Raw genomic sequence first — 230,686 nt, 5'->3', positions numbered from 1 at the left:
GTCGCTCACCAGCCTCCAGATCACCACCCAGCGCGTCCAGTCCGTCCGCGTCGATGTCGGTCGCGACGACGCTCGCACCCTCATTAAGGAACGCCTCAACGATCGCGCGGCCGATTCCGGCCGCCCCGCCCGTCACCAGCGCTCGTTTGCCGCCTAATCGTGTCACCGGGGACCTCCCATCGCGCGTTACCGACCGGGTACCCGCGCCAACGCGCGTCCCGTTGGTGGGTACTCTAACGGAGTTGAGGCGTTGCGCGAAAGCGGTTGCGCGACCGGCTACCGACGCCGGGAGCGCCGCGGATCGACACCGGCCGCCCGGAGCACCTGCTCGACCGCGGCCCGGTCGTCGCAGACAACGAAGACCTCTTGCACCGACGAGCCCCGTCTGGCGATGAGCTTCACCCCGGTCGCCGTGGGCGCGCTGACCCGCACCGTTAGCGCCCCGCCGGGCCGCCCACGGGTGGCGTAGATGCGGCCGGGCACGATCGAACGCACATCCTCAACCTCAGTCAGCCGGAGGAGAACCTCCTTCAGCCCCGGGAGGATGCCGTGCTCAATCTTCAGGATGCCGTCGCGGTAGCGCATGGCCCGCCCTTGTCCCCCGCAGCCGAGTCAGACCTTGCACGAGCCCGGCCACCCCGCGCCCGGTGCCTGGGAATCTCGGATCAGACGCTCGGCAGCGGCCGCATCCTCCCACGCCCCGGCGTCGCTCCAATCGCGGAACCACGCCTCGATCGCAGCCAGGTCGGAGTGCGGTACCTCGGCAAGCCAGCGCACGTCCGCATAGGCTGGATCGTCGATGGCGACTGCGAGGATCTTGTCGTCGCCGTCCGGCCGGCGCAGGAGGCCCACCGGGCGGACCCGGAGGCAGGTACCGGTCGGGAGCGGTGGAGTTGCCAGGATGATCACATCAAGCGGGTCCTGATCGACCGGGTTCCAGGTTTCCTGCAGGAAGCCGTAGCTGGCCGGCCAGGGGCGGGTCGCGTACGGGTGCTGGTAAGTACGCCACGTCCCCGCGACCTCATCCCACACGTGGCGCTCGGTCGCACCGCGCGGGTCTTCCACCACCGCGTCGCAGATCATCCGCCCGCTCCCTCCGCAAGCGGCGCCACCGGCAGAGCCGGGTCGGCGCCCCACTGCGCCCAGGAGCCATCGTATACCCGCACCGAGGGGTAGCCCAGGAGCTTCAGCGCAACGTAGGTCTGCGCCGCGGAGACACCGTGCAGCCCCGAGACTACCACCGTCTTGTCCGGCGTCACCCCGGCGTCCTCGAACAGCCGCCGCAGTTCGTCCGGCGAGCGGTAGTACGGCACGGGGCCCGGCTCGACGACCGCGGTCCAGGGGATCGACACGGCACCCGGAATGCGTCCCTCCCGCAGGCGCCCGTGCCAGGTCGCCGCCTGCTCCTCCGGGGTACGATTATCGACTACGACGAAGGCTGGGTCGTCCAGGTGCTGCGCGATCTCTTCGGGTCCGATCAGCACGCCATAGTCGATGGTTTGGGGCACCCCGCCCCCGCGCGGTGGGGCGGACTCGGCGCTGACAAGGGGGAGACCTGCCGCCTGCCAGGCCTGTCGCCCCCCGTTCAGCAACGCGACCTGATTGAAGCCGATCGCGTTCAGCGCCCAGAGCAGGCGAGCGGCGTAGCGGTTGCCACTTGAATCGTAGGCAACGACGCGCGTCTCCGGCGTGATGCCGGCCTCGGTGAGCAGCCGATCGATGCCCTCGCGGCCGACCAACATACCGTAGGTGGAATTGTGAACTTCAATGGTATCCTGCCACCATATATGCGTTGCACCAGGGATATGACCTCCGCGATACTCGCGGACCGGACTGAGGTCAATGATGCGCAGGTCCGGGTCTTCGAGGTGCGCGGCGAGCCACTCGACCGAGACCAGCAACTCGCCGCCAGGGTACGATTCCGGCTGGCTTGGCACGGCCGGTGCCTCGGTCAGCGAGGATGGGCCAGCCTCGCCACGGGCGCAGGCGACGGCCATCAGCAGTGTCAGTAGCAGGATGAGCCGGAGGAGCTGCCGGCCCGGCGATCGCGTTTCCACACCGGACGAACGATAGTGGAGGGCCGAGTGCCCGTCAAGGACGTCCAGGATTCAGGTTTCTTTCAGACTTGCTTAACCACCCGCTCAGCAAGGGAGGTCATTATGGGAGCAGACATGGGGAGCACTCCCCGGTCGGAAAGGGACCAGGGTTGATGCGGCGCCGGTACAGCTTCGGAACCCTCGTTGTCACGGCGGCGCTGGCCCTGATCCTCGGCGCCATGGCTGGTGCGGCGTCGGGCGGTTTGACCGCCTTCTGGCTCACGAGCGAGGCGGACCCCACCAGGACCACCACGTCGACGGACAGCCCGCCGGCGACGGTCCGGCAGGGTACCGCGCCGACGCCGACCGCCGTCAGCCAGGCACCGCCTGTGAGCACCAGTGACGTGCCGGGTTCGATCGCCGACCTCGTCGAGCGCGTCAGTCCAGCGGTCGTCACGGTGCTGAACAAACAGGCGGTCGGGGGACTCTTCGGGAGCGACGGCGAAATCCAACCGGCCGGCACCGGAACCGGGTTCATCATCGACGACCAGGGTCGGATCGTGACGAACCACCACGTGGTCGAGGGGAGCGAGGAGATCGAGGTGATCTTCGTCGACGGGGAAAAAGCAAACGCCCGCCTCCTCGGCACGGACCGCTTCGCAGACCTCGCGGTGATCCAGGTCGACGTCCCCGTCCCCGCGACGGTGCCCCTGGGCGACTCCGACTCGCTTCGGCCGGGCGACCGCGTGATCGCGATCGGCAGCGCGCTGGGCGACTTCACCAACACCGTGACCGAGGGCATCGTCAGCGGGCTGGGTCGCAGCCTGCAGACGCCCGAGGGCTACAACATGGAGAACATGATCCAGCACGACGCGCCGATCAACCCGGGCAACTCCGGTGGGCCGCTGCTGAACCTGAACGGTGAGGTCGTGGGCGTCAACACGGCCGTCGTGCGCCAGGCCAGCCTGGGAGTGACAGCCGAGGGTCTCGGCTTCGCGATCCCGAGCAACACAGTCAAGGCGCTGACGGAGGAGCTAATCCGCGCCGGGCGGGTCGTGCGGCCCTACCTTGGCATCTTCTACGAACCGCTGACACCGCGCCTGGCACAGGCCAACGATCTACCGGTCGACCACGGCGTCGTGGTGAACAGCGTCGAACCCAACTCGCCGGCCGGCATGGCAGGCATACAGGCGGACGACATCATTACCAAGATCGACGGGCAGGCGATCGACAGCGACCACCCGCTCGTCAACCAACTGTTCAACTACAAGCCGGGCGACGTTGTTGAACTGGAGATCTACCGACCGAGGACCGACGAAACGCTGACGGTTTCGGTCACGCTCGGCGAAAGACCTGACGACACCTAGACCCCCGGGCAGTGAGTCGCGCCGCTGCCCACCCCTACACTCCCCCTTATCCCTCGAGAGGCATGGGCCACCAGCCAGGCCTCTCGTCTTGTCAGGTGTGCTGTCACTCTTGCACCACAATTAGGATAGGAAAGCGAACGAATCGAGCGCACGCGGGCACCATGAGGCCCGGGTGGGTGGCACGACGGTTCCAGCGCCGCGGCGCGGACACCTCCTGCCACCAAACAGCACGACCCCCGCTCCGAGAACTCGGAGCGGGGGTCGGCCGGATTCTCCGTTTCGGGCGTGCGCCTGCGTCTACTGGATCCCGTAGCTAACGACGACGCTGACGACGATCTCGCTCTCTCCCGGCTGAATGGCCGCTGCACCGGCGGCCATGTCGACTGCTCCGTCCCGTGCCAACGGCATCGGCATCGGCGGCGGCGCCGCGCCCTCGGTGATGCTGACGGGCGGGCCAAGCTGCACTCCGGCCAGCTGCGCCAGGTGCTGGGCCTTCTGCCGAGCGTCGTTGATCGCCTGCTCACGAGCCTGGCGCACGGCGGCATCCCGATCCTCGACGACGAAGCTCACTTCGGACACCGTGTTCGCCCCGGCGGCGACCGCGCTATCAATGATCCCGCTGATCTGATCGATCGGCTTGACCTTGACCTGCACCAGATGCGTCACCGTATACCCGGTGATCGGCGCTGACGGCTGCTGGTAGTCACGATCGACAGAGATATTGAACGCCACGGTGCGGATGCGCTCCTCGGGGATGCCCGCATCCCGGAGCGACGCCAGGACCGCGTCCATCTGCCCGTTCACGGTCTCCTGCACCGGCCCCAGGTCCGGCCCCTGGCTCATCACACCGAGCACTACCTGCGCGGTGTCCGGTCGCACCAGCACGCGGCCCTCGCCGCCAACGGTCACCACCCGCTGCCCTGAGGGCGTCTCTGCCGCTGCCTGCCCGCCAAACGGTCGGCGTCCCACATCCCCCATGGCCGCGATCACCCCACCACCGATAATGAGCAACCCCACGAGCGCGGCCGCCGTCGTCCAGCGGCGCATCCTCGACATACTTCTCCTCCTTGGACTTGGACCTGGAGCGCTCGATCACCCGCGGCGCTCACGCAGCCGAGGGAGCGCGAAGGTCGCAACCAGCAGCCACAGGACGACGAGAGCGAGAACGGCCTCGGCCAGGCGCCAGATGTTCGGTCCATCAGCCTCCTGCGTCGCGGCGAACGGCTCCGCCGCTTGGTCGACCGGCGCATCACGGCTCGCCTCCGCCTCCGATCCGGCGGTAGCAGGCGTGTCAAACGTTTCGACTTGGGCTCCAGCCGCCTCCGGCGACGCCGGCCCTGCCGCCGGAGCCGGAGGCGCCGCGGCCTCGGGCACGGGCGAGGACTGCTCGGCGGTCGTTGCGGCATTCGCTTCGGCGGCCTCGGTTGCCGCGTCGGCGGCGGCCCTCCCGGCAGTGGCCGCTCCGCCTGCCTCGCCATCGGCCATCATGATCTGGACCTCCGACGCGGACTCCTGCCCTCCGGGCTGGTGCAGGGCCAGGTCCGCCCCGAGCACCAGCACAAGGAGCACAGCCGCAGCCGCCGTAGCCCAGCGGAGCGCCGGCTGGAAGCGAACGAACCACGGCCCCGGCACCACGTTCGCCGGCTGGACCATCTCCGGCGTCAACGCGAAGGACCGGGGCACTGCGGGCTCCGGCAGGTCGCCGAGGAGCCGCACCAGCGCGCGGAGTTCTCCCAACGCCTCGCGGCAGTCCCGGCACTGGGCGAGATGCGCGTCGATCCGCTCCAGTGTCTGCTCGTCCTCCACGTCTCCGTCGAGGTACGCGGAGAGGAGCTCATCGGGGATATGTTCGCCGTGTCCGGTCACGTACTCCGCCATCATTGGCCCATCCGGCGCCGAGCCGCTGCCGGCTCATGCGCTCTCATCGCCACTATGCTGACGGCTGGCCTCCCCCAAAAGTTCCCGAGAGCGCGGATCCTGCCGCAGCAACTCACGCAGGCGCGCACGTCCTCGGTGGATCCGGGATTTCACGGTCCCCAGGGTCGCGCCAGTCAGGCTCGCGATTTCGTCGTAGGAGTATCCCTGCACGTCGTAGAGCACGACCGCCACACGTTGGTCGTCCGTCAGCGCTGCCAACGCCGCCTCCAGCCGCGTACTCAACTCCTGGCGTGTGGCAAATGCCTCCGGGTCGGCCGGTGGGGTCTCTACGGCCCACACCGGCTCCTCTTCGACTGGCCTGGCATCCAGCGACTCGGCCGGCCGGCGGCGACGGTAGCGCAGGAGGTCATAGCTCCGGTTGGTAGCGATCCGGAGGAGCCAGGCACGCGCCGACCCGCCGACGAACTGCTCGAGAGCGGCGTGGGCTCGGACGAAGGTGTCCTGGGTCACATCCGCCGCAGCCTCCGGCTCGCGGAGCAGGCGGAGCGCCACGCCGTAGACGGCCCGCTCGTAGCGCGCCACCAGCGCGTTGAAAGCGGCCAGGTCACCCTCGCGCGCGGCCGCAATCAGCTCTTCATCCGGTGGGCAGTCTGTCCGATCCGTGGCTCGACCTCCGCCTGGATACGCGGAACTGGCAATCCGCGCCATAAAACCCGTATCATGTGGCTAGCGATTATCGCAAACCGTCACGACCTTCGATGAGGTCCTTCTTGAATACCGGTCGCACTTGGTGCCTTTGGGCTATCCCCGCTGGCGACGCACCCATATACACTCACACTGGACCGCCGGCCGATGCGCGGACGGAGTAGGAAACATGGCACAGGTGAATCCACTATACGAGCACCAGCGCCCGCGCGCGAGTGCTCGGCCCGCGAAAGCTATTAGCGTACTGTTGGTCGACGACCACGTCCTGTTCCGCCAGGCGTTGCGCCACTTGCTCGAAGCTGAGCCGGACATCCGGGTGATCGGGGAGGCAGGCGACGGCCGCTCGGCGCAGCAGCTCGCCGAACGCTTCCACCCCGACGTCATCCTGATGGATATCAGCATGCCCGGCGTGGACGGCGTCACCGCGACCCGCGACCTCAAGGCCGGCATTCCCAACACTAAGATCATTATCCTCACGATGTTCGCCGAGGACGGTCACGTCATCCGCGCCATTCGAGCGGGCGCCGACGCCTATCTCCTCAAGAACAGCGAGTCGTCCAAGGTCATCGACGCGATCCGGGCGGTGGCGCGCGGCGAGTCGGTGATCGAGCCGCAGTTGGCGACCAAGCTCCTCAACGAGTTCCGCCGCATCAGCGAGTTCCGTGAGGAGGAGACCGTCGCCGGCCTGACCGAGCGCGAAATCCAGCTCCTGCGGCTGGTCGCCAGCGGGATGAGCAACAAGGAGATCGCGGCTGAACTGTCGCTGGCCGAAAGCACGGTCAAGAACCGGCTGTCGCTCCTCTTCGAGAAGCTGGACGTCAAGGACCGCACCCAGGCCGCGATCTACGCACTCTCCCACGGGCTCATCACGCGCAAGGACTGACCCCTCGGCGGCGGTTCCGGCCAACCGCTGGCCGCCGCCCCCCTCATGACCTACGACGCCTGTCAAGGGGAAACGTGTCTCCCGGCGATCCGAATGGACCGCGGGCGTCCTCGCCCGTCCCCTGCGTTGGACTCCCCGCTTCCAAGGTGGGAGAGGGGCCGGGGTGAGGGTCGCGCTCCTCTACTGCACCGTCGCCCGGACCTCGCGATACCGCGCCAGCGCGCGGTCGATGAAGGCGTCGGTGCTGCCGAGGTAGCCGGCCGGGTCGAGCGCCTGGTCGATTTCGTCCTCGGTGACCACGGCGCGAATCTGCTCGTCAGCCATGGCGGCCTCGCGCAGCGTGGTGCCCTCTTCTCGCACCCGCGCCACGGCGGCCTGCACGAGGCGGTAGGCCTCGGGCCGCCCTACGCGCCGCGCCAGCGCCATAGTCAGTGACTCGGCCAGGAGCAGGCCACCGCCCATATCCAGGTTGCCACGCATCCGCTCGGCGTCGACCTCGAGACCGCTCAGTGCCTGCCGCACCCGCTCGACGGCGCTCGCGGTTGAGAGGAACAGCTCAGGCAGTGCCTCCCACTCAGCCTGCCAGCCACCGACCGCGCGCTCCTGCTCCTGGGCCATCCCACTCAGCACCACCGGCACCGCACCCATAGCCAGCCGTGCTGCGGCCAGGGCAAAGGTCGCGTCGACCGGGTTCCGTTTCTGCGGCATGGCCGACGATCCGCCCTTGCCCGGCGCGGCGCCCTCGGACACCTCACCGACCTCAGTCTGCGCCAGGAGTACCAGGTCGGTAGCGATCTTCGCCATCGCTCCCGCTACGACGCCCAATGCCGAGGCGATCTCCGCCACTCGGTCCCGCTCGGCGTGCCACGGCAGGTCCGGCACACCGAGACCCAGACGCTCGGCGAGCAGCTTCACGACACGCGTGCCGTCGGCGCCCAGCGAGGCGAGCGTTCCGGCCGCGCCGCCGAACTGAACGACGAGCACCTCGCGCCGCAGTGCGTCAAGCCGAGCCACCTGCCGAGTGGTCATGCCGAGCCAGCGTGCAGCCTTGAGGCCGAAGGTGATAGGGAGCGCCTGCTGCATAAGCGTCCGGCCCGGCATCAACGTCTGGCGGTGCTGCTCGGCCAACGCAGCACAGGTGTCCCCCACGTCGAGCAGGCGAGCGATGAGGAGGCTGAGCCCGTCCCGCATCTGGAGGACCATCGCGGTGTCGATGACGTCCTGGCTGGTCGCGCCCCAGTGGACGTAGTCGCGCCCCTCCGGCGCGACCTGCTCGGTCAAGGCACGGACGAGGGGGATGGCCAGCGTCCCGGCGGGTACCGCTGCACGGTAGAGCGCCGGGACGTCGAAGCGCTCAACCCGACACGCCGCGGCGATCGCCTGCGCGGCCTCGGCGGGGATGACCCCCGCCGCCGCCTCGGCCTGGGCCAGCGCAGCCTCGAACTCCAGCATCCGGCCCACATGTGCCCCGGGCGAGAAGATCGCCGCCATCTCCGGCGTGCTGAACATGGGGTTAGCGGGCGCCATCCCCCTACTCCGTCGCCGCGTGCGCCTTGGCAGTCCTGGCCTGGAGGTCCCGAAGCGCGGTCAACTCCTCCTCAGTCGGCGGGGGCGTGCGCTCCAGGTTGTCGGCGAAGCGGAGCGGCCACCCGGTCTGCTCCTGGACCTGCTCGGGCTCGACGCCCTCGTGCAGCGAGACGACCGTCAACTCCTTCGTCTCCGGGTCGGGTCGCATGATGCACAGGTCGGTCACGACCAGCGTCGGCCCCGCCGTGGTCACGCCGCGGCGCTGCCGGTCGTCGCCGCCCGACCCGTGGCCGAGCGAGGTCATGAAGTCCACCTTCTCCACGAACGCCCGGAGCGAGTGTCGCATGATGACGAAGATCTGCCCACAGTGGGTCGCGATCTCCGTCGCGCCGCCCGCGCCGGGCAGGCGGACCTTGGGTTGCCGGTAGTCCCCGATCACCGTCGAGTTGATATTCCCGAAGCGATCGATCTGCGCTCCACCCAGGAACCCGACCGAGATCCGTCCGCCCTGGAGCCAGTAGCGGAACATCTCGGGGACCGAGACGGTTGTCAGCGCCGTCTCGCACAGCTCGCCGTCGCCGATGGACAGCGGAAGCACGTCCGGCCGGGCGCCGATGGTGCCTGACTCGTAGATCAGCGTCAGGTTCGGCGCGTGGGTGAGGCGCGCCAGGTTACACGCCGCCGACGGCAGGCCGATTCCGACGAAGCAGACGTCGTCGTCTTTGAGCGCCCGCGCCGCGGCGATGGTCATCATCTCGTTTGCCGTGTATTCCACGGGGTCCCTCTCCCTCACACCCGCCATCCCAGAGGACTGCCGGGTTCGGCTTCCAGGACGTGCTCGCGCATCCAGGCGAGGAAGGTGTCACGGTCGCGCGAGATGCTGTCCCATGCGGTGTAGAAGGCGTTGTCCCGCTTGTAGTAGCCGTGTGCGTACGAGGGGCGTGCGCCGCCCGGCACCTCGGCGATGGCCGTGATGGTCCAGTGCGGGAGGATGACCGAGTTCGGGCTGGGTGCCTTCAGGTCATCGACGATCTCCTCGACCGTGACGAGCGCGCGCTTCGCCGCGAGCACCGCTTCTTTCTGGACGCCGACGATCCCCTCGATCAGGACGTTGCCTTGCCGGTCGGCGCGCTGGGCGTGGATGATCGCGACATCCGGCCGGATCGAGGGGATCGCCGCCAGCCGCTCCCCGGTGAAGGGGCATTCGATAAAGCGGATGTTGGGGTTGTACTCGGGGAGATCGGTCCCCAGGTAGCCGCGGAAGATCGCGCAGGGCATCCCCGCTGCGCCGGCTGCGTAGGCGTTGGCCATTGCCGCGTGGCTGTGTTCCTCCAGCTCGAGCGGCGCGGGCCATCCACGCTCGACCGCGTCACGCAGCCGGTGCAGAGATCCGACGCCGGGGTTCCCGCCCCAGGAGAAGATCAGTTTGCGGGCGCACCCCATGCCGATCATTTGATCGTAGATCAGGTCGGGCGTCATGCGCACCAGCGTCAGATCCCGTCGGCCTTGCCGGATGACCTCGTGCCCGGCCGCGAAGGGGATCAGGTGCGTGAACCCCTCCATCGCCACCGTATCGCCGTCGCGGACGCACTCGGCGACCGCGTCGCGCAGCGAGAGAAATGCGACCATCAACTACCTCTCATCACCAGCCAGCAGCCGGTCCCCCTAGACGTCGAAGAAGACCGTCTCCCCTTCACCCTGCAGGCGGATGTCGAAGCGATAGACGACGTTGCCGTCCACCTCCTCGCGCCGCGCGATCAGCGTCCCCCGCCGCTCCTCCGGCACGCGCAGCAGAATTGGATCCGTCGCGTTGGCCGGCTCATCTTCGAAGTAGATCCTGGTGACGACGTGGTTGAGCAGCCCCCGCGCGAACACCATGACAAGGATGTGCGGCGCCTGATCCTGCTGGTCGTCGAACGGGACGACGCCCGGCTTGATCGTCTCGAACCAGTAGCGCCCTTCCTCGTCCGTACCGGTCCGGCCAAAGCCGATGAAGGTCGGATCGAGCGGCAGCGGGCGCTGGTCTGCCGGGTGGCGGTAGCGCCCGTAGTGGTTCGCCTGCCAGATCTCAACCATGGCGTCATCGACCGGGAGGCCGTCCCCATCCAGCACGCGGCCTTCGATCCGAATCCGCGTCCCCTCCGTCTCCGGCTTGACCAGTGTCGTGATGACCGCGTCTGGTCGCAGCAGGCAAGGATGGAAGAACGGCCCGACCGTCTGCGTCGGGGTTACCGGAGCCTTGCCCATTACTCGTTCTCCTTCCGCTCCCCAAACGGGGTCGCATTGGGTCCGCGCAGCACGATGTCCCAGCGATACCCAAGCGCCCACTCCGGCTCGGTCACGCTGTGATCGTAGGTGGCGATCATGCGCGAGCGATACGGCTCGGGAACGGCGTTCATGATCGGATCGAGCGCGTGCAGCGGGTCACCCGGGAAGTACATCTGGGTGATCAGGCGGGTCCGCGAGGACGGCCCCAGGATCGAGAAGTGAATGTGGGACGGACGCCAGGCATTCGGGTCGTTCTTCCACGGATACGCACCCGGATGGATCGTCAGGAACCGGTAGACCCCCTCCTCATTGGTGAGGCACCGGCCGATACCCAGGAAGTTGGGATCCAGCGGACCCGGCCAGTTGTCGCGCTTGTGGAGGTAACGCCCGGCGGCGTTTGCCTGCCAGACCTCGACCAGCGTATTCGGCACCGGATCGCCGTTGTCGTCGAGCACCCGCCCCGTGACGATGATCCGCTGGCCAATCGCCTCCCCGCCGGTTCCTGCGTTGCGGGTCAGGTCCGCATCCTCCGGCGTGATCTCGCTGATCGCCGGACCGGGCCCCGTCAGCTCCGTCAACGTCAGCGGAACCTCCAGCAACGGGAGATTCGGTGAGCGCTTGATCGTCGCCCGGTACGCGGAGTACAGGTACGGAGGGAATACCTCCTTGTCCCCGCGGATAATCTCACCGATCGTCGTGGTGTCCATGATCACTCCTCTCCTGCACCTCAGCACTCCCATGCTCAGCCCGCCCGGGCTCGTGCGGGTCAAACTCCGCTTTCAGTAGCGCGAAGGCTGAGTTGGCCGCGGGGATCCCCGCGTAGGCGGCAACGTGCAGCAGAACCTCTGCCACATCCGCCGGATCGGCGCCGGTGTTGCGGGTGGCCCGCAGGTGCATCGCCAGTTCGGCCTCACGGCCGAGCGCCGCGAGGATGGCGATGGTGACCAGGCTGCGCGTGCGCCGGTCAAGCCCCGGCCGCGCCCAGATCGAGCCCCAGGCCACCTCGGTGATGAAGCGCTGAAAGTCCGCGTCGAGAGCGGTTTGCCGCGCAGTGGCCCGCGCCACGTGCTCCTCGCCGAGAACCTCCCGGCGCACGGCCATGCCGACGTCGTAGCGCGAGTCACTCACCGGCTGCACCTCCTCTTCCCCAGCGTGTACTTATGAAAACCTACCCCGTGGAGGGTGTCAACCGAACCGACACGGCGCCCCTCACACCAGCGCGAACCCGACATAGTTCTCCGCCAGGCTCGTTGCCGCTGCTCGAGAGGAGCAGACGTACCGCAGTTGGGCAAGCTGCAGCCGCCGCTCGAACGGGTCGGCATCCCAGTTCTGATGCAGCATCGACGTCATCCACCACGAGAAGTACTCCGCCCGCCACACGCGCCGCAGGCAGGTATCGGAGTACCGCTCCAGCAAGTCGGTGCTGCCGGTCCGGAACCAGCTCACCAGCGCCTCCGCCAGAACCTTCACGTCCGCGACCGCGAGATTCAGCCCTTTCGCTCCGGTCGCGGGCACGATGTGCGCCGCGTCGCCCGCCAGGAAGAGCCGGCCATACTGCATCGGCTCGACGAGGAAGCTGCGCATCGTGGTGATGCCCTTCTCCAGCACCGGCCCCTCGGTGAGTGACCACCCTTCCCGGGCCAGGCGGATGTGCAGTTCCTCCCAGATCCGCTCGTCCGGCCAGCGTGCGATGTCCTCGTCCGGGCGCACCTGGATGTAGAGGCGGCTGATCTGCGGGGACCGCAGGCTGTGCAGCGCGAAGCCCCGCTCGTGGTAGGCATAGATCAGTTCGTCGGTGGAAGGCGGCGCCGCCGCGAGGATCCCGAGCCAGGCGAACGGATACACCCGCTCGTACGTCGTCAGCACCCCGGCGGGAATGCTTGGCCGACTCACGCCGTGCGAGCCGTCGCAGCCGGCGATCACGTCGCAGCGCAACTCGTGCTGCTTGCCCCCGTGGCGGAAGCGCACTACCGGCTCCGAGGTGTTGATGTCGTGCAGGCTGACATCCTCTACCTCGAAGAGGATCTGCCCACCGGTCTCGAGCCGGGCCTTGATCAGGTCCTTGACCACCTCCTGCTGGCCGTAGACCGTGATCACCCCGCCGCCGGTCAGGTCGCTCAGCGCGATGCGATGGTCCTCACCCTCGACGCGCAGGATGATGCCGCGGTGGACAAGCCCCTCGCGGTCGAGACGCTCGGCCACGCCCATCTTGCGCAGCAGGTCAACGGTCCCCTGCTCCAGCACCCCGGCCCGCACCCGTCGCTCGACGTACTCGCGGTCCCGGCGCTCGAGCACCACCGAATCGATCCCCTCGAGATAGAGCAGGTGGGAGAGGACCAGCCCGGCGGGACCCGCGCCGATGATCGCGACCTGCGTCCGCATCCGAGAGCCTCCTCCCTCCAGCGGCAACCGCGGCCCGGCTCTGGAGCCCGCGACCCTTACGTCAACTCACCTCTCACGACCGCTGTTACTGCTATATCGCCGTCACTCCGTGCTGTCAACACAATCAGGCGAAACAGGGCGCAGCGCGTGTCAGCCGGAGCCGATAGGTCCAGGTTGCACGCCCATCGCTGTGCCCCGTATGCTCTCCCCCACGAAGACGGCACGACCGGCGCGACACCGCAACGCGGAACCTGCACCACTGGGATTGATCCATCCGGGGACGGTGTTCGGGTGCAACGAGACGTGACAAACCATCAGGGCCTGGACCTCACCGGCGACGGAGGACGCCGCCTTGCGTCGATCACCGGCTGCCTCCTCGGCGGCGCGGTCGGCGACGCGCTCGGGGCAGCGGTCGAGTTCTTGTCGACCGAGCAGATCCGCATCCACTTCGGTCCGCACGGGGTCCAGGACTTGGCGCCCGCCTACGGCCGCCTGGGCGCCATCACCGACGACACCCAGATGACCCTCTTCACCGCGGAGGGACTGATCCGGGCCGACAACCGCTACCGTGAGAAGGGCATCTGCCACTCACCGACGGTCGTCTACCACGCCTACCTGCGCTGGCTAGAGACGCAGGGAATACACCCTCCCTACCCATTTCCGGAGATCCGGAGCGGCTGGTTGCTCGACCTCCCCGACCTCTGGCAACGGCGCGCCCCAGGCACCACCTGTTTGACGGCCCTTCAGTCGGGAGTGATGGGCACGGTCGACCGTCCGCTCAATGACCGGAAGGGGTGTGGCGGAGTGATGCGCGTCGCCCCGGTCGGGCTGATCGGCCCAGGAGACCCCTTCCAGCTCGGCTGCGAACTGGCAGCGATCACCCACGGGCACCCGAGCGGGTACCTCGCCGCGGGATTCCTGGCTCTGGTGATCGACGCCATCGTCGCAGGCCATGACCTGGAGACTGCCATCACCCTCGCACGCGACGAGCTGCGCCGCTGGCCCGACCACGAGGAGTGCCTCGCCGCGGTCGAGTCCGCGCTGCGCCTCGCCGACGAGGGCCCGCCGACCCCGGAGCGGGTCGCGCGTCTCGGCGAGGGCTGGGTTGCCGAGGAGGCCCTGGCCATCGCCCTCTACTGCGCGCTCACGGCTGGCGATTCGTTCGAGCGAGGAGTCCTCGCGGCGGTCAACCACTCCGGTGACAGTGACAGTACCGGCGCGATTACCGGCAACATCCTGGGTGCCCTGCTCGGCCCCCAGGCCATCCCCCAGCGCTGGCTTGAACCACTCGAGCTGCGCCCGGAGATCGAACAGCTCGCCCTCGACCTCTACCACCACTTCGGCAACCCTGGCGAAATCCCTGATCCCACCGCCGACTGGGAGCGCTACCCCGGCTGGTGATGACGGTTTTCTATAAGGAGGAGTCCGCCCATGAACGACGGCCTGGTCGACGCATTCCGCCACAACGCCTGGGCTACGGGCGAGCTGCTCGCCGTGGCACAGAACCTCACGGAGGACCAGTTGCACGCGACGGTGCCGGGCACGTACGGGAGCATCATCGACACGCTGTGGCACATCCTGTCGAGTGAAGCGAGCTACTATACACGCCTCACAGGCAATCGCCCGCCCTGGTACCAGCGGGGCAGGGAGACGCCGAGCCTCGCCGAACTGGCGACGTACCTGGATGACATGGCGCAACGCTGGGACCGTTTCCTCGAAGAGCCGTTCGACGCGGAGCGGACGCTGGTTGTCGCATGGGAGGACGGGTTCGATCGCGATGTGCCCGCCGGCGTCATCCTGGCCCAGGCTCTCCACCACGGCAACGAACACCGCGCCCACATCTGCACCGTGCTGACATCGCTCGGCATCCCGACACCCGACCTCGGCGTTTGGGACTACGCCGAAGCGACCGACCGCGCAAAGCGGAGAACCTCCTAGGGTCGGAAATTCACCACCGGCTGTACCGGCCGCGTGTGTTACCACTGCGGCGTTTCACACGCAGCCGGATGCTGCGTTGCCACCGCGGGACCGTGATCAGCCACCCTGCGCAATCACGGCGACTGCCGACTCGGTGAAGCGGGAGCGCAGGCTGGGGTCGGAGATTTCGGACGCCAGGTCGGCCACCAACCCGCTCGCAGCGGCCGCCCGTCGATCCGGATCGCCCGGCTCTGGTCGATCGGGAGCGATAGCGCTCCGCACAGCCAGCGCCCGCCAGAGCAAGGGACGCCACCCATAGCGGCGCGCCCCGGCCGTCGCCTGGTCCAGGGCTACGAGCGCATCCGGCAGTTGCCCCTGTGCCGCCAGTGCCCGCGCCCGCAGCAGTGCCAGGTGCGGCACCGCGTCGAGCGACACCGGAGGCTGGATGGCCTGATGCAGCATGTCGACGATCTCGACACAGCGTGCGGGGTCGCCCTCGGCCAACGCGATGCGAGCCCGGCGGAGCCAGCACTCGCGACGGGCCAGCGCATCGAGTCGATCGTTGTCGCGCAGGACGTCGTCGAGCTCGCGTCTGGCCTCGTCGATCCGACCCAGGCTCAGCAGGGTATCCGTGACACCGGCCGTCGATGTCCGGCGCCAGAACTCGGACCCGGTCTGGTTCGCGTTCGCCAGCGCCGCGCAGTAGTGCTCGTAGGCTTCCTCGAACTGCAGCAGATCCATCATCGTGCAGCCGAGGAGGCACAGCGCCGCGATGCTCCATTGGCGGTGACCGATCTCCACCGCGCGGTCATGGCCGGCCGACGCGTACTCCAGCGCCGCCTGATAGTGGCCCCGCAGCATCGACTGCCCGGCGAGGGTCACCAGCGCGTAGACCTCACCGGCCTGCCAGCCCATCTCCCGGGATAACTCCAGGGATTCGAGCGCGTAGCGTGTGCGCCGGTCCGGATCTCCGTCAGCCGGGGGCACGGTGGTCGCGAGCGGCGAGCCTCCGGCCGCCGTCCGCATCGCCAGGCTCGACGCCAGACCACGCCGCTCGTTGATGCCGCGGAACTCCGCGATGGCGTGCTCATACAGCGCATCGCTCCCGCGCAGGTCACCGGCCATGAAGCGCGCCAGCGCAAGGAGGTCCAGGCTCTCCGCGCGTCCGGCTTGCGCCCCGGCGGCCTCAAAGACGGCGAGCGCCTCTTCATGGGCCCGTACGGCGGCCGCTGGTTGGCCGATATTGCTGTGCCAGTTGCCAATCCGATTGAGACTGTGAGCCACCGCGAGCGGATGCCCCAGCGTCTGCGCCCGCTCGAGCGCCTGGTGCAGGAAATCGCCTGCCACGCGGTAGTCTCGCGAGGTCCAGGCAAGGCCGAGCCCCAGCAGTGCACGCCACTCTGCCTCACCGTCGCTGATCGCCCTGGCAGCCTCGATCGCATCGGCGAAGTCCCGGCTCGCAGCGGGGAAATCGCCCACCAGCTCGGCGGCCTCCGCCCGGAGCTGATACGCACGGGGCAACGGTTGCAGCCCAAGACGCTGGGTCAGCTCGATCGCCGTGGTGGTGTAGTTGATCGCCGCGTGGGGCTCACCGACGCTGCCCGCGCGCTCCGCCGCCTTGATCAACCACCCGACGGCGCGCTCGTCGCCGGCTTGCGAGTAGTGCCAGCCGATCTCCCCCGCTCGCTCGTCCAGTCGACCGGCATACAGCCGCTCGATCGCGTCGCCGATCCTCCGGTGCACCTCGCTCCGGAAGCGCCGGATGAGCGTGCCGTACACCACCTCTTGGATCAGCGGATGGCGGAACGAGTACGCGCCCACGCCGAGGTCGGCATCCGGGGTGATGAGGTCGAGCTTTGTCAGGACCGCGAGGTGATCCGCCACGGTGCCGGGCGCATCCGAGATCGCCTCCAGCAAGCTTCGGGAGAACGACCGTCCGATCACCGAAGCAAGTTGGAGATGCTGTCGAACCTCTGGGGCCAGCCGGTCGACGCGCTCGAGGATCAGGGCGTGCAGCGTGCTCGGGATCGTGACCTGGGACAGGTCTGCGTGCGGAGCGACCCGCCACTGCTGCTCAAGGCAGTCGTCGCACGGCTCCAGGTACCCCTGGTCGATGAGCGACCGCACGATCTCTTCGATGAAGAGCGGGTTGCCACCCGCCTTCTCCAGCACCCGCTCTCGGAGGCGCTGTCCATCGTCTGACCGGACCAGTGAGTCGAACAGAGCCATGCGCTCGTCGGCGGCCAGCGGGGCAAGCCAGATCTCGCTGTAGCCACTCTCGTACCGCTCCCGGCACGTCTCGATGATCTTCCAGACCGGGCTCCCCAGTTCGGGTCGGAACGCAAGCACGAACAGCACCGGAGCGTCATCGATCAGTTGCAGGAGGTCGACGACGAGTTCCTCCGATGCCAGATCGATCAGGTGGTGGTCGTCGCTCACGAAGACCACCGGCTTCCCGCGATTCCAGCCGCGGAGGAGCTCCCTCATCACCGAGGTCAGCTCGCGCCGGAACGCGTCTGCGGCGATCCCCTCGCTGATCGCCTGCGCCGGGGACGCCTCATCGCCCACACCGAGGACCGCGGTGATGATCCGCGTCGCCCGCTCTCTGGTGGCCGGTGGGAAGTGCTGCGTGGCGCGCATCACCTTGGCGTGCACCGACTCGGCGGTGTCGTGCCGTGCGATGCCGAACACGCGGCGCAGGCGCTGCCGGAGCGCACCGTACGGCTCCAGCCCGGCGAACGAGACGACCCGATGCTCAAGCCAGGCAACGTCGCCGCCCCGGCCGCGGTCATCCTCCCAATAGCCCCGCAGGTGGGAGATCAGCCGGCTCTTGCCCATGCCCGCATCGCCGACGAGGCAGGCAACGTGCCCCTTGCCCGCGCTCAGCCCTTCATAGGCACGGCACAACAGGTCCATCTCGGCCGCCCGCCCGACCAGGGGCGCATCCAGCCCGGCGATGTCCCAGAGACGGCCGCTGACATCGATGGACTGCAGGACACGATAGGCGTTCTCCGCTCGCGCCTTGCCACGCAGCGCGAGCCGGCCGACCGGCTCAAAGCGGAAGAACGGGGCTGTAGCGCGGTACGTACTCTCGCCGACCAGGATGCTCCCCGGTTCTGCCTGTTGCTGCAGCCGAGCGGCGAGGTTGATGGCATCACCCATCGCCGTGTACTCGTTCATCGCGGCCGAGCCGAATTCTCCCACCACGACGTCGCCCGTATTGATGCCGATCCGGACGTTGAACTCCAGCCCGTACGTCTGGCGCACGAGGTCGCGCAGGGGCGCCACCTCGGCGACGATGTCGAGCGCGGCCAGGATCGCACGACGTGGGTCGTCCTCGTGCGCCCGGGGGGCGCCGAAGAACGCCAGGACGGCATCGCCCATCAGACGCGCGATGGTGCCTCCGTACCGCTCAATCGGCCGCATGAGCGCGTCGAAGGCCATGTGCATGATCTCGGCCCACTCCTCGGGGTCGAGTTGTTCGGCGATGCTGGTGGAACCGGCGACGTCACAGAAGAGAATCGTGACGACGCGGCGCTCACGGGCACCGCCGTCACGCTGGGCAGACGTCATGCCCTGCCGCACCATCGGGTTCACGCGCAGCCTCCCCCACTGGAATGCTGACAACGAATCGGGTCTGGCCGGGACGCGAGTCGACCGTGATTTCTCCATGGTGCTTGCGGACGATGTTGTAGCTGATGTTCAGACCGAGCCCGGTTCCCTTCCCGGGCTCTTTCGTTGTGAAGAATGGCTCGAACAGCCGCGCCTGCGCACCGGGCGAGATGCCTGGGCCGGTGTCGCTGATCTCGACGACCACCGTGCCGCGCTCGAGCGCGGTACGGATGCGCAGGTGCCCCTCGCCGTCCATCGCGTCAGCCGCGTTGTCGATCAGGTTCGTCCAGACCTGGTTCAGCTCGCTGGCCAAGGCCATGATCGGCGGCACGCAGCAGTCGTACTCTCGCGACACCTTGATCCCGCGGAGCTTGTAGCGGAGGATCGTCAGCGACTGGTCGATCCCCTCGTGGATGTCCACCTCCTGGACCGGCGCCTCGTCGAGCCGTGTGTAGGACTTCACCGCCGCGACGATCTCGGAGATCGTCCTGGCACTCGCCGTCATCTCATGGAGCAGCCGGTAGACGCTCTGCCCGGCCGCAAGCCATCGGAGGACGGCCGGAAGCCGGTCGGTAGGCACGAAGTCCTGCAACTGGCCGAGGAGTTCGAGGTCCCACCCGACATCCACGAGCTGCGGTGCGAGCTTCCAGCTTTCGGCGATGTGCCGCTCGTCGAGCCACTCCTGAACGGCCTCCTCACGGTCGCTCCGGGTCACGGCATCGAGCCAGACCGCATCGCCCGCGTGCGACTCAATGTCCTGCTGAAGGGCTGCCAGGATCGGCAGCATGTCGCCGTGCAGCCCGCTCGCGCCGAGATCGCCCGCGCGTCGCTCCCACTCGCCGATGATGTCATGGAGCTGCTGGACGCTGCGCACCAGCGCGGAAGCCGGGTTGTTCAGCTCATGCGCCAGACCGGCGGCCAGCGTGCCGAGCGCGGCCATCTTCTGGTGCTGTACCAGCCGGCTTTCGGCGCCCTGCAGGCGCCGGATAACCGTTCGCAGCAGCGCGAGCATCGCCGTCGGGTTGGCGACGAGCGTTCGCTCGAACACCTCGCGCGAGATCGGGAGGACCGTGCTGGGCACGCGCGCCCGAATCGTGGCCGTGCGCCCGGAGCCACTGAGCATTCCCATCTCGCCGACGATTTCACCCGCGCCCCGCACGCCGATCGGCACATCGATCTCGCCGGACCGTCGGAGGATCTCAACCTCGCCCGTCAGGATGACGAAGGCGTTCTCCGCCTCATCCCCCTCCGCGATCAGCGTTGCTCCCTCTTCAAGCGCCACCGGCTCTATCATGCCGATGAGCTCGTCGAGAGCCGCATCCGGAAGCTGGGCGAAGAAGTCTCCCCTGCGGAGGGTCTCGCGCAGCCGTGTCGTCGTGGAGGCGTCGTCAGTCGACCTCTGCCGCTGCATGGCCGTCCCTACAGGCTACTCAGGTAGCGATGGACGAAATGGACGGCCATCGCCCCCTCGCCCGTCGCCGACGCGATCCGCTTGATTGACTGGTGCCGGATATCCCCAGCGGCGAACACGCCCGGTACATTGGTCTCCAACAGGTACGGCTGCCGCTTCAGCGGCCAGCGCGCAGCGCCGTTGCGTGCCCGGGCGAGGTCCGGGCCGGTCAGGACAAACCCGGCATCGTCGAGCGCCACCAGCCCGTCCATCCAATCGGTGAATGGTTTGGCGCCGATGAAGACAAACAGATCGTCCGCCGGAACCGTCCGCTCCTGGCCTGTTTTCGCGTCCGCGATACGCAGTGCTGTGAGGCGCGTCTCGCCGAGCGCCTCGATCACGGTGGTGTGGAACCACACCTGGATGTTCGGGATCTCCGCGATGCGATCGACCAGGTACTGGGACATGCCCGACTTCGGCAGCGAGTCGCCGCGCACGAGCAGCGTCACGCAGCGGGCGAACCGTGCGAAGTGCACGGCCGCCTGGCCGGCCGAGTTGCCGCCTCCGACAATGAAGACTTCCTCGCCCTTGGCCGCCATCGCCTCCGACAGCGCGCCGCCGTAGTAGACGCCCTTGCCGTGCAACCGTTCGACGCCGGGCGCCTCCAGACGCCGGTACGACACCCCGGCCGCGATCAGGAGCGCGTGGCAACTGATCTCACCACCGCTCGCGGTCTGCACGATGCGGTACTGCCCCTCCAGCCGGATGCCGGTCACCTCGGCATTCAGAATCTCGGCCCCGAAGCGCCGTGCCTGGGCGACGGCCCGGCGTGCCAGATCGGACCCGCTCAGGCCCGCCGGGAAACCGAGGTAGTTCTCGATCCGCGAGCTGGTCCCGGCCTGCCCGCCGGGAGCGTGCCGTTCGATCAGGAGGATGCGTAACCCTTCCGAGGCGCCGTAGACCGCCGCCGCCAGCCCGGCCGGCCCACCGCCGACGATGATGAGGTCGTAGAACGGCAAGGCCGCCTGCACCGGCAGGCCGATCCTCGCTGCCAGTTGCTGCTGGCTCGGCTGTTCGAGCGCGGTGCCGTCCGGCAGGATGACGACCGGCAGGCGAGTCAGGTCGAGCCGGGCTTGGCTGGCCAGCTCCTGCGCCTCCGGGTTGGTCTCGACGTCGAGCCACCGGTAGGGCACTAGATTCCGCGCCAGGAAGTCCTTGAGCTGGAACGTCTCGACCGACCAGCGGTGGCCAATGAGTCGCACTCCCTCGAACGGCGGCGACCAGTTCGCCATCCAGTCGTCCAACACCTCATCGACAACCGGGTAGAGCCGCTCGTCCGGCGGATCCCACGGCTTGAGCAGGTAGTGGTCGATCTGCACGTCATTGATCGCACGGATCGCCGCCTCGGTGTCGGCGTACGCCGTGAGGAGGACACGCTTGACATCGGGGTAGACCTGGATCGCCTCGGTGAGGAACTCGATCCCGGTCATGCCGGGCATGCGCTGGTCGACGATCAGCAACGCCAGCGGCGCGTTACGCAAGCGGAGTCGTCGCACCGCGTCGAGTGCCTCCGCGCCTGACTCCGCGCGCAGAATCCGAAAGCGATCGCCATAGCGCGCCCGGAGGTCACGCGCGACCGCGGCGAGCACGCTCGGCTCATCATCGACGATGAGTATGGCGGGTTTGTCGGCCATCCTGGTCCTCCGTGGTCCGCACGGGTCTCGCATCCCAGCCGGGACGCCTCGGACGACTCCGGGAGCGTCCTCACCCCTCAGGCGAGGCGCCCATCGTCCGCTGCCGGACATCACGCCGAGGCGCTTCCCTGTACCCGACAATAGACCAGACGGCCTCTCCCGCCACCGTGAGCATTACCTGTTTCCCCCCTGCGCAGGGGTCAGTGCGCGGCCCGCCGCGTGCTGATCATGCGGCGGGCTGAGACCGAACGCGGGCGAACGCAAGGCGGGTGGGCTGTCATCCTTCGCTCCTCTCGGGATGGCATCTGCAGGACCGCGCAGGCGGGACACGCAACCCGCCACGAGGGCCTGGAAGCCGTGATACGCCGGGCAGTGCGGTCGTTATCGCACCAGCCCGAACTTGTGGGCGAAGGAGGTTGCGGCGGTGCGGGAGGAGATGCCGAGCTTGTTGTAGATCGACTGGAGGTGCCCGCCCACCGTGCGAGGGCTGATCGAGAGCCGCTCGGCGACTTCGGCATCGGTCAACCCCTCGGCGACGAGGCGGAGAACCTCAATCTCGCGGGCAGAGAGCCCGCCGGGCACGGCCGTGGGTCGTGGCTCCAGGTGGTCGATCACAGCGAGCAGCGGCTTGGCCCCGAGTTCCTCAGCTGTCGCACGTGCGGCGGCCAGTAGGCCGCCTGCCTCGTGGCCGCGGCCAGACGCAAGCAGCAATTCCGCGTGGGTGACCTGAACAAGCGCAAGCACATAGGGCGCCTCAAACGAAGTCGCCAAACGCTCCGCCCCGGCGAGGTGCTGGCGGGCCGTCGGGAAATCCCGGCGCAGGGTCGCCAGGCGTGCCAGCGTCCGGTGCGCGGTGAGCATCGCGAGCGGTTGCCGTGGGTTGCTCGCGCGCCGCAGTCCCTCGCGCTGGTGCTGCCAGGCTCGATCGAGATCCCCCTGCGCTGCGTCGTACCGCGCCCAGAGGTGGTCCGGAGCCGCCCGGCCCACCACGATGTCGCTCCATTCCAGCCAGCGCTCCAGCGCCAGAATCCACCGCCGGGCCCAGTCGAGGTCGCCGTCGTCAAGGGCGAGCTCGGCGGCGACGCCGATCAGGCGCAGACCGTAGGGGAAGTGGTTCAGTGGCGGCTCGGTGTCCGGGCCGTCGGGCAGCGCCTCGGCGATGCGTGCCCAGGCGCGGGCCGTGTCCCCCTGCCGCCGGTCGAGATCGGCCAGAATCCGCCGCATCCCGAGCGGTTGGGCGTTGGCGCTGAGGAACGCCGTAGCGCTGGCACGCGCCTCTTCCCAGCGACCTTCGAGCAGGAGCGAGTCGATCATCGTCGGGAAGGAACCCATCAGCACCAACGCGCCAAAAACGGAGTGGCGCCACGCCCGGGCGGCGTCATCCAAGAGCCGGCGCCGCTCTTCGACACGATCGGGATAGTAGACCTGGAGTACCAGATCGAGCTCCCAGTCGTAGGTCGCCCCGACCATGTGGTATGTCTCGGTCTGCCGGAAGAAGGTTCGGGCGCGGTCGAAGGCCGCCCTCGCCTCGCTCGGCCGGGCCAGACCGGCGTTGGCCAGCCCGATGGCGAAGTAGGCTGTGCCCTGCTCCCGCGGGTCGGCCGAGGGCGACTCCTCCAGGAACCGCTCGGCGTGCTCGAGCGCCGGACCATAGGCACCGTAGTGGGCAAGGACCTGTGCGTACGTGGCTCGGCTGACGGCGTAGGCGAGCGGAGAGCCTGCAAGAACATGCCGGGTCGACTCGGGCAATCCCTCGATGCCCCGCCAGCTCTCGCGCAGTTCGGCGAACGCGTTCCGCGCTTCCAGCGTGCGCACGCGAGCTTTGCAGTAGGGAATGACGGTCTGCAACCCCTCGTCGCCGAGTTCGTCGGCGATGCGCTGGGCGGTGTCGAGATACGCGATCGCTCGCTGCGGGTCCGTAAAGCGGTACGCCTCGGCAAGCTCGCAGAGCAGCCACGCCCGCTCCCGTTGGCGTTGATCGTCCCCTTCCAGGATCGCCAGCGCCTTCTCGAACCGCGCAGCCGTCACCGCGAGCGCAAATGCGCCGGCCGCCCGCCGGCCCGACGCGATCACCCACTCGGCCGCCCGCGGGTCACCGGCCTCTGAGAAATGCCGGGCCACAACGTCAGGGTCAGGGTTGGCCTCCGCAGCGAGCACCTCCGCGATCCGCCGGTGCCACGAGCGGCGGCGGAGCAGGATCATGTGCTCGTACAGCGACTGGCGGAAGAGCTTGTGGCGGAACCGGAGGACGGGGTCCTGCGGCATCTCGACCATCACCCGGACCGCCAGCGCCTGCTCGATCACGTCGGCCAGCGCCTCATCGCTTACCTCCGTCACGGCCTGCCAGACATCGATCGGGATCTCCTCCCCGATGACCGCGGCGGCCTGCAACAGGTGGCGTGCCTCGGGCGCGAGACGCTCGAGCCGTTCGTCGATAAGCTGGCGGAGCAAAGGCGGTACCCGGACACCGCTCAGCTCACCGAGAATCCATCCCTCATCAGTCAGCCGGAGCACCGCCTCATCCTCCAGCGACTGGAGCAACTCGTTGATGAAGAAGGGATTGCCTTCGGACGAGTTCAACAGAAAGGTGACCAGCCGATCCTGGTCCGCCGCGGAGAGCTGGTAGCGCGCCGTGACGAGCTCGGCGACGTCGTCCCGGTCCCACTCGCGCAGCGTGATGCGCTCGGCCTCGGTCTCCCGCAGCACATGGGGGAGAAGCCGGTAGAGGGGTTCGTCCGGCCGCAGCTCGACGTGGCGGTAGGTCACGACGATCAGGATCGGTCGCCGGCGAATCTGGCGACCGAGGTGCCGGACGAGGTGAATCGACTCTTCGTCCGCCCAGTGCATGTCTCCGAGGAGCAGCAGCACCGGCCGGTGGCGCGAGAGTTCGACTAAGAACGACAGGACCTGATCGTGCAGTTTCCGCCGTCCCGCGACCGCTTCGAGCGCATCCTTGACCGAGAGCGCCGGGGCCGGGACGGGCAAGTCCGGCGGTGCCCGGTCTGGGCGGAACATCTCGAGCCAGGGGCCGTAGGGCGGGGTGCCGTCCAACTCGAAGCAGCGGGCGCCCATCACCTGCACACCCGTCGCTATGGCCTCGTACCCCAGCGCCTCGACCAACACCGTTTTCCCGACGCCCGCGTCGCCCGCGACCAGAACCACGCCGCCGCGCCCCTCGATCGCGGCGCGCAGCCGGTCGAACTCCGCCCGCCGCCCGATGAGTTGCCGACCAGGGCCCGGACCGCCCCACGGAGCGCCACGCTCCGGCTCCGGGGCCGGGTCCCGGGCTCGCTCCAGCGCGGCTGATGGCACGAAAAACTGCTCGCCGAACCGCCCCACCCGCTTCTCGGCGGGCAGCCTGCCGTCGTGGATCCAGCGGCGGATTGTGTGCGTGGACACCCCAAAGTGGCGGGCAACGGCCGGCAGGGTCAGCCATTCGCTGCCATCGAAATCGGTGGAACCGGGCGCGTGTCCGCCATCGCTCATCAACTCGGCCCCGGTCGTACGGTCGGTTCGATGCCGTGGTCCAGACGATTATACCCTGGCGATCCTCGCCGAGTGGAGCGGTTCGCGGCAGGTTGCGGTGGCCTCGCTACGTCTCATCGTCCGGGATGGTCGCGAGCGCGCCCAGCGGCACCGGCTTCAGCGGGACGCGCGCGTTGAAGACCCCGGCTTCTTCCGGCGCCACACCATACCGATGCTCCAGGTAACTCCCCAGCACCTGCGAACATACCCGCCCCTGGCAGAAGCCCATCCCACACCGCGTGCGCCGCTTGAGTCCGTTCAACGTGGTCACGCCAGCCGAGACCGCCTGATCGACCTGGCTCGATGCGACCTCTTCGCAGCGGCACAGCACTGTGGTCGGCTCGACCAGCCGCGCAATCGCAGCGGGTGGGGTGTACACCTCGTTGAGCATCCGGGCAAAGGCCCGACCCTGCCGGATCGTGCGTCGCAGCGGCCGCGTCTCCCGGTGGTACACCTCCGCACTGATCACCCCCCGGTCGTACGCGATCGTCAGGCCCGCCAGCGCACCGGTCGCTTCGGCGAGATCGGCCCCACCGATGCCGCTCACCTGCCCCGCCACGTAGAACCCCGGCAGGCTGGCACGCATCCCATCGTCATGCGCCACATACCAGCCGCCTCGCTCACGCGCGAACGCGAGCGCGCATCCCGCTAGCTGCGCCAGCTCCGTGGACGCCGTGAATCCGAAGTGCACGCAGAGCGTATCGGCCTCGAGCACCTGCCTGGTCTCCGGCCGGATGTTCCACTCGGCATCCTTCCCCGCGATGACCACCTCACGGAGTTCACCCTCGCCGCGGGCTTCCACCACCGTGTAGTCGTGGAAGTACGGAACGCCCGCCCGGCGGAGGGCACGGCGGTACTCCGCCCATTGCCGGAGACGACGAGGCTGGCCAACCACCGCCTGGGCATGCCGCAGCCCGCGCACTGGCGCCGTGAGCCCCACACAGTCGACCACGGCAGCGACATCCCCGCCGGCCTCCACAATCTGGGTGGCAATGGCGAGGAGGAGCGGGCCAGTCCCGGCGAGAACGAACCGCCGCCCCGGCAGAACCCCGTCGTGGCTGAGCACGCGCTGCGCGGCTCCGGCGGTCATCACCCCGGGCAGCGTCCACCCCGGAAACGCCGCGACGCGCTCGATCGCTCCCGTCGCGATCAGGACGCTCGGTGCCTCCAGCACCTCCACCTGGTCGTCAGCCACCAGCGCCAGCCGATTCGGTTCGAAGAAGCCCCAGACCGTCGTCCCGAGCCGCACCTCGACCGGTGAACGCTCCAGCGCCGTGAGCCGTTCGCGCCCCTGCTGGCGCAACTGGTCCAGCTCACGACCACGGCTTGATCCCGGTGCCACGCCGAAGTGCTTGTAGTACTGCCCGCCGATGTGCTCGGCTTCATCGATGAGGATCGCCGGGACGCCGTACTCCGCGAGCGTCAGCGCGGCCGCGATCCCCGCCGGCCCGGCACCGACAATGGTCACCACCTGGTTCGGCGCCATGGCTCACGACTCCGTTCGGTCCGCGCGCGCGACCGCGCCGGATGTCACGACCATGCCGGGCTTCGCCGCTGTGACACAGGCACGCCGGTTCGGCTTCCCATCCACGGTCACCAGACACTCGTAGCACACGCCAATGCCGCACAGCGGACCACGCGGCTCGCCCGCAATGCGCGTCGTCCGAAGCACGCGATGTCCGCTCGCGAGCAACGCACCAAGGATCGTCGCGCCGCGGTGCGCGCGAACTTCCTGCCCGTTCCAGGAGAAGGTGAACGTGCTCTCGTGAGCAGGGTTCTCGGGGTAACCATCGCCGACTCGCGCGCCCATCCAACCTCCTCCATGAGCCCCTGGGAGGGTCACTCGCCCCCTCGGATTCCGTGACGACCGACTCCGCAACGCCTCACGCGGCAAAGCGGTCCAGTCGAGCTGGTGTCAGGTCAAACCGGGGTGTTCTCCCCAGCACCACATCAGCCACGACCTCCCCAACCGCCGGGCCGAGCATCATCCCGATGTCGAACCCACCCGTGGCTACCACGAACCCGGGCACCTGCTCCGATTCGCCGAGGATCAGCATCTGGTCTGGCGTCTTGGGCCGCAAACCCGACCACGCCCGGATCACCTGCACCTCCCGCAGGTGCGGGTACATCTCGGTGATCCCCCGGGCAAAGTCCCGCATCACTGCCAGGGTCACCCGCTTCTCGAAGCCCGCATCCTCCTGGATGCTCCCGATGATTCCGTTCGCAGCCCACGTACTCCGGATCGACGGGGAGATCCCCATCACCACGCGATGCGGCAAGCCGGCGATCGGCTCGGTGACCAACACCTGCCCGCGGATTGGAGTGATCGGCGTGTGGAGCCCCACCATCGCGCTGACCTCACCCGCCCAGGCACCGGCCGCATTGACGACGGCGTCCGTCTCGATCCGCCCACGGGTCGTGTCGACGCTGACCACCCGTCCGCCCCGGACGGTGATCCCCGTGACCGTGGTCATGGGTACCAGCGTCGCTCCCAACTCCCGCGCCCGCTCGAGATACCCGGCCACCACCGCGAAGGGAGACACGAAGCCACCCCGTGGCGTGTGGCACCCCCCAAGCACCCCCTCCGGCAGCAGCGGCTCAAGCTCCCGAAGCTCCTCGCCGGACAAGACATCGACCTCGATCCCCACCGACCGCTGCCGCTCGGCCCAGTCGATCACATCGGCGAGGGACTCCTCCGTCATCCCCACCCGAATCACCCCGGTGGGCTGGAAATGGACCTCCCGGCCCAGGCGATCACTCAGCGCCTCGTACAGGTCGGTGGCATGCCGGCACAGATCGGCCATTAGTCCGGGAGGCCTGGGGGACAGGGACACGAGGCCGACGTTGGCACCCGAGGCCTCACTGCAGAAGTCGCCGCGTTCGACGACGACCACATCCACCCCCGCCTCCGCCAGGTGGAACGCCGTCGCCGCACCGAACACCCCGGCCCCGATCACCACGACATCCGCCCGTCGTGGCAAGGCATCAGCTACCAGCATCCCGCTGCCCCTGCATCCATCACGTCACCGCCCCGGGAACCCGTCCGGTCCAGAGCCAGGTACCGAGCCCGCCGATCCCCAAACCCGAATTCGGAGGCCAGCACCCACGACCGAACCGGCAGCCGGCGGCAGGCATCCCGCCGACATCCTTCCCAACCGATCGCCTAAGCCAACAGTTCCGCCGCGACGATAACCCAGTGATACAGAGCCGTCAAACAAGATCCACGATCTGCGCCACACCTGCGCGATCTTGCTTCTGGCACGCGGCACCCATCCGGAGGTCGTCTCGGAGATGGTGGGGCACGCCATCATCACCTTGGCCCTCGACACCTACTCGCACCTGTTTCCGACGTTCCATGCCGAAGCGGCGGCCACGATGGTCGCCGTGCTGGGGATCGGCAAGCCCGGTTGTGGTCAGCGTTGGGGTCAACCGAGGAGCGAGGGCCGGCCTAACGGCCGGTCCTCTTCGATTTCCGCGCCGGATAAGGAATTCTGGGGGTGCCGAAGGTGGGAGTCGAACCCACACGCCCTTGCGGGCAGCGGTTTTTGAGACCGCCGCGTCTGCCATTCCGCCACTTCGGCGCGGTGCTCGCCTAAGTATACGTGCTCTCGGGCCTATGCGGCCACTCGCACGCTTGGCAAGTTTGCGGGCGCAACGGGGTGGTGCCTACAATGCCGCCACGATGTGCTGCTGGCGCCGATCCGGCTCACGACTCCGAAGGAGGGTGCGCTCTGTCGTCGACCGCGATCGCGTTGGTGATCATCCTGGCACTCTATCTGCCCATCGTGGGCTACCTCTACGGCCGCCAGGGTCGCTGGGCCGGGGCGGCCGGCTGGGCGCTGCTCGTGGTGAGCGTGGCGGGGTTCGGCACCGGGGTGTCCCGGTCATTCCCGTGGGGAGGACTGGTCTTCCTGGCCGCGGCGCTCTTCGGGTTGATGCTAGTGGCGTTCGACGTGGCCGTGCGAGCACGCAGCAGGTGAGGCGGCACAGACGTCCCGCCGCCGATGGGTTCGTGACGAGTCAGGGGGCGATGGCCGAGAGGGGGTCGCGGATGGCAAGCGATCACGTCAGGGGCGAGCAGGCGATCGGGCAGGATTCGGTGAGCCACCGAACCGACGCGCATGCCCCGGTGCATACGGCCGGGAAGCGGGAGGTCGACCTCTACGTCCGCACCTACAACACGCTCCTCCAGAGCTCGGGGCCGATCAAGGTTGAAACGCTGGAGCCGGCCCACCTGAATATCCAATCGAGCCTCCACGCCGGTGCCCAGGAGGTGGCGCCGGACATGAACGCATTCATGTACAGCACCCTCCGGCTCCCGGCGAGCATGGTCCAGGTCCAGCACATCGTGCTGGGGCAGTCGGCCTACAACTTTGCCCGCGCGGGCTACCCGGACCTGGAGAAGTGGGAACGCGTGACCGCGCCGGGCCGGCGGCGGCGCTGGTGGTACGACGGTAAGGCGGTGCTGGCCGCGTTCGTCGCCTCGGCCTCGGACCTCGACGATCTGGTACCGACCATCGTCGCGTGGCAGATCGAGTGGAACAAGATGCACGGGATCATCGCCGGCGATGACCGCCTGCGATCGCTGATTGCTGAGGCGGCGGGTTCCGACGGGAAGGTGGCGCCGCAGGTCGAGGACGAAGTGCGCGAGCGGTTGATGATCGCCCCGAACGACTGGGAGCGCCTGGCGGGAGCCTGGGGTGACCGGCTGTGGGAGAACCTCGAGCTGGTGGCGCGCGACAAGAAGCGGCTCACACTCCAGATGCTCGGCGGCACGTACGTCGGTTACGCTCGGACGACTCACCGCTGGTGGACACCGATCGAGAAGGTACTGCTGGAGCGCGAGCTGATCGACCGGCCGATCTACTTCATCTCGTCCAACACCCACAGCATCGTCAACATCCTCTCCGGCACCGCTCGCCGCCGACGGGACCAGCTCGTCCGCTTCGTTGAGGAGACCGAGAATCGCGAGCTGCTGCCGGAGCTCCGGGCCATGCAGGCCGGGACCAGCCGCAGCAACTGGGACAACTTCCTCTACTACACCGCACGGCTCTACTACGGCTCGCACCCGGAGGAGCGGGCCGCCCGAAACGCCGAGGAGGAGGAGCGCGGCATCACGACGATCGAGCCGGAAGCAGGGGTGGATGTCGCGGTCCAGATCATTGAGCTGAATCGCCTCCAGCCGGAGGACTTTGACCCACGCCTGCGCGCGCTCGGGGAGCTGCGGCCGGAAACCTCCGATGCGGTCGTGATCAACATCAACTACCCGCTCGGAATGGCCGCGTACCATATCTTCTCGCGCATCGCGATGAGCACCCACCAGATCAAGGGCGTCTACATCCTCGGGAAAGCGGCCACGCTCAACGCCCGCATCGGCGACGTGATGATCCCCGACGTGGTCTTCGACGAGCACAGCGGCAACACCTATTGGCTGCGCAACTGCTTCGGCGTTGAGGACCTGACACCGTTTCTGGTCTACGGTTCAGCGCTCGACCATCAGCGGGCCGTGACCGTACTCGGCACCTACCTGCAGAACCGCGAGTACCTCGACTTCTTCTACCGCGAGAACTACACCGTGGTGGAGATGGAGGCCGGGCCGTACCTGAGCGCGCTCTACGAGGACACCTTCCTGACCCGGCACGGGCAGAGGGAGCACGTGAATCTGGCCGAGATCCCGATCGACCTGGGCATCATCCACTACGCGTCAGACACGCCGTACACGCGCGCGAAGACACTCGGCGCCCGTGGGCTCTCCTACTACGGGATGGACTCGACGTACGCATCGACGCTCGCGATCGTCCGCCGGGTGTTCGAGCAGACGGGGATCCTCCGCCCGGCGGAGCCACGGCGCGATTAGTGGTGTAGCGCGGACTAGGTCTGGATGCGAATCCAGCCAGGCGGGTCGCTGGCTGGGAACGACCCCTTCGACGCCTCTTCGACAACGTCGTGCAACTCATCCTCGGCATTGAGGGTCGGTGCGACAGGCACCGGCCGGGGCGTGCGGCGACGATACCAACGCACCACACCCCCCACGACGAGACCTGCCAGCGCCAGGCGAAGGATATGTTCACCACGCATGCGCATTCTCCCCTCCCGCAGCGGGGCGACGAGCGGCTACCCGGTCGCCACCTCCCGCTCGACACAGGCAAGCACCGACTGGTTGATTCGCTCGACCATCGGCCCGATCCGGTCGCCGACGACCATGGCGATCACGCCGCTGAGGTTCACGTCGGCGTGCCAGCGGACCAGAGTGCCGTCACCATCTGGCTCCAACTCGACGGTGTTGACGAGCTTGGCCTTGCCAAAGAAGTCGCCGCCCTGGATCTGCATCACGGCGCGCCGCGGAGCATCCCGCTCCAGCCAGGTTCCTTCGCACTTGAGCCGCTGACCATAGGCGTGGAGCTCAAAGGTGAAGCGGCGGTCGTCGACCACCTTGACGTTCTTGAAGCCGTCCGCGCACGCACCGTAGCGGTTCGGATCGGTGAGGAAGTCCCACACCGCCTGCGGGGTGGCCGCGACCCTGCCCTGCCCACTGTACTCCATCGCCTGGTCCCCCTTCATGTACCCGGTTCCATCGCTGAAACCATTGTGCCCCATCTCCGGCGTAGCCGCATCATGCGCACCGGCCGTGCCCAGGCCACCGGCCGGCGGGACCGCCGTCCCACCCCAATAGGGACTTGTGGGCGATCGGCCCGCATTGACCCAGGCGAACACGTGTACGTACATTCGATGCGGACGAGATGCGTGGCCCGTCTCCCCCTCATCCGTTGCCCATCGGCCCGATCTCTTCGCATCGGTCGCGAATATACCCGGCACCCGCTGAGCTGCCGGGGTGTCACTCGGAGGATGCGCTGCCCATGCTGAAGCTGCTCGGGTTCCGGAGGCTGCTGGTCCTGTCGGTCGCCCTCGGCCTTGCGACCGGCTTCGGCCTCGCCGTGGTCAACCAGACGCGAGCGGTGACCTACACCGTGACCGACTTCGGTGACGTCGCCGACGCCGCGCCGGGGGACGGCACCTGCGAGACGGCCCCGGGTAACGGCGTTTGCACGCTGCGCGCGGCGATCCAGGAGGCCAACGCTGCAGCCGGTGCGGCGGTGATCGCGCTGCCTCAGGGCACGTTCACGCTCTCACTGACCGGGACCGGAGAAGATGCGGCGGCCACCGGCGACCTTGATATCACCGACACCCTCACCATCACCGGTGCCGGCGCGGGTCGGACGTTCATCGATGCCGCCGGGATCGACCGGGTGTTCCACGTCCACGCGGGCGCTTCGCTCGAACTCAACAACCTGACGACGCGCGGTGGTGACACGACCGGCCAGGTCGCCGCGGACGGCGGGGCGATCCTGAACCAGGGCACGCTGGCGCTGGTGAACGTCACGGTCGAGGACAACGTTGCGGGAGGCGCGGGCGGCGGCATCTTCAACGGCGGCACCGCCACCCTGACCAGCAGCGCGGTGATGCGGAGCCGTGCCGCGGGCGGCAACGGCGGCGGTATCGCCAACGCTGGTGAGTTGACCGTGAACCGCAGCCTTGTCCAGCAGAACTCGACTGATGGCAACGGCGGCGGCATCGCCAACGCAGCCGCAGGTGTGGTCACGCTCACTCACAGCAACGTCAACGGCAACGTTGCCGGCATCGACGGCGGCGGGTTGTCTAACGACGGCGGCACCGTGCGGATCGCGGATCAGAGCGGGTTGACCGGGAACGAAGCGGGCGCCTCTGGCGGGGCAGTCCGCAACCAGGGAGGCACGCTCACCGTCGCAGATACCAGCATCACGAGCAACCGGGCACGCACCGGCGGCGGGCTGGCCACCGTCGGAGGCAGCGTTGACCTGACCGGGATCACCGTCAGCGACAACAGCGCGGACGAAGGCGGCGGAATCGCCGGTGGCGCGCTGACGCTCTCCAGCAGCATCGTGAGCGGCAACCTTGCGGCGGTCCGAGCCGGGGGCATTCTCGCCGACGGCGCGACCATGGAGATTGCCGATACGACGGTGGTCGACAACACCGCTCGCACCGGCCCCGGCGGGGGCATCCTGAACCTGGGCACCCTCTCCCTCACCGGAGGGACGGTCAGCCGCAACGTCGCCGAGGCCGGCAACGGGGGCGGGATCGCGAACGAGGGCACGCTCACTCTCGCCGACGACACCACGGTCGATTCAAACGCGGCAGCGGCCGGCGGCGGCGTCGCCAACACCGGTACGGCCGACCTGACGGCCGTCACCCTCCGCGGGAACCGCGCGACCGGCTCCGGCGGCGGAGTAAGCAACACCGGCACGATGGCGCTCGACGGGGTACTGCTTGCCACCAACATCGCGGAGGTCGACGGCGGTGGCGTCCACAACGCCCAAGGTGCGACCGTGACGCTGCGCGACACGACGGTGGCCGACAACATCGCCCGCGCGGGCGAGGGCGGCGGGATCGCCAGCGCCGGGGAGGTCCGCGTGGCGTTCTCGACGCTGAGCGGGAATACGGCCGCGACCAACGGGAGCGGGCTCGCGAACCGAGGTATTGCCACGCTGACCAACGCCACCGTGAGCGGGAACGTCGGAGCCAGCGCAGGTGGTGGCATCTACACAGGAACCGGCGGCGACACGACCGTGCGCAATGTGACGATCGCCTACAACAGCGCACGCGCCGGCGGCAACCTGGCGAATGAGGGCGGCACGCTCACCCTCGGCAGTACGATCATCGCCCACAGCCTCGTCAGTGCGAACTGCACCGGGCCGGTCACCTCGCTCGGCTTCAATCTGGAGGACACTGACACCTGCGGGCTGGGCCAGACCGGCGACCGCACCCTTGCCCAGGCCGTGCTCGGTCCGCTCCAGCAGAACGGGGGCGCGACCGCGACGCATGCGCTCGGCCCCGGGAGTGCCGCCATCGACGCCGGGGATCCGGCGAACTGCCCGGCAGAGGACCAGCGGCACGTGACCCGTCCCCAGGGAGACGGCTGCGACATCGGCGCGGTCGAGGCGCAGCAGACGGCGGCCACGCCGACCGCAACGCCCGGGGCGACCGCGACCCCGGCTGCAACGCCGGACGCCGAGCCGAGCGTCACGCCGAGCGCCACGCCTGCGACAACACCGTCGCCCAGTCCGCAGCCCACGCCGACTCCGACGGCCACGCCAGCACCGACCCCGTTCCCGACGGTCACGCCCTGGCCGACGTTCACGCCCACGCCATTGCCGACGGCGACGCCGACTCCGGCACCCGGAAACGACATCCGGCTGCCCAACACCGGCGGCCGGTAGCGAGGGGGGGACGGATGCAACAACGTCGCTCGGCGCGGGCACACCGCACCGCGAGCCATCCGGCCGTGCAGCGCACGGCCCCGCTTCCGACGATCGGCGCTGCGGCCACCACGGCCGGCTGGCGCGATCGGCTGGCGACCGGCCCCTCATCCCCACTCGCGGCCGCGGCAATCCTCATCACCGCCGGGCTGCTTGCAGCGGTGCTGGCCTTCGGCGCATTCCAGGCCGTGACCTGGCTGACCGCCGCCGACCGGCATGGGTCGGCCCACCAGGCAGCCGCACCTGAGAGCACGCGGGCTACCATCTACACCATCGCGCCGGGCCGGCCGACGCCGACGCCCGCAGCGCCGTCTCCCGTCGCGATCGCCGACGAACCCGGCGACGCGCCCGACTCACCCGGCCCGAGCGATGCCGGGATCGCGCGGCTCGTTATCCCTGACCTCGGAGTCGACGCGCCCGTGGTGGTCAAAGGGCTCGACGCCCACCGGGTGATGCAGGCACCAGAGCAGCCGCACGAGGTCGCCTGGTACCACTTCACCAGCTTCCCCGGTCGGCCCGGCAACGCGGTCTTCTCCGGGCACCTCGACTTCCCCGGCACCGGACCTGCCGTCTTTTGGGATCTCCCCTCAATCGACGTGGGGAACGTGATCGAGGTTGTCCTCACCGACGGGACAACGTACCAATACCAGGTGGTGAGCAAGACGGTCTATCGTGAGGCGACCGCCCCAGTCGCCCAGATCGTCGGCCCAACGCCGACCGAGTCGATCACGCTCATCACCTGCGCCGGAGTGTTCGACCGCACCATCGGCCGGTACGAGGACCGCCTCGTCGTCCGCGCCGAGCGAGTGGCCTGAATCACCGACGCGTCCGGAGTAGACGGTACAGACGCGTTTTGCGCGGGCTGCGTCCTCTCGCAACCCCGCGGCTGCCGTCTCAGCGTGCAGGCTGGTGAGATGAGGTGTCCGGTGGGGTCGTGACAGGCACGTCGCCGGGCGTGGAGTCGCCGGACGGCGGCTGCGCGAGCCGACCGGCGAGGATGCCCTGGAACGAGTGCAGGACACCCCGCGTCGCCAGTGGGTCGGCACCGGCACCCGCTCGGTGTGCGGCGAGGACCGCGGCCGCGTCGTCCGGGCTCAACTCGGTCAGGAACGAGAGCTGCTGCCCGCTGGCGCCGACGACGATCACCCGCTCCCCGACCCGGACCAGATGCACGGTCCCTTGTGCGCCAAGGCTCAGCGAGTCGATCGACTCCAGCACCCGTCCACTGCTGATCGGTGCCGCCACACGTGTGTTCAGGTAGCGCAAGCCGCGCAGGATGGCGTAGGCCGCGACGAGCACGATCGCCAGCGGGATGATCATGCCGACCCACAGGCTCCAGAAGGATCCGGACGTGGTCGCGGCGGCGTCTTGCTCGAGCTGCGCGTAGCCCTGCGCCAGGTAGCCGGTGGTGTCCGACGGCGTGCCCACCGTGCCGTTCGCGGACCCGTCGGGACTCAGAAGACCAAGCGCCTGGACGACGAGGTAGCCGACGATCAGCAGCCCGGCCACAGCGAACCAGAGGCGGGCCGAACGGCCGCCCCCACGCGGCCCCTGTTGCGCTCCACCCGGAGACTGCCGCCACTGCCACATCGCCCTGCTCCTCCTCGATACCCGCCAGCGGCGCGGGTCATCGGACTGGTGTGCGTACGGCCAGGACACGCCCGCACGCACCGTTGGTGCGCCATGTAATGTAACTGAGGATCATGGCCTGCGTGGTCCGCCAGCACCGCGCACACTCGCGTCACGCTGCGCGGACGAGTCCGCACGCGGGTGACTGCGCTCACCCGCTGCCCAGGCGGCGCTCAGGTGGGACGATCTCGACGACCCGGACGGCGAACTTCTCGTCGACCACCACGACCTCGCCCCGCGCGATGAGCGTCTTGTTGACCATGATGTCCACCGGCTCGCCTGCCAGCCGGTTGAGCTCGACCACCGAGCCGGGGCGCAGTCCGAGGATGTGCTTGATCTGCATCCGGGCCGTGCCCAACTCGGCCGTCAGTTCGACCTCGACGTCGCGCAGGAACTCGATGCTCTGCGGTCCACCGCTCTGGGTCTCCTGGCTCAGCGCCATGAAGGCAGCCGGGTGCACGCTGGCGGCCTCACCCCCGGCCTGCTCGCCCGGAGCCGCTGTCTCGCCCGTCCCTTCCGGGCGGTCGAACGACTGCCAGCTAACCGATCCGGTCGCGCCGGAGCGCTCGGGCGGTGTGTCGCTCATTCCTGGGCCTTTCCTCTCCACCTACGGGACGACGGTGTCGTCCGTGACGCGCTCGACAATGCGTACCGCCAGTTGCCCGGCAATCTGGCCCGGCTGCCCGAGGAAGCGGACCCGATCCTCCACCAGCACCGGCAGTGCGCTGTCGGCCGCGGTGTCGAGCCGGATCACGTCCCCTACTTCGACCTGGAGCAAGTCGGCCACCCGAACGGTGACTCGTCCCAGCTCGACCCGGACCGCCAGCGACACCCGTTCCAGTTGGGCCGCCAGATCGCGCTCCAGTTGCTCCCCGACCCCGGCGCGCGGGTTGGCGAACAAGAGCCGGGCGTTCAGCCGTGGAAGGATCGGTTCCAGCATCGACGCCGGCAGGCAGATCGTCAAGCGCCCGGTCGCCCCCTCCATCCGCACCTCATGCCGGATCACCAGCGCGATCTCGGTGGGGAGGAGCCCCTGAACCTGCATGGCGCCCAGGGCCACTTCGCAGTGCGGTGCACGGAGCGACGTCACCTGCGCCCACGCGTTCACGAACTCGGCGAACAACCCCTGCCCCAGCTCCTCCAGCAGAAGCATCTCGATCTCGGTGACGGAGGCACCGGCCCGCGGCGCCGGGGTCGAATCGCCAGGCCCGCCGAGCATGCGGTCGATGACGAGGAACGCGAGGTTCATGTCGATCTGCATAACGGCCTGCCCGACGAGCGGGTCGAGCGGGCTGATGAAGAGGGTCGTCGGGAAGGGCAGGCCGTCGAGGAACTCCCCCAGCGTCGACTGCTCCACATGGACGAGGGAGACATGGACGGCAGCGCGCACCTTGGAGGCCAGGAAGTTACCGGCGAAGCGCCCGAAGCCCTCCTGGATCGCCTGGATCGAGCGCAGGTGATCCTTGGAAAACTTGTCCGGTCGGCGGAAATTGTAGGGCACCGGTGAGCCCGACACGATTGGACAGCCTCCTGTCCGCGTCACGGTCCGGCGACACGACGAGCGGCGGGGAGCCTGCTACTGGATCACGAACTGGGCGAAGTACAGCCCGGTGATCTGGTGGTGCCGCAGGAGCGGCTGCAGGCTCTCGATCAACTGCTCGCGCAGCACCTCTTTCCCCTCCGGGGTCGTGACCTCCGCGACCGTCTTGGCCGTCAGCACGGAGGTGAGGATATCCTGGATCTGCGGCTTAATCGGCTCGAGCCGGGCATTGAGGGTCGCCTGCTCCTTCTCGAGCTCCTCGGTCGAGAGTTCGGACCCCACGACGCCGGGCACGTGCAAGCTGAGAACGATCTCCGTCTTAAGATACCGGAAACCGCCCGGATCGGCGAGATTGACCACGCGCTCCCCGAGCGTGACCGGAACTCCCACATCAACCCCCGTCGGCGGCGGCACCGACAACGTCTCAGTGGTGTTTCCGTTACCGAGTTGGATGCTGATCCCGCCCGGCACCAGGCTCGGGAGCACAAACACCGCCCCCACCAGGGCGACCACGATCAGGGCGCCGACCCCGCCGAACACGAGGAGCAGCCGCTTGTTCATGCCCTGCGCCACATCACCGCTCTGCATTCCTGCGTCCATCTGATTCGCCACCCCCTCGCCAGCCGCGTTACTCGTTGGAGCCCGGCTGAACGATGACCAGGTCCACTCGCCGGTTCTTCCGGCGCCCTTCTAACGTGCGGTTGTCGGCACGCGGCCGATGCTCGGCGTAGCCGACGGCCACCAGCCGCTCCGCTGGCACGCCCTGCACGTCAGAGAGGAAGCGCACCGTGCTGACCGCTCGCATGGTCGAGAGCGCCCAGTTGTCGGGGTAGTTCGGATTGGCGGGCGGAACGTTGTCGGTGTGGCCCTCTACCCGCACCGGGAAGGGCATCGGACCGATGATGGCGGCGATGTCGGCCAGCACGCGGTGTGCCTCCGGGCGAAGTTGCACCTCGCCCGGCGGGAAGAGCACGGACTCCGCCAGGTGGATCACGATCCCCTCCTGGGTCAATTCCACGTCAGCCGCATCGAGCCCCAGGTCGTAGCGCTGCACCAGTGACGCGATCTGCGCCCTGATGGCCAGGAAGCTCATGAAGCGGAAGTCCTGCTCCGCCAGCGCCGGTCCCAGCGGCTGCCCCGGCTCCATCACATCGACGCGGAAAGCCTGCTGCACCGAGGTGCTGAAGCGCTGAAACTTCGCCGAGTCGGCCTTGGAGATCGAGTACATCACCACGAAGAAGACGAGCAGCAGCGTAATGAGATCGGCGTACGTGACGAGCCACCGCTCGCTCGATGCTTCTCCCGCGTGTTCGTGCCGACGCCGGGCCATGCCGACCTACTCGCCCCCTTCCGCCATCGCCCGCGCCGCAGCCGGCACCGCTGCCGATGCACCGGCGGCGCGCTCGGCGGGCGGCAGCGTCGCCGTCAGCTTCTCCCGCAGCACCCGCGGGTTGTCGCCGGCCTGCAAGCCCATGACGCCCTCGACCACGATCCAGCGCTCGTCCGCCTCCTGTTGGCTGCGGTACTTCAGCTTGTTCCCAATCGGAATCCAGATCAGGTTGGCCGAGGCGACACCGTAGAGCGTAGCCAGGAAGGCGACCGCGATGGCCGGGCCGAGTTCGTCCGGCGAGCTGAGGTTGGACAGGACGTGGATGAGGCCCATCACCGTGCCGATGATGCCCATCGTCGGAGCGAAGCCGCCCATGGTCGAAAACATCCCGTACCCGCGGGCGTGGCGTGCCTCCATGGCCTCGATGTCGCTCTCGAGGACCGCGCGGGTGACCTCCGGGTCGGTCCCGTCGACGACCAGCGTCACGGCGCGCTGGAGGAAGGGGTCATCGATGACGCGGTCCTCCAATGCGAGCAGGCCGTCGCGCCGCGCCACCTCAGCCAGCGTGACCAGCTCGTCGATCAGCATGCGGCGGCGGTCAGGCGGCGCCTTGAACGCGCGGAGTATCAGACTGGGGATGCGCTTCGCGTCGTCGAGCGAGTGGCTGGCGATGGTGGCGCCGAAGGTCCCACCGAAGACGATCATGAAGGCGGTGATGCCGAGGAGCGACGTCAGGTGCCCGCCCTCCAGGATGAAGGCCACCACCAGCGCCGCGACGCCGAGGATGAGACCGATAATCGTCGCCAGATCCATGATTATTACCGCTCCTGCGGGACCAGGTCCGCCGCCCGCTCAACGGCTGGCGACACGTCTCCAGTCCCGGTGCCCATCGTCACCTGCTCCGGCCCCCGGACGGCCCGCTGGTACGCCAGGACCCGCTCGACCACCACCTCCGCCGGTTCGCGGACGACCACTTTGCGGTGGTTCACCAGGGTGATGACCGTGTCGGGCACCGCCTCGATCGACTCGATGAGTTCGGCGTTGAGAACGACAACGGAGCCGTCAAGCCGCGTGACCGTGACCATACACACCCCATCTCCTCAGCGGGGCGGGATGCGCCCCGGCCTTGCTGCGCCATTCTAGGAGTGTCCGTTCACCCCTCACAACCGGAAGATAGTCCCAATTGACGATGGCCCCATGTAGGACTCTCAGGCACTTGCAATCCTTGCCCGATGTACGTACACTGTGGTCGTACGGATACCGTGCCGTGCCGACGAGTGCGCAACGAATTGCATCTGGCACATCAGCGTCTTTTCAGGAGGATGCCAGTCGTGCTCAGCGACCGCGTCCACGAGAACTCCCGCATCATGGCAAGCGCGCCGCGGGGAGCGCGGCCTCGGCGCCGCGCTGCTCTGTTTGCTCTGCTCGCGAGTGCCATCCTCTGGCTTCCCTCCTGCACCGCCGACGCACAATTGGGCGACGCGCAACTGCGCATCGACTCCGGCGGGGCAGCTACCGGCAGCGCCGGGACCGTCAACTCGGGGCTGGAGTTGTTCGTCCTTCTTACCTTCCTGGCGCTTCTGCCGACCCTGTTGATGATGGTCACCTCGTTCACGCGGGTCATCATCGTCCTCTCCTTCGCACGCAACGCGATCGGCGTCCCTCAGCTCCCGCCGAACCAGGTGCTGCTGGGTCTGGCGCTGTTCCTGACCATCTTCATCATGGCGCCCGTCTGGCAGGAGGTGAACCGCACCGCGCTCCAGCCCTACCTGGCCGGCGAGATCGCGCAGGCGGAGGCGATGGACCGCGCCGTTCGCCCATTGCGCGAGTTCATGCTGCGCCAGACGCGCGAACGCGACCTCGCCCTCTTCATGCAGCTCGGCCAGCAGCCGCGCCCGCGGACGCCGGACGATGTCCCGACCTGGGTCCTGGTGCCCTCCTTCATCGTCAGTGAGCTGAAGACCGCCTTCCAGATGGGGTTCGTGATCTTCATCCCCTTCCTCATCATCGACATGATCGTCTCGAGCGCGCTGATGTCGATGGGCATGATCATGCTGCCGCCGGTCATCGTCTCGCTTCCGTTCAAAGTGCTCCTGTTCGTGATGGTCGACGGCTGGGACCTGATCGTCCGGTCGCTCGTCATGAGCTTCCAATGAGCGGGCGAGGAGACGGCGCATGAGCGAGATGCTGGTCCTGGAGCTGACGCGCGACTCGATTGCCACGCTGCTGCTGGTCCTGGCCCCGTTGCTGCTCGCCGCACTGGTCGTCGGTCTGGTCGTCAGCATCTTCCAGGCGGTGACCCAGGTGAACGAGGCCACTCTGACCTTCGTGCCGAAGATGGTCGTGATGTTCGTCGTGCTGCTGGTCGCCGGGCCCTGGATGGCCGATCAGCTCGTGCGCTTCACCGTGCGGCTGCTGACGCTGCTGCCGCAGTTGGCCCGCTGAGGGAGGACCCGGATGACGATCGCGTCGCCGCTCGTCCCTCAATCGATCGCTGTCTTCCTGCTGATGGTGACCCGCATCGGCACCATGCTGATGTTCATGCCCGGCTTCGCCGGCCGCAGCGTGCCCCCGGCGATCAAGGTCCTCGCGGCGCTGGCATTGTCGCTGGTATTGGTGCCGTTCACCCGGCCCGGCACCGAGACGCTGACCGACCCGGCGAGCTTCACGGTGGGGCTGGCGCGCGAGTTCCTCCTCGGCCTGTTGATGGGCTTTGGCATCGCCGTCGTCTTCGGCGCGATCGAGATGGCCGCCAGCCTGGTCGGCGCCCAGATCGGGCTCAACCTGAGCGGGGTGTTCAACCCGTCGCTCGACCTGCAGGGGACGCCGCTCAACACCTTCTATCTCGTGGCCGCTGCCCTCGTCTTCTTCAGCGCCAACGGGCATCACCTGGTGTTGATGGCGCTGCATCGTAGTTTCCAGACCGTGCCGATCGGGAGCGCCGCCCTCGCCGACAACGCCGGGACGGCTATCATCGCCCTCGCGAGTCTCATGTTTGTCGATGCCTTGCGCATCGGGCTGCCGGTCGCCGGGACTCTGCTCGCCGTCGACGCCTGCCTCGGCGTGCTCAACCGCATGGTGCCGCAGATGAACGTCTTCTTCGTCGGGTTGCCGGTCAAGATCTTCGCCGGCTTCGCCGTGCTGCTCTTGACCCTTCCGTTCCTGATCCGGGTCCTGGCACCCATGGTCACCGACGGCGTGATCGAGGCGATCGGCCGGGCCGGCGCGGTGGCGCGGTAGGTGGAGGGCGAGGATGGCCGAGGAGCGCACGGAACGCGCGACACCTAAGCGGCGACAAGACGCCCGACGCCAGGGCGACGTGCCGCGCAGCGCCGAACTGAGCGCTGCGGCTGGGCTGCTCGGCGCGCTCGCGTTCCTCCAGTGGTACGGCGGTCAGGCGGCCGGCGCGCTCACCGGGTATTTCCGCGGAACCTTCGGCGGGTTGAGCCCGAGTGACCTTACCCCGCTCGCCATCCAGAACCTGGCCTGGGAGTCAGGCATGGTATTCGCCCGGGTGGTCGGCCCGCTCGTGGCGGTGGTTCTGGTGGTCGGCATCGCGGCAGGGGTGGCCCAGACCGGCCCCGTCTTCGCCCTGGCCGCGCTCAAACCCGACTTCAAGCGGATCAACCCCGCCGCCGGCCTCAAGCGCATCTTCTCCCGCCGGGGCGCGTTCGAGACGTTCAAGGCACTGGTCAAGCTGGTCATCATCGCGGCGCTGACCTACCCGGTGCTGCGGGCCGAGGTCGCCCACTTCGCGTCACTGACCGGCGCCCATCCGGTGAGCATCGCCGAAGCGGTCGGACGGACGCTGGTCAAGGTCGGTCTGCGCGCGGCCGGCGCCTTCTTCATCCTGGCCCTGGCCGACTACGCCTTCCAGCGCTGGGAATACGAGCGGCGGCTCCGCATGACCCGCCAGGAACTGCGCGAGGAGCTGCGCCAGATCGAAGGCAATCCGGAGCTGAAATCGCGTATCCGCCAGCTCCAGCGGCAACTGGCGCGCGGGCGGATGATGCACGCCGTGCCAAAGGCCACAGTGGTCGTGACCAACCCGACCCACCTGGCCGTCGCGATCCGCTACGAGATGCGCACCATGCCGGCGCCAGTCGTGGTGGCCAAGGGCAGCGGTCTGACCGCCGAGCGCATCAAGCAGATCGCCCGGGAGCACGCCGTCCCGGTCGTCGAGAACAAGCCGCTGGCCCAGGCGCTCTACCGGATGGCGGACGTCGGGGCCGAAATCCCGGTCGCACTCTATGAGGCAGTGGCGGACGTGATCGCCTACGTCTACCGGCTGCGCACGCGGCCGGCGTGGGGCACAGGGAGTGAGCAAGGCACATGGTAACGACGGCGAGCAGTAGCACGCCGGCCACCGGTCTCCGGCGGCTCACCCAGTACAGCGATGTCGTCCTGGCGGTGGGCGTCATCATGATCGTCGCCATGATGATCGTGCCCATCCCGCCCGCGATCGTCGACGTGCTGATCACGCTGAACATCGCGGGGGCGCTCACCATCCTGCTGGTGTCGATCTACCTGCTGGAGCCGCTGCAGTTCTCGGCCTTCCCGTCGCTGTTGCTTCTGGCAACCCTCTTCCGCCTCGGCCTCAACGTCACGTCGTCCCGACTGATCCTGCTTCAGGGCGACGCCGGGCAGGTCATCGAGGCATTCGGGTCGTTCGTCGTCGGCGGCAACTACGTCGTCGGGATCGTCGTCTTCGTGATCCTGGTGGTGATCCAGTTTGTGGTCATCACCAACGGCGCCGGGCGCGTGGCCGAAGTGGCTGCCCGCTTCACCCTCGACGCCATGCCGGGCAAGCAAATGGCGATCGACGCCGACCTCAACGCCGGGCTCATCACGGAGGACGAGGCCCGCGCACGGCGGCAGCAGATCGCCCGCGAGGCCAACTTCTACGGCGCCATGGACGGCGCTAGCAAGTTCGTCAAGGGCGACGCCATCGCCGGGATCCTCATCATCATCGTGAACATCATCGGCGGGGTCGTTATCGGCGCGCTCCAGCGTGGGCTGCCGATCGGCGAAGCGCTGCGCACCTACGCGCTGCTGACCGTGGGCGACGGGCTGGTCACGCAGATCCCGGCCCTCCTCATCTCGACCGCGACCGGCATCATCGTCACCCGCGCGTCGGCCTCGGACCACGACCTGGGACACGATATGGTGCGCCAGGTCCTGAAGAATCCGCGCGCCCTGGCGATTGGCGGCGCGCTCCTCCTCCTGCTGGCCGTGATCCCGGGCCTACCCAAGCTGCCCTTCTTCGTGATCGCGGTCGCCCTGCTCGGCGCCAGCCAGCTCGTGCGCCAGCACGGGCGGACCGCGCCGGTCGAGGAGGCACCGCCCGAGACGCCCGTCGACGAGGACATGATGGATCTGCTACGCGTCGACCCGATGGAGCTGGAGATCGGCTACGGCCTGATCCCGCTCGTCGACGAGGCGCAGGGCGGCACGCTGCTGAAACGTATCACGCTGGTGCGGCGGCAGGTCGCGCTCGACCTCGGCATCACGGTGCCGACCATCCGGATCCGGGACAACCTGCAACTGCGCCCCAACGAGTACCGCATCAAGCTGCGCGGGGTCGAGGTCGCCGCGGGAGAGGTCTACCCCGACCGGCTCATGGCCATGAACGCGGGCGGGGTCAGCGGCGAGATCGACGGGATCGACGGCCGCGAGCCGGCCTTCGGGCTGGCGGCCAAGTGGATCCCGGAGAGCCAGCGGATGCACGCCGAGGCGCTGGGCTACACGGTGGTGGACCCGGCCTCGGTCGTGACCACGCACCTGAGCGAGGTCATCCGCACCCACGCCGCGGACATCCTGCGACGGCAGGATGTGCAGCGCCTGCTGGACGGCGTGCGGATGGAGCACCCGGCGGTGGTCGACGAGCTGGTGCCGCACCTGCTCTCCCTGGCCGAGGTGCAGCAGGTCCTCCAGCACCTCCTGCGGGAGGGGATCTCGATCCGCGACCTCGTAACCGTGCTCGAGGCTCTCGGCAACCATGCCCGGACGACCAAGGACGTGCCCACCCTGGCGGAGCATGTGCGCGCCGCCCTGGCGCCAGCCATCTCGGCCCGCTACGCCACGCCGGAGGGCGACCTCTACGTCCTGACCCTGCAGCCGGAGGTATCGTCTCACCTGGTCGACTCCCTGCAGGCCACCGAGTCCGGGCCGCAACTCTCGCTCGACCCTGAGTGGCTACAGCGTCTCTTGACGGCAATCGCCCGCGAGATGGAGCGGGTCGCCAGCCTTGGTCGCCAGCCGATCCTGCTCGTGCCGGCCGGGATTCGGCTGGCTCTGCGGCGCGCAACCGAACGCTCACTGCCCAACCTGACCATCCTCTCCTACCGGGAGATCGCGCCCAACGTGCAGGTCCACGCTGCCGGCATGGTACGGGTGTAGGTGAAGCATGGGTCAGACGTTTCGTGCCGCGACTGTGACGGACGCCATCCGCCAGGCCAAGGAGGAGCTTGGCCCGGACGCCCTCATCCTTGAGGTGCGTCGCTCCGCCTTTGATGGCGGGGTGGAAATCGTCGCCGCGACCGGCCAGACGGGAGAGTTCCCCGTGACCGGCAACGGCCGCACCGGGCCGCTGCCGCGTATTGACGCGCTCGCCGCCCTGCGCCGCCGGGCCTCACGCACGGGCAGCGCGCCCAACGGTACATCGGGTGAGTCCGACATCGGACGTTCCTGGGGGCCGGACGACCTCGACGTCGACTTCATCCGCCAGTGCGGCGTCAGCGAGCGCCTGGCGAGCGACCTGGCGATGGCCTGCGGGGCGGGCTCGGCGCTTCGGCGGCACGCGGCCGTCACCCACGTCCTCCAGCGACGCATCAGCACCGAGGACCTGGTCGGGACGGGCCATGAGCGCGTCGTCGCCGCGCTGGTCGGGCCGTCCGGCGTAGGGAAGACCACCACCATCGCCAAGCTGGCCGCAATCTTCAGCGCCACCCGCGGGCGCCGCGTGGCCCTGGTCACCACCGACACCTACCGTGTGGGCGGCATCGCACAGCTCAAGACGTTCGCTGAGATCCTGCAGCTTCCTTTCTATACGGTTTACACGCGCGAGGACCTGGACCACGCACTCGAGGAGACGGCCGAGGCCGACCTCGTGCTGGTCGACACCCCGGGCTGCAACCCCTACGACGCCGCCATGCTGAGGGAGATGCGGAACCTGATCGGCAGCAACACGCCGGTCACCTGCTATCTCACGCTCGCCATGACCGGCGACTTCGACGAGTTGATCGCGGCGAGTCAGCGCTTCGCCCTCCTCAACCCGGCCGGCCTGATCGCGACCAAGCTCGACGAGACGCGCCGCGCCCCCGCCGTGATCGGGTTGGTCGAACAGACCCGGCTGCCGCTCACCTACACCTGTGCCGGGCCGCTCGTGCCGGACGACATTGCGGTCGCTTCCCCGGCTGCGCTGGCTGATCTGCTGCTCAGCGCCATGGAGTACCGCTACCAACGGGAGCTGGTACGGCAGTGACGCGGATGTGGCCCATGCGTAGTACGTACGTACCATCTCACCGTCTGAGACCGGTACGGAGGTCCGTCGGCATTGATGACGCCCGGCCCCGAAGAACCGCGACGGACGGGCCATGTTGGATTGAACGGACCTGCCGTAGCATCGGGTTGAAACTCCGGAGCAGCGACGTCACGGGCAGCCGAACCGGGCGGCACTGGGCGTCGCACGGATTGGCTGGAGGAGAGGCCAGATATGTGGAAGCCCCGACGCCAGCCGGGGACACGCGAGCAGATCTTCCTGCTGGCAGTTGGTGTCTTCCTCACCGTCTACATCATCACCCTGGTGCGGACCCGCTCGATCGAGTGAGTGCTGCTCGCCAGCACCGGAGCCCTCGCCATCACCATCTGCGCTGGGCTGCTCATCACCGAAGTCATCGCTCCCCCGCCCCCGGCCGAAGAGCCAAGCTCGGAGGACGAGGACGAGCCGGTGGAGGACCGCGGGCGTGTGATCGACTTCACCCTCCCCGACGAGCAGGGCACGCACCACGACGGAGCCCTGGCCGGCGACTAGCGTCCGCGCGCCGTGACACCACGAGATAGAGGGATACGCCGGAGATGAGCACCGCGTCGATCACTGTGGGAAGCCCAGAAGCAGGTACAGCCCTGTGGCGCCGCTACGCCATCGAGCGTGACGGCAGCACCCGCGAGGCGCTGATCCGGCAGTATGCCCCCCTGGTCAAGTACGTGGTGGACCGGTTGCGGGTCGCGCTGACCGCCACGCTCGACCGAGACGACCTGCTGGGGTACGGCACCATCGGGTTGATCGAGGCCATCGACCGCTTCGACCCGGAGCGCGGCGTCAAGTTCGAGACTTTCGCCATCCAGCGCATCCGTGGAGCAATCATCGACGCCGTGCGGACCCTTGACCTGGTGCCACGCACCGCCCGGCAGCGGGCCCGCGCCATCGAGCAAGCCTACCGGGAGATCTTCGCCGCGACGGGCCGTATGCCGCCCGAAGAGGAAGTGGCGGCTCACCTGGGCATGACCATCGACGCCTTCCGGCAGGCGCTCCAGGACGCGGCCTGCGCGATTCTCCCGCTCCAGCAATCCGACCGCGACGGCGAGGGCACGCTGGAGGACACCCTGCCCGACGCCCAGGCGACCGAGCCGCTCGACGCCGCGGTGCGGTCCGATCTGGTGCACCGTCTCGCCGCGGCGCTGGAGCGCCTGCCCGAGCGGGACCGCTTGATTGTGACGCTCTATTACTACGAAGAGCTGACGCTGCGGGAAATCAGCGAGGTGCTGGGGATCACCGAGTCGCGGGTGAGTCAGTTGCTGAGCCGCGCTCGGCTGCAACTCCGCGCCTTGCTCCACGAAGGTGGTATGAGCGCGGACGACGTGCTCACCTAAAGGGGGATACTGACCAGAACCATGGACGGGCTCTCGGTTTCGCCATACCTGCAAGTTCTTGGGCTGATCGCCGGCCTCGGCGTGGCCTCGGTGGCCGGCTGGACGGCCAACACGGCCCTGGGGAAGAGCCGGCACCTGCGGCGCGAGGTCGAGGAGATGCGGCAGGAGATCCGCCGCCTCCGGCGAGAGATCGTCAGTGCCACCACGGCCGCGGCCAACGCGGCCGCGCCGGTGCCGTCCCTGCGGGAGCGCATGACGACCCTCCCGGGCGAGGGGCAGCCCCTCAGCGGACAGCCACAGGCACACGCCTTCGGCCGCTCCGCCCCGAACACTCCGCCGCCCGATGTGAAGGAGATCGCGGCACAGCTCGGCATGCAGTCGCCGGAGGCGATCGAGCACTTGCTGAGCGGCCAGATGTCGCTGGCTGCGGCGGCGCGCGAGTTGGGCACCGGCCGGCAGGAGGCGCGCCTGCTCTACTGGCTCCACGGCCGCGGCGAACGGGGGCAGATCGATGCCTAGTGGCTGGCTGCGGCACCTGCCCGCCGCACTGCTCGCTGTCGCACTCGTCGTGGCTGCTGTACCGCACGCGGCCGCCGAGTCGTTCCCGACGCGAGTGATCGTCTCCCACGTGCCGACGATGGCGACCTGGGGACCGGCTGACGCCAACGGCGTGGTCCTGGTCAACCTGGAAGAGGCAGACATCCGCGCCGACCTGGTCGGGCTCCCGGCGCTCCCGTCAGGTGAGCGCTACCAACTGTGGCTCATGAATTCGGCCACCGGTGAGACCTACCCCTTGGCACGCTTCACTGCCGTGGAGGGATCAACCACGTACGTCGACCAACTGCTGCCGGAGCCCATCCCCGACCGGGGCTGGGACTTCGTCATGGTCACCGTCGAGCCGGAGCCGGACCCGGACCCCGGGCCGGATGCCCGCCGCGTCTTGGTCGGCAGCTTCCCTGGCACTCCGGCGGAGATCCAACAGTTCCCGCCGACCCTCCCGCAGACCGGGCAGGCATCGCAGGAGACCGGGCCGGGCATGCCCCTCGCTCTTGGGGCGAATGCGGCGCTGCTCGTCGGGCTCGTTGCGCTGCGCCGCGTCCGGCGGCAGCGGCGCCCGGTCCCGGGGAGCACGGAGGAGATATGATCCGCTCGATGTATCAGGCGGCTGCGGCGATGATGGCCGAATTCAGTCGCCAGCTCACCATCAGTGAGAACCTTGCCAACGTCAGCACACCCGGCTACAAGGCGCGCCGCACGACCGTCCAGGATTTCCGGGAGATGTTCCTCAGCCGGTTCGCCGGCGGCAGCGCCACCCCGATCGGGTCGATCTCGACCGCCGTGCGACCGGAGGAGCGGGCGATCGACCTCAGCCAGGGCGCGCTCGTTGAGACCGGACGGCCGCTCGACCTCGCCATCGCCGGCACGGCCTTCTTCGCCGTGCAGACGCCGGATGACGTGCAGTACACCCGCGACGGCCGCTTCCAACTCGACGCCGACCGCCGCCTGGTGACCGGCGACGGGTTCCCGGTGCTCGGCCTCAACGGCCCGATCACCCTGCCCGAGGGTGACATCCACGTCACTGCCGACGGGACGATCCTGGTGAACGGGGCACCGGCGGGTCAACTGCAGCTCGTGGAGTTCCCACCTGACACCCCGATAGAAGCCGTCGGTCAGAACCGCTTCGCCATCGAAGGCGCCGGGCAACAGTCGGAGACGGCCGGCGTGAGCCAGGGCTTCGTCGAGCAATCGAACGTCGACCTGGCCCAGTCGATGGTCGAGATGCTGGAGGCGAGCCGCAGCTACGCGCTCGCCCAGCGCATGCTGCAGGTGTCTGACGCGACGTTGGGCACCGCCGTGAACGAGATCGGACGCGTGGTGTCGTAGGCGTGCCGGGGGACGGCACGAGGAGGAACCGGATGACCAGTCTCTACGCGACCGGAGCCAACGGGTTGCGCGTCCAGCAGGCGCGGCTCGACGCCGTCGCCAACAACGTGGCCAACCTCGGCACGACCGGCTTCAAAGCGGCGCGGGTGGATATGGTGGACATGCCTCCGCAGCCCCTGGAGGTGGCCCGCGCCGGCGGCGCTGCAGACCCGGTCACCGAGATCGGCGAGGGAGTGACCATCGGCGGGATCAGCCGCGTCTTCGAGCCGGGGACCCCGCGGCCGACCGGCAACCCGCTCGATGTCGCCATCCTTGGACCGAACACCTTCTTCGTCCTGACCACGCCGGACGGCCAGACCCTCTACACGCGGGACGGTCAGTTCCGCCCCGACAGCACCGGCCAGCTCGTGACGCCCGCAGGCGACCGGCTCAGCCCACCCATCACGCTCCCACCCGGCGCCAGCGTGACCGAGGTGACGCCCGAGGGGCGAATCCTCGCCACGCTGCCAGGGGAAGTGAACCCGGTGGAGGTCGGGCGGATCACCCTGGCGCGCTTCGCCAACCCGCAGGGACTGGCGGCGGCGGGACAGAACCGCTTCGCAGCCACGGTCGCCTCCGGCCCGCCGCAGGTCGGAACACCCGGCGCGGATGGCTTCCCTGCGCTCCAGAGCGGCGCCTTGGAGGCGTCGACGGTCGATCTGGCCGAGCAGATGACCACGCTGATCGAGGCCCAACGCGCCTACACCGTCAATGCGCGTGCGCTTCAGACACTCGACGAGATGGTGGGCCTCGCGATCCAGGTGCGCTCGTAACCGGGTGCCTACCCGGGTATCGGGCACGACTGGCCCTTTAGGAAACGGAGCGACTGGCCGATACTGTGAGTAGGACGTCATCGTCCAGCGACCTAACCCAACCAGGCGCGAGTGGGAGCCAGAGATGATCGATCGGATCGGGACGAACAAGGCACGCGAAGCCTACGCTGCACGCGCCCAGGAGGCGAAGGCCACCCGACGGACCGACCGCGACCGGGGTGTGACCGGTACAGGCGGCTCGTCCACCGGGGAGACCGAAGCGGTGGCGGTGTCCGAGGGGCTGCGCCAGATCCAGCGGGCGGCCGAGGCGGTCCGTTCCAGCCCCGACATGCGCGCGGAACGCGTGGCGGAGCTGCGCCGGCGCATCGAAGCCGGGGAGTACCACGTGCCGGCCGAGAAGGTCGCGGCCAAGCTGCTCGGGCTCGACGATGACCAGGCCTGAGCCCGAGCGCCGCGTCCTGGAGGCGCAGACCCTCGTCGAGGCACTCATCAAGATCCAGCAGCGGCTGGTCGAGCGCCTGGAGGGCCTGCGATCGGCCCTCGGCGATGGCGACCTCGATGCCGTGGCGGAGGTCGTCCGCCACGTCCAGACCCTCTGCACCGATGCCTCCAACATCCAGGACCGGCTCGACTCCCAGTTCGCGGCGCTCGATGACGCGGAACGCGCCGCGCTCGCCCCACACCTTCGAGACTTGGAGCGCGAGGCCGGTCGGGTGGCGCTCCTGCGCGACCAGGTGGACGACCTCATCGACGCGCTCGCCGGCGTGACCCACGAGACGATCATCGCCAACAACCAGCTCGCCAGCCGTCTGAACGGTTATCACCCCGGCACCCAGGTCCCTGTCCGCCCGCACCTTTTCGACCACACCGCCTGAGTGCCCGATAGGTATGTCGGCATCTCGCCTTCCCCTGGTTCGGACGGCAACCAGGCGTCGCCGCACATGCTGTCATGCTGAGCGGAGGCGCCCGCGGCTCCGCGCCGGGCTGCGTAGTCGACGGTTGCTCGCCTCGGGGCGGGCCGTCCTGATCCGAGATCCATCGCTCCGCTCAGGATGACAGCGCAACAGCGGGTCGCGGACGCGGTGCGGACACGCTCCGTCCCTCAAGTTCCGGCGCCACCTGCCGATAGTCGTAAACAGAGGGACGAAGAACACCGGGGAGGTCACGGACGTGTTCCCAACGTTTGGACGACTGGAAACCTTGCTCCGCGCGCTGCAGACCCAGCAGCGGGCGGTCGACGTCACCAACCACAACATCGCCAACGCCAATACGCCCGGGTTCAGCCGCCAGGTTGCGGCGCTCGGGACCACCCCGCCCTATACCATCCCGACGCTAAGCGCGCCGCGGGTGGGCCAGATCGGAACCGGCGTCACCGTCCTCTCGGTCCAGCGCATCCGCGAAGGGTTCCTCGATGTCCAGTACCGCACCCAGGCCGAGCAGCTCGGCATGAGCGAGGCCAAGACCGCCATCTACCGCACGCTCGATACGCTGCTCAACGAGCCGAGCGAGACGGGCCTCGGCGCGGCACTCGACAAGTTCTGGGCAGGCTGGGAAGAGGTCGCCAACCGGCCAGAGCACGTGCCCACCCGCCAGGCGCTCATCGAGGTGGCGCAGACGCTCGCCCATCGCTTCAACGCCATGCGCAACCAGGTGCTGCAGCAGCGCGAGGAAGCCGCCCACCGGCTGGCGCTTGAGGCCGACAGAATCAACCAGATCGCACAGCAGATCGCCAGCCTGAACGCCCAGATCCGCGGCGTCCTGGCGATGGGCCAGCAGCCCAACGACCTCATGGACACCCGCGACCAGTTGCTCGACCAGCTCGCCCGGAGCATCGGTACGACCACGACCGTCACGCCCGACGGCGCGATCAACGTCTACATCGCCGGTCACGCCCTGGTGGACCGGGATCAGACCGACGCCCTGCGGGTGACCTTCGACCCGGTCACGGGCAACGCGGAGCTGACGTGGGTCAGCGACGGCCGCTCAGTCGACGTCACGCTCGGCGCCGCCGCCGGGCTGATCGAGATGCACAACGTGGCGCTGCCGGGGATCCTCGGCGATCTGGAGGCCCTGCGCGACACGCTGGTGGCCGAGGTGAACGCGCGGCACCAGGCCGGCTTCGGGCTCACCGACACCGGGCCGACGCCGCCTGGACGCGACTTCTTCGAAATCCTGCCGAACGGCGACCTGCGTGTGCTGCCGGCGCTGACCGCCGACCCGTCGCTCCTCGCCGTGGCCTCGGCGCCGGGGGTGCCGGGCAACGCCGACATCGCGCTCGCGATCGCCGGGCTGGCTGAAGAGCTCACCATGGGCAGCGGCACGGCGACCATCAACACCTTCTACGAGACATTCATCGCCCGCGTCGGGAGGGAGGCGGAGCGAGCCGAGGCCGACCGAGTCAATCAGGAGTCGCTGACCCGCGCCATCGACCGGCGCCGGCAGGAGGTCGCCGGGGTGTCGCTCGACGAAGAGGCGGTCAACCTGATCAAGTACCAGCACGCCTATCAAGCGGCGGCTCGGGCGATGACCGTCGTGGATGAGATGCTCGACAAGTTAATCAACGGCACGGGCCTCGTCGGCCGGTAGGAGAGTGACCATGCGAGTCTCGACAGCGATGATGAGCGAGACCATTCTGTGGAACATCACCCGCAACGCGGCGCGACTGGACCGCGTGGCTGATCAGATCGGCTCCGGGCGGCAGATCCGCCGGCCGTCCGACGACCCGGTCGGTACGGCCAACGTCCTCCAGCTCGACTCGACGCGCGCCCGCATCCAGCAGCACCTGCGCAACATCGACGACGCCCGCTCCTGGATCGATGCGACCGACCAGGCGTTGTCGAGCATCAACGCCGGCATCCAGCGGGCGCGTGAGATCACGCTCGCCGCGGCTAACGGCACACTGGCGCCCGAGAACCGCGATGCAATCGAGACCGAGCTGCAGCGGATCCTGGAATTGGCGATCGGTACCGCCAACACTCGCCTCAACGGCCGCTACATTTTCTCCGGCCAGAAGACCGACACGCCGGCTTTCAGCGGGCCGCCCAACGCCCCTGTCTATCAGGGAGACTCCGGCCCGATCGTGCGGGTAATCGATGTCGGCGTCACCGTGACGATCAACGTGACCGGCGATACCGCTATCCTGCCGACGCTCAATGCCCTGGCACAGGCACAGGCGGCCGTCGCCGCCAACGACCCGGACGCGATGCGCGCCGCTATCGACGCGCTCGACGACGCGCACACAGCGCTTCTCACCGCGCAGGCGCGCGCTGGAGCCATCGGCAGTCAGCTCGAAGAGCAGGCCTCCCGCCTTGAGGCGCTTGACGTGAGCGTAGCGCGCCTGCGCAGTCAGATCCAGGACGTCGACCTGGCGAAAGCGGTGAGCGACTACTCGACGCTGCAGACCATCTACCAGGCGTCGCTCGCCGCAGGTTCCCGCGGCATCCTGCCGAGCCTGTTCGACTACCTGGCATGAGTAGGCTGGAGAGGGATCACATGGCACTTGCCCACGCAATCGACCCGGTCGCGGATGCCCCGGTCACTACCACGGTGCTCTTCCCTGCTGGACTGGTCGGCTTCCCCCGCTGGCGCCGGTTCCAGGTCGTGGAAGACCCGGAGACACCCGAGTTCGCCCTGCTCCAGTGCCTCGACGAGCCGAGCGTTTCGTTACTCGTCGCCGCGGTCGAACCACTCGTCCCCAGCTACCTCGACCATCTCGGCCCTGGCGATCAGGCTGCCCTGGCAGCGCTCGGTGTGGGAGCACGTCCCGACATCGACCTGTACTGCACCCTCACGGTGCACGAGTCCTCGGAGGTCACCGCCAACCTGGCCGGACCACTCGTCATCGACCGGGAAGCCGGCTGTGGCACCCAGGTCGTCCTGACCGACTCGACCTGGCCCGTGCGGTACCCCCTCGGCACGGTCACGGAATAGGGTGCGCCGATGCTGGTACTCGCAAGGCGCGCCGGCGAGACGATCGTGATCAACGGTGAGATCCGGGTGACGGTGCTTAGTGTCGAGGGCGAGCGTGCCCGCCTCGGCATCGAGGCTCCACGCTCCATCCCCATCGTGCGCGAGGAGATCTACGAAGCCGTGCGCGCCGAGAACCTCCAGGCAGCCCGCACCTCCCAGCATCCCAACATCCTCCGCAAGCTCGGCCACACCCTCCGCCAAACCGCCGCGACGCACGGCTGAGCTGCGACACCGCGCGCAAGAACCTCAGCACCGGCGCATCCGACCAGGAGCGCGGGCGTCCTCGCCCGACTCTATCTTGGGATCCACGGGCGCTGCCGCCATCCGAGCGGCCAACCAGCCCCGTCGGTCGGGTCCGCGCTGGTGGCGCGTGCCCCGGTGACCCCCCAGGCTGACAACGAAAGCCCGCTAACGCGGGCTGGACGCAATGAGCCGAATAGGTGGCGGGAGGGTCCAGGTGCTCGGCGCGTGCCCGGGGCTCAAGCCGCCGGGCTGACACGGCGAAGCCCACTGAAGGGGCTTGGGACGCGGTGTCCGGTGGGTGGCCGCACCGGGTACGCCTGGAGGTAGTCATCACAGCCCCTTCAGTGGGCTTACCCAATATTCAGCCCGGCGGCTTGAGCCCCGGGCACACGCCGAGCGGTGAGACACAACGCCGGGCGGTGAGCCTTGCTCCGTCCCAGCCGGCTTATGATGTTTCCAAACTAACTCGGACCATACTCGCCTAGGCACATCGATGCCTGCGGAGCGCTCAGAATCGTGCGTGGGTTGTGTCCTGTCGCACCTCGCAGCGGTCGTCGGAGCGATAGTCCGATTCAGTTGTGAAAGATCATCAGCCGGCTTTCGTTGTCAGCCCGGCGGCTTGAGCCCCGGGCCCCCCACCACGTCCGCAGACCGATTAGACGCGGCCTGCATAACAGGAAGACTCATCCCCCACACCGAGCCGCCGCAATAGGCTCCACAAGGCCCGGCTCCGAGGTCGGGCAAACCAGCGTTGGCTACCCCTCAAGTCTTTTCCACCCTATGCCGATGATCCCTAACAGAGAGGAGGTCCGCCCCGACGGGGCAGAGAAAGGTCAACCGGGAGCGACGCCGTACGGTCGCAGCCGATCGCAGCGGGCGATCGGAGAAGGTAACGGGAAACCGTCGCAGGGAGGCGACGGAAGTAGGAACGGCAAAGGAGGCCAAACCAATGCGTATCAATACCAACACCGCCGCATTGAACGCCCAGCGCAACCTGGGGATGTCCGCGCTCAGCATGAACAAGGCGATTGAGCGCCTCTCCAGCGGCCTGCGCATCAACCGCGCGGCCGACGACGCGGCCGGCCTGAGCATCAGCGAGAAGATGCGGGTCGAGATCCGCGGCCTGCGCCAGGCCGTGCGCAACGCGCAGGACGGCATCTCGCTCGTCCAGACCGCTGAGGGTGCGCTCAACGAAGTCCACGGCATCCTTCAGCGCATGAACGAGCTCTCGCTCCAGGGCGCCAACGGCACGCTGTCGCAGGACGACCAGGTGGCCGTCGAGGCAGAGTTGAAGCAGTTGGTGGAGGAGATCGACCGGATCGCCAACACCACCGGATTCAACGGCATCAAGCTCTTCAATGGCGGTGCCACCGGCGTGACCGTGGAACTGCAGATCGGTTCTGGCACCTCGGCCGCGGAGGTCCTGAGCATCAACATCCAGGGGATCAGCACCGCCGACATCGGCAACACCGGGGGCACCGTCACCAGCCTCAATGCCGCGGTGACCGCCCTGGGGACTGCGATCAGTGGCGGCACCGGCGTGGAGCAGGCCTTCCGGGACGTCGTGGACTCGGTCGTGCAGGCGGTCAAGGACGTGTCCCAGATCCGCTCCAGCCTCGGTGCGTACCAGAACCGGTTGGAGCACACCATCAACAACCTGAACGTGGCGGTGGAGAACCTGTCCGCCTCCGAGTCGCGCATCCGCGACGCCGATATGGCGGAGGAGGTCGTGGCGATGACCCGCGCCCAGATCCTCCAGCAGGCGGGCACGGCCGTCCTGGCACAGGCCAACCAGGCGCCGCAGATGGTGCTGTCGCTCCTGCGTTAGATCACGGACGCACGGCAACCTCCCCGGGCGGGACCGGCTCGCGAGCCGGTCCCGTTCCGTTTCTCTCGGTCATCCCCCGATCTATGGTCACCGGCGCCGCCTCCACCGAGACGCAAGCTGATCCGCGCCAGCCTCGGCAGTGAACCGCGGTCGCGACCTTTGCGCCCCTAAAGTTCACCCCCTCCCCTGCCGATGATCTCTATCAAGGAGGGGCATGCTGGCCCACATCGTCACCCCTCAGCAGGAAGGAGGCACCATGGCGAATCGAGTTGGTCCGGTCGACGCGGTCGCCGAATCCCCCGCACGGGATGTCACGAGCTATCCCTATCCCATCCGTCCGGCCCAGGCGACGCACGGCCCGCGCTCGGCCGCGCGGCAGGCGCTCGTCCCTGGCGCCCCGAGCGACATCGTCGAGCTGAGCGTCGGCGGGATGACGCTGAGCAAGCTGCCGCCGACCGTTTACCTGCGGTTCCTGCGTGAGGAGGGCAGCAACCGCGTCGTGGTACAGGTCGTGGACAGCGCCACCGACGAGGTCATCCGCCAGGTGCCGCCGCGCGCGCTGCACGAGGTGCTGCGGGGGCTGGAGCAAATCAGCAGATAGGGGCCGAAGGAACGCCAGGACCGGGGAGCAGGGAGACACGGGATGAGCATTGGTGGCGGGTTTCGGGTCGACGGATTGATCTCAGGGTTGCAGACCGGCGACATGATCGAACAGATCATGGCGCTGGAGCGCCGCCCACTGCTCGGCCTGCAGCGGCAGCAGAGCCAGATCCGGGCCAAGCAGGCAGCCTGGCGCGACCTCGCCTCCAAGGTCCAGGCGCTACAGACGGCCATCGCCAACCTGCTCAACCCGGCGACCCTCAGCGGAAACACGGTCAAGATCGGGACGACCAACGCGCCGCTCACCGCGTCGGCCTCGTCCAGCGCCACGCCCGGCACCTACTCGGTCCTCGTCTCCCAGCTCGCCACCAGCACCGTCGTTCGCAGCACCGCACCGATCTCGGCCGACATCGACACCACCGCCCCGCTGGCCACGGCCCGGCTGCGCGCTCCGGTCACCGCGGGGACGTTCTCGATCAACGGCGTCAGCATCGCCGTCGACCCCGAGGTCGACTCGCTGGACGACGTGCTGGAGCGCATCAACGCGTCCGGGGCCGGCGTCACCGCATCGGTGACGATCGTGGACGGCCGCGCGCGCCTCCAGATCAGCGCCAACACGCCGGGCGGTGCGCTCCAGCTCGGCTCCGCCGGAGATACGTCCAATTTTCTGTCAATGACTCAGGTACTGGCCGCTCCGCGCAACGGTGACTCGATCACCGGCATGGCCAGCCTCACGACGGTGAACACGACGGCCGCGCTGGCGGACGCGGGCCTGGCAGTGCCGGTCACGGGACGGGGCACGCTCACCATCAACGGGGTCGCGATCGACTACGACGCCGATGTCGACTCCCTGAGCACGTTGATCGCGCGGATCAACGCCTCCGACGCGGGGGTGATCGCCAGCTACGATCCGCTGGCGGACCGGTTCCAACTGCAGAGCAAGCGGACCGGCAGCCTGACGATCTCGCTGTCCGACACCGGCACGCTCGCCAGCGCCCTGGGCATCGCCGATCCGGCCGCGCAGACGCTCGGCACCAACGCCGCCTACAGCATCGACGGCGGAGCCACCTGGCGCTACAGCACCACCAACACCGTTGCCGACGCGATCCCGGGCGTCACGCTGACCTTCACCGGCACTACCAACGACCCGGCCACGCTCACCGTTGGGCCGGACGTCGACGCCGCCGTAGCGGCGGTCAAGAAGTTCGTCGACCAGTTCAACACGGTGCTCAGCGCGATCCGCACCCAGACGAAGTACGACGCGACCACCCAGCAGGCGGGGCTGCTCAGCGGCGACCACGGGCTGCTCTCGGTGGCGACGACGCTGCGCAACCGCATCGTGGGCATGGCCGTAGGACTCACCGGCAGCTACACGCTGCTGGGCCAGGTCGGCCTCAGCTTCGGGAAGTTCGGCAGCGCCGTCGGTACGACCGACAACCTGCAGCTCGACGAGGCCAAGCTCCGTGCGGCACTCACCGAGAATCCGAACGCCGTCTTCGAACTCTTCGCCGCCCAGCCGAGCGCGCGGCTGACGGCCGCGGGGGACATCGTGAGCGTGGTGGGGCGTCCGGAGGGTCTGCCGACGGGCGGGCGCTATGAGATCGAGTCCGATGGTAACGGCAACCTGACCGCTCGCCTCTATGACGCCGCCGGGCAGCTCGTCTCGACCACCACCGGCACGATCACGCCGGGCGGCACGAACACGACGCTGATCCCCGGGCTCACGCTTCGGGCGTCCGACACCCTGACCGGCGCCGGCAGCACGCTCGCCGTGAGCAACACCGAGGGCATCCTGACCGGGATCGATCGGTACCTGCGCGAGGTGCTCAGCGACAACGGTGTGTTCAAGCTCCGGGATACCGGCGCCGACGCGCAACTCAAGCAACTGGATGCCCAGATCCGCCGGCTCGAAGATCGCCTCGACATGCGCGAGGCGAGCCTGATTCGCCAGTTCGCGATGCTGGAGCAGACGCTGGCCCGGATGCAGGCGCAGAGCCAGGCGCTTGCGAGTCAACTGATGGGACTGATGGCCGGCGCGAGTTACCGGTAACGGCAGGACTCGCAGCCCGCCGAGTGGAGCGGCATTGGGACGTGAAATGAGAGGGGCATGGAGAGGAATGACGATGATCAACCCGTACGACCAGTATCGACGAATCGCCACTGAGACGGCGGACCCGGTGGAACTGGTGCTGATGCTCTACCGCGGCGCCATCCGGAATCTGGAGGTGGCCGAGGCCGCGCTGGAGCGGCGCGATTCGTCCCAGGCGCACGAGTCACTGGTGAAGACCCAAAATATCGTGGCCGAGTTGATGGGCACCCTCAACCTCGACGCCGGTGAACTCGCCCACAACCTCCACCGCCTCTACGACTACATGCAGCGGCGCCTGCTCCTGGCCAACCTGCGCAAAGATGCCGCCCCGGCCGCTGAGGTGCGTGGAATGCTGACCGACTTGCTGGCAACCTGGGAGGAGCTGGCGCAGCGGTACCGGGCAGCCAGGGCCGTCCAGCCGGCCCTGGTGGGTGTGCGCGGCGCAGCGTAACGGGAGACGGGCGATGGGACACCTGACCACCACCCCGGCCACCACGATCGACGGCATGCTGGCAGGCATCCTCGCGCTCGCCCGCGAGCAGGCGCACGCCGCCCGCGTGGGGGACTGGGATACCGTCAACGACCTCGCCGCCAGGCGAGATGAGCTGACGGCCAATCTGAGCGCCGCGGAAACCCTCAACCAGCCGGCAGATGCGGCACGGGAGCGCATCGCGGAACTCTTCTCCGCGATCAAGGCATCCGACGACGAGGTCACCGCACTCGTCAGGCGTGAGATCGAGCGGCTCGCCCGTGAGATGGCCGAGATCCGCCGTGGGCGTGCGGCCGCAAGCGCCTATGCCCGCGAGGCCGGCGGCGCCCGGTACGACCTGGTATGTCGCTATGGCTAGGTTACGGGGGCGAGCACTGCTGTTGGCAGGGGTCGTGCTCTCGGCGCTCGCGCTGGGCGGATGCAGCCCGCCGGTCACCGTCACCATCGGCAAACCCGCTGAGACGCCGGCGGTCATGCTCGGCGACCCACCGACCACGGGCACCCGTGGGATGGCCGAGTCCTCCGGGCAGTCGGCCGCTCCGGCGACCGGCCACCTGTTCACCGGCTGGGCGAGCCTCAGCCAGGGTGTCCTTCGGACGCCCCCGGCGACGAGCCTTGAGATCCCAGCGTTGGGGATCTCCGTCCCCGTGGAGCAAGTGCCGTCCGCCATCATCGACGGCGTGTGGCAGTGGCCGGTCCCCGCTCACAGCGCCGCCCACCACCTGGGCACGGCCAACCCGGGCGAGCCGGGGAACATCGTCCTCTCCGGCCACGTCGTGACCAATGACGGCCCAGGGGTGTTCGCACCGCTCCTCCAGGCCGCGCCCGGCCACGAGATCACCCTCCGAAGCGACGCCGGGACCTTCACCTACCGCGTCGAGTCGGTCACGGTCGTCCCCGAAACCGATACCAGCGTCTTCCTCCAGGTCCCATTCGAGCGCCTGACCCTCATCACCTGCGTCCCCGACGGGGTCTACAACGACCGCGTCGTCGTCGTGGCCCGCCCCGTCACCGCGCCGACGGCCCGGGTTCCCTGACGACCGGGCCGCACTGGACGACCTTCCCTCCTCGACCACCCATTAGTGCCAGGAAACGGACCAGCCAAGGGACTTTCTTCCCCAGGTCGAACTTAGACCGTTGGGGGATGTCGGGTGGCAACCCACAAACCTATAGTAGTGTCGATGTACGTACACTCGGTCGCCGTGCGGCACCGGCTGCCCTGCGGGGCAGGAAACAGTCCCAGACGGGGCCGCGCTCCCGTCACACGGGATCGGTGCCGCGACCTGCGTAGGGTGTCACCTCGCGCTGCGACCGGGATGAGCGACTGACGGGGAGAACGGCCATGAGCATCTTCGAGACGATGCGAGTCAGCATGTCGGGCCTCACGGCTCAACGGCTGCGCATGGACGTCATCGCCAGCAACATTGCCAACGTCGACACCACCCGGACGCCCGAAGGCGGCCCCTACCGCCGCCGGCAGGTGGTCTTCACGGCGGTACCCGCCACCGACTCTCGCCCGTCCGCAGGCGGTTTCCAGCGAGTCCTGGCTCCCGTCGATCCGCAGAGCAACGCGGGACAGGGAGTCGCCGTGACCGCGATCCGAACCGATCCGGACGCCGTGCGTCGGGTGTACGAGCCCGACCACCCCGACGCCGACGAGGAGGGCTTCGTCCTACGGCCCGACATCGACGTGATCACCGAGATGACTGATCTCCTCGCCGCCAGCCGGGCCTACGAGGCGAACGTCACCGTGCTCAATGCCGTCAAGGCGATGGCGAGCCGGGCGCTGACGATCGGCCGCGGGTAGTGCGCGTCGTGCGCGAGGCGGGAGAGGGTAGACGATGAGCGTTCCACCGATCAACCCGGCAGAGGTAGGCGCGAGCACCGCGATCATCCAGCCGCGCTCGACCCAGTCGGCAGACGGTGCGTCGTTCACCAACATGATCGAGCAGGCGCTCGGAGAACTGAACCAGTCGCTCAACCTCGCCGACGACCTCGCCATGCGGCTGGCAGCCGGGGAAGAGGTCGATCTGCACGAGGTGATGATCGCGCTTGAGATGGCCGGGATCGGCCTCCAGACGGCGATCCAGATCCGCAACCGGGTGATCGAGGCCTACAAGGAAATCATGGCCATGCCGGTCTAGCCCGCCGGCGAAGCCGCTGACACGCACGGCGACTTCGGGTAACAGCCCGGGGACCAGCGACCGGGCGAAGGAAGTAACCACGCCATGGTGAACGCACAGATCGAGCGCATACGCAACGCTTGGAACCGCCTCTCGATGAACCAGCGCGTGGCCGTGATCGCGGTCGTGATCACCGCGGTCATGGCCCTCGGGCTGCTCATCGCGACCCGGCCGCCGCAGCGATACGGGATCGCCTTCAGCGGCCTGAGCAGCGAGGACGCCGCGGCGATCGTCGAGAATCTGCGCGCGCAGGGCATCCCTTACGAACTTAGCAGCGACGGCGGCACGATCCGCGTGCCGGCCGACCAGGTCGCGGCAGTGCGCCTCGACGCCGCCAGCCAGGGACTGCCCCGGGGCGGCAGCGACGGCTTCGAGCTGTTCGACAAGTCCTCGCTCGGCCTGACCGACTTCACCCAGCGGGTGAACTACCAGCGGGCCATCGAGGGCGAGCTGGAGCGGACGATCGCCAAGATCGACGCGGTCGAGGCCGCGCGCGTCCACATCGTCATCCCCGAGGAGTCACTCTTCATCGAGGAGCAGCAGCCGACGACCGCCGCGGTGGTACTCAAGCTCAAGTCGGGCCGGCAGTTAACCGAGGCCCAGATCCGCGGCATCACCCACCTCGTCTCGGGCGCGGTTCCGAACCTCCAGCCCGAGAACCTCACGGTCATCGACAACACCGGTAACCCGATCTGGTCCGGCCCCGATGGCGGCTCCCAGTTTGCCGGGCTCGACGAGCGATTCCGGCTCCAGCAGGCGTACGAGCAGAACCTTGAGCGGCAGCTCCAGGCGCTGGTCAACCCCATCGCTGGGCCGGGGCACGCTGTGGTCCGCGTCAGCGCCACGCTCAACTGGGACGAGCGCAGCAGCCAGAGCGAGATCTACTCGCCCGACGGCCTGCAGCCGCAGGTGCGCAGCCAGCAGGAGCGCGAGCAGCGCACGAGCGGCACGGTGACCGAGACGGGCGGTGTGCCGGGCGTCGATGAGAACGTGCAGACGTTCCCGGAGACCCCGGGCGCGGGCAGCCAATCCGAGTCGAGCAGCCGCGAGGTCACGACCAACTATGAGCTGTCGCGGCGGATCGAGGAGGTCGTCCAGGCGCCGGGCCAGGTGCAGCGCCTGTCAGTCGCGGTGATGCTCGACGGCAGCCAGGTTGATCCGGCCGTGGCGCAGGAGATCCAGGATGTCATCAGCGCCGCTGCCGGGCTGGTGCCGCAGCGGGGCGACACGATCACCGTGACCGCGGTGCCGTTCAGTGACGTCGGCAACCGGGAGCTAATCCCGGACGGTGGGACCCCCATCCTCGAGTACGCGCTGACGGCGCTGAAGGTTCTTGGTCTGATCGCGATCCCGTTGGTGGCGCTCTACTTCGCTCGCCGGGTCCTGGTCAAGCCGGAGGATGCGGGCGAGCTGACCCCGGCGCTCGCGACGGTCGGCGGCCCCGCGGTCACCGAGCCGCCGATGCCGGCGCTCGCGACCCAGCGCATCACGATCAGCGAGACGCCACCGCAGCTGGAGGACGAGGATCCGTCACAGTCGACCGATCGCGGTTTGCCGCAGTTGCCGGCGCACCTGCAGGTAATCGAGCTCGCGAATACGGACCCGGCTCAGGTCGCCCAGTTGCTGCGGGCCTGGATGAGTGAGGAGCAGTAGCGATGGTAGCAACCGCAGCCACGTCAGCAACCGAGGCGCCCAATCTCCGGTTGGTGAGCCCAAGCCACGCCAGCCGCCGGGAGCTCAAGGGGATCACCAAGGCGGCCGCGCTGCTGGTGGCGCTCGGACCGGAAGCGTCCTCGAAGGTCCTGCAGACGATGACCGAGCATGAGATCGAGGCGCTCACCGTCAAGATCGCGGAGCTGGATGGCCTGACGCCCGAGGAGGCGGAGCAAGTCCTCACCGAGGCTTACGAGGCGACTCTGGCGCGGCAGTACATCGCCCATGGCGGTTTCGAATTCGCGCGGAACGCCTTGAGCCTGGCACTGGGGCCCGAGAAGGCGGCCGAGTTGATCGACCGCATCGTCCAGCTTCATCCTCCGGCGCCGTTCGCCTTCCTGCGGAAGTCGGATGCCAAGCAACTGGCCGGCTTCCTGCAGAACGAGCACCCGCAGACGATCGCGTTGATCCTCTCGCACCTCCCACCGGTCCAGGCTGCCGGGATTCTGACCAGCCTCGGCGAAGAGCTTCAGGCGGATGTGGCCCGGCGCATCGCGACGATGGACCGCACCCCGCCGGAGATCGTCTCCCGGGTCGAGGAGGTCATGCGACGCCGCCTGTCGTCCCTCATCTCCCAGGATGCGCATCGAGTGGGCGGCACCAGCTACCTCGTCGCCGTGTTGAGCACGGTGGACCGGGGCACCGAGAAGTACATCCTCGACCGGCTGGCGGAGACCGACCCGGAGCTGGCCGAAGAGGTCCGGAAGATGATGTTCACCTTCGACGACCTCGCCCTGCTCGACGACCGGTCGATCCAGCGGGTGCTGCGCGATGTCGACATGCGGGATCTGGCGCTTGCACTCAAGGCCGCCAAGGACGACCTGCGCGAGCGGATCTTCAGCAACATGTCGTCCCGCGCCGCCGAGATGCTGCGCGAGGAGATCTTGTACCTCGGGCCGGTCCGCATCCGCAACGTCGAAGAGGCCCAGCAGCGGATCGTGACCGTCGTCCGGCGCCTGGAGGAGGCCGAGGAGATCGTGATCGACCGCGGAGGGGAGGGAGTGCTCCTTGGCTAGCGCCCGGATCATCAAGCGCTGGATCCCGGCAGACGAGGTCTATCCCCTCATGCCCCGGCCGACCCGCCACGACCGGGAACAGGCCCGGGCGATCGTGGCCGAAGCCGAGGAGCGCGCGGCAGCCATCCTGGCCGAGGCGGAGGCACAGGCCGCCGCCATCCGCTGGGAGGCGGAGCAAGAACGGGAGCGGCTGAAGGAGGAACTGCGCGCCGCCGCGCTGGCGGAAGCGCGGGAAGAGGCTCGGGCCGAGGTTGCCGCCACCATGGACGAGGCGGCCGCCCGCTTCCTGGCGCTGGTCGAGCAGGTGACGCAGCGCGAAGACGAAATCCGCCGCGCCTGCCAGGCTGACACCCTGGCGCTGGCGGTGGCGATCGCCGAGCGCATCCTCACGCGGGAGATCAGCACCGACCCGACGGTGGTCACGCGCATCGCCGAGGCTGCCCTGGCTCAGACCCAGGGCGCCCGTGTGACCCAGGTTCTGGTCCACCCCGACGACGTGCCGGTCATCACGCAGTGGGTCGGAAGCACGCTGCCGGGCGTCGAGATCGTCGCCGATCCCCACGTTGGGAAGGGCGGCTGCGTGATCGGCACCCGCACCGGCTTTCTGGACGCGCGCATCGAGACGCAGCTCGCCGAGGTTCGAGCGGCGCTGGCGGAGGTGATCGAGGATGTCTAGCGCCGCCGTCAGCGTCACCGGCGACATGCTGCGCCGCCTCGCCACGATCACCCCGATCCGCCGCGAGGGTCGGGTCGTTCAGGGCATCGGCCTGACGATCGAGGCGCAGGGGCTCGAGCTGGAGATCGGCGACATCTGCCACATCTACCCGTCGCGCTCCGAGGAGGGCCGCATCACCGCCGAGGTCGTCGGCTTCCGCGACGACCGCCTGGTCCTGGTCCCGCTGGCTGAGCTACGGGGCGTGCGCTCCGGCAGCCGGGTAGTTGCGCGCCGCACGTCGTACAGCGTGAAGGTCGGACCGGAATTGCTCGGCCGGGTCATCGACGGGCTCGGGCGACCGATCGACGGGCAGGGGCCGCTCCTGTGCCGCGACGAGACCCGCCTCAGCAGCAGCCCGCCCGATCCGTTGAGCCGCATGCCAATCGAGCACCCGCTCCCGACCGGCATCCGCGCAATCGATGCCCTGATCACCTGCGGTCGCGGGCAGCGCCTGGGTATCTTCGCCGGGTCCGGCGTCGGCAAGAGCACGCTGCTGGGCATGATCTGCCGCAACGCCGACTGCGACGTGCGCGTGGTCGCCCTCATCGGCGAGCGTGGCCGCGAGGTGCAGGAATTCATCGAGCGCGACCTCGGACCGGAGGGTCTGGCGCGCTCGGTCGTGGTCGTCTCCACCTCCGACCAGCCGGCCCTGTTGCGTCTGAAAGCCGCCTGGACGGCGACGATGATCGCCGAGTACTTCCGCGACCGCGGCCTGAACGTCGCTCTGCTGATGGACTCGGTGACCCGCCTCGCCATGGCTCAGCGGGAGATCGGCCTGGCAGTTGGCGAGCCGCCGACCACGCGCGGCTACACCCCCTCCGTCTTCGCCCTGCTGCCACGCCTGCTGGAGCGCGCCGGGAACGCGGAGCGGGGCAGCATCACCGCCTTCTACACCGTCCTCGTCGAGGGGGACGACCTGACCGAGCCGGTGACGGACGCCGTGCGCGGCATCCTGGATGGCCACATCTACCTCTCACGCAAGCTGGCAGACAGCGGCCACTTCCCGGCGATTGAGGTGCTCGGGAGTGTCAGCCGGCTGATGAACGCGATCGTCGACGAGCGCCACCGCCGCCTCGCAGCGGAGGTCCGTGAGCTCATGGCCGCCTACGAGGGCGCGCGCGATCTGATCGAGATCGGCGCCTACGCCGCCGGGTCCAACCCGGTCGTTGACCGCGCCATCGCCCACATGCCGCGCATCCGTGAGTTCCTGCGCCAGGCACCGGACGAACCCGCGCGCATGGACGAGACGCTCAACCGGCTGGCGTCAGTGCTGGAGGAGTGACGCTCAACACGTGACACGGCACGGAGAGGATCGCTGTGACACCCGGTAGTGCACAACGGAAGGGCTTCCGGCTGGAGCGCGTGCTGGAGCACCGGCGGCGATTGACCGAGGCTGCCGAGCAGCAACTGGCGCTCACCATCCAGAAGCGCCTGAAGGTCGAGGCGGCCCTGCAGCAGATCCAGGGCGCACGGACCGCGGTGGGCTCGTACCTGGAGGAGCGTGCTTCAAGCGGGGCGCTCGACTTGACCGCGCTCGCCGCCGCTGAGGCCTACGACGCACGCCTGCGGGCCGAGGCAAGCGCACGGCGCCGGGAGCGCGCGGAGGTTCTGGTAGAGGAGTCGGCCGCGCGGGCGGAACTGATCGACCGGCGCATCGACGAGCGCGTGCTGGAGCGCCTCAAGGAGCGAACCCTGCGCGAGCAGCGCGAGCGTGAGGAGGCGGCAGCGCGACAGGCGCTCGACGAGATCGCCACGCTGCGCTACGCGCGGGCCATGTCGAACGGAGCGGACTATGGCCGTTGATCGGCTGGTGATCCCGCCGGAGGTGATCGCGGCCCAACCGGCACGGTTCGCGGTCCGCTCGCCGCGGCTCGACGGTGGCGCAGCCCGGGCAGGGAGCTTCGCCGAGGTGCTGGCGTCCCGCGGCGTCGCCGTGGGCGGGAACGACCCGGCCGGCAGCGTCGCGGCTCAGCTCCGCGGCTCCTGGCCGGTACATGGGGAGGTCACCTCCCACTTCGGCCCGCGCCAGTTCCTGCCCGGCGAGACGCACCACAACGGCATCGACATCGCCGTTCCCGAGGGCACGCCGGTGCGCGCCACCGCCGACGGCGTGGTCATCTTCGCCGGCAACACCGACAGCTACGGGAACCGGGTCGAGATCCAGCACGCGGACGGCACCGTCACCCTCTACGCCCACAACGCCGAACTGACGGTCCAGCCCGGCCAGACCGTGCGCAAGGGCGAGGTCATCGCCCTGGCGGGCAGCACCGGCGCCTCGACCGGGCCGCACGTCCACTACGAAATTCGGCGCGACGGCCAGGCGATCGACCCCTGGACATTCCTCGCGCCAGACGCCGCGCCGGTCGCGACAGGCGGGGCCATCGGCGGCGGGGGCTACGATGCGTTGATCCACGCGGCCGCGGCCCGCTACGGCGTAGATCCCGTGCTCATCGCCGCGGTGATCCAGGCGGAGTCCGGTTTCGACCCGACCGCCGTCTCCCCGGCCGGTGCCAAAGGGCTGATGCAGCTCATGGACGGCACGGCAGCGGCGCTCGGTGTCAAGGACGTCTTCGATCCGGCGCAGAACATTGACGGTGGCACCCGCTTCCTGCGGCAGTTGCTTGACCAGTTCCAGGGCAACGCGGAACTCGCCCTGGCGGCGTACAACGCCGGTCCGAACGCGGTCCTGCGCTACGGCGGCATCCCACCCTACGAGGAGACGCAGGCCTACGTCGCGAACGTGCTGGCCGCGTACCGGATGTGGACCGGCGAGAACTGAGGAGGTTTGGCGATGGCATCGAACGGGATCGACCCGACCCGCTTTCTGGCCCAGGCTCTTGACGGCCTCGCGCTCCGCCAGCGGGTGACCGCCAACAACGTCGCCAATGCCGATACGCCGCGCTTCAAGGCATCCCGGGTGACGTTCGAGGAGACCCTTCGCCAACGGCTGCATGACGAGCCCGGCGGCAACCTGATCCTCGTGCGCACGCACGCGAGTCACCTGCCCCTGAATGCGGGGGACGACGCGAGTCCGGCCCGCATCGTCGAGATGCGGGGGACAACGATGCGCAACGACGGCAACAACGTCGACATCGAGCAGCAGATGGGCATCCTGGCCGAGACGACGATGCGCTACAGCGCTGTGAGCGAGGCGCTGGCGCGCAAGCTGGCCATCATGCGCACCATCGCCAGCGACGGGCGGCAGTAATGCGGCTGAGCAGGAGGCCACGGCGGACGAGTAAGCCGTGGAAGGAGAGCACGACGGCATGGTGAGCACCATCGACTCGCTCCTGATGGGGATGGCGGCAGTCCGGGTCACCGGTTCGGCCCGGCCGGCACTGGCCGACTTCACCGCGCTACTCGAGAACCTGCTCGCCGGGCAAGGCGATGCGTGGCTGGCTAATTTCGGGGCAGGTCCGTCCGCGTCCCCGGCAGAGAGCGACGGCGCTGCACCTCCCGACGTTCAGGGAGAACTCGACTCACTCAGCGACCTGACGGCCGTGCTCCTGGCCCTCATCAACCGGGTCCAGCAGGAACCGACCGTACCCGAGTCGCCGGTCGGTGACGGCGAACTACCTATGGCCGGGCTCCACGCGTTGGTGCGTGCGGTCGAGACAGACCCGACCACGCAGGACGTGCAACCCGGTGAGGTCGAACTGGAGCGGCGTGGACATGACACGCCTGCTGACGAAGGTAAGCCAGCGGGTGGCACGGTTACCGACGAGGAGCGGTTCCAGGCCGTGCTGGCACTTCTCGCCGCGGCCATGCCGACCGCCGCGCCGATTGACCCGCCCGCGCAGCCGCTCCCCACCGCGCCAAGCACGAGCGACGAGCCGGCTGAACCGGTCGTTGCCGTGGCGCCGCGGCAACCGGCCGGCGTGACGGTCGCCGACCTGCCGAGCACCGCGCCTGACCGCAGCGCCCCCCCGCCGGAGCGAGCCGCGCATCGCGGCTCACCGGCACCTGCGGAAACGGGCACGACGAACCTGCCGGAGTCTGCGCGTGCTGCCACCGCAGAGGCGGGGCAGACGATCAGCCTCAGTCAGAATACCGCCGCTCCAGCACCAGCCCGCCCCGCCGCGCCGGTGAATGCCGCGGTGACCACCATCGCACCGGTTGACAGTGGGCACACGGCGCAGGGCAAGGCGGCAACAGCGAGAGCATCGGCCAACCGGATGGAAGCACCCACCGACGGGATTGATTCCATCAACGGTCGGGCAGAGCCGTCCCAGCCGGGGACCGTCACCGCCGGTGCCGTATCGCTACTACGCATTGACGGCTTGAACGTGCGCGGGAGCGACGAACCGGTGCGTCAGGTCGTCGCGCCATCCACGGGGTTGGAGGCTGAGGGCTCAAAGCCGGTCCCAACGCGGCTGGCGACGACCGACATCGAAGCGCCGCCACTGGCCGGCAACACTGGCGCCCGGCCGAACCACACCACGCCGTCAGGCCCGCCCCCCAGTGCTGAGCCGCCGCGTTCAGTAGCACCGCGGCCCGCTGAGGTCACAGTGACGGTGCCGAGCCACGCGGTGGCCGCGCGCCCAGCCCTGACTCAGCAGGCAGAGCCTAGCGATACACCGGCCCCGGCGGAGACCGTCGATACAGCGCGCGCGCCGGCCCCGCCAGCGCCGGCGAGCGACCAGCCGACCGCGACGGAGCCGGCCGGAAGCGCACCGGAGCCGCCGGCAACGCCCAGGCCAGCAGCGACGGGTTCCGCACTCGCCGGTGACCGGCAGGTGGTCGCTCCCGTGGACGCTACGGCAGGACGCGTCGCGCCCGAGGCAGGCACTCCCGCGCCTGCCCCGGAGCGCGACGACACACTCCTGCGCCCGGCCTCGGTCGAGGCGGACATCCCGCCAGACACCGAGCTACGCGCAGCGCTGTCCGACTCCGCTGCGGCCCCGGCCCAGGGCGTTCGGGCCGCTCCAGCAGAACCCGCTACTTCGCCCGCAGCGCCGCAGGTAGCGCGAGTGCTGGAGCGGGTGGAGCACATGCTGCACGCCGGGCAGACGAGCATCCGGGTGCGCCTGGAGCCGGAATGGCTCGGTCCGGTCGAGATTCGCGTCGTGTCCCGTCCTGGCGGGCTCGAGATCGACCTCATCGCACGCACTCCGGAGGCGCGCGACCTCCTGGAGCGTGACCTGGGGTGGCTCCAGCAGGGTCTGGTCGAGAACGGCCACGAGGTGCAGCGAGTCCGGGTCACCGCACCGGAGTCCTTGCCGGACGGCACGGCTGGCTCACTGGCGGACCAGGGCGGCGAGCGCGGCTGGCAGGGCCATGCCGATGCACAGGCCGAGGCGGACTGGCGGCAATCGTTCCGCCTCTACCGGCTCGGTACGCCGGAGCGCGACGCTGAAGGCCGACCGCGCGCGATTGCCGGTCAACAGGCTGCTCCGGCGCGCGGCATCGACGTAAGGGTCTAGCGGAGAGGAGGTTGGCGGGTGAGCGTACCCGGCGTCACAAACCAGACCAACCCGGGCACCGACGCGGCATCCAGCACCACGTTCTCCCCGGCCGATCGGCTGGGTAAGCAGGAGTTCCTCATGCTCCTGACCGCCCAGCTCCGGAACCAGGACCCGCTGCGGCCGATGGAAGACACCGAGTTCATCGCGCAGCTTGCCCAGCTCAACTCGCTGGAGCAGATGCAGCAGATGAACGAGACGCTGAGCACGCTCGTGGAAATGTCGGTGCTGGCTCAGACCGCCAGCCTGATCGGCCGCCACGTTACCGCTCTCGATCCGTCGGGCGGGGGAGTCATAAAGGGCGTCGTCAGCGACGTCACTATTCACGAGGGCACGCCGGTCCTAAACGTAGGTGGGACCGCCGTACCCCTCGCACACGTCGTGAGCATCGGGATCGATCCGTCCGCGACCGCATCGGGCGGCGCGGCGTAGGTTCCGCGCCCCCTGGCGCGGGCGTGGAGGACAGGAGGGAAGGTTGCCATGCTGAACCGTTCCATGGCGTCAGCCGTTTCCGGTCTCAAGGCCTACCAGACCTGGCTCGACGTCATCGGGAACAACATCGCGAACCTCGCCACTCCGGGGTTCAAGGCTTCCCGTGTGCGCTTTGAGGACGTGATGAGTCACACACTTCGGGGGGCCAGCGTACCGGACCCTGCGCAGGGGCGAGGCGGCCGGAACCCGGCCCAGGTGGGTCTGGGTGTGCTGGCGGCGGGCATTGACACCGACTACGCCCCCGGCACGCCGACGGCGACCGGGAAGATGAGCCACATGGCGATCCAGGGCGAGGGCTACTTCGTCGTCGCCGATGGTTTCCGCACCTACTACACTCGTGACGGATCGTTCGACCTGGGGATCGACGGCCGGCTTGTCAACCCCTCGACGGGGCTCTACGTCATGGGATGGCAGGCTGACGCGAATGGGGCAATCGACACCAGCCAGCCGCTGTCGCCGATCCGCATCCCCATCGGCGAAGAGATGGACGCCATGCCGAGTATGTCCATCGTGATCCCGGGGAACCTCAACGCGGCCGCCGCGACCGGCACGACCTACACGACCGACGTCACTGTCATCGACTCCCTCGGGTTCCGGCACTCGGTCTCGCTGACCTTCGAGAAGACCGGGACCAACACCTGGTCCTGGACCTACAGTAGCAGCGAAGCCGGGGTGACCCTGACCAACGCCACCGGGACCGTCGAGTTCGACGACCAGGGCAATGTCCTCAACGTCACGAGTGCGGGCGATCTCACCATCCAGTGGGGCAACGGCGCGGCCGACACCGTGATCCCCGGCGGCGGCGACTTCACCCGGCTGACCCAGCTCGCTGCCGGCAGCGACGCCGTGGGTGTGGCCGATGGCTGGACCGCCGGTGCCCTTACCTCCTTCGCTATCAGCGTCGACGGGGTGGTTACCGGCATCTACTCCAACGGCGCGACCAAAGCGCTCGGCCAGATCGCGCTGGCAACCTTCGCCAACCCTGGCGGCCTGCTGAAGGAGGGGCAGAACCTCCTGTCGCCGTCCCCGAACTCGGGGCAGGCCGTCATCGGCACTCCGGTGACCGGCGGCCGAGGCCAGATTGCCGCAGGCTACCTGGAGATGTCTAACGTCGACCTGGCCGAGGAGTTCACCAACATGATCCTGGCCGAGCGCGGTTTCCAGGCGAACTCCCGCGTCGTCACCACCTCGGACGAGGTCTTGCAGGACCTGGTCAACCTCAAGCGGTAATCACCGCACACCGAACACGCACGAACTGCGGTGGCCGGGGCGAAACGCCCCGGCCACTCGCGCATCGGTTGGAATCCAACGTAGAGTCGAGCACCCTTCCGCTGGATCCCACTCTCACGTGCTGAAGCGCAGGCGTGTGCTCAGTCTCGTCACTATCCGGGATGGGTAGTGCAAGGATCGTTGTGCCGTGGCGGGTGCCGGCCGCGGGCGATCGTGGCCGCGACCGCGGTCCGGGGGTAATGAAGATTGACGAATTCCTGTGCTACACCGGAGCTGCCCTTCTGTTGTCATTCTGAGCGGAGCCGGGGCGGCGAGAGCCGTCCCCGGTGAAGCGAGGGATCTCCCCGGTGCGTGCCCAGTCCGACGCGCGATCCTTCGCTGCGCTCAGGATGACACCCGCGCGGGAGCGGGTGGCTAGTGGGCACACCACAAGAATTCGTCAAACTCCATTACCCCGGGTATGCGCCACCGCGGGGGCTCATTCCACCACCGCCCGGTCCCCGCCCGACAGCGTGGTGAAGCCGTGTCGTATCATTAGGGCCGCGGGGCGGGCGGGGGCCCGCCCGGGACTGAGGAGGAGCCACGGTGTCGAACCGGCCCGCATCGGGCCGCGGTCGCGTCACGCTGATGATCGTCGCCGCGGCTGTGCTGGTGTTTGCCGTCGGGGTCGCCTGGATGAGCCTGGGTCACGCCAACGACCCGGCCTACCAGCAGCGCGTCACCCTCCCCGGCATGGCCGGCCAGCAAGAGTACCTGATCAACCTCTGGACCGATCCGCACCCCGTGGAGCAGGGGCGCACCCGCGTCACGGTCCAGCTCACCAGCACCATCGGCACGCCCGTGCCGATGAACGACGTGCGCTTCACACCGGTGCGCCCGGACGGCACGTCCCTGCAGGCTGTACCCGCCTCACCGTTACCGGATGGGAACGAGCCGGAGGCCGGGCTGACGGCGGTCATCGAGTTCGATCAACCCGGCTCCTGGACGCTCATCACCACGCTCAACGCCGGCGGCGGCATCGAGCGCGAGGCTCGGTTCACCATTCCCGTCGGGTAGGAACGACGCCCCCCTATCCGCTCCGCGGCCGGAACTTCGGGAGCGTCACCTCCTCGGTCACGTCGTCGTAGACCACCTCGACCGGCATCCCGACCCGCACTACCTCCGGGTCGGGCGGTACGTCGACGAGGTTGGTCATCATCCGCACACCCTCGTCCAGTTCGACCAGCGCCACCACGTACGGGATTTCGGCGGCGAAAGCCGGGTTGGGGTGCCGGTGTACGATCGCGAAGGCGTGGACCACACCGGTCCCCGCGACCGGCTTCCAGGTGAGCGTGCGCGACCCGCAGTGGGGACACACGACGCGCGGGTAGAAGACGAAGCGCTCGCAGGCGTCACACTGCTGGATCTGCATCGCGTGCGCGCGGACGCTCTCCCAGAACGGCGCCGTCACCGGGTCGGCGACAGGTAGCGGCTTGCTCGGGGTACTCACGGTCAAACCCTCCCCAGGATGGCAGTCCCGGCCGACGAGAGAACGCCGCCGGTCCCGTGCACGATCGCCAGCTCGCAGTTCGGCACCTGCCGGATGCCCTGATCCGCGTAGTCATGGCGGAGCTGGCGGACGGCTTCGATGATGGCGAACATCCCGTACATGCCTGGGTGCGTGTACGACAGGCCACCGCCGTTGGTGTTCATCGGGAAGTCACCCCCCGGCGCGGTGCGCTGGCCGCTGACGAACGCACCCCCCTCACCCTTCGCGCAGAATCCGAGGTCTTCCAGCGACAGGAGCACCGTGTAGGTGAAGGAGTCGTAGATCATCGCCAGGTCGATATCGTCGTGCGTCACTCCGGCCATCTTGAAAGCGGCCTGCCCGGAGCGACGCGCGGCGAACGACGTGAGGCTCGGCATCTGGGAGATGATCGAGTGATCGTGGCTCTCCCCGACACCCAGGATCGCGACCGGATGTTGGCGCAGGTCGCGCGCGCGCTCGATCGAGGTCACGACGCAGGCCCCGCCCGCGTCAGTCACCAGACAGCAGTCGAGCAGGTTGAACGGCCAGACGATGGGGCGGGAGTTCAGTACGTCCTCGATCGTGATCGGGTCACGCATGTACGCTTTGGGATTGAGCATGGCCCACTTGCGCGTCGCGACTGCGATCTCGGCAAGTTGCTCCTTGGTCGTCCCGTACTCCGCCATGTGCCGCGAGCACGCCAGCGCATAGGCACCGACCGGTGTCGGCAGGCCGTAGGGATCCTCGAACTGCCCGCGCAGCGAGTCCGGGGCGGGGACGCGTGGCGGCATCCCGACCCGTGAGCGCCCGCTCTCCCCGTGCGTGATCAGCGCCACCGAGCATCGGCCAGTCACGATGGCCGCGGCGGCGTGCGCGAGGTGGATGACGAACGACGACCCGCCGACCGCCGTTCCGTCGGTGTACGACGGCTCGATGCCGAGGTATTCACCCAGCTCCAGCGGGCTGATCCCGGCCGTCAGCAGGCCGTCCACGTCGCGCAGGGTCAGCCCGGCCTCCTCCAATGCGTTTAGCGCCGCCTCGGCATGCAGGGCGATGGCCGGCTTGTCCGGCACCTTCCCGATCTGGTCCGACTCCGCCACCCCCACGATGGCGGTTTTCCCCGAGAGCGTGGTCACAGTCAATCATCCTCCCACGTCATGCGTCATACATCACCCGTCCTGCTCCCCTCTCCCCTGGTGGGCTCCGTCCGAGCGGGGCCGGCTCCGTGCGGGGTGAGGGGGACGGATGACGCCTGACACCTCACCACACAAACTCCATGTGCGGCTCGATCTTGGTTCCGTAGAAGCGCAGGCCGGGACCGATCTCGACCCACTTGCCCTCCGGGATCGCCTCGATCGCGGCTGACACGCGCGGGTCGTTGACCACCTCCTGGAAGTCGGACCCGAACGCCTGCGGGATGTGCTGCGCCAGCTCCTCGACGGTCCAGCGGTGGTCCGCGCGCAGTGTCTTGATGATCTTCGGCTGGGAGAAGAGGACCACGTTGTAGCCGAACGAGCCGAAGAGGTGCCCGCTGATATGCTGGGCCGCGTCGCTCGCCAGATACGTCACCAGCGGCGCGACGTTATCGGGGTCCTTCTCTGTCCCGGCGGCCAGCTCGCTCGGCAGCTTCCCGGTGTGGGCCACCGCCTCACGGGCGCTGGGGATGGAGTCGATCATCCGGGTGGCACCGCTCGGCACCACGGCGTTGGCGGTCACGTTGTAGCGGGCGAGACCGTTGGCGCAGGAAAGCGTCAGCCCGATGATGCCCGCCTTTGCAGCGGCGTAGTTCGGCTGCCCCGGCGCGCCGAAGGCCGAGTTGGACGTCATGTTGATCAGCCGCCCGCTCTTCTGCTCGCGGAAGCGCACCGACGCCCACTTGCACAGGTTGAACGTCCCCTTGAGGTGGACGTCGATCACCGCCTGCCACTCTTCGGGCGTCATGTTGAAGATCATCCGGTCGCGCAGGATCCCGGCGCAGTTGACCACGATGTCCAGCCGTCCGAAGGCGTCGATCGCCTGCTGCACCATCGCCTCGGCCGCCCGGTAGTCCGCAACCGAGTCGGTGTTGGCCACGGCACTCCCGCCCTCGGCGCGGATCTCATCGACGACCTGCTGCGCCACAGAGACGTCCACTCCCTCACCGGAGAGCGCGGTCCCGAGGTCGTTGACCACCACCGCCGCACCCTCGGCGGCCATCTGCCGGGCGATTCCCCGGCCGATCCCCCGGCCGGCGCCGGTCACGATCGCGACCTTGCCGTCGAGCATTCCCATCGTAAACCTCCCATGCCGCCTACGCGCCCACCGGCAGGCGACGCTCGAAGAGGTAGAACAAGACGTCGAGGTCGCCGGGCGAGTGCCCGAACTGGGTCAACATGGCTGCCACCTCGCTGCGGTGTTGCGTGTTGTGGTTCGCCACGTGGACCAGAATCTCCCACCGAGGTGCGGTCCAGACGCCACCCCGCGGCGTGGGCGAGCTGATCTCCTCGGCCAGGAGCTCTTCCGTGGCCCGCTCGAGGAAGGCCCGCGTCTGCTGCTGCACCTGCTCCCACCGCTCACGCAGCGCCCCGAGGTCGGGCACCGTCTCCGGATCGATGTTGAGCCTCATCGCCTCCTGCGGCGGGACGGAGCCGTCGAGCCAGGAGATCCAGCGCCTCTGCGCCGCGATCGCGTGGACGAGCGTGTCCCGGATCGAACCACGCCCCGCACTGCCCGGTGCCAACCACTGATCCGGCGTGAGCCCCTCGGCAGCCTTTAGGACCCGAGTATCAGCCCAGGCACTGTAGTCGAAGAGCAGCCGAATCATCGGCACATACATCTCCACGTCCTTTCCACGCGAGTACCGGCCACGTCAGGACCGAGCAGCCGCCTTCGCCGCGTAGTAGCCCTCGCGCACCCACTGCTGGATGCCCGGTGCGAACTCCTCCCAGGCGGCCGGGTCGTGCTGGAGCGCAGCGGTGCCGCGCAACGGCCGCTCCTGGCCCGGCACCTCCACCGTCGGCACGTCCTCCAGCAATGGGTCGATATAGGTGGGGAAGAGTTCGGCCAGCTCCTGCGGCGTCCACCGGCGGTCGGCGCCCAGGATCGCGGCGATCTCCCAGGAGGAGTAGAGCTGGATCGTGTACCCGCGCACGCCGAAGAAGCGGCCGTTGATGCCCGCCGCAGCGTCGCTGGCGAGGTACGCCACCATCGGCGCGACGTTCGCCGGGTCGCCCTCCGTCCCCGCCGCCATCTCGCTCGGCGGCTTGCCGTGCTGGCGGGCAAACTCCTGCCCACGCGGCGTCGAGTCGATCATGCGCGTGGCAGCGTACGGAAGGATGGCGTTGGCGGTTACCCCGTACCGGCTCATGCTGTTGGCCAGCACCGCCGTGAAGCCGAGGATGCCGTACTTGGCCGCCCCGTAGTTCGGCTGGCCGGGACTGCCCCAGGCCGACACGCTCGAGAAGTTGATGATCCGCCCGCCCGTCTTCCGCTCACGGAAGAGCGCGCAGGCATGGCGGGACGTGTTGAAGGTGCCGTTCAGGTGCACGGCGATGACGGCGTCCCACTCCTCCTCAGTCATGTTGAAGATCATCCGGTCGCGCAGGATCCCGGCGACGTTCACGACAATGTCGAGGCGGCCGAACTCATCCAGCGCCTGCTCCACCATCCGCCCCGCCGCGGCGTAGTCGGCGACCGACTCCGTGTTGGCCACCGCCCGCCCACCGGCGGCGCGGATGGCGTCCACCACCTGCTGGGCCACGGAGACATCGGCCCCCTCGCCGGAGAGGGCCGTGCCCAGGTCGTTCACCACGACCGCGGCGCTTTCCGCCGCCAGCAACTCCGCCACCGCGCGGCCGATCCCACGGCCCGCGCCGGTGACGAGCGCGACTTTGCCGTCGAGTGTGTTCATGGTGCCTCCTTTGTCATGCGTCAGCCCTCACCCCCTACCCCCTCTCCCAAAGTTGGGAGAGGGGGAACATCATACTCGCCGAGCGAACCGTGGCCGTCGTTCCCTCCATCTCCCCTCTCCCAGGGTTGGGAGAGGGGCCGGGGGTGAGGGCCTGCCGTGACATTTCACCCCTTCAAATCCCAAAATCTCACCACCCCCGCCTCCCGATCCCAGATGGCAAACTGGCCATTAACCAGTGCCCCGGGATTGATCAGATACCGGCGGTGCGGCGCGAGCGCCACGCTTCCGCGGCCGATCTCGAGCGTGCCGCGCTCGTCGCGGGCGTGGCGGACGTGGGTGTGGCCGGCGAAGGTGATCCAGGCAGGGTAGCGGCGAGTGGACAGCCGACCAGAGCCGCCGAACAGGGTGGCGACGGGGTCGTGGCAGCCCCAACCGTCCTCCTCATGGACCAGGCACACGTCGTCGACGATGACCCGGTGTTCCAGACGGCGGAGCAAGGCGGCTGTGGCGGGGTGGATGTGGACCTGTCCGTTCGTTGCCGCGAGCAGCGCCTCGGACTCGTGATTCCCGCGCACGCCGACGATGTGCCAGCCATCGAGCGCCCGGACCACGGCGTCGGCCTGATCCAGGCGGTCGAAGAGATCGCCAAGTAACGCGACCGTCTCGACCCCCGCCACCCGGCAGGCGTCCAGCGCACGGGTGAGCAGCACATCCGCCCCGTGCACATCGCCGATGATCCCGACTCGACGACCGAACCGCATCGCGCCTCCGTCAGGCGTCTTGCCGGGGGACGATCAGGCAGTCGACCACCCGTGCCCCCTTGCCCGGCCCGAAGGCCACGAGCGGGTTGATGTCGATCTCGGCCACGTCGTCCCGCAGGTCCCGGCAGAGGGAGGAGAAGCGGACGAGGATGTCGGCCACGGCGTCCAGGTCGGCCGCGCCCTGGCCCCGCGCGCCGTGTCCGGTCAGGATCGGCGCCGCGCGCAACCGCGACAGCATGGCGTGCGCGTCTCGGTTGGAGATCGGCGGGACGGCGAGCGCCACGTCCTTCAGTGTCTCGACGAAGACACCCCCGAGTCCGACTGCCACCGCAGGGCCAAACGCGGCATCCTGCGTCATCCCCAGGATCAATTCGTGGCCGCCAGCGGGGACCATCTCCTGCACCAGCACGCCGCGGATCTCCGCCCACGGAGCATAGGCGCGGGCGCCCGCCGTGACCCGTGCGAAGCCCTCGCGGACCGCGTCGGCGTCTTGTAGCCCGAGCAACACGCCCCCGGCTTCGGTCTTGTGGAGGATGTCCGGCGACTCCACCTTGAGCACGACCGGGTAACCGATCGCTTCCGCCGCGACAACCGCCTCGTCCGGCGTCGTCGCCAAGACCTCGCGCGTGACCGGGATGCCGTAGCGCGCCAGGATCGCCTTCGCCTCTCGCTCGACGAGCGCCCGTCCACCGGCCGCGCGCACCACGCCACGCGCCCATTCGGCGCGCTCGGCGGCGTCCGGGTCACGCGCATCGGCCCGCGCGGATGCCTCCCGCTCCCGGAGGAACGCTGCATAGCGGACGAGCGAGGCAATGGCACGCAGGCCGTTCTCGGCACCCTGGAGGAAGGGGATGCCGTCGATCGACCGGACCGGCTCCACTGCCTCCTGGTCGATCATCCGGTGCTTGAGTTCACCCGCCACGAGCGACAGGACGACGAAGACCTTGTCGGGGTAGCGCTCTGGCAAAGCACTCAGCACCTGCCCGGTCGGCTGGTCCAGGTCGATCAGCGCCGGGTAGGCCTGGCCGTAGACCACGACGTGGATGTTGGGGTCCTCGGCCATCGCCGCCAGGCACCCGTCGAGGATCTCCGGCTGCTGAGCTGCCTGGCCGGTGTAGTCGAGCGGATTGCCGACCGTGCCGTACTCCGGGATCACCGCGTTCATCTTTTCGACGGTCTCCGGCGCGAGCGATGGGAACTCGACGCCGATGTCCGCGCCGAGGTCGGCGATCAGGCCGGCCGCTCCGCCGGAGACGACCGCGATGCCGACGCCACGCCCCGCCGGCCGCCGCCGGGAATGGAAGAGCGCCAGCGTCTCGATCATCTCATCGAGGCTGTAGACCCGAATGATGCCGTGCTGCCGCATGACGGCGTCAACGATCTCGTCCGAGCCGACCAGCGACCCGGTGTGCGCCAGCGCAGCGCGCCGCCCGGCCTCCGAGCGCCCCACCTTGAGCACGACGATCGGCTTGCCCAGGTCCGCAGCGCGCTCCGCCATCTCCAGCAGCCGCTCAAGCCGCCGGAACTGCTCGACGAAGCAGCCGATGACCCGCGTCTCCTCGTCGTCGAGGTAGTAGCGGATCATGTCGACCACGTCGATGTCGGCCTCATTGCCCAGCGTCACGACGTAGGTGAAGCCGATGCCGCGGTCGTGCGCGGGCAGGACCAGGCTATACGCCAGCAGGCCACTCTGGAGCGCAAGGGCAATCGGGCCGCGGTTGAGCGGTGGGTAGGCACCGGAGCTTGCCACCATGCGGTTGGGCACGCTGATGTTGCCGAGGCAGTTCGGCCCGACGACACGGATGCCGGTCCGGCGCGCGAAGTCGCGGATGGCTCGCTGCCGCTCGGGGCCGGTCTCGTCCTCCTGCTTCTCGGCGAACCCGCTGGTGATGATGTTGACCGCGCCGACGCCTGCGCGCTCGCACGACTCCAAAACGCCAGGGATCAGCCTGCTGGGGACGACCACCACCGCCAGGTCGACACCGCCGGGGATCGCCTCCAGCGACGGGTAGCACGGCAGCCCGAGGATCTCGTCGTAGTTCGGGTTGACCGGGTAGACCTCGCCCTCGAAGCCGCAGTCGACCAGGCGCCGCTGGATGTTGTTGGCGAAACCCCGCTTTGGCGACGCGCCGACGATCGCGATGCGCCTCGGGTGCAGGAGCGCACGCATCGCGCTCGCGAAGGCCGCATCGTCCTGTTGCTCGTCGAAACCGCGGTCCGACCGCACACCGGGCGTCTGCATCGGCATCCCTCCGGGCGTGGTACGTCATGCGTCATGCGTCATCCGTGTTGCGTGTTCGGTGTTCCGTGTCTCTCCCCTCTCCCCTGGTGGGCTCCGTCCGAGAGGGGCTGGGGGTGAGGGGGACACATGACGCATGACGCATCAGAAATAGATCCTGCTCAGCGTCTCGGCGACGCAGGCGGGCTTTTCTTCGCCCTCGACCTCGACGGTCTGGCGCTGGGTGATCTGCACCGCTTGCTCGCCGACCTCCTCGACCGCGAGCAGCGTCGTGCGCAGCCGCACCCGCTTGCCGACCCGCACCGGCGCCGGGAAGCGCACGCGGTTCAGGCCGTAGTTGACCGTCATCCTGCCGCCGAGATCGATCTTGACCCCGTCGCGCCCCTGGGACAGGAACGGGATGAGCGAGAGTGTCAGGTAGCCGTGTGCGATGGTCCCGCCGAAGAAGGTCTGTTTCGCGCGCTCTGGGTCAACGTGGATGTACTGGTGGTCACCGGTCGCGTCGGCGAACTGGTTGACCCGCTCCTGCGTGATCTCCACCCAGGGGCCGACGCCGATCTCCTGGCCCACCAGCTCCCGCAGCTCCGCCACCTTCCGAACGACGCGCTGGGAACCGCTCTCGCCCATGCCGGGCTGCTGGGACGACATACCTTGCACCTCCCACCTATCGTGCTGCGCCGGCGACTCGACCGGCCAGCACCTCGTCCAGCACCCGCTCGCGGTGCCATGCCGTGTCACCCCAGAGAGGCTCCAGGTACTTGGCCCGCTTGAAGTAGAAGTGCAGGTCGTACTCCCAGGTGAAGCCGATGCCGCCGTGCACCTGAATCGCGTCCCCACACACCTTGCGCGCCGCCTCGTTCACGAACGACTTGGCGACCGACACCGCCAGCCGGGCGTCGGGCGCGTTGGCGTCGAGTGCCCAGGCGGCGTAATAGGTGGCCGAGTGCGCGTTCTCCGTCGCCTCCAGCATCTCCGCGCACTTGTGCTTAATCGCCTGGAAGCTCCCGATCGGCTGGCCGAACTGCTTACGGACCTTGGCGTACTCCACCGACATCTCGAGCGAGGTCCGGGCACAGCCAAGCATCTCGGCACACGCGGCGACGGCCGCTCGCTGGACCACCGCGTTGAGCGGCCCCGCCCCGCCGTTGAGGGTCCCGATGAGCGCGTCGCTCGGCACCCGCACGTTGTCGAAGCGGAGCGCGCACTCCTTCGCGTTCAAGTCGAACATCTTGTACGGCTGGACCGTCAGCCCTTCGGCATCGCGCGGCACGGCGAACAGGGAGACCTCGCCCGGCGCGTCGCCCGTGCGGGCAACCACCACCACGATGTCGACCGCCTGTCCGAAGGGGACGAACCGCTTCTCACCGGAGAGGACGAAGCCGTCGCCGTCGGGCACCGCGCGCATCGCGACCACCTCCGGCCCCCAGCCGATCTCGTCTTCGAGCAGGGCGAACGACATGGTCAACTCGCCGGAGGCCAGCCCGGGGAGATAGCGCGCCATCGCCGCCTCATCGCCCGATGCCTGGATCGCGGTCGCGGCCAGCACGACGCTGGGGACGAAGGGACCGGGGTACGCCACCCGGCCCATCTCCTCCAGCACGATCGCCTGCTCGACCATCCCCAGCCCGCTGCCGCCGAAGCGCTCAGGGATGGCCAGCCCCAGCAGGGACATCTCGCCCAATTGCCGGTACATCGCTCGGTCGTAGCCGGCCGGGTCGTCCATCATCGCCCGGACATGCGCGCTGGTGCAGCGCTCGCGGAGGAACTCGCGCGCCAGGTCGCGCAGCATCACCTGGTCCTGGCTGAACTCGAAATCCATCTAGGATCCTCCCTCGCCCCCGGCCTGAGCCTTCGCCGCCTGCTGCGCCTGCAACCGGTCGGCCCGCACCTCCTTCGGCAGGCCCAGGACACGCTCGCCCAGGATGTTCTTCTGAATCTCCGAGGAGCCGGCGAAGATCGTCCCGGCGCGGGAGTAGGCAAAGTGGTAGGCCCAGCTCCCCGGCTCGCCGTAGGCGGTGCCTTCCTTCAGCGCGTACTCCGCCGGCACACCCTCGATCAGTTGCCCGTAGGGACCGAGGATATCGAAGATGAACTCGTAGTGCCGCTTCTCCATCTCCGAGTAGTAGAGCTTGGTGATCGACGACTCCGGCCCTGGCCGGATGCCCTTCTCCAGCCGGGAGAGGATGCGGAGCGAGCCGTAGCGCAGCACCTCGATCTCGGCGTACATCTGGCCCAGCTTTTGACGCACCACCGGGTCGTCGATCGCGCGCTTGCCGTCCCGGCGGAGCTCACTGGCCGCCTCTACCAGCCGGTTGAAGACCGCCATGTACCGGCTCACCCGGCTCAGCGTATTGCCGCCCCGCTCGTACGACAGCGTCGTCTGCGCGATCTGCCAGCCCGCGTTCAACTCCCCGACCAGGTTCTCGGCCGGGACGCGGACGTTGTGGAAAAAGACCTCGCTGAACTCGTTGCTGCCGTTGATCTGCGTCAGCGGCCGAACCTCGACCCCCGGCGAATGCATGTCGACCAGGATGCAGGAGATGCCGAGGTGCTTGGGCGCATCCGGATCGGTCCGCGCCAGCAGCAGCCCCCAATCGGCGCGGTGCGCGCCGCTCGTCCAGACCTTCTGGCCGTTGATGACGAACTCGTCGCCCTCCAGCACGGCACGGGTGCGCAGGCTGGCGAGGTCCGAGCCCGCGTTCGGCTCGGAGAAGAGCTGGCACCAGATCTCGTCGGCAGTCAGGATGTTCCGCAGGAAGCGCTTCTTCTGCGCCTCGGTACCGTGGTGGATGAGCGTCGGGCCGACGATGGCGATGCCGAGCGGGTTGAGGGTCGGCGGCGCCTGGACCCGCGCCATCTCCTCGCCAACGATCGCCTGCTCCATCGGCCGGGCAGCGCGCCCACCGTACTCAACCGGCCACCCCATGCCGAGGAAGCCGGCTTCGTACACCGCTCGGTGCCAGGCGCGCTGCTGCTCGAGCGTCTCCAACGGTTCCTTCGGCAGGTTCTCCTCCAGCCAGGCACGCACCCGCCTCCGGAATTCCTCATCCTCTTGTGTATAGAAGAGATCCATCGAGGAAACCCCCTCGTTCACCCGACGCTGCCGGATGTCCCGGCGCCGACCTCGCGCCGAGCAGCCGGGTCGCGTCGCAACGACGAACGTGAGAATGCGTCCGGTAGGACTCTACCGGTCACTGTAACACCGGTCCGATGTGTGTCAATCGTGTTCGCGGGTTCGCAGCGTCATCGGAACCGTAGTAGCGAGGAGCGACTGGTCTGCGGCGACCCGCCATGCTGTGCGGTGGGTCGACGCAGACCAGCGGCACCAACGCAAGACGGCCCCGGTCTACGGTTGGGTTGCGAGAGGTTGGTGGAACTGAGCGACACCGGCGGGGACACCGGGCGAGTCAGGACCGCGTGTAGGCCCGCCGCCGGAGCACCGCGTCATGAGTCGTTCCCGTGCATGGCGGAGGCCGGGGTGATCGACTTCAACTCAGCAATCGCAGCCAGGTAGCGCTCGTCGGGCCGCAGCGGATCGGCCGGGGGCGCGACGTGGAGCACGTCTACGAGCCCCTCCAAGCGCTCGCGCACACGCTTGGCGATCGTGTCGTACGTCCCGCTGATGCAGAAGGCGTCGAGCACCTCGTCAGGGATGACGCTGGCGAGCTGATCCCAGCGATTTTCAGCGATCAGCCTACGCAGCTTCGGGTTCAACTCCGCCCACCCATGGTGCTCCAGCACCGGCAGATAGGTGCGCGTCGAGGCGTAGAACGCAATACGATAGCGCGCCTGCTCGCGGGCGGTCCGCACCTCCGATTCACCGGCACCGGTGGCAATGAAACCGCCGCCGACCATCCGGAAGCCGCGCAGGTCGCGCCCCGACCGGGCAGCCCCCTCCCGCACCAGCGGCCAGAGGACGTCGCGCAGGTACTCGGGCGTCGTCATCGGGTGGACCCGCAGCCCGTCGCCGATCTCTCCGGCCAGTCGTGCGTTGTAGGCGTTCACGGCCGCGATCTCGATCGGGATGGGATGGTACGGGATCGGGCCGGGGTCGAACTCCGGCGTCATCAGCGAGAAGCGATAGAAGCGGCCCTGGAAGTCGAGCGGCTCCCCGGTTTGCCACGTTTTCCAGATGGCCCGCAGCGCCAGCACGTACTCACGGAGACGCGGTCCCGGCGAGTCCCAGGTCGTGCTGAACCGGCGCTCGATGTGCCCCTTGACCTGGGTGCCGAGCCCGAGCACGAAGCGGCCACGCGACAGGCGTTGCAGGTCGTGCGCCTGGTAGGCAACCACCATCGGGCTCCGCGGGAACGCGATGGCGACCGACGTGGCCAGCGTAAGCCGCTGTGTCACCGGCGCCGCCAGTGCGAGCGCCACGAACGGGTGGTGCTTCAACTCCGGCTGCGCGAGGCCGTCGAATCCCAGCTCCTCCAGCCGTCGCGCCAGCGCCGGGATCTGCTCGAACGCGCTATCGGGGATGATCGTCTCGATCTTCATCCGCTCACTCGCCCTCCCGCGCGCAGTAGACCACAGTCCCGAACCGGTGTCGAGAGGCCCGTTCCGCGGGCGATACCCAGCCGATTCGCGCGGCTCGGCGGGCATCTTGACAGTCTCTAGAGCCCCATTGTAGAGTGGCCGTTGGTATTTCCACGAGGCTGGGACGTTGTTCACGATCGCGCTGCCGAGCGGCGTTTCTCATTGCCGAGGGGATCCGTCCCGCGTCCGATCGATTACCGAATCCACTCCGGGCCGGGTCGACCAGCCAGCAGTGGTCGTTCTTATTCTGGGTGACAGGTGTTGCGAGGAGTCACCCGGGGATCACAAGAGAAGGGAGTCGATCTCATGCCGCAGTTGCGCCTCAGCGACGAAGAGTATCTGCGACGTCGGCGCACGATACTCGAGCGTCTGGGAGAGCGCGGCATTACCGGGCTGATCGCCTTCGGTCCGAACAACGTCTCGTACTTCAGCCGCTTCGGCTTCATCGCGACCGAGCGCCCGATCGCGTACATCCTGACGCGCGACACCTCGGCGCTGCTGGTGCCCCGCCTCGAGTTGGAGCACGCCGAGACCTTCGCGCTGGTGGATCGCGTCACGGCCTACCCCGAATATCCGGGTGAGCGCCACCCGATGGAGTTTCTGAAGGACATCCTCGTCGACCTCGGGCTAAGTCGCGCCAAGATCGGCGTCGACAGCGACGGCTACGGCCGGATCTACGGCTACCGTGGCCCCCGCGTGAGCGAGTTGCTGCCGGACGCCGAGGTCATCACCGTGGTCGACGACATCGAGTACATGCAGATGATCAACTCCGAGGAGGAGTTGGCGCTCATCCGTGAGAGCGCGCGCTGGGGCAACCTGGCCCACACGTACCTGCAGGAGTACTGCAAGGTCGGGGTCAGCGAGACCGAGATTTCGATGCGCGCGTCGTACGAGGCTACGCAGGCCATGATCCGGACGCTGGGTCCCGAGTACCGGCCGATGTCCTGGGGCCGGGCCGGTGCGCATGCCGGCTTCCGCGGCCAGATCGGGAAGGACTCCGCGTTCCCGCACGCCATGACCAGCAACGCGCGCCTGAAGCCGGGAGATGTCCTCGTGACCGGCGCCGGCGCGTCGGTCTGGGGGTACGGCAGCGAGTTGGAGCGCACCATGATTATGGGCGAGCCGACTCCGGAGCAGGAGCGCTACTTCAACCTCATGCTGGAGGCTCAGACGCTCGCCCTCAACACGATTAAGCCCGGCATCCCCTGCTCGGCCGTCGACAAGGAGGTGATGCGGTTCTTCAAGGAGCACAACCTGGAGGAGAACTGGCGTCATCACACGGGCCACGCCAAGTCCACACTCGTCCATGAAGCGCCGTTCCTGGACGTGGGTGACCATCGGTTGATTGAGGTGGGGATGGTGTTCACCGTCGAGCCGGGGATCTACGTGCCGGGCCTGGGCGGTTTCCGGCACTCCGATACCGTCGCGGTCACGCCCGACGGGATCGAGATGATTACCTACTATCCCCGCGATCTCGAGAGCCTGACTATTCCCATCTAGTCGCCGCGGAAGACACACGTGCGCCCAGTGTCTCTGTCTGATCGCTAATCGGCTCGCCGCGGGAGCGCCGCGCCATTGCGGCGCCCCGGCGAGTCGCCGAACCACGAGCGTTGCACCTGTTCATCGGCAGTTCGGATCGGTTGCGGACCCGCCCGTTCGCCCGGAAGACCAGAGGAGGAGACCGTGGCACGCCGTATTTCACAGGAGCGCGCGGAGACCATCGTCCGCCAGTTCTATCGCCTCGAAGAGTACTTCGGCAGGCAGGGAGTCAGCCGCCGGCAACTCCTGCGGCTGATCGCGCAGGGCAGCGCGGCAGCGACCGTCCTGCCCGTCCTTGTCGCCTGCGGCGCAGCGTCCGACAACGATGTGGCCGAGGCCACCGCTCCCGCCGGGGGCAGCACCACGGCCACGAGCGTGCCCGGTTCGCCGACGACCGGTGGCACCCAGCCGCCGTCGGGGAGCGGTTCGCGTGGGGGCACGATCATCATCGGCACGCTCGGCGAAGCCCAGACCATCAACCCCCTGCTCGTCAACGAGACCGAGGGTACCTGGCGCTGCAGGATGATGTTCGGCGAGTTCGTCCAGCTTGATCCGGAAACGCTCAAGCCTGTGCCGGGCATCGCCAAGGAGTGGACCGTCTCCGACGACGGCCGCGAATACACCTTCACCATCCAGGACGGCGTCACCTTCAGCGACGGCACGCCACTCACGGCCGCGGATATCGAGTTCACCCTCCATGCCCTTCTCAAGAAGGAGACAGCCAGCCCGCACCTGGCACGGTTCCTCCCCATCGCCGGTGCCCAGGCCTACAACGAGGGCACGGCCGACTCGGTGAGCGGCATCCAGGTCGTCGACGACAAGACGATCAAGATCACGACCGAAGAGCCCTTCGCCGCCTTCCTGGTGAACCTGCGGCACCTGCGTCCCCTGCCGAAGCACCTGCTCGAGGGCAAGGACCTGCGGGAGGATCCGTTCTTCCAGAACCCGGTCGGCGCCGGTCCGTTCGCCTTCCAGTCCTGGTCCACCGGGCAGGACTTCGTGGCGGTCCGCAACGAGTATTACTGGGAGGAAGGCAAGCCCTACCTCGACGGGTTCACCCACCGCGTGATCCCGGATGCCCAGACACTCGTCATCTCCCTGCAGACGGGCCAGATCCACGGGACCGACTACGCCCAGCCGACCCAGGCCGAGGAGCTCAACCAGGAAGAGAACCTCGTAGTTCTCACGGTCCCACCCGGAAAGGACATCAACGGCTGGAGCTTCGGCCAGAACCACAACGAGGCCCTGCGCGACAAGCGCATCCGCCGCGCGATCGCCATGGCGCTCGACACCGAAACGTTCGCCAGCGACTTCCTGCTCGGTCTGGGGACGCCGGCCAACGGCCCGATCGCCCGCGGGAGCTGGGCCTACCACGAGGGACTGGAGCCGATCCCGTACGACCCGGCCGAGGCAAAGCGCCTCGTCGAGGAGGCCGGTGCCACGGGCCTGACGCTAACGTTCACAACCAACGCCGGCAACCACCTGCGCGAGGACTGGCTCACCTTCACCCAGCAGTCGCTGGCGGAGATCGGTATCAACGTGCAGCCGGACCTCAAGGAGTGGTCCCAGGTGGTCGAGGCGGGAACCCAGGGCACGTTCGACGTGATCTGCCCGACTTGGGCCGGGGCGACCTACGATCCGGACGAGCTCTTCGACGCCCTGGGCACCGGCAAGGCCCGCAACGTCTTCGGCTATTCGAACCCCGAGTTCGACGAGGTGATGCAGCAAGGCCGCACGACCTTCGACATCGAGGAGCGTGCCCGGATCTACGCCCGGGCGCAGGAGATCCTGCTCGAGGATGTCCCGGTCTTCTACGCGTGGGACCGGCCGTTCATCTACGTCGTAACCAAGGACTATCAGGGTTACGTCAACAACATCATCTCCCTGTTCCAGGATCTCCATAACTGGACGAGGGTCGAGTAGCCCGGCAGCCGGCGCGCGCCGGGCGCAGGCGGGGGCAGCAGGGCAGACGCCCGCCCCCCCGCCGCCTGTAGCTGGCCGTCCCTCACGGTCTTGCCGCGCGGGTTCGTCCCGACGCGGCAGGTGCAGAGGAAACGGATGTCACGGTGTCAGCGAGTACGCGCAACTACATCGTGCGGCGCATCCTTCTGCTGTTCCCGCTCCTGGTCGGGTTGAGCATGGTGGTGTTTACCATCATCCACCTGGCGCCGGGCGATCCCGCGCTGGCCTTCGTCTCCGAGCAGTCGTTCGACCCGACGGTAGTGGAGCAGGTTCGCAAGAACCTCGGGCTCGATAAGCCGCTCCCGGTCCAGTACGGCATCTGGGCCTCGAAGGTGGCCCGCTTCGACTTCGGCACGGCCTACACGTTCAACCGGAAGCCGGTCATCACCCTGATCGGGGAACGTCTCTCCAACACGGTCAAACTCCAGGCTCTCGCGATCAGCATCTCACTCGCCGTGGCGATACCGCTGGGGATCATCTCCGCCCGGCGTCAGTACTCGCTGGTTGACAACCTGGCGACCGGCGGCGCCTTCCTCGGCCTCGCCCTGCCGGACTTCTGGCTGGCCCTCATGCTTCAGCTCTTCTTCGCGGTGCGGCTCGGCTGGCTCCCTGCCTCGACCGCCGGCCCGGAGGCCGAAGGGTTCGTCGAGAAGCTGTCCTACTTCGTTCTCCCGGCGACCGTGCTGGCGATCCCGACCATCGCCATCTTCACCCGCTTCATGCGCTCCAGCATGCTGGAGGTGATCCATCAGGACTACATCACGACGGCACGCGCGAAAGGGCTGGCGGAGCGCGCGGTGGTCTTCCGCCACGCGCTAAGGAATGCCTTCGTGCCGATGGTCACCGTGGTGGGGAACCAGCTCCCGCGGCTGCTCAGCGGGTCAGTGATCGTGGAGGCCGTCTTCGCCTGGCCGGGGCTCGGCCACCTTGGCTACCAGGCCATCCTACAGCGGGACTACCCGGTGATCCTGGCTCTGACGCTGCTCACCGGCGCCGCCATCCTGGTCATCAACGTGATCGTCGACGTCCTGTACGCCATCCTTGACCCGCGGATTACCTTCTCGTAGGAGCCGGGCAGCCGAGCAAGGCAGTACGGATCGAGCGAGGTATTCGGAGAGTGTCGATGCAGGAAACCGCGGCTCGCACCACCGTCGAGTTCCAGCGGCTCGCCCGGAAGCCGGAGTCGCAGGCCCGGATCGTCTGGCGCAACTTCCGGCGAAACCGCCTGGCGGTCGCCGGAGGTGTGGTCGTCATTCTCCTCTATCTGGTGGCTATCTTCGCTACCGCGCTGGCGCCCCAGGACTATGCGGCCTTCAACCGCGGCAAGCCACTCCATCCTCCCAGCGCTGAACACTGGTTCGGCACCGACCGGCAGACGCGGGATGTCTTCAGCCGGGTCATCGTTGGTTCGCGGGTCTCGCTCTCCGTGGGCCTCGTCTCAGCGGGAATGATCATCGTCATCGGGGTGACCCTCGGCGCGATCGCCGGGTACTTCGGCGGCCTGGTGGACAACCTCATCATGCGCTTCACCGACATCATGCTCGCCATCCCCGGCTTCTTCCTCTTGTTGACTGCGGCTGCCCTCTTCAAACCAGGCTTGCAGACAACCATGATCGTCATCGGACTGACCTCGTGGATGAGCACCGCCCGGCTTGTCCGCGGCGAGTTCTTGCGGGTCAAAGCACAGGACTTCATCCTGGCCGCGCGGGCCATCGGCGCGCCGAACCTCCGTATCATGGTGCGCCACGTCCTCCCCAACGTCCTCGCCGTCATCATCGTCCAGCTCACGCTCTGGCTGAGCTTCGCCATCCTGCTGGAGTCCGGCCTGTCGTTCCTGGGACTCGGCGCCCAGCCGCCGACGCCCTCCTGGGGCGGCATGCTGGCTGACGGCCGGGTGAACATGCAGAAGGCCTGGTGGGAGACCGTCTTCCCGGGCATGGCCATCTTCCTCACCGTGCTCAGCTTCAACCTCGTGGGCGACGGCCTGCGCGACGCCTTCGACCCCCGCCAGCGCCGCCGGTAGCGGAGAAGGCCCTCAGCCCCTGCCCCCCTCTCCCAAGGTTGGGAGAGGGGGAATGTTATGCGTCACCCGGCATGCGTCCCGCTCCCCTCTCCCCTTGCAGGAGAGGGGTTGAGGTGAGGGGTTCCTCACACCCCGCCGATTCAGCCCTCACCCAACCCCTAACCAGCCGGAATCGGTGTATAGTGCCCAGGAAATGGCGCGAAGGAGCGGCGCAGCGCGAGAGGAGCGGCACCTGATGGACACGACGGTACTCGCACGGCGGATCGAGGCGGCTCAGCGGCTACTGGCGGAGCGGGGCATCGACTTCCTGTTCGTCGCCCCGTCGTCGGACCTGATCTACCTCTTCGGTTACCCGGCCCACCCAAGCGAGCGACTCGCCCTGCTGATCATCCCGCGCACCGGACGCCCGCAGTTCGTAGTCCCGGTGCTCGAGCGCTCGCGGGCCGACGCCCAGGCCTCACTGGTCGACATCCGTACCTGGGAGGAGACAGTGCAGCCGGTGGACCTCGTGGGCGACATCGTGCGCTCCGTCCCCCGCCCCACCATCGCCGTCAGCGACCAGATGTGGGCCGTCTTCCTGGTGCGGATGCTGGAGGTGATCCCCGACGCGACCTTCATCAGCGGCACCAGCGTGCTGCGGGAACTGCGCATGGTCAAGGACCGGGAAGAGCTGGACCGACTGCGCCGGGCAGCGGCCATGGCCGACGCCGCCTGGGAGGAGTTCGTCGCCACGGCGCGGCTCACCGGGAAGACCGAGCGGCAGGCAGCCGAGGAGCTGACCGAATTGCGCGCCAAGCACGGGCTCGAAATCCACGGCATCGGCATCTGCGCCAGCGGGCCGAACAGCGCCGCGCCGCACCACATCACCGGCGATCGCGTGATCCAGCCGGGCGACACCGTCATCTTCGACTTCGGCGGGAAGTACGAGCATTACTCCGCGGACGTGACCCGCACGGTGCACATCGGCGAGCCCGACGACGAATACCGCCGTGTCTATGACATCGTCCTGCGCGCGAACGAGGCGGCGCTGGCTGCTGTTCGCCCGGGTGTCGCCTGCCAGGACATCGACCGGGCCGCCCGCAAGGTCATCACCGACGCCGGCTACGGCGAGTACTTCATCCACCGCGTCGGCCACGGCCTCGGCCTCGACGGCCACGAGGAGCCCTACCTGGTCGAGGGCAACACCCTGCCGCTCCAGGTCGGCATGGTCTTCAGCGACGAGCCCGGCATATACATCCCCGGCCGCTTCGGCGTCCGGATCGAGGACGCCGTGGTCGTCACCGAGCAGGGCGGCGAGCGCCTCAACCACTGCTCGCGCGAGCTGACAGTGATGGAATAGTTCACCGCGCAGCGCGAACGCGACCGCTCATCCCGACCGCCCGCCGCTTCTGCGGCGGGCGGCTTCCGTCGAGACCGCCGACCGAGGAACCGTCTATCTGTCCGCAACTCGGGCTACGCGCCGCGTGCGAGGGCGAGGCCGCGGACGTGGCGCGCCCCGGCCTCCAGCAGGGCCAGCCCCGCCGCTTCCATCGTGGCGCCCGTCGTGACGACGTCGTCGATCAGCAGCACCGACGCGCCCCGCACGCCCGGACCGGAGCGAAAGGCGCCCTGCATGTTTGCCCGGCGCCCGGCATAGTCCAGGCCGACCTGAGATCGGGTGTCGACGATGCGCAGGAGATCCTGTCCAAGAGGCACGCCGAGGCGCGCAGCCACGGCCTCGGCCAGTATCTGGGCCTGGTTGAATCCCCGTTCGCGCTGGCGTCTGGGGTGCAGCGGGATCGGCAGGACGAGGTCCAGGGCGACACCGTCCAGCGCTGTCGCGGCGGCTTCAGCCAGGAGGCTGCCGAGATACCGCCCCCGGGCGTACTCACCACGGTACTTGAAACGGTGGATGGATGACCGCAGCGGCCCCTCGAACACGAATGCCGCGCGGATGGGTCCCAGCGCATCCGGCCACTCCGCGCAGACGGAGCAAACCCGGCCGCGCGTGCCGGGTCTCCCGCAGCGGCACCGTGCGTCGGTGAGCGGACGCAGTGCGGCGGTACAGGAGGGGCAGAGCCACTCGCCGCGCCGCCCGCACCCGCCACAAACCGGCGGCAGCAGCGTGGCCTCCAAGGCCCGCGTCAGCCGGCGGACCCAAGCGAGCGGGCTGGACATCATTTCATGTCCGAGGCGCTCATGGACGCGGAGGCGAGACGACCGGGGAACTCAACCTCGTCCGGGAGAGAGGCACCCAGGGGACGCGCGGGCGCGTACCCAAGCTGATCGCCCACTGACGTCTGGCTGGCGCGGGTCGTACCCGGCGGCAACTCAATCACGTAGCGGGCACCGGTGAACAACGGGCCGATCCGCCACGGCGGCATGGCCTCGGCGATCCGCACCACGACATCGTCACGATCGAGGTAGAGGACATCGATCGGGAAGCGCATCCACATCGAGTGGATCGACGAACACGGGTCGATCAGCAGCCCGGTGCCGGGTGGCAGTGGTGGGCGGAGCATCAGGCCGCGCGTCCGCGCCCAGAGGCTGCGCGCCACCTGTACGTGCTCGGCCACGACCGTGCCCCGCGTCTTGTTCAGCACCCGTACCGACGCCGGCCACTGCCGGTCGCGCTTCGCCACGCGGCGCTCCCTTCGCTCGACCCGCTCGGGATCAGCGCATGAACGCGTCCCACACGATGGGCACCGCCGGGCCGAGCAGCACGATGTAGAGCGCGGGGAAGATGAGGAACACCATGGGGAAGATCATCTTGACCGGCGCCTTGTGTGCCTGCTCCTCGGCGCGCTGACGGCGGCGCATTCGCATCTGCTTCGACTGCACGCGCAGCACCTGAGTGATGCTGACGCCAAGTTGGTCGGCCTGCACGACGGCGGAGACGAACACGTTGAGATCGTCCACATTCGTGCGCTCGGCCAGGTCACGGAGCGCCTCGCGCCGTGACTGTCCCATGCGGATCTCGGACAGCATGCGGGCGAACTCGCGCGTCAGCTCGTTGTCCCACTTCTCCACCACGCGCTGCAGCGCGGGATCGAAGCCGAGCCCGGCTTCCACGCTGATCGTGAGCAGGTCGATGGCGTCCGGCAGCGCGCGGATGATCGCCGACTTGCGCCGCTTGATACGGTTCCCCAGCCAGACGCCCGGCAGAAGGTAGCCGATCCCGCCAGCGACGGCAGGGAACAGGATCAGGTTGGTCAGGCTGCTGCCGCTCATGAGGAAGAGGACGAACAACAGGCCACCCAGGCCGCCGGCCAGCAGCACACGCAACCCGGTGAACTCGGCCGGGCCGAGGTTGGCCGGGTTGCCGGCCTCTACCAGCTTCTGGCGCAGCCGCTGGTGGCTCGTCTTCGGAGCGAAGCGCGACATCATCCCGGCCAGGCGGCGGAGCAGTGGCTTCAGCACACGCTCGTTGAACGGTTGCTGAAGTTCCAACTCTTCCAGCGTCGGCACCCGGTGGCCGTACTGGGAAAGGCGCTCCTCGATCACGACCTGCGGCCGCGGCTTGCGCACGCCGAGGACCACCAGTACGAGGGCGACCACCATGATGGTGATGGAGAGAACCGGCAGCATCTGTTGCATCGTCGTGCGATTCTCCGCTCGTCCGTACTAGACCTCGATGTTGACGATCTTCCGCATGGCTATGAAGCCGAGGAAGATCAACACCACCCCGCCGATCGGCATACAGATCCACGGCCAGCGCATCATGCCCATCACGTAGCCGGGGTTGATCACCATCAGTAAGAGCGCCAGCCCGACCGGCAGTGCGGAGATGATGTAGCCGGAGATGCTCTGCTGGGCAGTGAGAACCCGGATCTCACCCTTGATGCGCACCCGCTCCCGGATCGTCTCTCCGATGACGTCCAGGATCTGCGCCAGGTTGCCGCCCACCTCGTGCTGCACGTTGATGGCCGTGATCAGCAGGTCCAGATCCTCGCTCGGCACCCGGCGCAGCAGATGCGACATCGCCTCCTGCGTCGGGATGCCGAGCCCGACCTCCCGCACCACGCGCCGAAACTCCTCGCTCATCGGCGGTGGTGTCTCGCGCGCAACCAGCTCCATCGTCTGGAGCAGGCTATAACCGGCCCGAAGCGAGTTGGCCATCAGGGTGATCGTGTCACCGAGCTGGTTCACGAAGGCGTTCGTCCGCCGCCGCGCCCGCACCGAGATGTACCAGTGCGGGACCATCCAGCCGATCAGGGCCACGACTAGACCAACCAGCAGCCCCAGCACCGGCTGCGTGATCCCGCGGCCGAGCAGGAATCCCAGCAAGAAACCGAACGAGGCCGACCCGGCACGGACAATGAGGAACTCTCCCACCGTCATCCGGATGTTGGCCCGCGCCAGCAGGAGCGCGACCGCCTCGGAGAACGTCTTGCCCTGCACGACGCGGTCAACCTGTTGGGCGAGGACGTTCGGCGTGCGGGCACCGGACAGCGACTCCGTTGCCAGCGGCTCCAGTGAGGCGAACCGCTCCAACCGCTCCTCAAGCTCGGGTGCCACCGCCTGTTCCCGACTGACCAACAGGCCGAGTGCCACCAAACCCGCGGCCAGGAGGAACAAGATGAGGACCAGTGTCAGGAAATCCATGCCCGCTTCCTATCGGTGCCACCCTGCCAGCCGGCGGCGTGTCCCGGCTCAGAAGAGCCGATCGTAGCCCACCCCGAAGATCGTCGGCGGCAGGTAGATGTTGGCGACCTCGAACTTCTCCACGAACTTCGGGCGGATGCCGGTCGGCTTGATGCGCCCGACGATCTTGTTGTTCTCCATACCGGTCTGCTCGAAGACGAAGATGTCCTGCATCACGATGACGTCGCCCTCCATACCCTGGACCTCCGTCACCGCGACGATCTTGCGCGAGCCGTCCTTGAGGCGCGCCTGGTGGATGATCAGGTCGACCGCCGCCGCGATCTGCTCACGGATGGCGCGCACCGGCAGCTCCACTCCGGCCATGAGGCACATCGTCTCCAGGCGGGCCAGGGTGTCGCGCGGGCTGTTCGAGTGCACCGTCGTCATCGAGCCGTCGTGGCCGGTGTTCATCGCCTGGAGCATGTCCAGCGCCTCACCGGAGCGGCACTCCCCGACCACGATCCGGTCGGGCCGCATTCGGAGGGCGTTGACCACCAGGTCGCGGATGGTGATCTCCCCGCGTCCCTCGATGTTGGGCGGCCGCGACTCCAGCGTGACCACGTGGTCCTGGCGGAGCTGCAACTCGGCCGCGTTCTCGATGGTCACGATGCGCTCGTCGGGCGGGATGAACGACGACAGCACGTTGAGCGTCGTCGTCTTACCGGAGCCGGTCCCACCCGAGACCACGATGTTCAGCCGCGCCTCGACGCATGCCTTGAGGAACGTAACCATCTCCTCGCTCATCGTGCCGAAGCGCACCAGATCCTCGGCCGTCAGCGGGTCGCGTGCAAACTTACGGATCGTCAGCGTGGGACCCACGAGCGAGATCGGCGGGATCACCGCATTGATTCGGGAGCCGTCCGGCAGGCGCGCGTCCACCATCGGCGAGCTCTCATCGATGCGCCGCCCCAGTGGGGAGACGATGCGGTCGATAACCCGCATGACGTGGTCGTCGTCCTGGAAGGTGATGTCGGTGAGCTCCAGCTTGCCGTTCCGCTCGACGTAGACCTGGCGCGGGCCGTTGACCATGATCTCGGAGACGGTGTCGTCCTTGAGCAGCGGCTCGATCGGCCCGTATCCCAGGATCTCGGCGGCGATCGCCTCGAACAGGCGCAGGCGCTCGACGCGCGTCAGCACGATGTTTTCGGCCTCGAGCACCGAGGCGAAGGTCTCCTCGACCGTGCGCCGCACTTCCTCCTGGTTGCCCAGGTCCATGCGCGGGTCCAGCTCGGAGATCAGCCGGTTCTGAATGCGGCTCTTGAGTTCGTTAAAGGAGTCGTTGCGGTGCGCAGCCGTGGGGCTGCTCCCCAGGGTCGGCCGACGAAGCGTGGCCAGTTCGCCGGTCCCGACGCGCTGCGTTGCCGGCCCCGCGGGTGGCGACAGTCGGTTGGTCGTCTGCGGCGGCGCTGCGGGCGGCGCAGGGTCCACGGCTTCCGTCGGTACGTTGCCAAGGCGCTTCAGAAGCGACATGCCTTACTCCCTACCCCTCCCGGAGGACATCGGCGCGGCTGCCCGCTTACCCATGACGCAACGCGGTCCGGAGCCGGCCGACCAGCCCGGTAGCGCGCTCCGCCGGCTTTGCCACGACCGCCTCCTCGGCCGCGTCCTCCGCGACCAAGCTCGTCGCCAGCCGTTTGATCTCGACCGAGACTCGGTGGTCCGGCTGGGTCTCCACCAGCGGTGCACCCTCATTCACACTCCGGAGCAGCGCCGCCGGCTCATCCGGGATCTTCGCGACCAGCTCGCGCTTGAGGTTCTCCGCGATGTCCTGCGCCGGGATACCCGAGAAGGTGTTCTGGCGATTGAGAACCAGCAGGACCTTATCCATCGGGTAGCCCAGCAACTCCGTGATCTCCAGGAACTGCCGGGCGTCCTTGATCGCCGTCATCTCCATCGTCAGCACGAGCAGGATCCGGTCGGACGCATCCATGACCGACAGCATGGCGTCGTCGAACCCCGGCCGGGTGTCGACCACCACGTAGTCCGCCATCTTGGTCAGGAGTGAGAGAGACGCGCGGAGATGCTCGGCCGTAACGGTTTCAGCCTCCTGCGGCGTCGGCGGCGCGAGCAGCAGCCGCACCCCGCTCCCGTGCGTGACCAGGACGTCGTCCATCAAGTCCCGGTCGAGCGAGTGCACCTGAGGCGCGATGTCGGCAATGGTCTTCCCGTCTGCGATGTTCATCATGACGCCGACGTCGCCGAAGTGCAGGGCCGCATCGACCAGGACGACCTGTTTCTGCGTGGCGCGCCGGATGGCGACCGCCAGATTGGTCGCCAGGGTCGTGCGGCCGACCCCTCCCTTGCTGCTGACGACGCTGATGATGCGGCCCTTGCTGACCTCCCCGGGCCGGCCGTTCGGGCTACCGGTGGCCGCGGCAGTGGTGACGACCTGGACCGGCCGTGGCGCCAGCCGGGAGACGTGCCGCACGGCGAGGATCAGCTCGTCGAGGCTGAAGGGCTTGGCCAGGAACTCACGCGCTCCCGCCAGCATGGCCCGCCGGAGGATGTCCGGCTCGTTTTGGACCGACATCATGATCACCGACGCCGTCGGCACCTTGGTCGAGATCTGCATCGTCGCCGCGATGCCGTCCATGTCGGGCATGTTGAGGTCCATGAGCACGATGTCCGGGTGCAGCGCCACGGCCAGGTCGATGCCTTCCCGGCCGCTCGAGGCCTTCCCCACCACCTGGATGTCGGGCTCGAACCGCAGCAGCTTCTCGACGTTGTCGCGGCTCTCCGCGACATCATCGACGATGAGAACCCGGATCGTGCTCCCAGACATCTACTGTCCTCCACCCGGCAGCCGAACGGTCTTCGGCACCGGCAGGCCGTACTCAGTGACCAGTTGCTCGTACGTGACGCCGTTCGTGGTCACTTCCCCAGCATCGTCCTTCGGGCGCAGGACCACTTGATACTGCCCGTCGTTGTCCATCAGGAACTTGATGACCTCAGCCTGCTGCGGATCGACCTCCAGCACCAGCAGGTCCGCGTTCGGCAGCTTCTCCGCCGCGCCCTGCGGAGCGGTCGGTGTGCCCGACGCCTCACCGTTGCCGGTCGCAGTCGGGTCGCTGCTGACCGTGGTATCGCCCGCGATCACCCGCAAGACGCGCACGTTCTGCACGACGACCTTGGTGACCGGGTTCCCCGGTGCGTTGTCTTCCACCAGGAAGCGCGAGCCAGGCTCACCCGGATACGGGTAGGTCGCATCCCCGGCCACCCCCGGTGGCGGCTGCAGGACAAGCGTGTCGTCCCGGGCGTACCCCTCCGTCGTGTCGCGCACTTCCATCGGCTCCGACGGCACCACGCGCGTCAGGTTGATCCGTATCGAGTAGATGATGTCGATGCGGTCGTCCGGGCGGATCATCCCGCCCAGGGCGTTGATCCGGTCCACCGGCAATGCGATCGCGCGGTGGCCCTCAGCCAGGTCGAACGTCAGCCCCGGCGCGAGCAGGTTGGCCGACAGGATCTGCTGACCCTTGACCAAGTTCCCGGACACCGCCATCCCGACCACCTGAGCGGGTGCCGTCGCGCTGCCGGGCGCCACACCCGTCGCGTCCACCTCGGCGATCTCGATGTCGTCCTCGGAGAGCACGGTGTTGGCCGGGATATCCCGTGCAGCGACCACCACGTTGGCCTTGGTTGGCTCCGCGCCGTCATCCTGCGTTTCACCGAGAACCCCGGAGAACGCGACGACCCCCAGCAACGCCGCCACCAGCGCCAACGCCACGCCTAGGAGAATGAAGAGCCGTCCGCTCTTGCGCATACAGTACGTTCCCTCTCCGGCTCATTGTGAGCCGTCTCGCCCGAGGTTGCCGTTGCCGCGATTTCGGCTACATCGGAGACGATGCCTGGCCGATGTGCTACTCAGAGTGTAGGAACGTGCTTATGCCAGGGCCATAGTACGTTGGTAACGAGCAACACCGGGGCCGTCCCCAGGACGGCTGGTCCCGCGTGGTATAGTTGCCGGCGAGGCCGATGGACATGCAGGATCGAACCACCCTTCTCTACGGCCAGGACCCCACGGAGCGCATCGTCGCGGTCGAGCGCGCGGGCCAGGCACAGGTGCGCGTGTTCCGCCGCCTGCACGGTGACCGCGTGGTCGCCGAGACCGCACCGTTCCATCCGTGGGCGGTGCTGACCGAAGAGGGGACCAACGCCCTCGATCGGCGCGGCGCTGAGGTCGTGCGCCTTCAGGGCGACCTCCCACTGCGGTACCTCGCCCGGTTCGTGAGCTGGAGCGCCTTCCGCACCGCGATGGAGCAGATCCAGCAGCGGGGCTATCCGGTCCACACCTTCGGGCACCCCACCGATCAGTACCTCACCCTGACCGGACGGAACCTCTTCCGCGGCATGAACTTCGACGACATCGTCCGGATGCAGGTTGACATCGAGACGACCGGCTTCGATGCGCGCTCGAACCGTGCCGAAATCCTGGTCGTGGCACTGGCGACCAACCGCGGCCATCGGGAAGTGCTCGACGTCGCCGACCTGGGAGAGGCCGGGGTGCTGCGAACGCTCACCGAGCGCATCCAGCAGATCGACCCCGACGTCATCGAGGGGCACAACCTCTTCAACTTCGACCTGCCGTTCCTCATGGAGCGAGCCCGGCAGCACGGGGTGACGCTCGCCTGGGGGCGGGACGGCTCACCGCCCCGCATCGGCGGCACGCAGCGCTTCAAGGCCGGCGCGCGCACCATCCCCTACCAGGCGGTGTCGATCTTCGGCCGGCACATCGTCGACACCTACCAGCAGATCCAGCGCTACGACACGGCCAACGAGCTGGAGAGCTACGGGCTCAAGCAGTCGATCGACGCGCTCGGCCTCACCCACCCCGATCGTGTATTCATCCCGGGCGAGGAGATCGGGCGTGTCTATGCGGAGGATCGGCAGCGGGTCCACGCCTATGCGCTCGACGACGTGGCCGACGTGGCGCTCCTGAGCGAGCTGGCCCTCCCGACGGAGTTCTATCAGAGCCAGATCCTGCCGCGCGGGCTACAGGGCGTCGCCACCGGCGGGCCGGGAGAGAAGATCAACTACCTCATGACCCGCGTCTACCTCGCGCTCGAGCACAGCCTGCCCCTGCCTGATACGCCAAAGCCGTATCCCGGCGGCTACACGGAGGTCCGCCGCGTCGGAGTGTTCCGCCCAGTGGTCAAGTGCGACGTCGAAAGCCTCTATCCGGCCATCATGCTCAGCGACCGCATTGCCCCGGCGACCGACGTGCTGCAGGTCTACCTCGGCCTCCTGGAAGTCCTCACCGCCCGGCGGCTGGAAGCCAAGCGCCGCGCGCGGGAGACGACCGGTGCCGAGCAGGCACGCTGGCTCGGCCTCCAGTCCAGCTTCAAGGTCCTCATCAACTCCTTCTACGGCTACCTGGGCTACAGCCGGGCGCTCTTCAGCGACTTCGACGCGGCCCGCCGGGTCACGCTGCGTGGGCAGGAGATCATCCGGCAGGTCGTGGATGCCCTCGACGACGCCGGAGCAGAGACAATCGAGATCGACACCGACGGCGTGTACTTCCGTCCATCCCCCTCCGTCCGCGGCCGGGAGGCCGAGGAGGCGTTCGTTGCTGCGATCGGAGAGCGTCTGCCACGCGGCATCAGCCTGGCGCACGACGGCAGCTTCGACGGCATGATCTCGCTCAAGACGAAGAACTACGTCCTGCGCGCGCACGACGGCCGGATCATCCTCAAGGGGAGTAGCCTGCGGTCCCGACGCGAGGAGCCGGTGCTGCGGCGCTTCCTGCGGGACGCCGCCCGAGCCTTCATCGAGGGCACGCCTGCCACCGTGCGCGACCTCTACCTCGACACGGCCGAGCGCCTGATCCAGCGCGCCCTTCCGGTCCACGACATCGCCCGTTGGGAAACGATCACCGAAAAGACCTACACCAGCGAGGCCAACCGGCGATTGGCCGACGCCGCCGCGGGGGAACGGATCGGCGAGCGCATCGCGGTCTATCAGCGCGCCGATGGCAGCCTCGCCCGCATCGAGCACTACGCGGGGGATGAGGATGTCGACTACCTCCTGCGCCGCCTGCGCGACATGGCCGCGCGCTTCCGTCCGCTCTTCCCGGACGATGCGGCCTTCGACCACCACTTCCCGCCGCTCACGGCGCGCTCGGATGTCGCGCTCGTGCGCGCGGCCCCTGCTGTCCAGCAACTCTCCATGTTCTGAGACGACCGACCCGACGGAACGAAGAAAAAGCGGCCGATCTCAGGTCGAGATCGGCCGCCTCGCGAGACAAAGCAAAACAGCCGACCCATTAGGGTCGGCTGTTGATGGTAGCGGGGGCGGGATTCGAACCCGCGACCTTTGGGTTATGAGCCCAACGAGCTGCCACTGCTCCACCCCGCGCTGCAGGAAGTGGACGAACGAGATCCCGCGGTGCGGCCCCCGGCTGCGGAGGTCGGGCGTGCGCGCAGCGGCCTCGCCTCCCACGCGGTCGCCCGCGCAGTACTCTCCGGCGCTGGCGCCGGGCACGACCCGGTTCGGGATGGGACGGGGTGGAATCGGCGCCGCTCTCGGCCACGCGCACACCCGACCCCCCCAGCCACGACCGCTCACCGCGCGGTCCCGTTCTCGGTCCAAGCACCTGCTCGGCGATGCCCTCTGGGTCATGCCGGTGTCCACCCGCGGCGGACCACGAACCCAGAGCGGGATCCACCCTCGACCATGAGCACGGCTTCGCTCCGGTCCGTTACCGGCCGTCCACGTGCCGCCTCGCAACCGGGTGGTCTACCCGGGGTCTTACCCCCTTCCGGGGTGAGAAGGCTCATCTTGGGGCGGGCTTCCCACTTAGATGCTGTCAGCGGTTATCCCTGCCGCACGTGGCTACCCAGCAATGCCGGTTGCCCGACAACTGGCACACCAGCGGTGCGTCCAGCCCGGTCCTCTCGTACTAGGGCCAGCCCCCCGCAACCTTCTGACGCCCACGGCGGATAGAGACCGAACTGTCTCACGACGTTCTGAACCCAGCTCGCGTACCGCTTTCATGGGCGAACAGCCCAACCCTTGGGACCTCCTCCGGCCCCAGGATGCGACGAGCCGACATCGAGGTGCCAAACCGTGCCGTCGATGTGAACTCTTGGGCACGATCAGCCTGTTATCCCCGGGGTAGCTTTTATCCGTTAAGCCACGGCCCTACCACACGGTACCGTGGGATCACTACGTCCGCCTTTCGGCCCTGCTCGGCGGGTCAGCCTCGCAGTCAAGCACCCTTGCTGCCGTTGCACGCTCCGGCCGATTGCCATCCGGCCTGAGGGTACCTTTGAACGCCTCCGTTACCCTTTAGGAGGCGACCGCCCCAGTCAAACTCCCCACCAGCCACGGTCCCCCGCCCGGCTCACGGGTCGGGGTGAGTGCGTCGACCAGACCAGAGTGGTATTTCACCGTCGGCTCCCCCGAACCTGGCGGCCCGGGTTCTCCGCCTCCCACCTATCCTACACAAGCCTGGCCCACACACAATGGCAAGCTGGAGTAAAGCTCCACGGGGTCTTTTTGTCCTGCCGTGGGTCACCCGCATCTGCACGGGTCCTGCAATTTCACCGGGTCCCTCGTTGAGACAGCGCCCAGGTCGTTATGCCTTTCGTGCGGGTCGGAACTTACCCGACAAGGAATTTCGCTACCTTAGGACCGTTATAGTTACGGCCGCCGTTTACCGGGGCTTCCGTTCGGGGCTCGCACCCCTCCCGTTAACCTTCCGGCACTGGGCAGGCATCAGCCCCTATACGTCGGCTTTCGCCTTCGCAGAGACCTGTGTTTTTGGTAAACAGTCGCCTGGGCCGGTTCCCTGCGGCCCCCTCAGGCTCCGGACCGCGCAGGTCCTTCACCCTACACGGGGCGCCCCTTCTCCCGAAGTTACGGGGCCAGTTTGCCGAGTTCCTTAACGAGGGTTCTCCCGTCCACCTCGGTATGCTCTACCTGCCGACCTGTGTCGGTTTGCGGTACGGGCACGGTGCCACTGGCTAGAGGCTTTTCTCGGCAGTTCGGGCTCAACCCACTCGACGCACAACGCGCCTGACCATCACGCCTCAGGTCTAGCCCGGGGGATTTGCCTCCCAGGCCACCCTACACGCTTGGACGCGGGTTTCCCCACGCTGGGCCTACCCCCCTGCGTCCCCCCTTCGCTCATCACGTGACACCGTGGTACGGGAATGTTGACCCGTTGTCCATCGCCTACGGCTCTCGCCCTCGGCTTAGGCCCGACTCACCCGCAGCTGACAAGCATGGCTGCGGAACCCTGCGGCATTCGGTGGGGCGGATTCGCACCGCCCTCGCGCTACTCATACCGGCATTCTCACTCGTCGCCGCTCCAGCAGACCTCCCGGCCTACCTTCACCGCCGACGACGACGCTCCCCTACCGTCCGTCCACACGACGAACCCGCGGCTTCGGTGGTGGGCTTAGCCCCGGTGGATTGTCGGCGCCCGGGCACACTCGACCAGTGAGCTGTTACGCACTCTTTCAAGGATGGCTGCTTCTAAGCCAACCTCCTGGTTGTCTCCGCGCCCGCACTTCCTTGCCCACTGAGCCCACACTTGGGGACCTTAGCCGGCGGTCTGGGCTGTTCCCCTCTCGACGACGAAGCTTAGCCCCCGCCGTCTCACTCCCGCGAGTTCGCGCCACCGGCATTCGGAGTTTGGTTCGGGTTGGTAGGCGGTGAGCCCCCGCGCCGATCCAGTGCTCTACCTCCGATGGCCACCTCGCGAGGCTGGCCCAAAAACCATTTCGGGGAGAACCAGCTATCTCCCGGTTCGCTTGGCATGTCACCCCTACCCACAGCTCATCCGCGCCTTTTGCAACAGACGTCGGTGCGGCCCTCCACGCGCTCTTACCCGCGCTTCAGCCTGGCCATGGGTAGCTCACCGGGTTTCGGGTCGACCGCCCGCGACTCTCCGCGCCCTCTTCAGACTCGCTTTCGCTCCGGCTCCGGGTGTCCCTCCCTTAGCCTGGCCACGAACGGTCACTCGCCGGTTCATTCTCCAATAGGCACGCCATCAGGGAGCTCACGCCCCCCTCTGACCGTCTGGAGGCACACGGTTTCAGGCTCTCTTTCACTCCCCTCACCGGGGTGCTTTTCACCTGTCCCTCACGGTACTCGTCCACTATCGGTCGCGTGGGGTATTTAGCCTTGGGTGGTGGGCCACCCCGCTTCCCACGGGATTCCACGTGCCCCGCGGTACTCACGCACCCGGGCGGAGCCAGCCCCCCGTCGCCTACCGGGCTCTCACCGTCTCCGGCCGCCCCTTCCAGCAGCGTTCGGCTAAGGGACTGGTTGCTCACTCCGTGGCGGGTCTGCCGCCCCGCCCCCCGGGCCGTCCTACCCCCGACCAGCATCGGCGGCAGCCTGTACCACCGGCCGGGTTTGGGCTCCTCCCGGTTCGCTCGCCGCTACTACGGGAATGCTCTCTGCTCCTCGGGGTACTGAGATGTTTCAGTTCCCCCGGTACCCCCCCGCCGCCTATGCGTTCAGCGACGGGTGTCCCGGCATCACCCGGGACGGGTTGCCCCATTCGGACACCCTCGGATCACTGCCTGCCCGCGGCTCCCCGAGGCGTTTCGCCGCCTGGCCACGTCCTTCATCGGCCCCACGCGCCGAGGCATCCACCATGTGCCCTACTCGTGGATCTCCCCTCTGCATCCGCTCCATGCCCGCCACTCCCGGCGGACACCAGCACGACGCAAAGGCCATCAACCCACGCAGATGCTCGGACCTCTCCACTCCCTTGTTAAGGTGCCCGGTGGAGCTGAGGGGATTCGAACCCCTGACCTCCGCCGTGCAAGGGCGGCGCTCTCCCAGCTAAGCTACAGCCCCATCTGGTGGACGCCGCCGGTGGGCGTTCCTGGACTCGAACCAGGGACCTCACCCTTATCAGGGGTGTGCTCTCACCAACTGAGCTAAACGCCCGGCCGTAGCTGTTGCGGCACCTTGACCGCTGGAGCGTGATCGAGTGCACCGGATCGGACCAGGTTAACGACCGGGCATCCGTCGTGCGGCTTGTCCAGGGGGTTGTCTGCCCTCCGCCGCAACTCCGCGGCCTCCACAGGCAGGGCCCTTCCTGCGCCACCACGCCGGTCGGGTGCGCTCTACGCCCACCCGGCGCCCCGGCCGGTTGACCTGGGATGGACGAGCCTGCGCTCGCCCCACTCCCTAGAAAGGAGGTGATCCAGCCGCAGCTTCCGCTACGGCTACCTTGTTACGACTTCGTCCCAATCACCAGCCCCACCCTCGACGGCTGCCTCCCGTATCGGGTTGGCCCACCGGCTTCAGGTGTTGCCGGCTTTCGTGACGTGACGGGCGGTGTGTACAAGGCCCGGGAACATATTCACCGCAGTATGGCTGACCTGCGGTTACTAGCAACTCCGCCTTCATGGGGGCGAGTTGCAGCCCCCAATCCGAACTGAGACCGGGTTTGAGGGATTGGCTCCGCGTTGCCGCTTGGCCGCCCGCTGTCCCGGCCATTGTAGCGTGTGTGTCGCCCAGGGCGTCAGGGCCATGCGGACTTGACGTCATCCCCCCCTTCCTCCGGGTTGTGCCCGGCAGTCTGGCTAGACACCACCGTAACTAGCCACGAGGGTTGCGCTCGTTGCGGGACTTAACCCAACATCTCACGACACGAGCTGACGACAGCCATGCAGCACCTGTCTCCCGGCTCCCCGAAGGGCACCCCCCGGTTTCCCAGGGGTTCCGGGGATGTCAAGCCCTGGTAAGGTTCTGCGCGTTGCGTCGAATTAAACCACACGCTCCGCTGCTTGTGCGGGCCCCCGTCAATTCCTTTGAGTTTTAGCCTTGCGGCCGTACTCCCCAGGCGGTGGACTTACTGCGTTAGCGCCGGCACGGAAGGGGTCAACACCTCCCACACCTAGTCCACAGCGTTTACTGCGCGGACTACCGGGGTATCTAATCCCGTTCGCTCCCCGCGCCTTCGCGCCTCAGCGTCAGGTCAGGGCCAGCTGGCCGCCTTCGCCACCGGTGTTCCTCCCGATCTCTACGCATTTCACCGCTACACCGGGAATTCCACCAGCCTCTCCCTGCCTCTAGCCACCCCGTCTCGCACGACCCTCCCCGGTTGAGCCGGGGGCTTTCACGTGCGACGCGGGCAGCCGCCTACGCGCCCTTTACGCCCAGTAACTCCGGACAACGCTCGCACCCTACGTCTTACCGCGGCTGCTGGCACGTAGTTAGCCGGTGCTTCTTCCGGGGGTACCGTCACTGCCTTCGTCCCCCCGAAAAGGAGTTTACACCCCGAAGGGCGTCATCCTCCACGCGGCGTCGCTCCGTCAGGCTTGCGCCCATTGCGGAAAATTCCTTGCTGCTGCCTCCCGTAGGAGTCGGGGCCGTGTCTCAGTCCCCGTGTGGCTGATCGTCCTCTCAGACCAGCTACCCGTCATCGCCACGGTAGGCCATTACCCCACCGTCTAGCTGATAGGCCGCAGGCCCCTCCCGGCACGGCTTCCGCCTTTGCTCGATCAGGCCACCCCCCAACCGAGCCCATGGGGTATTAGCCACGGTTTCCCGCGGTTATCCCCCGCGCCGGGGCAGGTTACCCACGTGTTCCTCACCCGTCCGCCACGGTCGACCGCCAAAGCGGCTCCCGTACGACTTGCATGCATTAGGCACGCCGCCAGCGTTGTTCCTGAGCCAGGATCAAACTCTCCATCAAGATACGATCCCCATTACGGGGTCATAGTCATTGCCTGGTTCGCCCGACCCATACTCGTCGCGCGATGCATATCGCTCGCGCACGAGGGCACTCGATCACGCTCCAGTTGTCAAGGTGCTCGGGGGATCGCATCACGAGGCTCGCGCCTACGGAACCCTCCCCCGTGAAACGCGACGGTCAGTATAGCGCGTCCACACTGCAGTGTCAAGCGCGCTTCCGTTTGTCCGTTCGGCAACGGGACCGTCTCGCGCTCCCGCCGTTTTCCCCGGCGGCATGGATACTATAGCACATTGCCTCGATCGCGTCCAACTCGTGAACCCCCGGCCGTGACCACCCGACACAGCCACCCTCGTTACCCGCTTGACCCCGCCGCCCGCGCGCTCGATAATCCCCCACCGACTGGCCTGCCGTGCTGCGAAGGGAGCGCCCTGCACCATGAAACCGATCATTGGCATCACCCCGTCGATGGTCCCCGGGACCGAAGACCGGCCCGGACGCCGCATCTCCTTGGCGGCCGACTACGTCCAGGCAGTCGCCGCAGCCGGCGGCACCCCGATCGTCCTTGCACCCGTCGACGGCCCGGTCGACCGGCTGCTGGACGTGATCGACGGGCTGCTCCTCAGCGGTGGAGGCGATATCCGACCCGATCGGTTCGGCGACCGGGACGTTCACCCCACAGTCGATGGGATCGACGACCTGCGCGACACCTTCGAACTGGCCCTGGTGGACGGCGCCATGCGCCGCGGCCTCCCCATCCTCGGGATCTGCCGCGGCTGCCAGGTTCTGAACGTCGCTCTGGGCGGCACGCTGATTCAGGACATCCCCGACCAGCACGGCACGACGATCGCGCACCGCCAGTCGGACCAGAAGATCCCGGCCAGCGAGCCGAGTCACCCGGTGACCGCCGAGCCTGGGTCGTTGCTCGACACCGTCTACGGCACCACCGAGTTGCAGGTCAACTCCTTCCACCACCAGTCCGTCCGAGACATCGCCCCGCGCCTGCAGGTCGTCGGCCGGGCGCCGGACGGGATCATCGAGGCGGTCTGGTGTCCGGACGCAGCGTGGGTACTGGGGCTTCAGTGGCATCCGGAGTTGATGTTCCAGGCCCACCCGGAGCATCTCCGGCCCTTCCAGGCACTGGTCGCCGCGGCGTCCGTCGCCCGGCGGGCCACGGCAGCCGCCGACTGACGGAGCCACGCGGACGTGGAAACGACGATGCGGGCGGCACCAATGGTGCCGCCCGCATCCTGTCGTAGCCGGCGTTACTCTGCCTAGAAGGTGGAGTCCCCTCCCGACTGGCTGGCGGCCGCCACCTCGCGCACCTCGCGCTCGGGCGCACGGCCCGCCCGTGCCTCGGAGACACGCACCTTGAACTCGTCGGGCATCGCCACCCGCAGGGCTTCGTCGATGCTATCGACCAGGACGAACTCCATGTTCTCCTTCAGCGACGGCGGCAGATCATCCAGGTCGGGCTCGTTGCGCTTCGGCAGGATGAAGGTCGTGATGCCGGCGCGAGCCGCCGCCAGCGCCTTCTCCTTGATGCCGCCGACCGGCAGCACCTGCCCGCGCAGGGTGATCTCCCCCGTCATCGCCACCTCGTCCCGCACCGGGATACCGGTCAGGAGGGAGACGAGCGCGACCGTCATCGCCACGCCTGCCGACGGCCCGTCCTTGGGGATTGCGCCCGCCGGCACATGGACGTGCAGATCGCTCTCCTTGAAGAAGTCCGGGTCGATCCCGAAGTCGCTGGCCCGCGCCCGCACCAGGCTGAGCGCAGCCTGCGACGACTCCTTCATGACGTCGCCGAGCTGCCCGGTGACCGTCAGGTTGCCGCGGCCCGGCATCCGGGATGCCTCGATGAACATGATGTCGCCGCCGACCGGCGTCACACCGACCCCGATGGCCACACCCGGCACTGACGTGCGTTCGCTCAGCTCCTCGTAGAAGAACCGGCGCTTGCCCAGAAGCTCCCGAATGTGCTCCGCCTCGATGGTGGACGGGATCTCCTGGCCCTCGGCGAGCCGCGTGGCCACCTTCCGCGCAACGCTCGCGATCTCGCGCTCCAGGTTCCGGACGCCCGCCTCGCGGGTGTAGTGCTGGATGATCTCCAGCAGCGCCTCGTCCGAGATGGACACCTCGTCCGGAGACAGCGCGTGCCGCTTGAGCTGCTTGGGCACCAGATACTTCCGGGCGATGTTCAGCTTCTCCTCGTCGGTGTACCCGGAGAGCTGCAGGATCTCCATCCGGTCGCGCAGCGGCGCCGGGATGGTGTCCAGCATGTTCGCCGTGGCGATGAACATGACCTTCGACAGGTCGAAGGGCACGTCCAGGTAGTGGTCCCGGAACGAGTGGTTCTGCTCCGGGTCCAGCACCTCCAGCAGCGCCGAGGAGGGGTCACCCCGCCAGTCGGCCCCGAGCTTATCGATCTCGTCCAGGACGAAGACGGGATCGTTGGTACCGGCTCGCCGAATCGCCTGGATGATGCGCCCCGGCATCGCGCCGATGTAGGTCCGCCGGTGACCGCGGATCTCAGCCTCGTCACGCACGCCGCCGAGCGACATCCGGGTGAACCGCCGGCCGAGCGCACGCGCGATCGACTGGGCCAGACTCGTCTTCCCGACGCCCGGCGGGCCGACGAAGCACAGGATCGGCTCGCGGGAGTCCTCTTCGGCATCCACCCCCCGCTCCTGGCGCAGTCGCCGCACCGCCAGGTACTCGAGGATCCGCTCCTTGATCTTCTCCAGATCGTAGTGGTCCTCATCGAGGATCTGGCGCGCCTTGGCGACGTCGATCCCCTCCTCGGAGCTCTTGTTCCACGGCAGCGCGGTGAGCCAGTCGAGGTAGGTCCGGATCACGCCGTACTCGGCCGCGGCCGGCGGCAGCTTCGACAGGCGGTCCAGCTCGCGCCGCGCCTCGCGCTCGGCCTCCTCGGGCATGCCGGCCTCGTCGATCTTGGCCCGCAGCTCGTTGATCTCGGCTTCCTGCTCGTTGGTCTCACCCAGCTCCCGCTGGATCGCCTTGAGCTGCTCCCGCAGGTAGTACTCGCGCTGGGTCTTGCCGACCTCTTCCTGGACCTCGCTCTGGATCTTCTTGCCCAGCTCGAGCAGGTCCAGCTCCTTGCTCATGAAGGCGTTCAGCCGCTGGAGCTTCGCGCGGACGCTATCGAGTTCGAGCAGCGCCTGGCGCTCCTCGGCCTCCATCCGCAGGTTGCTCGCGATCAGGTAGACCAGATGCAGCGGGTCGTCGACGTTCAGCGCCGCGGTGACGAGTTCCTCCGGGAGGTTAGAGACAAGCGAAACCAGCCGCTGGAACAACTCCTGAGAGTTGCGCACCAGCGCCTTGATCTCGACCGTATCCTCGACCTCCTCCGGGATCTCCTCGACCCGTGCGGTCAGATACGGCTCCTCGCCGAGCCACTCGACGATCCGCATCCGGCGCTGCCCCTGGACCGCCAGGCGGACGGTCCCGTCGGGCACGCGCATCATCTGGTGGATGCTGGCGATGGTCCCGATCTCATACGTCTCGCCGGGACCGGCGCCCTCCTGCTCGGGATCCTTCTGCAAGACCATGCCGACGATGCGGTCGCCCGAGACGACGTCGTCGATCAGGCGGAGCGACCGAGGCTGGCCGGCCGCCAGAGGGACGAGCGTCAGCGGGAAGACCACCGTGCCCCGCAGCGGGAGGATGGGCAGCACCTGTGACGTCGACTGCTCCTCGGACTGCTCCTCCTCAGGCACCTCGTCGACCGGGTCGTATGCCTGTTCGTCTCGGAATCGTTCGACCATTCAGCGTTACCTCTCTCCGTCAGTCGCAGGCTCGCCGGCTCGCGGCACGATGCGTGTCGCCTGCGCCCGAGGCAAGGTCACCCGCAAGAACCCGTTCTCATAGACTGCATCGACCTCGTCGATCACAACAGGAAACGGCAGGAAAACCTCTGCCTCGAAGGGTCCGTAGGCGATTCCCATCTCGTGGTAGGTGCGCTTGGAGTGAGGCGCCACGTTTGGGCGCGTCCCGGTAATGTGGAGGACGGTGTCATCCACCACCACCTGCAGCTCATCCTCGCGCACGCCCGCGATCTCGACCGTCACCACCAGCGCGGTGTCGCACTCGTACACCTCGACTGGCGGTCGCCAGACGCCGACGTGGGAGCGGGACAGCGGACGGCTGCTGATGACCAGGGAGCGGAAGACCTCTTCCATCTCCTGCTGGATCCGCTCCGTGCCCCGGGTACCATGCCTACGCACGATCAACATGAGTGCCCGTCCTCTACTCCGACTGGATCCCCGCTGATGTCATCGCAAACACGAGTCCATACCTCGGCCGCCCCCCGCGCTCTGGCGCGCCCCGAAGGGGCAGGAACCGAGTTCACGCGGGCCGGACGCCGGACGAGCGACCGCTTCCGGATTCACCCGAGTATAACACGGACGAAGGACTTCTGCAACAACGTGAATAGGGAAGTTGACTTAGTCCATATCAATTCCACGGTTGATACAGAATCAAGGTGGCCGTAATGCCCCAGAGGACGATGCTCAGCAGCAGCGGGACGTCGTCGAGCAGCACCTGCTCCGGGGCCCCACCGCGGTTCTTCTGGTGCACCAGGAAGAGGTAGCGGAAGATCCCGTAGATCACGAAGGGGATGGTCAACATCATCGCGTGGTTGTCGGGCAGGTTCGGCGCCGAGAAGGTGTAGAGCGAATACGCCATGATGGTCGCGGCCGAGACGACGGCGATCAGGTCGTCCAGCAGCTTGGGCGAGTAGTCGTCCAGAATCTTCCGGTGCGCCGCTGCGTTGTCGTCCAGCAGCACCAGTTCATGCCGCCGCTTGGCAAAGCCGATGAAGAGCGACAGCAAGACCGTGCACACGTAGAGCCAGGGCGAGATGGGCACATCGATCACCACGGCCCCGGCTGCCGCGCGCAGCACGAATCCCCCGGCGATCACGAAGACGTCGATGATCACCCAGTGCTTCAGCACGAAGGTGTAGGCAAGCATCAGGACGGCGTAGATCAGCAGAATCCCGGCGAAGAGCGGCGTGATCAGCGCCGCGACCGGCAACACCACCAGCGCGATCGCCGCGATCGCCAGCTTGGCCAGCCCCGGGCTGAGTCGCCCGGAGGCGATCGGCCGCTTCTGCTTGAGTGGGTGATGGCGGTCGGCCTCAGCGTCGAGCAGGTCGTTGAACAGGTAGACGGCGCTGCTGGTCAAACAGAACAGGAACGCAGCCAACGCAACGACGGCGAACTTATCGGCTTCGAACAGCCGCCCGTCAAAGACCAGCGCCGCAAAGACGACCGCGTTCTTCGTCCACTGCTTCGGCCGCATGGCCTCGACCAGTGCCCCCAGCCGCGAGGCGACTGCGGACATGGCGTCGGCCGATGGCGTGCTGGGTCGAACCACGACGCACTCCTCCGTGACTGTGGCGAGGACGCGGCAACGGGCCGACGGCTACGGCTTCCGCAGCGCGCCCTCGTGGTACTCACTGGCGGCGTTCCAGAGCATCCAGCCGGAACTGCCGAAGTCTTCGGAGGCCTGGATCTGCGCGCGCACCTCGTTGTCCCCGTACTCGATCCCAGGCCCATAGGAGAAGTCTTGCAGCCACGGCCGGAACTTGCGAGCCTCCTCCGGCACGCGCTCGGCGCCGTTCTCCAGACTCCACAGGATCACTTCATACGGATGGTCGTTCGGAATGTCGAAACCCATCGAGCCTTCGTAGAAGTGCGACGGGTAAACCATGGGGCAGATGTAATCAACCAGCGGGGCGATCGTCTCCAGATTCTGCCCGATGCCGCCGTCGCTCAGCTCCCAGTAGGTCAGGCCGAAGACATCGACCGCGAAGTACGCCGGCGTCGGCGCCAGCGCATCGCGCACGCCAGTGAGGAAGTCCCGGATGGCGGCCATGCGCGTCTCGGTGTTGTGCTCCACCCCGTACTCGGCCTCGTCCAGCGGCCCGTCACTCGGGAAGCGGATGTAGTCGAGCTGGATCTCATCGAAGCCGAGCCGCGCCGCCTCCAGCGCCAGCGCCGTGTCGTAGTCCCACACTTCCTTGCGGTGCGCGTTGACCCACGCCAGCCCGTTCCAGGTGCGCCAGAGGCCTCCATCCGAGCTATGGATCGCCCATTCCGGCCGCTGCTCGGCCAGGATCGGGTCCTCAAATACGACGATGCGCGCGATGGCGTAGATATCGTTGGCATGCAGCGCCTCGACGACGGCCTTCGGGTCGAGGATCGGCCGGACAGCCCCGATCTCATGGGCCAGCGATACCTCGGTGTCGTAGAAGACCGAGCCCGTGCTGTCCTTCAAGTCCACCACCATCGCGTTCAACTCGGTGCGCTTGATCAGGTCGATCTTCTCCTGGAACTGCGCCGGATCGGCCGCCACGTCGGCGGTCACATAGATCGCCTTCGCCTGGAACGGCTCGAGCTGCGCCTCAATACGCATGCTGGCGTCCAACGGCACGATCGCCGCGCGGTATCCCGGCGCCTTGACGACCACGTCACCCGACTCGGGGGCACCCTCCAGGCGGAACTGGCCGTCATCTCCCGCCGTCGCCTGCGCCGTGCCAATCGCAACCCGCGCGCCCGGGATCGGCTGCCCGTCGGTGTCGGTCACGCGGCCAGTCACGACATCCGGCCGGAGGGCCAGCTCGAAGGAGGTCTGCCGCCCGATCTCCATGGTGACGTCGCTGTAGTCCGCGGAGGTTACGACGAGCGAGGCGCCCTCCGGCACGTCTCGGAGGACAAAACTGCCGTCCTCGCCGGTCGTGGTCGTGGCGACCACCGTGCCGGGCGGCGCGTGCGCCTCGACGGTGATACCGGCCAGTGGCCGATCATCCCCGGCGTGCCGGATCATCCCTTGAACCACGTTGGGGCGCAGGGCGACGCGGATATCGTCGTCACCCGCGACGGGGAGCACGAGTGCCTGCGGGTCGTAGCCGTCCTTCTCGATGCGGATCTCGACGGCATCTTTCGGCACTCGAGAGCGGCCGCGCGAATCCGTTTGGGTCTCGGACGTTCCAACGATGACGCGCGCGTCCGCCACCGGCTCGTCGGTGTAGGCATCCACGACCGAGACGGTGTACCCACGCCCCTCAATGAAGTGTTGGTAGGCGAAGACGCTCGAGAACCCGACCAGTGGCACGACCAGGATAAGACTGTACCACCAACTGACTCGATCCCATCGTCGTCGCCGCCGAGGCAATGCTTGCCGTCCCCCTTCCGGTCGGGCCCGTCGCGCGGCGCCACGCTCTCCGACGCTCGTCACCCCTCATCGCCTGACGATGGCGCCGCAACGGGCGAGCGGTTTGCTTCTTCGTCCGCAACAACAGGCCGCACGACGTGTTCCCCATGCGGTGCTGGCACAGTATGCCATACTCGCCTGCCCGCGCTAGCCGTGATTCGGCGATCCGCAGTCGGCAACGATTGACCCGACGCATCGTCGACCCGTATAATCCGCCGAAGGTGCGGGCCGGTTGAGGGGGAGAGGCCCGCGCGCTCGTGACCAGTGATAGGTTGGCCGCCGTTGGATCTCTCCGATGTGTTGTCGGTCATGCGGGCCGATGTGGCTCGGGTGGAAGACCGGCTCCGTGAGGAAGTACGTGTTGATTTCCCTTTCGTCGGCGAGATCCTGCAGGGTCTGATCGAAGCTGGCGGGAAGCGCCTGCGCCCGCTGCTCCTCCTGCTCGCCGCACGTCCCTTCAACTATGTGTTCGAGCGGCTCCTCCCGGCTGCGGTCGGCGTGGAGTTGCTCCACACCGCCTCATTGATCCACGACGACACCGTCGATAAGGCCATGCTCCGGCGTGGGCGACCGACACTCAACTCCCTCTTCAACACCGAGACAGTCATCCTGCTCGGCGACTATATCTTCGCGCGGTCGGCCATGATGGCGGCGGCCACCCAGAACCCGCGCGTGGTGCAGGTCTTCGCCTCCAGCCTGGCTCACATCTGCGACGGTCAGCTCCGTGAGATCTTCACCGCCCGCGAGCTCCAGCAGAGCATCGACGACTACCGCAAGCGGATCTTCGGCAAGACCGCCTCACTCTTCGCCGGCTCGGCCGAGATGGGTGCCATCCTGGGCGAGGCCAACGACGAGCAGATCGACGCGCTGCGCCGGTTCGGCGGGCACCTCGGCATGGCGTTCCAGATTGTCGACGACGTGCTCGACCTGCGCGAATCCACCGACCAGATCGGCAAGCCGGCCGGGCTCGACCTGCGACAGGGCACCATCACCCTGCCGACCATGCTCTTCTTCCAGCTCAACCGGGGCAACGGGCGCCACGCCGAACTCGTCCGGCGCGTGGTCGGCGGCCATGACGCGACCGACGAGGACTACGCCACCGCCACCGCGGTGATCCGCGAGTCCGGGGCCCTGGAGCACGCGCTGGAGATCGCCGCGGAGTATGTCCGCAACGCCAAGGAAGAACTCCGGGCCATCCCAGCCGGAGAAGGGCGCGACATGCTCGAGGTCCTGGCCGACCACTCCCTCTCCCGCACGAGCTAGCCCCGCGCCGCTCAGGCCGCGATGAAGCTGCGCTCGTACATCCGGGTGTAGAGCCGCTCCCAGAAGGGCGACTGCGGCACGACCTCTTCGTACGCTTCCGCGAGCGCGTCCGCGCGGTACGGTGTCAGCAGGATCGTCGACAGCCGCTGGTCGTAGCGGCGGGCGACCGTCTCGTCGAGGAAGATCACCTCGTGGCGGTGCTCCGGCCGCATCCCGCTGACGATGAGGAGGTCAGCAGCGACCATCCGCACCATGGCGTCCCGCGACACGCGGGTCGCGATGTCGAACTCCTTCTTCACCTTCCCTTCGAGCTGGCCCTCCTGCGGGCGCAGGCTCTCCAGCTCGACCGCCACCATGTAGGCGTTCAGCGAGAAGTCCCGCCAGGGCACGAAGTAGACCGTGGCCATCGGCATGTAGTCGCGCAGCCGGTTCGCGATGAAGGAAGCGATACGCGCGCCGCGCGCGCCGGTCGCGTTGAAGATGAACCAGCCGTGCCCAGCCCGGAGGTGCTGATCCAGACTGTCAAAGTACTGGCTCAGGCGGTTCAAGAGATCCAGGTCCTGCAGAGGAATCCGCTCTTGCAACCCCATCTCATCAACCACTGGCGTACCCTCCTGCACGCCTGCTTGTCCGATAACGCGACCCTTAACGCCTGCCGAGGTCGCGGGAGTCCCCGATCCGCCCACAGACCTCGGTCAATGCTCCGTCAACCTGGCGTGCCGTCCAGCCCGAGCGTCGAACGGAAGAGCGCGCCGAACGCGTCGGCGTCCACCCCGAGTGCCACGGCGTGCCGCGGGAGCCCCGGCCGGTCGACGAGCAAGGTTTCTCCGGCTCGCTCGCCCAGGCCCGTTACGACCTCGACCCCGGACTCTCGCACGTCGACCAGCCCCGGGCGTGCCGCCACCGCGACCGCCAGCGGGTCATGCAGGTGGAAGCGTTCGATGCCCCGGACGACGAAGCTGTGGACGCACACCTCACGCACGAGCCGCGCCGCCGGGTCGCTCGCCACCTCGAGCGCCTCCCACTCATCCCGCCGCAGCACCACCTGGTGAGTCACGTCCAGGCCAATGAACGTGATCGGCAGGCCGCTCCGGGCTACCAGATCCCCGGCCTCCGGATCTGCATACATATTAAACTCCGCGGCTGGCGTCGAGTTTCCCGGGACCGTGTAGGCACCACCCATGATGACCACCCGACGCACGAGCCGGGGCAGATCCGGCTCCAGGCCAAGCGCCACGGCCAGGTTCGTCAGCGGACCGACGCAGACGAAGGTCACCTCCCCGGGCCGCTCCCGCGCGGTGCGGACCATGAACTCGGGAGCGGTCTCCGGATAGGTCGCGGCCGGGGAGGGCGGCGGCTCGAAGCCGCCGAGGCCGTTCTCGCCGTGGAACGCGGCTGCCGTGCGGAGCGGACGCACTAGCGGACGGCTCATCCCCCGGGCGACGGGGACATCGGCCGCACCGAGCCAGGCGAGCACGCGACGGGTGTTTTCGGTCGTCCGCTCCAGCTCGACGTTGCCGGCTACGGTCGTGACGCCGACCAGGTCGAAGACGCCCAGCCGCAGCGCCAGCGCGATCGCGATGGCGTCGTCAACCCCGGTGTCGACGTCCAGCAACAGCGGAATGCGCGCTGACGTGCTCATCGCGCCACCTGTCGCGCCGCCTCAGCCGCCTGCCAGGCAGCCACCGGGGGCGTCTCCGTCAACGGCGACTCGGACACGATGTCGACGAAGGCCGGCTGCCCGGAGTCCAGCGCCCGCGCGATGGCCGGCTCGACCTCCTCCGGGTCGACCACCTGCTCGGCACGGAACCCGAAGCCCCGCGCGATCGCCGCGTAGTCCACCGGGTTGAAGTCGACCGACAGGAAGCGGTCCCCGTGGTACAGGTGCTGCAACTCCTTGATCCAGCCGAACGAGCCGTTGTTGAACTGGATGAGTGTGATCGGGAGCCCAAGGCGCGAGATCGTCTCTAGCTCCCCGCACGACATCCCGAAACTCCCATCGCCGCACAGCCCGACCACCCGCTTGCCGGGCGCGCCGAAGTAGGCCCCAACCACCGCCGGGATGGCGAAGCCAAGCCCGCCGTGCGCGCGCGGGACAACCGTCCAGCGTCCGGCCTGAGCCAGGGGGTACTCGGCACTCAGGAAGGGCGTCGGCGTTCCCGGATCGGCCACGATGACCGTCTCCGGGTCCAAGAGGCGGCGCAGCGCGGCGAACACCCGCTGCGGCTTGATCGGGCGGGACGTGGCAGCGGCCTTGGCCGCCGCCTCGGCGAAGTACGCGTCCTTGCGCGCGGCGATCTCGTCCAGCCAGGCGCGGCGCTCGGCGATCTTCGGGTCCTTCAGGTCGACCGCATCGCGCAGGTCGCGCAGCGCCAGCTTCGCGTCCGCGACGATCCCGAGCACCGTCGGGTAGTTGTTGCCCGGCTGCCAGGGGTCAACGTCGATGTGGATCACCGTCGGCCCGCCTGGGCGCGGGAGCGTCCAGTTCAGCGTCGTCACCGAATCGGTACGGGTGCCGATGAAGATCGCGAGGTCCGTCTCGGCCAGGACCTCGTTGGCGTAAGGGCGCGCGCCATTGCCGCCGACGACGCCCAGGCTGATCGGGCTGGTCTCCGGCACGCTTCCCTTACCGTTGATCGAGGTGCCCACCGGGATGTTGCAGGCCTCGGCCAGAGCGGTCAGCTCATCCCATGCACCCGAGATGCGCACCCCGCCACCGGCCACGATCACCGGTCGGCGTGCCTGGGCGATCAGGTCCGCGGCACGCGTGATCGCCTCGGGGTCGGGCCGTGTCCGCTTGCTGGGCGCCTCCAGCGCCTCCGGTAGGCCATACACGTTCTCCTCGTCGACCGGCCCGCGGAGCACATCGGCCGGCATCACCACCGACACCGCGCCCGGCCGGCCCGCCGTCGCCATGCGAAGCGCCCGGCGCAGCACCTCCGGCGCGCTGCCCGAGGTCTTGATCCGCGTCGCCCACTTGGTCACCGGGCGGAAGAGCGACTCCTGATCCAGCTCGGTCAGGACGCCCCGCCCCTCCTCGGCGATCGGCACGTCGGTGGTCAGGCTCAGGAGGGGAGAGGAGGACCCGTGCGCCTCGGCGATGCCGGGGAGCACATAGGTCGCACCGCCACCGCTGGGACTCTCGACCACCCCGAGGCGGCCACTGACACGGGCGTAGGCGTCGGCCATGAAGGCAGCAGAGCGCTCGTCGCGCGTCAACACATGGGTCAGCACGTCCTGGTGCCGATAGAGTGCGTCGTAGAAGTCCATGCTGGTGTCGCCCGGGAGGCCAAAGATATGGCGCACACCCGTCTCTACCAGCATTCGAACGATGGCTTCCGCCGCGTTCATGGTGTCCTCCTCGCGTTTCCGCGCCGGCTCAGGGGTGGACCCCCGTTTCAACTCGGGATGGTTCGTAGTACGGACTATAGCACCATCGCGCGCCTGAGACAGCGCTTTCCGGCCCTTTGCTATACTGCCGCGCATGGGGAAGGGATGTCGCGCCATTCGGCGCGTTGCCGCACTGCTGCTGACGACCACTCTGGTGATCTGCGCCGCACTCGTCCCGGCAGCCGGCCCTCCGGCGCGCGCGGCTGAGCTCCCCTACCGCCTTGAGCCCGCCATGACCTCTGCCATCGGCGCCGATCAGCGCGGCCTCGTCGCCGATGGGTCGCTCATCGTCTGGCAGGACAGCCGCGACGGCACACCCGACATCTTCGCCTACGACCTCGACGACGCCCGGGAGTTCCGAGTGGCGCAGACCCCGGGCCACCGAACCCAGCCCGCCATCAGCGGCTCGCTGATCGTCTGGGTCAGCGGCGATGAGCCCGGCCGGCGCACCATCGAGGGCATCGACCTGACCACCCGCACCACCTTCACGGTCACCGACCAACCGGCCGACGTGGCCGATCCGGCCGTGTCCGGCAACGTTGTCATCTGGCGGGAGCGACGCGACGGCGCCTGGGATATCGTCGGAAAGAACCTTGCCACCGGGGAACGATTCGAGGTCACCCGTGACCCGGTGAACCAGGCGCATCCCACCATCTCCGGCGCGGCCATCATCTGGCAGGCCTACGTCGACGGGAACTGGGATCTGTTCCGCTACGACCTCGGCAGCCAACGCGTGGAGCAACTCACCGCCACTCCGGATGATGAGGTTGAACCGGTAGTGGCGGGCAGCCGCGTCCTCTTCCGCCGCCTGCCCGCCCGCGGCGGCCCACCCTCGCTCGTTCTGCGCGACCTGGGCACCGGGGCGGAACAGGTCGTCGTCTCCGATCACATGGTGATGCAGGGAACCATAGCCGGCGACGTGGTGGTCTGGGAGGACTGGCGCACCGGCCTGCCCGACATCTACGCCTACGACATCGCCCATGACCAGACCTTCGCCGTCGCGCGCTCGCAGCAGGCATACGCACCGGCCGTTTCGACGCGCGCGATCGCCTGGTTCAGTCGTAGCAACATGAGCCGCAGCCGGGTACAGGCCCTGGCGCTGGTCGAGCGGCTCCCCACCGATCCCCGCGATCCGCCCGCCGTCCCCTCGCCCGAGAACGTCTACGTGCAGGAGACGCGGCACTTTATGTCTTCTGGGTTCAAGAGCTACTGGCAGGCACACGGCGGCCCGGCGCTCTTCGGCTACCCACTCACCGAAGAGTTCACCGAGACCAACCCGGCAACGGGCCAGGAGCGCATCGTTCAGTACTTCGAGCGGGTCAAGATGGAGTACGACCCGAACGCCCCCGAAGATGCCCGCATCTCCCTGGCGCGCCTCGGCGCGGACCTCACCGCCGACCGTGACTTCCCGGCCGTTCCGCCCACTGAGGACAGCGCCGAGCGCCGCTACTTCCCCGAGACCGGCCACACCATCGCCTACGGCTTCAAGGAGTTCTGGGAGAAGCACGGCGGGCTCGCCATCTTCGGGTTTCCAATCAGTGAGGAGTTCACGGAGAACGGGCGCACCGTGCAGTACTTCGAGCGCGCCCGCTTCGAGTTCAACCCCGACGCCACGTCCGAGGACGACAAGGTAATGCTCGGCCTGCTCGGCCGTGAAGCCCTCCAGCGCCTCGGCTGGCTCCCCCGCCCACCCATCGACACCACCGGCCTCCTGGAGTAGGCACGCGTTGGTAGCTCTTCCAGCGAGACCTGGCGATTACGTCAACGTACGGGATCCTTCGCCGGACCGGTGTAGCGTAGCGGTGAACGTACTAGTCTTCCCGAGCGGTCGTCGCACGCATGTGACGCAGGTACACATTCGCACCCGCGCGGAACGCAGCAATTCCCTGGCGCAGATTAGCCGCGGCCAACTCGGCGTCATCGTCCGGGATCAGAACGACGGTAGCCCCGTCGGGGATCTCATCGAGCAGTGACGGATCGTCCACGATATCGCGCGCCAACTGGAACCCGAGCCGGATGTTGCGGTCCACGAAGGTGCTGCTCATGAAAGCCCCCTCAGGAAGCGGTCGCGGTACTGACGCCAATGCAATTGCAAGTCACGTCTTGCTTCTCCGAGCGCGTCCTTGAGGCTGAGTCGCGGTGTCCGTGGCCGTGACTACCATCATAGCGCACTACGGGACGGTATTCATCACCAACCAAGGTCTCATACTGGACAACGAAATCGACCACATCGCCCCGCTCCGTGACAATGCGGTACCGTAGTCGATCATGCTCGCTCAGCGGCGCAAAAAACTCCTAGTTGCCCATGACACTAGGAGTATAGCTACCGAAAGCGATCTGAAAAGAGCATGGTGCTCCGTGCCTGAAAGCGAGCACGCCAGCGAATCCGCGCACTGTGGGAAACACACTAGACCGCTGGAGCACGTTCACTCCTCACCCCATCGCCGGCATGGACCAGAGCATCAACAACGCAAACGCCAGGAGGAGCAGGCCGATCAGCGCGCCGGGAACGAGATCGGCCCCTGGGGGAAGGCGCCCTCCGGCGCGCCGGGCGCATGCCAGCCACACAATCCCGATCAACAGCAGGAAAATGCCGATGATCACCGCGTCGGCGATGAGCCAGCTGCTGCCCACCATGGCGGATATGCTTTCTCAGTTCCTGGCACACCCGCGGGGTCGCGGCGCCCGCGAGCGGAGCAGGTTGGGACAAGATCACGACCGCACGCCGCGGGCCGCGAGCACGTGTCCCTACAAAGCTGTCAGCCAGGGAGGAGTGCCAGGTAGAGGTCGTTGACGTTCGTTCCGGTACTGCCAGTCTGGATCAGCCCGCCCGCAGCGGCCAGCGCGCGGGCGCTGTCGTTGGCGGCAAGGAGCGCGACGGGGTCGAGCCCGGCGTCGCGGATGCGCGCGGCGGTGACGCCGTCAACCATCCCACCCGCCGCGCCGGACAACCCGTCGTCGCCGTCCGTCGCCAGGCTGGCGATCACCACGCCGGGCAGCCCATCGATGGCCAGCGCCGCGGCGAGCGCCATCTCGGTGTTCCGCCCACCCCGGCCATCGCCGCGGACCGTCACCGTCATTTCCCCGGCGCCGATCAGGCAGACGGGTGGCCGAAAGGGACCATCTCCAGCGCGGATGTAGCGGGCCAGTTCCGCCCAGAAGCGGGCGAACTCACGAGCCTCGCCCGCGAACCGGGTGCCGAGTACCGCGGCGTGGTAACCCCGCTCACGCGCGCCCTCGGCCGCGGCCTGCGCTGCTGCAGCGGCGTCGGCCAGGATGATGGTCTCGACGACGTTGTCTCCGCTCCCGGTGCTCTGCCGCGGCGCGTGGGTCAACGCTCGGCGTACCGGCTCGGGCAGGTGGTCCCAGGCGCCGAGTCCGCGCGCGAGCGCGACCGGGTCCAGACCCGGATCAGCAGGGATGGTCGGACCGCTTGCAATCACCGGCAGGGGATTGCCCAGCACGTCGGAGACGATCAGGTTGACCACCCGCGCCGGGGAAATTGCGGCGGCCAGTCTGCCCCCTTTGATGCGGCTCAGCGGCCGGCGCACGGAGTTGAGGGTTCCGATGTCTGCGCCCGCGCGGAGCAGGAGGTCCGTGGTGCGCGCAATGTCCTCCAGGGTTACGCCGTCGGCAGGCGCTTCAACCAGCGCCGAGCCGCCGCCGGAGATGAGTGCCAGCACGAGGTCATCCGGACGCAACCCGGCTACCGTCTCCAGCACCCGCCGCCCGGCCGCCACGCTCGCCTGATCCGGCACCGGGTGGCTGCCGGCCACCACCACGATCGGGCCGACACTTCGCGGCAGCTCCTCGCCGGGGAGCGCCTTCGTCACGGCGATGCCGCGGTCGATCCGCGCGCCGAGCGCCGCCGTGGCGCCCCGCGCCATCCCGACCGCCGCCTTCCCGATCGCCACGACGATCAGCCGGGTATCCGGCGCGAGGGGGTAGCGGGTTCCCCGGACGACGATGGCATCCCCATCCAGGACCAGGGCATCCCGCACCAGCGCCTCCGGGTCAACCCGGCGCAGCGCCGCGCGGAAGATGGCCAGGACATCCGCCCGCGCGCGCTCCAGGTCCATCGCTAACCCTCGGCTCGCAGACGCTCGAGTACCTCCCGCAGGTCGGCGGGAAGCGCCGTCTCGACCTCGATGGGCCGGCCGCTCTCGGGCAGGCTGAACTTCAGGTAGCTCGCGTGCAGGAACTGGCGGGCGATGGGGATGCGGAACGGGCGCTTGCCGTACATCTGATCGCCGACGATCGGGTGGCCGATGAAGAGCATATGCACCCGGATCTGGTGCGTGCGTCCCGTCTCGATCTGGACGTTCAGGAGGGTGGCGTCGCGGAACCGCTCCAGCACGCGGAAGTGGGTCACGGCAGGGCGGCCGTTGGGCACGACCGCCATCCGCTTGCGGTTGCGCGGGTCGCGGCTGATCGGCGCGTCGATCGTGCCTTCGTTCTCGCGGATCACCCCATGGACCAGGGCGATGTAGCGCTTGACGACATCGCGCTGCTGCCACTGCTGGACCAGATAACGTCGCGCCTCCTCATTCTTCGCGACGACGATCAGGCCCGAGGTGTCCTTGTCCAGGCGGTGTACGATCCCGGGCCGCTTCCCACCCATCAGGAGCGGGACGTCCGGGCGCAGCGCCTTCACGACGTTGACGAGCGTGCCGTGCTCGTGCCCCGGTGCCGGGTGGGTCACCAGGCCCGCGGGCTTGTCGAAGATGATGACGTCGTCGTCCTCGTAGATCACAGGAACCGGGATGTACTCGGGGGTCAGATCGTCCGGCTCGGGGACCGGCGGGAGGAGGATCTCGATGGTGTCGCCCTCGTGGATGCGGCGCGCCGGCCGGGCCGGCTCTCCGTTGACGTACACATCCCCGGCCTTGACGAGCGACTGCGCGTAGCTACGGCTGATCTCCGCCACCCGGGCGGCAATCAGCCGGTCGAGTCGCTCTCCGTCCTCCTCGGCCGCCACATCCAGCACGATCCTGACCGCATCCTCCATCAATGCTTCACCCACACACGAACCTATCTCTCGTCTCACGTCGCATCGTACCAGGCGGGTCAGTGGCGCCGCTCGCCCAAGACGGCACAGGCATGACATGCGCTGCAACCGCGCATGCCATAGAACAGGAAAGACTGGCTGCGGTATCAGCCGGATGGGGGCCGGGCAGAGCCGGACCCACCCTCGTCGCTCCCGCTGACGCCTGCCTGCGGGGGTTCGATCGGACTCTGCGGCGCCGTCGCCAACTCAGTCCGAAGCAGATAGATGCCGAGCAGGATGACGCCGACGGTGATGGCGCTGTCCGCGACGTTGAACGTCGGGAAGTTGGGCACGTCGATGAAGTCGACGACGTACCCGTAGCGGAGCCGGTCGATGATGTTCCCGATCGCCCCGCCAAACTGGAGGCCGAGCGCCAGGGAAAGCCATGGGCTCTCGCGGATCATCCGCCAGAAGGCGACTGCCAGCAGCAGGACAACGCCGACCGCCAGGAGGATCAGGATCTCTCCGGCGCCCTGGAAGGCCCCGAAGGCCACGCCGGTGTTCCGCACATAGAGGAAGCGAAGCACCGGAGGCATGACCCAGATGACGTTTCGGTCAGCGTCCGGCCCGATTGTCGCGACGATCGCTGCCTTGGTCACCTGATCGAGCGCGATGATCACCGCCGCGACCCCGGCAGTCAGGAACAGGCCCCAACGCCCGCGGGCCGGACCGGCCTCACCCGTCATCGCCAACCGCCCCCCTGGCGGCGATCCATGTCTGCCTGGCAGTCGATGCAGTAGCGTGCGAAGGGCAAGGCCTCCAGCCGATCGGGTGGGATCGGGCGCTTGCAGTTCTCACAGTAGCCGTACTCGCCCTGGTCCATCTTCGTGATCGCCCGCTCGATGAGCACCTTGCGATCGGCCAGACGGTCCCGCACCGAGAGGAGGCGCTCCTGCTCATAGACGACGTCGGCCTGGTCCCCAATATGATTGTCGACGCCGTACGAGGCATCCTGCTCGCCGGCGCCGAATGACCGTACCTGTTCGTCAATCTCGGAGATCTCGGCCGTTGTCTCCGCCAGCGCCTGCTGAAGACGGGCTCTTATGGCCTCGAGTTGCTCGTCCGTCATCACCATGTCGCGCACCACCCTCCCTCAACGCGGCCGCGCCCTCGGAAGCGGTGGCACCGCTGCCTGGTGCGCCGCAATTGTAGCACAGGCCCTCTTGACGGGCGGGACGCGGTCCCGTCCGCTGGCACCGCCCCCTCGGCCAGGCTAAGATACTCGGGCTCTGAGCACGTCCGGTGCCACAGCGACGCGAGGGAAACCGTGGGATCAAGAGTGCTTAAGGTGGTCATTGCAGGCGGCGGGACCGGCGGGCATGTCCAGCCCGCTGTCGCCACGCTCGAGGTCCTGCGTCGACGCCTCCCGATCGAGCCGCTCTGGATCGGCTCCACCGGCGGCATCGAGGCCGAGGCCGCGCATCGCGCGGGTGTCCCCTTCCAGGCGATCCCTACAGGGAAGCTACGCCGCTACCTGTCGCTCCGCACCGCGGTCGATGCCGTGCGCGTGCCCCTCGGGGTGCTCGCAGCGCTGCGCATCTTGCGGCGCGTCCGGCCCGACGTGGTTTTCGCCACCGGCGGGTTCGTCAGCGTCCCCACCGTCGTCGCTGCGCGCGTGTTGGGCATCCCCAGCCTCAGTCACGAGCAGACAGCTATCGTGGGCCTGGCCAACCGGATCAACGCCCGCTTCTGCAACGTGCTCGCCCTGACCTACGACAGCAGCGCCGCCATGGTTGCGGGCAGCCGCGCCCGCACCGTGGTCACCGGCAACCCGATCCGCCCCAGTCTCCTCGACGGAGATCCGGAGACCGTCCGCGACGCCTTCGGCTTCGACCCGGCCGCGCCGCTGATCTACGTCACCGGCGGAGCGCTCGGCGCCCAGGCGATCAACAACGCAGTCCGCGCGGCTCTCCCCGATCTTTTGCCCCTAACCCAGGTGCTGCACCAGTGCGGTCCCGCGGAAGCCAACGGCGACTACCCGCGCCTGCTCGCGGCGCGAGCGGCGCTCCCGCAGGATCTGCAAGCACGCTATGCGGTGGTCGAGCGGATTGGGGATGAACTCCCGGGGATCTACGCCGCGGCAACGGCGGTCGTCAGTCGCGCGGGGGCAGGGACGGTCGCCGAGATCGCGACGCTGGGGAAGCCGGCCATCCTCATCCCCCTGCCCGGAGCGGGCGGCGACGAGCAGACGCGCAACGCCCGCGTCCTCGCGGACGACGGGGCGGCGGTCCTCCTCCCCCAGTCGGAACTCACGCCGGAGCGGCTCGTCGCCGAGGTGCGGAGCTTGCTGGACGACCCTGCGCGTCGCGCGCGGATGAGCGAACGGGCCCGTGCTCACGGGCACGCCGACGCCGCGGAGCGCCTCGCCGACGCTATCCTGGACCTGGCTGGTCGTCCTGTCCCGGAGTACGCGCGGACCTAAGCACCTGCCGTACCGGCTTCTTACGGCCCGCCGGCACGTACTAAGATCCGCCTACCGGCCCGTGCACCAGCGCCATCTCGATCGCCTCGGCGGCGCTCGCAGCCGGGATCACCTCGATACCCGACACTTTGGGCAACTGCCTCCGGCCGCCCGGCGCCGGGACCACCGCCCGCGCGAACCCCAGCTTGGACGCCTCGTTCAGCCGTCGCTCGATCTGGTTCACGCTGCGCAGTTCCCCGGACAACCCGACCTCGCCGATCACCACCGTGTTGGGATCGACCGGGCGCTCCCGATAACTTGACGCGATCGCCGTGACCACGGCCAGATCGGCGGCAGGCTCTGCGATGCGCAGCCCGCCCACGATGTTGACGTAGATGTCCTGACTCCCGAGCCCCAGGCCGACCCGCTTGCTCAGCACGGCCACCAGCATCTGCAAGCGGTTGTTGTCGAAGCCGTTCGCCGTGCGGCGCGGCAGGCCGAACGCGCTGTTGCTCGTCAGCGCCTGGACCTCAACCAGGATCGGCCGCGTCCCCTCCAGCGTGACGCCGACCGCCGAGCCGTGCGTATCCGGGGAGCGCTCCTGGAGGAACGCCTCCGAGGGATTGGCCACCTCCTGCATACCGTCGCCGGTCATAGCGAAGACGCCGACCTCGTCGGTCGACCCGAACCGGTTCTTCACCGCTCGCAGCACCCGATATTGGTGGTAACGCTCGCCCTCCAGGTAGAGCACCGCATCGACCATATGCTCCAGCACGCGCGGCCCGGCGATGGCGCCCTCCTTGGTCACGTGGCCCACGATAAAGACCGGCAGGTGCCGCGGCTTGGCGTACTGCATCAGGCGAGCGGTGCACTCCCGCACCTGGCTGACGCTGCCGGCAGCGGATGTCAGGTCATCCAGGTAGACCGTCTGGATCGAGTCGACGATGAGCAGGCCCGGCTTCACCGGGTCGACGGCATCCAGAGCCGCCTCCAGGTTCGTTTCCGAGAGGAGGTAGAGATCATCGGCGGTGATCCCGAGCCGGTCCGCGCGCAGCTTGATCTGCTGGGTCGATTCCTCGGCCGACACGTACACCACCGGCCCGGCGGACGGTGCCAGCAGCCCGGCCACCTGCAGGAGCAGCGTGCTCTTGCCGACGCCTGGGTCCCCGCCGAGGAGCACGAGCGAGCCGGGGACGAGGCCGCCGCCCAGAACCCGGTTGAACTCCCCGATGGGGACGACCTTGCGGCGCTCCTCGGCGCTGGTCACCTCGGATAGCCGCGCTGGCCGGGTGGCGGGCATGCCGCGCTCCCGCCGCTCCCGCGCCGGGCCGCGCGCTTCGACCGTCTCGACCATGCTCCCCCATGTCCCGCACTGCGGGCAGCGCCCGTAGTACGCCGGGGTCTCCATCCCGCAGTTCTGACAGACGAACTTCGTCCGCGCCTTGCTCATCGCTCGCACTCCAGCGCCACAGCGAACATACGTTCGTATTGTATCAGGCCGGGCAAGCGTGCGGTTAAGTGAGAGAGCCACCGGGGAACTCCCCGGTGGCTCTCGTCGCTCTCCGTCGTCGGAACTACCGCTAGGAGACCGAGACCAACTCGTCCGCCCGCTCCAGGACGAGCAGGTCGTCGCGGACGTCCACCACGACGGTGCTGCCCTCCGGGAAGCGGTTTTCGAGCAGGCCCTCGGCCAGCGGATCCTCGATCAGGTTCTGGATGATCCGCCGCAGCGGGCGTGCGCCGAACTGCCGGTCGTAGCCACGCTCGCCCAGCAGCCGCATCGCCGCCTCGGTGACCTCCAGCTTGATGTCCTTCTCCTGAAGCTGCGTGCGCAGGCGCTTCAGCTCCAGCTCCACGATCTGATGGATCTGCTCCGGCGTCAGCGGGTGGAACACGATCACCCCGTCGATCCGGTTCAGGAACTCCGGCCGGAAGGTCTGCTTGAGCTGCCCAAGCACCTTGTCCTTCATGGCCTGATATTCCTGCTGGAAGCGCTCCTCCGGGTTCGACGCCACCGCAAAGCCGAGCGTGCCTTCCCGCTGGATCATCTCGGCGCCGATGTTCGACGTCATGATGATGATCGTGTTGCGGAAGTCGACCCGCCGTCCCTTGGCGTCGGTCAGGTTACCGTCCTCCAGGATCTGGAGGAGCATGTTGAACGCCTCGGGGTGCGCCTTCTCGATCTCGTCGAGCAGGATCACCGAGTAGCTCTTGCGGCGGACCGCCTCGGTCAACTGCCCGCCCTCTTCGTAGCCGATGTAGCCCGGCGGCGCGCCGACCAGACGCGACACGTTGTGCCGCTCCATGAACTCGCTCATGTCGATCTTGATCAGCGCGTCCTCGCTGCCGAACATGAACTCCGCCAGCGCCCGGGCGAGCAGCGTCTTCCCGACGCCCGTCGGGCCGAGGAAGATGAAGCTCCCGATCGGTCGCCGCGGGTCCTTCAGGCCCGCTCGCGCCCGCCGCACCGCCTTGGCCATGGTCGAGATCGCCTCTTCCTGGCCGACGATACGCTCGTGCAGCGCCTCCTCCATGTGGAGCAGCCGCTCGGTCTCCTCGGTGGCCAGCCGCATCAGCGGGATGCCGGTCCACATCGAGACGACCTGGGCGATGTCCTCCTCGGTCACCTGCGGCTCGTCGTTCTCCTGCTCTTCCTTCCAGTGCATTTCGAGGTCGGCGATCCGGCCCTGCAGCTTCCGCTCCCGGTCGCGCAGGTCGGCCGCCAACTCGAACTCCTGGCCGCTCACGGCCGCGTCCAGCTCCCGCCGGAGCGACTCCAGCCCGCGCTTCGCCTCCTTCAGGCTCGGCGGCGATGCCGAGCGGTACATCCGCACCCGGGACGCGGCTTCATCGACCAGGTCGATCGCCTTGTCCGGCAGGAAGCGGTCGGGGACGTAGCGCGAGGCCAGCACCGCGGCCGAGCGCAGCGCCTCGTCAGTGATCTTGAGCTTGTGGTGCTCTTCGTACCGCTCGCGGATGCCGCGCAGGATCTCGATCGTCTCCTCGACGGTCGGCTCCTCGACCTGCACCGGCTGGAACCGGCGCTCGAGCGCGGCGTCCCGCTCGATGTACTTGCGGTACTCGTCGAGCGTCGTCGCGCCGATCGTCTGCAACTCGCCGCGCGACAGGGCCGGCTTCAGGATGTTGGCGGCGTCCACCGCCCCCTCGGCGGCCCCGGCGCCCACGAGCGTGTGTAGCTCGTCGATGAAGAGGATCGCACCGGTCTCCTTGACCTCGGACACGATCTTCTTCAGGCGCTCCTCGAACTCACCACGGTACTTCGTCCCGGCGACCAGCGCGCCGATGTCCAGCGCCACCAGGCGCTTGTTCTGCAGCGGCTCGGGCACATCGCCCGAGACGATTCGCTGGGCCAACCCCTCGACGATGGCCGTCTTACCGACGCCCGGCTCGCCGATCAGAGCGGGGTTGTTCTTGGTCCGCCGGGAAAGAATCTGCATGACCCGCTCGATCTCAGCCTGGCGGCCGATCACCGGGTCCAGCTTCCCCTGACGCGCGGCCTCGGTCAGATCGAAGCCGAGCGCGTCCATGTATGGTGTCTTCGTCGCCTGTGCCTTCTGCTGATAACCGCTGCTCTGGCTGACGACCTGCAGGACCTGCTGGCGCACCTTCTCCAGGTTGACGCCCAGGCTCTCCAGGACGCCCGCGGCGATGCCCTCGCGCTCGCGGACGAGGCCGAGCAGCAGGTGCTCGGTGCCGATGTAGTGATGGTTGAGCCGGCGGGCTTCATCGACAGCCAACTCGATGACCTTCTTGGCGCGCGGCGTCAAGCCGATCTCGCCCACGATCATCGAGTCGCCCCGCCCGATGATGAACTCGACCGCGCTGCGCACCTTGGGCAACTGCACGCCCATGTTGCTCAGCACGCGGGCCGCCACACCGTCGCCTTCACGCACCAGACCGAGGAGCAGATGCTCGGTGCCAATGTAGTTGTGATTGAAGCGATGCGCCTCCTCCTGCGCCAACGTCAGCACCTTGCGCGCTCGCTCGGTGAACTTGTCGAACTTGTCAGGCATCGTACTCTCCCACGGCCTTCGGCCTGTGCGACCCAGCACTAAGGTCTAACTTGCCGGGACGGTCAGCGATTGAACCTAAGGAAACAGGGAGCCCCCGAACGCATATAGCGTGCCTGGGGGCTTCCCGGTCACCGGCACGCACCGCTCCTATTTCGATACGTACCGGTTCGATTCGTGATGTGCAGTGCTGGCAGGGGATCGGGCTATGAACCCGACTCCTCCTCGCCATCCTCGGCCCGCGGGGTTTCCTCCGTGCTCTCTGCGCTCATTGCGACCGCGTCGGCTGGCTCTGTTGCTTGTTCGCCCTCGGGCTCGGATTCTGACTCGTCGGCCTCGGCCTCGATTTCAATCTCGCGAGCCATCAGCTCGTGCTTCAACTCCACGGCTTCCGGCCCCAGCGAGGCCGCGACCTCGTCGTCGGTTGCTTCTAGGGCCCGGCGTAGGCTTAGCCCCATTCGCCGCCGGGCGGGATCGATGCGAATGATACGCAAGATCAGGTCCTGACCCTCCGAGACAACCTGCCTCGGGTGCCCGATCCTCTGCTCCGATAGCTCGGACACGTGGATCAGGCCCTCGATCCCGTCTTCGATCCTCGCGAAGGCACCGAAGTTCGCGAGCTGCGTCACCGTGCCGAGCACAAGCTGGCCGACTTCGTACTTCATGGCCACCCGGCTCCACGGCTCCGGCTGCGTGCGCTTGATGCTCAGCGCAATCTTCTTCTCCTCGGCGTTGATGCCGAGCACGTAGACGTCGACTTCCTCGCCGACCTTCAGTACCTCGCTCGGGTGCTTCACCCGGCTCCAGGAGAGCTCGGACAGGTGGACGAGCCCGTCGGCCCCGCCGATGTCGACGAAGGCCCCGAAGTCCGTGATGCTCGTCACCCGGCCGCGGCGCGTCTCGCCCTCGGTGAGCTCCTCGATGAGGCGCTCCTTCATGACGTCGCGCCGCTCCTGGATCGCCTGCCGCTCCGACAGAATCAGCCGGTTGCGGTGGCGATTGATCTCGATGATCTTGAGCGACAGCTTCGAGCCGATCAGCCGCGCCATGTCGGCCTGCTTGCTGCTGTCATCGCCGCCGCGGATCTCGGTCACCTGGGATGCCGGAACGAAGCCGCGTACGCCGTCCAGGTTGACCAGCAAACCACCCTTGTTGTAGTTCGTGACCTCGGCTTCGATGATCTCGCCAGCTTCGTAGATCTCCTGCAGGCGCCGCCAGCTCTTCTCCTGGCGCGCCCGGTCGATGGAGAGAACCGCCTGGCCCTCTTGGTTCTCCGCCTGCACCACGAACACAAGGACATGGTCCCCCACGGACAGGGCGGCCCGCTCCTCGTCGGTCAGGGTCGAGAACTCCCGAGCCGGGATGATGCCCTCCGACTTGGAGCCGATGTCGACCAGCAACTCGTCCCGGTCGACATGCATGATCTGTCCCTCGATCACGTCACCGTAGTTCAGCACACGGTAATCGTGACTGGGGTCGCTAAGCAACTGCTCCATGAGCGACACCGACTCGCCGGCCTCCGCATCCGCAACTACCGCGGGCGCGGTCGCCGGCTCCGCGCTCATGCCTTCCTCGATCCGATCCATACACCTTCCTTGTGTCGCAGATTTGCCAGCCCAACCAGAGGGTTCGGTTCTCCACCTGATTTGGTCCGGCACGACGCTACGCATCATTATAGTATGCGGCCATACCCGGCGCAAGGAGACGACCGCCTGCCTGTCACAGATCCGAGCGCGTCATTTCGCCGCGAGCGAGTTGGTAACCGCGTCGAGTGCGGCCAGCGTTCGCTCGATCTCCGGCTCATGGACCCAGCCCATGTGCCCGATGCGGATGATCCGGTCTTTGATCGGCCCCTGCCCGTCCGCGATCGTGATCCCATGCTCCTGCCGCATGCGCGCGACCACGTCCCGCACCGCAACGCCCTCCGGCGGTACCGCCGCGGTCACCGTGTCAGACGCGTAGGCCGGGTCGGCGAACAGCCGGTACCCGATCTCCTGCACGCGGCGCCGCGTCAGATCCCCAATGCGTCGGTGGCGCGCATAGACCGCTTCCAGCCCTTCGGCTTCGATCAGGTCACAGGCCGCTTTGAGCGCGTACAGCAGCGTCAGCGGGGCAGTCGTCGGGGTGTTCCCCTCCGCCGCCGCTCGCCGCGCGTCCCCAAGATCCCAAAAGAAGCGTGGGAACGACGCCCGCTCGTAGCTCTCCCATACGCGGGGACCCGCCGCAATGATGACCAGTCCCGGGGGACACATCCATGCCTTCTGCGAGCCGCTCAGGACCAGGTCGACTCCCCAGCCATCCATCTCCAGCGGCAGGCCCGCCACCGCGCTGACCCCGTCCACCAGCAGCAGCGCACCGTGCGCTCGCACCACCGGCCCGACCTCCGCCAGCGGGTTCGCAACCCCGGTCGAGGTCTCGTTGTAGGTATAGAGCACCGCACGCGTCTCGGGGTGTCGTTCCAGCGCGGCCCTCACCACATCCGCCGTCGCTGCCCGCCCCCACGGAACCTCGACTCGCTCCACCCTCAGCCCGAACCGCTCGGCGACGCGCGCAAAGCGCACACCGAAGTCGCCGGTGACGACGGCCAGAACCGTATCGCCCGGCGAGAGCGTGTTGACGATCGCCGCCTCCCACCCGGCCGAGCCGCTGCCCGGCAGGATGATGACGTCGCCCTCGGTCCGGTGAACCTGGCGCACCTGCTCCAGCAGGCCCCGGAAGAAGGCCCGGAACTCCGAACCCCTATGAGGGATCATCGCCCGCTGCATCGCGCGGAGCACGGCCGGTGGCAGCGGTGTCGGCCCCGGGATCCGCAGATTCGTCGCGTCCACCCGCTCCCTCCTCATCCACGACCAGCTCACACGTCGGAGCCGGCCCCCAAATGGTAGCGGATTCGCGCAGATCCGGCGGGTCGCGCTCCCGACCCGGAGGTGCGATTTCCCTGCAAAGGCCCGGATCTTGCAGCGGAACATGCCCTCGCACGAAACAGGCGCACCAACGGGAGGAGTCCGGCATCCTCCATACCGCACACCGCGATCCTGTCGGTGATCGGCTCCCCGATCGCCCTGGCCTGACCGCGTGCGCGACGTCCGCGCGATGAACCCCGCTGCGACGAGCCCCGACGGATCCCAGCGCGGATGACCCGCAGCACGCGAGGCCCCTCGGAGAAATGCGGATCACCGGCGCGGATGCCGTCTTGAACTGAAGCGCGCGCATCGCGACAACGGAGGTAATACCCATGGCCGACCAGATACATCGCCGCGAGTTCCCCGAGGGCTTCAAGTGGGGTGTCGCGACGTCGGCGTACCAGATCGAGGGTGCCTGGGACGAGGACGGCAAAGGTCAGTCGATCTGGGACACCTACGCGCATACGCCCGGCAAGATCCGCGACGGGTCCACCGGTGACATCGCCAACGACCATTACCACCGGTACAAGGAAGACGTGGCCCTGATGAAGGAGATGGGAGCGAACGCCTACCGGTTCTCCATCTGCTGGCCGCGGATCTTCCCGGAGGGCACCGGCACGCCCAACCCGAAGGGCCTCGACTTCTACAACCGGCTGGTGGGCGAGCTGCTCGCCGCTGGCATCGAGCCGTTCCCCACGCTCTACCACTGGGATCTGCCGCAGGCGCTGCAGGACAAGGGCGGCTGGCAGAACCGCGATACGCCCGTGGCCTTCGCGCACTACGCCGGCTACGTGGCCGAGCAACTCAGCGATCAGGTCCGGCACTTCTTCACCACCAACGAGATCCAGAGCTTTGCCGATGGAGGACACCGCGGCGTCGACACGCACGTGGCCGGCGGCGAGTTGCACCTCGAGGCCGCACCCGGCCTGCGGCTCCCACCCGGGGAACTCAATCAGGTGCGGCACCATGCGGTGCTCGGTCACGGGCTGGCGGTCCATGCGATCCACGCGATGGGAAAGCCGGGCACCCAATGCGGCCCCGCGGAGGTGATCAGCATCGCGGTGCCCTTGATCGAGAGCGACGAGCACATCAAGGCCGCGGAGGTGGCAACACGGGAACTGAACGCGCCCTTCCTCACCGTCATACTCGAAGGGCGATACACGGACGCGTACCTGGAGAAAGCCGGCAAGGACGCGCCAAGGTTCACGCCGGAGGACCTCGCGACGATCTCCGAGCCGGTTGACTTCGTCGGCATCAACGTCTACAAGCCCAACATCTACGTGCTGGCCTCCGACACGACGCCCGGGTACCGGGCGATACCCTACAGCGCATCCCACCCAAAAATGTTCTCCGACTGGCACATGCTGGGTCCGGAGGCGCTCTACTGGGGGCCGAAGATGGTTCAGTCGCTCTGGGGCGCACCGGCGATCTACATCACCGAGAACGGCTGCGCGGCTGCCGATGAACTGGCAGCGGACGGGAACGTGTACGACACCGATCGGATCATGTTCCTCCGCAATAGCCTCACACAGCTCCAGCGGGCCACTGCCGAGGGCGTGCCCGTCAAGGGCTACTTCCTGTGGAGCATGATGGACAACTTCGAGTGGATGAACGGCTACGGCGACCGCTTCGGGATTGTGTACGTGGACTTCGACACCCAGCAGCGGATCCCCAAGATGAGCGCGTCGTTCTTCCGTGAAGTCAGCATGCACAACGCGGTGGCGTGAGCACGGGGTTCGAACTGACCGTCAGGCAGCAGGCGATCAGTGGCTGGAGGCGAACGAACAACCAATGAGCACCGACGAGGAGACGATGAGCCCCCAACCCGAGCCAGCCGAAGCGCCGGCGTCGGCATCCGGCGTGAGCCACGCCCCCGTATCGCGGGCTATCTACGGCCTCATCACCGTGCTGGCCGTGCTGCAGGTTCTGGAGATAGAGACCCCGTCGGCGTGGCACGCCACGGTCGTCCTGTTCGGCACCACCGTCGCCGTCGCTCTGGTGGATGCCTACTCCGAGTCAATCGCCGAAATGCTCGCCGAGCGGCACTGGCTCACCTGGAACGACCTGCGCGCGATCGGCCGCAACGTCACCCCGGTGCTCGTCGGGGCCCAGGGGCCGACAGTGATCCTTCTCCTGTCGGCCCTCGGCTTGTTGTCGGTCGGGCTGGCGATCTCCTTGGCCCAGGTCGTCGCCTTCGCGCTCCTGTTCGGCTTCGGCTGGCGCGTGGGGCAACTCCTCCACGGGCACTGGCTGCGCCAACTCGCCAGCGCCCTCTTCCTCGTCGCCATCGGCGGCTTGGTACTCGGAATCAAGGTGATCTTTCACTAGGGACGATCGGCCATCTCGCCGGCGTTGGTCACAGCGTAGAATGGCCCGCGCGGTGCGGATAGGCCGGGTGAACCCGGTCGCAGGGAGTTCCGTGGCAGGAGTGAGAGGAGCGGCCCCGTGGTCGTTATCGGCGCCAGCATCCAGTCGATCCTGGCCGAAGAGTTCGCCCGCCAACCGACCGATCCCCGGCAGCGCGTGCTCGAAACCGTCGAGGAGCTGGCAATGGACTTCGGCCTCGACGCGATCGAGCTGTACCTCGACGGGCTCTTCCTCTTCCCCGACGTGGTCGACGAGGGACTCCTGGCCGACATCGGTCGACTCCAGCAGCGGCTCGGGCTGACGCTGACGGCGCACCTCCCCTACGTCTGGGTCGACATCAGTGCAGGGAACGAGCTGACCCGCCGCGCGAGCGTCGAGGCCATCGTGCGTGCGATCCAGGCCTGCGCCCCGCTCGACATCACCAGCTTCGTGCTCCACGCCACCGGCCCGTTCGGCAACGAGTTCTCCCCCGGCGTCTCGGACCCGGAGCAGAGCCTGTTCCTCCGGCTGACGCTGGCAGCGATCGACCGGTCCTTCGCCGACCTGACACACGCTGTGCCCGATGCGCCGCTCGCTGTCGAGACGATGGACGGGTTCCCCTTCGCCTGGCAGACGCCTCTGGTGGAGCGGTATGACCTCGGCATCTGCTGCGACGTGTCCCACCTGTTGGTGCGCGGCGAGGACCCCATCGCATTCCTCGACGCCTGGCTTCCCCGCATCCGCCAGCTCCACCTCCACGGCGTCCGCGAGCAGGTCCTCGGCGTCAACCTGCGTCGCCGAATCGACCACCGCGCCCTCGGCGGCCCTGGCGAGCTTGTCGACGTCCCGCGCCTGCTGAACCACCTCACCACCCGCGGCTTCACCGGCCCGGTGATCCTGGAGAACCTCTCCCGCGCCGACCTCGTCCAATCCGTCGCGACGATCGAAGAGGCTCTGGGGCAGTGAAGGGGAGGACGTCATGCGTTCCCCTTACCCCCGGCTCCTCTCCGACGGAGCCCACCAGGGGAGAGGGGAGCATGACGCAGTACTCAGTACGCAGTACGCCCTACGCAAGACGGAACACGCAACACGCATGACGTATGACGCATGACGCATCACGCATCACGCATCACGGATCGAAGAACCGCAGCTCCGGCTGGATGGTGTCCGTGAAGCGGATGATCCCGTAGGAGTAGCGCGGTTCCCAGCGCTTCTGGGTTGGAGAGCCGGGGTTGAAGAAGAGCGTGCCGTCGCTCCACTCGCAGACCGGCCGGTGGCTGTGACCGAAGATCGCGACATCGACCCGGCCGCCCAGCGTGTGCTCCGCCGCCTGGCGGGCGGTCATCCGCTCGACATCGTGCCCGTGCATCAGCCCGGCGGTGAAGTTGCCGAAGCGGAAGTAGCGGATGCGCGGCAGCCGCATGCGGAGTGCCGGGTCCTCGTTGTTCCCCTGCACCGCCCGCACCGGGGCGAGCGCCTCGAAGAGCGCCAGCGCCTCCGGGCTCGTTACATCCCCGGCGTGGAGGATGAGATCGACCCCGCGCAGCCCGGCCAACAGCGGTGCGGGGAGCCCGGCGCGGGCCGCGGCCCGCGCCGAGAGATGCGTGTCCGCCACCACCCCGACCGTGATCGGTGCCGGGAACGTCTCGATCTCCGAAAGCTGCTCAGGCGCGGGCAAGGATGCCGGCTTCCTCCATGATACGCCGGACCTCCGCCCGCTCCGCGTCGTTCAGGGGCAGGAGCGGCGGCCGTGGATCGCCCCCGTGCAGGCCGATCATGTCCATCGCCGCCTTCAGGCCCGCGATCCCGAAGCGCGTGGTCACCGCCGCGTTCGGTGCCAGCAGGCGGAACTGGGTCGCCCGCGCCCGTTCGTGGTCCCCGGCGCGGAACGCCTGGACGATCTCCTGACACGCGTCGGGCGCCACGTTGGCCAGCGCCAGGATACCGCCCGTCGCCCCCAGGCAGAGCGCGGGGTAGAGGAAGTTGGCCGACCCGGCCAGCACGCCGAAGTCCTCCGGGGTACGCGCCACCATCTCGGCGACCTTCGGCGCGTTCCCGCCGCTGTCCTTGATCCCCACGATGTTCGGATGCTGGGCGATCTCGACCACGGTGTCCACCGGCAGGTCGACCCCGGTATAGGCCGCCATGACGTAGACGATGACCGGGATGGGCGACGCATCAGCGACCGCGTGGAAGTGCCGCACGTAGGCGGCCTTGTCGTAGCGTGGCTTGTAATAGTGCGGCGTCACGACCAGCGCGTAGTTCGCGCCGAGCTCCGCCGCAGCCTTCGTCAATTCGATTGTGCCCCGGGTGGACTCGACTCCGGTCCCGGCGACGATCGGCTTACGTCCGTCGACCGCCTTGACCCCCGCCTCGATCAGGGCCAGCTTCTCATCCGGCGACAGGCTCACGTACTCGCCGTTGGAGCCCATGATCACGATGCCGTCGAGGGACGACGTCGCGTACCACTCCATGTTGGCACGGAACCGTTCCAGGTCCAGAGACCCATCAGAGGTAAACGTCGTGGCCACGGGTGCGAAGACACCCACCGGGTACGGTCGAGCCATGCCTGCCGCTCCTCACCACTTGCCGTCGGTTGCGAACAGCCGCCACAGGATACCGCTCAGGACACTCTCGGTGACGCTGCCGACCAGCGCGCCGATGAAGGTGATCTGGATCCCCGCAATGAGCGCGCCGGCCAGGTAGAAGACAACCGCGTTGACCACCAGCGCGAAGATCCCCAGGGTCAGGCAGGTAATCGGTAGCGCCACCAGTTGCAGGATGGGGCGCAGCACTGCATTCAGCAGCGCCAAGACGATGGCGAAGATCACCACGGCCGCGGTGTCGGTGTAGCCGACATGCTCCGGGATCAACCGGGCCAGCAGCACTACCGCCAGGCCGTTCGCGATCAGGTGCGCAATCAGTCGTGTCACGCCGGTTCCCTCCGGAGCGGCACGTTAGCACACGCCGCGAAGCCGCGTCAACGCGAGGTACGGTGAGGAGAAAGCGCGCCCCGGGCGCACCTGGCACCCGGGACGCAGCGGGGAGGTTACCGGCTCAGGAAAGCTGCAGCGTGATCTTGACCCGGACGACGCCGGAGTCGAAACCGTTACTGACGCGCAAGCGGACGGTGCCGTCGCGCAACCCACCGGTCACATCCACCCGGAAGACGACCGGCTGGCCGGCGATGGTCGCGGTGCCGAAGATCATCGCGGAGCCCTTCGTCGCCACCACGCTCGTAATCTTGCTGCTCTGCAGCTTCAGATCCGGGGCCTGGTAGTGAACGGTCCCGCTGGGGTGGCCCCAGAGGCTGATGGCCGTCACCAGCGCGAAGGGCCGCGGCGGGTTGATGACGAGGATGAGCGCGGCACCCGCCGATGGCGGCTCCCGCCAGGTCACGGTGGCACTCGCGGTTACCCCACCCGCCTCCGCGGTAACGGTGTCCACGCCGGGGAAGACGGCCTCCAGCTCGAACGTGGCCCGGCCGTTGACGGTGGTGGCGGTCAGGGTCGTCGTGTTCACGCCGCTCACTTTGAGGGTCACGACCGACCCATCGGCAACGGGACGGCCACCGGCGTCCAACACCTCAACCGTCTCGGTAATTCGATCCCCGACGGTCGCGACGGTGTTGCCGGGCATGAGAGTTACCGTCGCCGGGCCGGCCGCGTTGACCGTCAGCGTAGCCTGTCCCTCGCTACCGGCGTAATTGCGGGCCGGGTCATCGTAGATACCGTGAATCGTGTACGTGCCGGTCGACAGCGGCCCACCCGTAGCGAAGGTGATGACGGCCTGCCCTCCGGAAAGCTGCACCGTGGACGGCGTGCCGATCTCGTTCCCGGCACCGTCGGTCAGGCTGAACGTCACCTGACCAGCCAGCACCGGTACATCGGAAGTAACGGTCGCGCGCAGCTCGACGCTGGTCGCGGTCGACGTCATGACGCTATCTTCCACCGTGATCGAGGTCTGAGCAGCGGTGATGATGAGCCTTCCGTTGCTTACCGTTACGTTGTAGTTGATGAGCCGGTCATCCGGATCTGACAGCGTCGGGGTGATCGGATATTGGCCGATTGGGCTCGCCAATGTGGCGGTGGTGGTGTACTCAGCCGTGATGGCATCGCCGGGAACGACGCCGGTCAGCGTCCCCGAAAACGTCGGGTTGGGGTGGTAGTACTCGCGGCTCGCATTGTTCACGTGCACGGATATTGTCGCCGGGGTGACCTGGAGGGGCCGCGACTGCTCGACCGAGGAGTAATTTGTCGTGTCATCCGGCGTGAATGTCGCCGTCAGCGTGTACGTACCCACATCCAGCACTGTGCCGATCCCTGCCGGCCCGCTGACCGTGCGCCCGTCGACCGTTACCCCGTCGTAGTGGTAGCTGAAGCTTCCAGCGACGGATGCCGTGGCGCCGAGTTCCGTCGCGCCGAGCGGACCGTACGTGATCGACGTCGGCGGGTTCCAGGTAATCGTGGGCGATTCCTGATTGATCGTGAGCGATGCCTCCGCGGTCACGGGTGAGTTGACACCGTCGGAGGCGGTCAGCGTGAGACGGTACGTCCCGACTCCAGTGCAGGTTACGGTCGTCGTGAGCGCGCTGGCGTTCGCAACGATACACGTGCCGCTCGTGCCACCGACCGCCTCCCAGTCCCAGGTAGTTGTGATCGTGTCGTCATCGCGATCGTCCACCTGGCCGGCGATCGAGACCGGCTGAAGCACGGACCCGCTGTACGGCCCACCCGCGTTAACATTCGGCGGAACGTTCATGCGCTCGGTCTTGAACAACGAGATAGCTGGACCATAACCGACAGTCGCGAAGAATGTGATGGTGATCGCCCCGACGTTGCTGAAGTCCGCACCGCCGTCCGCGCCTGCGGCTGTGAACCCGGCGAAGGGGAGTCGAACCGTTTCCTGCGGTTCGCTCGAGGACGGTATGAAGGGAGGCATGAACGACGCGGTCGAGTAGTGGGTTCCGTCAGTGTAGACGGTTACCACGACCTCATAGAGCAGAACGTTGCGTCCAGCAACGAGCGCGAACCCGTCCCAGTAGCCCCCGCCGGTCAGATCGACACCGCCGAGCCCGGTTGGATCGAGCGTGTTGGTGTTCGTGTTCCCGTGCCACCAGATCGCACCGTTGCCTTGGCCGTTTGTCTGGCGCGAACTGTAGTAGTAACCGTCTTTGACACCGACCCAGAAGAACGAGTTCACCGTCGTCGTGCCCGTATGCTCCGCGCTGATGACGCGCACCCCGCCCAGGATTCCCTCGTCCGTGACGGCCGATGCGGCCCGCGTACCCGGTTGAAAGTTCGCGATCTCGGCCTGGGGCGTTGAGAAATCGTCGATGATGATCGGCTGCGGCTCCGCCGCCACGGTGCTGCCTCCAGCAGTCAGCCAGGGGAAGGCAGCGCCTGCGACGAGGAGCGCAAGCATCCACCGAATCAGCATCGCCGGTCGCACACGCCTCATGTCTTCCCCTCCTCTTCCTCGGCGCGCAGCCCGTGGTCGCCTGTGCCACGACTCATCCCGCGAGGATCACCCTGCCCCACGGCTCTCACGGCGTGGACAACGCACGCAGATGGCACTGGGGAGGCGATCCCGATCCTTGGAGAGTTTGACGTGCGTAGCGGGCAGCGCCTATACTCACCTGTCCCACGTGGGGCCCACACTAGGCTCACACTTCCGTGGTAGAGAAGGCGGCTGACGGGATGCGCACCGACGACCGGCCGCCGTTCGGCGACCTGCTGCGGCACTACCGAGAAGCGGCAAGCTTGACGCGCGAGGAGCTGGCCGAGCGCGCCGGGTTGTCCGCCAATGGCATCGCCGCCCTTGAGCGGGGTGAACGCCGGTATCCCTATCCCCACACCGTGCGCGCTCTCGCGGACGCCCTGGCGCTCTCCGAGGAGGAACGACACGCCTTCATCGCTGCCGTCCCGCACCGGCGCCGTGCCACGGCTGATCCGCCGGCACACGACAACCTGCCCGCCCCGGTGAGGCCGCTAGTGGGCCGCCGCCGCGAGGTGGCCCAGATTCGTCAACTCCTGACCACGAGCCGCCTGGTGACGCTCACCGGCGTGGGCGGCACCGGCAAGACTCGCCTCGCGCTGCAGGTCGCCGCCGAGAGCAAGGACGCTTTCCCCGGCGGGAGGATCTTCGTCGACCTCTCCCCGCTCGACGACCCGCGCATTGTCCCCGGCACCATTGAGCGGGCACTGGATGCGCAGCAGGCCGTCGGCGCCTCGCCCGAGGAGCGGATCGCGCGAGCCATCGGGGATCGCAACCTCCTCCTGATCGTCGACAATTTCGAGCACGTGATCGAGGCTTCGACAATCGTCAGCTCCTTGCTGGCCACCGCACCAGGCCTGCGGGTGCTGGCCACCAGCCGCATCCCGCTGCGCCTCTACGGTGAACAGGAGTTCCGCGTCCCTCCGCTGCCGCTCCCATCGAACCCCAACCGCCCCGAAGAGAGCGAGGCGGTACAGCTCTTCCTCCAGGCGGCCCGCGCGGTACGGCCGGATTTCACCCTGACCCCGGCCAACCGGGAGACGGTCGCCGCCATCTGCCACCGGCTCGACGGTCTGCCGCTAGCGATCGAGCTGGCAGCAGCACGCATCCGTCTCTTCCCGCCGGAGGCACTGCTGGCGCGGCTCTCCGAGCGGCACGCCACCCTGGGGACCGCGCCGCGCGATCTGCCGGCACGGCAGCAAACGCTGCGGCAGGCATTCGACTGGAGCTACGCGCTCCTCACCCCGGAGGAGCGCGCGTTGCTGGCGGCGCTCGGCGTCTTCGCGGGCGGCTTCACGCCGGAGGCGGTCCAGGCTGTCTGCTTGGAGGACGGAGCGCCCACGGAGACGTTGATGGGGCTGGAAGCCCTCCACCTGAGCAGCCTCGTGGAGCGCTCGGATGTGCCAGACGGCTCTCTCCGCTTCTATCTGCTTGAGACAGTGCGCGCGTATGCGCTGGCGCGACTCCGAGAGAGCGGCGCCATGGACGAGGTCCGGGAGCGCCACGCCCACTATTTCCTGGGCGTGGCCGAGGCGGCGGCACCCGCGCTGACCGGGGCCGGCCAGACAACCTGGCTGACGCGGCTGGAGCACGACAACCTCCGCGCGGCGCTGCGGTGGGCGATCGAGCGGGGAGAGTTGGAGGTCGGCCTGCGGCTCAGCGGGGCACTGTGGCGCTTCTGGGTGGCGCGAGGGCTCGCTCGGGAGGGGCGCCGCTGGTTCGATGCAGTCCTGGCCGCCGGGCCTCCGCCGTTCGACACCCCAGAGGGCGTGCGCGCGTACTGCGACGCGCTCATCGGGGCCGCCACCGTCTCCATGCGCCTGGGCGAGCTGGATGCTGCCGAAGGGCTGCTCACCCAGTGCCTGCCACTGGCGCGGTCACTGGGGAATCCGCACCTCGTCGCCGGGACGCTCACCCAACTCGGCCACATCGCCGTGCGTCAGGGTCGCCTCGCCGCGGCTCGCCAGGACTACCAGGAGAGCCTGGAGCGCAGCCGGGCCAACGCTGACCCGTGGGGCGTCGCGATGGCGCACGCCGGGCTGGGTGACGTCGCCCTGGCCGAGTCGGACTACGCGGCAGCCCGCGACGCCTTCGAGGAGGCATGTCACCTCGTCCGCGCCGAGGACGACCAGTTGAACCTGCACATCGTCCTCTGCCAGCTCGGGTACGCGCACCTGGAACTCGGGGCGACCGAAGCGGCCAGGACGTGTTTCGCGGAAAGCCTGAGCTTGGCGCGCGCCCACCGCAACCGGCGCGGCATCGCGCTGGCGCTCGTGCAACACGGGCGTCTGGCCGACCGCCTGGGCGACATCGACCGTGCGTTGTTCGCCTACCAGGAGAGCCTGGAAATCTACCATCAGAACGGCTCGCGCCCGGGGATCGCGGACTGTCTGGAGGGGATGGCCGTGACACTGGCGCGGGGCCGCGACCCAGAGCAGGCCGCACGGCTCCTCGGTGCGGCCGGCGCACTCCGGGCAGCGGTCGGCCGCTCACCGCTCCAGATCGATCGGGCAGAACTGACGCGTGCAGCCACCCGCGCCCGCGCGGCTCTCGGCGAGGCGACCTTCAAGGCCGTCCTGGCAGCAGGTGCGGCACAGCCCCTCGAAGAGATCATCGATCATCCCCTGGGCGAGTGAGCCGCCGACCGGCTCGCAGCGTCCCTGCGGGCTACGCTCCAGCCCACCGGCGCAATCGTGATGGGTACGCGAGTGCCAGGATCAACCCGCAGATCATCCAGAAGAGCGCGACCATGTGCGGGAAGGTGATGTTGAAGAAGTAGTGGTCGAAGACGCCGACCGTCAGCGCCGTCGCCAGCGCGGCGAGCAAGCCGAGCGCGAGGTCGCCGGCAGCCGTATCCCGCTGGTGCCGCCAGAAGCGGAACCCCGCCAGCGCCACGGCACCGACCGCGAACAGGAAGACCGCCAGCCCCAGCAGCCCGGTCCGCTCGGCGATCGTCAGGTAGATGCTCGACACGCCCGTCTGCAGCGTGATCGACGGTGCCTCGCCAAAGCCGACGCCGAAGAATGGGTGCTCGCGGATGATCGCAATGGCGTTGCGGTATTCGGCCAGTCGCAACTTGGTCGCCTGGTCCTGGAGCGTCAGGCCCAGGTAAAGCCGGTGGATGAAACTGCTCCCGAGCCCGAGACCGAGCACCGCCGCCGCAAGCACACCGCCGGGCACGATCAGCCAGCGGTAGCGGAGCAGGGTCAGGACGGCCAGCCCCGCCGCCGCGCCCACCCATGCCCCGCGCGACTGGGTCAGCAACATCGCCATCCCCGTCAGCAGGATGACTGGTCCGGTCAACCAGCGGGGCAGCAGCCGCTGCCGTGCAATTGCCGCCGCGCAGGCGAGGACGAAGACGACGGCCAGCAGTCCACCGAAGGAGTTGGGGTCGACCGAGGTCGAGATCAGGCGCATCGGCCTGGACGGGTCGTCCTCAACGAAGCGCACGATGCGAGTCGACGGGTAGCCGTAGGGGATCAGGCGGGAGAGAACCCGCAGCGTCAGTCCCGGCCCCCCTGCGTACAGCACCAGGCCCAGCGCCGCCGCCGCGCCCGTGCCCAGCAGCAGCACCGTGGTGAGGCGGCGCGCATCGTCCAGCGTGCGCGTCGTGTTCCACACGACAAAGACGAGCAGGACCGCGAGCACGAACTTGCCGTAGTCGTGGAAGGTCTGCGAGCTGTAGGCGTTGTGCACCCCGAGCAGGAAGGCGAACAGCGTGAAGGCGAGGAGGAGCACGATCAGCGCGGCCGGGGTGTTCGAGACGATCCGCTCGTCCCGCCGGAGCATGACCCGCAGCGCCCACACCCCGAGCGTCCCCAGCGCCGCCGCCTCGAACAGCGTGAGCGTGAGGCCGACCCGCACCGGAATGACCGCGAAGGGCAGCAGGGTCATGACCCCCACCACCGCCCAGATCCCGGCGCGCGGGTCGCTCAGTACGACCACGGCCGCGACCAGCCCGGCCACGATCGCGGCCGCGGGGATCGGCCCCTGCACTACGGAAAACCAGCCGACGGCCGCCGCGAGGAGCACCGCCGCGGCGACCACCAACGATGTCGCCAGCGGGCGCGGCAGCGTCCCTCGCACGTGGGGGAAGGCTGGAAGGAAGGCGCGTCGGTCGCGCCGGGGGAGCGTCGCCGTCATGGCCGCTTCGGAGCACGCATCAGGAGCGCGGTGACGAGCGTCAGCCGCTCCGGCACCGTCGTCAGATCCACCCACTCATCGACGCTGTGGGCGTTCTGCCCCACCGGCCCGAGCGAGTCGAGCGTCGGCACGCCGATCGCCGCCGTAAAGTTCCCGTCGCTGCCGCCGCCACTCGTCAACTCCTGGTACTGGAAGCCCAGCCCTTCGACGATCTCCCGAGCCAGGTTGAGTAGGGCGTCCGTTCCGGGGACCTTCTCCATCGGCGGCCGGTTGAGCCCGCCGGTGAGGATCGTCTCGGTGTCCGGAACCCACTGCCGCGCGGCAATCTCGGTGATCGCCGCGTGCACGCGCTCCGCCTCGGTCCGCGTCGGCACGCGGACGTCCACCTCGACCGACGCGTGGTCCGAGATGACGTTGCGCCGGGACCCGCCGCGCATCACGTTGGCGGAGACTGTTGTACCGGTATCCGGGTTGTTCAGCTCATGGAGCGCGATGATCTTGTGCGCGAGTTCGAGGTTCGCGCTCCGCCCCTCATGCGGTGCGGCACCGGCATGCGCCGCGCGCCCATGCACGACCAGCTCGTACATGCCGACGCCCTTGCGGGTTGCCAGCACCCCGCCGTTCGCTCGGCCCGGCTCGAGCACGAAGACCGCGTCCATCCGCTGGGCTTCCGACTCGATCAGCGCCCGCGAGGTCGGTGAGCCGATCTCCTCGTCCGAGTTGGCGACGAAGGTAATCTCAGCGAAGTCGTCAAAGCCGAGGTCGCGCAGGATGCGCAGGGCGTAGTAGCCGAGGATCAGGCCGCCCTTCATGTCCATCGTCGCCGGACCGTAGCCGCGCCCGTCACGCACAGTGAACGGTCGCTCGGCGACGGTCCCCGCCGGGTAGACGGTGTCGAAGTGGCCGAGCAGCATCAGCCGGCGGGAGCCCGACCCGCGCAGGGTCGCGGTGAAGTTGTCGCCCAGGTCGCTGTTTGGATGGACGGCGATCTCGCAGCCGATCCCGGCGAGGAGGTCGCGCAGGAATCCCCCTGCCCGGTCGACACCCTCCTTGTCGAAGGTGCCGCTGTCGATGTTGACGATGCGCTCCAGGTCGCGCATGTAGTCCTGCTGATAAGCCGCCGCCCGCTCTCGAATTTCCCCCAGCGTCGTCATGATCCCCTCCCCTGCCGGCTCGCTCCTACCCGATCAAGATCGGCTCCCGCTGCGGCGGCGTCAAGAACTCGCAGCCATCTGCGGTGACGACCACGTCCTCCTCCAGGTTGACGCGGCCATAACCCGGCACGGTCATGCCGATCTCAAGTGTGTAGACCTGATCCTTCTCCACCCGGTCGTAGGGCCGCTGGCCGTAGCGCTCCCACCGCGGCCCGAGCAGGCAGCCCCCGTCATGGACGGCACGCCCCACTTGGTGCCCCAGGCCGAACTCCCACGGAGGCACGCCCTCCCGGGCGAAGATGTCCCGCGCGACCTGGTCCACTTCCCAGCCCTGCACGCCCGGCTTCAGCGCCTCCGCCGCAGCCTGGATAGCCCCCGAGATGATACCGAACGCTCGCTCGACCTCGGGCGGCGCCGACGTCTCACCCGGCCGCAGGAAGTAGAAGGTGCGTTGCAGGTCCGAGGTGTACTCCTCCTGGCGGACGCCGAAGTCGAGCGACAGCAGGTGCCCCGGCTCGACCGCGATGTCCGTTGGCCCCACGTGGCCGACCGGGGAATCGGGGCCCGCGGTGACGGTCGGGCAGTAGCGCGGGTCCCACGCCGTCGTCAGCCCGCGCGCCGCCACCCGCTCGTGCATGAAGGCAGCGATCTCGCGCTCGCTCAGCCCCGGCCGCAACCACTGCCGCAGCTCCTCCCAGATCTCGACCGTGGTCGCCACGGCAGCCCGAATGCGTCGCTGCTCCTCCGGCGACTTGCGGCTGCGCACGCGGGAGGCGACCGGCTCCCCCGACACCACCCGGCTCCAGTACGGGGTATCGCCCAGAATGTCCTGGAGCACCAGGTACATCCCGTAGGTCAGCCCGTCGGCGATGTTGTTGTCCTTGGAGAAATTCAGGGCGATCCGGTTGGGATCGTACTCGGCGATAGCCTGCCGCAGCGGATCGCTGATCCCCTCGACATAGCCGACCACATCGTCCCAGGCACCGGTCTGCTTGATGTTCTCGACATCGCCCGTGCCGACGATGGCGCGGTGCCGTCCGGTGCGAGAGATTAAGAAGGCGGACTCCCAGGTGACGCTGGTACCGACCACCAGCGGCAGGCTCGGGTCACCGAGCGTGTCACTCTCCCGCGCCACGACGAGCCAGAGGTCGATGTCGAGCTCGTCGAGGATCTCCGTCGCCTGCGCCAGCTTCTCCCGCACCAGATTCGCGCCCATGCGTCCTCCGTCATCCGTCACGCGTCATGCGTCATCCGTCACGCATCACGCCTCACGCAAGACGCAGTACGGAGCAGGACACAGGCATGACGTATGACGGGTGACGCATGACGCATCACACCGCTACCCGCCGATCTGGCTCATCCCCCGGCCGGTGTTGCGGTCGCCCTCGGCCAGGCCGTGGCCCCAGGGCTTGCGCCAGACGCCGAAGCGGATCTGCTCGATGAGGTCCTCCTCGGTGCCGCCGCTGCGCAGGATGTCCCGCACGTCCACCTCGTCGTTCCGCAGCAGGCAGAGGCGCAACTTGCCGTCTGCCGTCAGGCGGATGCGGTTGCAGAACGCGCAGAACGGCTGGCTCACCGGGCTGATGAACCCGATGGTGCCCTTCGCCCCCTGAATACGGTAGATGCGGGCCGGATCGCCGGGCGGCGCTTCCAGTCCCTCCAGCGGGCCGTGCACCTGCTCGATCAGGTCCATGGTCTCGGCGGTCGTCACCAGACCCGAGTCGTGCACGTCCCCCACGCCTTCGAGCGGCATCACCTCGATGAAGCGCATCTGCCAGGGGCGGTCGATCGTGAGCGCGGCCAGGTCGGCCACCTCGTCGTCGTTCTGCCCACGCACGACGACGGCGTTCAACTTGATCGGGGTCAGCCCCGCCGCCTCTGCCGCTTCGATGCCCGCCCACACCTTCTCGATCTTCCCGCCGCGCGTGATGCGGGTGAAGCGGTCCGGCTTGAGGGTATCGATGCTAACGTTGACGCGCCGGAGCCCGGCGGCCTTGAGATCCTCTGCCAACCGCGCCAGGAGCAGCCCGTTCGTGGTCATCGACACATCGTCGATACCCGGCGTGTTCGCGATCTCGCGCACGATGTCGACCACATGCGGGCGGACCGTCGGCTCGCCGCCGGTCAACCGGATCTTGGAGAAGCCGATCTTCGCCGCAGCGCGGACGACGGTGATGATCTCCTCGTCCGTCAGCAGCTCGTCGCGCGGGGCGAACTTGGCCCCGATGGCGGGCATACAGTAGACGCAGCGCAGGTTGCAGCGGTCGGTCAGGGAGATCCGCAGGTAGGTCATCGGCCGACCGTAGGCATCACGGGTCAGACGCTCCCCGAAACGCGGGATCGCCCGCTCGTCAGTGACCGGCGGGGTAACGGTAAGTGGTACGGCCATCAGCATTCCTTCCGCACGACGCGGGCGGGTGACCAACCCGCGGCCGCCGGGGACGGCGGCCGGTCGCCTGCCCTGACGCGATGTTCTAGTTGCATTCTACGATAACAGGGTCGGCACACATTCGCAACGAAATGGTTTCGGATCTCGGCGCCGCCGAGCTGCCGCTCACCGGCGCATCTTGATCACCTTGAACGCCTCGGCCAGCGCGATGCCCTGCGGCTCCCCGACCTCGGCGGCACGCTGCCGTATGCGCTCCTCAAGGTCCTTTGCCTCCCCAACCTGGCTGACGTGAGCCCGGAGCGCGTGGATCTTGGCCTCGAACGTGTCGCTGATATCGATGTAGGTGTCGGGGTACTCGGCGCCGAAGAGCCAGAGTTCCGCGACCTTGTGCGGCTCAAGGCCTTCGTCCAGATGCTCGGGGAAGTAGAGTGGATCGCGTGCCGTGGGATAGACCGAGTCGACCGTCGTGATCCCGACCGCCCGGTGGTCCGGGTGAAGCGCGTAGGGCCGGAACGGGTCGTGAGTGATGACGATGTCCGGCCGGTGCCTCCGGATCTGGCGCACGATCTTCTCACGGAAATTGAGGTCGGGCATCAACTCCCCATCGCCCAGCCGCAGGAACTCAACGTGCTGAACGCCCAGGCGCCGGCACGCCTCGCGTTCCTCCTCTTCCCGCAGCGCGGCCAGCTCCTCAGACGTAATATCCCGGCGTGCGGTCCCTTTGTCGCCCGAGGTGCACTGAACCAGTACCACCTCGCGCCCCTCACGGATGAACTTGGCGACGGTGCCCGCCGAGCTGAACTCCATGTCGTCCGGATGGGCGACAACGACCATGACCCGCTGGTGCTCTTCCGCACTCATACGTGAACCCCACACACCCTTTCGTCATTCGGCTTGCGGCCTGTTGCGCGTGACTATCCGCGCAAGCGCCGCTGCCGTCAAGCCATCCACGCGCGCGACCACCCGCACCTCCCGGCGTTCGTTCTGGGGGACCGCCCACGACGCCGGGCGCCCCAGGCGCGTACAATGGCACGCAGGGAAGGGAGGGATGTCACGCGTGTCACCAATCCCGGGCAAACTAACTCGTCCGCTCCGGGTGCTGATGATCGCCCCTACGTCCTTCTTCGCCGACTACGGCTGCCACGTCCGCATCTACGAGGAGACGCGTGCGCTCCTGGAGCTGGGCCACCAGGTCACCATCTGCACCTACCACAACGGCAACGACGTGCCCGGGCTTGACATCCGCCGCTCGCTCGATGTCCCCTGGCGCAAGCGGATCGTCGTCGGCTCCTCGCGCCACAAGTTGTACCTCGACGCCGTCCTCTCGCTGGAGGTCCTGCGCACGGCCCTGCGCATCCGGCCCGACCTGATCCACGCCCACCTCCACGAGGGTGCCCTCATCGGCGGCGTCCTGGCCCGGCTGATCCGTCGCCCTCTGGTGTTCGACTACCAGGGCAGCCTCACCGAGGAAATGCTCGACCACGGCTTCTTGCGCCGCAACGGGCGCGTCCAGGCCGCTGTCCGCCGGTTGGAACACCTGATCGACCGCCTGCCAGACCATATCATCGCCAGCACCGACAACGCACGCTCCCGCCTCCTCAAACGCGGCTACCCGCCCGAACGCGTGACGACGGTGCTGGATGCGGTCGACACCGACCGCTTTTCTCCCGCGGCCGTCACCGACGCGGAGCGCGCGGAACTCCGCCAGCTCTTCGGCATCCCGGAGTCGGCCCGTGTGATCGTCTACCTCGGCCTGCTCGCCCCCTACCAGGGCGCCGACCTCCTCCTGGAGGCCGCCCAACGGGTGCTAACGCACGAGCCGAACGCGTTCTTCCTGGTCATGGGGTTTCCTGGCAACGAGCGTTATCGCCTCAAGGCGGAGAGTCTCGGGCTCGGGCGTCATATGAGCTTCCCGGGCCGCATTCCCTATGCCGAGGCTCCCCGCTATCTGGCGCTCGGCGAGGTGGCCGTCGCACCGAAGATGTCGCTGACCGAGGGGAACGGCAAGCTCTACAACTACATGGCGATGGGCCTGCCGGTCGTCGCCTTCGACGCTCCCGCCAACCGGGAGATCCTGGGTGACCTAGGGGTCTACGCACCCCTCGGCGACGCGGCCGCCTTCGCCGATCGGATCCTCTGGCTGCTGGAGCGGCCGGAGCAGGCAGTAGCGCGCGGCGTTCGCCTGCGTGAGCGCGCGATCGCGCACCTCTCCTGGCGCACCCGTGTCCACGAGCTGCTCGCCGTGTACGGCAAGATCCTCGGAACGTGTCCCGCACGCGCTCCCCAGGGGCACCCGACGCTGACCGCCAACGGCCGCGTTCCCGAAGCGGCACCGGTCGACGAGGAGACCCCCGCCCGCACTCGATGACGACGAGCGGGGAACCGACCCGGACCGCCTAGCGCCGGGTCAACTCCGCGACGGTCGCACCGACGCGCCGGTAACTCTCACCGAGCAGATCCCACGGGTCGCCTAACCGCGCCGCACAGCGCCAGCGCACTTCCATGATGATCGATGGCAGGGGACGGCGGGCAGCCAGCGCCCCAAGCTGCTCGGCGATGGGCACACGCCCCAGCAGTGGCGGGTAATGCGAGGCGCCGTCATCTCCCAGGTCGTGTACGTGAACATGGACCACCCGGTCGAGGAACTCGGCGCTCGGCACGGGCGTCCAGCCCGGCTCGTGGGCGGCGTTCTCGCAGTCGTGCGCCAGGTCCCAGCAGATACCGACGCGGGGCGAATCCACCGCCTGCACCAGCGCCAGCACGTCAGCGCGCGACCGGGCGGTCGCAGCAGGCCGGTCCGGCTTCATCGCACCCAACTCCAGGCCGACCAGCACCTCGCCCGGCATTCGCTCCGCTGCCTCTGCCAGCCACGCCAGCAACCCAACGGTGGCTCGCCGGTTTTCCTCGTAGCTGCGGGCCGGATCAGCCGCCCCGTGAAGCACGACCACCGCCCGGCCCTGCTCGGCAGCCAGGTCGCGCACCACCCCCAGGATTGGCTCGTACTCGCGCGCCAGCGCCTCCTACTCGTCGAGCCAGCGCTGGGTCGCGAAGCGCGGGTCGAGAGAGACATGCACCTGCACGGCAATCCCGGCATCCCGGTAGCACCGGAGGACACGCTCCCAATCCTGGTCAAGGAGGTGGACACGCGCGGTGCGCTCGTCCGCCGGGCCGTGGTGCAGGACCACCTCCGTAGCAGTCGCGCCCCAGGTGCGCAGTCGCTCCAGGTAGGCCGTCAGCCGCTCCGGCCCGCCCTGGTACCAGCGCGGCGCGCCGCTATTCCCCAGCAGCACCGTCACTGTCGCGCTCCCGCACCCGCAGGCGATCAATCGTGTCGACCGCCTCCCCGACCGGCACGGTGAACTGCTCGCCGCTCGCCATGACCCGCAGGTTCACCGTCCCCGCCGCGATCTCCTCCGGGCCAAGGAAGGCCGCCAGCGGGATCCCCTTGCGGTCGGCGTACTGCATCTGCCGGCGCAGGTCACGCCGCTCGCCCAGGTAGACCTCGGCGTTGATGCCGGCAGCGCGGAGCTGGCTGACGAATCCCAGCGAGGCGCCCAGCTCCTCGTCGCCGAAGATCGTCACCAGCACGTCCGTCACCGTCCGCGGCTGCGGCAGCAGGTTCAGCTCCTGGATGACGTCGATGATGCGCTCCAGGCCGAGCGAGGCGCCGGTGGCCGGGATGTCCTCGCCCAGGAACATGCCGATGAGGTGGTCGTAGCGCCCGGCACCGCCGAGCGAGCCGATGTTCGGTTCCGAAACCATCGCCTCGAAGACCGGACCGGTGTAGTAGTCCAGCCCGCGCGCGAGCGCCAGATCCAGACAGTAATGCTTCGGATCGGCGTTCATCTCGCCCAGGTAGCGGAACAACTCCTCGAGATCGGCGATACCCTCCTGGGCGAGCTGATTCCCCGCGAGGCGGGTCCGCAGCTCAGCCAGGACCACCTCCGGCTCACCCTCCAGCTCGACCAGGTCGAGCACCCGGTCCGCCGCCTCTGGAGAGATGCCGTTCTGCAGCATCTCCTCGCGCACGCCCTCACGGCCGATCTTGCCGAGCTTGTCGATAGCCCGGTGGATCGTCACTGCCTGCGCCTCCGGCACCCCGGCGAACTGGGCCATGCTCTGGAGCAGCTTGCGGTGGTTGATGTGGATCACGAAGTTCGGCATGTGGATGGCCGACAGCGCGTCGATCCAGACCATGATGACCTCGGCGTCGGCCAGCATCGAGGCCGTGCCGACGATGTCGGCGTCGCACTGCCAGAACTGCCGGTAGCGTCCGCGCTGCGGCCGATCGGCGCGGAAGACCGGCTCGATGTGGTAGCGCTTGAACGGGAACGAGAGTTCATGGCGATGGGTGGCGACGAAGCGCGCCAGCGGAACCGTCAGGTCGTAGCGCATCCCGACCTCGCGCCCGCCGCGATCCGTGAAGTGGTAGATCAGCTTCTCGTCCTCGCCGTACTTCCCGGTCAGGACGTCGAGGTACTCCAGCACGGGCGTCTCGATCGGCTCGAAGCCGTACCGCTCGAAGACGCGCCGGAAGGTACTGATGACATGCTGGCGCAGCACCATCTGCTGGGGCAGGATGTCTCGCATCCCCTTGAGGACTTGCGGTGGCCGCACGGGCCGTCCCCCACTCTGCGCCATGGTCTCCATCCTTCCGCGCAACCCCATCATCACGCCGCGAGGATCATACCAAAGGCGCCCGCCCGACCTGTCCCAGGTGCCGGCTCAGGCCGGGAAAAGAAGATCAGGGGCGCAGGCGCTGCCGTGTCTGGCACGGGTGGTGTGAGGATCGCCGCGCCGTGGCACGTGCCCGGGGCTGAAACGCTTGGTGTGAGTTAGCCGGGGCATGCTGTGCCCTCTTGACACAGGAAGGTGCCCACTTCCATACGGGAGATAGCTCGTATCCGTCTCCCACGAAAGGAGCACCCGATGGATGTGGACACCTTCCTGATTACAGTCTATGTCCTGGTCGACACCTTCTGCCAGACCCACCTGCCCCCGGAGCCCCACCGCCCCGGCCCCGCGCCGGCCCTGAGCCGCAGCGAGGTGCTGACCCTGGCCATCTTCGGGCAGTGGATGAAGTTCTCCAGTGAGCAGGACTTCTACCGCTACGCCGAGCGCCACCTGCGCCCCTACTTCCCGACCCTGCCCCACCGCAGCCAATACAACCGGCTGCTGCGGCGGCATCAGGTCGCCCTGGCCCAGTTCGCCCTCTACCTGGCAGACCAACTTGGCCGGGGGCCAGTGGCGGTGGATGTGCTCGATGTGGCGCCGGCTCCGGTGCGCAACGCCAAGCGCCGCGGGCGGGGCTGGCTGGCCGGCGAGGCCAACATCGGCTTCAGCTTGCGCCTGGGCTGGTTTGCCGGCTTCCGCGTGCTGACCGCCGTCAGCCTGGAGGGGGCGATCACCGGCTGGGGCGTGGCCCCGGCCAGCACCAATGAGCGGTCCCTCGCCGAGACCCTGATTGCCTGTCGGGCCCACCCCGATCCCCGCCTGCCCAGTGTCGGCACGCCGGTGGCGACCTATCTGGCGGATAGTGGCTTTGCCGGCGAGGACTACGAGGCGCACCTGGCGGCCACCTACGGGGTGACGCTGGTGGCCACCCCGCAGCGAGGCAGTCGGCGGCGCTGGCCCAAGGCGGTCCGCCGCTGGGCGGCCCGGCATCGCCAGATCGTGGAGACGGTCATCGGGCGGCTGCTGCACACCTTCGGGCTGGAGCGCGAGCGGCCGCACACGCTGGCGGGCTTCCAGGCGCGGCTGGCGGCCCGGGTGGCGCTGCACAATCTCTGCTGCTGGCTAAATCGGCAGCGGGGACGGCCGCTGCTGGCGGTGGCGAACCTGATCACCTGGTAGCCACGGCGCCCTAACTCACACCAAGCGTTGAAGCCGCCGGGCTGACAAGAAAAGCCGGCTGAAGCCGGCTCGGGCATAGCTAGGCTCACACTCCGGGGATACGGTCGTAACCGCGCGGCCCTGGACCCTATTTCCGGATCTCGTACACCATATGGGCGATCTCGGGGATGATGAGCTTGTCCATGGCCAGAGCCACGGCATTGCTCGACCCCGGGGTGAGGAAGAGGAGCGTGTCGCGGTAGACCCCGGCCACGGCGCGGGAGAGCATCGCCGCGGCGCCGATCTCCGCATAGCTCAACATGCGGAACAGCTCGCCGAAGCCGTCCAGCCGTTTCTCCAGGCGCGCCGCTACCGCGTCGTAGGTCGTATCCCGCCGCGCGATGCCGGTGCCGCCGTTGAGGATGATTGCATCGCAGGTTCCCGCCAGTTCGTCGATCAGGGCACCGACCTGGTCCGGCTCGTCGGGCACGATCCGGTAGGCAACCACCTGGTGGCCGGCCTCGGTCAGCCGCTCGCGAATCAGTGCGCCGCTTCGGTCCGTCTCGGGCGTCCGGGTGTCGCTGACGGTGATCACCGCGCAGGTGACCGACTCCGGCGCCTGCGCCCGATGCTCCTGGGTCGATGCGCTCATCGTCCAGCCCTCCTCCAGGCTACCCGGTGTAATAGGCGTCCGGCACGTGGGTGAGCCGCTCCACCGCGCCGCGCGCGTCCAGCGTGATCGCCACCAGATCGACGCGCCACACCCGCTCGCTGTGCTCCGGGTGCGCCGCGACGTACTCCTCGCCCAGCGCCAGGAGCCGCGCCGCCTTCGCCGGGCTGACCGCCTCCTCCGCCGTGCCGAAGCGGTCGCCGCGCCGGGTCTTCACCTCGACCAGCACCAGCACGTCACCGTCGAGGGCAACGAGGTCGATCTCGCCAGCTTCTCCGCGCCACTGCCGGTCGAGGATGCGCCAGCCGCGTGCGGTCAGGACCCGCTCGGCGTGCCGCTCTCCGGCGTCGCCCAGGCGGCGGCGAGTCACGGCCGGGCTCCGGGATCTTGGGCAGCGAGGAGGTCGCGCACCGGGGCGAACGTGCGGCGGTGGTGCGGGGTGGGACCGACGCGAAGCAGCGCGTCGAGGTGCTCCGCTGTGCCGTACCCCGCGTTGCGCTCCCAGCCGTACTCGGGGTGGCGCCGCGCCAGCCGTGCCATGAGTGCGTCGCGGGTGACCTTGGCCAGGATGGAGGCGCAGGCGATCGAGAGGCAGGACGCGTCACCTTTCACCACGGCCATGGTGCGCTCCGGGTCGAGTTCGGGCAATGGTCGCCCGTCGTAGAGCACAAAGTCCCACGCGCCGAGGCGCGCCAGCGCGCGGCGCATGGCGAGCGCACTGGCCTGGCGGATGTTGTATTGATCGATTTCCCGGCGCGAGGCCGCACCCAGCCCGATCCCGAGCGCCACGCGGCGGATCTCCTCCGCCAGCCGCTCGCGCTGTCGGGCTGAGAGCGTCTTAGAGTCGCGCACGCCGGGAATGTCCTCGATCCCCGGAGGGAGGATGCAGGCGGCTGCCACGACTGGCCCGGCCACGCAGCCGCGGCCCACCTCGTCCACGCCGGCGACCAGGCGCAGCCCCCGCGCCCAGAGTTCCGCCTCGATGTGGATGGAGGGCTCGGTGCGACCCGGCGTTGAAAGCACAGGAGCGGCGCTGACGCACCGCTCCTCGCCATACCCGTTGCTCATCACATCCATGCCCGCGGGCTACCGCAGGTAGTTGCCGGCCGGTCGACGTCGCTCCTTGATCCGAGCGGCGCGCCCGGTCCGTCCGCGTAGGTAGTACAGCTTCGCCCGCCGCACCTTACCGTGCCGCAGCACCTCGATCTTGTCGATGCGTGGGCTGTGGATCGGGAACGTGCGCTCGACACCGATGCCGTGGGACGCGATCCGGCGCACCGTGAAGTTCTCGTTGATGCCGCCGCCCCGTCGCCGGATAACGACGCCCTCGAACGGCTGAATGCGCTCGCGGTTACCTTCGACGACCTTGACGTGGACCCGCACCGTGTCACCAGGCCCAAAGTGCGGGACGTCATCCCGCAGGTGTTCCTGCTCGATACTCCTGATTACGTCCACCATCGCTGTGCTACTCCCACACTCCGTCGCGGCCCACCGGTCGCCGTTCATGCCCATGCAAAGAGAAGCCCGTCGCTCGCGGGCCGGGCGCAGTATAGCACCCACGTGCGCTGCCCCGCAACGAAGCCGGCGGGGCAGACAGCGGGGACCAATTCGGTGTATCGTTCACCCTGTTTCGCCCCGCCCCGTACGGACACAGTGGGCGTTAGACCAGTCCCAGCGGGCGAAACAGGGTGAAAGCCCTTCCCGGTGACGGACCAGAACCGGTTGCATCCCGGGATCGAATCAGGTATCGTCTTGGCGAATCGACACCGTTGTTCGCGCTTGGGGTTGAGCGACCTCTTCGCCCCGGTCGGGTCGCGCCGTGGCGCGTTCCACAACCAATCAGGTGGCACGCTCGTTACATGGATACGGAGGACCTCATATGGATGGCTCTGCCGTCGTTCCTGCGGACGAGGCCATATGGGTGAGCCGGGCGAAGGAGGGAGACCAGGCAGCATTCGAGGCAATCTTCCAGCACTACGAGCGGCAGATCTACGGCTTCATCTACCGCATGATGGGCAACGCCGAAGATGCCAGCGATCTGACGCAAGAGTGCTTCATCCGGGCGTACCGGGCGCTGTCGCAGACGTCCGATGACCTGAATATCTCGGCCTGGTTACACCGGATTGCGTCCAATGCCTGCCTCGACGTGCTCCGACGGCGTCAACGCATTCGGTGGCTTCCCTGGGAAGCCCACAAGCACGAGCACCTCCTCCACGGTCGTCCAATGGACGATCCGGAGCGTCAGGCCCTGAGCCAGGAGACGCAAGCCACCGTGCACCAGGTCCTCCAGCAGATGAGCCCACGGAATCGCATGGCGCTCATCCTTCGCGAGTTCGAGGGTATGTCGTGCGAGGACATCGGGCAGGTGATGGGGCTCTCCCGCTCCGCGGTTAAGTCAGTCCTCTTCCGCGCGCGGGAAGAATTTCGCCGGACCTACCGGCGGCTGGAGGAAGCGTCTCGCTCATGAGCCGGCCAGGGTGCAAGTCCATCCGGCCCCTGATATCGGCCTATATGGATGGGGAGTTGATGCCGGACGAGACCCGGAGGCTCCTCGAGCACCTTGCCATCTGCGAAGACTGCACAACCCTCCTCCAAGAGTATCAACTCCTCCGCGAGCAAGTTCGCCACCTACCACCACCACCAACGCCACCTGCTGACATTCAACGACGGGTCTGGGAGGAGACCATCGAACGCGGCGAACCGTCGCGCTTCCAGCGCTGGTTCGGGATCTCCGGGGCCCGCATCGGGCTCTCCGCCGTCGGCGCGGTCGCCGTGCTCCTGATTGCAACCGCCTTCGTCCTCATGCACGGCTACGAACGCGTCCTCCCGCCGGCGGTGACCGGCGCGCCACCCACGACCGTGCAGGAGTGGCCCGTCCAACGACCGATCGAGATCACCTTCAACAAGCCGATGGACCCCGAGTCGGTCGTGGAGCACTTGCGGATTTACCCACCGTCGGAGAAAGAACGGCTGCCGATTAGCTGGCGCGGCAACACCATGATCATCGGCGCCAGCCCGAGCGAGACAGTGCCGCTTCTGGCCAACACCGACTACCGCATCATCATCCTGCCCGGCGCCAAGGACGCCTACGGCGGCTCACTGCGAACCCCATGGGAGTTACGCCTGCGAACCACCACGGTGCTCGCCCAGGAGCCGACACCGACGCCGCCTCCGACCGAGGCGCGGCCGACGTCTCCCACCCAGCCTGCGGCGGTCGTGACTCAGGCTCCGACCGCGACGAATCCGCCGCCGACGGTGCCGCCGACGCAACCCGAACCGACGGCCACGAGTGGCCAGCCGACCGCGCCGGTAGGTGCGGGGCCGACGGTGACTCCCACCCAGCCACAGCCGAATCCGACGGCCACCCAGCCGGCACCCAGCCCGACGCCGACCACTCCGCCCACCGTGGCGCCGACCAGCACGCCGGTGCCCACCCAGCCGCCGGCGGCCTCACCGCCACCGGACGGCTCGCCGTCGCCGGGGACACCGCCGGCCGCGACACCCGTCCCCGTTACGGGCGCGTTCGGCAGCGTCTACTGGGCCTACGAGGACGTTCGTGACCGGCTGGGCGCCCCCACACCGCCGGGCGCCTACAGCGCCGCAGCCGGAGTGCTCGACTTCCAGCGCGGCACGATGTACGCGCGCTTCGACACCCGCACGATCTACGTCCTCCAGAGCAACGGGGTCTGGTTCAGCGCGCCCGACACCTGGACGGCGGACGATCCCGTGTATGGTGGGCCGGCGCCGGAGCCGAACCTCTGGATCCCGACCAAGTCCTTCGGCAAGCTGTGGGCGGAGAACCCCACGATCCAGGAGCAGCTCGGCTACGCCACCACCGAGACCGCCCATGAGCCGATGGACGGGCGTATCCAGGAGTTCGCCAACGGGCTGATGCTCTACAGCGACACGGGCTACGTCTACGTCCTCTACTTCGATCCGGCGACCCCCTATCAGGGTCAGTGGGAGGTCTACCCCGACAGCTCCGGCCGCGGTGATCTCCTGACCCCAACGCCGGAGCCGTCACCGTCCGATGACCCGGCCTCGCCCGAGCCGACAGCCGAACCCACGGATCCAGCGTCTCCCGAGCTCACCACGTCGCCGGACGCGAGTCCGGCGCCGACCGAGAGCGCCGCCCCGGGAACCCCGGCGGCAACCCCTGACGCTACCCCGGATGGCACGCCGGGTCCCTAACCCGCTACGCCCGAAACAGCGCGATTACACCGCTGCCTGGAGCAGCACCGAGAGGGTGTTGTAGGCCGCGTGCGTGATGATGGCCGCCACGGTCCCCATGTACTTGCGCTCCAGTCCCAGCATGACAGACAACGCGAAGACACCCAGCAGGATCAGGCTGAAGTCGTACTGCACGTGGATCGCGGTGAAGACCAGCGAGGTGAAGACGATCCCGTATCGGGGTTGAATCGCGCCGCGGAAAAAGATCTCTTCGCCGATCCCGGCGCTCAAACCCAGGAGGAGCGCCCCCGGAACGTTGGTGACCTCCTGGGTCACGGAGCGCATGCGCTCCTCGATCTCCTGCACGAGTTCCGGCTGAAAGACTTGAGTGAGCGCCCCGGCCACCCCGGCGATGATGAACGCGACCACCACCAGGGCCAGGGCGAGCGCGACCTGACGCAGCGTCGGCATCCAGAGGCCAAGCCGCCGCACGGCCGATCCCAGGTCGCGGGTGATGAATGTCCCAACGACCACGAACGCAAGGAGCACGAAAATCACCGTCTGGACCACGAGTTCGCCGCGCTGCACCGGCCCATAGACCCCGCCGACGTCCGACATCCCCTCGCCGAGCAGCGGGAAGGCGAGCATCGTCGCAGAGAGGAGCGAAAGGCCGACCATGTCCGGCACCGAGTCCGGATCGAAGGGCATCACGCGCGCAAGCACGCGGCGCACAAAGGGTACGAGCGGGAGACCCAGCCCCAACCCGAGTCCCAGGACTGCCAGCCCGCCGACCTGCGTGATGCCCGGTTCCGGCATCTCGTCGCTGAGCAACAGCACGCCGATACCGCCCAGGAGGATCAGCAGGCTGAACCCGCCGAAGACGACGTACAGCAGCACGCGCAGCGCGCGGCTCGTATCAGCGAAGTGCGCCCACGCCGACAGCAGCGCACCGATCCCAACGGTGACAAACGCGAACCCGATGACCGCTCCCATGCAGCGATGCTCCCTCTCGATCGGCCGGGGCGCCCCGGCCTGTCAGGGCAAGAGCCGGGCCCTCGCCGGCATCCATGCTACACTCACCGTGCCAAGAGGCTCGTGGCAACGGAGGAGCATAGGGGATGGCGCAGCGCAAAGGGGGACTCGGCCGGGGTCTCGACGCCCTGATCCAGGCCCAGGCCGGACAAGCGGGCGGCAGCGGCGGGGTTCAGGAGGTTGAGATCGACGCCATCGAGCCGAACCCGTTTCAGCCGCGCACTGACTTCGACCCGGAACAACTCGCCAGCCTCGCCGCCTCCATCCGCGAGCACGGCGTGATCCAACCCTTGCTCCTGGCTCACAACGACGGCCCGGTCCCCTACCGCATCGTAGCGGGCGAGCGACGCTGGCGTGCCGCCCGTCTGGCCGGGTTGCGCACGGTCCCTGCGCTCATCCGCGACTCGACCCCGCGCGAGCTGCTCGAAGTGGCGCTGGTCGAGAACGTGCAGCGGGCCGACCTGACCGTCATCGAGGAGGCCACCGCCTACCGGCAGTTGATCGAGGAGTTCGGCCTGACCCAGGCGGAGGTAGCGGCGCGCGTCGGCAAGAGCCGCGTGGCGATCACGAACGCCCTCCGTATCCTGGACGCACCCGAGGAGGTCCGTGCCGCGGTGGCCGTTGGTCAGATCACCGAGGGCCACGCGCGGGCCCTCCTGGGCTTGCCGCTGGCCGTCGAGCAGGTGGCCGCACTCCAGATCGTCATTGCCCGCGATCTGAGCGTGCGCCAGACCGAGCAGTTGGTGCGGGAGTGGCGCGAAGGCCGGCGCCGGACCACGCGCGAGCCGGCTCCCCCACCCCCGTCCCTGCAGCGGCTGGAGGACCAGTTCCGGCGCGCGCTGGGGACGAAAGTGGAGCTGCGCAAGGGTCGCTCCGGCGGCCGCATCGTGATCCATTTCTTCACCGAGGAAGAACTCGACGGTATCTACCGGCGCATCGTCGGCGACAACGAAGACGAACTGTAGCAGCCAGGAGCGCCGACACCCACCGGGCTCTCGTCGTTTCCCGTGCGAGGCGAGGACGGAAGCCGGCACGATGTCGGCGCTCCGGATGCGCTACCGCTCCAGACGCTCGCGCAGGGTTGGGACAAGCTCCGCAATCGGCACCCGCACCTGCTCCATGCTGTCGCGGTCGCGAATCGTGACCGAGTCGTCCTCCAGCGTGTCGTAGTCGATCGTCACGCAGAAGGGCGTCCCGATCTCATCCTGTCGCCGGTAGCGCCGCCCGATGCTCTGCGTCTCGTCGTAGTCGGTCGGGAACTCCGGGCGCAGCAGATCCCACACCTCATTCGCCTTGGCCACCAGCTCCGGCTTCTTCATCAGCGGGAGCACCGCGGCCTTGTAGGGCGCCATGCGCGGGTGGAACCGGAGCACGACGCGCCGGTACGGCTTGCCGGCAACGTCGACGGCGTCCTCCTCGTGGTAGGCGTCCACCATGAGGGCCAGCATCAGCCGCTCGACGCCCATCGTCGGCTCGACCACGTGTGGCAGGAAGCGCTCCCCCGTCGCCTGGTCGAAGTAGGTCAGGTCGACCCCGCTGTACTCCTGATGGCGCCGCAGATCGAAGTCGGTCCGGTAGGCAAGGCCGCACAACTCTTTCCAACCGAACGGGAACTCATATTCGAAGTCCACCGTCCGCTTCGAGTAGTGCGAGAGCTCGTCCGGCCCGTGCTCCCGCTGGCGCAGGCGTGCCTCGCCCAGCCCGATGAAGCGGAAGAACGCCTGCATCGCGTCAAGCCACTCCTCGAAGACCGGCTCCCAGCCCTCGGGGCGGATGAAGTACTCGATCTCCATCTGCTCGAACTCGAGCAGTCGGAAGATGAAGTTCCCGGGCGTGATCTCGTTGCGGAAAGCCTTGCCGATCTGGGCGATCCCGAAGGGGATCTTCACCCGGCTCGACTGCAGCACGTTCCGGTAATCGAGGAAGATCGCCTGCGCCGTCTCCGGGCGGAGGAATGCCTGCGTGCCGCTGGCCTCGACCGGACCGAGGAAGGTGCGGAACATGAGGTTGAACTGGCGCACCTCCGTCCAGTCCCGCTGGCCGCAGACCGGGCAGGCGAGATTGGACTCCTTGATGACGCGGGTCATCTCCTCAATGGTGGCGCCATCGACATTCCGCCCCAGTCGCTCCTCGATCAAGTTGTCGGCACGGTAGCGCGTCTGGCAGTTGCGGCAATCGACCAGCGGGTCGTTGAACTCGTCGACGTGGCCCGACGCCTCCCACGCACGCGGGTGGAGCAGGATCGAGCCGTCCAACCCCACGATGTCGCGCCGGAGCTGGACGAAGAAGTGCCACCAGGCGTTCTTGATGTTCCGGCGCAACTCCACGCCGAGCGGTCCGTAGTCCCAGGTATTGGCCAGCCCGCCGTAAATCTCGCTCCCCTGGAACACGAAGCCACGCCGCTTGGCCAGGGCCACGATCGTGTCCATCGCCACCGGCGTCGATGGCGTCTCCTCCGCGTGCATCTCGCTGAGCCCTTCCGCATCGTCGCCGCGCATCATCGGCTCTCAATGACGAAAACCCCCCGTCGGGACGACGAGGGGACCCCGTGAGCTACCGAAACGACCGGAGCGAGTGGCAGCGTCGCCCCTGGGATGCCTCACTCCGACCCGTCGTTATCGTAGCACGCCGCGACGGTCGAGACGAGGGCATGCCCGTTGGCGCGCCCCACCTGTGCGGCAACCTGCTGATAGACCTGGGTGGTGGAGATGCTGACGTGGCCCAACACCTGCTGGACCTCGCGGAGTGCGCGGCCACGGGTGAGTGCGTGTGCGGCGAAGGTGTGCCGCAGGGTGTGCGGCGTGATGTCCCCCAACTCGGCGGCCTCGGCGTACGACTTGAGGATGAGCCAGAAGCCCTGGCGGGTCAGCCGGCTGCCCCGGTGGTTGAGGAAGAGCGCCTGCTCGGCTGGCGACTGGCGCAGGAAGGGGCGACCGAGCTGCAAATACTCATCGAGCGCGGCGATCGCGCTGCTGCTCAGGGGCACCCACCTCTGGCGCTCGGGCTTGTTGCCGCAGCGGACGCGCCCGGCCTCCAGGTCGAGATCGTCGACGTTCAGGGCCGTCAGCTCGCTGACCCGCATCCCGCTGGCATAGAGCGTTTCCAGCATCGCCTTGTCACGGAGCGCCTCCGGCGTGCGCTCCCGCGCCGGCTGGGCCAGCAGCGCCTCGACCTGCTCCGGCGTGATCGCCCGCGGGATGAACTTGTCCACCTTGGGCGACGGCAATTCCGCCGCCGGATCGTGCCGAAGCTCCCCGCACTCCACCAGATAGTGACAGAACGACTTGACCGCCGCCACCTTGCGCGCCACCGTCGCATTGGCGTAGCCGCGCTCGCGCAGGTAGAGCACGTAGTTGGTCAGGATGGTCCCCGTGAGTTCGGCCCAGGACTGCAGCACATGTTGCTCGCAGAGGAAATGGCAGAACTGGCTGAGGTCGTTCCGATAGGCCGATACGGTGTTAGGCGAGAACCCCCGATCTCGCCCCAGCGCGGCGAGGAACCGCTCGATCCGTTCCTCCACCACCATCCTCCTAGACGTGTCTGCGCGTCCGGTTGCCGGAGCAGGAGTAGTCATCTCGGTCGCGCTTGCGTGCATGCCGGAACGCGGAACGCTGGAATTCGTGTCGCATCGGCGACCCCGCGCCACACCGGCTAGCCCGTGGTCCTGTCACCAATGACAGAAGGACACCACCGGGAGTGTAGAGCACGCAGCATGCATCGGCAATGGGCACCGCCGCGCAAGCAGCCCTTGACGGGATTAACGAAGAACCCCGTGTACGGTCGCACCCTATCGCCGGACCCGACCTCGTCGAGCCGATCTGATCGCCGGGGTGAGAGTGGAACGAATCAACGCTGAGGAACCCACGGCCGGCCCATTCTAACACGTGCCCACGCCTCCCCCGCCAGTCTCCCACCTCGGTACCAGTTCTCGTTGACGGGAGTAGGTACTGACCGGTACGATTGGGGGACGATCACGGCCGCTTCCGCGGTTCATCTGGGAAGCACTGCTCACGCGGGCTTCTGAGGTACATCAAGTGAATGCACTTTACATCATCCCGATCCTGGCAATCTTGATCCTCGTCCACGAGATCGGGCACTTCGTCACAGCGCGACTTGTCGGCATCAAGGTCGAAGAGTTCGGGATCGGGCTCCCGCCGCGCCTGTTCGGTATCCGGCGCAACGGCATCATCTACTCGATCAACCTGATCCCGCTCGGCGGCTTCGTGCGCGTCCTTGGTGAGGACGGTAAGTCGTTCGATCCCGGGAGCATGCAGGCGAAGTCGCGACTCCAGCGGACCCTGTTCATCTCCGCCGGGTCGCTGATGAACTTCTTGCTCGCCTTCGTGCTGATGACCGCCCTGGTCGGCATCCAGGGCGAGGCACGGATGAACGTCTACGTCTCCGAGGTGCAGCCGGACTCCCCGGCGCAGGCGGCCGGGTGGCAGTCGGGCGACCGCTTCCTCACCGTCGCCGGCAAGGAGGTCACCTCGGTCGACCAGGTCGTGGCGATCACCGAGGAGCACGCCGGCCAGCCGATGCCGGTGACACTCCTGCGTAACGGCCAGACAGTGGAGACCGAGGTCGTCCCGCGCGAGAATCCCCCGCCCGGCTCCGGGCGGACCGGCATCCTGATTACCAGTGCCGCCGCGGCGCGGATGGAAGTTGACAGCGTCGATCCGGGCAGCCCGGCCGAGCAGGCGGGCATCCAACCCGGCGACATTGTGGTCCAGGTCGGTGGCCAGCCGATCCAGGACGGCTCTGCCTACCTGCTGGCACTCCGCAACGCCGCCGGGACGACTGTCCCGGTGGTGGTCGAGCGCGATGGCGCCCCGGTAGAGCTGACCCTGTCGGTGCCGGCGATCACCCCGGCGCAGTCGGAGGTACACATCGGCCTCGCCGTCCGCCAGGACGTCGTCTACCACCCGCTGCCCTGGTGGCAGATCGTGCCCCGGGGCATCAGCGAAACGTGGAACGTCGTCGTCCAGATGTTCCACGGCCTGGTGCAGCTCCTGCGCGGGACGGTGCCCTTCAGCGGCATCACCGGCCCCATCGGCATGGGCCAGTTGACCTCAGAGGTGCTGGCCGTCAGCAGCGCGCCGACGTGGGTCACGCTCACCAATCTCATGGTGCTCCTGTCGCTGAATCTCGCCATCCTGAACCTGCTGCCGCTGCCGGCACTGGACGGCGGGCGACTGCTCTTCGTGGCGATCGAGTTCATCCGCGGCAAGCGCGTCTCCCCCGAGAAGGAGGGAGTCGTCCACTTCGTCGGCCTGGTCCTGCTGCTGGCGTTCATGTTCGTCGTCGCCTTCATCGACATCGAGCGCCTGGTCAGCGGCCAGTCGTTCTTGCGGTAGCGCCCGTGCCCCGCTGGACAGCAGGTCATCACATGACGCACACTCAGGGTGACACGCCAGCCGGGCCGCGCCGGGCGTGGGGTTGCCCCGGCGCCGAGGTGCGCGGCCGCACGAGGGAGGTCCACCGTTCATGGTAGCCCCGCGTCGAAAGACCCGCGCCATCCACGTCGGTGACGTGCAGATCGGTGGCGGTGCCCCGGTCGTCGTGCAATCGATGGCAACCGCCGACACGCGCGATCCGAAGGCCACACTGCGCCAGATTCATGAGCTGGCTGATGCCGGCTGCGAGATCGTCCGCATCGCCGTGCCCGACCGCGTCGCGGCAGCCGCGCTGCCTGAGATCGTGCCCCACTCGCCGGTCCCGCTGATCGCCGACATCCACTTCGAGCACACGCTGGCCCTCAAGGCGATCGATGCCGGGATCCACGGGTTGCGGCTCAACCCCGGCAATATCCGCAAGCCGGAGGACGTGCGCGAGGTCGTGACGAAGGCCAAGGAGCGGGGGATCCCGATCCGCATCGGCGTCAACTTCGGCTCGCTCCCGCCGATGAGCCGCGACTTCGTGGACGAGATGGCGGAGAAGAACGCCAGCCAGGTCGAACTGATCGCCGAGCACATGGTCCGCACGGCGCTGGGCCACGTGAAGATCCTGGAGGACCTCGACTTCGGGGACATCAAGATCTCGCTCAAGGCCTTCGAGGTGCCAGTGATGCTCGAGGCCTACCGGCGCATGGCCCCGCTCAACGACTACCCGCTCCACCTGGGCGTCACCGAGGCGGGCACGCCCAAGGCCGGTACGATCCGCTCCGCCGTGGGCATCGGCACCCTGCTGGCCGAGGGCATCGGGGACACGATCCGGGTCTCACTGACCACCGACCCGGTCGAGGAGGTCTTCGTCGCCTACGAGATCCTCAAGAGCCTCGGCCTGCGCCAGCACGGCGCCACCCTCGTCGCCTGCCCCACCTGCGGGCGTGTCGAGGTTGACCTCTTCAAGCTGGCGAACGAGGTTGACGAGTACATCAAGAACATCAAGGCGCCGATCAAGGTGGCGGTCATGGGTTGCGTCGTCAACGGCCCCGGCGAGGCCCGGGACTCCGACGTCGGCGTGGCGGCCGGACGCGGCAAGGGCGTGATCTTCCGCAAGGGCCAGATCGTCCGCCGGGTCGAGGAGGACGAGATCGTCCCTGCGCTCAAGGAGGAGATCCAAGCAATCCTCGCCGAGCGCGGCGAAGCCTGAGCCGCCATCCACGCCGCGGCAGACGCGACGGGAGCGCGTAATGCCCTCGGCCAGCGGTTTCACCGGCATCACGGTTACCCGCCGGTCGGATCATTTCGTCTGCGCAGGCCATCCGGAGATCGGCGTTGCCGCTTCCTCGCGCATGGGCAGCGGCGCGGCAGGCCGTGCCGTACAGGCACCAGTGGCGTTCGGAGGCGGGTGGTGAAGCGCTATCGCGTCGCGGCCTTCGGGCTGGCATCCTGGGATCGGCTGATCTTTGTCGATCATTACCCCCGGCCCGGCGACTACGCGATCGTCCGCGACACCCTGGAGCAGTCAGGTGGGACCACCACCAACCTGGCCGTGGCGCTGGCTCGGCTAGGCGTCGACGTATCCATCGCGGCGATGGTTGGCGACGACGCCGAGGGCGAGCAGCTCCGCGCGGAGCTGGCCGCCGAGGGCATCGATGTGGAGCACGTGCGCACCCGCGCCGGGGAACCGACCGACCGCTCCCTGATCGTCGTCTCCGGCCGCGGCGCGACCGCCGAGCGCACCATCTTCTGGCAGCAGGGCGCCCGGCTCCGCCACGGTGACTACCTGCCAATTGAGGCGTTCTTCGCCCACGACCTGGTCGTCGTGGACATCGACGACGCCGCCCTGCGCCGCCTCATCGTCGACCTCCCGATGCACGTCTCGCCGCGCACCCGGCTGCTCGGTCCGCTGGTCTACCTGACCGCGCTCGACCCGGAGACCGGCCTCGACCTGGCGCTGCGCCACGACTACCTGGTCGGCAGCGCCGCCGAGCTGTGCTACCTGACGGGCACGTCGGACCTTGATGAGGCAGTCGCTGTGCTACGGGACGAGATGATCCTGTCCCAGACGCGGCTCGTCGCCATCAGTTGTGGACCAAACGGCTGCCTCCTGATCGACCGCGCGGGTACGCACGCAGTCCCGGCCTTCAACGTCGACGCCGTCGACCCGACCGGCGCGGGCGACGCCTTCGCTGCCGGCATCGCACTCGGCATCCTCGAGCGCTGGGACTTGGAGACCATGGGCCGCTTCGCCAACGCCATGGGCGCACTCGCCGTCCAACGGCCTGGAGCGCGGGCCGGGCTGCCGACGCGCGACGAGGTTGAGTGCTTCCTCGCGTCCGCCCGCGTCCGAGGGCCAGACCGGTGAGCGCCATCACCCACGCACGCCTCCGGCGCCTGGCGGCCGAGTGCCGGCTGGCGCTTCTGGGCGTGACGACGGCCGAACCGTTCGATGGCCTGGCCGAACTGCTGGTCGAGCGCATCCGCACCGGGCACATGGACGGGCTCGACTGGTTCACCGAAGAGCGCGCCCGCTTTTCGGCCGACCCGCGCAACCTGCACCCGACCGCGCGCAGCATCGTCAGCGTCGGCCTGCCCTACTGGCAGCCGGACGTCGCACCGCCCGACGACGGGGTCCCTCGCGGGCGCATCTCCCGCTACGCCTGGGGACGCGACTACCACAAGACACTCAAGACCCGCATGCGCGACCTCCACGCCCGGCTGGAAGAGGAACTTGGCCGGCCCATCGAGGCCCGTGCACTGGTGGACACCGCCCGGATCGTCGACCGCGCGGCGGCCGCCCGCTCGGGACTCGGCTGGTACGGCAAGAACACAATGATCCTCGTCCCCGGGCATGGCTCCTGGGTCATGCTCGGCGAGTTGGTGCTCGACATCGAAGTCGAGCCACTCCCGGCGCTCCGGCCAAAGTGCGGCCGCTGCACCCGCTGCCTCGACGCCTGCCCTACCGGCGCGTTGGTGGACGCCTACCGGCTCCACACGCCCCGCTGTATCTCGTACCTGACCATCGAACTACGCGGCCCGATCCCACGTGACCTGCGACCACTCATGGGGAGCTGGGTCTTCGGCTGCGACATCTGCCAGGAGGTCTGCCCCTACACCGGCGCCGCCGCCCCGAGCGACGACCCGGCCGTCCAGCCGGAGCGTATCGAGCACGCCTTCCCCTCGCTCCACTGGCTACTCACGATGTCCGAAGAGGAGTTCCGCACGGTCTATCGCGGGCGGGCCGTGCTCCGCGCCAAGCGCGGCGGGCTAGCTCGCAACGCCGCGGTCGCGCTGGGCAACATCGGCAGCGACGCCGACCTGGGCCTGCTGGAGGAAGTCGCCGCCACCCACGACATCCCGCTGGTCCGCGGACACGCCGCGTGGGCGATGGCGCGCATCGACGCCGCTGCGACAGCCCCGATACTTCGCCGGCTGCACGACCGGGAGCCTGACCCCGCCGTCCGCGCCGAGATCGCGGCCACCCTCAACGCCCCACCTCCCGCCCGCTGCCGCGATGCCGCCTGACCCGGTTCCGGCGCGCCGCCCCACCGGCTATACTGCGTCCGGTCCGGGATTCGGGCCAATGTGTGGGGGAGTGAGGGAGGAGACCGCATGCTGCTCGCGGTCGATATCGGCAACACCAACATCGTCGTCGGTATCTTCCAGGGCGACCGCCTGCTGACAAGCTGGCGCTTCGAGACCGACCGCGCGCGGATGGCCGACGAGTGGTGGGCGCTGCTGACCACCCTCGCCGCGGGCGACAGGATCGACCTCCGCGGCATCGAGGGCGCCATCGTCGCCAGCGGCGTTCCCCAACTCGCTACCACGTTCCAGGAACTGATCACCCAGCGGCTCGGGCGCGAGCCGATCCAGGTCAGCGCCGCGCTCGATCTCGGCATCCGGGTCCGCGTCGACAACCCCATGGAGGTCGGTGCCGACCGGCTGGCTAACGCCGTCGCCGCACACCACCGCGGTCCCGGCGCCTGGGTCGTCGTCGATTTCGGAACCGCCACCACCCTCGATGTTGTCTCTCCAGAGGGGGACTATCTCGGCGGTGCCATTGCCCCCGGCGTGCTCGTCGCCCTGGAGGCTCTCACCGCCCGGGCTGCCCGACTCCACGCCGTCGACCTGGTCATCCCCGAACGCGCCATCGGGCGCAACACCCGCCAGGCGATCCAATCGGGTACGATGCTCGGCTATCTGGGACTGATCGAGGGGCTGCTGGCGCGGGTTTCCGCGGAGCTGGGCGAGACGCCCAACGTGATCGCGACCGGCGGGCTGGGCCGCTTGTTCCTAAGCCACTCCCCGGCAATTCCGGCCTACGATCCCGACCTCACCCTGACCGGCCTCCGGCTCATCTACCAGCGCCTCACCCACGGCGAGTAGCGCCACACGCCGGCCCCAACGCAATCCGGGAAGCCCGCTTGCCCACATCCCGCGCGGCGATATAATACGTAACGCCGAAAGGTCGCAGGCGTCACCCGAATGACGGTGCCGCTGATGTAACCGCCCCAAAACGTGACGGTAGCCGCCTCCGGCCCGGTCCGGGGCATTGCCCTACCAACCGTACGGGGCGCTGGGTGGAGGGAACCCGTGAAAACGTACACGGTAGACAGCATCCGGAACGTCGGCCTCTTCTCGCACGGCGGTGCCGGGAAGACGTCGTTGACCGAGGCCATGGCCTTCCTCACCCATGCCACCACCCGCCTGGGCCGCGTCGAGGAGGGAAACACGATCTCCGACTGGGATCCCGATGAGGTCAAGCGGGGCATCTCCATCAGCACCAGCCTGGTGCCGGTCGAGTGGCGCGACCACAAGATCAACCTGCTCGACGCCCCCGGCTACGCCGACTTCGTCGGTGAGATCCGCGGCGCGATGCGCGTCGCCGACCTGGCGCTCATCCTCCTGGACGCGTCGGCCGGAGTCGAGGTCGGCACGGAGCAGGTCTGGGATACAGCGGCATCCGCCAACCTGCCCCGGGCGCTCGTGATCAACAAGATGGACCGTGAGAACGCCAACTTTGAGAACAGCTTGAGCTCGGCTCAGACCACGTTCGGCAGCGCGGTTGTTCCGGTCCAGCTCCCGATCGGCGCCGAGAAGTCCTTCAACGGCTTCATCGACCTGCTTAGCCGCCAGGCCTACCAGTTCGGCGACGGCAAGGACGGCAGCGTGACCCCGATCGACATCCCCGCCGACCTCGCCGACGCTGTCGAAACCCACCGCACAACGCTCGTCGAGCGCATCTGTGAGAACGATGAAGAGCTCATGATGCGCTACCTGGAGGACGACGAGATCAGCGTCGACGAGCTGCGCCAGGGGCTCAAGGCCGGTATCGCTGACGGCAGCATCGTCCCCGTCTTTGTCACTGCCGCCACGGCGCTCAAGGGCGTCACCTTCCTGCTCGACGCCATCGTCGACTGCTTCCCGAGCCCGAACAGCGCCGTCGCGAACGACGCCGACGGTAACGACGTCACCCTGACGCCCGATCCGGACGGGCCGTTGGCAGCGCTCGTCTTCAAGACCGTGGCCGACCCGTACGTCGGGAAGCTCTCTTACTTCCGCGTCTTCTCGGGCCGGGTCACGTCCGACAGCCACGTCCTGAACACCAGCAAGGGGCAGGACGAGCGCATCGGCCAGCTCTACGTCATGCGCGGCAAGGAGCAGATCAGCGTCTCCGAGATCATGGCGGGCGACATCGGCGCGGTCGCCAAGCTACAGGTGACAGGGACAGGCGACACACTCAGCGACGCCCAGCGGCGCTTCACCCTTCCGGGAATCACCTTCCCGCATCCCGCCTTCTCTGCCGCGGTCTCGCCCAAGACCAAGAGCGACCTGGACAAGATGGGCACGGCGATCCAGCGGCTGATCGAGGAGGACCCGACGCTCCAGGTCTCCCGCGACGCACGCACGGGCGAGACGATCATCTCCGGCCTGGGCGAGTCGCACGTCCAGATCGCGCTCGACCGCATGGCCCGCAAGTTCGGCGTCAACGTCGAGCTGGGACTGCCGCAGGTCGCCTACCGCGAGACGATCTCCGTGCCGGTGCGCGGCGTCGAGTACAAGCACAAGAAGCAGACCGGCGGCCACGGCCAGTACGGCCACGTCTTCCTCGACCTCGAGCCGCTGCCCGACGCCGACTTCGAATTCGCCGAACAGATCGTCGGTGGCGTGGTCCCGAAGCAGTTCATCCCGGCCGTCGAGAAGGGCGTGCGCGAGGCCATGGAAGAGGGGCTGCTGGCCGGCTACCCCATGGTCAACATCAAGGTCACGCTCACCGATGGCTCCTACCACTCGGTCGACTCATCGGAAATGGCCTTCAAGATCGCCGCAGCTCAGGCGTTCAAGAAGGCCGCCCAGCAGGCCAAGCCGATCCTCCTCGAGCCGGTCATGCACCTGCGGGTGACCGTGCCCGAGAGCTACATGGGCGACGTCATGAGCGACCTGAACGGAAAGCGCGCCCAGCTCCAGGGCATGACCCCCGGGGAGAACGGTATGACCACCATCGAGGCGATGGTGCCGGCCGCCGAGATCCAGCGGTACGCGACCGATCTACGCTCGATCACGCAGGGCCGCGGCTCCTTCACCGTGGAGTTCAGCCACTACCAGCCTGTGCCGCCGCACCTGACGGAGCAGATCGTCGCGGCCGCCAAGGCGCGCGTGGAGGCGCACGCCTAGCACCCCACGACTGACACGTGTACCCTCACTCCTGCCGGTGATGCCACCGGCGGGGTGAGGGTACATCGTGTATCGAGAGAGGATCGCGCGTGGTTTCCAAGCAGTGCGACCCGGACCTGTCCATCGTCTGCGACGGCGGCTCGCTGGGCAATCCCGGCCGCGGCTACGGCAGCTACCGGCTCTCGGACCGCACCGGCGCCAGCCAGGTCGTCCGCCTTGAGTTCGGCGACGGCGTGACCAACAACCAGGCGGAGTACCGCACCCTCATCGCCGCCATCAATGCTGCCATCGAGCGCGCTGCCGCCCTCGGCCAGCGTCCCGAAGACCTCTGCCTGCAGATCCGCACCGACAGCCAGCTCCTCGTCGAACAACTCACCGGCCGCTGGAAGGTCCGCCACCCTGACCTCAAGCCCCTCCACGCCCGCGCCTCCGCCCTCGTCGCCCGCTTCGGCCGCCGCGACATCGCCTGGCAACCGCGCGATCAAACCGTCCGCGTGCTGGGGCACTGAGGCACGTAGTGCGTGTTGCGTGTTCCGTGCTTCGTGACGAGGTTAGCACCGAAGTATCGGCGCCTTGGCTTCGCCCCAGGAGCGACCATGGAATGCCGAACCCCTTGCCTGACGCCCCTCTCCCAAAGTTGGGAGAGGGGTCGGGGGTGAGGGCCGCTCTCCCGCCGAATCCGACGCCTCAATTGCAGCTCACCGGGCGCTGTGGTATACTCTCCCCGCTGAGACGGGCGGTTAGCTCAGTCGGTTAGAGCGCCACGTTGACATCGTGGAGGTCACTAGTTCGAGTCTAGTACCGCCCACCAGACACCCGTCAGGACCTCCTGGCGGTTCTTTCGTTCCAGACGCGGCCCGGATGGGCCGCAATACAGCGCAACGGCGTTGAGCGGGACGAGTACCCGGGCAACGGACGTCCAGAGAGGCGGGGCCACCGGCTGCAAGCCCCACCCGTAACCGGCCCGGAGAAAACCACCCGTGAGCTGACCGGCGAACGCCCACAGGGTCATTAGCCGGATCCGGTAGCCCCCGTTATCGGGCACCCTGAGCGCCGCCACGGCCCGTGCCGGGCGGCGGAAGTAGGGTGGAACCACGTCAGGCCGCGCCTGCCGTCCCTTCGGATGGCAGGCGTTTTTCGTTTCACGCATGTACGCGGAGGGACGGTGGCCATGACTGAGGATGACACTGAGAACCGTGTTGCGTGAACCGTGCTGCGTCGAGAGGTGGACGTCATGCGTGATGCGTCATGCGTCATGCGTCACACGTCCCCCTCACCCCCAGCCCCTCTCCCACCAGGGGAGAGAGGAGAGGTACGGAACACGGAACACGCAACACGAATGACGCAGTCCCCCTGACGTTTGACGAATAACGCATAACCCAAAGGAGCACCTGATGTCGCAGATCGCGGAAGAGATGGACCTTCAGGTCGACGTTGAGAACCAGGAAGAACTTGAGCTCGCCAGGATGCGCCACTCCGCGGCGCATGTCATGGCGCAGGCTGTCCTGGAGATGTTCCCGGGCGCCAAGCTCGCCATCGGTCCCGCCATCGAGAACGGCTTCTACTATGACTTTGACCTGCCCCGCTCGCTGACGCCCGACGACCTGGGCAAGATCGAGGAGCGGATGCGGGAGATCAAGCAGGGAGCCTACCCGTTCGAGCGCCGTGAAGTCTCCCGTGAGGAAGCGCTCAAGCTGTTCGCCGACCAGCCCTACAAGATCGAGATCATCCAGGACCTGCCGGAGGACGCCGTTATCTCGACGTACACGCAGGACAGCTTCACGGACCTCTGCCGCGGGCCGCATGTGGACAACACGTCACAGATCGGCCACTTCAAGCTGCTCAATGTGGCCGGGGCCTACTGGCGCGGCGACGAGAAGCGCCCGATGCTCCAGCGCATCTATGGCACGTCCTGGCGGTCGGAGGAGGAGCTGCAGGACTACCTCCACCGGCTGGAGGAAGCCCAGCGGCGCGACCACCGGCGGCTCGGCCGGGAGCTTGACCTCTTCTCGGTAAACGAAGACATTGGCGCCGGGCTGATCCTGTGGCACCCGAAGGGCGCGATGATCCGCCACCTGATCGAGCGCTTCGAGACGGAGGAGCACCTGGCGCGTGGCTACCAGCTCGTCTACACGCCGCACATCGCCAGCGGCGACATCTACCGGAAGAGCGGGCACCTGGAGACGTACCAGGAGAACATGTACTCGCCGATGGACATCGAAGGGGCACCCTACTACCTCAAGCCGATGAACTGCCCCGGGCACATCATGATCTACAACAGCCAGGTCCGCTCGTACCGCGACCTGCCAATCCGGCTGGCCGAGCTGGGCACGGTCTACCGCTACGAGCGCAGCGGCACGCTCCACGGCATGCTGCGCGTCCGCGGCTTCACGCAGGATGACGCCCACATCTTCTGCCGCCCGGACCAGTTGGAGGATGAGATCAAGGGCGTGCTCGATCTGGCGCTCTACTTCGCCCGCGTCTTCGGCTACGAGTACGAAGCCTTCCTCGCCACACGACCGGAAAAGTCGATCGGCAGCGATGAGAACTGGGAGCGAGCGACGGAGACGCTGGCCAACGCCCTCCGCAATATGGGGATACCGTACGAGATCGACCCCGGCGCCGGGGCGTTCTACGGCCCGAAGATCGACATCAAGTTCCTCGACTCGCTCGGCCGCGAGTGGACGGGCCCGACGATCCAGGTCGACTTCAACCTGCCGGAGCGATTCGACGCCACGTACGTCGGAGAGGACGGCGAGCGGCACCGGGTCGTCATGGTCCACCGCACGGTCCTCGGCTCGATGGAGCGCTTCGTCGGCGGGTTGATCGAGCACTACGCCGGGGCCTTCCCGGTGTGGCTGGCGCCTGTCCAGGCCGAGGTCATCCCGATCGCCGATCGGCACGTGCCGTACGCGCATGAGGTCGCTGCGCGGCTGAAGGAAGCGGACCTGCGCGTCGAGGTCAACGACAGCAACGACCGGATGCAGGCCAAGATCCGACGCGCCCAGCTCCAGCGCATCCCCTACATGCTCGTGGTGGGCGACAAGGAGGCCGAGGCCGGCACAGTCGCTGTGCGGCTCCGGACGAACGAGAACCTCGGCGCGATGCCGGTGGACGAGTTCATCGCCCTCGCCAAGGAGATGAACGACACCAAGTCGCTGGCCCTCACGCGCGCGGCGGAGTAACGGCGGCCCTCAGTAATGTCCCCTCTCCCAATCCTGGGAGAGGGGACAAATACGCAGTACGCAGTACGCAATACGCAACACGCAACACTCGCCCTGGATCCCCTCTCCCCTTGTGGGAGAGGAGGGCAGGGGGTGAGGAGTATCCGCTACACCCACACTTCGCGCAGCACGCGCAGCCAGTTGCCTGAGCAGATCTTCTCGATCGCGTCGTCGCTGTAACCCCGGCGCGACAACTCGGCGATCAGGTTCGGCGTGTGCGCCGCGTCCTTCAGCTCGTCGGGCATCGTCGCGCCGTCGAAGTCCGACCCCAGCGCCACATGGTCCACCCCGACCAGACGCACGATGTGGTCGATGTGGTCCACCAGCACACTCAACGGCACCTCAGCCCCTGTCTCGGCACCGGCCACCAGGAAGCCGACGTGGTAGTTGATCCCCATCAGCCCGCCCTTCTCGGCCAGCGCCCGGATCTGCTCATCGGTCAGGTTCCGGTCGTGGTCGCACAGCGCGCGGGCGTTGGAGTGGCTGGCGACGAACGGCTTCTCGCTGACCTCCACGACGTCCCAGAAGCCCGGCTCGTTCAAGTGCGAGACGTCAATCAGGATGCCCATTGCGTTGCATTGTCGCACCAGTTCCCGGCCCAGCCCGGTCAGTCCGTTGCCCCGGTTCGCCTGCCCCACGCCCTCGGCAAAGATGTTCGGCCGGCTCCAGGTGAGCCCGAGCGAGCGGAGACCCAACTCGTACGAGAGCCGCAGCACCGCGAACTCCGGGTCGATCGCCTCAGCCCCCTCGTAGTGCAGGATCGCCCCGAACACCCCGCGCTCCAGGCAGTCGACCAGTTGCTGGTAACTCCGGATCAACTCGATCTGCCCGTTGGACTCCGCCACCACGCGGTGCAGGAGATCGACCGCACGCAGGGTCTGGATCAGCGCGTGTTGCGGCAGGTCTTCGTCCAGGATGAAGACCGCACTCAGCATCGCGCCGATCCCACCCCGGCGTGCCCGCGGGAGGTCGACGTGCCCAGTCGTCGACTCCTCCAGGAAGCTCCGCTTCGTCTCAATCAACGACAACAAGTAGTCGGTATGCCCGTCGATCACGGGGACCGTGGGTCGTTCCGCCACCATGAAGGGCGTCCTCTCCTCCCGCAACGCTGCCACTACCTGCATCCGGCGGCCCCACCTGGAGCAGCAGGCCAGCCGGTTCGAGCGTCAACGCGGAGCATCCTAGCCGGATCGCTGGCACCCGGCAAGCGCCCAGCCGGTCAGGTCATACCAACGGTCATACCATGCCGGGGCACGAACAGGTCAGTACCGATCGGTAAGGAATTGGTTATGTCTTGAGATCCTTTTTGGTGCTTGATACGTACAAGAAGACGCATACGGCACATCACAATGCGGTTCGGCACTGCGGTGCCCCAGAGAACCAGGGAGGTGGCGTCCGTGGATCACACGATCCTCAACGAACGCGCACTTCGCGCGGCGATTCTCAACGGACAACTCACGCGACGAGAGGTGTTGAAGCGGGCCGCGGCGTTGGGCCTCACGGCCCCGGTCATCGCCAGTCTGTTGGCGGCCTGCGGTGGGGCCGAAGGCGCCGCCCCGACCGGTGATACCGGGGGTGCCACGACCGCGACCACGGACACCGGCACCGGTGCGGCGTCGCCGACCTCTGACTCCAGCAGCGACTCCACCAGCGGTGGCCGGGGTCGGGGCCAGGGTGATCTGCTCCGGATGCTGTTCTGGCAGGCCCCGACCATCCTGAACACGCACCTGTCGACGGGTGACAAGGACACCCTCCCCTCACGCCTCGTCACCGAACCGCTGCTGAACATCAACCCGGACGGTTCGCTTGGCCCCGTCCTGGCGGCGGAGGTGCCGTCGCTCGAGAACGGCGGCGTTGCGCCCGACGGTATGAGCGTGACCTACAAGCTCAAGCAAGGAGTAGTGTGGTCCGACGGGGAACCCTTCACCGCCCGGGACGTGCGCTTCACCTGGGAGTGGGTTTCCAACCCGGATAACAGCTCGCCCAACCAGGCGGTGTACCAAATCATCAGGGACGTCGAGATCGTCGACGACTACACCGTCACGGTGCACTTCCACGAACCCACCCCGGGGTGGTTCAACCCCTTCGTCGGCGGCTTCAAGGGCGGCATCCTGCCCGAACACATCATGAAGGACTACGTCGGCGAACGAGCGCGGGAGGCACCCTTCAACCTCCAGCCGATCGGCACCGGGCCGTACAAGGTAGTCGAGTTCCGGCCCGGCGACGTTGTACTCTTCGAACTCAACGAGAACTTCCGCGAGCCAGACAAGCCGTACTTCCGGCGTATCGAGTGGAAGGGCGGCGGCGATGCCACATCCGCGGCCCGCGCCGTGCTGCAGACGGGCGAGGCCGATCTCGCGTGGAACATCCAGGTGGAGAAGCAGGTCCTCGAGTCTCTGAACCAAGGAAACCTGGGGAGCATCGTCGTCACCCCCGGGGCGAGCGCCGAGCAGATCATGGTCAACTTCGCGGACCCCAATGTCGAGGTCAACGGCGCACGGTCCGAGCCTTCAACCACCCACCCGTTCCTCAGTGACCCGCTCGTGCGTCAGGCTCTCGCCCTCGCATGCGATCGCCAAACGATCGCCGATGTGCTGTACGGTGAGACCGGGAGGCCGACCGCCAACGTCCTCAACGCGCCGCCACAGTTCGTCTCACCGAACACGTCGTTCAGGTATGACCTCGAGGAAGCCGGTCGGCTGCTCGACGAGGCGGGTTGGGTGAAGAACGGCGACTACCGGGAGAAGGATGGCCGACAGCTCGCCGTTGTTCTCTCGACGACCGTCAACCCAGTTCGGCAGCGGCAGCAGGAAATCCTGAAAGCAAGCTGGGAGCAGTTGGGCATTCGGACCGAGCTCAAGGCGGTCGAATCGGCCGTCTTCTTCTCCTCGGATGCCGGCAACCCGGACACCTACAGCCACTTCTACTGCGATCTCCAGATCTTCACCAACGGCCCGACGAGCCTCTATCCGCTCGACTTCATGGCCAGCTTCAAGTCCGACGATCCGGACAACGATCTGGCGCAGCAGTCGAATAACTGGTCCGGACGCAACTTCCACCGGTGGGTCAATGAGGAGTTCAACGAGCTCTACCAGCAGGCCAGGACCGAGCTCGACCCGGAACGACAGGCCGAGCTGTTCATCGCCATGAACGACCTGGTGGTGAACGAGATCGTGCGGATCCCCCTGGTGCATCGCAACGGGGCCAACGCCGTCTCCCACCGCCTCAAGGGGATTCAACGATCGACCTTCGAGCCGACGGGCTACGACATCGAGAACTGGTACTTCGAGGAGTAGCCGGTTCAGGGCAGCGGAGTCGGGCCCGGCTAAACGCCGGGCCCGGCGACATTCGCCCGGCCGTCGTGCCAGGTGGTATGTGTCAGTGGCACGTGCCCGTACCGGAGTCGGTGAAGGAGCCGCCAGGGACCGGGATGAACTCCCAGTCGTAGCTGCCGTCGTGCAGGGTCAGTTTGAGCACGCCGAGGGTATCGTTATCCCGTACCTCGCTGGTCGCCAATGGCGTGCCGAACTTGTAGAGCCCTACACCGCCGGTTCCGACCACGAACGTGCGGATGCCATGCTCATCGTCTCGGTTGCCATCGGCATCCATCGGCTCAAGGCGCTCGTAGACGTGGTCATGGCCATTGATGACAACGTCCACGTGGTGGGCGTACAGAAGTTCCCAGATGGACGCCATCTTCTTCTGGCTCCCATGCTTGGCGGAGCTAAAGCGCGGGTGGTGCCAGATGGCCAGCGTGCAGATGACCGGATTCGCGGTCAGTTCCTGCTGAAGCCAGGCGTACTGGGGTGACTCCTTGTCGACCGCGATGTTCGAGTCGATCACCAGAATGCGCCACGTCCCGAGGCTGTAGGAGTAGTAGCCGCGACCCGGCGGCCCGGCGTTCTCGCCGAAGTACTCGAAGTACGGCCGTGCGCCTTCTGTCCGGTAGTCGTGGTTGCCCGGCGCCGGGCGGGTCCGTTCTTTGAAGAGCCCCCACGTCGGCCCGTAGCATTCTGCGAACTGGCGGGCTGTACCGTCCGGGTAGGCGTGGTCGCCCGCGGTGAAGACAGTGCCTGGAATCGAGGCGATGAGCCGCGCCGTCTCGCGCGCCCCGTTGCTGCGGCACGAGGCGATGTCCCCGGCGCCCACCAGGACCGGGTCGCCAGGCGGGGAAGTCGACCGGACAGTCGTGACCCCGCTTCCGCCCGTCGTGACCGTAATGACCAGTTCCGGGCTATTGGGCGACTCGCGCGACGCATACTCAACGCCGTCCTGCCTGTGCGAGGTCATCGCGAAGCTGACGAGCCCATTCCGGAGATCCGCGCGCGTCACGTCGAAGGTGACGACCTGCCCTTTCTCCACCGGGCCCAGCGTCGAGAGCACCGGCCCGTCGATCATAGGCCGCTTCTTGAACGTCATCTCGGTCTCGGACCAGGTGGTGTCGCTCACCTGCCGAATCGACCCACCGCTATGGGGGCTGGCATTGGTGACCAGCAAGCGCAGCTTGGCCGAGGTGACGAGCCCATCGATGCCCGACAGGTTGAACATTAGATAGGCTTCCTTGACCGGCTTCCCGTCCACGTCGAAGTCGAGCCTATCGCCGTACGATGTGTGCGGATGCGCCTCGTTCACATAGGTGTCGGCCACCGGCGTGAACCGCAGCGTCGACACCTGTGCCACCGGCCCGTCGGGCCGCTCCGTCGCGGACGTCAGCGCGTCGATGAGCAGCCGTGGTCCGAGCGCCAGGAAAGCCAGCGCCCCGACCACGGCGATGAGATACCGGAGTTTCCACCGTCTCATCGACGGCCGTCCTCTCCTCGCCTCCGGCTAGCCAGTCGTGACCACCAACTGCGGCTTGTTCGACCCCTGGCGCGAGTGGAAATCCGCCCCATCACTCGAGGTCGGCACGAGGATAAAGCTGTACGTCCCATTGCCCGTCACCAACGGCGTCACGTCCAGTTCAACCCAGGTGTCCTTCGCGATCGATCCCAGGTCGTCGCTGGGTGCGCCGATCGGCCCCGGTTTGTTGGTCCAGGTCAGCCCCGCCTCGCTCCAATCGTTGCTGGTCGCGTACACGGCCGGGCCGTTGCTTGACCCGTCGCTGACGTAGAGGCGGAGCTTCGCGCTGGTGACCGACCCGGTCAGGCCGTTGACGGCAAAGCGCAGGAACGCCTCCCGCCGATCCGGGGACGTATCCGTCCGCAGGCGCGCGGAGGTACCGTAGTTGGTGTCAGGCGTCGCCTCGTCCACCCAGCTATCCGCCTCCGGCGCGAACCGATAGGTGCCACCACCCCCGCCGCTGCCGTCCGCGGTGTACGTCTGCACGTCGAACGTGCGGCCATTCTCATCCGTCGGTGTCACCGTGATCGTGGTACCGTCCACGGTGACCAGAAGGAAGTGATAGACCTGCTGCGGGCTCGTGGGTGGCGGCGCGTTGCAACTACTCCCCTGATTCTTCGAGAAGGACCAGCCAATGGCATAGGCGTTGAAGGGGCTGCAGTGGTTCACCGAGGCAACCTTCGCCCCGCCCCCGCCGGTGATGTAGGTGACCAGACCATCCGCGTTGGCGTGGTTTCGCTGGTAGAAGTGCGCATGGCCGGTAAAGGCAATCTTCACCCCGTAGCGCCCGAGCAGGCCCTCCAGGCTGTCCGGCCCCTGGAGGAACGTGTCCGACTGCTGCGCGGAGCTGTCGGAGTAGAGCGGGAAGTGGAGCACGGCGAGTTTGACCTGATCCGGGTGCGCTGCCAGGTCCTGCTCCAGCCACTGGTACTCCTCGCTCGACACGGTCCAGTGGTAGTCGTAGTCGTTCTTGTACATGGTGGCGTTGCCGACGTTCGCGTCCGCCCAGGCAGCGGTCAGGACGTAGATACGCGCGGTCCCGGCATCGAACGCGTACCAGGCGCTCGGGTAGTCGCCTGGATCGGTCCCATTCAGGCAGCAGTAGGTCTCTCGGACATACTTGCCGCTTGAGAGCGCGACCGCCCGGTCCTGCGGGAAGTTGACCAGATGCGGATGGGGGTTGTTGGCACTCGCATAGCCATGGTTCCCCGTCGCCGGGAAGATCGGGATCGATCGACCGGGCACCGTCCAGAACTGAGGACCGAAGACGTTGCTGACCGACGGGCCGGTCTGGACCAGATCGCCGTAGTTCTTCTGGCTGCCCGCTGCGTAGGCGTTGTCCCCAACGGTCAGGGCGAAGCGGGCCCCGCTCTCCGCGATCCGTTGCATCAGGGCGGCCTGATCGGGGTTGGTCCCCTCGCTGTTGGTGTACCCCCAGTCCCCAAAGACCACGAACGAGAAGGGCTCGGTCGACCCGGCCGGGACCTGGGTCCAGAAGCGCGGCGACGGGTCGCTGCCGAGCAGATCGATCGTGCCGAGGTAGACGCGGTAACAATACTGCTTGTCCGGCTCCAGCGTCAGCATCGCTTTCCACTGGTACTCCGGCACGGAGTTCACCGTGATCGATGTCCGCGTGGCCGTGACGGTGTTGACCGGGGTGCAGGAGCCGTCGCTCTGCACCTCACCCCACCGAGCCGATCCGGTCGTCTGCGAGCGGTCCGTCGCCCAGTTGATCGTGGCGTACCGGTCGACAACATCGGTCAGGTAGGGGTAGCGCATCAGTTGCGGGGCATAGCCGACGGCCTGGAACGTGGCCACTGCGGCGGTGCTGGACTCCTCGACCTGCGGCGTCACACGGATCCGCGGGCCGTTCTCCCGCCGGGGCGCGTCTCGTCGCGCTCGCTGCGATTTGTGTCCCACCGGGTCGAGTGTCTCGACTTCATAGGTGTGGTTGTTCGCCGGGTCGGCGGTGGTATCCAGGTAGCTGAGGGTGGCCCCGTCCACCGTGGCCAGTAGCTGGCCGTCGCGGTAGATCCGGTAGCCGGTGACGTCGGAGTCGTCGCTGGCGTCGTACCAGTCGAGCAGATTCCCGGCGTCGGTTGGCTCCACGGTGAAGTCGACGGGCGGGGAGGGCGGCATCCGGTCGGTCCGCTCGGGTCGCCCTGGCGCCTTGACTCGGGCCGGCCTCGATTGCGCGATGGTCTTACCGTGCTCGTCGCGCGCCTCCAGCATGTACACGTAGGTGCGAGTCGGCTCGACGGTCGTGTCCACGTAGGTGCGGGCGGTCCCCTCGACAGTGGCGAGGTCTTGACCCGACCGCCGGATGAGAAAACCCGCCACGGGTGTGTCGGGTTCCAGTGTCCACGACAGGTCCACCTCGTTCGTCCCCACAGCCACCGCGCGCAGACGCAACTCCGGCCCGGGTGCGGCCTGCACCGACGGACCGTGGGCACCGACCAAGCCGGTGCTGAGGGTGAGGATGAGCACCAACAGCCAGTTGCGCCGCCGCGATGATCCCAGCATGGGGCCCTCCTCCTCGGAGATCGCCAACTAGGCGATCTCTCACTACCGCCGTCGAACGCGCAAGCCGATCTCCGCTTCGCCCATGTCCTGACCCTTCGCGGCGTGCACGTACAAGGTGTACTCGCCCGCTCGCACCAGGCTCGCTAGCCGCACCGGGGCCTCCCCCAGCATGTTCGTCCGCGCCGCCTTCCACCGGACCGTGACGCCGGTGGCGGCGATCAACTCCAGGAAGAGGTGCACGCCGGTCAACCCAGAGCCGTCCCCCCCGTGCTCCGGCACCACACGAACGGCCACCGGCCACGGTCGCCCCACCACCACCTCCTCCGGCGCCTCGACCTCAACCCGGAGCGTCCGGCGCGGCTCCAATGGCCCGGTGATGGAGTCGGTCGTGATCAGCCAGCAGGGATGGATCTCTGCCCAGTGATCGTGCCCCCGATCGAGCACCAGCGGCCCGTGGAGCGTCGCGTGCTCGCCCGGCTGCGGGATGTAGACAGTCGGCTCGTCAGTCGCGATGACTTCGGCAACCAGCAGCCCGTGGTTGGTTGGCCGAAGCAGGTGCTCATACTGCGGGTCCAGCTTCACGTAGACCTTGTGATCCCCGTCGTACGGGTTGTACGTGGTCCGCTCCACGACACCGCTGACCGCCACTGACTCACTGACGAGTTGCAGCCGCGTCGGTTGATGCACATGCTCGAAGATATCGCGCCGCTCGACCGGGATCGGCTCCTCAGTCCCGGTCACGTCCGGGAGCGTGACCGCCGCGGAACTCGGCCTCCCGCAGGCGGCGGCCACCGCCGCGAATGCGGAGGTCCCCATGACCACCTGGACCACCTGCAACAACTCACGGCGCGTGAGTCGCCCCTCGCGGAGCAGATATGCGATCCGTTCCCACTGGTGCTCAGCCTCTGGAACCATGCGTTGCACTCACTCTCCCCTCACATTCGCCGCCCCCAGCTCCTGGGCCACGGCCGGTGGCGGTTCCACGTCGGCTGTCGTACCGGCGTCGGGCTCCATGGCAATGTCGCCCCAGATGTGCCGTCCGGTCGTGGACGCATAGTTGCCGGCACTGTCGACCCCGACGAGGTAAAACACCGGACCGGCCGTGGCCGGAACCGGCACCGTGGTCACGAAGTCCCCGCGTTCGTCGGCCTGCACCTCTGCCAGGAACTCACCCCGGTAGTAAAGCGACACGGGCGCGTTGAGCCGGAAGCCGCGGCCCTCGATCCGCATGGCATCCCGCTCCACCGAGAACGCGATCTCCGACTGCGGCAGCCGCTTGGTTACCTGGTAAATCCAGACCCGCGGCTCGCGGTTGTGATAGACGGTATGCACGAGTTCACCGCCGTAGTCCTCCACCAGGCGTTGGAACTGGCGCTGCGTCGAGCTACGGACGATGGGGTCCTCCGGCGGATCGTCGCCTGCGTTGGTGTAGAAGACCAGATAGGAGACGTCACCGGAGGCCAGCAAGCGCGGTGGCCAGAGCACCACCCAGTCCCGCGGTGTCGCGTCGGAGCGGAGGCTCGGATGCACAACAGTCCCGCCGGGGAGGATGGTCGCCAGGCGGAAGCGACCGAAGGGGTAAGCGTCGCGTCGGGCATAGAAGGCAAGAACATACTGCGCGGAGCCCTGGGATATGGTCATGACCCCCGCGTCGGGTGGGGTGTTCTCCTTCAACCAGTAGGCCGCCTCCCGCATGCCCGCGTAGTCGTCGACGTGCACCGCCGACCAGACGGGCGGCAGCGATGCCGCCAGCACGATGGTGACGGCGGCCGCGGCCGGCACCCAGGACCTGCGCACAACACCGAGCGCTTGCTCGAGCGCCCGCGCCCCAAGGAGCGCCAGTGCCGGCACCAGCGGCAGCAGGTAGTTGAACGCCTTTAGCGGGTACGTCTGCTGGAAGACGCCGATGACGAGGATCCAGGCCGCCAGCACGATGTCCCCGACGCTCCGCCGAATGGCCGCCACCACCAGGCCCACCGGCGCCAGCACCAGGAGCACGTACCCGTCGTAGTGGGCGAGCACCCTCGGGTAGTAGTACCAGGGCACGTGGCTCACCCGGCGGATGCTGTCTCCGAGGAAGGCGAAGTACAGCGAGCCGTACTTGAACAATTGGTAGAAGGCAGGCGCGAGGCAGACCAGGAACACCACGGCGCTTATCGCAACCGATCGGACCGTCAGGCGGGAGTAACCGTGTGTCAGGAGGAGAACCAGGCCCAGCACCGGCAGGACGAGCACGCCGGTGACCTTCGCGTCCACCGCGAACCCCGCGGCCGCGGCAAAGGCGTAGAGCCAGCGGTCCCCGCCGCCGCACACCCACCGGGCACCGCAATAGATGGCGAGCGCCACGCAGAATGTGAGGGTCGAATCGAGCAGCGCCAGCCGTCCAAGAAAGATCGCGTACCCGCTCACGGCCAGCAGGAGCGCGGCGATCAGCCCAGTGGCACGACCATAGAGCGTCCGACCGATGGCATAGGTCACGGGCACGGCGAGCATACTGAACACGGCGGCAACCACCCGCGCCAGGACGTCGGTCACGCCAAACAGCCAGTAGACGGCCGCGAGCACGTACTGGTACAGCAGGAAGTTGGAATTGCCGCGCGACATCAGCATGAAGTACCGCTTGAGTTCCTGGTCCCCGGCCAGGACGGCCGCCTGCCCGGCATAGACCGCCTCGTCGCCTCGGAGGCCGATGGCCCCGAGATCCCAGAGGCGCGCCGTCGCGGCCAGTGCGGTGATCGCGAGTAACGCTGCCACCTCCCAAGCCGCCCGGCGACGCTCCGCCAGCCGGCCCCATCTCCTCATGGATCGATCCCCTCCAGTTCACCGAGAGTCACTTCGCCCGGGGTACCGGCCTGCTCCGGCCGGTACTCCAGCCGGGCACGCTCGAAGTACTGCACGATCAGTCCGGTGTCGGGATCGGGGAACTCTTCGCTGATCGGATAACCGAAAAGCGCGAGCGACTCCCTGAAGCTGATCCCGGAATCCCCGAGGCGCAGGCCGTTGTTGCGCCAGAAGGTGCGGAAGTGTCCACAGACTCGGTGCCCGGTCGTAGGGAAGTAGTCGCAGTTCGCCGACTGCTCCGCCGTGGCGGCCGGGACGGGCTGGAACGGCTCGGTCCCGAGCAGACCACGACGCGCAGCTTCCTCCCAGCCCAAGCGACCAAGCTGGATCTCGTAGCGGGTCCCGGCCAGGTGCGGATGCAGCTCGAAGCGCGCCCGATCGAAGTACTGGATCGTGAGCGTCACCCCGGTCTCGGCGTCGACCTGCTGATAGGCGGCGCCCACTGGCCTGCCGAATACTCGCGGGCCGCCGCTGGCGTTCCACAGCCGCCGGAATACCTCGGCTACCTCCACGGCCGGGCGGGTCTCCGACGCCGGGACCACCGCAGTCGCGGTGGGCTCCGGCTCGGCGTCCCACGTCGCGGCGAGCGTTTCTGCAGGTTGGAGCAGGCGGTCTGGGGTCAGCAGCCATGAACCATGCACGGCGGTCAGCCCGTAACCGAGCCCGATGACCCCCACCACCGCCGCGACACCCGCGACGCCGTACATGAAGCGCCTGGCGATCCCCACGGGCTGCCCTACACCGGCCGGCAGGAAGCGCCCGACTCGCGTGCCTGACACCACCAGAAGGGCAAAGAGGAGGCCCACCGGGATCGCCAGCACCAGCCCCATCAGGAAATAGGTGATCACCGGGATCGTAATAGTCGCCCCCGGCACCAGGTCGAAGAGTTGCGCCCGAGCATAGCCCCCGGCGCCGAGGATCCACGCGCGGTAGGTCCCGATCGGCAGGCCATCGAAGGTAGCGGCCCCCGTCTCGTCATACGGCCGGTACTCCCTCGTGCCATCCGGATGCTGCAGCACGACACCCGTGCCGACGCGGTCGCCCAGCAGGGTCGCCCGGCCGGCCACGGTGATGCGATGTAGGGAGAGGGGAATGCTGGGGGCCACCTCGGGCCGCAGCGTGAAGGTGACCTCGCCCCGGCGCACCGTGCGGATCCCATCGACGATGACCTCTTGCACCGAGTAGCGGACCGGCTGGGCGCGGAGCCCTGCCGGCGTCTTCACCACGGTCGTCGCCGGGAGCCACTGCGCGACCTGCGGGTCCAGATCGAGGGTCTGCCCCTGCGCGGTCCTCACCCTGATCGAGCTGATGCGCGTCGGCGGGACGAACTCCCCCTCAGCGTCAGCAAAGGTCAGGTTGGTCAGATAGCTCACCAGGAACCCGGCAACCAGCCGCCGTTGGCCTGGGATGGTAATGTCGCGGAAGCCGACGTAGACATCGTCCGACCAGCGACTGAAGTCCGCTCGCTGGGTTGTGCTCAGGTCCGCACGCGGCGGGGCCTCGAGCCGGAATGTACCCGGCTGCGAGATGGGGAACCGCGCGATGCCCTCCGCATCCGCGGCGAAGGGGTGGCCGTCCAGGGTGAAGGTGACACCGGGCAGGCTCGGCACGGTACGGATCTCGAGCATCGCCGGCTCGACCGTGACGGTCGCAGCCGTGGTCGCCGTCGCCAGCGTATCGGTGCCTGGGAAGCTCGCGACGAACGCATAGTCCCCAGCGGCCAGGGTTCCCCGCACCTGGAACCCGGCAGCGCCGTCCGGCCCCGTCACGGCGCGCATCGCAATCTGGTCGTCGACGCGGAGTTCGACGATCTGCCCGGAGAGCGGCGCGCCGGACGCGGTCAGCCGCACCATGATTGGGATGTCGTCGCCGACCTGGATCGTCGGCGGCACCTCTAGCGCTAGCTCGACCCCATCGACGGCCGCGGCATGGTCCGGCCCGCGCGCCAGGGCGAGCAGGAGGATCATCCCGAGCAGCACGACTCCCCGGCGCACGCGAGACACCCCGACGATCGGGCAACGCGCGGCCCTCATTCGATCCAGCAGCGCCGATCGAAGGATGCTTCGCGGTCCGATCACGTTCTCCCTTACCCATCTAGCCCACCGGTAGTCGAGGTCAGCGTCACACTTCTGGGTACTGCTACGCGCCAGCGCGGCGACTCATCCGCCGGTACCCGGCTCGGGCACAGCGCCGTCGATCGCCAGCCCACCAGGCAGCGGCTCGCGCGACGGGGCGGGTGCGCTGATCAGCGCCGGGATGCGCTGTGCCCAGTCCATCGAACTGCTGCGGATCAACCGCCCCGGTACCCCGGCCAGCGCCCGCTGGACGATCTGGCGCTCCACCACGGAGAGATCCTGCCCATTGGCCTGGAGGAGGTGCCCACGGATGGCCGGGTACGGCGGGAACCCGTACGCGTCCTCGCAGTTGCTCATCAGGATGTCGAGCATCTCGTCGGGATCGAGACGGAACTCGTCGTCGGCCCCGCGCTCGATGACGAAGAGCCCCTCGAGCCGTGCTTCCCGCGCCAGCTTGACCTGCGGAATCAGCCGCTGGACCGGATACTTCGGCGGCGGTACCAGCCACTGCGCCAGCGCATTGATGGTTGCGACGGGCAGCCGGGAGCGGGTGAGCAGGAAAGCGAAGCGCCGCCCGCCGCGGGAGTGGATCCGGCTCTGGATAGGCAGGCCCAGCCGCTCACGCCGGGTCAGGGCCGGCCGGTTCAGCGCGGACACGGTGTGCTTGCTGATCGTCAGCGGCTTGGGATAGGTCAGCACGGTCCCCTCGGACGTGACCAGGGTGAGATCGTCGGAGATGAACGCCGCGGTGGCGCTCTCCCGCCGCTGCCGGTCGAGCATGCGGAGGACCGTCGTCGTCTTGCCGGTGTCGGTCCGGGCCGTCACCAGGTAGGCGTGGTCGTCGTACGCGATACAGGCCCCGTGGATCAGCGCGTAGCCTCGCTGGACGAAGGTCCAGCGCAGGATCGGCTCGACCACGTTCGTGTAGAGCACGTGGGGCGAGCGAGCCAGGAGCGGCGACGCCACCACGTCGATAAGGTCCCCAAGGGACACGTCGATCCAAAAACCGAATACACCGAGGCGCTCGTCGTACTGGAAGTGCCGCTCCGCCGTCACCCGGTGAGGCCGCCGCGCCTGGGTGCGTACGTCGATGGTCGGCGGCCCGTCCAGCGCCTCCACGCGGAACTGTTCGAGCTCCGGCAGAGGCACGGTCGACCGCACCGTGACGATGTCGTGGATGTTGTAGAGAGCCGGAGCTGCCGCACGGCGGGAACGCCGTGTAGCATCCCAGATCCACGTGTCGGCCACCGCGAAGCGGAGCGCCGTCAGCGCCAGGAGCGAGATCAGGTTGGACGCCACGTAGAAGATCCCAAAGACCGAGGTCAACGCGTACATCAGAGGTCCTCGGAACAGCAGCGCAGCGTTGTTCATCCCGAAATACAGGCCCATGCGAGCCAGCGGCCCACGCGTGCCCGCGCGCCCGCGGAAAACGAAGGACTCAGTCAGCAAGTACAGCCACAGGGTCGACACTTGCGTCGCCAGCGCCGCGGCGACCAGATAGTGGAGTCCCTGAATCTCGGCAAAGGCGAGGAGAGCGAGCGTATTCACCCCCAGCCCGGAGGCTCCGACCGCCGCGAACCGGACGAAGCGTCGCGTCTGGTCGCTCAGGCGCAACTGCCAGAGCAGCATCAGGTAGCGGATCGCCTCGCGCAGAGACGCCTTGCTCTCTCCCGCGTGACGCTCTCCAAAGCGATACGGCACCTCGGCCACCTGTAGGCCGTCCGTGCGGATGAGGATCTCCAGCAGGATCTTGAAGCCGCAGGGTCGGAGGCTATCCGGGTCGACCGCCCGGCGGCAAACAGGAAAAAGCCGCTCATGGGGTCGGTCACCCCGCGGAGTCGTCCCGGAAAGACTATCTTGGCGAGGATCGTCGTGGCTCGGGACGCAGCCGCCCGCAGTTCCCCCATCCGCCCGAGGCTGCCATCCCCGCAGTAGCGGCTCGCGATCACCAGGTCGGCGTGCGTGGCCCGCGCACGCTCCAGGAGGGAGGGAATCACCTCCGGCGGGTGCTGCAGGTCTGCGTCCATCACGCAGACCCAGTCGGCCCTGGCGGCACGGAGCCCAACCACGACAGCCCCACCCAGCCCACCCTGACGCTCACCCCTCGGACGGTGGATAACCCGGATTACGCGGTCGGGAGACCGCTCCAGCGACTCGATCGCTGCAACCGTGTCATCATCGCTGTCATCGACGAAGATGATCTCCAGCACCTGGCCCGGCAGGCACCGATCGAGGCGTTCGACGAGCGGACCGACATTCTCCGCCTCGTTGCGCGTCGGCACCACGATCGTGAGCGATGGTGGAATCGGAGATGATTCGTCGGGGACGATATCAGCAATGTCGCACCTCTCCTCCAACCAAGGAGGCGATGCCTCGCGTGTCCCGGCGTCGATCCGCGGGGACATGGGCCACCCTCCACTGATGGGCCATTCCTGGGCAAGCACAAAGGCTCGTCCATCTATTCGCCATGAGTGAGCATGTGACGTTGATTCTACGGACGGTCTCTGACGACTCCCTGCATGACGCGGAAGTCGCCAGTGTAAATGTCGTCAGGTGACTGGGTGGCCGTGGAGACGATCGAGGAAGAAATGATTGTATAAGGCTATCTCTTAGTCGCAGCGGTCACACGTATCTGGCAGGAGTCCCGCATCGGCGGGTACGGTGGCCCGAGCGGTTAGTTCCGCTGGCCGAAGTCCACGTGACGCGACGAGATGCACCGCCGTGCCGTGAGGTGAAGCCCGGCAGCCAGGTGGCGGCCCCGGTAGAGGCGGTCCTCCAGGTAGGAGAGGCGCCAAGTCGGGATGAAGACGGCTCGCGCGATGGCCTTGACCATAGCCGGGGGCAGCAGCCCCTCACCGCCGCTGGACCGCTCGCGCTGCCAGTAATCGACCACGTCGTGGATCTGACTGACCAGGTGGAACCCGTAGGCCCGGTCCTCCACGTTCAGACCTGCCTCCCACAGCTCCCGGAAGACTTCCTCCGGCGTGAAGTGGTTGACGTGGCCGACGTGATCCCGCTTCCACCGGTTGATCGGGATGCGGCGACTCCGCCGCAAGAGGTGGTAGACGGTACCCGGCTTGCCCTCCAGCGGCACGAAGGCGTGTAACACGCCGCCGGGGCGGAGAACGCGGGCGATCTCGGAGAGCATCCGCCGGTGCTCCGGCACATGCTCCAGCAGGTCGAAGAAGAGGACGGCGTCGAAGACGCCATCAGCGAAGGGGAGGAGGCTGGCATCGAGGCAGATCAGATCGTGGGCGGGGGAGCGGCGTCGCGCCTCCCGGAGCGCAACACGGCTCAGGTCGGCGCCGAGGATGTTGAGATCCCGCCGCTCGCGACTCAGAGCACGCAGGTAACGACCTGCGCCGCAGCCGAGCAGGAGGACACGCCCCTGCACGCCGGCCAGCGCCGCCAGCGCATGTCGTAGGCGCAGCGAGGCCAGGCTGCGGTCGTGCACCTGGACCTCGTCTCGCCCCTGGATCTTGGATGGGTCCTCGACGTCGTAACGTCCGATGCGTCTCACTGGAGCGTCCGGTAGTACTCCAGTAGCGGCGCCAGATCCGGCACCACGAGATCAGGCTGCAGCGATTCTGTTGCCAGGTCCGCGGCGCTGGTCACGCCCGTCAGCACCAGCACCGTGGTGAAGCCCGCGCGCTGCCCCGCCTGGATATCGGTGTCGAGCCGGTCCCCCAGCACCGCCGTCGACTCGGGACCGATCCCCATCAACGCGCCGGCCTCCAGCAGCATCCCCGGCTCCGGCTTCCCGATCACGATCGGCTCACGGCTCGTCGCCACCCGCAGCGCCGCCAGGATCGCTCCCGCACCGGGGACCAGCCCCTCCTCCGTCGGGAAGGTCGTGTCCGGGTTGGTCGCCACCCAGGTCGCCCCGCGCCGGATGGCGAGACAGGCACGGGCGAGCTTGTCGTACGTCAATTCCCAGTCGGCCCCGGTGACCACGACCTCGGCGTCCAGGTCGGCCGACTGGAAGCGACCATCGCCGAGAATCGCGTCGCGCAGCGCCGCCATGCCCAGCACGTGCACCCGCGTGCCGGCCGGATACCGTTCCTCCAGCCAGGCGCGGGTGGCGAGGCTCGAGGTGACGATTCGCTCAGGCGGGACCGGGATGCCCATCCGGGCGAGCTTCTCGGTGTATTGCTCGGGCGTGCGCGTCGAGTTGTTGGTCGCCATCACGTACGGGATGCCCCGTGCGTCGAGCGCGGCCAGGAACTCGCGGGCGTGGGGCAGCGCTGTGTCCCCGCGGTACAGCACCCCGTCCATATCGATCACATAGCCGCGCACGGGCGCAAGCCGAGGAGCGATATCAGCTCCGGCCAGCGTCATGGCAGTGTCCCTCCTCCATCAGGCAGCGGCGGGAACTCGACCCGCCGCTGCCGCCGCGGGCCAGGATAGCACAGCCTTCGTACCCAGCCAAAGCCGATTCGGGGCACCGACCCGCCTGCTATACTGCCGCCGGACCCCGCCAGGGCAGGGATCGGTGGCGACACCGTGGAAGGGAGGATCGCATGACCCTAGCGAGCCCACGGCTCGACCCGGAGCAGGCGACGCAGGTATTGGCGCAGATCGACGAGCGCGAGGTAGTGGAGTTCCTTCAGTCACTGGTGCGCATCCCATCGGTCAACCCACCCGGTGACGTGCGGGACGCCATCGCCCGCTGCCGCGAACCCCTTGAAGCCGCAGGGTTTGCGATCGAGATCCTCGCCGAGGAGGAGACGAAGCCGAACCTGATTGCCCGGCTCGAGCGCGGCTCCGGCCCCGTGCTGCTCTGGAACGCCCATGTCGATGTCGTGCCGACCGGGGAGGAGTCGGCCTGGACCTACCCGCCATTCGGCGCCGAGATCCACGATCGCCGCGTCTACGGCCGCGGCGCAGGCGACGACAAGGCTAGCGTCACCGCTCAGATCATGGCCGCCCTCGCTCTGGCGCGCTCCGGCGTGCCGCTGCGCGGCACCCTAATCGTCAATACCGTGGCCGATGAGGAGATCGGCGGCGGGCTCGGCTCCCAACTGGTCGCCGAGTCCGACAACATCCGACCCGACTTCGTCATCGTCGGCGAGCAGACCCTGAACCGCGTCTGCGTCGGCGAGAAGGGCGGGCAGGGTGTCCGCGTCACGGTCTACGGCCGGGCCGCCCACGGCGCGCTCCCCTGGGAGGGCGCCAACGCGATCGAGGGCATGGCCAGGGTGATCGTCGCCCTGCAGGACGAGTTGTGGCCGGAACTGGCGAAGCGCACTCACCCCTACTTCCACCCGTCGTCGGCCTGCGTCTCGCTGATCGAGGGCGGCGTCAAATCCAATGTCGTCCCTGATCGCTGCACCATCCACATCGACCGGCGCATCGTTCCGGGGGAGAAGCCCGCCGAGGTGGTCGAGGAGATCCGCCGCGTCGCCGAGCAGGCGGTCACCCGGATTCCCGGCCTGCGCGTGGAGGTCGAGCCGGCTGGCTGGGGCGGCAGAGAGGCCACGGTCGTGGCCGAGGACTCCCCGATCGTGAAGGCGATGCTCGCCGCCAACCAGTACCTCGGGTTCGACACCACCCTGACCGGCTTCAGCATGGCCACCGACGGGAGACACTTCGCCGCTCGCGGTTACCCGACCATCATCTACGGCCCGGGTGACCCGTCCCTGGCGCATAAGCCGGACGAGTGGGTCGGCATCGACGAGGTCCTGGATGCCACCCGCGCCTACGCCCTCGCCGGGCTCGCCATCCTCGGCGGGTCCTAGGGAGCGCCGAAGACGACACTGGCGCCGCTCCCGCGGCGCCAGTCCGTTTGTGTGCGTTCAACCGGAGCGCAACCATGGCAAAGCGGCTCCGGACGGGGTGAAGAACCCAGGAACGCGGGCGTCCTCGCCTCGTCCTGAGCTGTGCGGGTGGCCCTCACCCCCGACCCCTCTCCCAACCTTGGGAGAGGGGAGCCATCTCAGGGACCGGGCGACGGTCCGTCTGATGCCCGCGCTCCGCGTGCTCCGCTCCCCGGGACGGCGTCACGCCTCGGTCGCGCCGGGCGTGGGGCCTCGGCGGCGAGCCCGCCGCGCGTAGTACACAGCCCCAGCGGCGACCAGCGGCCAGAGCCACCACAGGAAGACGACGACTGTCACCGCCCCCGTCGCCATCCTGCCCGCGAAGCGCATCGAGGCGTCCCACGCCTGGCGCACCACCCGCGCGAAGTCAAACCCGGGCGCCTGGCCTGCACCGGCCGCGATCGGCAGGAGCTGCAGATCGATCCGAGAGAACGAGGTGCGCCGCTCCAGGTAGTTCAGGCGCCCCTTCATCTGCTCGATCTCACCCCGCACACGCGCGATCTCCCGCTCGAGCGCCAGGATGTCCTCCAGTCGCTCCGCCTGCCCCTGGAGCGAGAGAAGTCGCTGCTCGGTCGCCTCCGCGTTGCGCAGCCGCGCTTCGAGGTCCACGTACTCCTCAGTCACGTCCTGGCTGCTGGTGGTCTCGTGGTCCACGCGCTCCACCAACGGCAGGCCCCGCAGCGCGCTCATGGTCGGGTCGAAGCGATCCGAGGGCACTTCGATCGTCAGCATCGCAGACTGGTAGTCGCCGTTGTAGGAGGTCGATGAGGTCAGGATCTGCCCTCCCTGTGCCGTGGCGATGTCGCGCACCGCCGCGATGGCCTGCTCGACGTTCTGGACCGTCAGCGTCAGCTCAGCCGTCCGCACGATGCGACGGTCCCAGTCGGCGAGCTGCGCCGCTTCGGGCGCCGCCCCTCCGGCGGTGTCCCGCGCCCCATCGCCGGCAGACGCACTCGCGGCGCCCCCGGCACTCGGAGCGACTTCCGCCTCCCTCCACACGCCGCCGCAGGCCGTCATCGCCAAAGCCAGCACCAGCACGCCGAGCAAGAGCACCCGCATCGATCGTCCGGCTGCCCGCATCTGTCTCCTCCTCACGCCACCGCAGGCCAGTCCGGCCCGCCCTGACAGGATGACGCCCGGCGGCGGCCCTTTGTTCCGCGACACGGCGCGCAAACCCCGCCACGCCACGTCCTGGTTCTCCGTCGAGCCGTTGTCCACGGCGTGACGACGACACGAGCACGGGTGTCCGCGCCCGGACCTGCGAGAGCGGCCCTCACCCCCGACCCCTCTCCCAACCTTGGGAGAGGGGAACTCCAAGCGATGTCATCCTTCGCTCCGCTCAGGACGACACGGAAGCGCCAGCGGATACGCAGGGCACGGCTGGGCGGCCGTAGAGCGATTTCGCCCTACCGCCGGAACACGATGTTGAGGATGAGTGTGAGAATCAGGCTAAGGAGGAGCATCGTCGCCAGCGGGATGTAAACGGTGACCGGCCCGCGGCGGATGGTGATGTCGCCGGGCAGACGCCCCAGCAACGGCACCCGGCCAGCAAGGTAGATCACGCCGCCCAGCACGATGAGCGCGACTCCGACAACGAGGATGATCTTGCCGAGCTGGCTCAGATCGGACATGGCGTCGAGCCGCCTCCCGCCGCGACGCTACCGCCTGCCGAAGAGCTCCCGCAGGTGCGCGCCAATGTCGAAGATGAGGATGAACAAGATCGGGATCAGCGCGAGCACGACGGCAGGGATGATGAGTTGGAGCAGATCGTGGATGATGCCCATCCCGTGGTGCCTTTCCCAAGCAACCCGGGTGACCGCATCTCCCGGGCAGCGGCACGGCCTCCGACCGGAAGGACGCCTGACGGCCGGCCCGTGAGGACCGGCCGTCAGGATTATACGCCACCGGTAGGAACCGGCGCCCTCGTGCCTACGCCACCACCTCGGCCGCCGACAGCACGCCCTCGATGGTCAACGCGCCATCCGGGCCGACGTCGACGGTGACCGTATCGCCTTCGTGGATCTTGCCCTCCAGCAGCGCCTTGGCCAGCCGGTCGAGCAACTCGCGCTGGATCGTCCGCTTCAGCGGTCGCGCACCGAAGACGGGGTCGTACCCGCGGTCGGCAAGCCACTCCTTGGCCCGCTGCGTCACCTGGAGGGTGATGTTGCGGTCCGCCAGCCGCTCGGCGACCTGCCGGAGCTGGATGTCGACGATCATCGCCAGATGCTCGCGCGTCAGCGCGTGGAAGATGACGATCTCATCGATCCGGTTCAGGAACTCCGGCCGGAAGTGGTTGCGGAGTGCTTCGAACACCCGGCGCCGCATCTCGGCCTCGCCCTGCGGCCCCGCCGCCTGGATGTAGGCCGACCCCAGGTTACTGGTCATGATGATGACCGTGTTCCGGAAGTCGACCGTCCGGCCCTGGCCGTCGGTCAGCCGGCCGTCATCGAGCACCTGGAGCAGGACGTTGAACACCTCCGGGTGCGCCTTCTCGATCTCGTCGAACAGGACGACCGCGTATGGCCGCCGCCGGATGGCCTCGGTCAACTGCCCGCCCTCGTCGTAGCCGACGTAGCCGGGCGGCGCGCCGATCAGCCGCGCGACGGTGTGCCGCTCCTGGTACTCCGACATGTCGATCCGCACCATGGCGCGCTCGTCGTCGAAGAGGAACTCAGCCAGCGCCCGCGCCAGCTCGGTCTTCCCGACACCGGTCGGCCCGAGGAAGATGAAGCTCCCCAGCGGCCGGTTAGGGTCCTGCAAGCCGGACCGGGCACGGCGGATGGCGTTGCTCACCGCCTCGATCGCCTCGTCCTGCCCCACGACACGCTGGTGCAGCCGCGACTCCATGTGGACCAGCTTCTCGATCTCGCCCTCGACGAGCTTGCTGACCGGGATACCGGTCCACTTGCTCACCACCTCGGCGATGTCGTCGGCGTCGACTTCCTCCTTGAGCAGCTTGCCGTTGGTCTGCACCTCGGCCAGGTGCCGCTCTTCCTCCTTGAGCTTCCGCTCCAGCTCGACCAGCCGGCCATACTGCAGCTCCGACGCGCGCGCATAATCGGCCGCGCGCTGGGCCTGTTCGATCTCGTGCCGGGTCTGTTCGATCTGTTCCTTCAGCTCGCTGATCCGCTGGATTGCCTCGCGCTCCTGCTCCCACTGCGAGCGTAGCACCTGCTCCTGCTCGCGCAGGTCGGCCAGCTCACGCTCCAGCTCCTGCAGCCGCTGCTTCGAGGCGTCGTCGCGCTCCTTGCGCAGCGCCTCGCGCTCGATCTCGAGCTGCATGATTCGCCGGTGAAGCTCGTCCAGCTCCGCCGGCATGCTGGTAATCTCCATCCGCAGGCGGGCCGCCGCCTCGTCGACCAGGTCGATCGCCTTATCCGGCAGGTAGCGGTTGGTGATGTACCGGTGCGACAGCACCGCAGCGGCGACCAGCGCCGAGTCCAGGATGCGGACCTTGTGGTGCAGCTCGTACCGCTCCCGCAGCCCACGCAGGATGCTGATGGTGTCCTCGACGGAGGGCTCACCGACGTACACCGGCTGGAACCGGCGCTCCAGCGCGGCGTCCTTCTCGATGTACTTGCGGTACTCGTCGAGCGTCGTCGCGCCGATCGCATGCAGCTCGCCGCGCGCGAGCATCGGCTTGAGCATGTTCGAGGCGTCCATCGCCCCCTCGGCCGCGCCGGCACCGACGACGGTGTGCAGCTCGTCGATGAAGACGATGATCTGCCCCTCGGCCTCCTGGATCTCGTTGAGCGTGGCCTTCAGGCGCTCCTCGAACTCGCCGCGGTACTTGGCCCCGGCGAGCATCGCCGCCAGGTCCAACTGCACGATCCGCTTGTCCTTCAGCCCCTCCGGCACGTCGCCGCGGACGATCCGCTGGGCCAAGCCCTCGACGATCGCCGTCTTACCGACGCCCGGCTCACCGATCAGCACCGGGTTGTTCTTGGTCCGGCGCGACAGCACCTGGATGACCCGCCGGATCTCCTCGTCGCGCCCGATGACCGGATCGAGCTTCCCCTTGCGGGCCAGATCAGTCAGATCGCGGCCGTACTTCTCCAGCGCCTGGTACGTGTCCTCGGGGTTGGTGCCAGTCACGCGCTGCGCGCCGCGGATCTGGCTCAGCGCCATCAGCACACGGTCCCGGTTCACACCTAGCCGCTGCAGCGCCTTGACCGCCGGTGCATTCGGCGTCGCTTCGAGTGCGGCCAGGAGGAGATGCTCGGTACTGATGTACTCGTCACCAAACGCACGGGCCTCCTGCTCGGCACGCTCCAGGACGCGTCGGAGCCCGGCGCCCAGCACCGGCTGTGCACTGTACTGCAGCGTCGGGGACGCCTCGACCGTCCGGAGCAGTTCCGCCTGCGCCGCCCGCGAGTCGATCCCGAGCCGCAGCAGCACCTGAGGCACGACCCCGTCGCGCTGGCTGACCAGCGCGTAGAGCAGCGGCTCGACATCGAGCTGCGCGAGGCGCCGCTCCTCAGTCTCCCGCTGGGCGGTGATAAGCGCCTCCTGTGCTTTCTCGGTCAATCGCGATAGATTCATCGGTCAACTCTCCCAAGTAGATGCCGGTACCCCGCGGGCACTGGCGGGGTGTGGGTGCTCCCGGGTCACGGAAGGGTCGTGCGTCCGTCGCGGGCTATTCGACGTCGGGGGAGGTGCCGAGCAACTCCAAGAGTGCATCGATCTCTCGAACCAGGTAGGCGAGTCGCCCGTTATTGCGGTCCGAGAGCGACTGGACCTCGCGCCGAATGCCCCGTAGCCGGCGGGTAACATCCATGGCAAGTTGCACGCCGGAGAGGTTGATCCCTCGCCGCTCCACCAGGTACTTGACCTGCCGCAGCCGCTCGATGTCACTCGACGAATAGAGCCGCAGGTTCCCGGCGGTACGGGACGGTGAGACGAAACCCTCCCGCTCGTACTTCCGCAGCGTCTGCGGGTGCAGCTCCAGCAGCCTTGCCGCGACGCTGATCACGTAGAGTGGTTCGTTCTGACGCATGCGCCCTCCCCGGAGCTACCACCGTGTTTCACACGGACGTAGTATAACAGCTTATATGGATCGTATCAATGTGCGTTGCCGAATCGGGCACGTGGGATCCATGCCCGCGTGCTACCCGATCCAGCCCGTCGGTGTCAACCGCTCAGAGCCCAGCAGACGAGGCTACGATGGCGGCCACGACGGGTTGCCGGGGGCGCCATGGCCTTCGCCCGATGCCGTTTGGCAGGTTGATCGGGTCCGTGGCAGTGGCGCGGGAGCGGGACGCAAGTCAGTCCCGGCCTGGAGCGAGGTAGGAGGATCCGTTACTGGAGGCTGGGGGTCCGGAGTGGTTGGTATTGAGGTTTCCGCGCCGTGGCGCGTGCCCGGGGCGCAAGCCGTCGGGCTGACACGGAGAGCCGGCTGAAGCGGGCTAGGGGTCAATCGGCGTCGATTTTGCATATAAGGGTGCTACCGCGTGGTGACGGCCCGGGGCTAAAGCCGCCGGGCTGATATGTTGGTAAGCCCACTGAAGGGGCTGTGATGGCCACGCGCAGGCGGAGCCGATCCGGCATCCCACCGGGTCCAGCGTCCCCAGCCCCTTCAGTGGGCTTCGCCTTCTCAGCCCGGCGGCTTTAGCCCCGGGCACGGGCCGACTACGGTACTCCGCCCACCACCCCCGTACCCTTGCGGTTGTTCCCAGCCCGCTTCAGCCGGCTCTCCGTGTCGGCCCGGCGGCTTGCGCCCCGGGCACAGGCCAGGGCGTGGGGACCCACGCGCCACCGCCATAGACCCGAACAATCCGTCAATCGTCGTGGGCGGACTTCGTTGTGTTTGTCAGGTGGAGTTCGCCTCGGCTCCAGCCAACGCCTTCGCCCGCCAGCGAACCCGCTAGACCAACGCCGCGGCGGGGCTGGTGCGGGCCAGGACACGCTCCAGCTCTCGGCTCGAGCCGTAGCTCAACTGGACAATGGTCGCAAGGGTGCGGGCGTCGGCCGGACGGTTGAGGAGCAGGTAGGCGCGTGCCGCCGCGACGTAGCCGAGGGCGTCCATGGACCAGAACCCGGGGCACCGGGTCAGGTCGTAGGTGGGATCGGCCTGCAGGGCACGGGCGAACTCGTGCGTCGCCGCGCGGTAGTCGCCCCGACGGGCCAGACGAACGGCGCGGGATGCCAGTGCTTCGGCCCGGTTGAGCGGCACAACCTGCGGCTCAGCAGGTATCCGCGCCGTGCTCGGTCGCCACACTGGCGCCGCGGTCCGCGTGGTCGGTGTCGCTTGCGCGGCTCGCCGCACCGGAGCGGTGCGAGTGATCGCCTGGGTGGCCTGCGTGGGCCGTGCCCGGCGGCGCTGCGGTCGCGGCCGGAACAGCCGCCCCAGGAGCGCCGGCGCTCCGAGCGCAAGGGAACCAGCCCGGCGACGCTGCCACAGCAGCCCGCCCACACCGAGGAGCACCGGGTAGTTCACGATCAACGCCAGGGCCAGCCCCATCGTGGCGACCGACGCCAGCGGCCAGCGCCACGACAGGCCGCCGCCCCCCGGCTCAGCATCCGCCGCATGCACCACCGCCGTCGTGTCGGCCACCCGATCGACGGTCAGCGCCGAACCCTCCGTGGACGGTGTCTGAACGGTCGGCGTCACCACAGCCGGCGTGGCCGGTGCGAGCGTGATCCGGGGGCGAGCCGGGTCAGACGGCGCCGCAGCGAGGGTGGCGAAGCCGTAGTCCAGCAGCGAGATTGCGTCGGTGTACCAGTCATCGATCGTGCTGCCGAGCACCACGGCGATGATCGTGTGACCGTCGCGCTGCGCCACCTCGACCAGGCAGTAGCCCGCCTCGTCGGTGATACCCGTCTTGCCACCGATCAGACCGGTGTAGCTCGTGAGCAACTCGTTGTTGTTGTAGAGCTCGAACCCCTCGTCCACGTAGTACGGGCTGCCGATGATCCGCCGGAACTCGGGATTGCCGAGCGCGTACATCGTGATCGCCGCGATGTCGCGAGCGCTGGAGACGTGCCCGGGCTCGTCGAGGCCGTGCGGGTTCACGAGGCGGGTGTGGGTCAGGCCCAGACGCTGCGCGAGATCGTTCACCCGCTCCATAAAGGGAGCGATCGACTCTCCGGAGCTGCCGTCCGACAGTTCACTCAGGCCGCGCGCGATCGCCATCGCGGCGTCGTTGCCGGAGGGCAGCATCATGCCGTAAAGCAGGGTACGGAGGGTCACGTCCTGGCCGACAACCAGCCCCATGGCCGATTCACCGACCAGATCGTCTTCAGCAATGGTGATGAGTTGATCGAGAGGTGCCGTCTCTAGCGCGACGGCCGCGGTGAAGATCTTGGTGAGGCTGGCCGGAGCCGTCTCGGCATCCATGCCCTTGTCGAAGAGCACCTCGCCCGTGTCCGCCGACACCACCACCGCATGCGCCGCGGCAATGTCGGGGGGACTGTCCGCCGCGACTACCGCACCTGTCTGCCACCACAGGAGCGACAGTACGGTCAGGAAGAGCAGGTGGCTCTTCCACCGGACGCGCCATGCCCGGCTCCGGCCCACCGTCGGCCTCCCCAATCAGACCTTCCCTACCCGAGACGGTCAAGGCACCTGGGTGGCGCCACGTCCCCCACGTGGGCCCGGCTGGCCGTGTCGTGCCCGGCCTTACCTTGACCAGTAGGCACCATACTACTACAGACCGCTAGTACGTACAAGAGGGTACGCGGCCGAATCGATCGAGCGTGGTCGCCCCGCCCACTCCGCTCGTCCCCGTCCCAGGCTCATCTACGGCACCCCGCATGAACCGATCTACCGCGGCGAGTGAAGTCCTCCACCCGCACTACCGCTCCGCGCGATGGCAAGGGCATGAACGTTACCGCCGTTAGAGCACCACGGTGCCTCTAGCGCCGCTCCTCTCCCGCGGTGGGGAGCGGGGCGGGGGCCGGGTGCTGCTCCGCGACGCTCTCGGCCACCCGGTCGGCGTAGATGCCGCGGTACTCGGGGGGCAGCAGTTTGGCAACCTCGATCATCATGAGGTCGGTGAGCGTGGCGAGGTCTGGTCGGCTCCCGTCGCCGGTCCCGTCCGGGAGATAGAAGGGCTTGCCCATCCGCACATGCACCTTGGGCCACCCCTTGCCCTTCCGTCGTCCCTTCTTCCCGTTGAACGGCAGTACCTCGGTGCCCCAGATTGCGGTCGGGATGATCGGCACCCGGGCCCGCAACGCGATCAACGCCACGCCGGGGTAGACGCTCTTTATCGCGCCGGTGGTACTGCGCCCGCCCTCCGGGAAGACACCGACCAGCCAGCCGCGCGCCAGCTCCTGCTCGGCATGGCGGAGGGCCTTGCGGTCCGGCCGCCCGCGCTCTACCGGGAACGCACCGGACAACTCGGCGAACCACCGCGCCACCGGCACGCGCCACACGTCGCTCTTGGCCATGAAGAAGACCGGGCGCGGGAACGCTGCGATCAGGAGGATCGGGTCGGAGTTGTGGAGGTGATTGGCCACCACGAGCGCACCGCCACGCGGTGGGACGTTCTCCAGCCCCTCAATCCGCATCCCAAGCAGCAGCCGGAGAAGCGGGAGCACGATGACCCGCGCCCCGCGGAATAGTGCCAGCTTGATGCGCCGGCGCCGCGACTCCGGCCACGCGCCGTCGCCCGCACTCCCCCCCATGGTCATCCCCCTCCGGCCAGCCGGACGATCTCCTCCACGACCTCCTCGACAGAGCGTCCGTCGGTAACGATGACGACCGCGTCCTTCGCGGGCTTCATCGGCGCGATCGCACGCTCTGCGTCCGCCCGGTCCCGCCGCTCCATCTCCTCCATCACCTCGTCGAGCGAGCGCTCGATCCCCTGTGCGGCCAGATCGCGCTGCCGCCGTCGCGCGCGCTCTTCGAGGGAGGCGTCGAGCCAGATCTTCACGTCGGCGTCCGGTACGACGACCGTGCCGATGTCCCGCCCGGTCAACACCACGCGCCCGGACCGGGCGATCCGACGCTGGACATCGAGCAGCGCCCGGCGCACCGCCGGGTGAGCCGACACCGCCGACACCGCGCGATCGACCTCCGGGTCGCGCAGTTGCTGGGTCACATCCTCGCCCTCGAGCCAGACGTCGTAGAAGCGCCCGTCCGGCTGGGATGGTGGCTTCACCTGGATGTCGAGGTGCCTCGCCAGACCGGCAAGCCGCAGGCCGTCCTCGGGTGCCACGCCGTGCCGCAGCGCCGCCAGCGTCAGCGCCCGGTAGATCACGCCGGTATCGAAGAAGAGCGCATCAAGCCGGCGGGCCGCCGCGCTCGCCACGGTGGTCTTGCCGGCCGCCGCCGGGCCGTCGATCGCGACGACCAGGCGGTCGCCGGGCACCTCGCTCACCTCCACGCCCTCTCCCAAATCGCTCGCGCGGCCCCGTCCCCGGGCCACCGCGCCGTTCACCCCGCCGTGCCGGCGGCCGCGCTCCGGACGGAGCCGGCCGCTCACCGCGCCGCGTCGGTCCCGAGCGACGTGGCTCACCTCTGCGCTCGCCAGGGTCTGATCGGCGCCCCGGCTCCGGCAACGGACGACCCGCCGAGGCAGGGTCGAGGCCGACCGCTTCCAGCAACTGCATGACCTCCCCCGGCGTCAGGTCGCGCCAGGCACCGAGCGGGACGCCCCGGACATGGATCGGCCCGATCCGCGTCCGCGTCAGCTTGAGCACCGGGTAGCCGACCCGATCCATCATCCGGCGCACGATGCGGTTGCGCCCCTCGTGGATCACGATGCGGAGCACGGTCCCGGCTTCTTCGATCCGGAGCGGCCGGACCTGATCCGGCACCACGCGCTCCCCGTCCACCGTCACGCCGCGCCGCAACTGGTCCAGCACCTCCGGCGGCGGGTGCCCGTCCACCAGTACCTCGTATTCTTTCTCCAACTCGTAACGGGGATGGGTGATGCGGAACAGCAGATCCCCGTCGTTGGTGAGCAGGAGGAGCCCCGCCGTCGGACGGTCGAGCCGCCCGGCCGGGACCACCCGCTCCGGCACCTGGACCAGGTCCATGACCGTGCGGCGGCCGCGCTCGTCGCTGACCGTCGTGATGTAGCCCGGTGGCTTGTTCAACATGATGTACCGGCGGCGCTCGGGACGCAGCCGCTTGCCGTCCACGCGGATCTCCTGGCGCTCCGGGTCCACCCGAACGCCCAACTCGCGGACCACCTGGCCGTCCACCGTGACCCGACCCGCGGTGATGAGCTCCTCAGCCTTGCGACGGGAGGCCACGCCGTGCGCGGCCAGCACTCGTTGCAGTCTCTCCACCGGTCGCTCCTCGCCTGCTCGCCGACCCCGGAGGCATCGTCGGAGCCGGTCGGGAGCAACGGCCCGTCACGGCTGGGACGGATCTCCGGCTTCGCGTCCGGATCGATACACGGGGAGCCGCAGGACCTCCGTTGCGCCCACGTAGAATACTACCTCACCCTGTATCGCCCACGGGGACGAGCTCGACACCGGAGCGAGCCGCAGGTCGTACCGCAGCCGATCAGCCTGCTCCGCCGTCAGCAGCAGGGTCCGGTTGGTCATCAAGCGGAAGCCGTCGGCCGCGAGCCGGTCCTCTAGGTCCGGGTGATCCCCATCCCGGCCGAGGCGCACCCAGCGGAAGTGGGTACCCAGCGCGTCGAAGAGGGCACGCACGTCGTTGAAGCGCTCACCCTCGGCGCTCCCGAGCGTCACCGTGATGACCTGATGGTCCCCACGCCACGCCACCGCCACCAGGTTCTCCCCATCCTCGGCCGTCGTGCCCGTTTTGATCCCGTGCACGCCCAGTTCCCCGAGCAGGTGGTTGGTGCTCCAGAGCGTGATGTCGCGCGCGTTCGGCCCCTTGACGGAGATGGTCGTCACCGGCTGCGCCACCACATCGGCCAGGAACGGGTCCTTCAGCAATGCAGCCCCGAGGATGGCGAGGTCGCGTGCGGTCGAGCGCTGGCCAGGTGCGTCGCGCCCGTCCGGGTTGACGAAGTGCGTGCTGCGCATCCCAAGGCGCCGGGCGACACGGTTCATCTCGGCGACGAACGCCGCGCGCGGATTCGTTGCGGCCGGGTCCAGGCGGGCTCCGACGACGCGGGCGAGCGCCCGCGCGGCGTCCCCACCCGACGGGACCAGCAGGCCGGCGAGCAGGTCCCGCACCGCCACCCGGTCCCCGGCCCGGAGGCCCACATGTGCGTAGATCACCTCATCGACCAGATCCCCCGGCTCGATGGTGATGACCTCGTCCAGCGCGGCGTGCTGGCGGACGATGAGCGCCGTGAGCATTTTGGTCGTGCTGGCGGGTGGGTACGGCATGTCCGGGTTGACCGCCGCGAGGGTCGCACCCGTCACGAGATCGACCGCGAGCACGGCACGCGCCGTGATGGCCGGCACTGGGACCGGGGCGGCGAGCGGCGCGTCAGGCACCACCATCGGCCGCGGCACCGCCGCGGCACTGGCGAAAGCAGTCGATGTGATGAGCTGCGCCAGCACCAGCCCGAGCGTGGCTATAATAGCGACCATGGCGGCAGCGCTGCGCTCGGAACGGTGTCCACCCCGGCGCAGGTTCGCACCGCCGCGCCCCGGGCAAGGAGATGGCGCCGGTCCTTGCCTGATGGCAGTGGGACCGGGAATTCGTCGCATATGTCACCCTTGCTTCCAAAACGCACGACGGTGATTGGGAAAAGATTGTAGCGGGTACCGGCGTGGCGGAGCCACCGCCGCCGGGACGGACACCGGGAGACGGACAGGCTACGTGGCAATACCCAAGGCTCTTCGGCGACTCATCCGCAACGCTGTCCTCGACCTGGACGGGTACGTCCCGGTCGAACCGGTTGAGGCCGTCGCCGAACGCATCGGCAAGCCCGTCGACGAGATCATCCGCCTGCACATGAACGAGAACCCCTACGGGACCTCGATGCGTGTGCAGGAGGTACTGGCGAGCTTTGACCACTACCAGGAATACCCGGACGCCGACCAGCGCGTCGCGCGGGAGCGCATCGCCGCCTACACCGGGGCGCCCAGCCAGCGGATCATCATCGGCAACGGCTCGGACGAGCTGATCGACCTCCTGCTGCTGGCCACCATCGACCCGGGCGATGAGGTGATCGTGCCAACCCCGACCTTCGGCGTGTACGAGTCCCGCACGCCCCTCTTCGGCGGGGTCGTCCGCCGCGTGCCCCGCACCGCCGACTTCGACCTCGACATCGATGCGATCACCCAGGCTGTCACCGAGCGGACCAAGCTGATCTTCGTCACCGCGCCCAACAACCCGACCGGGAACATGCCCACGACCCAGCAGATCGTCCGGCTGCTGCGCACCGGCGCGCTGATCGTGGCCGACGAGGCGTACTACGAGTTCTCCGGCAAGACCTTCCTTCCGCTCGCGCGCGAGTTCGACAACCTGGTGATCCTGCGTACCTTCAGCAAGTGGGCGGGGCTCGCTGGGATGCGTCTCGGATACGCCATCCTCCCCGACGCCCTCGCGGCTGAGTTGTGGAAGGTCAAGCAGCCGTTCAACGTGAGCACGGCCGGGCTGAAGGCGATCGAGGCGGTGCTGGACGACATCGACTACCTGCAGCAGACGGTCAACCGCATCAAGATCGAGCGCGGCCGCCTCTACCGCGGCCTGCGCAAGCTCAACTTCCTGCAGCCATACCCCTCGCAGGGCAACTTCATCCTCTGCCGGGTCACGCGCGGTGACGCGCACGACATCCACCGGCGCCTGGAGCGGCGGGGCATCCTGGTCCGCAAGTACAGCGACCCCGACCTCCGCAACTACCTGCGGATCACCGTCGGCCGCCCGGAGCACACCGACGCGCTCATGGCCGCGCTGCGCGGCATGGCAGGGGAGATCTGAGCCGATGGAGCAGCGACGCGCCACCATCACCCGGCGAACCACCGAGACCGAGATCGAACTGACGCTGGACCTCGACGGCAGCGGGCAGGCCGCGATCGACACCGGGATCGGGCCGCTCGACCACTTCCTCACCCTCTTCGCCCGCCACGGCCTCTTCGACCTGACCGTCACCGCACGGGGCGATCTCCAGGTTGACGCCCACCACACGACCGAGGACGTCGGCCTCTGCCTGGGCCAGGCGATCCGCCAGACACTCGGCGAGCGCCGCGGCATCCGCCGGACCGCCGACGTGGCGGTGCCAATGGACGAGGCGCTGGCCCACGTCGCCGTCGACTGCGGCGGCCGCGGCTATTATGTCCAGCGCGACCCGATCAACGGCCCCGGGGTCGGCGTGCTCGAGGCCGATCTGGTGCGCCACTTCTTCGAGACACTGGCGATCGAAGCCAGGATCAACCTCCACGTCGTGACGCTCTACGGCTCCAACACCCATCACCAGGTCGAGGCGCTCTTCAAGGCCTTCGCCCGCGCCCTCGACGCGGCCACCCGGCCCGAGCCTCGCCTCGGTGACCGCCTCCCCTCCACCAAGGAGCACATCGAGACGGGGCAATGAACATTGACGAGTTCATCTCGTCTCCCCGTCACCCGCGCCCGCGCGGCTGTCATCCAGAGCGGGGCCGGCGCAGCGAAGGATGACAGGGACGAGACGGCGGTGACCGGTCCATGTCCCACGGTTTGTCGTCAAGCTCCTTTACCCCCGGCTGACCACGACAGCCGGCATTAGCTGGCTGGGGTGGGACAGGACTCACACCCTCGTCAAGGATCCCGCCGCTCGGCACATGCCCTGGAAGGGTAGCGGGAAGGTCGCCGCGTCGCGACATGTGCCCGGGGCTAACGCCGCCGGGCTGACAACGAAAGCCGGCTGAAACCGGCTGGGAACGACGAAGAGTACGGGGGTGGCGCGAGGATCCCAAGCCGTGGCGCGTGCCCGGGGCTAAAGCCGCCGGGCTGAGAAGGCGAAGCCCACTGAAGGGGCTGGGGACGCAGCGCCCAGTTGGTGGCCGGATGGAGTCAGCCGACGTGTGGGAAAGGGAGCCCCTTCAGTGGGCTTTTCATTATTCAGCCCGGCGGCTTTAGCCCCGGGCACGGACCACGGCGTAGGATCCTTCACGCCATCCACCCCCGGGCACGCGCCGACCGCGTACATCCATGTCAGTCGTCAATCTCCATGTGTGCCGGGCACGCGCCGAGCGGCGGGATCCCATCACCGGGGGTGAACCACGATCGGCCCCCAGCCCGCTTCCGTGGGCTTCTCCGCGTCAGCCCGGGGAGGATGCCATTGACGCATGAATCTCGTCTCCTCTCCGGCAGCTCCCGCACCGCTGTCATCCTGAGCGGAGCGGAGGATCTCACGGTGGATCGGCCACGCACCGAAGGATGACACGGACGAGACGGCGGTATGTCGCCAAGCCCCACGGTTGGGAGAACCGAATCCGCGCGAACTCATTCTCGACACCCCCTTGACAAGGATGCTCGGACCCGTATACTCGCAACCGGATATACGGCTTCGGCTACGCGAGGTAGACAGTGACGAGCAAGCGGTCGATCTCCAATCCACTGGCGCTGGCGGTGCTGGCCCTCCTGGCAGAGCGGCCGATGCACCCCTATGAGATGGCGTCGACCATGCGGGAGCGCGGCAAGCACCACAGCATCAAGCTCAACTACGGCTCCCTCTACACCGTCGTCGACGCGCTCGAGCGCCACCGCCTGATCGTCCCGGTCGAGACGGTCCGCGAGGGGCGGCGTCCGGAGCGGACCATCTACGCGTTGACCGATGCCGGTCGGGCCAAGCTGGACGGTTGGCTCCGCGACCTGCTGCGACGGCCGATCAAGGAGTACCCCCAGTTCGAGGCGGGCCTCTCCCTGATGGCCGTGCTGCCGCCCGAGGCGGTAGTCGAGTTGCTCCGCGAGCGCGTGGAACGACTGGAACAGGCCATCGCGGAGGAACGAGCCACGATGGACGACGCGGCAGCGCAGGGGCTCCCTCAGGTCTTCCTGATCGAGGCCGACTACGCCTTGATGCTCAAGGAAGCGGAGTTGCGCTGGGTCCGGGATCTCGTCCGCGCCATCGAGACCGAGGAACTGACCGGCCTCGACCTGTGGCGTCAGTTCCACGCGCGGCCCGACATGATCCAGGACGGTGGAGAGCGAGAGGAGGAACCGGTGAACGAGTGAGCCAGATGAACTGACCCCCATCCAGGTGCTGGCACACCCGGGTGGGGGCCGAATCCGTCGAGCTGGTCCCGCGACGCGAAACCTGCTACCCGACGCGTCCACCCCAAGGATAGCAGGTCGAGCACCGCGGGTCGACAGGCCGTGCGGCAGGCACGGTGTGCAACGTTCCTGCACGAAGGAGTGTTCGACCGATGACTATCCAGGCAGCCCCGCGCGAGGCTGCGGTGGCTCCCAACCACACCGACCTCGCCATCGTGGCTCACAACCTGGTCAAGACCTACCCCGGCGGAGTGCGCGCCCTCAACGGGCTCAGCCTCGCGGTCGAGACGGGCACCATCTTCGCCCTGCTCGGACCCAACGGCGCCGGGAAGTCCACCACTGTCAAGATCCTCACCACCCTCTCCCGCCCCGACAGCGGGAGCGCGCGGGTGGCCGGCTTCGACGTCGTGGCACGTCCCAGCAGCGTGCGCCGCGCGATCGGCTACGTCAGCCAGAAGGCGGCGGTCGATCCCGAGGCGACCGGGCGGGAGAACCTGATGCTCCAGGGTCGGATCTACGGCCTGCGCGGGCGCGAGCTGCGACGCCGGGTTGATGAGCTGCTCGAGCGCATCGGCCTCGCCGAGGCCGCCGATCGCGTCGCGGGCACCTACTCCGGGGGCATGCAGCGCAAGCTCGACATCCTCATGGGGTTGATCCACCGACCCAAGGTGCTCTTCCTGGACGAGCCGACAACCGGCCTGGACCCCGAGGCGCGCGCCGAGCTCTGGGCCGAGATCGAGCGGCTTGCCCGCGAGGAGCGCCTGACCATCCTGCTGACCACCCACTACCTGGAGGAGGCCGACCGCCTGGCCGCCCGCGTCGCGATCGTCGACCAGGGCCGGGTCGTGGTCGAGGGTTCCCCGGAGGAACTGAAAGGCGAGCTGCGCGGCGACACCATCCGAGTCGAGCTCGCGAACGGCGCGACCGAACCACGCGTCCACGCCGCGCTGGAGCACGTGCCCGGCGTGCGCGAGATCACGCTGCAGGACGGCGCGGTCTACGCCCGCGCCGACAGCGGCGGACAGGCGATCCCGGCCGTGCTGGCGGCGCTGGAGCGCGCCGGCATCCCGGTGGCGGCGGCAACGGTCGCCCGCCCCTCGCTCGACGACGTCTACCTGCGGTACGTCGGCCGCTCCTTCGCGGCGGCCGGAGAAAAGGGCACGGAATGATGACAGCGCTCATCCACACGATGGACATCGCCGGGCGGCACCTGCGCAACTTCAGCCGCCAGCCGTGGTACATCGCGTTCAGCCTGGTGCAGCCGATCATCTACCTGCTGCTGTTCGGCGCCCTCTTCAAGCGCGTGGTGGAGTTGCCCGGCTTCAACACCGGCTCTTACGCCACCTTCCTCACGCCCGGCGTCGTCGCCATGAGCGCGCTCTTCAGCGGCGGTTGGCTCGGCGTGAGCATCGTCAGCGACCTCGAGCGCGGCGTGCTGGACCGTTTCCTGGTCTCGCCCGTCTCGCGCAGCGCGCTGATCACCGGCCGGTTGATCCAGACGGGTCTGGTGACGGTGATCCAGTCGCTGATCCTGATCGGGCTCGGCCTGCTGGTCAGTGCGCGCTTCGCCGGCGGCGTGGCCCAGGTGGCGGTGCTGATCGCAGCCGCGGTGCTGCTCACGGCGATCTTCGGCGCGCTCTCCTGCGCCGTCGCGCTGGTCGTGCGCAAGGAGGAGTCGATCATCGGTGTCGTCCAGTTCCTCCTCCTACCCCTGACGTTCCTGTCGTCGGTCTTCATGGCTCCGGCGCTGATGCCGGGCTGGATCCGGCAGGTATCCCGGTTCAACCCGCTGAACTGGGCGGTCGAGATCGGCCGGAGCGCACCCGAGGCCGCGTCCATGGACTGGTCGCTGGTCCTCACACGCGGCGCGGGGCTTGTCGCCCTGGCAGTGGTGGCTACCTGGCTCGCCACACGGGCGTTCGGCGCCTACCAGCGTTCGATCTAGGCAGTACCGGGCGGGGACGGCGTCCATCCCCCGCCGAACCAGGGCGGCCGTGCCACGGGCAGGGTCGCCAGGGAAGGTGAAACACCGATGCAGCGGAACAACGCAGCGATGAACTACGAGCACACCCCGGTTCTGATCGTTGGTGGCGGCGTGGTCGGGCTCTCGGCGGCCCTGTTCCTGGCCGCGCAGGGTGTGCGCGCCAAGCTCGTCGAGCGCCATCCGGACCTGCTGATGCACCCGCGTGCCCGGGGCTTCACCCCCCGCACCGTGGAGCTGTACCGGCAGGTCGGGCTCGAGCCGGCCATCCGCGCGGCCAGCTACGCCGGCGGCGACCAGTTCGCCTGGGTCGCGGTGCAGGCCGACAATCTTGCCGGCGAGCACCACCCGGTCGAGGAGCCGGAGGACGACGTGCCCCAGGCGAACCTGAGCCCGTCGCCCTTCGCGCCGATCGACCAGGATAAGCTGGAGCTGCTCCTGCGCGAGCGCGCGGTCGAGCTGGGCGCCGAGCTGCACTTCTCGACCGAGATGGTGGAGTTCACCCAGGACGAGGACGGCGTCACCGCGCGGCTCGTCGATCGCCGGACCGGGGATGAGCGCGTCGTCCGCGCCGACTACATGATCGCTGCCGATGGGTACTCCAGCCCGATCCGCAAGCGGCTGGAGATCCCGACCGAGGGGCCCGGTCCCTTCTTCCACACCATCACGGCGACGATCACGGCCGACCTCACCCCGGCACTGCGCGGCCGGCCGGTGAACATCGCCTACCTGCAGCAGCCGCGCCCGGGCACGATCTTGATGGCCCACGACCAGGCCGGCCAGCGGTGGGTCTTCGGGATGGGCTACATGCCGGACTATGGTGAGTCGGTCGAAGACTTCACCGACGACCGCGTGGCGGAGCTGGTGGGCCAGGCAGCGGGCATCCCCGGTGTGCCGGTCACAGTTCGGCCCCAGATTCCGGGCACGGACATCAAGGTGCTGGGCTTCACCATCGGCGCACAGGTCGCGCAGCGGTACCGCGCGGGGCGCGTGTTCCTGGCCGGTGACGCGGCACACATCGTCCCGCCGACCGGCGGTCTCGGCGCCAACACCGGGATCCAGGACGCCCACAACCTGGCCTGGAAGCTCGCGGCGGTCATCCGCGGCGAGGCAGGGCCTGCGCTGCTCGACAGCTACCACGACGAGCGCTACGCGGTCGGTCACTTCATCATGCAGCAGGCACTCGCCCGCTGGCAGACGCGCGTCGCCGGTGAGGACAATCCGCCGCTCATGGACTACAGCACGGTGACCTTCGGCCCGATCTACCGCTCGGCCGCCGTGATCGGTGCGCCCGACGGCGATGCACCGGCGCTGCCGGTCGGCCAGCTCGCCGGGCAGCCGGGTACCCGTGCGCCGCACCTCGAGCTGGCGCGCAACGGCGAGGTCATTTCGACGATCGACCTCTACGGCCGGCGGTTCGTGCTGCTGGCCCCGGCGGGCGACAGCGTCTGGGTCGAGCCCGCTCGGCGCGTGGCTGACGACCTCGGCCTCCCGCTCGATGTCTACCGCATCGGCCCGGGCGGCGACCTGGCCGACGTCGAGGGGCGCTTCGCCGACGCGCACGGCCTGACCGGCTCCGGGGCGCTGCTGGTGCGCCCGGACGGTATCGTCGCCTGGCGCGCCCAGACCGCTTTCGACGACCCGGCCGGCGCCCTGGAGGAGGCGCTCCGCAGCCTTCTGGCGCGCTAGCTCGCTGGTGTCGCCCCACCCCGCCCGCGGGTCACGCGACCTGCGGGTGGGGCCGGGCGGCAACCACCCCACTCACGCAGACCCCTGGGAAGGAACTTCCATGAAACTCTCGCGGAGAGGATTCCTCCGGCTGGGCATGTTGGGCGTCGCCTCGGTTGCACTCCCCATCGGCCGGATGATCGGCCCGATGAACGAACTGGCGAAGGCCGGCGCCGTCACCAGCCCCCCGGTCGAGCCGTTCCAGGTTCCCCTGCCCATCCCGCCGGTGCTGAAGCCGGTGCGCACTGACGCGTCGACGGACTACTACGAGATGGTCCAGCGGGAGGCCACGGCGGAGATCCTGCCCGGCTACCGGACGACCATCTGGGGCTACGAGGGGATCTTCCCCGGCCCCACCATCGAGGCACGGAGCGGGCGCCAGGTGGTCGTGAGCCAGCGGAACGAACTCCCGGTCCCGGTCGTCACCCACCTCCACGGGGGTGTCACCCCGCCGGAGAGCGACGGGTACCCGACCGACCTGATCCTGCCGGCTTCCAGTAGCCACGACGCTAACCACGGCACGGGGCACCATCACGGCGGCGCGGTCGCCCACGGGACAAGAGATTACGTCTACCCGAACCAGCAGCGGGCCGCGATGCTCTGGTACCACGACCACCGGATGGACTTCACCGGCCCGCAGGTCTACCGTGGTCTCGCCGGGTTGTACATCATCCGGGACGAGATCGAGGACGCCCTGCCACTGCCGCGCGACGAGCGTGAAGTTCCGCTGGTCATCACCGACCGCACCTTCACCGCGGACGGCGATCTCTACTATCCATCGCTCGACCCGACGCTCCAGGGCCAGCCGGGCGTCGTGTCGTCCTTCGCCAACGGCGTGTTCGGCGACACCATCCTGGTCAACGGCGCGCCCTGGCCGGTGCTCGACGTGGGCACCGCGCGCTACCGACTTCGGCTGCTCAACGCCTCCAACGCCCGTCCCTATCTCCTGGCGCTCGACCCACCGCCGCCGAACGGTCCGGCCTTCATCCAGATCGGCAGCGACGGCGGCCTGCTGGAGACACCCATCCCGCACGACGAGATCCTGATCTCCCCGGCCGAGCGCTTCGACGTCATCGTCGACTTCGGCCAGTATCCGGTCGGCACGAGCGTCCGCCTGGTGAACCGGGAGGGCGTCGGCCCCACCGCCGACGTGATGCGGTTCGACGTCGCGCGCCGCGAGGAGGAATACAGCGAGATCCCGGACCGGCTGGCGCCCGAAGAGCCGCTGCCGGACCCGAGCGAGGCGGTGGAGGTGCGCCGCTTCCAGTTCATCGCCGGCTTCTTCGGCTGGCCTTCGACGGTCAACTTTCGGATCTTCGACCCCAACCGGATCGCGGCGCGCCCGCGGCTGGACACAACCGAGATCTGGGAGCTCCACGCCGACCCGGAACACCCGATCCACCTGCACCTGGTGCACTTCCGCGTGCTGTCACGCAACGGCGGTCCGCCTGGCCCGTGGGACGCCGGCTGGAAGGACACCGTCTTCATGCGCGGCGGGTCGGCACAGATCATCGCCCGCTTCAGCGGATACCGCGGCAAGTACGTGTTCCACTGCCACAACCTGGAGCACGAGGACATGATGATGATGGAGAACTTCGAGGTTGTCTGAGATGACTGTGACCACGCGACGAGACGCCGAACGGATCGCGTCGCCGAAGATCACCACCCGTCGCCTCGCCGTCGCCGCCGCTGGCTTGGCGTTCGCGTCAGAGTTGATCCACCTCTGGGTACTCCCAGGAGAGTTCGCCCTCGCCCCGCTGCGCGGGATGTTCTTCCTCCTTGTCGCCATGGCACAGGGCGCTCTGGCGGTGAATCTGCTGTTCGGCCCGCGCAGGTGGACGCTGCGGCTGGGGCTGGTCCTCAACGTCGTCATCGTGGCGATCTGGGCCTTCACCCGGCTGGTGGGACTGCCGATGATGATCACCTTCGTGCGGCTGCCGGTCGGCGCGCTGGATCTCACCGCAACGGCACTGGAGATCGCGCTCATCGCCGCCCTGATCGCCCTGCGACGGATGGACCCGAGCGCAGTGGCCCGTGCCCGGGGGTAAACCCCCGGGCGCAGGCCGGGTGGTGAAAACCGTGTTGTCCGGATGTGGGCTCCGATCGTCCAGCCGGATTTGCCAGGCGTTCGAGGACGTGGCTATTCAGAGTGGCTGCTGAGCGCTGCTTTCTGGTACTCGACCAATTGCCGAACACCGCGCTCGGCGAGGTCGAGCATCGCGTCCAGCCGGGCGCGCGGGAACGGTTTGCCCTCGGCCGTCCCCTGGACCTCGACGATGTCGCCGCGGTCGGTCATGACCACGTTGCAGTCGACCTCCGCCTGGCTGTCCTCCTCGTACTCCAGGTCCAGGCGCACCTCGTCCCAGACAACCCCGACGCTGACGGCCGCCACGTACCCGGTGAGCGGCACGGCCTTCAGTTGTCCGGTGCGCACCAGGCGCTCCAGCGCCAGTCGCAGCGCTACGTAGCCGCCGGTGATCGCCGCCGTGCGCGTCCCGCCGTCGGCGCGCAGCACATCGCAGTCGATCAGAATCGTGCGCTCGCCCAGGAGGTCAAGCTTCGTCACCGCGCGCAGGGAGCGGCCGATCAGCCGCTGGATCTCCTGGGTCCGTCCGCCGGTCAGGGAGCGCTCGCGCGGGATGCGCTGTGGGGAACTGCGGGGCAGCATCCCGTACTCGGCCGTGACCCAGCCCTGCCCCTTGCCGACGAGGAACGGCGGCACCCGCTCCTCGATCGTGGCCGTGCAGAGGACGTGGGTGTTGCCCATCGTGATCAGCGCCGAGCCTTCGGCGTAGGGCGCGAAACCCGGCTGGATCGTCACCGGGCGGAGCTCGTCATTCGCCCGACCGCCGGGGCGCTTTCGGTTGAATATCGCGACCACCCGCGCGCCTCCCTTCCCTCGCCCGCCGCGCCAGCAACGCCCGCCACCGCTCCAGGCGCGCGGCAACCTCCCGCTCGTAGCCGCGCCCGGTTGGCTCGTAGTAGCGCCGACCCACCAGGTTGTCCGGCAGGTGCTGCTGCTCGACGATCGCCTCGTCGTAATCGTGCGCGTAGCGGTACTCCGCCCCGTAGCCGAGCTCCTTCATCAGCCGTGTGGGTGCGTTGCGCAGATGGATCGGCACCGGCTCGTTCCGCGTGCGGCGCACGTCCTCGGCCGCCGCGCCGTAGGCACGATACAGCGCGTTGCTCTTCGGCGCGGTAGCCAGGTAGACCGCCGCCTCGGCGAGCGCCAGCGCGCCCTCCGGCATGCCGAGGAAGTGCACGGCCTGCTGCGCCGCCACCGCCACGGTGAGCGCCTGTGGGTCCGCCAAACCGATGTCCTCGGACGCCGCCCGCACCAGCCGCCGCGCCACGTAGAGCGGGTCGTCGCCCCGCTCCAGCATCCGCGCCAGCCAGTACAGCGCCGCGTCGGGGTCGGAGCCGCGGATCGACTTGTGCAGCGCCGAGATGGTGTCGTAGTGCGCGTCCCCGGCCCGATCGTAGACCCCGGCCCGCTGGTACGCCGCCTCCGCGACCTGTTCACGTCCGATCACGCCGTTCTCGGCGCCGACCGATGCCATCTCCAGGGTGTTGAGCGCGAAGCGGGCGTCGCCGTTGGCGAGGTTGACCAACAGGTCCAGTGCGCTATCGTCGATCCGCAGGCCCTGACCACCCAACCCTCGCTCGGGGTCTTCCAGGGCCCGGAGCACGATGGTGCGCACCGCGTCGTCATCCAGCGCCTTGAGCACGATCACCCGCGACCGGGAGAGCAGCGGCGAGTTCACCTCGAACGAGGGGTTCTCCGTCGTCGCGCCGATCAGGATGATCGTCCCGTCCTCGACGTAGGGCAGGATCGCGTCCTGCTGGGCGCGGTTGAACCGGTGGATCTCATCGATGAAGAGGATGGTGCGGCGCCCGTGCATCCCCAGCCGGTCGCTCGCCTCCTTCACCTCGCGCCGCAGGTCGGCCACCCCGGCCGACACCGCGGAAACCTGCACGAACTCGGCCTTGGTGACCGTGGCGATAATCCGCGCCAGCGTCGTTTTCCCGCTGCCCGGCGGACCCCAGAGGATGAGCGAGCTCAGCCGGTCCTGCTCGATCGCCCGGCGCAGCAGCGTGCCCGGCCCGACGACCTGTTCTTGGCCGACGAACTCGTCGAGCGTGCGTGGCCGCATGCGGTCGGCAAGCGGCGCCCTCTTGCGCAGCAGATCCCGCTTGTGGGCTTCGAACAGATCCATCGCGCCCCCTGCCGTTCTTGGCGACCAGTCGACCCCGATTGTACTCGACGGCTCCGCGCGCTCCTCGTACACTGCCTGCGGAGGACACCGGCCCACGCAGCGCCCACGGGGTGGAAGGGGGAAGTCAAGGATGGATCTCCATGTCGTTCAGATCCACTACGGCGATGGTCGACCCGCACCGGACCGCGAGCTGGAGACGACCGCCCTCCAGCAAGCGGGTGTCTACGATGTCGCGGGCGGGGATGTCACCTTCGCCACCCCAGTCCTCCCGGAGGCCGAGCGAGACGCGGATCGCATCGTCACCCTCGGTCGCGTCTGCGGCCAGATCGCCGGAGCCGTGGCCGACGGCATTGCGGCGGGCCGGCACGTGGTGGTCACCGGCGGCAACTGCTCGCACCTCCCGGGCGTCATCGGCGGGCTCCAGCAGGCCCACGGCCCGGCCGCGCGCATCGGCCTGGTCTGGTTCGACGCACACGGCGACTTCAACACGCCGCGCACCACGCTCAGTGGCATGCTCGGCGGCATGCCGGTCGCTGTCAGCGCCGGACTCTGCTACGCCCCCTGGCGCGAGCTGGCGCGCCAGCAGGTTCCGCTCCCGACCGACCGGATCGTGATGGTCGACGTCCGCAACCTGGACCCGGACGAGGAGCGGCTGATCCACGCGACGGACGTGGAGGTGACGCGCGACGACGCGACCCTCGCCCAGGCCGTGGCGCGCCTCGCCGAACAGACCGATTTGATCTATCTCCACGTCGACCTCGACGTGCTCGACGCCAGCCTCACGCCTACCCACCCCACCAAGGAGCCGAACGGTCTCGACATCCCGACCCTGCTCCGGCGCATCGAAATAGTGATGGACACCGGGAAGGTCGGCACGTTCGGCCTGCTTGCGATGTATGCGCGGGGTGCAGAGGGAGAAACCACTATGGCGTCCGCCATTGAGGTCATGCGCGGCGCCCTCACGAGCTGGCGGCACGCCAACAAGGCGTAAGGACACGGAAGGCGGGCGTCAACCGGCGCACCGCCTGACCCCAGTGGACAGCTCCCCTCTCCCAACATTGGGAGAGGAGCCGGGGGTGAGGGCCGCTCCTGGGAGCAGATCGACGCCTACTCCTCGTCGAGCTCGTCGTCGGCCTCGTCGATAATCCGATTCAGCTCGTCGATGCGGGCCTCGATCTCATCGAGGCTGCGGAGGCCCAGTTCCAGGAGATCCTCGCGGATCTCCTCCAGGCGATCCAGCTCCAGCATGAGGTCGTAGAGCGACCGTCCGTTCAACTCTTCCGCCACGGCAACCCTCGCTAGCGTAGGATCGAATAGACCACGATGCTGAAGGCCACCGCCGCGATCCCGCCGTACTCGGCCAGGTCGCGGCCGGCCACCCCGCGCCGGAGTTGGGCGGAGATCAGCCCGGCCGCCAGGTAGAAGAAGATGAGCAGCACCGCGCCGCCGGTCCAGCCGGTCGCCTTCCAGTAGTTCAGGACCCAGGTAACCTGCCCCAGCATCACCCCGCCGGCCAGCGCGTAGACGAGGCGCCGGCCGAACAGCGCGTCCTCCCCCTCCGTGAGCTGCAGAAGCAGGAGCACACCGATCACCAGAACGGCAGTGGCAGAGAAAAGGCTGCGGACCTTATTGATGTAGACCATCGCAAGGGCGACGAACGCGACGCCGTGGATCAGCAACGTGGAGCACGCACGGGCACGCTGCCGCACCAGGGAGTCCGCGTCATAGAGGAAGTGCCGGGCGATACTAGCGGATGCGAGTGTCACGAAGGCCCCGAGCGATATCCCGGCGATGGCGGTCTCCCCATGGTAGACGGCCAGCAGCATGACCGCGGCGAAGGTCGCTACCCCCGGCAGGAGCCACGCCGTGGGCAACTCCGATGCAGGCTCATAGCGCACCTGCCGCGCGGCGGCGGTCGACAGCGCGTAGCTGGTCTCGCGATCGAACACCTGGAACAGCACGGCGGCCAGCACCGCCGCCGCCAGACCGGCGAGCCAGTAGGAGCGGCCCTCCGGGTCGTAGATCGGCACCGAGCCTGGACCCACATCGACCCGCTGTGCCCAGACCCCCAGCAGGGCCAGCAGCGCGGCGATGGTCAGACTCAGCAGAATGGCACGGACGTAGGTTGGCCGGTGTTCCAACGGCGTCGCTCTCCGATAGTCCCCAGGCGACTCAACCGTGTCCCGAATCCTAGCCGACCGGCCAGGGCATGCCAACCCGCGGCGAGCCGCTTCCACCGCCTCCACTTGACATCATCCCCAGCCTCGCGTACCGTGGATCTTGACCGGCACCGTGACGCTAACAGATCGTTCGTTGCTACGGTGCTCATCAACAGCCCCGACTGGGCGCAGTCCCCGTTGCGCCGCGCACGGCATCCGTCCGGGTAGCACGGTCGTATCAGTTATGACGATTCGGGTGCTGGGCGCAGGTTCCCCGCGACAACGTCGGTCACGTCCACCCGGCTGCATCCAGTAAGGAGGCGAGCCCGTGACTCAGCGACGTTTCGGCATCTGGGATCTCATATTCCTGCTGGTGCTGCTCGTCTCGCCGCCGGCAGCCGTCTTCCACCTCAGCCAGGGGCGCTACGCCCAGGCATTCATCGCAGTGGTGGCATTCGGAGTCGGCCTCGTCGCACTGGTGTGGAGCCTCACTCGCGAACCGGTCGTCGAGGCGCCACACCCACCGCGGCCACCGCACCGACGCCGCCCACGGCGTCAGCCGCAGCGTGATGCCGAGGGACGGGTCCAGGACTGGCTCGCCGTCGGTGTCCTCTCAGGCTTCGTGGCGACCGCCGTCATGACCGTGACGTTCCTCGTCGGGTACGGCTTTGCTGCGGTGTTCGCTTCTTCAGCCCCGGACGCCGGGTTCCTGGCCACCTGGTTCGACGCGCTGATCAACAACCCGCTGACCCGCGCCACCCAGTCCAACCTGCCCGCAGCCATCGCGCTCCACTTCGTGGCGGGCATCGTCTGGGCCGTCGTCTACACCGGGCTGGTCGAGCCGCGCCTGCACGGTCCCGGCTGGAGACGCGGACTCATCTTCGCCGTCGTGCCCTGGCTCTTCTCCCTGTTCGTCTTCCTCCCGGTCGTCGGCGGGGGCTTTCTTGGGCTCGCAATCGATGCCGGGCCGCTCCCGATCATCGGCAACCTCATCCTCCACGCCGCCTACGGCGTCACTCTCGGCGAGGTGACCGTGGCGGAGGGGCTGATGAGCGAGGGCGACCGGGTGCGCGACCCGGCAGAGCCGGCTGCCCTGTCGCATGTCCAGCGGATGATCGCGCTCGCAGTCGTCCCCGGCCTCCTCATCGGCGCGGTCGTCGGCCTGCTCACCGCACCGGTGGTGGCTCCAGGCTTTGCTCCGGCCAGCGTGGCTGTTGTCGGCGCCGTCGTGGGCTGCGTCACCGGCGTCCTGCTCGGCTCCTTCTCCTGGACCACCAGCGGCCCCGAAGAGGCATAGCCTCGACCTCGCGGGCAGCGCGGGCACCGGTGCCCGCGCTGCCCTCTCCAGCAAGGCGAACTGGCACGAGATATGCATCCATAGGCAGGTGCGCGGCCTCGTTCCGCGATTGCGTGCTTGCTTGCGCATATCTGCTGCGCAGCGGGCCATGGAGGCACGACGCCGATGAGACGACGGTATCGTCGAATAATTGCGGGCCTCGCACTGAGCCTGGTGGTGCTTCTCATCGCCTGCCGACCCGGCGGAGGCGACACCGATACCCCGACGTCAGCGGCCATCTCCTCGCCGCGGGCCATCACCACACCGATCCCCACCGCTGCAGGGTGGCCACAAGGGTCCCCGCCGGTCGTGCCCCTCTCCACGCCGCGCAGCACCCCATCCGCCTCACCCAGTGCCAGCCCGTCGGCCCTAACTGAACCCGTGACGCTGGCTGAGGCGCTGGACAACCTGGAGGCGCAGGACTCCTACGTGATGCACCTCGATGCAGCCGGATTCGCTGGTGCCGAGGCGCTCCTCCCCGGCTCGGGCGACACGTTCCAGATCACCCTGCGCCGGTCCGGGGACGACCGAAACGTCCGTGTCCTCGACGCGGACGGCAACCGGATCATCCAACTGTGGCGCGTCGACGGTCAGGAGGTGGCGGACTTCGGGACCGGGCCGATCGCCGCCGCGCCGGACACCCCGATCATCGGGCGGCTCCTGCCGCTGCTCGACCTCGACACCCGGTTCCTGCGCACGCTCTCCGGTGATGAGGCGGACTACACCATCACCGGGACGGAGACGGTGGACGGCATTCCGGCGACGGTCGAGGAGGCCACCTACGAGGTGAGCGGCGCGTCGCGAGCCCTCCTCACGGCCAGCGACACCGCCGCGGTCGACTCCACGATGTGGGTGGCGACGGAGGGGCGATACCTCCTGCGACTGGATCTCACCTTCACGCCGACCGATGGCACCCCCACCGCGGGAGGCCGACAGGCCACCGCCCACGTCGAGGTCACCGACATCGGCACCGCGCCGCCCATCACCGCCCCCGCTCCGTGAGGCGGCCCACACCCTCACCTCCGCCCTCAAAATTGTGAAAGGGGGAACGTCAAGCGCCAGGCAGCCTACTGCCACCCCCCTCTCCCGCCAGAGGAGAGGGGGCAAGGGGGGTGAGGGGTTAGCCCACGCTCATCGCCGCGCCATGGTGCGGTGGAAAAAGAACCAGGCAAGAACGAGGAAGCCGACGGCCATGCCGGCCAGCGCCGCGGGCACCCACAGCGGCGGCGCATCTCCCCGAAGCATGACCTCCTGCAGCCAGATGATGCCGTAGGTGACCGGCAAGGCGTACGACACCACGCGGACCGGCTCGAGCAGGTTCGCCAACGGCAGGAAGAAACCGCTGAAGAAGACCGCCGCCAGCAGGAGCAGTAGCGCAAACTGCACCGCCTGCGTCTCGGTCCGCGAAATGGCAGAGATGAAAAAGCCCATCCCCAGCGAGGCGGCCACGAGAAGCGCCAGAGCCAGCGCGATGTTTCCCACCGTCCCGAGCAGCGGGATGTTCAGGCCAAAGACCAGCACCCCGAGCAGGATGGCGGTCAGCGCGCCCGTCTGGACGAAGTACGAGAGGTACTTGCCGCCGAGGATCTCACGTACGCTCAGCGGCCCGACCCGGAACAGCTCGGTCGCGCCGATCAGCCGCTCGCGCACCAGCGCCAGCGCGGTCAGCGTCACGGCTACATGCTGGATCAGGAGCGCCAGCACTCCAGGCGCGTAGAAGGCCACAAAGTCCGGGCTGGACGGCGCAAGATTCCGCGCCTCGGAACGGAAGGGCGACACCAGCACGTGCGGCGGGATGTCCGATGCCGCGCTCGCCAGCGCCGCCGCGCCGACCTCCTCCGAGCCGCTCGTCGCCTGGAGACGCGAGCGGTCCAGCACCTGTTCCAGAATCTGCCGGTTGAACTCCGACGTCTGCACGTAGCCGTAGTATTCCAGCCAGGTACGCTGGAGCGGGTCCAACTCGTTGTACAGGAGGACCATCTCGGCCTGCTCGCCGCCGCGGATGGTGTCGTAGGCCTGAGCGGGAAAGATGAGAACGGCGTCGATCTCGCGCCGTGCAAGCTCGTCCGCTGCGCGCTCTCGATCCTCGGTCACTCCGGCCAGCCGGAACGGCGGGGAGAATTGATCCTGGTAGGCCGCGGCGTCGTCCGACATGTTGGCGTCGCGCGGCAGGACCAGCACCGTATCGATCGGCTGGGGGTCGGCGTTGTAGCCCAACCCGAAGAGGAGCAGCACCAGGAACGGACCGACGATCAGGGTCAGGATCAGCCGCGGCTGCCGCCAGATCTGGAGAAACTCCTTGGACACGAAGGCGAGCGGCCGGACGATCGCCCGCGAAACCCGGTCAAGCCACCGTCGCAGCACCTGCACCTCTGTGCTCCACCAGCCTGACGAACACACGGTCGAAGGACTCGCGGTGCTCCTCAATGGCCGACACCGGATGGCCGCGCTCGCGCAGCCGCTCCGCCAGCAGCGGGATCGTCTCTCCCGCGTCCTCCACGATCAGCCGAAGTTCGTCTCCGCCGCGCTCTCCACCCATCACGAACGGATAGCTCAAGATCTCTTCCGTGATCCGCCAATTCAGGCCGGGGATCGTCACCCGCACGATCTCGCCACCAAAGGCCTGCTTGCGCAGCGCCTCAGGCGACCCGGCGGCAATCACCCGTCCACCGTCGATCAGAACAACCGCGTCGCAGTACTCCGCCTCGGTCACGTACTGCGTGGTCACCACGATCGTCCGCTCGAGGCGCTGGAGATCGCGGAAGATGTCCCACACCTCGGCGCGCAGCACCGGGTCGAGGCCCGCCGTCGGCTCGTCGAGGACCAGGAGCGCCGGATCGTGCACCAGCGCCGCCGCCAGCTCCAGACGCCGCTGCATGCCGCCGGAGATATCCTGTGCCAGGCGCCCGGCGGCATCGCTAAGGTGCAGGAGCGACAGCAGGTACGGGATGCGCCGGCGCCGCCTGAGCCAGCCCAGTCCATAGGTCCCGGCGATGAAGTTCAGGTTCTCGCGCACCGACAGGTCGGGATAGAGCACAAAGCCCTGCGGGAGGTAGCCGATCTGCTCCCGGTCCCGCCGCCGGAATCCGCTCGGATCGTGCCCGAGCACGCGCACCTCGCCCGAGGTCGGCGCGTAGATCCCCAGCAGCAAGCGAATCGCGGTCGTCTTGCCTGCCCCACTTGGGCCGATGATCCCGACGATCTGTCCGCGGTGGATGGTCAGATCGACCCCATCCAGCGCCACGACGTCGCCGAAGTCCTTCCGCACCTCCCGCATCTCCACCGCGGCCGAGGGCATCTGTTGATCCATCGTCACCTCATCACACGTGGGACCGATATGGATAGTCGCGCGTCCCATCGGGACAAGCCACATCTCGGAAGGCACAACGCAAGACAGGGGCCAGATCGCGGAGCCACATCGCGCCCCTCGACACGTCGCCGTTTTCCCTCTCCCACCAGGGGAGAGGGGGTCACGGGGTGAGGGGAGCCAGCACGATGCCGGCGCTCGTGACGCGGACTAGCTGAGGGTGAACTCGGGGAACGCGCGGACGATCTCCTCGGGGTCGAGCGCGCCGCGGCGGGTCACGGTGAGGCGGCGCCCGTCGACCACGAGGACGGTCGACGGCACCCCGCCCGGAGCCGGGCCCCCGTCGATGATCAGATCGACCCGATCGCCGAGGGCGGCATCGGCTTCCGCCGCGGTGCGTGTCTCGGGCTCGCCGGAGCGGTTGGCGCTGGTCGTCGCCAGCGCCCCTCCGGCCGCGGCGATGATCGCCAGTGCCAGCGGGTGATCCGGCATACGCAGCCCGACGCGGCCGGTGTCACGCACGATCTCACGAGGGAGCCACGGCGCGGCGGGCACCGCGACGGTCAGCGCACCCGGCCAGAAGCGCTGGAGCAGGTCCAGCACCAGCGGGTCCACCTCACCGGTTAGCCGGGGCACCTGGTCCAGGTCGGACACCAGCACCGGGATCGGGCGGTCGAGTGGCCGCCCTTTGACGTGGTAGAGGCGCGCGACGGCCTCCGGGTGGTCCACCGCAGCGGCCACGCCGTACACCGTGTCCGTGGGGAAGACGATCAGCCCGCCGCGCGCGAGCACGTCGGCCGCGGCGGCGGGCACGCCGGGGTCGTCGCCGGGGATGAGCCGCGCCCGTGACCGCTCGGTCACGCGCCCAACTCCTCCTTGATCTGCTCGGCCAGCCTGGGGCCGATGCCGGGGACCGCCGCCAGCTCCTCGACGCTCGCCTGGCGGATGCGCGCCACGGAGCCGAAGGTCTTCAGCAGCGCCTTCCGCCGCGCCGGGCCGACCCCCTTCAGGCCGTCCAGCGCCGAGCGGAACGTGCTCTTGGTGCGTCGCTTCCGGTGGAAGGTCACGGCGAAGCGGTGCGCTTCATCCCGCACCCGCTGCACGAGGAAGAGCGACTGCGCGTCGCGCGGCAGGACGACCGGATCCCGCCGCCCCGGCAGGAACAGCTCCTCGTTCTCCTTAGCAAGGCCGACGATCGGCACCGAGACACCCAGCTCGCGCAGCACCTCCAGCGCGGCGTTGAGCTGCCCCTTGCCGCCGTCGACGATGACCAGGTCCGGCAACGTCCGCCACTCCTCCGTCACGTCCTCGCGGGCCGCCCGCTTGAAGCGCCGCCGGATGACCTCCTGCATCATAGCGAAGTCGTTCTGCCCGGCCACGCCCTTGATGCTGAAGCGGCGGTAGTCGCTTTTCTTCGGCTTGCCGTCCTCGAAGACGACCATGCTCGCCACCGAGTGGGTGCCGTGGAGGGTCGAGATGTCGAAGCACTCGATGCGCCGGGGCATCTTCTCCAAGCCCAGCGCGTCGGCCAGCTCCGTCATCGCGGCCGTCATGCGCTGTTCGTCGTTGAGCCAGCGCACCCGATCCTGCTCCAGGTTCTCCTGGGCGCTCTTGGCGACCATCTCGACGAGCTGACGGCGCTCACCGCGCTTCGGCACGGTCAGCTTCACCGTGCCCCCGCGCCGCTCGCGGAGCCACTCCCGCACCAGCGCCTCGTCCGCTAAGGGGTGCTGCAGCACCAGTTCGGGCGGCACCATCGCCGCATCCTGGTAGAACTGGGTCACGAACGACGAGAGCAATTGGCCCGGCGAGTCGTCGATCCGCGCCCCGCGCAGCATGAAGTACTCGGACCCCAGCATCTTCCCGTTGCGGATCGTCGCAACCTGCACTGCGGCGTCCCCACCCGGCCCCTGCGCCACGGCCAGCACGTCGAAGTTGCGGGCTGTGCCGGAGACGATCTTCTGCTGCTCCAGGACGTGCTTGATGGCACGGATGTCATCGCGGATTCGCGCCGCGCGCTCGAAGTCCAGCGCCTCGGCGGCGGCCTCCATCTCGGCCTGCATGCTCGGCAGCAGCTCCTCGCCCCGGCCCTCCAGGAAAAGGACGACCTTGTCGATGACCTGCGCGTACTGCGCCTGGTCGACCGCGCCGATGCACGGCCCGACACAGCGGCCGATGTGGTAGTAGAGGCACGGGCGCGGCGCGTTGCCGGTGATCTCGATATCGCACGGCCGGTACGGGAAGAGCCGCTTCAGCAGGTCGAGCGTGCGGTGCACCGACGACGCGCTGGTGTACGGGCCGAAGTAGCGGCTGCCGTCGTTCACCAGCCGCCGGGTGCTGATGACACGCGGGAACGGCTCGTTGGTGATGCGGATGTACGGGTATGTCTTGTCGTCCCGCAGCATCACGTTGTACTTCGGCTGGTAGCGCTTGATCAGCTCGTTCTCGAGGATCAGCGCCTCGGTCGGGGTATCGGTCCGGATGACCTCGAAGTCGGCGATGTGCTCGACCAACTCGCGGGTCTTGCCGTCCATCCCCCGCCTGGAGCCGAAGTAGGAACGCACGCGCGAGCGCAGCGAGGCCGCCTTCCCGACGTAGATGACCTCACCGCGTGCGTTCTTCATGAGATAGACCCCCGGTGCGGGGGCCAATGCCGCGAGACGCTCCTGGAGCTCCGTCCCTGTCATGCCCTAATTATACCCTGCCGTGCCAAACAGTCAGAGCGCTGAAGCCCCATGAGCTCCGGCATCGGGCCGGCTCCGGAGCACATGACCGCCGCCCAGGTAAGGTAGGTGGGAACGAGCGCCGGCAAAAGGTCGTCGCCTCAACTGTTCGTACATTGAGTTTGTACATCGACAAGGTAGAATGATCGTAGTGCGCCGGAGCACCGGCGGCGAGGAAGGGCACCGCCGACATGGAGACGCACGGCATTCGCCTCTATCAGGAACAGCGGGAGGACGCTGAGCTCCACCCGGCGGCGACTCGCAGCGCCGGGGCGGCCCGCCCTGTGCCGGAACCGCCCTGCCCCATCCGCACCGCGTTCCAGCGCGATCGCGACCGTGTCATCCACTCCAAGGCGTTCCGCCGCCTGAAGCACAAGACACAGGTCTTCATCGCGCCCGACGGCGACCACTTCCGCACACGCCTCACGCACACGCTGGAGGTCACCCAGGTGGCGCGGACGATCGCCCGGGCGCTGCGGCTGAATGAGGACCTGGTTGAAGCCATCGGGCTGGCCCACGACCTCGGCCACACCCCGTTCGGCCACGCGGGGGAGCGCGCCCTTGCCGAGGTGTTCCCGGGCTTCCGCCACAACGAACAGAGCCTGCGGGTGGTCGACCGGATCGAGAAGGACGGTCAGGGACTGAACCTGACCGAGGCGGTACGCGACGGCATCCTGCGCCACTCCAAGCCCGAGGGCGACATCACCGGCGAACTCGCCGGCCGCCCGGCCACCCCCGAGGCGCAGGTGGTCAAGATCAGCGACGGCATCGCCTACATCAACCACGACCTCGACGATGCCCTCCGCGCGGGCGTCGTCACCCTGGATGAGGTGCCGGAGATCGCGCTGGAAGTCCTCGGCCGTCGCCACGCCGAGCGCATCGATACCCTGGTGCGCGACGTGATCGCCACCTCCGCCCCCTACCTCGACGCGGGCAGCCCGGACGGCCAGGTGATCCACCTCTCGGAGCCGGTGCGCAAGGCAGCCGATGCCCTGCGCGATTTCCTCTTCGCCCGCGTCTACGCGCCGATCAACGAGGCTGAGGCGACCAAGAAGGCGCAGCGCATGGTCCAGTGGCTGTACCAGCACTACGTCGCCCATCCAGAGCAGGTGCCGTTCGAGTTCGCCCGCGCGCTGGCCGACGATGGGGTGGAGCGGGTCGCGGCGGACTACGTCGCCAGCATGACCGACCGCTACGCGCTGCAACTGTTCGAAGAGTTGTACGTGCCCCGGTTCTGGGCAGGGTGAGGCAGGCGATGCACGGAGACGCCGTCGATCAGGTGCGCGAGCGGACCGACATCGTCGAGGTGATCGGTCAGCACGTCACGCTCCGCAAAGCAGGCCGCAACTTCAAGGGCCTCTGCCCCTTCCACCAGGAGAAGACGCCCTCGTTCATCGTCTTCCCCGAGACGCAGACCTTCCACTGCTTCGGCTGCGGCGTCGGCGGCGATGTCTTCAACTTCGTGATGCAGTTCGAGCGGGTGGACTTCCGGGAGGCGCTGCAAACACTCGCCCAGCGGGCCGGCGTCACGCTGGAGCAGGCGGCGCCCCCGCCACCGGAGGTGGTCGAGCGCCACGCGCGGCTCTATGAGCTGAACGCGCGCGCCGCGTCCTTCTATGCCTGGGTCCTCTGGAACAGCCCGCACGGCGCCCCGGGGCGGGAACTGCTGGAGCGCCGCGGAGTCGATCGCGCCACCGCCGAGCGCTTCCAGCTCGGCTTCGCCCCCGACCGATGGGACGCGCTGCTCACCTGGATGCTGAAGCGCGGCGCGACACAGGAGGAAGTGGTCGCCGCCGGGCTCGCGACCCAGCGCGACGATGGCGGCGCCTACGACCGCTTCCGCAACCGGCTGATGTTCCCCATCCGTGACCGTGAGGGCCGCGTCGTCGGCTTCGGCGGCCGGGCGCTCGGGGATGCCCAGCCGAAGTACCTGAACACGGCGCAGACTGCGATCTTCGACAAGGGCAAGATCCTCTATGCCCTCGACCTGGCTCAGGACGCCATCCGGCGTACTCACGAGGTCGTCGTGGTCGAGGGCTACATGGACGCCATCGCGGCTCACCAGCACGGCTTCGAGAACGTCGTCGCCTCGATGGGCACCGCCCTGACCGAGGAGCAGGTCAAGCAGATCCGCCGCGGGGTCGATCGCATCATCCTCGCGCTCGACGCCGACGCCGCCGGGCAGATGGCCACGCTACGCGGGCTCGACGTGCTGCGCGAGTCCCTCGGGGAAGCCGACCGGCCGGTGCTCGATGCCCGTGGTCTGGTGCGCTTCGAGCGCACGCTCAAGGCCGACATCCGCATCGCTCCCCTGCCGGAAGGCCAGGATCCCGACGACCTGATCCGTCGCGACCCCGACGCCTGGCGCGCGGCAGTGGCCGAGGCGAAGCCGCTGCTCGACTTCTACATCGACGCCGTCATCGGCGACACTCCGCCGACCGACCCGCGTGAGAAGTCGGAGCTGGTGGACCGGATCGGGCCGGTGGTGCGCGAGATCGGCGACGAGGTGGTCCGGGCGCACTATGTGGCGGAGGTATCCCGTCGACTCGGTCTTCCCGAGCACGTGATCCTACGCGCGCGGCCCGCGACCTCCCGCCGTATCCGTCGCGAGGACGCCTACCGGCCCCGCCGGCCGATCGCCTCGCCGGAGGAGCACCTCCTGGCGCTGGTCGTGACCTACCCGGAGATCGTGGCGCCGCTGATCCCGCAGGTGCCCGAAGAGGACCTGCTCGACACCCGCCACCGCGCCCTGTTGCGGCTGCTGACCGGTGTCACTCCAGAGCAGGCCGCGGCCGTCGTCGCCGACCCGCCGGAGGAACTGCGGGAGCACGTCGAGGCCCTGCGTGAGTTAATGGCCGAGCGCCCGCCGGTCTACCCGGGACAGATCCGCATCGAGTTCGACGAGGTGATCCGCCGCCTACGCCGCGAGCGCTTCGACTTTCGCATGGCCCAACTCCAGGCCGAGATCCACGAGGCCGAGCGCGCGGGCGATCGCGAAGCCCTGCGCCACATTATCGGCCTCATCGAGACCCTCAAGTCCCGCTTCCCCGAGTTCTACCCTGACCGGAGCCCGTACTTCCGGGATGTGCGTGATACGGGGTAGTACGGGTCATGCGTCATACGTCATGCGTCATGCATCCCCGTCACCCCCGTCCCCTCTCGAGCGGTGCTCACCAGGTGCGAGGGGAGAGATACGCAATACGCAACACGGAACACGCATCACGCATCACGACCGCCCACTCTTCGGCAGACGAAGGAGCTGCACCAGGCCCGCTGCGGCCAGAATTGCGCCGATGGCGACGAGCACCTTGGCCACCCCGAAGAGGTCGGCGAGCGCACCGGCGAAGATGATGGGGATGAACGCTACCGCGTTCGACACGGTGAAGAAGGCCCCGTAGACCCGCGCCCGGACGTGCGGCGGCGAGGCGGATTGCAGGAGCGACTGACTCGGCGCCAGGATGAAGGCGTTCGCCACTCCGAGGAGCGCAGCCAGCATCCCGGCCACGACGATGGTGGCAAGCGCCACCGACGTCGCGCCAGGCCGGAAGATGCGATCGATCGACGCCAGCAATCCCAGGAGCACCAGGAGGATCCCGGCGGCCGTCACGCCCCAGTCAATCGTCCGCTCCGGCCCGAGCCGGCCGGCGATGCGGCCGACCGCCAGCACACCAACGAGCACGCCCAGCCCGGCGGGCGCGATGATGAAGGCGAAGTCCTGCTGCGGCAGCCCGAGCACGCCGGAGATGAACTCCGGCCCCAGCACCGCCACCATCAGGTAGGAGGCCGTTGCCAGCGACAGGTAGCCGATCGCCTTCAGCAGGACCGGGGTCTGGACGATGACCAGCACCCCCTCCTGCACGTCGTGCACGATCCGCCGGAACGGGGACTCCTCCGTCGACCGCCGTGCCGCGGGCGGCCTGTTCGGGATCGTCACGCTCAACACCGCACAGATGGCGAAGATGCCGATG

Annotated in this window: 200 protein-coding genes, 5 tRNA genes, 3 rRNA genes and 1 pseudogene (2 of these 209 only partly in view); 88 read left to right on the top strand and 121 right to left on the bottom strand. The window is 68.2% G+C overall.

The window, feature by feature from the left end; genetic code table 11:
* From STHE_RS03055 to STHE_RS03040, 4 genes are all read right to left on the bottom strand, one after another.
* On the bottom strand, positions 1 to 166 hold the start of the coding sequence (locus STHE_RS03055; RefSeq protein WP_012871100.1) for an SDR family NAD(P)-dependent oxidoreductase. It extends 599 nt beyond the left edge of the window; only the first 166 of its 765 coding nucleotides appear in the window; its start codon is at positions 164 to 166; its stop codon lies off the left edge, out of view.
* 110 nt (positions 167 to 276) lie between these two features.
* A complete protein-coding gene (locus tag STHE_RS03050) occupies positions 277 to 585 on the bottom strand; it encodes a DUF2103 domain-containing protein (RefSeq protein WP_012871099.1) in 309 nt (102 codons plus the stop codon).
* Positions 586 to 612: 27 nt separating this feature from the next.
* The gene (locus STHE_RS03045) at positions 613 to 1,083 is read right to left on the bottom strand and encodes an inorganic diphosphatase (RefSeq protein WP_012871098.1); all 471 of its coding nucleotides are present in this window, start codon (positions 1,081 to 1,083) and stop codon (positions 613 to 615) included.
* Positions 1,080 to 2,057 carry a sulfurtransferase gene (locus STHE_RS03040; protein ID WP_245534874.1) on the bottom strand — a complete coding sequence of 326 codons (978 nt, stop codon included), beginning with the start codon at positions 2,055 to 2,057 and terminating at the stop codon, positions 1,080 to 1,082. Before STHE_RS03040 ends, STHE_RS03045 begins: the two co-directional genes overlap by 4 nt.
* Before the next feature lie 152 nt (positions 2,058 to 2,209).
* Between STHE_RS03040 and STHE_RS03035 the strand changes: the two genes are divergently transcribed.
* On the top strand, positions 2,210 to 3,403 hold the full coding sequence (locus STHE_RS03035) for a S1C family serine protease (protein ID WP_012871096.1): 1,194 nt from the start codon (positions 2,210 to 2,212) through the stop codon (positions 3,401 to 3,403).
* Between the two features lie 297 nt (positions 3,404 to 3,700).
* Here STHE_RS03035 and STHE_RS03030 read toward each other — a convergent pair whose 3' ends face one another.
* The 3 genes from STHE_RS03030 to STHE_RS03020 are packed head-to-tail and all read right to left on the bottom strand — an operon-like array spanning position 3,701 to position 5,989.
* Positions 3,701 to 4,459 (bottom strand): SIMPL domain-containing protein, encoded by a 759-nt coding sequence (locus STHE_RS03030; protein ID WP_012871095.1) that lies wholly within the window; start codon positions 4,457 to 4,459, stop codon positions 3,701 to 3,703.
* A 36-nt stretch (positions 4,460 to 4,495) separates the two neighbouring features.
* On the bottom strand, positions 4,496 to 5,284 hold the full coding sequence (locus tag STHE_RS03025) for an anti-sigma factor family protein (protein ID WP_012871094.1): 789 nt from the start codon (positions 5,282 to 5,284) through the stop codon (positions 4,496 to 4,498).
* Between the two features lie 30 nt (positions 5,285 to 5,314).
* The gene (locus STHE_RS03020; protein WP_012871093.1) at positions 5,315 to 5,989 is read right to left on the bottom strand and encodes an RNA polymerase sigma factor; all 675 of its coding nucleotides are present in this window, start codon (positions 5,987 to 5,989) and stop codon (positions 5,315 to 5,317) included.
* A gap of 166 nt (positions 5,990 to 6,155) precedes the next feature.
* On the opposite strand from STHE_RS03020, the gene STHE_RS03015 reads away from it, so the two are divergent.
* Positions 6,156 to 6,869: a response regulator gene (locus STHE_RS03015; RefSeq protein ID WP_012871092.1), complete on the top strand. Its 714-nt coding sequence runs from the start codon at positions 6,156 to 6,158 to the stop codon at positions 6,867 to 6,869.
* A 180-nt stretch (positions 6,870 to 7,049) separates the two neighbouring features.
* Here the strand turns inward: STHE_RS03015 and pcaB are convergent, their stop codons facing one another.
* The 7 genes from pcaB to pobA all read right to left on the bottom strand — a co-directional run bounded on the left by pcaB (position 7,050) and on the right by pobA (position 13,046).
* Positions 7,050 to 8,396: a 3-carboxy-cis,cis-muconate cycloisomerase gene (gene pcaB / locus STHE_RS03010; RefSeq protein ID WP_012871091.1), complete on the bottom strand. Its 1,347-nt coding sequence runs from the start codon at positions 8,394 to 8,396 to the stop codon at positions 7,050 to 7,052.
* 4 nt (positions 8,397 to 8,400) lie between these two features.
* Complete coding sequence (locus STHE_RS03005; RefSeq protein ID WP_041398762.1) at positions 8,401 to 9,198, bottom strand: CoA-transferase subunit beta; 798 nt, start codon at positions 9,196 to 9,198, stop codon at positions 8,401 to 8,403.
* Positions 9,186 to 10,025, bottom strand: coding sequence for a CoA transferase subunit A (locus STHE_RS03000; protein WP_012871089.1), 840 nt, complete (start codon positions 10,023 to 10,025; stop codon positions 9,186 to 9,188). Before STHE_RS03000 ends, STHE_RS03005 begins: the two co-directional genes overlap by 13 nt.
* 36 nt (positions 10,026 to 10,061) lie before the next feature.
* Positions 10,062 to 10,643, bottom strand: a complete 582-nt coding sequence (gene pcaG, locus STHE_RS02995) for a protocatechuate 3,4-dioxygenase subunit alpha (RefSeq protein WP_012871088.1) — start codon at positions 10,641 to 10,643, stop codon at positions 10,062 to 10,064.
* Positions 10,643 to 11,371 (bottom strand): protocatechuate 3,4-dioxygenase subunit beta, encoded by a 729-nt coding sequence (gene pcaH / locus STHE_RS02990; RefSeq protein ID WP_012871087.1) that lies wholly within the window; start codon positions 11,369 to 11,371, stop codon positions 10,643 to 10,645. Before pcaH ends, pcaG begins: the two co-directional genes overlap by 1 nt.
* Entirely contained in the window at positions 11,349 to 11,792 is a 444-nt protein-coding gene (gene pcaC / locus STHE_RS02985) for a 4-carboxymuconolactone decarboxylase (RefSeq protein WP_012871086.1), read from the bottom strand. The genes pcaH and pcaC overlap by 23 nt, the downstream gene beginning before the upstream one ends.
* An 81-nt stretch (positions 11,793 to 11,873) precedes the next feature.
* Positions 11,874 to 13,046: a 4-hydroxybenzoate 3-monooxygenase gene (pobA, locus tag STHE_RS02980; RefSeq protein ID WP_012871085.1), complete on the bottom strand. Its 1,173-nt coding sequence runs from the start codon at positions 13,044 to 13,046 to the stop codon at positions 11,874 to 11,876.
* Between the two features lie 291 nt (positions 13,047 to 13,337).
* Between pobA and STHE_RS02975 the strand changes: the two genes are divergently transcribed.
* Both STHE_RS02975 and STHE_RS02970 read left to right on the top strand, forming a co-directional pair.
* Positions 13,338 to 14,447, top strand: coding sequence for an ADP-ribosylglycohydrolase family protein (locus STHE_RS02975; RefSeq protein ID WP_012871084.1), 1,110 nt, complete (start codon positions 13,338 to 13,340; stop codon positions 14,445 to 14,447).
* Positions 14,448 to 14,477: 30 nt separating this feature from the next.
* On the top strand, positions 14,478 to 14,984 hold the full coding sequence (locus STHE_RS02970; RefSeq protein ID WP_012871083.1) for a DinB family protein: 507 nt from the start codon (positions 14,478 to 14,480) through the stop codon (positions 14,982 to 14,984).
* Between the two features lie 96 nt (positions 14,985 to 15,080).
* Here STHE_RS02970 and STHE_RS02965 read toward each other — a convergent pair whose 3' ends face one another.
* The 8 genes from STHE_RS02965 to STHE_RS02930 form a co-directional block, all read right to left on the bottom strand.
* Complete coding sequence (locus STHE_RS02965; protein WP_245534892.1) at positions 15,081 to 18,551, bottom strand: ATP-binding protein; 3,471 nt, start codon at positions 18,549 to 18,551, stop codon at positions 15,081 to 15,083.
* Positions 18,517 to 19,986, bottom strand: a complete 1,470-nt coding sequence (locus STHE_RS02960) for a sensor histidine kinase (protein WP_012871081.1) — start codon at positions 19,984 to 19,986, stop codon at positions 18,517 to 18,519. The genes STHE_RS02965 and STHE_RS02960 overlap by 35 nt, the downstream gene beginning before the upstream one ends.
* An 8-nt stretch (positions 19,987 to 19,994) precedes the next feature.
* Positions 19,995 to 21,659, bottom strand: coding sequence for an FAD-dependent oxidoreductase (locus STHE_RS02955; RefSeq protein WP_012871080.1), 1,665 nt, complete (start codon positions 21,657 to 21,659; stop codon positions 19,995 to 19,997).
* Positions 21,660 to 22,040: 381 nt separating this feature from the next.
* Positions 22,041 to 25,145 carry an AAA family ATPase gene (locus STHE_RS02950; protein WP_012871079.1) on the bottom strand — a complete coding sequence of 1,035 codons (3,105 nt, stop codon included), beginning with the start codon at positions 25,143 to 25,145 and terminating at the stop codon, positions 22,041 to 22,043.
* Between the two features lie 106 nt (positions 25,146 to 25,251).
* Positions 25,252 to 26,670, bottom strand: a complete 1,419-nt coding sequence (locus tag STHE_RS02945) for an FAD/NAD(P)-dependent oxidoreductase (protein ID WP_012871078.1) — start codon at positions 26,668 to 26,670, stop codon at positions 25,252 to 25,254.
* A gap of 3 nt (positions 26,671 to 26,673) precedes the next feature.
* Positions 26,674 to 26,994, bottom strand: coding sequence for a (2Fe-2S)-binding protein (locus tag STHE_RS02940; RefSeq protein ID WP_012871077.1), 321 nt, complete (start codon positions 26,992 to 26,994; stop codon positions 26,674 to 26,676).
* A 73-nt stretch (positions 26,995 to 27,067) separates the two neighbouring features.
* Entirely contained in the window at positions 27,068 to 28,183 is a 1,116-nt protein-coding gene (locus STHE_RS02935) for an NAD(P)/FAD-dependent oxidoreductase (RefSeq protein WP_012871076.1), read from the bottom strand.
* A gap of 499 nt (positions 28,184 to 28,682) precedes the next feature.
* Positions 28,683 to 28,765: transfer RNA gene (locus STHE_RS02930), tRNA-Leu, on the bottom strand.
* 90 nt (positions 28,766 to 28,855) lie between these two features.
* Here STHE_RS02930 and STHE_RS02925 point away from each other — a divergent pair.
* Positions 28,856 to 29,164, top strand: a complete 309-nt coding sequence (locus STHE_RS02925) for a hypothetical protein (protein WP_012871075.1) — start codon at positions 28,856 to 28,858, stop codon at positions 29,162 to 29,164.
* Between the two features lie 71 nt (positions 29,165 to 29,235).
* Positions 29,236 to 31,041: a DUF6909 family protein gene (locus STHE_RS02920; protein ID WP_012871074.1), complete on the top strand. Its 1,806-nt coding sequence runs from the start codon at positions 29,236 to 29,238 to the stop codon at positions 31,039 to 31,041.
* 14 nt (positions 31,042 to 31,055) lie between these two features.
* Here STHE_RS02920 and STHE_RS02915 read toward each other — a convergent pair whose 3' ends face one another.
* A complete protein-coding gene (locus STHE_RS02915; protein ID WP_041398758.1) occupies positions 31,056 to 31,262 on the bottom strand; it encodes a hypothetical protein in 207 nt (68 codons plus the stop codon).
* Between the two features lie 36 nt (positions 31,263 to 31,298).
* Positions 31,299 to 31,745: an SRPBCC family protein gene (locus STHE_RS02910; protein WP_041398756.1), complete on the bottom strand. Its 447-nt coding sequence runs from the start codon at positions 31,743 to 31,745 to the stop codon at positions 31,299 to 31,301.
* 296 nt (positions 31,746 to 32,041) lie between these two features.
* Between STHE_RS02910 and STHE_RS18685 the strand changes: the two genes are divergently transcribed.
* Entirely contained in the window at positions 32,042 to 34,438 is a 2,397-nt protein-coding gene (locus tag STHE_RS18685) for a choice-of-anchor Q domain-containing protein (protein WP_012871071.1), read from the top strand.
* A 14-nt stretch (positions 34,439 to 34,452) separates the two neighbouring features.
* Positions 34,453 to 35,292: a class F sortase gene (locus STHE_RS17740; protein ID WP_012871070.1), complete on the top strand. Its 840-nt coding sequence runs from the start codon at positions 34,453 to 34,455 to the stop codon at positions 35,290 to 35,292.
* A 79-nt stretch (positions 35,293 to 35,371) separates the two neighbouring features.
* Here STHE_RS17740 and STHE_RS02895 read toward each other — a convergent pair whose 3' ends face one another.
* From STHE_RS02895 to STHE_RS02865, 7 genes are all read right to left on the bottom strand, one after another.
* Entirely contained in the window at positions 35,372 to 36,067 is a 696-nt protein-coding gene (locus STHE_RS02895; RefSeq protein WP_012871069.1) for a FliO/MopB family protein, read from the bottom strand.
* 190 nt (positions 36,068 to 36,257) lie between these two features.
* Entirely contained in the window at positions 36,258 to 36,692 is a 435-nt protein-coding gene (fliN, locus tag STHE_RS02890) for a flagellar motor switch protein FliN (RefSeq protein WP_012871068.1), read from the bottom strand.
* 21 nt (positions 36,693 to 36,713) lie between these two features.
* Complete coding sequence (locus tag STHE_RS02885) at positions 36,714 to 37,622, bottom strand: flagellar motor switch protein FliM (protein WP_012871067.1); 909 nt, start codon at positions 37,620 to 37,622, stop codon at positions 36,714 to 36,716.
* Positions 37,623 to 37,682: 60 nt separating this feature from the next.
* Positions 37,683 to 38,234, bottom strand: coding sequence for a flagellar basal body-associated FliL family protein (locus tag STHE_RS17735; protein WP_012871066.1), 552 nt, complete (start codon positions 38,232 to 38,234; stop codon positions 37,683 to 37,685).
* A gap of 40 nt (positions 38,235 to 38,274) precedes the next feature.
* Complete coding sequence (locus STHE_RS02875) at positions 38,275 to 38,976, bottom strand: flagellar motor protein MotB (protein ID WP_012871065.1); 702 nt, start codon at positions 38,974 to 38,976, stop codon at positions 38,275 to 38,277.
* Positions 38,977 to 38,982: 6 nt separating this feature from the next.
* Positions 38,983 to 39,789 carry a flagellar motor protein gene (locus STHE_RS02870; RefSeq protein WP_012871064.1) on the bottom strand — a complete coding sequence of 269 codons (807 nt, stop codon included), beginning with the start codon at positions 39,787 to 39,789 and terminating at the stop codon, positions 38,983 to 38,985.
* Between the two features lie 5 nt (positions 39,790 to 39,794).
* Entirely contained in the window at positions 39,795 to 40,061 is a 267-nt protein-coding gene (locus STHE_RS02865) for a flagellar FlbD family protein (protein ID WP_012871063.1), read from the bottom strand.
* Between the two features lie 282 nt (positions 40,062 to 40,343).
* Between STHE_RS02865 and fliP the strand changes: the two genes are divergently transcribed.
* The 37 genes from fliP to STHE_RS02680 all read left to right on the top strand — a co-directional run bounded on the left by fliP (position 40,344) and on the right by STHE_RS02680 (position 73,629).
* Complete coding sequence (gene fliP, locus STHE_RS02860) at positions 40,344 to 41,132, top strand: flagellar type III secretion system pore protein FliP (protein ID WP_083776130.1); 789 nt, start codon at positions 40,344 to 40,346, stop codon at positions 41,130 to 41,132.
* A 19-nt stretch (positions 41,133 to 41,151) separates the two neighbouring features.
* Positions 41,152 to 41,421 carry a flagellar biosynthesis protein FliQ gene (gene fliQ, locus STHE_RS02855; RefSeq protein WP_012871061.1) on the top strand — a complete coding sequence of 90 codons (270 nt, stop codon included), beginning with the start codon at positions 41,152 to 41,154 and terminating at the stop codon, positions 41,419 to 41,421.
* Between the two features lie 12 nt (positions 41,422 to 41,433).
* Entirely contained in the window at positions 41,434 to 42,216 is a 783-nt protein-coding gene (fliR, locus tag STHE_RS02850; RefSeq protein ID WP_012871060.1) for a flagellar biosynthetic protein FliR, read from the top strand.
* A gap of 13 nt (positions 42,217 to 42,229) precedes the next feature.
* Positions 42,230 to 43,315 carry a flagellar biosynthesis protein FlhB gene (flhB, locus tag STHE_RS02845; protein WP_012871059.1) on the top strand — a complete coding sequence of 362 codons (1,086 nt, stop codon included), beginning with the start codon at positions 42,230 to 42,232 and terminating at the stop codon, positions 43,313 to 43,315.
* The gene (gene flhA, locus STHE_RS02840; RefSeq protein ID WP_012871058.1) at positions 43,309 to 45,375 is read left to right on the top strand and encodes a flagellar biosynthesis protein FlhA; all 2,067 of its coding nucleotides are present in this window, start codon (positions 43,309 to 43,311) and stop codon (positions 45,373 to 45,375) included. Before flhB ends, flhA begins: the two co-directional genes overlap by 7 nt.
* 7 nt (positions 45,376 to 45,382) lie before the next feature.
* A complete protein-coding gene (locus STHE_RS02835) occupies positions 45,383 to 46,459 on the top strand; it encodes a flagellar biosynthesis protein FlhF (RefSeq protein ID WP_012871057.1) in 1,077 nt (358 codons plus the stop codon).
* Between the two features lie 345 nt (positions 46,460 to 46,804).
* Positions 46,805 to 47,008, top strand: a complete 204-nt coding sequence (locus STHE_RS02830; protein WP_012871055.1) for a hypothetical protein — start codon at positions 46,805 to 46,807, stop codon at positions 47,006 to 47,008.
* Positions 47,009 to 47,052: 44 nt separating this feature from the next.
* Positions 47,053 to 47,847 carry a FliA/WhiG family RNA polymerase sigma factor gene (locus STHE_RS02825; protein ID WP_012871054.1) on the top strand — a complete coding sequence of 265 codons (795 nt, stop codon included), beginning with the start codon at positions 47,053 to 47,055 and terminating at the stop codon, positions 47,845 to 47,847.
* A gap of 21 nt (positions 47,848 to 47,868) precedes the next feature.
* Positions 47,869 to 48,366, top strand: coding sequence for a hypothetical protein (locus tag STHE_RS02820; RefSeq protein ID WP_012871053.1), 498 nt, complete (start codon positions 47,869 to 47,871; stop codon positions 48,364 to 48,366).
* Positions 48,359 to 48,991 carry an anti-sigma factor domain-containing protein gene (locus STHE_RS02815; RefSeq protein WP_012871052.1) on the top strand — a complete coding sequence of 211 codons (633 nt, stop codon included), beginning with the start codon at positions 48,359 to 48,361 and terminating at the stop codon, positions 48,989 to 48,991. The genes STHE_RS02820 and STHE_RS02815 overlap by 8 nt, the downstream gene beginning before the upstream one ends.
* On the top strand, positions 48,988 to 49,731 hold the full coding sequence (gene flgF / locus STHE_RS02810) for a flagellar basal-body rod protein FlgF (protein WP_012871051.1): 744 nt from the start codon (positions 48,988 to 48,990) through the stop codon (positions 49,729 to 49,731). Before STHE_RS02815 ends, flgF begins: the two co-directional genes overlap by 4 nt.
* A gap of 32 nt (positions 49,732 to 49,763) precedes the next feature.
* Positions 49,764 to 50,543 carry a flagellar hook-basal body protein gene (locus tag STHE_RS02805; protein WP_012871050.1) on the top strand — a complete coding sequence of 260 codons (780 nt, stop codon included), beginning with the start codon at positions 49,764 to 49,766 and terminating at the stop codon, positions 50,541 to 50,543.
* A 124-nt stretch (positions 50,544 to 50,667) separates the two neighbouring features.
* Positions 50,668 to 50,985 carry a flagellar biosynthesis anti-sigma factor FlgM gene (gene flgM / locus STHE_RS17730; RefSeq protein WP_012871049.1) on the top strand — a complete coding sequence of 106 codons (318 nt, stop codon included), beginning with the start codon at positions 50,668 to 50,670 and terminating at the stop codon, positions 50,983 to 50,985.
* On the top strand, positions 50,972 to 51,418 hold the full coding sequence (locus tag STHE_RS02795; protein ID WP_012871048.1) for a hypothetical protein: 447 nt from the start codon (positions 50,972 to 50,974) through the stop codon (positions 51,416 to 51,418). The genes flgM and STHE_RS02795 overlap by 14 nt, the downstream gene beginning before the upstream one ends.
* A gap of 295 nt (positions 51,419 to 51,713) precedes the next feature.
* On the top strand, positions 51,714 to 53,129 hold the full coding sequence (gene flgK / locus STHE_RS02790) for a flagellar hook-associated protein FlgK (protein WP_012871047.1): 1,416 nt from the start codon (positions 51,714 to 51,716) through the stop codon (positions 53,127 to 53,129).
* Between the two features lie 10 nt (positions 53,130 to 53,139).
* Positions 53,140 to 54,015 (top strand): flagellar hook-associated protein FlgL, encoded by an 876-nt coding sequence (flgL, locus tag STHE_RS02785; RefSeq protein ID WP_012871046.1) that lies wholly within the window; start codon positions 53,140 to 53,142, stop codon positions 54,013 to 54,015.
* 20 nt (positions 54,016 to 54,035) lie between these two features.
* Positions 54,036 to 54,473, top strand: coding sequence for a flagellar assembly protein FliW (fliW, locus tag STHE_RS02780; RefSeq protein ID WP_012871045.1), 438 nt, complete (start codon positions 54,036 to 54,038; stop codon positions 54,471 to 54,473).
* 9 nt (positions 54,474 to 54,482) lie between these two features.
* Complete coding sequence (gene csrA, locus STHE_RS19520; protein WP_012871044.1) at positions 54,483 to 54,734, top strand: carbon storage regulator CsrA; 252 nt, start codon at positions 54,483 to 54,485, stop codon at positions 54,732 to 54,734.
* 970 nt (positions 54,735 to 55,704) lie between these two features.
* Complete coding sequence (locus STHE_RS02770) at positions 55,705 to 56,583, top strand: flagellin N-terminal helical domain-containing protein (protein WP_012871043.1); 879 nt, start codon at positions 55,705 to 55,707, stop codon at positions 56,581 to 56,583.
* 256 nt (positions 56,584 to 56,839) lie between these two features.
* Entirely contained in the window at positions 56,840 to 57,184 is a 345-nt protein-coding gene (locus STHE_RS02765) for a flagellar protein FlaG (protein WP_169308173.1), read from the top strand.
* Between the two features lie 42 nt (positions 57,185 to 57,226).
* Complete coding sequence (gene fliD / locus STHE_RS02760) at positions 57,227 to 59,233, top strand: flagellar filament capping protein FliD (protein WP_012871041.1); 2,007 nt, start codon at positions 57,227 to 57,229, stop codon at positions 59,231 to 59,233.
* A 67-nt stretch (positions 59,234 to 59,300) separates the two neighbouring features.
* Complete coding sequence (fliS, locus tag STHE_RS02755; protein ID WP_217155845.1) at positions 59,301 to 59,723, top strand: flagellar export chaperone FliS; 423 nt, start codon at positions 59,301 to 59,303, stop codon at positions 59,721 to 59,723.
* A gap of 13 nt (positions 59,724 to 59,736) precedes the next feature.
* Positions 59,737 to 60,120 (top strand): flagellar protein FliT, encoded by a 384-nt coding sequence (locus STHE_RS02750; RefSeq protein ID WP_012871039.1) that lies wholly within the window; start codon positions 59,737 to 59,739, stop codon positions 60,118 to 60,120.
* Positions 60,121 to 60,142: 22 nt separating this feature from the next.
* Complete coding sequence (locus STHE_RS02745; protein WP_041398752.1) at positions 60,143 to 60,799, top strand: sortase; 657 nt, start codon at positions 60,143 to 60,145, stop codon at positions 60,797 to 60,799.
* 305 nt (positions 60,800 to 61,104) lie between these two features.
* A complete protein-coding gene (flgC, locus tag STHE_RS02740; protein ID WP_012871037.1) occupies positions 61,105 to 61,569 on the top strand; it encodes a flagellar basal body rod protein FlgC in 465 nt (154 codons plus the stop codon).
* 34 nt (positions 61,570 to 61,603) lie between these two features.
* Positions 61,604 to 61,906: a flagellar hook-basal body complex protein FliE gene (fliE, locus tag STHE_RS02735; protein WP_012871036.1), complete on the top strand. Its 303-nt coding sequence runs from the start codon at positions 61,604 to 61,606 to the stop codon at positions 61,904 to 61,906.
* A gap of 84 nt (positions 61,907 to 61,990) precedes the next feature.
* On the top strand, positions 61,991 to 63,598 hold the full coding sequence (gene fliF, locus STHE_RS02730; protein ID WP_012871035.1) for a flagellar basal-body MS-ring/collar protein FliF: 1,608 nt from the start codon (positions 61,991 to 61,993) through the stop codon (positions 63,596 to 63,598).
* 2 nt (positions 63,599 to 63,600) lie between these two features.
* Positions 63,601 to 64,674 (top strand): flagellar motor switch protein FliG, encoded by a 1,074-nt coding sequence (gene fliG / locus STHE_RS02725; RefSeq protein ID WP_012871034.1) that lies wholly within the window; start codon positions 63,601 to 63,603, stop codon positions 64,672 to 64,674.
* Positions 64,667 to 65,350 carry a FliH/SctL family protein gene (locus STHE_RS19515; protein WP_012871033.1) on the top strand — a complete coding sequence of 228 codons (684 nt, stop codon included), beginning with the start codon at positions 64,667 to 64,669 and terminating at the stop codon, positions 65,348 to 65,350. Before fliG ends, STHE_RS19515 begins: the two co-directional genes overlap by 8 nt.
* Entirely contained in the window at positions 65,343 to 66,671 is a 1,329-nt protein-coding gene (locus tag STHE_RS02715) for a FliI/YscN family ATPase (RefSeq protein ID WP_012871032.1), read from the top strand. The genes STHE_RS19515 and STHE_RS02715 overlap by 8 nt, the downstream gene beginning before the upstream one ends.
* 35 nt (positions 66,672 to 66,706) lie before the next feature.
* Positions 66,707 to 67,192 carry a flagellar export protein FliJ gene (gene fliJ, locus STHE_RS02710; RefSeq protein ID WP_012871031.1) on the top strand — a complete coding sequence of 162 codons (486 nt, stop codon included), beginning with the start codon at positions 66,707 to 66,709 and terminating at the stop codon, positions 67,190 to 67,192.
* On the top strand, positions 67,182 to 68,168 hold the full coding sequence (locus tag STHE_RS19510) for a peptidoglycan DD-metalloendopeptidase family protein (protein ID WP_012871030.1): 987 nt from the start codon (positions 67,182 to 67,184) through the stop codon (positions 68,166 to 68,168). The genes fliJ and STHE_RS19510 overlap by 11 nt, the downstream gene beginning before the upstream one ends.
* 12 nt (positions 68,169 to 68,180) lie before the next feature.
* Positions 68,181 to 68,597, top strand: coding sequence for a flagellar basal body rod protein FlgB (gene flgB / locus STHE_RS02700; protein ID WP_012871029.1), 417 nt, complete (start codon positions 68,181 to 68,183; stop codon positions 68,595 to 68,597).
* A gap of 58 nt (positions 68,598 to 68,655) precedes the next feature.
* Positions 68,656 to 70,812: a flagellar hook-length control protein FliK gene (locus tag STHE_RS02695; protein ID WP_012871028.1), complete on the top strand. Its 2,157-nt coding sequence runs from the start codon at positions 68,656 to 68,658 to the stop codon at positions 70,810 to 70,812.
* Between the two features lie 18 nt (positions 70,813 to 70,830).
* Positions 70,831 to 71,283, top strand: coding sequence for a flagellar hook capping FlgD N-terminal domain-containing protein (locus STHE_RS02690; protein ID WP_012871027.1), 453 nt, complete (start codon positions 70,831 to 70,833; stop codon positions 71,281 to 71,283).
* 48 nt (positions 71,284 to 71,331) lie between these two features.
* The gene (locus tag STHE_RS02685; RefSeq protein WP_012871026.1) at positions 71,332 to 72,573 is read left to right on the top strand and encodes a flagellar hook protein FlgE; all 1,242 of its coding nucleotides are present in this window, start codon (positions 71,332 to 71,334) and stop codon (positions 72,571 to 72,573) included.
* 585 nt (positions 72,574 to 73,158) lie between these two features.
* Complete coding sequence (locus tag STHE_RS02680) at positions 73,159 to 73,629, top strand: hypothetical protein (RefSeq protein WP_012871025.1); 471 nt, start codon at positions 73,159 to 73,161, stop codon at positions 73,627 to 73,629.
* A 13-nt stretch (positions 73,630 to 73,642) separates the two neighbouring features.
* Here STHE_RS02680 and STHE_RS02675 read toward each other — a convergent pair whose 3' ends face one another.
* From STHE_RS02675 to STHE_RS02625, 11 genes are all read right to left on the bottom strand, one after another.
* Entirely contained in the window at positions 73,643 to 74,062 is a 420-nt protein-coding gene (locus tag STHE_RS02675) for a Zn-ribbon domain-containing OB-fold protein (RefSeq protein WP_012871024.1), read from the bottom strand.
* A 2-nt stretch (positions 74,063 to 74,064) separates the two neighbouring features.
* Entirely contained in the window at positions 74,065 to 75,216 is a 1,152-nt protein-coding gene (locus STHE_RS02670; RefSeq protein ID WP_012871023.1) for an acetyl-CoA acetyltransferase, read from the bottom strand.
* 124 nt (positions 75,217 to 75,340) lie between these two features.
* On the bottom strand, positions 75,341 to 76,351 hold the full coding sequence (locus tag STHE_RS02665; RefSeq protein ID WP_012871022.1) for an SDR family NAD(P)-dependent oxidoreductase: 1,011 nt from the start codon (positions 76,349 to 76,351) through the stop codon (positions 75,341 to 75,343).
* A gap of 19 nt (positions 76,352 to 76,370) precedes the next feature.
* Positions 76,371 to 76,895 carry a DinB family protein gene (locus tag STHE_RS02660; protein ID WP_012871021.1) on the bottom strand — a complete coding sequence of 175 codons (525 nt, stop codon included), beginning with the start codon at positions 76,893 to 76,895 and terminating at the stop codon, positions 76,371 to 76,373.
* A 33-nt stretch (positions 76,896 to 76,928) separates the two neighbouring features.
* Positions 76,929 to 77,969 carry an SDR family NAD(P)-dependent oxidoreductase gene (locus tag STHE_RS02655; protein WP_012871020.1) on the bottom strand — a complete coding sequence of 347 codons (1,041 nt, stop codon included), beginning with the start codon at positions 77,967 to 77,969 and terminating at the stop codon, positions 76,929 to 76,931.
* A 164-nt stretch (positions 77,970 to 78,133) separates the two neighbouring features.
* Positions 78,134 to 78,730, bottom strand: coding sequence for a metallophosphoesterase family protein (locus STHE_RS17725; protein WP_012871019.1), 597 nt, complete (start codon positions 78,728 to 78,730; stop codon positions 78,134 to 78,136).
* 10 nt (positions 78,731 to 78,740) lie between these two features.
* On the bottom strand, positions 78,741 to 80,972 hold the full coding sequence (locus STHE_RS02645) for an acetate--CoA ligase family protein (RefSeq protein WP_012871018.1): 2,232 nt from the start codon (positions 80,970 to 80,972) through the stop codon (positions 78,741 to 78,743).
* 141 nt (positions 80,973 to 81,113) lie between these two features.
* Positions 81,114 to 81,617: a MaoC family dehydratase gene (locus STHE_RS02640; RefSeq protein ID WP_012871017.1), complete on the bottom strand. Its 504-nt coding sequence runs from the start codon at positions 81,615 to 81,617 to the stop codon at positions 81,114 to 81,116.
* Between the two features lie 16 nt (positions 81,618 to 81,633).
* Positions 81,634 to 82,788 carry an acyl-CoA dehydrogenase family protein gene (locus STHE_RS02635; RefSeq protein ID WP_012871016.1) on the bottom strand — a complete coding sequence of 385 codons (1,155 nt, stop codon included), beginning with the start codon at positions 82,786 to 82,788 and terminating at the stop codon, positions 81,634 to 81,636.
* Complete coding sequence (locus tag STHE_RS02630; protein WP_012871015.1) at positions 82,789 to 84,042, bottom strand: acyl-CoA dehydrogenase family protein; 1,254 nt, start codon at positions 84,040 to 84,042, stop codon at positions 82,789 to 82,791.
* A gap of 371 nt (positions 84,043 to 84,413) precedes the next feature.
* Positions 84,414 to 85,466, bottom strand: coding sequence for a TIGR03617 family F420-dependent LLM class oxidoreductase (locus STHE_RS02625; RefSeq protein ID WP_012871014.1), 1,053 nt, complete (start codon positions 85,464 to 85,466; stop codon positions 84,414 to 84,416).
* 345 nt (positions 85,467 to 85,811) lie between these two features.
* Here STHE_RS02625 and STHE_RS02620 point away from each other — a divergent pair, with 345 nt between their 5' ends.
* The 5 genes from STHE_RS02620 to STHE_RS02600 all read left to right on the top strand — a co-directional run bounded on the left by STHE_RS02620 (position 85,812) and on the right by STHE_RS02600 (position 92,368).
* Complete coding sequence (locus STHE_RS02620; RefSeq protein WP_012871013.1) at positions 85,812 to 87,005, top strand: M24 family metallopeptidase; 1,194 nt, start codon at positions 85,812 to 85,814, stop codon at positions 87,003 to 87,005.
* 183 nt (positions 87,006 to 87,188) lie between these two features.
* A complete protein-coding gene (locus STHE_RS02615; RefSeq protein WP_012871012.1) occupies positions 87,189 to 88,967 on the top strand; it encodes an ABC transporter substrate-binding protein in 1,779 nt (592 codons plus the stop codon).
* 143 nt (positions 88,968 to 89,110) lie between these two features.
* On the top strand, positions 89,111 to 90,073 hold the full coding sequence (locus tag STHE_RS02610) for an ABC transporter permease (RefSeq protein WP_012871011.1): 963 nt from the start codon (positions 89,111 to 89,113) through the stop codon (positions 90,071 to 90,073).
* A gap of 56 nt (positions 90,074 to 90,129) precedes the next feature.
* Entirely contained in the window at positions 90,130 to 91,029 is a 900-nt protein-coding gene (locus tag STHE_RS02605; RefSeq protein ID WP_012871010.1) for an ABC transporter permease, read from the top strand.
* A gap of 235 nt (positions 91,030 to 91,264) precedes the next feature.
* The gene (locus STHE_RS02600; RefSeq protein ID WP_012871009.1) at positions 91,265 to 92,368 is read left to right on the top strand and encodes a M24 family metallopeptidase; all 1,104 of its coding nucleotides are present in this window, start codon (positions 91,265 to 91,267) and stop codon (positions 92,366 to 92,368) included.
* Positions 92,369 to 92,481: 113 nt separating this feature from the next.
* On the opposite strand, the gene STHE_RS02595 is transcribed toward STHE_RS02600, so the two are convergent.
* The 7 genes from STHE_RS02595 to cpaB all read right to left on the bottom strand — a co-directional run bounded on the left by STHE_RS02595 (position 92,482) and on the right by cpaB (position 99,415).
* Positions 92,482 to 92,949 carry a ComF family protein gene (locus STHE_RS02595; RefSeq protein ID WP_052295251.1) on the bottom strand — a complete coding sequence of 156 codons (468 nt, stop codon included), beginning with the start codon at positions 92,947 to 92,949 and terminating at the stop codon, positions 92,482 to 92,484.
* Between the two features lie 236 nt (positions 92,950 to 93,185).
* On the bottom strand, positions 93,186 to 93,650 hold the full coding sequence (locus STHE_RS02590) for a DUF192 domain-containing protein (RefSeq protein WP_012871007.1): 465 nt from the start codon (positions 93,648 to 93,650) through the stop codon (positions 93,186 to 93,188).
* A gap of 31 nt (positions 93,651 to 93,681) precedes the next feature.
* The gene (locus tag STHE_RS02585; RefSeq protein WP_012871006.1) at positions 93,682 to 94,605 is read right to left on the bottom strand and encodes a type II secretion system F family protein; all 924 of its coding nucleotides are present in this window, start codon (positions 94,603 to 94,605) and stop codon (positions 93,682 to 93,684) included.
* Positions 94,606 to 94,632: 27 nt separating this feature from the next.
* Positions 94,633 to 95,613, bottom strand: coding sequence for a type II secretion system F family protein (locus STHE_RS02580; protein ID WP_012871005.1), 981 nt, complete (start codon positions 95,611 to 95,613; stop codon positions 94,633 to 94,635).
* A gap of 48 nt (positions 95,614 to 95,661) precedes the next feature.
* Positions 95,662 to 97,122, bottom strand: a complete 1,461-nt coding sequence (locus STHE_RS02575) for a TadA family conjugal transfer-associated ATPase (RefSeq protein ID WP_012871004.1) — start codon at positions 97,120 to 97,122, stop codon at positions 95,662 to 95,664.
* A gap of 46 nt (positions 97,123 to 97,168) precedes the next feature.
* Positions 97,169 to 98,434, bottom strand: a complete 1,266-nt coding sequence (locus tag STHE_RS02570; protein ID WP_012871003.1) for a CpaE/TadZ family protein — start codon at positions 98,432 to 98,434, stop codon at positions 97,169 to 97,171.
* Positions 98,435 to 99,415: a Flp pilus assembly protein CpaB gene (gene cpaB, locus STHE_RS02565; RefSeq protein WP_012871002.1), complete on the bottom strand. Its 981-nt coding sequence runs from the start codon at positions 99,413 to 99,415 to the stop codon at positions 98,435 to 98,437.
* 218 nt (positions 99,416 to 99,633) lie between these two features.
* Between cpaB and STHE_RS02560 the strand changes: the two genes are divergently transcribed.
* The gene (locus STHE_RS02560; protein ID WP_012871001.1) at positions 99,634 to 101,826 is read left to right on the top strand and encodes a 3'-5' exonuclease; all 2,193 of its coding nucleotides are present in this window, start codon (positions 99,634 to 99,636) and stop codon (positions 101,824 to 101,826) included.
* 105 nt (positions 101,827 to 101,931) lie between these two features.
* Here STHE_RS02560 and STHE_RS02555 read toward each other — a convergent pair.
* The 6 genes from STHE_RS02555 to STHE_RS02530 all read right to left on the bottom strand — a co-directional run bounded on the left by STHE_RS02555 (position 101,932) and on the right by STHE_RS02530 (position 107,314).
* Positions 101,932 to 102,006: transfer RNA gene (locus STHE_RS02555), tRNA-Met, on the bottom strand.
* Positions 102,007 to 102,065: 59 nt separating this feature from the next.
* A 5S ribosomal RNA gene (rrf, locus tag STHE_RS02550) occupies positions 102,066 to 102,185 on the bottom strand.
* Positions 102,186 to 102,305: 120 nt separating this feature from the next.
* Positions 102,306 to 105,281 (bottom strand): 23S ribosomal RNA (locus tag STHE_RS02545).
* Between the two features lie 111 nt (positions 105,282 to 105,392).
* Positions 105,393 to 105,465: transfer RNA gene (locus STHE_RS02540), tRNA-Ala, on the bottom strand.
* Positions 105,466 to 105,484: 19 nt separating this feature from the next.
* Positions 105,485 to 105,558 (bottom strand) — tRNA-Ile (locus tag STHE_RS02535).
* A 247-nt stretch (positions 105,559 to 105,805) separates the two neighbouring features.
* Positions 105,806 to 107,314: ribosomal RNA gene (locus tag STHE_RS02530) — 16S ribosomal RNA — on the bottom strand.
* Together the 16S, 23S and 5S rRNA genes with 3 tRNA genes alongside form the textbook arrangement of a ribosomal RNA operon.
* Before the next feature lie 435 nt (positions 107,315 to 107,749).
* On the opposite strand from STHE_RS02530, the gene STHE_RS02525 reads away from it, so the two are divergent.
* Positions 107,750 to 108,502 (top strand): gamma-glutamyl-gamma-aminobutyrate hydrolase family protein, encoded by a 753-nt coding sequence (locus STHE_RS02525; RefSeq protein WP_012871000.1) that lies wholly within the window; start codon positions 107,750 to 107,752, stop codon positions 108,500 to 108,502.
* Positions 108,503 to 108,585: 83 nt separating this feature from the next.
* Here the strand turns inward: STHE_RS02525 and lon are convergent, their stop codons facing one another.
* The 4 genes from lon to STHE_RS02505 form a co-directional block, all read right to left on the bottom strand.
* Entirely contained in the window at positions 108,586 to 111,099 is a 2,514-nt protein-coding gene (gene lon, locus STHE_RS02520) for an endopeptidase La (RefSeq protein ID WP_012870999.1), read from the bottom strand.
* Positions 111,100 to 111,105: 6 nt separating this feature from the next.
* A complete protein-coding gene (locus tag STHE_RS02515; RefSeq protein ID WP_012870998.1) occupies positions 111,106 to 111,567 on the bottom strand; it encodes an Hsp20/alpha crystallin family protein in 462 nt (153 codons plus the stop codon).
* A gap of 220 nt (positions 111,568 to 111,787) precedes the next feature.
* Positions 111,788 to 112,711: a decaprenyl-phosphate phosphoribosyltransferase gene (locus STHE_RS02510; protein ID WP_012870997.1), complete on the bottom strand. Its 924-nt coding sequence runs from the start codon at positions 112,709 to 112,711 to the stop codon at positions 111,788 to 111,790.
* Between the two features lie 48 nt (positions 112,712 to 112,759).
* Complete coding sequence (locus STHE_RS02505; protein WP_012870996.1) at positions 112,760 to 114,511, bottom strand: putative glycoside hydrolase; 1,752 nt, start codon at positions 114,509 to 114,511, stop codon at positions 112,760 to 112,762.
* A gap of 321 nt (positions 114,512 to 114,832) precedes the next feature.
* Between STHE_RS02505 and STHE_RS02500 the strand changes: the two genes are divergently transcribed.
* A complete protein-coding gene (locus STHE_RS02500) occupies positions 114,833 to 115,813 on the top strand; it encodes a polyprenyl synthetase family protein (RefSeq protein ID WP_041398740.1) in 981 nt (326 codons plus the stop codon).
* Between the two features lie 11 nt (positions 115,814 to 115,824).
* Here STHE_RS02500 and STHE_RS02495 read toward each other — a convergent pair whose 3' ends face one another.
* The 3 genes from STHE_RS02495 to STHE_RS18680 form a co-directional block, all read right to left on the bottom strand.
* Positions 115,825 to 116,415 carry a hypothetical protein gene (locus tag STHE_RS02495; protein ID WP_012870994.1) on the bottom strand — a complete coding sequence of 197 codons (591 nt, stop codon included), beginning with the start codon at positions 116,413 to 116,415 and terminating at the stop codon, positions 115,825 to 115,827.
* Positions 116,416 to 116,519: 104 nt separating this feature from the next.
* Positions 116,520 to 117,455, bottom strand: a complete 936-nt coding sequence (locus STHE_RS02490; RefSeq protein ID WP_012870993.1) for a nucleoside hydrolase — start codon at positions 117,453 to 117,455, stop codon at positions 116,520 to 116,522.
* Positions 117,452 to 119,164: a thiamine pyrophosphate-binding protein gene (locus STHE_RS18680; protein WP_012870992.1), complete on the bottom strand. Its 1,713-nt coding sequence runs from the start codon at positions 119,162 to 119,164 to the stop codon at positions 117,452 to 117,454. The genes STHE_RS02490 and STHE_RS18680 overlap by 4 nt, the downstream gene beginning before the upstream one ends.
* 133 nt (positions 119,165 to 119,297) lie before the next feature.
* Between STHE_RS18680 and STHE_RS02480 the strand changes: the two genes are divergently transcribed.
* Positions 119,298 to 120,923, top strand: coding sequence for a TolB family protein (locus tag STHE_RS02480; RefSeq protein WP_012870991.1), 1,626 nt, complete (start codon positions 119,298 to 119,300; stop codon positions 120,921 to 120,923).
* Positions 120,924 to 121,014: 91 nt separating this feature from the next.
* Here the strand turns inward: STHE_RS02480 and STHE_RS02475 are convergent, their stop codons facing one another.
* The 7 genes and pseudogenes from STHE_RS02475 to STHE_RS02450 all read right to left on the bottom strand — a co-directional run bounded on the left by STHE_RS02475 (position 121,015) and on the right by STHE_RS02450 (position 125,325).
* A complete protein-coding gene (locus STHE_RS02475; RefSeq protein WP_012870990.1) occupies positions 121,015 to 121,248 on the bottom strand; it encodes a DUF5647 family protein in 234 nt (77 codons plus the stop codon).
* A gap of 10 nt (positions 121,249 to 121,258) precedes the next feature.
* Positions 121,259 to 121,486, bottom strand: a pseudogene (locus tag STHE_RS19635) (DUF7718 family protein); the annotation flags it as partial.
* Between the two features lie 150 nt (positions 121,487 to 121,636).
* Positions 121,637 to 121,840 carry a hypothetical protein gene (locus STHE_RS02470; RefSeq protein ID WP_012870988.1) on the bottom strand — a complete coding sequence of 68 codons (204 nt, stop codon included), beginning with the start codon at positions 121,838 to 121,840 and terminating at the stop codon, positions 121,637 to 121,639.
* 122 nt (positions 121,841 to 121,962) lie between these two features.
* Positions 121,963 to 123,282 (bottom strand): glycerate kinase type-2 family protein, encoded by a 1,320-nt coding sequence (locus STHE_RS02465; protein WP_012870987.1) that lies wholly within the window; start codon positions 123,280 to 123,282, stop codon positions 121,963 to 121,965.
* Between the two features lie 2 nt (positions 123,283 to 123,284).
* The gene (locus STHE_RS02460; RefSeq protein WP_041398738.1) at positions 123,285 to 124,211 is read right to left on the bottom strand and encodes an RluA family pseudouridine synthase; all 927 of its coding nucleotides are present in this window, start codon (positions 124,209 to 124,211) and stop codon (positions 123,285 to 123,287) included.
* Between the two features lie 146 nt (positions 124,212 to 124,357).
* On the bottom strand, positions 124,358 to 124,936 hold the full coding sequence (lspA, locus tag STHE_RS02455) for a signal peptidase II (protein WP_012870985.1): 579 nt from the start codon (positions 124,934 to 124,936) through the stop codon (positions 124,358 to 124,360).
* Complete coding sequence (locus STHE_RS02450; RefSeq protein ID WP_012870984.1) at positions 124,933 to 125,325, bottom strand: TraR/DksA family transcriptional regulator; 393 nt, start codon at positions 125,323 to 125,325, stop codon at positions 124,933 to 124,935. Before STHE_RS02450 ends, lspA begins: the two co-directional genes overlap by 4 nt.
* A 213-nt stretch (positions 125,326 to 125,538) precedes the next feature.
* Here STHE_RS02450 and murG point away from each other — a divergent pair, with 213 nt between their 5' ends.
* Complete coding sequence (gene murG, locus STHE_RS02445; RefSeq protein ID WP_245534873.1) at positions 125,539 to 126,672, top strand: undecaprenyldiphospho-muramoylpentapeptide beta-N-acetylglucosaminyltransferase; 1,134 nt, start codon at positions 125,539 to 125,541, stop codon at positions 126,670 to 126,672.
* Positions 126,673 to 126,712: 40 nt separating this feature from the next.
* On the opposite strand, the gene radA is transcribed toward murG, so the two are convergent.
* From radA to STHE_RS02425, 4 genes are all read right to left on the bottom strand, one after another.
* Positions 126,713 to 128,101: a DNA repair protein RadA gene (gene radA, locus STHE_RS02440; RefSeq protein WP_012870982.1), complete on the bottom strand. Its 1,389-nt coding sequence runs from the start codon at positions 128,099 to 128,101 to the stop codon at positions 126,713 to 126,715.
* Positions 128,102 to 128,231: 130 nt separating this feature from the next.
* Positions 128,232 to 130,685, bottom strand: coding sequence for an ATP-dependent Clp protease ATP-binding subunit (locus STHE_RS02435; RefSeq protein WP_012870981.1), 2,454 nt, complete (start codon positions 130,683 to 130,685; stop codon positions 128,232 to 128,234).
* A gap of 203 nt (positions 130,686 to 130,888) precedes the next feature.
* Complete coding sequence (gene rpsA, locus STHE_RS02430) at positions 130,889 to 132,268, bottom strand: 30S ribosomal protein S1 (RefSeq protein ID WP_012870980.1); 1,380 nt, start codon at positions 132,266 to 132,268, stop codon at positions 130,889 to 130,891.
* A 150-nt stretch (positions 132,269 to 132,418) separates the two neighbouring features.
* On the bottom strand, positions 132,419 to 133,510 hold the full coding sequence (locus tag STHE_RS02425) for a pyridoxal-phosphate-dependent aminotransferase family protein (RefSeq protein ID WP_012870979.1): 1,092 nt from the start codon (positions 133,508 to 133,510) through the stop codon (positions 132,419 to 132,421).
* 407 nt (positions 133,511 to 133,917) lie between these two features.
* Between STHE_RS02425 and STHE_RS02420 the strand changes: the two genes are divergently transcribed.
* From STHE_RS02420 to cbiR, 3 genes are all read left to right on the top strand, one after another.
* Positions 133,918 to 135,312 carry a GH1 family beta-glucosidase gene (locus STHE_RS02420; RefSeq protein ID WP_012870978.1) on the top strand — a complete coding sequence of 465 codons (1,395 nt, stop codon included), beginning with the start codon at positions 133,918 to 133,920 and terminating at the stop codon, positions 135,310 to 135,312.
* Positions 135,313 to 135,376: 64 nt separating this feature from the next.
* Positions 135,377 to 135,913 carry a hypothetical protein gene (locus STHE_RS02415; RefSeq protein WP_012870977.1) on the top strand — a complete coding sequence of 179 codons (537 nt, stop codon included), beginning with the start codon at positions 135,377 to 135,379 and terminating at the stop codon, positions 135,911 to 135,913.
* 117 nt (positions 135,914 to 136,030) lie between these two features.
* On the top strand, positions 136,031 to 136,897 hold the full coding sequence (cbiR, locus tag STHE_RS02410; protein WP_012870976.1) for a cobamide remodeling phosphodiesterase CbiR: 867 nt from the start codon (positions 136,031 to 136,033) through the stop codon (positions 136,895 to 136,897).
* Between the two features lie 163 nt (positions 136,898 to 137,060).
* On the opposite strand, the gene STHE_RS02405 is transcribed toward cbiR, so the two are convergent.
* The 4 genes from STHE_RS02405 to STHE_RS02390 all read right to left on the bottom strand — a co-directional run bounded on the left by STHE_RS02405 (position 137,061) and on the right by STHE_RS02390 (position 141,391).
* Positions 137,061 to 137,609 (bottom strand): metallophosphoesterase, encoded by a 549-nt coding sequence (locus STHE_RS02405; RefSeq protein WP_012870974.1) that lies wholly within the window; start codon positions 137,607 to 137,609, stop codon positions 137,061 to 137,063.
* Positions 137,596 to 138,498, bottom strand: a complete 903-nt coding sequence (locus tag STHE_RS02400; RefSeq protein WP_012870973.1) for a dihydrodipicolinate synthase family protein — start codon at positions 138,496 to 138,498, stop codon at positions 137,596 to 137,598. Before STHE_RS02400 ends, STHE_RS02405 begins: the two co-directional genes overlap by 14 nt.
* Positions 138,499 to 138,510: 12 nt before the next feature.
* Entirely contained in the window at positions 138,511 to 138,864 is a 354-nt protein-coding gene (locus STHE_RS02395) for a phage holin family protein (protein ID WP_012870972.1), read from the bottom strand.
* 124 nt (positions 138,865 to 138,988) lie between these two features.
* Entirely contained in the window at positions 138,989 to 141,391 is a 2,403-nt protein-coding gene (locus STHE_RS02390) for an MBG domain-containing protein (protein ID WP_012870971.1), read from the bottom strand.
* Between the two features lie 239 nt (positions 141,392 to 141,630).
* On the opposite strand from STHE_RS02390, the gene STHE_RS02385 reads away from it, so the two are divergent.
* On the top strand, positions 141,631 to 144,063 hold the full coding sequence (locus STHE_RS02385) for an ATP-binding protein (protein ID WP_012870970.1): 2,433 nt from the start codon (positions 141,631 to 141,633) through the stop codon (positions 144,061 to 144,063).
* 31 nt (positions 144,064 to 144,094) lie between these two features.
* Here STHE_RS02385 and STHE_RS02380 read toward each other — a convergent pair whose 3' ends face one another.
* From STHE_RS02380 to STHE_RS02360, 5 genes are all read right to left on the bottom strand, one after another.
* Positions 144,095 to 145,570, bottom strand: a complete 1,476-nt coding sequence (locus tag STHE_RS02380; protein ID WP_012870969.1) for an O-antigen ligase family protein — start codon at positions 145,568 to 145,570, stop codon at positions 144,095 to 144,097.
* Positions 145,567 to 146,724, bottom strand: a complete 1,158-nt coding sequence (locus STHE_RS02375; protein ID WP_012870968.1) for a M20 family metallopeptidase — start codon at positions 146,722 to 146,724, stop codon at positions 145,567 to 145,569. The genes STHE_RS02380 and STHE_RS02375 overlap by 4 nt, the downstream gene beginning before the upstream one ends.
* A 25-nt stretch (positions 146,725 to 146,749) precedes the next feature.
* Positions 146,750 to 147,940: a M24 family metallopeptidase gene (locus tag STHE_RS02370; RefSeq protein ID WP_012870967.1), complete on the bottom strand. Its 1,191-nt coding sequence runs from the start codon at positions 147,938 to 147,940 to the stop codon at positions 146,750 to 146,752.
* Positions 147,941 to 148,063: 123 nt separating this feature from the next.
* Positions 148,064 to 149,113 (bottom strand): GTP 3',8-cyclase MoaA, encoded by a 1,050-nt coding sequence (gene moaA / locus STHE_RS02365; RefSeq protein ID WP_012870966.1) that lies wholly within the window; start codon positions 149,111 to 149,113, stop codon positions 148,064 to 148,066.
* Between the two features lie 165 nt (positions 149,114 to 149,278).
* Positions 149,279 to 149,974, bottom strand: a complete 696-nt coding sequence (locus STHE_RS02360; RefSeq protein ID WP_012870965.1) for a PIG-L deacetylase family protein — start codon at positions 149,972 to 149,974, stop codon at positions 149,279 to 149,281.
* Positions 149,975 to 150,161: 187 nt separating this feature from the next.
* Between STHE_RS02360 and STHE_RS02355 the strand changes: the two genes are divergently transcribed.
* Positions 150,162 to 151,481: a glycosyltransferase family 4 protein gene (locus tag STHE_RS02355; protein ID WP_041398731.1), complete on the top strand. Its 1,320-nt coding sequence runs from the start codon at positions 150,162 to 150,164 to the stop codon at positions 151,479 to 151,481.
* A 28-nt stretch (positions 151,482 to 151,509) separates the two neighbouring features.
* Here the strand turns inward: STHE_RS02355 and STHE_RS02350 are convergent, their stop codons facing one another.
* Genes STHE_RS02350 through hisS form a run of 3 tightly spaced genes read right to left on the bottom strand, consistent with a single transcriptional unit; the run spans position 151,510 to position 153,754 of the window.
* Positions 151,510 to 152,097 carry a sugar phosphate isomerase/epimerase family protein gene (locus STHE_RS02350; protein WP_012870963.1) on the bottom strand — a complete coding sequence of 196 codons (588 nt, stop codon included), beginning with the start codon at positions 152,095 to 152,097 and terminating at the stop codon, positions 151,510 to 151,512.
* Between the two features lie 36 nt (positions 152,098 to 152,133).
* Positions 152,134 to 152,409 (bottom strand): hypothetical protein, encoded by a 276-nt coding sequence (locus STHE_RS02345; protein WP_012870962.1) that lies wholly within the window; start codon positions 152,407 to 152,409, stop codon positions 152,134 to 152,136.
* Positions 152,387 to 153,754, bottom strand: coding sequence for a histidine--tRNA ligase (gene hisS, locus STHE_RS02340; protein ID WP_012870961.1), 1,368 nt, complete (start codon positions 153,752 to 153,754; stop codon positions 152,387 to 152,389). Before hisS ends, STHE_RS02345 begins: the two co-directional genes overlap by 23 nt.
* Positions 153,755 to 154,042: 288 nt before the next feature.
* Between hisS and STHE_RS02335 the strand changes: the two genes are divergently transcribed.
* Positions 154,043 to 154,966, top strand: a complete 924-nt coding sequence (locus STHE_RS02335; RefSeq protein WP_012870960.1) for an IS982 family transposase — start codon at positions 154,043 to 154,045, stop codon at positions 154,964 to 154,966.
* Between the two features lie 127 nt (positions 154,967 to 155,093).
* Here the strand turns inward: STHE_RS02335 and STHE_RS02330 are convergent, their stop codons facing one another.
* From STHE_RS02330 to rplS, 4 genes are read right to left on the bottom strand one after another with little or no spacing between them, the layout of a single operon-like run.
* Positions 155,094 to 155,597, bottom strand: coding sequence for a MogA/MoaB family molybdenum cofactor biosynthesis protein (locus STHE_RS02330; protein WP_012870959.1), 504 nt, complete (start codon positions 155,595 to 155,597; stop codon positions 155,094 to 155,096).
* Between the two features lie 19 nt (positions 155,598 to 155,616).
* On the bottom strand, positions 155,617 to 155,985 hold the full coding sequence (locus STHE_RS02325; RefSeq protein WP_012870958.1) for a YraN family protein: 369 nt from the start codon (positions 155,983 to 155,985) through the stop codon (positions 155,617 to 155,619).
* Positions 155,982 to 156,683 carry a ribonuclease HII gene (locus tag STHE_RS02320; RefSeq protein ID WP_012870957.1) on the bottom strand — a complete coding sequence of 234 codons (702 nt, stop codon included), beginning with the start codon at positions 156,681 to 156,683 and terminating at the stop codon, positions 155,982 to 155,984. Before STHE_RS02320 ends, STHE_RS02325 begins: the two co-directional genes overlap by 4 nt.
* 18 nt (positions 156,684 to 156,701) lie before the next feature.
* Positions 156,702 to 157,073, bottom strand: coding sequence for a 50S ribosomal protein L19 (rplS, locus tag STHE_RS02315; RefSeq protein WP_012870956.1), 372 nt, complete (start codon positions 157,071 to 157,073; stop codon positions 156,702 to 156,704).
* A 463-nt stretch (positions 157,074 to 157,536) separates the two neighbouring features.
* Between rplS and STHE_RS02310 the strand changes: the two genes are divergently transcribed.
* Both STHE_RS02310 and STHE_RS02305 read left to right on the top strand, forming a co-directional pair.
* Positions 157,537 to 158,082 carry an RNA polymerase sigma factor gene (locus STHE_RS02310; protein WP_245534872.1) on the top strand — a complete coding sequence of 182 codons (546 nt, stop codon included), beginning with the start codon at positions 157,537 to 157,539 and terminating at the stop codon, positions 158,080 to 158,082.
* Positions 158,079 to 159,806, top strand: coding sequence for a zf-HC2 domain-containing protein (locus tag STHE_RS02305; protein WP_012870954.1), 1,728 nt, complete (start codon positions 158,079 to 158,081; stop codon positions 159,804 to 159,806). The genes STHE_RS02310 and STHE_RS02305 overlap by 4 nt, the downstream gene beginning before the upstream one ends.
* A gap of 24 nt (positions 159,807 to 159,830) precedes the next feature.
* Here STHE_RS02305 and STHE_RS02300 read toward each other — a convergent pair whose 3' ends face one another.
* Complete coding sequence (locus tag STHE_RS02300) at positions 159,831 to 160,778, bottom strand: CPBP family intramembrane glutamic endopeptidase (RefSeq protein ID WP_012870953.1); 948 nt, start codon at positions 160,776 to 160,778, stop codon at positions 159,831 to 159,833.
* A 125-nt stretch (positions 160,779 to 160,903) separates the two neighbouring features.
* Here STHE_RS02300 and STHE_RS02295 point away from each other — a divergent pair, with 125 nt between their 5' ends.
* Positions 160,904 to 161,782, top strand: a complete 879-nt coding sequence (locus STHE_RS02295) for a ParB/RepB/Spo0J family partition protein (RefSeq protein ID WP_012870952.1) — start codon at positions 160,904 to 160,906, stop codon at positions 161,780 to 161,782.
* A gap of 90 nt (positions 161,783 to 161,872) precedes the next feature.
* Here STHE_RS02295 and STHE_RS02290 read toward each other — a convergent pair whose 3' ends face one another.
* Together STHE_RS02290 and STHE_RS02285 are read right to left on the bottom strand one after the other, a co-directional pair.
* The gene (locus STHE_RS02290) at positions 161,873 to 163,282 is read right to left on the bottom strand and encodes a glycine--tRNA ligase (protein WP_012870951.1); all 1,410 of its coding nucleotides are present in this window, start codon (positions 163,280 to 163,282) and stop codon (positions 161,873 to 161,875) included.
* A gap of 134 nt (positions 163,283 to 163,416) precedes the next feature.
* Entirely contained in the window at positions 163,417 to 164,343 is a 927-nt protein-coding gene (locus STHE_RS02285) for a tyrosine recombinase (RefSeq protein ID WP_245534870.1), read from the bottom strand.
* A gap of 508 nt (positions 164,344 to 164,851) precedes the next feature.
* On the opposite strand from STHE_RS02285, the gene rseP reads away from it, so the two are divergent.
* The 9 genes from rseP (at position 164,852) to thrS (ending at position 176,061) form a co-directional block, all read left to right on the top strand.
* Positions 164,852 to 166,171 carry an RIP metalloprotease RseP gene (gene rseP / locus STHE_RS02280; RefSeq protein WP_012870949.1) on the top strand — a complete coding sequence of 440 codons (1,320 nt, stop codon included), beginning with the start codon at positions 164,852 to 164,854 and terminating at the stop codon, positions 166,169 to 166,171.
* A gap of 130 nt (positions 166,172 to 166,301) precedes the next feature.
* Positions 166,302 to 167,408, top strand: a complete 1,107-nt coding sequence (gene ispG, locus STHE_RS02275; protein ID WP_012870948.1) for a flavodoxin-dependent (E)-4-hydroxy-3-methylbut-2-enyl-diphosphate synthase — start codon at positions 166,302 to 166,304, stop codon at positions 167,406 to 167,408.
* 201 nt (positions 167,409 to 167,609) lie between these two features.
* Positions 167,610 to 168,566, top strand: coding sequence for a carbohydrate kinase family protein (locus STHE_RS02270; RefSeq protein ID WP_012870947.1), 957 nt, complete (start codon positions 167,610 to 167,612; stop codon positions 168,564 to 168,566).
* Entirely contained in the window at positions 168,563 to 169,726 is a 1,164-nt protein-coding gene (gene queG / locus STHE_RS02265) for a tRNA epoxyqueuosine(34) reductase QueG (RefSeq protein WP_012870946.1), read from the top strand. The genes STHE_RS02270 and queG overlap by 4 nt, the downstream gene beginning before the upstream one ends.
* Before the next feature lie 87 nt (positions 169,727 to 169,813).
* Positions 169,814 to 170,587, top strand: a complete 774-nt coding sequence (locus tag STHE_RS02260; RefSeq protein ID WP_012870945.1) for a type III pantothenate kinase — start codon at positions 169,814 to 169,816, stop codon at positions 170,585 to 170,587.
* A 207-nt stretch (positions 170,588 to 170,794) separates the two neighbouring features.
* Positions 170,795 to 172,876, top strand: coding sequence for an elongation factor G (gene fusA, locus STHE_RS02255; RefSeq protein WP_012870944.1), 2,082 nt, complete (start codon positions 170,795 to 170,797; stop codon positions 172,874 to 172,876).
* Between the two features lie 89 nt (positions 172,877 to 172,965).
* On the top strand, positions 172,966 to 173,385 hold the full coding sequence (locus STHE_RS02250; RefSeq protein ID WP_012870943.1) for a reverse transcriptase-like protein: 420 nt from the start codon (positions 172,966 to 172,968) through the stop codon (positions 173,383 to 173,385).
* A 225-nt stretch (positions 173,386 to 173,610) separates the two neighbouring features.
* Positions 173,611 to 173,687, top strand: a tRNA-Val gene (locus STHE_RS02245).
* A gap of 583 nt (positions 173,688 to 174,270) precedes the next feature.
* On the top strand, positions 174,271 to 176,061 hold the full coding sequence (thrS, locus tag STHE_RS02240; RefSeq protein WP_012870941.1) for a threonine--tRNA ligase: 1,791 nt from the start codon (positions 174,271 to 174,273) through the stop codon (positions 176,059 to 176,061).
* A gap of 146 nt (positions 176,062 to 176,207) precedes the next feature.
* Here the strand turns inward: thrS and STHE_RS02235 are convergent, their stop codons facing one another.
* Positions 176,208 to 177,182, bottom strand: a complete 975-nt coding sequence (locus tag STHE_RS02235; protein WP_012870940.1) for a dipeptidase — start codon at positions 177,180 to 177,182, stop codon at positions 176,208 to 176,210.
* Between the two features lie 315 nt (positions 177,183 to 177,497).
* On the opposite strand from STHE_RS02235, the gene STHE_RS02230 reads away from it, so the two are divergent.
* Entirely contained in the window at positions 177,498 to 179,396 is a 1,899-nt protein-coding gene (locus STHE_RS02230) for a peptide ABC transporter substrate-binding protein (protein ID WP_012870939.1), read from the top strand.
* Positions 179,397 to 179,478: 82 nt separating this feature from the next.
* On the opposite strand, the gene STHE_RS02225 is transcribed toward STHE_RS02230, so the two are convergent.
* The 9 genes from STHE_RS02225 to STHE_RS02190 form a co-directional block, all read right to left on the bottom strand.
* Positions 179,479 to 180,900: a CBM96 family carbohydrate-binding protein gene (locus STHE_RS02225; RefSeq protein WP_012870938.1), complete on the bottom strand. Its 1,422-nt coding sequence runs from the start codon at positions 180,898 to 180,900 to the stop codon at positions 179,479 to 179,481.
* A gap of 27 nt (positions 180,901 to 180,927) precedes the next feature.
* Positions 180,928 to 183,462: a CBM96 family carbohydrate-binding protein gene (locus STHE_RS17720; protein ID WP_012870937.1), complete on the bottom strand. Its 2,535-nt coding sequence runs from the start codon at positions 183,460 to 183,462 to the stop codon at positions 180,928 to 180,930.
* 42 nt (positions 183,463 to 183,504) lie between these two features.
* Positions 183,505 to 184,377 carry a hypothetical protein gene (locus STHE_RS02215; protein ID WP_148219877.1) on the bottom strand — a complete coding sequence of 291 codons (873 nt, stop codon included), beginning with the start codon at positions 184,375 to 184,377 and terminating at the stop codon, positions 183,505 to 183,507.
* Between the two features lie 9 nt (positions 184,378 to 184,386).
* Complete coding sequence (locus tag STHE_RS02210) at positions 184,387 to 186,264, bottom strand: ArnT family glycosyltransferase (RefSeq protein ID WP_012870935.1); 1,878 nt, start codon at positions 186,262 to 186,264, stop codon at positions 184,387 to 184,389.
* Entirely contained in the window at positions 186,261 to 188,297 is a 2,037-nt protein-coding gene (locus STHE_RS18675) for an Ig-like domain repeat protein (RefSeq protein WP_148219876.1), read from the bottom strand. The genes STHE_RS02210 and STHE_RS18675 overlap by 4 nt, the downstream gene beginning before the upstream one ends.
* Before the next feature lie 165 nt (positions 188,298 to 188,462).
* Positions 188,463 to 190,079 (bottom strand): GtrA family protein, encoded by a 1,617-nt coding sequence (locus tag STHE_RS17710; protein WP_169308172.1) that lies wholly within the window; start codon positions 190,077 to 190,079, stop codon positions 188,463 to 188,465.
* Positions 190,007 to 190,783: a glycosyltransferase gene (locus tag STHE_RS18375; RefSeq protein ID WP_083776005.1), complete on the bottom strand. Its 777-nt coding sequence runs from the start codon at positions 190,781 to 190,783 to the stop codon at positions 190,007 to 190,009. The genes STHE_RS17710 and STHE_RS18375 overlap by 73 nt, the downstream gene beginning before the upstream one ends.
* Positions 190,784 to 191,052: 269 nt before the next feature.
* A complete protein-coding gene (locus STHE_RS02195; RefSeq protein WP_012870933.1) occupies positions 191,053 to 191,898 on the bottom strand; it encodes a class I SAM-dependent methyltransferase in 846 nt (281 codons plus the stop codon).
* Positions 191,895 to 192,716 (bottom strand): HAD-IIA family hydrolase, encoded by an 822-nt coding sequence (locus STHE_RS02190; protein WP_012870932.1) that lies wholly within the window; start codon positions 192,714 to 192,716, stop codon positions 191,895 to 191,897. The genes STHE_RS02195 and STHE_RS02190 overlap by 4 nt, the downstream gene beginning before the upstream one ends.
* A gap of 182 nt (positions 192,717 to 192,898) precedes the next feature.
* On the opposite strand from STHE_RS02190, the gene STHE_RS02185 reads away from it, so the two are divergent.
* Positions 192,899 to 194,116, top strand: a complete 1,218-nt coding sequence (locus STHE_RS02185) for a M20 family metallopeptidase (protein ID WP_012870931.1) — start codon at positions 192,899 to 192,901, stop codon at positions 194,114 to 194,116.
* Positions 194,117 to 194,377: 261 nt separating this feature from the next.
* Here STHE_RS02185 and STHE_RS17700 read toward each other — a convergent pair whose 3' ends face one another.
* From STHE_RS17700 to STHE_RS17690, 10 genes are all read right to left on the bottom strand, one after another.
* Positions 194,378 to 195,274, bottom strand: coding sequence for a DUF4349 domain-containing protein (locus tag STHE_RS17700; RefSeq protein WP_012870930.1), 897 nt, complete (start codon positions 195,272 to 195,274; stop codon positions 194,378 to 194,380).
* Positions 195,275 to 195,600: 326 nt separating this feature from the next.
* A complete protein-coding gene (locus STHE_RS02175) occupies positions 195,601 to 195,825 on the bottom strand; it encodes a DUF2905 domain-containing protein (RefSeq protein WP_012870929.1) in 225 nt (74 codons plus the stop codon).
* 27 nt (positions 195,826 to 195,852) lie between these two features.
* Complete coding sequence (locus STHE_RS19505) at positions 195,853 to 195,978, bottom strand: hypothetical protein (RefSeq protein WP_012870928.1); 126 nt, start codon at positions 195,976 to 195,978, stop codon at positions 195,853 to 195,855.
* A 145-nt stretch (positions 195,979 to 196,123) separates the two neighbouring features.
* Entirely contained in the window at positions 196,124 to 198,736 is a 2,613-nt protein-coding gene (clpB, locus tag STHE_RS02170) for an ATP-dependent chaperone ClpB (protein ID WP_012870927.1), read from the bottom strand.
* Positions 198,737 to 198,830: 94 nt separating this feature from the next.
* Positions 198,831 to 199,190 (bottom strand): heat shock protein transcriptional repressor HspR, encoded by a 360-nt coding sequence (locus tag STHE_RS02165; protein ID WP_012870926.1) that lies wholly within the window; start codon positions 199,188 to 199,190, stop codon positions 198,831 to 198,833.
* Between the two features lie 867 nt (positions 199,191 to 200,057).
* A complete protein-coding gene (locus tag STHE_RS17695; RefSeq protein ID WP_012870925.1) occupies positions 200,058 to 201,710 on the bottom strand; it encodes a serine hydrolase in 1,653 nt (550 codons plus the stop codon).
* Positions 201,711 to 202,048: 338 nt separating this feature from the next.
* Entirely contained in the window at positions 202,049 to 202,822 is a 774-nt protein-coding gene (locus STHE_RS02155) for a lysophospholipid acyltransferase family protein (protein WP_012870924.1), read from the bottom strand.
* A 2-nt stretch (positions 202,823 to 202,824) separates the two neighbouring features.
* On the bottom strand, positions 202,825 to 203,523 hold the full coding sequence (gene cmk / locus STHE_RS02150; protein ID WP_217155842.1) for a (d)CMP kinase: 699 nt from the start codon (positions 203,521 to 203,523) through the stop codon (positions 202,825 to 202,827).
* On the bottom strand, positions 203,420 to 204,433 hold the full coding sequence (locus tag STHE_RS02145; RefSeq protein ID WP_012870922.1) for a pseudouridine synthase: 1,014 nt from the start codon (positions 204,431 to 204,433) through the stop codon (positions 203,420 to 203,422). Before STHE_RS02145 ends, cmk begins: the two co-directional genes overlap by 104 nt.
* Before the next feature lie 66 nt (positions 204,434 to 204,499).
* Complete coding sequence (locus STHE_RS17690; RefSeq protein WP_012870921.1) at positions 204,500 to 205,660, bottom strand: D-alanyl-D-alanine carboxypeptidase family protein; 1,161 nt, start codon at positions 205,658 to 205,660, stop codon at positions 204,500 to 204,502.
* 232 nt (positions 205,661 to 205,892) lie between these two features.
* Here STHE_RS17690 and hisC point away from each other — a divergent pair, with 232 nt between their 5' ends.
* The 8 genes from hisC to STHE_RS02100 all read left to right on the top strand — a co-directional run bounded on the left by hisC (position 205,893) and on the right by STHE_RS02100 (position 215,024).
* Positions 205,893 to 206,996 carry a histidinol-phosphate transaminase gene (gene hisC, locus STHE_RS02135; RefSeq protein ID WP_012870920.1) on the top strand — a complete coding sequence of 368 codons (1,104 nt, stop codon included), beginning with the start codon at positions 205,893 to 205,895 and terminating at the stop codon, positions 206,994 to 206,996.
* A 4-nt stretch (positions 206,997 to 207,000) separates the two neighbouring features.
* A complete protein-coding gene (gene hisB, locus STHE_RS02130; RefSeq protein ID WP_012870919.1) occupies positions 207,001 to 207,606 on the top strand; it encodes an imidazoleglycerol-phosphate dehydratase HisB in 606 nt (201 codons plus the stop codon).
* Between the two features lie 974 nt (positions 207,607 to 208,580).
* Positions 208,581 to 209,228, top strand: a complete 648-nt coding sequence (locus STHE_RS02125) for a PadR family transcriptional regulator (RefSeq protein ID WP_012870918.1) — start codon at positions 208,581 to 208,583, stop codon at positions 209,226 to 209,228.
* A 191-nt stretch (positions 209,229 to 209,419) separates the two neighbouring features.
* Positions 209,420 to 210,436: an ATP-binding cassette domain-containing protein gene (locus tag STHE_RS02120; RefSeq protein ID WP_012870917.1), complete on the top strand. Its 1,017-nt coding sequence runs from the start codon at positions 209,420 to 209,422 to the stop codon at positions 210,434 to 210,436.
* A complete protein-coding gene (locus tag STHE_RS02115; protein WP_012870916.1) occupies positions 210,433 to 211,212 on the top strand; it encodes an ABC transporter permease in 780 nt (259 codons plus the stop codon). The genes STHE_RS02120 and STHE_RS02115 overlap by 4 nt, the downstream gene beginning before the upstream one ends.
* Before the next feature lie 87 nt (positions 211,213 to 211,299).
* Complete coding sequence (locus STHE_RS02110) at positions 211,300 to 212,937, top strand: FAD-dependent oxidoreductase (RefSeq protein WP_012870915.1); 1,638 nt, start codon at positions 211,300 to 211,302, stop codon at positions 212,935 to 212,937.
* 100 nt (positions 212,938 to 213,037) lie between these two features.
* A complete protein-coding gene (locus STHE_RS02105) occupies positions 213,038 to 214,585 on the top strand; it encodes a multicopper oxidase family protein (RefSeq protein ID WP_012870914.1) in 1,548 nt (515 codons plus the stop codon).
* 1 nt (position 214,586) lies between these two features.
* Positions 214,587 to 215,024, top strand: coding sequence for a hypothetical protein (locus STHE_RS02100; protein ID WP_012870913.1), 438 nt, complete (start codon positions 214,587 to 214,589; stop codon positions 215,022 to 215,024).
* A gap of 92 nt (positions 215,025 to 215,116) precedes the next feature.
* On the opposite strand, the gene rph is transcribed toward STHE_RS02100, so the two are convergent.
* Positions 215,117 to 215,857, bottom strand: a complete 741-nt coding sequence (gene rph / locus STHE_RS02095; RefSeq protein WP_012870912.1) for a ribonuclease PH — start codon at positions 215,855 to 215,857, stop codon at positions 215,117 to 215,119.
* The gene (locus STHE_RS02090) at positions 215,811 to 217,193 is read right to left on the bottom strand and encodes a replication-associated recombination protein A (RefSeq protein WP_012870911.1); all 1,383 of its coding nucleotides are present in this window, start codon (positions 217,191 to 217,193) and stop codon (positions 215,811 to 215,813) included. Before STHE_RS02090 ends, rph begins: the two co-directional genes overlap by 47 nt.
* Before the next feature lie 130 nt (positions 217,194 to 217,323).
* On the opposite strand from STHE_RS02090, the gene STHE_RS02085 reads away from it, so the two are divergent.
* Positions 217,324 to 218,184: an arginase family protein gene (locus STHE_RS02085; protein WP_012870910.1), complete on the top strand. Its 861-nt coding sequence runs from the start codon at positions 217,324 to 217,326 to the stop codon at positions 218,182 to 218,184.
* 116 nt (positions 218,185 to 218,300) lie between these two features.
* Here STHE_RS02085 and STHE_RS02080 read toward each other — a convergent pair whose 3' ends face one another.
* Both STHE_RS02080 and STHE_RS02075 read right to left on the bottom strand, forming a co-directional pair.
* Positions 218,301 to 218,480: a hypothetical protein gene (locus STHE_RS02080; protein WP_012870909.1), complete on the bottom strand. Its 180-nt coding sequence runs from the start codon at positions 218,478 to 218,480 to the stop codon at positions 218,301 to 218,303.
* 11 nt (positions 218,481 to 218,491) lie between these two features.
* Positions 218,492 to 219,334 carry a DUF5656 family protein gene (locus STHE_RS02075; RefSeq protein ID WP_012870908.1) on the bottom strand — a complete coding sequence of 281 codons (843 nt, stop codon included), beginning with the start codon at positions 219,332 to 219,334 and terminating at the stop codon, positions 218,492 to 218,494.
* Positions 219,335 to 219,680: 346 nt separating this feature from the next.
* Here STHE_RS02075 and STHE_RS02070 point away from each other — a divergent pair, with 346 nt between their 5' ends.
* Together STHE_RS02070 and STHE_RS02065 are read left to right on the top strand one after the other, a co-directional pair.
* Entirely contained in the window at positions 219,681 to 220,649 is a 969-nt protein-coding gene (locus tag STHE_RS02070; RefSeq protein ID WP_012870907.1) for a hypothetical protein, read from the top strand.
* A 420-nt stretch (positions 220,650 to 221,069) separates the two neighbouring features.
* The gene (locus STHE_RS02065) at positions 221,070 to 221,690 is read left to right on the top strand and encodes a LolA-like protein (RefSeq protein ID WP_041398720.1); all 621 of its coding nucleotides are present in this window, start codon (positions 221,070 to 221,072) and stop codon (positions 221,688 to 221,690) included.
* 129 nt (positions 221,691 to 221,819) lie between these two features.
* On the opposite strand, the gene STHE_RS02060 is transcribed toward STHE_RS02065, so the two are convergent.
* The 4 genes from STHE_RS02060 to uvrC all read right to left on the bottom strand — a co-directional run bounded on the left by STHE_RS02060 (position 221,820) and on the right by uvrC (position 226,682).
* Positions 221,820 to 223,058: an ABC transporter permease gene (locus tag STHE_RS02060; protein WP_012870905.1), complete on the bottom strand. Its 1,239-nt coding sequence runs from the start codon at positions 223,056 to 223,058 to the stop codon at positions 221,820 to 221,822.
* Positions 223,033 to 223,998: an ABC transporter ATP-binding protein gene (locus STHE_RS02055; RefSeq protein ID WP_012870904.1), complete on the bottom strand. Its 966-nt coding sequence runs from the start codon at positions 223,996 to 223,998 to the stop codon at positions 223,033 to 223,035. The genes STHE_RS02060 and STHE_RS02055 overlap by 26 nt, the downstream gene beginning before the upstream one ends.
* Positions 223,999 to 224,205: 207 nt before the next feature.
* Positions 224,206 to 224,856, bottom strand: a complete 651-nt coding sequence (locus STHE_RS02050) for an L-threonylcarbamoyladenylate synthase (RefSeq protein WP_012870903.1) — start codon at positions 224,854 to 224,856, stop codon at positions 224,206 to 224,208.
* The gene (gene uvrC, locus STHE_RS02045; RefSeq protein ID WP_012870902.1) at positions 224,853 to 226,682 is read right to left on the bottom strand and encodes an excinuclease ABC subunit UvrC; all 1,830 of its coding nucleotides are present in this window, start codon (positions 226,680 to 226,682) and stop codon (positions 224,853 to 224,855) included. The genes STHE_RS02050 and uvrC overlap by 4 nt, the downstream gene beginning before the upstream one ends.
* 227 nt (positions 226,683 to 226,909) lie before the next feature.
* Here uvrC and STHE_RS02040 point away from each other — a divergent pair, with 227 nt between their 5' ends.
* Both STHE_RS02040 and dnaG read left to right on the top strand, forming a co-directional pair.
* A complete protein-coding gene (locus STHE_RS02040; RefSeq protein WP_012870901.1) occupies positions 226,910 to 227,965 on the top strand; it encodes a deoxyguanosinetriphosphate triphosphohydrolase in 1,056 nt (351 codons plus the stop codon).
* 8 nt (positions 227,966 to 227,973) lie between these two features.
* Positions 227,974 to 229,821, top strand: a complete 1,848-nt coding sequence (gene dnaG / locus STHE_RS02035) for a DNA primase (protein ID WP_012870900.1) — start codon at positions 227,974 to 227,976, stop codon at positions 229,819 to 229,821.
* 123 nt (positions 229,822 to 229,944) lie between these two features.
* Here the strand turns inward: dnaG and STHE_RS02030 are convergent, their stop codons facing one another.
* Positions 229,945 to 230,686: the 3' portion of an MFS transporter gene (locus tag STHE_RS02030; RefSeq protein ID WP_169308171.1), read on the bottom strand. Its footprint extends 575 nt past the window's final position; the window shows 742 of its 1,317 coding nt (coding positions 576-1,317); its start codon lies beyond the right edge, outside the window; the stop codon is at positions 229,945 to 229,947.

It is taken from the genome of Sphaerobacter thermophilus DSM 20745 (assembly GCF_000024985.1).
In the GTDB taxonomy this organism is placed as follows: domain Bacteria; phylum Chloroflexota; class Chloroflexia; order Thermomicrobiales; family Thermomicrobiaceae; genus Sphaerobacter; species Sphaerobacter thermophilus.
Note: the sequence above shows the minus strand (reverse complement) of the source record. Positions and strands in the feature narration are given on the sequence as shown.

Bases quoted from the DNA above. Each gene is read 5' to 3' on its own strand.
- STHE_RS03050 (WP_012871099.1), bottom strand. From the start codon at position 585: ATGCGCTACCGCGACGGCATCCTGAAGATTGAGCACGGCATCCTCCCG.
- STHE_RS03045 (WP_012871098.1), bottom strand. From the start codon at position 1,083: ATGATCTGCGACGCGGTGGTGGAAGACCCGCGCGGTGCGACCGAGCGC.
- STHE_RS03035 (WP_012871096.1), top strand. From the start codon at position 2,210: ATGCGGCGCCGGTACAGCTTCGGAACCCTCGTTGTCACGGCGGCGCTG.
- STHE_RS03030 (WP_012871095.1), bottom strand. From the start codon at position 4,459: ATGTCGAGGATGCGCCGCTGGACGACGGCGGCCGCGCTCGTGGGGTTG.
- STHE_RS03025 (WP_012871094.1), bottom strand. From the start codon at position 5,284: ATGATGGCGGAGTACGTGACCGGACACGGCGAACATATCCCCGATGAG.
- STHE_RS03020 (WP_012871093.1), bottom strand. From the start codon at position 5,989: ATGGCGCGGATTGCCAGTTCCGCGTATCCAGGCGGAGGTCGAGCCACG.
- STHE_RS03015 (WP_012871092.1), top strand. From the start codon at position 6,156: ATGGCACAGGTGAATCCACTATACGAGCACCAGCGCCCGCGCGCGAGT.
- pcaB (WP_012871091.1), bottom strand. From the start codon at position 8,396: ATGGCGCCCGCTAACCCCATGTTCAGCACGCCGGAGATGGCGGCGATC.
- STHE_RS03005 (WP_041398762.1), bottom strand. From the start codon at position 9,198: ATGGCGGGTGTGAGGGAGAGGGACCCCGTGGAATACACGGCAAACGAG.
- STHE_RS03000 (WP_012871089.1), bottom strand. From the start codon at position 10,025: ATGGTCGCATTTCTCTCGCTGCGCGACGCGGTCGCCGAGTGCGTCCGC.
- pcaG (WP_012871088.1), bottom strand. From the start codon at position 10,643: ATGGGCAAGGCTCCGGTAACCCCGACGCAGACGGTCGGGCCGTTCTTC.
- pcaH (WP_012871087.1), bottom strand. From the start codon at position 11,371: ATGGACACCACGACGATCGGTGAGATTATCCGCGGGGACAAGGAGGTA.
- pobA (WP_012871085.1), bottom strand. From the start codon at position 13,046: ATGCGGACGCAGGTCGCGATCATCGGCGCGGGTCCCGCCGGGCTGGTC.
- STHE_RS02970 (WP_012871083.1), top strand. From the start codon at position 14,478: ATGAACGACGGCCTGGTCGACGCATTCCGCCACAACGCCTGGGCTACG.
- STHE_RS02965 (WP_245534892.1), bottom strand. From the start codon at position 18,551: ATGGTGCGGCAGGGCATGACGTCTGCCCAGCGTGACGGCGGTGCCCGT.
- STHE_RS02960 (WP_012871081.1), bottom strand. From the start codon at position 19,986: ATGCAGCGGCAGAGGTCGACTGACGACGCCTCCACGACGACACGGCTG.
- STHE_RS02955 (WP_012871080.1), bottom strand. From the start codon at position 21,659: ATGGCCGACAAACCCGCCATACTCATCGTCGATGATGAGCCGAGCGTG.
- STHE_RS02950 (WP_012871079.1), bottom strand. From the start codon at position 25,145: ATGAGCGATGGCGGACACGCGCCCGGTTCCACCGATTTCGATGGCAGC.
- STHE_RS02945 (WP_012871078.1), bottom strand. From the start codon at position 26,670: ATGGCGCCGAACCAGGTGGTGACCATTGTCGGTGCCGGGCCGGCGGGG.
- STHE_RS02940 (WP_012871077.1), bottom strand. From the start codon at position 26,994: ATGGGCGCGCGAGTCGGCGATGGTTACCCCGAGAACCCTGCTCACGAG.
- STHE_RS02935 (WP_012871076.1), bottom strand. From the start codon at position 28,183: ATGCTGGTAGCTGATGCCTTGCCACGACGGGCGGATGTCGTGGTGATC.
- STHE_RS02925 (WP_012871075.1), top strand. From the start codon at position 28,856: ATGCCGCCACGATGTGCTGCTGGCGCCGATCCGGCTCACGACTCCGAA.
- STHE_RS02920 (WP_012871074.1), top strand. From the start codon at position 29,236: ATGGCAAGCGATCACGTCAGGGGCGAGCAGGCGATCGGGCAGGATTCG.
- STHE_RS02915 (WP_041398758.1), bottom strand. From the start codon at position 31,262: ATGCGTGGTGAACATATCCTTCGCCTGGCGCTGGCAGGTCTCGTCGTG.
- STHE_RS02910 (WP_041398756.1), bottom strand. From the start codon at position 31,745: ATGAAGGGGGACCAGGCGATGGAGTACAGTGGGCAGGGCAGGGTCGCG.
- STHE_RS18685 (WP_012871071.1), top strand. From the start codon at position 32,042: ATGCTGAAGCTGCTCGGGTTCCGGAGGCTGCTGGTCCTGTCGGTCGCC.
- STHE_RS17740 (WP_012871070.1), top strand. From the start codon at position 34,453: ATGCAACAACGTCGCTCGGCGCGGGCACACCGCACCGCGAGCCATCCG.
- STHE_RS02895 (WP_012871069.1), bottom strand. From the start codon at position 36,067: ATGTGGCAGTGGCGGCAGTCTCCGGGTGGAGCGCAACAGGGGCCGCGT.
- fliN (WP_012871068.1), bottom strand. From the start codon at position 36,692: ATGAGCGACACACCGCCCGAGCGCTCCGGCGCGACCGGATCGGTTAGC.
- STHE_RS17735 (WP_012871066.1), bottom strand. From the start codon at position 38,234: ATGCAGAGCGGTGATGTGGCGCAGGGCATGAACAAGCGGCTGCTCCTC.
- STHE_RS02875 (WP_012871065.1), bottom strand. From the start codon at position 38,976: ATGGCCCGGCGTCGGCACGAACACGCGGGAGAAGCATCGAGCGAGCGG.
- STHE_RS02870 (WP_012871064.1), bottom strand. From the start codon at position 39,789: ATGGATCTGGCGACGATTATCGGTCTCATCCTCGGCGTCGCGGCGCTG.
- STHE_RS02865 (WP_012871063.1), bottom strand. From the start codon at position 40,061: ATGGTCACGGTCACGCGGCTTGACGGCTCCGTTGTCGTTCTCAACGCC.
- fliP (WP_083776130.1), top strand. From the start codon at position 40,344: ATGGCAAGCGCGCCGCGGGGAGCGCGGCCTCGGCGCCGCGCTGCTCTG.
- fliQ (WP_012871061.1), top strand. From the start codon at position 41,152: ATGAGCGAGATGCTGGTCCTGGAGCTGACGCGCGACTCGATTGCCACG.
- fliR (WP_012871060.1), top strand. From the start codon at position 41,434: ATGACGATCGCGTCGCCGCTCGTCCCTCAATCGATCGCTGTCTTCCTG.
- flhB (WP_012871059.1), top strand. From the start codon at position 42,230: ATGGCCGAGGAGCGCACGGAACGCGCGACACCTAAGCGGCGACAAGAC.
- flhA (WP_012871058.1), top strand. From the start codon at position 43,309: ATGGTAACGACGGCGAGCAGTAGCACGCCGGCCACCGGTCTCCGGCGG.
- STHE_RS02835 (WP_012871057.1), top strand. From the start codon at position 45,383: ATGGGTCAGACGTTTCGTGCCGCGACTGTGACGGACGCCATCCGCCAG.
- STHE_RS02825 (WP_012871054.1), top strand. From the start codon at position 47,053: ATGAGCACCGCGTCGATCACTGTGGGAAGCCCAGAAGCAGGTACAGCC.
- STHE_RS02820 (WP_012871053.1), top strand. From the start codon at position 47,869: ATGGACGGGCTCTCGGTTTCGCCATACCTGCAAGTTCTTGGGCTGATC.
- STHE_RS02815 (WP_012871052.1), top strand. From the start codon at position 48,359: ATGCCTAGTGGCTGGCTGCGGCACCTGCCCGCCGCACTGCTCGCTGTC.
- flgF (WP_012871051.1), top strand. From the start codon at position 48,988: ATGATCCGCTCGATGTATCAGGCGGCTGCGGCGATGATGGCCGAATTC.
- STHE_RS02805 (WP_012871050.1), top strand. From the start codon at position 49,764: ATGACCAGTCTCTACGCGACCGGAGCCAACGGGTTGCGCGTCCAGCAG.
- flgM (WP_012871049.1), top strand. From the start codon at position 50,668: ATGATCGATCGGATCGGGACGAACAAGGCACGCGAAGCCTACGCTGCA.
- STHE_RS02795 (WP_012871048.1), top strand. From the start codon at position 50,972: ATGACCAGGCCTGAGCCCGAGCGCCGCGTCCTGGAGGCGCAGACCCTC.
- flgL (WP_012871046.1), top strand. From the start codon at position 53,140: ATGCGAGTCTCGACAGCGATGATGAGCGAGACCATTCTGTGGAACATC.
- fliW (WP_012871045.1), top strand. From the start codon at position 54,036: ATGGCACTTGCCCACGCAATCGACCCGGTCGCGGATGCCCCGGTCACT.
- csrA (WP_012871044.1), top strand. From the start codon at position 54,483: ATGCTGGTACTCGCAAGGCGCGCCGGCGAGACGATCGTGATCAACGGT.
- STHE_RS02770 (WP_012871043.1), top strand. From the start codon at position 55,705: ATGCGTATCAATACCAACACCGCCGCATTGAACGCCCAGCGCAACCTG.
- STHE_RS02765 (WP_169308173.1), top strand. From the start codon at position 56,840: ATGGCGAATCGAGTTGGTCCGGTCGACGCGGTCGCCGAATCCCCCGCA.
- fliD (WP_012871041.1), top strand. From the start codon at position 57,227: ATGAGCATTGGTGGCGGGTTTCGGGTCGACGGATTGATCTCAGGGTTG.
- fliS (WP_217155845.1), top strand. From the start codon at position 59,301: ATGACGATGATCAACCCGTACGACCAGTATCGACGAATCGCCACTGAG.
- STHE_RS02750 (WP_012871039.1), top strand. From the start codon at position 59,737: ATGGGACACCTGACCACCACCCCGGCCACCACGATCGACGGCATGCTG.
- flgC (WP_012871037.1), top strand. From the start codon at position 61,105: ATGAGCATCTTCGAGACGATGCGAGTCAGCATGTCGGGCCTCACGGCT.
- fliE (WP_012871036.1), top strand. From the start codon at position 61,604: ATGAGCGTTCCACCGATCAACCCGGCAGAGGTAGGCGCGAGCACCGCG.
- fliF (WP_012871035.1), top strand. From the start codon at position 61,991: ATGGTGAACGCACAGATCGAGCGCATACGCAACGCTTGGAACCGCCTC.
- fliG (WP_012871034.1), top strand. From the start codon at position 63,601: ATGGTAGCAACCGCAGCCACGTCAGCAACCGAGGCGCCCAATCTCCGG.
- STHE_RS02715 (WP_012871032.1), top strand. From the start codon at position 65,343: ATGTCTAGCGCCGCCGTCAGCGTCACCGGCGACATGCTGCGCCGCCTC.
- STHE_RS19510 (WP_012871030.1), top strand. From the start codon at position 67,182: ATGGCCGTTGATCGGCTGGTGATCCCGCCGGAGGTGATCGCGGCCCAA.
- flgB (WP_012871029.1), top strand. From the start codon at position 68,181: ATGGCATCGAACGGGATCGACCCGACCCGCTTTCTGGCCCAGGCTCTT.
- STHE_RS02695 (WP_012871028.1), top strand. From the start codon at position 68,656: ATGGTGAGCACCATCGACTCGCTCCTGATGGGGATGGCGGCAGTCCGG.
- STHE_RS02685 (WP_012871026.1), top strand. From the start codon at position 71,332: ATGCTGAACCGTTCCATGGCGTCAGCCGTTTCCGGTCTCAAGGCCTAC.
- STHE_RS02665 (WP_012871022.1), bottom strand. From the start codon at position 76,351: ATGGGAATGCTCGACGGCAAGGTCGCGATCGTGACCGGCGCCGGCCGG.
- STHE_RS02660 (WP_012871021.1), bottom strand. From the start codon at position 76,895: ATGTATGTGCCGATGATTCGGCTGCTCTTCGACTACAGTGCCTGGGCT.
- STHE_RS02655 (WP_012871020.1), bottom strand. From the start codon at position 77,969: ATGAACACACTCGACGGCAAAGTCGCGCTCGTCACCGGCGCGGGCCGT.
- STHE_RS17725 (WP_012871019.1), bottom strand. From the start codon at position 78,730: ATGCGGTTCGGTCGTCGAGTCGGGATCATCGGCGATGTGCACGGGGCG.
- STHE_RS02645 (WP_012871018.1), bottom strand. From the start codon at position 80,972: ATGCAGACGCCCGGTGTGCGGTCGGACCGCGGTTTCGACGAGCAACAG.
- STHE_RS02640 (WP_012871017.1), bottom strand. From the start codon at position 81,617: ATGTCGTCCCAGCAGCCCGGCATGGGCGAGAGCGGTTCCCAGCGCGTC.
- STHE_RS02635 (WP_012871016.1), bottom strand. From the start codon at position 82,788: ATGGATTTCGAGTTCAGCCAGGACCAGGTGATGCTGCGCGACCTGGCG.
- STHE_RS02630 (WP_012871015.1), bottom strand. From the start codon at position 84,042: ATGGATCTCTTCTATACACAAGAGGATGAGGAATTCCGGAGGCGGGTG.
- STHE_RS02625 (WP_012871014.1), bottom strand. From the start codon at position 85,466: ATGAAGATCGAGACGATCATCCCCGATAGCGCGTTCGAGCAGATCCCG.
- STHE_RS02620 (WP_012871013.1), top strand. From the start codon at position 85,812: ATGCCGCAGTTGCGCCTCAGCGACGAAGAGTATCTGCGACGTCGGCGC.
- STHE_RS02605 (WP_012871010.1), top strand. From the start codon at position 90,130: ATGCAGGAAACCGCGGCTCGCACCACCGTCGAGTTCCAGCGGCTCGCC.
- STHE_RS02600 (WP_012871009.1), top strand. From the start codon at position 91,265: ATGGACACGACGGTACTCGCACGGCGGATCGAGGCGGCTCAGCGGCTA.
- STHE_RS02585 (WP_012871006.1), bottom strand. From the start codon at position 94,605: ATGCAACAGATGCTGCCGGTTCTCTCCATCACCATCATGGTGGTCGCC.
- STHE_RS02580 (WP_012871005.1), bottom strand. From the start codon at position 95,613: ATGGATTTCCTGACACTGGTCCTCATCTTGTTCCTCCTGGCCGCGGGT.
- STHE_RS02575 (WP_012871004.1), bottom strand. From the start codon at position 97,122: ATGTCGCTTCTGAAGCGCCTTGGCAACGTACCGACGGAAGCCGTGGAC.
- STHE_RS02570 (WP_012871003.1), bottom strand. From the start codon at position 98,434: ATGTCTGGGAGCACGATCCGGGTTCTCATCGTCGATGATGTCGCGGAG.
- cpaB (WP_012871002.1), bottom strand. From the start codon at position 99,415: ATGCGCAAGAGCGGACGGCTCTTCATTCTCCTAGGCGTGGCGTTGGCG.
- STHE_RS02560 (WP_012871001.1), top strand. From the start codon at position 99,634: ATGCAGGATCGAACCACCCTTCTCTACGGCCAGGACCCCACGGAGCGC.
- STHE_RS02525 (WP_012871000.1), top strand. From the start codon at position 107,750: ATGAAACCGATCATTGGCATCACCCCGTCGATGGTCCCCGGGACCGAA.
- lon (WP_012870999.1), bottom strand. From the start codon at position 111,099: ATGGTCGAACGATTCCGAGACGAACAGGCATACGACCCGGTCGACGAG.
- STHE_RS02515 (WP_012870998.1), bottom strand. From the start codon at position 111,567: ATGTTGATCGTGCGTAGGCATGGTACCCGGGGCACGGAGCGGATCCAG.
- STHE_RS02490 (WP_012870993.1), bottom strand. From the start codon at position 117,455: ATGAGCACGTCAGCGCGCATTCCGCTGTTGCTGGACGTCGACACCGGG.
- STHE_RS18680 (WP_012870992.1), bottom strand. From the start codon at position 119,164: ATGAACGCGGCGGAAGCCATCGTTCGAATGCTGGTAGAGACGGGTGTG.
- STHE_RS02480 (WP_012870991.1), top strand. From the start codon at position 119,298: ATGGGGAAGGGATGTCGCGCCATTCGGCGCGTTGCCGCACTGCTGCTG.
- STHE_RS02475 (WP_012870990.1), bottom strand. From the start codon at position 121,248: ATGAGCAGCACCTTCGTGGACCGCAACATCCGGCTCGGGTTCCAGTTG.
- STHE_RS02470 (WP_012870988.1), bottom strand. From the start codon at position 121,840: ATGGTGGGCAGCAGCTGGCTCATCGCCGACGCGGTGATCATCGGCATT.
- STHE_RS02465 (WP_012870987.1), bottom strand. From the start codon at position 123,282: ATGGACCTGGAGCGCGCGCGGGCGGATGTCCTGGCCATCTTCCGCGCG.
- STHE_RS02460 (WP_041398738.1), bottom strand. From the start codon at position 124,211: ATGGAGGATGCGGTCAGGATCGTGCTGGATGTGGCGGCCGAGGAGGAC.
- lspA (WP_012870985.1), bottom strand. From the start codon at position 124,936: ATGACGGGTGAGGCCGGTCCGGCCCGCGGGCGTTGGGGCCTGTTCCTG.
- STHE_RS02450 (WP_012870984.1), bottom strand. From the start codon at position 125,325: ATGGTGATGACGGACGAGCAACTCGAGGCCATAAGAGCCCGTCTTCAG.
- radA (WP_012870982.1), bottom strand. From the start codon at position 128,101: ATGAGCAAGGCGCGGACGAAGTTCGTCTGTCAGAACTGCGGGATGGAG.
- STHE_RS02435 (WP_012870981.1), bottom strand. From the start codon at position 130,685: ATGCCTGACAAGTTCGACAAGTTCACCGAGCGAGCGCGCAAGGTGCTG.
- rpsA (WP_012870980.1), bottom strand. From the start codon at position 132,268: ATGGATCGGATCGAGGAAGGCATGAGCGCGGAGCCGGCGACCGCGCCC.
- STHE_RS02420 (WP_012870978.1), top strand. From the start codon at position 133,918: ATGGCCGACCAGATACATCGCCGCGAGTTCCCCGAGGGCTTCAAGTGG.
- STHE_RS02415 (WP_012870977.1), top strand. From the start codon at position 135,377: ATGAGCACCGACGAGGAGACGATGAGCCCCCAACCCGAGCCAGCCGAA.
- STHE_RS02400 (WP_012870973.1), bottom strand. From the start codon at position 138,498: ATGGCTCGACCGTACCCGGTGGGTGTCTTCGCACCCGTGGCCACGACG.
- STHE_RS02390 (WP_012870971.1), bottom strand. From the start codon at position 141,391: ATGAGGCGTGTGCGACCGGCGATGCTGATTCGGTGGATGCTTGCGCTC.
- STHE_RS02385 (WP_012870970.1), top strand. From the start codon at position 141,631: ATGCGCACCGACGACCGGCCGCCGTTCGGCGACCTGCTGCGGCACTAC.
- STHE_RS02380 (WP_012870969.1), bottom strand. From the start codon at position 145,570: ATGACGGCGACGCTCCCCCGGCGCGACCGACGCGCCTTCCTTCCAGCC.
- STHE_RS02375 (WP_012870968.1), bottom strand. From the start codon at position 146,724: ATGACGACGCTGGGGGAAATTCGAGAGCGGGCGGCGGCTTATCAGCAG.
- STHE_RS02370 (WP_012870967.1), bottom strand. From the start codon at position 147,940: ATGGGCGCGAATCTGGTGCGGGAGAAGCTGGCGCAGGCGACGGAGATC.
- moaA (WP_012870966.1), bottom strand. From the start codon at position 149,113: ATGGCCGTACCACTTACCGTTACCCCGCCGGTCACTGACGAGCGGGCG.
- STHE_RS02360 (WP_012870965.1), bottom strand. From the start codon at position 149,974: ATGAGTGCGGAAGAGCACCAGCGGGTCATGGTCGTTGTCGCCCATCCG.
- STHE_RS02355 (WP_041398731.1), top strand. From the start codon at position 150,162: ATGTCACGCGTGTCACCAATCCCGGGCAAACTAACTCGTCCGCTCCGG.
- hisS (WP_012870961.1), bottom strand. From the start codon at position 153,754: ATGGCGCAGAGTGGGGGACGGCCCGTGCGGCCACCGCAAGTCCTCAAG.
- STHE_RS02335 (WP_012870960.1), top strand. From the start codon at position 154,043: ATGGATGTGGACACCTTCCTGATTACAGTCTATGTCCTGGTCGACACC.
- STHE_RS02330 (WP_012870959.1), bottom strand. From the start codon at position 155,597: ATGAGCGCATCGACCCAGGAGCATCGGGCGCAGGCGCCGGAGTCGGTC.
- STHE_RS02320 (WP_012870957.1), bottom strand. From the start codon at position 156,683: ATGAGCAACGGGTATGGCGAGGAGCGGTGCGTCAGCGCCGCTCCTGTG.
- rplS (WP_012870956.1), bottom strand. From the start codon at position 157,073: ATGGTGGACGTAATCAGGAGTATCGAGCAGGAACACCTGCGGGATGAC.
- STHE_RS02305 (WP_012870954.1), top strand. From the start codon at position 158,079: ATGAGCCGGCCAGGGTGCAAGTCCATCCGGCCCCTGATATCGGCCTAT.
- STHE_RS02300 (WP_012870953.1), bottom strand. From the start codon at position 160,778: ATGGGAGCGGTCATCGGGTTCGCGTTTGTCACCGTTGGGATCGGTGCG.
- STHE_RS02295 (WP_012870952.1), top strand. From the start codon at position 160,904: ATGGCGCAGCGCAAAGGGGGACTCGGCCGGGGTCTCGACGCCCTGATC.
- STHE_RS02290 (WP_012870951.1), bottom strand. From the start codon at position 163,282: ATGCACGCGGAGGAGACGCCATCGACGCCGGTGGCGATGGACACGATC.
- STHE_RS02285 (WP_245534870.1), bottom strand. From the start codon at position 164,343: ATGGTGGTGGAGGAACGGATCGAGCGGTTCCTCGCCGCGCTGGGGCGA.
- ispG (WP_012870948.1), top strand. From the start codon at position 166,302: ATGGTAGCCCCGCGTCGAAAGACCCGCGCCATCCACGTCGGTGACGTG.
- STHE_RS02260 (WP_012870945.1), top strand. From the start codon at position 169,814: ATGCTGCTCGCGGTCGATATCGGCAACACCAACATCGTCGTCGGTATC.
- thrS (WP_012870941.1), top strand. From the start codon at position 174,271: ATGTCGCAGATCGCGGAAGAGATGGACCTTCAGGTCGACGTTGAGAAC.
- STHE_RS02235 (WP_012870940.1), bottom strand. From the start codon at position 177,182: ATGGTGGCGGAACGACCCACGGTCCCCGTGATCGACGGGCATACCGAC.
- STHE_RS02225 (WP_012870938.1), bottom strand. From the start codon at position 180,900: ATGAGACGGTGGAAACTCCGGTATCTCATCGCCGTGGTCGGGGCGCTG.
- STHE_RS17720 (WP_012870937.1), bottom strand. From the start codon at position 183,462: ATGCTGGGATCATCGCGGCGGCGCAACTGGCTGTTGGTGCTCATCCTC.
- STHE_RS02215 (WP_148219877.1), bottom strand. From the start codon at position 184,377: ATGGTTCCAGAGGCTGAGCACCAGTGGGAACGGATCGCATATCTGCTC.
- STHE_RS02210 (WP_012870935.1), bottom strand. From the start codon at position 186,264: ATGAGGAGATGGGGCCGGCTGGCGGAGCGTCGCCGGGCGGCTTGGGAG.
- STHE_RS18375 (WP_083776005.1), bottom strand. From the start codon at position 190,783: ATGTCCCCGCGGATCGACGCCGGGACACGCGAGGCATCGCCTCCTTGG.
- STHE_RS02190 (WP_012870932.1), bottom strand. From the start codon at position 192,716: ATGACGCTGGCCGGAGCTGATATCGCTCCTCGGCTTGCGCCCGTGCGC.
- STHE_RS02185 (WP_012870931.1), top strand. From the start codon at position 192,899: ATGACCCTAGCGAGCCCACGGCTCGACCCGGAGCAGGCGACGCAGGTA.
- STHE_RS17700 (WP_012870930.1), bottom strand. From the start codon at position 195,274: ATGCGGGCAGCCGGACGATCGATGCGGGTGCTCTTGCTCGGCGTGCTG.
- STHE_RS02175 (WP_012870929.1), bottom strand. From the start codon at position 195,825: ATGTCCGATCTGAGCCAGCTCGGCAAGATCATCCTCGTTGTCGGAGTC.
- STHE_RS19505 (WP_012870928.1), bottom strand. From the start codon at position 195,978: ATGGGCATCATCCACGATCTGCTCCAACTCATCATCCCTGCCGTCGTG.
- clpB (WP_012870927.1), bottom strand. From the start codon at position 198,736: ATGAATCTATCGCGATTGACCGAGAAAGCACAGGAGGCGCTTATCACC.
- STHE_RS02165 (WP_012870926.1), bottom strand. From the start codon at position 199,190: ATGCGTCAGAACGAACCACTCTACGTGATCAGCGTCGCGGCAAGGCTG.
- STHE_RS02155 (WP_012870924.1), bottom strand. From the start codon at position 202,822: ATGGGGGGGAGTGCGGGCGACGGCGCGTGGCCGGAGTCGCGGCGCCGG.
- STHE_RS17690 (WP_012870921.1), bottom strand. From the start codon at position 205,660: ATGGTCGCTATTATAGCCACGCTCGGGCTGGTGCTGGCGCAGCTCATC.
- hisB (WP_012870919.1), top strand. From the start codon at position 207,001: ATGGAGCAGCGACGCGCCACCATCACCCGGCGAACCACCGAGACCGAG.
- STHE_RS02120 (WP_012870917.1), top strand. From the start codon at position 209,420: ATGACTATCCAGGCAGCCCCGCGCGAGGCTGCGGTGGCTCCCAACCAC.
- STHE_RS02115 (WP_012870916.1), top strand. From the start codon at position 210,433: ATGATGACAGCGCTCATCCACACGATGGACATCGCCGGGCGGCACCTG.
- STHE_RS02110 (WP_012870915.1), top strand. From the start codon at position 211,300: ATGCAGCGGAACAACGCAGCGATGAACTACGAGCACACCCCGGTTCTG.
- STHE_RS02105 (WP_012870914.1), top strand. From the start codon at position 213,038: ATGAAACTCTCGCGGAGAGGATTCCTCCGGCTGGGCATGTTGGGCGTC.
- STHE_RS02100 (WP_012870913.1), top strand. From the start codon at position 214,587: ATGACTGTGACCACGCGACGAGACGCCGAACGGATCGCGTCGCCGAAG.
- STHE_RS02090 (WP_012870911.1), bottom strand. From the start codon at position 217,193: ATGGATCTGTTCGAAGCCCACAAGCGGGATCTGCTGCGCAAGAGGGCG.
- STHE_RS02085 (WP_012870910.1), top strand. From the start codon at position 217,324: ATGGATCTCCATGTCGTTCAGATCCACTACGGCGATGGTCGACCCGCA.
- STHE_RS02055 (WP_012870904.1), bottom strand. From the start codon at position 223,998: ATGGATCAACAGATGCCCTCGGCCGCGGTGGAGATGCGGGAGGTGCGG.
- uvrC (WP_012870902.1), bottom strand. From the start codon at position 226,682: ATGACAGGGACGGAGCTCCAGGAGCGTCTCGCGGCATTGGCCCCCGCA.
- STHE_RS02040 (WP_012870901.1), top strand. From the start codon at position 226,910: ATGGAGACGCACGGCATTCGCCTCTATCAGGAACAGCGGGAGGACGCT.
- dnaG (WP_012870900.1), top strand. From the start codon at position 227,974: ATGCACGGAGACGCCGTCGATCAGGTGCGCGAGCGGACCGACATCGTC.